This window comes from Paenibacillus sp. FSL R10-2782 (assembly GCF_038592985.1).
Lineage (GTDB): Bacteria > Bacillota > Bacilli > Paenibacillales > Paenibacillaceae > Paenibacillus > Paenibacillus terrae_C.
In genome coordinates, this window is the sequence record NZ_CP151951.1 from 2,306,022 (window position 1) to 2,536,707 (window position 230,686).

A 230,686-nucleotide genomic window follows, 5' to 3' on the forward strand; every position below is an offset into this window, starting at 1 on the left:
CCGATGAAGCATCATGTGTTGATCTGTAATGGAGGCACGTGTATGCGGCATGAAGGTGAAGAAGTTACACAAGCAATTCGGGATGAAATCCGTGAACAAAACGCAGAGGCTTATATTCATACGACCAGAACTCGCTGTAATGGCCGTTGTCACGATGCTGCGGTTGTGATCGTATACCCTCAAGGGGACTGGTATGGTCAGATGACGCCTGCTGCGGGTACAGAATTGGTGCAGAAGCTTGTAGCAGGAGAGAAGCTGAAACCACATCTTTTTCACACAACCAACTGAATCAATTTCATAATACCCTCAGTAGTTTTAATAAAGAGTACATATAGATCAAAATGGTTTAGTTTGTCTATATGTAGTATACATTTTGTTAGCTTAATCATTTATGAAATGGATTCAACTATAAATAAAAACGTGAGAAGAGAAAATCTTTGTGGAGATTTTCTCTTTTTTGCGTTTAATCCCTGTTCTGAAAGGTAAAAGTATACTGTGGACACCAATTCGATAGGGAGGGAAGCGAAAATGCCCCCATTTGACGATGACCTGCACCATCAGGAACAACCCGTAAATCGGGATCACGCTGAGCAGTATCCAACGGAGCAGGAGAGCTTGTTCGATCCATTTGAAAGTGAACAGAATGGCTGCGTATCATGAATCAAGGAACTGGTAATATTTAAAAAGAAATCTCTTGACCTTAAGACAAATACAATATATATTTAGTTACGAAAAGTAATTAATTTTTCTCAGGAGGTAACAAAAATGGCTAAAGATTTCTTCACAGCTCTGAAAGAAAGACGCTCCTATTACGGTATTAGCAAAGAACAAGTAATTTCCGACCAACGGATTCAAGAGATTGTAGAGGAAGCTGTTAAATATACACCTACCTCTTTCAACTCCCAAACCTCACGTGCAGTTGTACTGCTCGGTGAGCATCATGACAAACTGTGGAATATCACAGAAAATATTTTGCGCGAAGTTGTAGGCAATGAAGAGCAATTCAAATCTACTGCTGAGAAAATGAACGGCTTCCGTAGCGGTTACGGTACTGTATTGTTCTTTGAAGACAACAATGTAGTGGCTGGATTACAACAACAATTTGAAGCTTATGCGGACAATTTCCCAATCTGGTCTAACCAATCCAGCGGCATGCTGCAATTGGTTGTATGGACAGCTTTGGAGCAAGAAGGACTGGGCGCATCCCTTCAGCATTACAATCCTTTGATTGACGAAAAAGTGAAAAATGAATGGAATATTCCTGAGCATTGGAAGTTGATTGCTGAATTGCCATTCGGTAAACCGACATTCCAACCAGGTGAAAAAGAATTCCAACCTATTGAAGAACGCGTAAAAACGTTTAAATAAGCCAGACGATGCTACGATGATTCAGGTTTGGCCTGCAAAAAGCACTGTGGATTTCCACAGTGTTTTTTGCTATTCCATTTTTAAGGAGTGAGCTTCTGGATATGTACTTTTTTCTTTTTTTGTGAAAGGGATGATTCAGGGGTTAATTCAGGCGGAAGCGGGTGATGCTACGTTTAAATTTGTATGAGAGGGTTACATAGGTGTTATTGATGAGGGAGGAAAAATATATGCCATATGATTGCATTATTGTTGGCGGAGGGATTGCCGGGCTGCAAGCAGCCATTCAATTGGGAAGATATAGCAGTCATCGGGTTCTGGTGATTGATTCGGGCTATGGTCGGTCCACATTGTGTCATCAGTATCATAATATTTTGGGCTTTCCTGACGGGATTTCAGGTGAAGACCTGCGACGGCTTGGACGTCATGAGGCCACGAAGCTAGGAACTGAATTTGTTGAAGGTAAGGCGGTGAAAGCTGCCAAGAGAGATGAGCTTTTTGCCATTCAAGTGGAAGAGGGAACGGTGTATTCCTCAAAGACGCTGCTGCTGGCAACGGGGCTGACCGATCGTTTTCCAAAGCTGGAGGGGCTTTTGGGCTGCTTGGGCAATAGTGTGTATGTCTGCCCGGACTGTGACGGATACGAGATTCAAGATCGCAGTACGGTTGTGTTGGGGGCGGGAAAAGCCGGAGCTTCCATGGCTCTGATTTTATCGGCGCGTACGGACCACCTGATTTATGTGAACCATGATCGTTCAGAGGTGCCGGACGAGTTGATGATGAAGCTGTGCGAGAACGGAATTGGATACAAGGAGGAGATTATTTCCAGGATCATGATCGAGGAACCGGGACATTTTGAAGGAGTTCAATTGGCTAATGGAGAGGTTGTTCGGGCAGAGCGAGGCTTTTTAGCCTTTGGAGGCAACCATGTCCATTCAGAGCTGGCCGAGCAGTTGGGCGTGCACTTGCTGGATAACAAGCATATTGAGACTCATCCACGAAGTAAAATGACCAATGTAGAGAATGTATGGGTAGCCGGAGATTTGGGAGCGCATGCTGAGCAAGCGACTGTTGCGATGGGAGAAGGAGCAATGTCAGCAATCTGGATACACAAAGTATTATCCGGTATGAAAACAAAAATATCGCAGCTCTAAGAGCTGCGGTTTACAACGGTGGACGTGTACCTGTGTGAAAATGAAGGCCGAAGCGTTCCAATTGCTCGCTCATGCCATACTTGCGCAAAATTTCCGTTTGTTTGTTGCCGATCAGGTCAAAATGGGGATAGGGCTGACGCTGGTGAATATATTGGGGGTCTAATCCATTATGGCTGCACCATAAACGCAGCTTGTCCAAATTGGAACAACCCACCTTGGTTACGGTTGTAATACCTGGAAAACGATCATCCAGCCAGTAATGAGTCAGATAAGCAATTTCGCCGCGACTGACCTCTCTTTTCCAGGCTGAAAGCTCCTGTCGGTTAATACCAAACGCCATCGAGTTCATCCTTCCTTGGTTTCTTCCGAAATCATGAGTGTCGGAGGCGTACCATTATTTTCGTATTATTGCCCTGTATTACGCTTCCTAAAGGGTAACACAATAACAGGAGACCGTGTATGACGAGCTCCTGTTAGCGGTTAGAGCCATCTTTCGGCCCAGATCTCTACACCATTCAATGCATCACCGAGCTCCTTACCCTTGCGGGTCAGCGAATACTCGGTGCGCACGGGCCGCTCTGTAATGACATGGCGAAGGATCAGGCCGCTAAGTTCCAACTCTTTAATGCGTTCATTCAGCATACGTTTGCTAAGATCAGGTATAGAAACATGAATTTCACTGAATCGTTTGGGATGTTCCATCAAAGTATGGATGATGAGAGCGGTCCATTTTTTGCTGATGATCTGAAAGGACTGTTCCACCTTGCCGCACAAAAGCTTAGGCTGCCTGTCGTCGCTCATCTGAATCCCCTCAATTTCATTGGTTGTTTTAAACAGTATACTAAAAGTAACTCTGTTTACCAATAGTAACTATCTTGGCTTGTGTCAACTGTGACATTTTTAACAGTTTTTTCTCATTCCTTACGTCAATCATACCACAGAAAACGTTATCATTACAGGAAATATCGAATGTTCACGATTTCGCTAAAATTTGATTGACTCGCCCCTTATTTTGGGTGTATTATGGGTTACGTTAATTCCTCAGGTAACTTTTAATAACCTCATCTTTTATAATGGGAAGAAGGAATAATTCATGGATTCAATGACTTTTGTCTTATTTGGAGCGACAGGGGATTTGGCTAAACGTAAAATCTACCCTGCCTTGTATAATTTGTTTGTCGAAGGTAAAATTCCGGCTTCCTTTTCTGTAATTGGTATGGGGCGTCGTGAAGTGGCTGACGAACAGTTTCAAAGTAACGTAGAACAATCCATTAAGGATTTTTCCAGGCACGTGAATAATGACCGTGCACAGATGGATCAGTTCTTGAGCGCTTTCCGCTACAGTGCATTGAACGTCAATCACCCTGAAGACTATAAAAAGCTGTTGCAGCTTGCTGAGCAACGTGAAAATGACTTGGGAATTCCGGGGAACCGCATGTTTTACTTATCGGTGGCACCGGAATTTTTTGATGTGATTGCCCTCAACATCCGGGAAAGCGGTTTGGCTGAAACGAAGGGCTGGAAACGGCTTATTATCGAAAAACCATTCGGACATGATCTGGAATCGGCACGTGAGCTGAATGATCGCTTAAGCAGAACGTTTGCCGAGGATGAAATTTATCGTATTGACCATTACCTGGGTAAGCCGATGGTGCAAAATCTTGAAGCCTTGAAATTTGCTAATCCATTGCTTCAGGGTGTGTGGAACAATCAATATATTGCCAATGTGCAAATTACCGCTTCCGAAACTGTAGGCGTCGAGGAACGCGCAGGATATTATGATCACTCCGGAGCTATTCGGGACATGGTGCAGAATCACATGCTGCAAGTGCTAATGATGGCGGCTATGAATAAGCCGGGGCATGTAACGGCAGATCAGGTGCGTGACGAAAAAAGCAAGGTTATGGAGGCGTTGCGTGCGCTTGATCCTTCCGATATTGCTTCCAGCGTGGTGAGAGGCCAATACACGAACGGTGAGATTAACGGAAAAGCAGTTCCTTCCTATAAAGAAGAGCCGGACATTGGACCGGACTCACAAAATGATACTTTCATTTCAGCTCGTCTGTGGATTGACAATGAGCAATGGTCAGGTGTGCCGTTCTATATTCGCACAGGCAAACGCATGAAGGAAAAATCTACACGTATCGTCGTGGAATTTAAAAAGGATAGCACAGACCCGTATGCGGCTCAAGGACAGCCTTCCGAGCCGAACTTGCTTACGATTCATGTGAACCCGGATGAAAAGGTAACACTGCGTCTGAACAGTAAGGACCCGCTGAATAACGGTCAACTGGAGACGGTGCTGATGAATTACACATCAGAGGCCAAGGAAGTACCGGAAGCTTATGAGCGCCTCATCTTTGATGCGCTGCGCGGCGACTCCACCTATTTCGCCCACTGGAATGAAGTTGAGCTTTCATGGATGTGGGTACAGCCAGTGCTGGAAGCATTTGCTCGCGGCGAAGTTCCGCTTCATACGTATGCGGCAGGCTCCTACGGTCCAGAGGCTTCTGACCAATTGTTGGAGGAACAGGGCTTTACATGGTGGCTGGATCAAAAGTCAGAACGTTCTGAAAAAGCGGTTGTTCGTTCGTAAACATGTACACATCACTACATTGAGAATATATTTTTGCTACGGCAGGAGGCCTTTACAATGCAAGTTGGATTAATCGGTTTGGGAAAAATGGGCTTGAACCTCGGAAAAAACTTGATCGATCACAAGCATGAAGTTGTCGCTTACGACGTCAATGCAGCAGCGATTCAAGAAATGAAGGATTACGGTGCTACAGGTGCTTCCACACTGGAAGAGCTTGTGCAGGCGACCCAATCCCCAAGAGTACTGTGGATTATGGTTCCCCATCAAATTGTTGATTCCGTGCTGGAGCAGCTTCAACCAATTTTGTCCAAAGGGGATATTATTATTGAAGGTGGTAACTCTCATTACAAAGAGTCGATTGCTCGTCATGCCCGTCTGAAGGAATACGGTATCAGCTTCATGGATGCCGGTACCTCCGGCGGTATGGAAGGTGCACGTAGTGGCGCTTGTTACATGATCGGCGGCGACCCGGAAGCATGGGCATTTGTTGAGCCTATTTTCCGCGACACAGCGGTGGAAAATGGTTATCTGTATGCAGGTAAATCCGGTAGCGGACATTTTCTCAAAATGGTTCACAACGGTGTGGAATATGGTATGATGGCCTCCATTGGTGAAGGCTTTGAAGTGCTGGAGAAAAGCAGCTTTGACTTCGATTATGAGCAAGTGGCACGCGTTTGGAACAACGGTTCCGTTATTCGCTCCTGGTTGATGGGCTTGACCGAGCGTGCATTTTCCAAGGATGCAAATCTGGATGAAATTCGCGGGGTTATGCACTCTTCCGGCGAAGGTAAATGGACGGTTGAGGAGGCATTGGACATTCAGGCGGCTACTCCGGTTATTGCGTTGTCCTTGCTAATGCGTTACCGTTCTCTGGATGCAGATACGTTCAACGGGAAAGTCGTTGCCGCGCTGCGTAATGAATTTGGCGGTCATGCAGTAGAAAAGAAATAGTAACGATATAAGTTAGCATTGATCCCCGCAGCTTCAAAACTGCGGGGATATTGCTATATGTTCTTGGCGTGCGCTTTTTGCTTTATGCATATTTTTCCTTGTATATCCGCACAATAGATGAAAAAGAAGGCGGAAGGATGAATAGCATATGTGCAAAAGATTTTCGTTATCGGCTGATTTGGACGAGGTAAGGGATCATTTTGGCATCCAACGGGTGATGTATTATTATAAAACGCGTTATAACATGAGCCCTACCCAGCATGTTCCCATCGTCCTGCATCAGAATGGAGAACGGGTGCTAGATGAATTTCGCTGGGGATTTATCCCCTACTGGGGCAAGGATTGTGTCAACGCCGATTTGAATACGGTACGAGTGAATCCTAGTTACCGCAAAATGGCCGAAACCCGGCGCTGTGTCATTCCTTGCAACGGCTTTTATTATTGGCGAAAGCTCGGTAAACGTATGTGTGCGGTGCGGGTGGTGTTGCCGGGACAGAAAATGTTTGCGGTCGCGGGATTGTATGAGGTATGGCAGGATAGCCGTAAGGAGCCGCTGCGTACCTGTACGATGATGACGGTGCAGGCCAATGCGGATATTCGTGAATTTGACGGCCGTATGCCCGCCATTTTGGAACCCTCGAATATGGATTCATGGCTGAACCCGTCTATTAAGAACATAGATGAGTTGCTGCCGCTGCTGTGCACGTATGAACAGGGCGATATGAGCATCTATCCGGTGACCCCGCTGGTCGCCAATGATGAACACGATAACCGCGAATGCATTCAGGAAATGGATTTGCAATGGTCCTGGATCAAGCCTTAAATGAATATGGAGAATTTTCATTCACTACAGATCATAAGCTTCCCGCCGCCTGCATAGGTATGTATTGGGGAACAAGTGTCATGATTCGGGGAGAGGGGAAACGGCCGAAGGAGTATCTCATATGGGATGGAGGCGATTGGAATGAGCAACGATACACTCATCCAACTGCTAGTGCTCATGGTGACGATCATCGGTCTGGTCCAAAACCGGTAAGTGGCAGGTTCCAGAAGGCGGGAGAATTGCCCTAGGCAATCTTCCGCTTTTTTTCGTTTTCCTTTCAAGAGCGGCAACAAGAGATTTTTTTACTTTAAAATGCTCGCAGATGAAGGGAGCTTGCGGTACAATAGATGCTAAGCTACAGGTGACAAGACACCTGAATATACGGCTATATATGATGCATTTTTAAGGGAGAGCGAATCATGAGTGAATTGACTTCATTACCACCATCCAAAAAGCGAAAGCTGCTGTTTAGCGCAGGACTCAGTTGGCTCTTTGATGCCATGGACGTTGGGTTGCTTTCGTTCATAGCCGCAGCGCTGGCTAAGGAGTGGCATTTGGGATCAGAGCAGGTTGGTCTATTGACTGCGATGAATTCGATAGGAATGGTGTTCGGGGCCGCTTTAGCGGGGATTTTGGCTGATCGCTACGGCAGGCGTGCAATATTAGTGTGGACGCTGTTGATCTTTTCTATTGCAAGCGGCTTGTCAGCTTTGGCGACTGGGCTCGGTGTACTGCTGGTGCTGCGCTTTATTGCGGGCGTAGGCTTGGGAGGGGAATTGCCTGTAGCTTCGACGCTGGTGTCGGAATCAGTGCCGGTTCAGGAACGGGGAAAAGCGGTCGTTTTGTTGGAAAGCTTTTGGGCCGCGGGTTGGATTCTTTCAGCGCTTATTGCCTATTTTGTTATTCCAAAGTACGGCTGGCAGATGGCTTTTATTCTCGGCGCAGTACCAGCCCTGTACGCCCTTTATTTACGCAAAGCGGTAGAGGATTCACCACGATACAAGCAGCAGAGTGTCAAGCTTCCACTGCGTGAAAGACTGGCTTCCATTTGGGCAGGGCCGAACCGCAAGTCCACGCTAATGCTGTGGATTTTATGGTTTACGGTTGTATTTTCCTATTACGGAATGTTTCTGTGGCTGCCAAGCATTATGTTTATGAAGGGTTTTGAACTGGTTAAAAGCTTTGAGTATGTCCTGATCATGACGCTGGCGCAATTGCCAGGATATTTTACTGCGGCATATCTGATTGAAAAGCTGGGCCGCAAATTCGTGCTGATCGTCTATTTACTGCTAACGGCGGTGTCCGCTATTTGGTTCGGTACCTCGGAAACGGCAGGAATGCTGCTGGCTGCTGGTATCTGCTTGTCCTTTTTCAATCTCGGCGCGTGGGGAGCCATGTATGCCTATACCCCGGAATTGTACCCAACAGCGGTCCGTTCTACTGGTGTGGGTATGGCGGCTGCATTTGGCCGTATTGGTGGCGTGATCGGACCTTTTCTGGTCGGAATGCTGGTCGGACAGGGCATGGCGTTGCAATCTATCTTTGTCATTTTCTTCGGAGCGATTCTGATTGGAGCGGCGGTGGTATGGTTGCTGGGGACCGAAACGAAGAATCGGGAGATCGACTAACCTTTACATTCACCTCTATAAAGATTCATAATATAAGAGAGAGGAGTGACCTGAAATGGAGCATACCTTTCTGCTCAAGGCAGACTGGAACGGGGGGCGCAACAGCGATGGCCATATGGAGGCCGGACAGCTGCGGACAGCGATTTCGATCCCGGCGGAGATGGGCGGTCCCGGTGTGGGCACCAATCCGGATGAAATGCTGCTAGGCGCTGCCGCGACCTGCTATTTGATTACATTGGCGGCGATGATGGAGCGTGCGGGTCTTCCGGTGGCTTCACTGGCGCTGGAATCCGAAGGCATTGTCGATGTAACGAACAATATTTTTACATATCGTCGAATTATCCATCGTCCGCGAGTTCATTTGGCCGCCGATGCGACAGAATCGCAGATCGAACAAGCATTGCGGCTGGCAGAGCAGGCAGAGAGCTCTTGCATGATCTCGCGTGCCGTAGCGGGAAATGTGGCTTTATCTACAGAGCCCGTCGTGGATCGCGCCTCTTAGCGCTATTTGAACCAGGAGCAATCATTCCAATTGCCCATTATTTTTCTAATTTGAGGAGGACACAACCATGACAGCACAACAAAAATTGCTCGTTTTCGCAGGCTCTTACGCCGAATTGGAAGGCAGCGGAGTTTATGCGTACACTTTTAATGAAGAGACAGGGGTTCTTACATTACAGGATGAGTTCTCCGGATTGAAAAATCCAACCTTCCTGAACGTAGACGTGAAGAACCGGAAGCTGTATTCCATTGGAGAAACGACTTCTACTGCTGGAGCGAAGGTGGGCGAAGCTGCTGCTTTTGAAATTGATCCGGTCAAAGGGACATTTACATTGCTTAACCGGGCGGAAAACGTTGGCGCAACAACCTGTCACATTCAGCGTGATCCATCCGATCGCTACCTGATCGTAGTCAGCTACCACGGAGGAATGGTGGGACTGGTGTCTCTAACCGAGGATGGCCGTATCGGCGAGTTGCTGGATGTTAAACAGCATGAAGGCAAGGGAGCGCATCCTGAGCGTCAGGATCGTCCGCATCCACACTCCAGCTTCTTTAGCCCTGATGGTCGTTTCCTGTTCGTACAAGACCTCGGCCTGGATCTGATCCGTGTCTACACCATTGATGACAGTAAAGGACAACTGGTGCTTCATGGCGAAACGAAAACCCATGCAGGGGCAGGCCCACGTCACTTGACGTTCCATCCGAACAGTAAATTTGCTTTTGTTATTAATGAGGTGGATTCTTCGATTACATCTTTTGCGTATGACGCAGAAGCAGGCAAGCTTACCGAGCTTGAGAGCGTACCGACTTTGCCATCTGATTTTACGGGCGAAAACACAACCGCTGAGATTGCTATTTCGGAGGATGGTGCTTATGTGTACGGCTCCAACCGTGGGCATGACAGCATCGTAGTGTTCGCTGTAGACGCTGCAACAGGCAAGCTGAGCTTGGTAGAGCATGTTTCTGCCGAAGGAGAGCATCCACGTCATTTTGCTTTGACTCCAAACGGTGATCATATGCTCGTAGCTAACCGCGATACGAATAACATCGTTACGTTCAAAGTGGACAAGGCTAGTGGACGACTGACCTACACGGGACAACAAGTAACTGTCTCCAAGCCAGTATGCGTACAGCCTTTTTACTTTTCCGTATAGCAATCCGGGGCTCACTTATGTGAGTCCCTTTTGATTTTATGTAAGTACTATTGTGGGAATCACACCATCTGTGCAACAAGAATCTGGATTTCATAGCAGGCCTCGTCTGGCTGATCTGTAAGAGTGTAATTTGCAGTTTGAACAAATCAATCTTGTCATAATACCTCAGTGTGTCCACGGATATTCCACGAAGTTTTGCCATCTCGCTTTTATTTAGCTTCTCTTTACTCATTGGCACGCACCTTATTTCAGTTGATTAATGAATATTATCTGACATGATCTCGATCGAAACATAGAAAAAAATCTATAATTTAGTGTTAAATAAAGTTATATAAAATTAGGACAGGATCTGTTCTGAAAGGTTTTTGCTGATAAAGCAGGTTTATCTTCTTCCGCAATTGGCATGTATGAGCGTGTGAAGTTTTTCGCAAACATTAATGTTATATTTAATAACATTAATGTTTGAAGTTTAAGGGATTCAGGGTCGTTATTTCCGCTTATAATTCTTTTAATGTTAATTATATTGACACATTTTCTGAGTTAGTCATATAATAAAAAAATAAACGAATTATATGTAATTAAATATAACATATGTGAAGCGAACATCAATGAACCTAAAAATTTGCAGTGCGGGTACTTTACGTGGAGTTTACCAATTTGTTATGCCAATGAACGTGGCAAAATTCTTCTGAACTCCAGCCGATCGGTGGTGGTGAATACCTTGGAACTGGAGGATGAGCTTCGGATCGGTACCAGAGTGTATGCACGCAGCGATTTAAAGGATTTGCTCGTAAAGGCGAACGGGCAACGCTCCGGATCTTAAAAGGAGAAGGTGACTATGATGAAAGATCACATATTGGCAAAAGATTGGATAGCAGCAGTTTATTCTCAGGATATCGGAAGCGAACCGGTACCTGTTACGATTTTGGAAGAGAGGGTCGTCCTTTTTCGAACCCGGGACGGAGTTCAGGCATTTAAAGATTTATGCATACACCGGGGGGCGGCGTTGTCGCTGGGCAAAGTGACAGACGATTGTATCGTTTGTCCTTACCACGGCTGGAAGTATGATGCGGAAGGAAAATGCGTCAAAATCCCTCAGCAGCCAGCAGGACAAACCATTCCTCCTAAAGCTAAAGCAGTGGTTTATTCCTGCACGGAGCAATACGGCATCATCTGGGTGAAACTTGATGCTGGTTCCGGGAACGAAGATCCGGTCCCCTTTTATGGGGAATATGAGGATTCAACTTTTCAAACCGTACATGCGGAGCCGTATATCCTGCATGCAACTGCGCCGAGAGTCGTTGAAAATTTTCTGGATGCAAGTCATTTGGCTTTCGTTCACGACAGACTATTGGGCGACTCTGATTTTCCTGAAATACCACATTACAGCGTTTATTGGCATGAAAACCGCTACGTTTCCGACGAAATCGCCATTTACGCTGATGCGGACGGCTCGGGAAATTACGCAACGATTTACTATACGTTTGAAATTTTGCGGCCTATGACAGCAAGACTCAAAAAAGTGAACTATGAAAACAACCAGATTCTATCCATGTTATTTACGGCGCTTCCCCACGAAGAGAGAAAAACAACTGTTTTTGCACTTATTTCTAGAAATTACGCATTAGATCAGTCTGACGAATATTTTCGGGATTTTCAGAAACGGGTGATCGAGCAGGACGCGGGAATTGTAGAAAGCCAGAAGCCGGAGGAACTTCCTCTCGACTTACAGGCCGAGCTTCATTTGAAGGCGGACCAAGTCAGCATTGCTTACCGGGGGTGGCTGAAAGAGCTGGGTGTGACCTACGGCAGCGACGTTTCGGTTGTCTCTTCAAAGAACACTAGACTATAAAATCAATTTACGGATAAGGAGAGTGCCATGATGGTACCTAAAGCCAAAAATAACCATTCTGAGGTTCAATTTCCGCGGGATTGCACGTTCACTCCGGAGGATTGGCAGGTGTTGGCTCAATATTGGTACCCGGTGGCGCAGGCAAGCGAAATCACGGATAAACCGGTTGGCGTAAAGCTGCTTGATGTGAAGCTCGTATGCTACCGTAGCAACGGCAAGTTGGTTGTCGCCCGTGACCTTTGCTTCCACCGAGGTGCTCCCCTTAGCAAGGGGTGGGTTGAAAACGGAGAAATTGTTTGCCCATATCACGGACTTCGTTACAACTGCGAGGGCAAATGCACATCAGTTCCGGCGCATCCCGACGCCAAAATTTCGCCTAAGCTGAAATTGATCACGTATCCCGTAGTAGAGCGGTACGGTCTGATCTGGACATCTCTTACGTCCAGCGATGTGCAAATTCCCGAGTTTCCGGGATGGGATGACCCGGATTACCTGAACGTGCTACCGCCGAGCTTCGACATTGCAGGTTCGGCAGGGCGCCAGATGGAAGGCTTCCTGGATGTATCGCACTTCGCCTTTGTGCATACCGATACCTTCGGAGACCGTGATAACCCGTTTGTGCCTCAGTACACCGTCAAGCGCGAAGGCAGCGGCTTGCTTGCCGAATATTGGAGCACGGTTAGCAATTACGGCAAAGGTCAGGACAATCTGGTCCCGGAAGGCTTTAAATGGCTTCGCGAATTTCGCGTATTTCCTCCGTTCGCGGCTTCGCTTACGGTCTACTTTCCGAACGACGGCAAGCTAATGATCCTGAACTGTGCCTGCCCAGTATCGGCCCGCTACACCCGGTTATTTTGTCCGATTTCACGAAATTTTGATAAAGATGCATCCGTTGAAGATACCATCAAGTTCAATTTACAAGTGTTTCAGGAAGATCGAGAGATGGTAGAAGCGCAGACTCCAGAGGATTTGCCACTCGATTTGCAAGCAGAGGTCCATATTCCGGCAGATCGCACCTCTATCGCTTACCGGCAGCTTCTTAGCGAGATGGGGCTCGGCAGGTCCTATACAGCCTAAAGGAAATTCTCGAAAATTGGAAAAGTGTCACAATGGCAAAAATAACAACTGCAGAAGCATATGAAGGGGAGCAAAATGAAATTAACCTTGGATTCTATTAATCGAATGAATAGAGAGCAGTTTGTCGATGCGCTGGGATGGGTGTTCGAGCACTCGCCTTGGGTGGCGGAACGCGCATGGATATCCCGTCCTTTTTCTTCTTTTGGGCAATTGTCCAGTAAATTGGAAGAAGCGGTGGAGCAATCTGCGCTTGATGAACAACTTGCCCTGCTCTGCGCTCACCCTGATCTTGCTGGCAAGCTGAAAATGACGGAGATCTCAGTTAATGAGCAGCGGGGCGCTGGCCTAGATGAGCTTTCTCCAGAGGATTATGAACAATTTAGGGCTAGCAATCAGGCCTACAAGGATAAATTCGGATTTCCTTTCATTATAGCCGTACGTGGCCTGAATACAGATTCGATTTATGCTGCCTTGGGCAAACGGCTTGGTGGCGAATGGGATAAAGAGAGAATCCTGGCCTTGAAGGAAGTATTCAAGATTGCCCAATTTCGATTAAGCGACTTGATTACGAGCCCTAACGACGGAAAATTAACTACCCACGTGCTCGATGTGTCATGCGGCACACCGGCGTCCGGAATGAAGCTCGAGCTGTGGGAAATCGACGGTGAGGAGGGACGGAGGCTGCTGCGTTCTGTCGTAACCGATGCGGACGGACGCCTGGATGCGCCTCTGCTGTCATGCGGCGAGTTGAAGGTGGGGCAGTATGAGCTGTTTTTTTACGTTGCCGAATATTTTCGGGAGAAGGGCTTGGCCGGGAAAGAACCCCCTTTTCTGGAGTGCATTCCGATTCGTTTCGGTGTGAGTGATGCGGGCAGCCATTATCATGTTCCGCTGCTTGTAGCTCCTGGCGGCTACAGCACGTACCGGGGAAGCTGATTAATTGAAACAAAATACTGTATTTTTTGTTAAGTGGGTGCATGGATTATGACGGAGTGTCTGGAGGTTATCATACGTGGAGGCCAAGTCGTTTTGCCAGATGGGGTATATGTTCTCGATATCGGAATTAAAAATGGAAAAATCCACGTACTCCGGCAATTGCTGGAGCCATCGCAGGAATGCAAAGTCATTGATGCAAGCGGACAGTTTGTACTGCCTGGAATGATAGATGTTCATGTTCATTTCAACGAGCCGGCATTAGGTAATTGGGAAGGTTTTGTCAGTGGATCGGCATCGCTCGCTGTAGGCGGATGCACCGCCTACATTGACATGCCTCTAAATGGCCGGCCGCCTACAACTTCATTAAGCGCATTAAATCAAAAATCGGCTTTGGCCTATGGTCAGTCGTACATTGATTACGCATTCTGGGGAGGACTTGTACCAGGAAATCTGAAATCACTAGAAGCTTTGGCAGAGGCAGGAGTTGCCGGATTCAAAGCCTTTATGTCCGACCCGGGAGGAGAAGGAGAGGACATTTTCCGGGGAGTCGATGATGTTACCTTATACGAGGGGATGCAGCGAATTGCTGCAATTGGCGGTATTCTTGCCCTTCATGCAGAAAGTGAGCCGCTGGTAGCGGGGCTTGGCGCTGAAGCACAGCATGCTGGCAAAACCGGGTTTCGCGATTATGCGGCATCACGGCCGGTACTTGCGGAATTGGAAGCCGTTCATCGTGCACTGTTTTATGCGAAGCAAACAGGTTGCGCGCTGCATTTCGTGCATATTAGCAATCCTCAAGCCGTAGAGCTGATTGATCAGGCAAAACGCACAGGCATGAATGTTACGTTGGAAACTTGTCCGCATTACTTGATGCTGACCTGTGATGATATGGGGTCCCTCGGAACCATTTCGAAATGTGCCCCGCCGCTCCGGTCCGAAGCGGAACGGGAAGAGATGTGGAAGGCAATTGCTGCCGGGAAGATAGACATGATCGCTTCGGATCATTCACCGTGTCCGACCGAGTTAAAGCGATCCGACGACTGGTTTCAAGCTTGGGGAGGCATTTCCGGAGCACAGAGCTCGATGGAACTGATTCTGGATGAAGGACACCTGAAACGAAAGATTCCTTTACCCTTGTTATCTCGGCTGCTGTCTGAAAATCCGGCCCGCCGTTTTGGTCTATTTCCCCATAAAGGCACGATTCAAATAGGAATGGACGCAGATTTGACGATTTTCAACTTGAACAGTCCGTATACCTTGGCCGCGAATGATTTGTATTACCGTCATAAGCATAGTCCTTATGTTGGTAGGCAATTGAACTGCCGGGTAACTGCCACTTTATGCCGTGGTGAAGTGGTATATAGGTTGGGCGAAGGAGTTTCGCTGTCGAGAAAGGGAATGCTGCTGCATCCATTCATTCATATGTAAAGGGGGGATAGGTAATGAACAATGTCATACCACGCTTACTGCAAGAGCTGCCGGATATCAACCGATTAGCTGCTTCTATCGAAGAAACATTGCATTGGTTATCCGAATATGGTGCAGACGGCGGGGGAGGTATTACCCGGTTTCTATACTCGAATTCCTGGAAACAAGCGCAAACGGCTCTAAACGACAGGATGCAGCAAGCTGGACTTAAGGTGTACTTTGATGAAGTGGGGAACCTTTATGGACGAATTGAAGGAACGGAACCGAATCGGGGAACGATTCTGACAGGCTCCCATATAGATACCGTCATAAATGGAGGCAAATATGACGGGGCTTTCGGCATTGCCGCAGGGTTAGCAGCTCTTCAGTTTTTATTGGAACGATACGGAAGGCCGAAATGCAACCTTGAGATCGTCTCGTTCTGTGAAGAAGAAGGAAGCCGATTTCCGTTAACATATTGGGGTTCAGGTAATGTTTCAGGACGTTATTCGGTCGATCAAGTACCAGAAATATGCGACTCCGAAGGCGTTAGTCTAAGGGAAGCGATGATGTCGGCAGGATTTGGTTCCAAGGCGGGGCGCGCTGCAAAACGGGACGATATCCAAGCGTTTATCGAGCTTCATATCGAGCAGGGAAAGGTTCTTGAACGGGAAGAGAAGGGGATTGGGGTGGTCAAAGGCATTGTCGGGCAAAGGCGGTTTACGTGCGAGGTCACAGGTGAAGCAAATCATGCAGGAACGACGCCGATGGCCTTGCGGCGAGATGCGCTTGCGGGCGTATCCGAAATGGTTCAGTTGCTCGAAGGGCTGGCGCAAAGCTACGGCTCCCCGATGGTAGCGACCGTAGGAAGCTTGGAAGTGATCCCTGGTTTATCTAACGTGATTCCCGGCAAAGTCACGTTTACGCTTGATGTGCGGCATTCGGAATCTATGGAATTATCCGCTTTTTGTCAAGCCGTGAAAATAAGCTTCGAAGAAGTTGCAGCCAGACGGGGGCTTATGCTGGCTCTCAGCCAATGGATGAACGCAGAGCCGGTCATGATGGACGTAGAACTGACTCGAATGGTGGAACATATTTGTATGCATAGAAATTTGAGCTTTCTCAGCATGTTCAGCGGTGCCGGTCACGATACGCAAGTGATGCAGTCCGTCTGTCCAACCGCACTCGTATTTGTTCCTAGCCGCGGCGGCATCAGCCACTCTCCCGATGAATACACGTCCACGAAGGAGCTTGCTGCTGGTGTTTCCGTCCTAACCGATTTCTTGTATGTATTGGCCTATGACAGGGGGGAGCGCTTTGAAAACGTATCGTGATCTGTCACCGTCCCCTCGTACAATCATGACCCCCGGACCGGTGGAGGTGGATCCGCGTGTGCTGCGGGCGATGTCGTTTCCGATCTTGGGGCAGTTTGATCCAGAATTTACCGACATCATGAATGAAACGATGGACATGATCAGGGCGTTGTTCCAAACGAACAATCACTGGGCATTTTCGGTTGACGGCACATCTCGTTCCGGTATCGAAGCTGTGCTGACGAGCTTAATTGAACCCGGAGAACGTGTATTGGTTCCGATCTACGGCAGATTCGGCCATTTGTTGGTAGAAATTGCGGAACGCTGCGGAGCCGAGATCTCTACCATAGAGCAGGAATGGGGGCAAGTCTTTGATCCGGAACAAGTGGTGAAAAGGATCCGTCAAGAGCGTCCGCATATTGTGGCGATCGTCCACGGCGAGACCTCGACAGGAAGTATGCAGCCGCTGAAGGAAATAGGGAAGGCTTGCCGGGAGTTGGATGTTCTTCTCGTCGTCGATGCGGTTGCGACGGTCGGTGGAACGAAGGTTGCGACGGATGAGTGGATGCTGGATGCTGTGATCGGAGGAACACAAAAATGTCTTTCCGTTCCGGCAGGCATGGCACCTGTTACCTATAATGAGCGAGCAGAAGCGAAAATATTGAAGCGAAAACGAATCGAACGTGGGTTGCGCGATCCCCAGACGGAAACCGGTTGGAGCGGTAAAGGAATTCAAAGTAATTATCTGGATTTAAGCCAGCTTCAGGACTATTGGAGTCCAGTCCGATTAAACCATCATACCGAAGCGACTTCGATGCTGTACGCCCTGCGGGAAGGCTTGCGTCTCGTATTGGAAGAAGGGTTGGAGCAGCGTTTTGCCCGCCATCTGGAGCATGAAGCGGCATTGGTGGCTGGAATTCGTGCGATGGGATTAACGCTGTTCGGCGATCCTGGCTGCAAGATGCCGATGGTTACGTGCGTAAATATACCGGACGGCGTTGACGGCGAATCTGTTCGGACGATGCTTCTTCACGAATTCGGCATTGAAATCGCCAGCTCGTTCGGGTCGCTCAAAGGGAAAATATGGCGGATTGGCACTATGGGATATAGCTGCAATAAAAAAAATGTGCTGCACTTGCTTGGAGCGCTTGAGGCTGTATTGCTCCGTCATCGCGTCCCCGTTCATATCGGAGCTGCTTCGCAGGCCGCATTGGACGTTTATGGCAGAATGGCGAATACGTATGAATAAACCGGTAATCGGAACCAAGGTCATGGTCGTCAGCCCGATCGCTCTCTCTTTCGTCTTACCTACCGCTGAAAGGAATGAGCAATCATGAGCCTAGAGGCTTTAAACGAACGAGTAATAACCGATCTTTCGTATCTCAACTTCAGGGGACCTAACTGGGTTCGCCCACTGAGCCATCCTGAGGGGCATGTCTATGACGTTGTGATCGTCGGCGGCGGACAATGCGGCTTGGGCGCAGCCTTCGGCCTTTTGCGAGAACGTGTTTCCAACATTCTCGTTATCGACGAAAACAAGGAAGGCTCCGAAGGACCGTGGGAAACCTATGCCCGCATGGTGACGTTGAGAACACCCAAGTTTTTGACCTCCATCGACCTGGGGATTTCTTCGCTGACCTTTCGCTCCTGGTGGGAGGCACAAGCCGGGCAGAAAGGCTGGGAAGAGGTGGTCAAGATTCCGCGGGGCGACTGGATGAATTACTTGCGCTGGTATCGAAAGGTCCTTGATCTGCCTGTCCTTAATGAGGTCAGGCTGAAGCTGATCGAGCCCGTGGAGGGTGGGGTTCATCGCCTGTATATCGAAGGGGTGAGAGCGCCATCTACTCAATTGCTGTCACGCAAGGTTGTGTTGGCCACCGGTATTCAGGGCGGTGGAGAATGGTATGTTCCGCCCGTGATTGCTGATAAACTGCCGCACCACCTATATGCCCACACCTCGGAAATCATCGACTTTGATTCGCTGAAAGGCAAGAGAATCGCTATATTGGGTGGTGGGGCTTCGGCCTTTGATAATGCCAATTTCGCACTAGCGGAAGGAGTGGCTGAGGTCCATATTTTTGTCCGCCGAAAGGAACTGCCTAGGATCAACCCGATCCGTCAGATGGAATTGTCCGGCATGATTGAACGGTTTGCTACGCTGTCGGATGCCGAGAAATATGCGGTGATCGCCCATTTTTTCAAGCACAGTCAGCCGCCGACCAATGACACCTTTGAACGTGCGGTTTCGTGGCCCGGTTTCCAATTGCATTTGGGTGCGCCCTGGCTTGATGTGGAGGCTGCGGACGAAGGGGCGACAGTGACTGTGCCTCAAGGTAAATTCACCTTCGATTTTCTCGTTATCAGCACAGGTCTCCTCTCCGATCCAGCTTTGCGACCGGAGTTGAGGCTTGTCGAAAGCCACATTGCGCGCTGGGAAGACCGCTATAAGGCCCCGAAAGCGGTAGCTAATCCTTTGCTTGATGCACATCCTTATTTGAGTCCGGGCTTTGCTTTCTTGAGCCGCGATGACAAGGACCCAAAACTGCTGAATGGACTTTTTGCTTTTAACTATGCTGCTTTGGTCAGTTGCGGGCTCTCGGCTTCTGCGATTTCTGGCATGAGATTTGCTATACCCAAGCTCGCGTCGGCAGTGGCAGATCAGCTATTCCTTGATGATCGCGAAGAGATTCTGAAAGACTTCTTTGCCTATGATAAGGCTGAATTTGTTGGCGAGTGGTCGAAAAAGGCATGAACCAAGGGTTAAAACTCACAATGACCTTGAAATGAATAGCAGGAGGATGATCCCGTGAGTAATGAAAACTTAATGAATCAAGCAATCCAGTTAGCCCAGCAAAATGTTGTTTCTGGTCATGGTGGCCCATTCGGTGCCATTGTAGTTAAGGATGGAAAAATTATCGGTAGAGGGGTTAATGAAGTTACCTCGTCCTGCGATCCTACAGCACATGCAGAAGTACAGGCTATACGAGAAGCGTGTAAGCATTTAAATGATTTTCAATTAAATGGTTGTGTGATCTATACAAGCTGTGAACCATGCCCGATGTGTATTGGGGCCATTTATTGGGCAAGACCTGATGCAGTCTACTACGCATGTACAAAAGAAGAAGCAGCAATCATAGGATTTGACGACCAATTTATATATGAACAAATTGCTTTGCCTATGGAAGATCGTTCAATAATTATGAGTCAAATATACCCGCCCGAAAGTAAGCTGCCTTTTGAAACATGGAGCACATCAGTTCAAAAAATAGAATATTAATACTGATTATTGCCACCATTGATTGAAGTTCGATGGTGGCTTGTTATGGTGCACGATCGTATGAACACTTCATTAGCATGTTTTTCTGTATGTTCTTCTAATTTAAGATACGAATAATTTCGGCTGAAAAAGGGTACATATGTTATAAACAGACAATGATTAAGCAAATTCAGGACAAGCTTGCGGATTGAATATATTTTACAAGGGGAGGGATTTGCATGAAAATTATCATTACGCAAAAGGAAGCCGCCGACAAAGGAATCTGGACAGAGATCATGGGCATGTTCGCTGTAACCAAAGAGGACGAGGTGTGGCAAAATGAAGAGTTTATTCTCACCGAAGAACAGGCGCGTCAGGTCGGATTGATCAAATAATAAGCCGTAAATGGGACATGTAAGCAAGTTTTAAGACCAAGTCTTAAAAAATCGTAACTTCTTTTTTATGGTTCTGATACACTTTTTAACCTTACAACGTTTATAGTAAGTTCATAAGGGTAATGAAGCTTACAGACACCGTGTACATACCCAGACGGTAAGGAGAGATCAGACATGATGAGACTAGCTTCGAAATGGATAGTATTGGCTTTAATGATGATGCATATGACGGCGGCGGGAGCAACAGCACAAGGCTACACGCCCGTAGTACCTGCCGAAAATCAGGAGACCGTATATATAAACCAAATGGAGATGCGTAACGGACAAATCTATTTGTCGGCAGATCCAATTGAATGGTATGAAGGTAAGGCAGCAGACAAGGCGTTCCTGGAGCATGAAGGAAACACAGGGTTGGATGGAGCACCAGACGGTTACTACATCATAAACAATTCTGTGCAAAATGATGTGTATCAGGTTGCGCCAGATGCTTCGGTAGAGGTACAAATTTATGATCATACAGGTCGTATAGAAGATACAGATGTAAAATGGAACGAATCGATCCCTTTGGCACAATTTGAAAAAGATTTTGCCAAAAAAGATGTATTGGATCTCAGCCAATTTCCATACCATGTGACGTTGCGTGAGGGTAAGGTCGTTAAAATCGTGCAGCAGTTCATTCCTTAACATACAAGGTATTGCATAACAAACACGTGCTTTTCACTGGATTCATGTCAGGGGAGCACGTGTTTTTCATACGTTATAATAAAAAAGAGGATATCCTCCCACCAAGGGGCGAATATCCTCTTCTGTTCATATATATAGGATTAGAACGATTTTGCAGCTTCTGTTGCACTTTGTACAGCGGCTTCAACAATGGCTTGTGCTTGATCTGGAGCTTGGTTATGTCCTTCCAGTACAACCTTCACGATGTCTTTCACACCGAAGAAGGATAAGATGTTGCTCATGTAGTTCAAAGACATTTCAGCAGCAGCAGCAGGGCCTTCGGAGTATACACCGCCTCTTGCATTCAACAGGGCTACTTTCGTTTCAGTTACGAGACCAACTGGACCCTCAGCAGTGTATTTGAACGTTTTACCAGCTTGGTTCAGGTAGTCAATGTAAGTATGCAGTACAGCTGGAATCGTCATGTTCCAAAGCGGGAAAGCGAATACGACTTTGTCTGCTGCCAGGAATTGATCAAGGTAGCCGTTAGCTACGCCCGCCAGGCGAGCTTCTTCAGCGTTCAGCTCCAAGCCTCTAGCGGATTTGAACGTGCCGTTAATCATGTTGGCGTTCAAATAAGGAAGCTCGACGGAGAACAGGTCCAGTTCAGTGATTTCATCGGATGGATGGGAAGCTTTGTAGCTTTCCACGAAGGCGTTATACAATTTAACGGTTGCGGATTCTTCGGCTGTACGATCGTTAGCTTTGACAAATAGTACTTTAGACATGATTTATTTCCCCCTAGGTAAGTTAAGTAAGTCATTTACCTCGTAATATTACAATATAAAGATAATATCTGTCAACACTTTTATATTAAATTTATTTTAACAAGCTACTTTATTTTTTACACTATAAAATTTATGTGTTTCTTTTGCAAAATATCAGTTTTGCGGTAAAATTTAAGTATAAGCCGATTGGAAGAATGGATTCCATAGGCAAAGAATGAAATTATATTGTCAACAGGATAGACACAACAGATGAACGAAAAAAGGTGAGTAGCTTGAAGATTGGTTTTTTTGATTCAGGATTGGGTGGAATTACGGTATTATCTGAGGCCTTCCGACGGCTGCCAAACGAAAATTTTGTATACTTGGCGGATACGCTTCATGTTCCTTACGGGACGAAAACACCGCAGGAGGTGTGCGGATACGTCAAGGCTTCGGTACAAACGATTTTAAAAGAGGATGTTAAGGCGCTGGTCATTGCCTGTAATACAGCCACGAGCATAGCGGTTGCAGAGCTGAGGAACGAATATCATATTCCGATCATTGGTATGGAGCCTGCCGTGAAGCCTGCGGTGGAGATGAATCGAGCGAATGGTAAAAGAGTGCTGGTGTTAGCCACGCCGTTGACATTAAAACAATCCGGTTATGCAGCGCTAGTGTCCAGAGTTGATGATCATGGAAGTGTGGATTCGTTGCCTTTGCCCGAGCTGGTGCATTATTGTGAGCAGTTAAATTTTGACCGGGCAGTATTGGCCGAATATTTTAACGGTAAGCTTGCTGCGTTCGATCTGAACTTATACGGTACAGTCGTTTTGGGATGTACTCACTATCCTTTTTATAAGGAGATCTTGAAGGGGTTGCTGCCTTCCCATATTCAGCTAATCGACGGGAGTCAGGGAACGGTCAGACGATTAAAACAGGTGTTGTCTGAACGCAATTTGCTGGTACCTCCGGCAAAAGCAGGTCAATCGCAGGAGGGACACATTACGTTCCTGTGTACCAGTCAGGATGAGGAATATGTCCATAAAATGGAGCGTGCGCTTGAAATTTATGCGGAGCATGAAAAGATTTATTTTTAAAGCAGGTGCGACTGGCGAACGGATTGAATCATAGCGATGAATCCCAGCGTCAGTCGCGTAGTGAATCAGAGGCATGGATGGAGGGGAGGCTTTTGATGGATGTTCAACTGATCTTAAAGGAGCTTCAGGAAGCAGGTATACTGAAGGCCATATGCAAGAACTCAAATCCCTGACTGGAGGAACCTCAAGCGAAGTGACTGCCATCATGGACGGAATCAGGCCGCGACATGTGACCAAGCAGAATGATCCGGTGGTAGGAGTTACGAGCTGAACAGGGAAGTGCTACAGGGATTATACTTTCGAATAGCTACCTGCATTCGGCACCACCTAAAAGATCTCGATCAATATACAGAAGCGTGGACTTATTGCCTGAACAGGGTTCGCTGAAAGGAATAGGGAATATGAGTATACAAGGATGGAATCATATTTGCTTTTCGGTGTCAGATTTGGAGAAGTCGATATATTTTTATCAAAATGTATTAGATGGAAAGCTGCTTGTCAAAGGACGTAAGCTGGCTTATCTGGACTGCCTGGGCATGTGGCTGGCTCTCAATGTGGAGGAGGATATCCCGAGAAATGAAATTCATCATTCCTATACGCATGTTGCATTTTCGGTAGCGGAAGCGGATTTTGAGGATATGCTTAACAAGCTGAGAGCTTTCAATGTCACAATTTTGCCCGGACGAGAGCGGAATGAACAGGACAAAAGGTCAGTCTATTTTACAGATCCGGACGGACATAAGTTTGAATTCCATACAGGGCAATTGCAGGATCGCCTGGAATATTATAAAAATGAGAAAAAGCACATGACTTTTTATGGTTGAGTAATATACAGGGTTCACATCTGGGAGGAATACATAAGTATGTCACTTTCGCAGGAAAACGGCTCCAAGCAAGCACAAGTTGTGAAAACGATGACAGTTTTTGCAATCACTTGGCCGATCTTTATAGAAATGCTGTTTCATATTTTGATGGGTAGTGTGGATACGTTCATGCTGAGCCATGTGTCGGACGAGGTTGTGTCGGCTGTGGGTGTGTCGAGACAACTGATTGAATTTACGATTATTTTGTTCAATCTGCTTGGTCTTGGAGTAGGTGTCATCATCGCTCAGCTATTGGGTGCACAAAAGCATGTGGATGCGAGCCGTGTTACGGCCTCTGCCCTGACCTTCAATCTGATATTCGGTTTGGCGCTGAGCTTGATGTTTATTGTGAGCCGGGATTTTCTGCTGTCCTTTTACCATATTACCCCGACGATTAAGGAAAATGCCGAGATCTATATGATGCTGGCAGGGGGTTCGCTGTTTCTGGAAGCGCTTATGCTAACCGCAGGTCCGGTGATTCGTTCACACGGTTTTACGAAAGATACGATGATCGTGGGCATTGGTATGAACATTTTGCATATTGTGGGGAATGCGTTGCTGATTTATGGCTGGTTGGGTCTGCCGCAAATGGGCGTGGCCGGAGCAGCGATTTCAACAGTGATTAGTCGTGCTGTAGCCTGTGTCTGGATTTTTATATTGTTGTACAAACGTGTAAGTGCGCCGATTCGCCTCCAGTATTATGTACAGCTTCAATGGAGCAAGCTGGTGGCCATCCTGAAAATCGGCATCCCGGCGGGACTGGAATGGTTGTCTTATCAACTCAGCCAAATGATGGTGACCCGGTTTGTTAGCTTCATGGGCACAACGGCGATTGCTACTCATTTTTATACGAATACGATAGTGTACTTTTTTATGGTGTTCGGAATGGCAGTGGGTGAGGGGACGGAAATTATTGTTGCTCGCCTGATAGGTGCAGGAGATAAGGAAAAGGCATATCACCAACTACTGCGCAGCCTGAAATGGTCGCTGGTCATTACGATTGCGGTGATCGTGGTGGTATCCTTTTTCCGGTATGAAGTGATGGCGATCTTTACGGATGAGCCGGCGATTATTCAACTGGGGGCAGCGATTTTGCTGTTCTGTATACTGCTGGAGCCAGGCCGTGTGTTCAATCATGTCGTCATTAACTCCTTGCGGGCGGCGGGGGATGTACAGTTTCCGCTGATGATGGCGATCATCTCGATGTGGGGGATCAAAATTCCGTTGGCATATGTGCTGGGCATTCATCTGGGATATGGTGTGCTTGGGGTGTGGATTGCACATGCCTGTGATGAATGGGTACGAGGCATTTTCCACTATCTGCGCTGGAAAGGTCGGAAATGGCAGCACAAGTCGCTGTTGTCCAAGGCTGAGCTTCAAGCGGATTCGTTGTCAGGCTGACATTTGAAGCTGTAGTTGCTCTGGCTCTTTTAACATAGGCATTCTCCATGGATATGGGGGATGTCTATTTTTTTACAAAAATAAACAAAAGGGGATGTTCAAACTTTTCAAAAATTGCTAGAATATAGTAACCTCAAACAAGAGTTTCAGTAGAGGTTTTGAAAGTTTCGGTTTTGAAAGTTTTAAAGACGGATGGTTTCCGATTGAATCCATGAAGGAGGGAATAGGATGGAACGTAAAGTGCATATCATTCCTTACCAAGTGATCAAGCAGGAGCAACAGGTGAATGAAATACCGCGAGGGGTGGAACTGATTCAGGCCCCTGCGGTGTGGAGCCGAGCCCGAGGCCAGGGAGTGAAGGTGGCAGTACTGGATACGGGCTGTGATGCGGACCATCCTGATTTGAAGGAACGCATTATTGGTGGCCGGAACTTCACGGATGATGATGACAGTGATCCAAACATTTTCACGGATTACAACGGTCACGGTACGCATGTAGCAGGCACAATCGCGGCAGCAGAAAATGGAGATGGTGTGGTGGGTGTCGCCCCGGAGGCGGATTTGCTCATTATCAAGGTCCTGAACAAGCAAGGCTCCGGTCAATACGACTGGATCATTCAGGGCATTCATTATGCGATTGAGCAAAAAGCAGACATCATCTCGATGTCGCTTGGCGGCCCCGAGGATGTGCCTGAGCTTCATGAAGCGGTGCAGAAGGCGGTAGCGAACCAAATTTTGGTCGTCTGCGCAGCAGGTAATGAGGGAGACGGTGACGACAGAACGGACGAACTGGGCTATCCCGGCTGCTATAACGAGGTGATCAGCGTAGGCGCTGTAAACTTTGACAGACATGCTTCCGATTTCAGCAACTCCAATAATGAGGTGGATTTGGTTGCGCCGGGAGAAGATATTCTGTCTACCGTTCCGGGCGGCAAATATGCGACCTTCAGCGGTACTTCAATGGCTACCCCGCATGTAGCAGGTGCTTTGGCACTGATTAAGCAGTTGGCGAACGCGAGCTTTGAACGGAATCTCACCGAGCCGGAGCTATACGCCCAACTGATCAAACGCACCATTCCACTCGGCCATTCTGCCAAGCTGGAAGGCAACGGGCTGTTGTACTTGACGGCAGTCGAGGAGCTTTCCCGTATTTTCGACTCTCAGCGTGTAGCAGGAATACTGAGCGCAGGATCATTACATGTTAAATAAGCCGTAACTACGGTTATATAGCGGTTCTCCTGAGGGGGAGCCGCTTTTTTGTGCAAAAATTTATCTTATGAAGAAAATTTAGGTTGACAAAATATTACATGCTTCAACATAATGATATAGTACTAAAGTTTGTATAAATATGAAAAGGGGTTCTAAATAACTAATGAAAACGGGGATAACGCGTTATTTATGTGCTGCTGCAGAACTAGATCGAAATTTTCGACAAAAGGTATTAGAACAAATCGTTTATAATCGTTACTGCTTTGTAGCTCCTAGCTATGGAGCAGATATTGCTAAAGTTGCTGTTCAATGTATACAGGCAAAAAAACGGGACTTTTTTATGGATTGCGCTTTATTATTTCTTTTAGGATGGTTTGTTACGGCGATTTTTACAGATTTATTGATTTCTTGGCCGTTATTCTTATCCTTTCTAGTTAACATTGGATTTAGAATATATCCTTACTGGTATGTAACAAACAAGCTTTCTTCAGAAAATATTTCAAGTGACAAAGCACCTGATCTCAAAGAGATAGGGAATGATTTTTCGAAAAAAATGGAGGAGATGAATCAGGAAGGCAACGTAATCTATTTCGGAGGGGATTCACCATTTGTAGGAGCTGGTAATCGCTTATCAGGATGGTCTTTTTTAGCAGAAACAAAAATCAAAAATTCGGACGAATACATCAAACTTAACAACGCTGATCTGTATACATACATTGATAGCAAAATGAAAGAGCTAAGTATTTCTCACATGACTACTGCAAATGCTCTTTATGTAGATGGCAGTAAAATCAGGAATGATTCAAGGTTCCTGAAGAAAGAAATGAGTTCTCCTAAGAGAATGATTGATGCGAAATTTTTGCAAGAATACACAGAGCTAGAAGAAGAGCATGTTCGCTTCTATAAATCGATTCAAGTTACAGCGTGGGACGGAGATTTTGTGTTCAGCACATTTTTTAGAGTACACTTTACACCACAAAATCTGTTTGTAGAAATGCAGAATTATCTGTTACCCCCTTTGAAAAAGGAATTTTATGCAATAGATAAGCATGGCTCTGATATTCCAGTACCTTTTATTATAAAGAGCATTTTATCTTCCATTATCCCAACATTTACAGGACTTTTTAAATCTATTGGTGGTGTATTTCGTGGGTTTAATGAATTTGTAGCTCAATCTTATAAAAAAGAGATGACACGTACGGAAATTAAACACAATCAAATTTTTAACTATGGGGCTAGAAAGAGCATAAGAGAACTCGCAGCAGATCATAAGTTGCATAATTTCTTTCAGGAATCGGATGTGGATATGTATAGAAAAAGAATAGAGAAAAGGCTTTTACAAAGTATTCTCGAGTATCTTGAAGAAGTTAATGTGGATACAAGAGAGTTTAAAGCACGAGAGAATGTGATTGTAAATAATGGAGTCATGGTTACAGGTGGAGGACAAATTAACAACTCTCAAATAGCTGGTAAAGGAATTTTTCAAAATACGTTTGTAAAAGTGAACGAACAAATGAGAAATTAAATTTGAAGGAGCTGTGTAGGCTATGAAATTTGGTTCTATAGTTAACAATGGGGTCATGATTACAGGTGGAACTGTACAAAATAGCAGTGTTGTTGGGCAACAAGTATCCACATCAGCACAATCTTCAGAACATAACTCAAAGCAGGATAAAAAATATGATGTTGGTCTGTCATTCGTAAATGAAGATCGTGCTTTTGTAGAAATGGTGCTTCATCATATTAGGAAAACCGAGATTCGCTATTTTTATGACAAGGATGAGGTAGCCCAAATATGGGGAAATGACTTGTACAGATATCTAACCGATGTATATGTTAATCAGTGTAAATATACAGTGGTATTCCACTCAGCTTCTTATACAAAGAAAAAGTGGACCCAAGTAGAATGGGGTGGCATACGAACAAAGCAACTTTCGGAGCAGAAGGACAGCTTACTGTTGGTATTACTGGATGATTCAAATACCAGTGAAATTACAGATCAATGGTCATATCTGGATGGTAGGGAGTACAGTGCGAAGGACATTGCGGATATAATTCACAAGAAATTATTGGACTAAGCAATACAGTATTTTCAATAGAAAAATAGAACGATCTGTTTTTAGTGAGAGAGTAAAGTATTATGTGCAAATAGAAAAAGGAAGGCCTCTTCTTGTAGAATGAAGTCACCACAACACTATCCAAACAGAAAAGAGGCCTTTCCTAAGTTAGAGTGGAGGAGCAAAATGGGCGCAGTTCTTATTAACCCCAATCTTACAATCGGGGATGATTCAGTCGCAGACGATTTTTACCATAAACTTCGTTCCGAATTAGAAGAGTACACAGACGTAAGAAGTCTCAAAACGGCAATGCATCTACACTCAACTTCATTGCAATCTGATGAAGTGCTGGTTATCTTCAATAAGCAGGATCAGGAATATTCTGAGAATATTTTGCTGCTTTTACGTCATGCATTGGAAAAAGATTGTGTTGTCATTCCAGTATCATTATATGAACAATCACGGACTCCCGCTACTCTTATTTCTCATATTCAGAGTTTTGAGGTAGTTGATCAATTGCGGCAAAGAAGATTAACTTATAGCAATATAGATACAGTTGCTTTTGCGTTGACTCGGTTGATTATGTCTAAAATCCAACCAACCATGTCAGTAGATCGAATGGACCTCTTCATAAGTCATCGACGCGTAGATGGGGAAGAGATAGCGGCGGAATTCTACAATGAATTAAGAAGACGTGCTAATGAAGTGGAAGCTTTTAGGGACTTAATTAGCATCAAAGTAGGACAAAATGCGCAGGAAGAAATAGAAAAGAATTTGTATAAAAGTGATGCTGTTATATTCATTGATACTCCTCTATGCGGAGAATCAGAGTGGGTCAAGAAAGAATTACAAATTGCTTTGGGGTTAAATCTACCTATAGTCTGGGTTAAGGTGGGTCCCCAATCAGAAAGAGCAAGGCTTAATGTTCTGCCAGGGGGCAGTCCGCATTTTAATTTCGAATATCTGGATCTGGATAATCTTAAACAGTCATCTAATATAGTCGATGACATAATTCACAAGGCTTTCCAGATTAGCAGAAATAACGCTATGAGCGTTATAGATCATTTAAATAGGCTTCAACAGCTTGCAAGTTCTAATAAGATCAAACTAATTCCTATAAACAAAAAAAATATGGTTTACCGAGTTGAGATCCCTAGGAAGGTCAAGGAATTTCAGTATTATCAGCGTTCATTGAGTCATGTCCTTCAGTTATTTGGAAGGAACCCCAAGATTATAGACAGAACAAGTTTTGAACCATTAATTTCTGAACTAGGTTTTCAGTTACACCCGGACTTAGGATATCACTTTGATTCGGGTCTGCTACTTGGTCCAAATGCATCGTTAAACTCAGCACATTCCAGTGAGCCTATTTGTATCGATTCAATTGATGGATATGTAACATCTATTCAAAAATATCTATCATCAGATCAAATACAGACGTCTAAAAAGGGAATTCTCATCTCTGGGGCATTTCCAGATTATGAACCAGAGTTCCAACAACAACTCACAGAGGCGGTTTTCTGCTTTGCTAAAGCAGTATTAGATAAAGGAGGAACTATTATTTTTGGAAGTCACCCTACTTTTCAACATATGATACTAGACTTAGCAAGAAGACAACGCCCGGGTGATTATATAAATGCTGTTCATATGTATATTTCAAAGTACTTTGTTACTCAAGCTGAAATTAACGAAATAACTAATAAAGCAACTGTATATGCAACTGAAAATGTTAACAATGACCGTGCAGAAAGTTTGACCGCTATGCGTCAAGCAATGATCTCGGATGAGGAAGTAGCTGGTATTGTTTTACTCGGTGGAAAGCAACATATACACATTAAGCCAGGAATTGATGAAGAATTAGAATTGGCTCAACAAAAAGGGATACCTGCATTTATAATCGGGTCTGTGGGCGGACGCTCTTCAGAATTGGCGAAAGAAATTATAGAAAAGAGAAATAATCCAATTAATACATTAACTGAAGAACAGAATAAAAAGCTACTTACTAGTTTAGACTTCAGGTCGTTAGCAGATGAAATCCTACAATCTTTAGGTCTTTGATTTGGGAGCTAAAGGGGGCTGATTATCTAGTAATACCGCTTGAATATTCTAAGTAAGTATTCTTACTTAATAAAGGTGTGAATAAAATATGGCTTATAAAACTTTTATTTCATATAAATATTCTGAGGCAGGAGAACTCAGAAATCGTATTATAGAGTCTTTAGGAGAAGATGTAAAATACTATCAAGGTGAAACCAGTGAGTCCCCTGATTTTTCTGATCAGACCACCGATTATATTAAAGATAAGTTAAAGGATATGATTTACTCAACGTCCGTCACAATAGTTGTGATTTCCCCAAATATAAAAAATAGTAATTGGATTGATTGGGAAATCGAATATTCATTAAAACAAATAAAGCGAGGGGATAGAAAATCCGGTACTAATGGTGTTCTTGGAGTAGTCATGAAGTATAGCGGAGACTATTCTTGGCTAAGACCAAGATCCACTAATCACGATGGGCATACAGCGATACAAACAAATAATGAATACCTCTATGATATTATTGTTAATAATCGCTTTAATCAAGATCCAAAGGAGTATACCTGTGAAGTATGTGGAAATATAGATACTCTCAAAGGCTCATATATTTCATTAGTAAATGAAGAGGATTTTTTTATGAATCCTAATAAATATATTGATAACGCTTATGAGAAAAGTAAAAAACTTCAGAATTATAAAATTTCAAGAACAAGATAAAAAAGTTGATTGACCTTGACAATTATCAATAAGACAAGGGAAAAACTGTACTATATAATTACATTTTTTTAGAAAATAAAGTATATTAATGAGAATATTGAGTAAAGATTTATATGTATTCAGAAAATGGGACCATGATCTATTTAATATTAGCTAATATCGAAACGAGTGATCTGATATTAACGATATTATTGCAAAAGCCAGTGAGCTAAGACGCACAGGACAGGCAGAGGAAGCGCGTGAGCTTCTACTAAAGGCACTGGAGCAGGAGACCAATGATGCAGAGCTATGGTATCAGACAGCCTGGACGCATGATGCTTTAGGCCTGGAGAGGGAAGCAGTCTCTTTTTATGAAAAAAGTCTAGGTATGACGTTGTCCGCAGAATCAAGGAAAGGAGCCATTCTGGGATTAGGCAGTACATATCGTGTACTGGGAGAGTACGCCAAAGCCAAAGTCTGGCTGGAAACCGGGATGGACGAATTTTCAGATTATAGGCCCTTTCGGGTATTTTATGCGATGGTGTTATATAATCTGGGTGAATACGGGAAGGCGATGGAGGGGCTGCTCATGGAGCTGGCTGAAACGACCTCGGACTCATCGACACAAGCCTACTCACGCGCGATTCAATATTATGCCGATAAGCTAGATCAGATTGAGACGTAAGTATGAAATGATGAAAAAGACAACAGACTAACCAACATCGAGCATTTTCAGAATTGCATATTAGAAAAGATCGCAGCCGGAGAGCATCAAGCATCTCTTCCAGGCTGCGATCTTTTGGTTTCTGTATAATGTAGAATCTCATTCATAACAAATTCTATTGTACCTTGTTGAGTCATACCCTGTGATTATTGCACACCTTCAGTAACGGCGATTTCCTTCTCCAGATTTTCTCTGGACAGGTTGGCGGTCAAATAATCCGGTGTATCGGGCAGAACGAGGTGCAGATTGGATTTTTGGCAAACACGGATTGTACACTTGTCGACAACAAAATCAAAGACATGCCCGCCTCCGGTGCGTTCGTCGTTAATAAAGTGCAAATGGAACCCGGCCACTCCAATTCCTTGAGCGTAAGCAGGTGTCCAAAACCCGGTAATCACGCCGGAAGCGTCGTTAAAAGAGAACGTTGGCTGTGATTTGGTTACTTCGATAAAAGGCTTGTAAGGCTTCACCTGGTGAGGCACGGTGCGTGTCTTCACTTCACGAAAAGTGCCGTCCATACGGAAGGCGAAGAACAGATTACGACTTGGGAACAACTTTAGCAGCAGGGCTTCCAACTCTTCACGATGCATGGGACGGTCAATAGTGTATGTGAAATCTTCACGGAAAAAGGTGACTGTGGAAAAGGGAGTTGTCTCTTCCGGTTTTACACGATGGGCCGTACCGTCTGGCAGCAAGTGATAAAACTCACCATCAAACGCAATCATCTCACCATTCAGTTGATCAAAGGTACCGAGCCCGAAATCCCCGTGCTTTTGCAGTTCCTTGAAGGAAACGACTCCGTCATAAAGACCATCCAATAAAGCGAGCATCGTGGACGTTTGGTAAATATCATGATCAGCTTCTTGCTTTGTTTCCAGTTCTGCAATGGTCATGGCAATACACTTCCTTTTGTGATTGGATGCATTTATTTTCTTTTATTTTCAATAATAAACGTAAATTTTCAGTAAATAACATGAACAACTCAAAAAACTCATGAAAAAACGTTAAACTTCATTTATTGTCACGAAGTCGTCACGATTGGGTAACAGTGAAGTCAGTTTAACTGATTGGGCAGCAGTTTACGTCCCAACTGGATATTATCCTGATAATCAATCGGAATATCGACGACCACGGGGCCATCGGTATGTAGTGCCTGTTGCAATACGCTTTCCAGTTCTTCAGGGGAATGTACACGCAATCCGGTTGCCCCGAAGCTTTCGGCATATTTCACGACATCCACATCCCCGAATTCTACGCCGGAGGTTCTGCCATATTTAATCTGTTGTTGAAAAGCGACCATGTCGTAGGCACCGTCTCTCCATACGATGTGCACCAGTGGGGAGTTGAGACGTACGGCGGTTTCAAGTTCCATGGATGAGAAAAGAAATCCTCCGTCGCCGGAAATGGAAACGACTTTTTGACCAGGATTGACGAGAGTGGCAGCAATGCCCCAGGGAAGAGCTACACCTAGCGTCTGCATCCCGTTACTGAACAGAAGGCGACGCGGCTCATATGAGCGGAAATACCGAGCCATCCAAATGTAGTGCGAACCAACATCACAGGTGACTGTGACATGATCATCAATCAGGCTGCGCAGCGTACGAATGAATTGCAATGGATGAATCAGATAGTCGTGCTTGCGAGCAGGGACGGCAGCTTGCTCATTTAGATCGTGGCGGAGACGGTTCAGTTGGGCGCATGAGGTTTCAGACAGCTTTAATGCAGGCAATTCTTCTGCGAGACTCCGCACGATCAGAGCTATATTACCGATCAGTTCGTAATCCGGTTGATAATCATGGTCGATATCCGCCTGATGATCATCGAGATGAATGAGGGTTCGGTTTGCAGGAATGTTCCAGTTTTTCGGATCGTATTCAATGGGGTCATAGCCAATGGTCAGCACCAGATCTGCGGCTCCAAGGAGCATGTCACCCGGCTGATTGTGGAACAAGCCCACTCGACCCAAATAGTGATCCTCCAGTTCGCGGGAAATGGCTCCGGCAGCCTGGAAGGTTTCGACGACAGGCAGATCTGTGTTCTGAATGAGTGCGCGGATGGCTGCTGTAGCTTCGGGAGTGCTGGCTTTCATACCAAGTAAAAGAACAGGTAACTTGGCATGGCTGATTTGGCCTGCTACTTGTTTGATAAGTCCGGCTGGTGCGGTTCCAAGCTGTGGAAGGGAAAGCTTCTCAATGGCGGTTACTTCGGATGACGAAGTCAACACGTCCTGCGGTAGACTGACAAAGGTTGCTCCAGGCTGTGCTGAGGTCGCAATCCGAAATGCGTTGGTAATGGCTTCTGGCACACTATCCGGATGCTCCACTTCCACACTGTATTTGGTGATAGGCTCGAATAACCCGGCGTTATCCATGGATTGGTGGGTGCGCTTCAAACGTTCGGATCTTGGAACTGCACCAGCGAGAGCGACGACGGGATCACTTTCCGCATTTGCGGTGACAAGTCCTGTAGCCAAATTCGACGCACCGGGGCCGGAAGTAACGAGACATACGCCCGGTTTACCAGTTAGGCGACCGACGGCTGCTGCCATAAAGGCGGCATTTTGCTCGTGACGGCATACGATCAGCTCCGGACCGCGTTCTTGAAGGACATCGAAAACCGAGTCGATCTTGGCACCTGGAATACCAAAAATGTGTGTTACACCTTGTTTAATCAAGCAATCGACAACGAGGTCGGCTCCTTTTGTAGCGGTTTTAGCATGGATAGCTTGCACTTTTGTACTCAACGCGATCACCTTTTCTTTGGAATATGATTATGAAATACTTTCAATGTAAAACATTGGTTGCATATGACAATTATAATACAATAACTGGTATTTTCAAGAAGAATATTTTCTGAAAAATATTGAAAAATAAAAAAACGTTTTCAAATATCGGTTTAAGAGGGTGGGTTGAAAAATACATATACTTGGTAATTAAGGTTTTAAAAACCATTTCCATGCCGAAAAATAAGTGAGGGTCATTGTTATTGAAAATGACAAGATGAAGGGGAAGAGGCTTGTGCCGGATCAGCTCGTTTGAAACACGAGTCTGTGCAGACTGGGTTATGTCTGAAATAAAGGTGGACGGAGAAAACAGATCAGTCGAAGTTGAGGCAGGTATGGTTTTTGTTCCTCCTCATGATAAAAATCACTTTCCTCTGCAAAGGATAGCGGTTACAATGTAATTGTTGTTAACGTAAACATTAAATTTAAGGAGAAGTAATCAAGGATGATTCGACATGCAGGTATCATTTTATAGCGGTATCATCTGATATAGAAGGTAACCTTTGTGCGTTGTAGAATCTATTACTGAATAGCAGCAAAATTGAATTCATTTTTGTTCACGTTAACAATTACTAAGAAACATGATTATAGAAGGGAAGAATGAGCCATGACCAAAGCATTTTTAGACGACAACTTTTTGTTGAGCAATCCGACGGCTGAAATTTTGTATCATCAGTATGCCAAGGATCTGCCGATTATTGACTATCACTGTCATTTAAGTCCACAGGAAATTTACGAAAATAAAACGTTCAAAAACATTACGGAAGCTTGGCTGTACGGAGATCATTACAAGTGGAGACTCATGCGGGCCAATGGAGTGGAGGAGCGCCTGATTACCGGAGATGCGGAAGACTATGACAAATTTTTGGCTTGGGCCAAAACCGTACCTACACTGATCGGCAACCCGCTATATCATTGGACGCATTTGGAGCTTCAGCGCTTTTTTGGTGTCCATGAGCTGCTGAACGAACAGAATGCATCTGTGATTTGGGAAAAGGTGACCCAAAAGCTGCAAGGGAAGGGCTTTGGGGCACGTGATCTGATTGTGAATTCAAAGGTAACCGTTGTATGCACTACGGATGATCCGACGGACCATCTCGAATATCATAAGCAAATCGGCAAACTGGCCGATTTTCCGGTGGCTGTACTGCCAAGCTTCCGCCCAGACAAAGCGCTGGAGATCAATCGTGAGACATTCCAGCCTTGGGTGGCTCGATTGGGTGAAGTGAGCGGACTGGATGTTTCCGGTCTGGAAGGATTTTTGAACGCGCTGGCGAGCCGGGTGCGTCACTTCCATGCTGTCGGAGGACGGGTGTCCGATCATGCGCTGGATACAGTCGTTTATGAAGAAACGACACGTGAGGAAGCGGCAGCGATATACAGCAAGGCGCTGGAGAAAGGCCATGTAACCCCAATAGAAGAGGCGAAATATAAATCGTACGTCCTGGTATTCCTTGGGAAACAGTATGCAGAGCATGGCTGGGCAATGCAGTATCATATTCACGCGTTGCGTAACAACAACACTGCCATGTTCCGTCGTTTGGGACCGGATACAGGCTACGATGCTGTAAATGACGGCTCCATCGCTGGCCCGCTGGCGGCATTACTGGACGCGCAGGAGCAGGCAGGGGGATTGCCGCGAACGATTTTGTATTCGCTTAATTCAGTTGATTATCCAGTGCTGGCAAGTCTCGCGGGCTGCTTCCAATCCGGCGGAACTGTGGGGAAAATCCAGTTTGGCACTGCATGGTGGTATAACGATCATATCGAAGGCATGCAGGAGCAGATGAAGCTGCTGGCCAACTACGGAGTGCTGTCTCGCTTTATCGGTATGCTAACGGATTCTCGTAGCTTCCTGTCCTACACACGCCACGAATATTTCCGACGTATACTGTGTGATTTGATCGGAACCTGGGTTCAGGAGGGCAAGGCGCCTGAGGATCTGGAGCTCCTCGGAGCTATGGTACAAAATATTTGCTACAACAATGCCAAGCAATATTTTAATTTTCCGACAGCGGTTCACAGCAAATGATGATATACAGAATGAACTTGTAAATTCATATTTCAATAGATGCCCTTGCCTAGAGTATTTTCAAGCTCCGGGTAAGGGGGATTGAAAACAGAATACGTATTCATTAAGTATGTGAAAATAATTACAAATATAGAGGAGTGAGCAGGGTATGGGAGTGCCTATCGTTCAGGAGAGCATCCAAACTGACAACAAGACAGGTGAGCAAATCAGCCTGAAAGAAAAGATTTCTTACGGTATGGGTGACTTTGGAAACGGGTTCATGTTTGATTTAGGACAGTTGTACCTGTTGAAATTCTTTACGGATGTAGCAGGTGTTTCAGCGGGAGCAGCCGCAGGCATTTTTCTGGTCAGCAAGCTGTTTGCTGCCATCTGCGATCCTATTGTCGGGTCCTTTGTCGATTATCGCAAGCATATTGGTCCACGCGGGAAATTCAGGCCCTTTCTTATCGTTGGAAGCGTTCTCCTTGCAATTCTTACGGTTCTAACCTTTATTTCACCGAACATTTCACCAACTGGCAAGCTCATTTATGCCTATGCATCTTATATGATCTGGGGAATTGGCTACTCTATTGTAAATATTCCGTATGGTTCACTGGGTGCGGCTATTACGCAGGATACCATTCAGCGGGCTTCGTTATCATCCTTCCGTCAGGCAGGCTCACTGGGAGCTTTATTCGTAACCAGTGTCATCGTTATGCCGCTTATTTTGCTGTTTCCCAACCATCATGTGGGGTATCCTGTTGTGATGGGAATCATGTCACTTATTGGTGTGATCGCTTTCATGATATGTTATTGGGGAACGAAGGAGCGTATTGTCAGTCAGTCGGGACCCAAGGAAAAACTCTCTTTTGGTGTGATCGTGCATACCTTTACGACGAACAAGCCTCTGCTGGTACTCGTTTTGATGACGATTTTTACCATTTCCGCGTACAATATCAAGTCCGCGCTGCTGATCTATTTTGCCGAATATAATTTGGGGCATGTAGAATTAATGGCTTATATGAATTTTATTATTATCGGTTCGTCGTTGCTGGGTGTGTTGTTCTTGCCCAAACTGGTGCGGCGCTTCGGTAAACGAAAAACAGCCATGCTTGGGATGCTGGTCAGTGTCATTGCCGACTCTATGAACTTCTTTATGCCATCGAATGTATATATTTTCACCATTCTGGCCAGTATTTCGTTCATTGGTATTAGTATTCCTAACGGGGTTACCTGGGCCTTTGTATCCGATATCATTGACTACGGTGAATGGTCATCCGGGGAGCGGAAAGAAGGGATTACCTACTCGTTGTTTAATTTTTCACGTAAATTGGCTCAATCTTTATCCGGCTTTCTTTCCGGTATTGGGCTGGCGCTTATCGGATATGTCCCGAATGTGGTTCAAACCTCTGGAACGCTGCTCGGAATTAAGGCGCTGCTGTGTCTCTATCCTGCTGTTGCCCTGCTCATTGCCATGCTGGTCATCGGTAAAATGTACAAGCTGACAGACAGCAGACATGCAGAAATGGTTCAAGAGCTACAGCGTCGACATGCTGATAACCGCGTATAATTTGTGAAAGTCTTCTTTTCCGGGCGGCTCTTGTGGTATGGTGGGTATATAATTTTTTAGAGCCTCAGTAAAGAAAGGATACGTATATGGCAGCTACCATTAAAGACATTGCCAAATTGGCGAATGTTTCCCATACGACCGTCTCCCGGGCGCTCAACAATAGCCCACTGATCAAAGAAGATACCAAGCGCAAAATTATGGAGCTGGCGGAGCAACTCAATTACATTCCGAACTTTAACGCCAAAAGCCTTGTCCTCCAGCGCTCGCATACGATTGGCCTGTTTTTCACCAGTATTTCAGAAGGCACCAGCTCCAGCTTTTTTGCGGACACCATCCGTGGAGTGAATCATGTCATTGGGGTGGATTACAATCTGTTTGTGCGAGGGATTGACGATTACGCCGATTTTTCGGCCATTCACCGCAAGCGTTTTGATGGCATCATCCTGATGAGTCAGAGCGAGGCGGACAACCCATTTATTTATCATGTGCTCGGTCAGGGCATTCCGCTCGTCGTGCTGAATCGGCAAGTGCCCGGGGCAGGCATTGTGAATGTCATTTCGAACGATAAGGAAGGATCCTATGCAGCAGTTTCTTTTCTCATTGAAAGCGGTCATGAACGCATCGCGATCATTGAAGGGGTAGAAGGCTTTAAGTCCACCCAGCAACGGCGCGAGGGCTTCATGAATGCGCTGATTGACAGCGGCAAGCCGATTCGGCACGAATACATCATGCATGGCCATTATGACACCGAAAGTGGAAGCCAAGCGATGAAGCAGTTGCTTTCCTTGGAGGAACCGCCGACGGCGGTGTTTTGTTCTAACGATGACATGGCTATCGGGGCGATGAACGCAGTATTCGAGCACGGCTTAAAAGTACCGGACGATGTCTCGGTCATTGGATTTGACGATATCGGCTTTTCGATGTATACGACCCCGCCGTTAACGACGGTCAAAAGACCGATTGAGCAGATTAGCGCGCGTGGAGCCGCATGTATTTTGGAACGAATCCAGTCACCGTCAAACGAGGGCGAACTCATATTTATGGAAACCGCGCTCATGAAGCGGAAATCGACAGCAGACAGGTAGCGTTAAGCTTGATTTTATTGGAAAAGGGCAGACCAAAAAGGGCAGGTTCAGTGCATGACGCGCTGTTCCTGCCCCTTTTTTATTAAAATATGTGCAAGTGTGGCGGCTTTTATCGTAAAAGATTGGTTTTCGCCAGTTCAATAATTTCGTCACCGCGCCCATTCAGCACAGCTTTCATCATCCACAGTGTAAAACCTTCAGCCTGTTTGAGATTAATCTTGGGTGGCATGGATAGCTCCTGACGATTGACCACTACATCCACCACCACAGGACCATCGTGAGCCAATGCCTGTTGAATCGCGTCCTCCAGCATCGCCGGATCTTCGACTCGAATTCCCTTGAGACCCATGGCTTCCGCTACAGCGCCAAAATCAGGATTCACCAGCTCGGTGCCGTTTTCCAGAAAGCCGGCTGCTTTCATTTCCAGTTCAACAAAACCGAGGGCGCCGTTATTGAAAACAATGACTTTTACAGGTAACTGATGCTGTTTCAGGGTAAGCAGATCGCCCATCAGCATCGTCAATCCGCCATCACCAGATAGAGCAATCACCTGTCGGTCAGGCTCAGTGGCTTGTGCCCCAATCGCTTGCGGCAATGCACTTGCCATCGTTCCGTGATTGAAGGAGCCGATCAGTCGGCGTTGGCCGTTCATTTGTAAATAACGTGCTGCCCACACGGTAGGCGTACCCACATCACAGGTGAAAATGGCATTTTCATGTGCGGCATCACTGACGACCTTGGTGAGATATTGTGGATGGATTGGTGTATGACCGGGTTTACCAACCGCCAGTTCATCCAGTTCCTGACGCACCTTGGTATAGTGGGAGACGGTTTTTTCCAAATGCTTGGAATCATGCTCTGTCGTTAAATGAGGAAGCAGCATTTCCAACGTTGCTTGTACATCCCCGCACAGCCCATACGTTAAAGGAGTGCGTCTGCCGAGGTGGGCAGGCTCAATATCCACTTGCAGCACAACTGCATTTTCGGGATAAAACTGTCTGTAAGGAAAGTCTGTTCCGAGCATAAGCAGGACGTCACAATCCATCATTGCATGGTACCCGGAAGAATACCCGATCAGCCCCGTCAAGCCTGCATAATAAGGATTGTTATACTCCAGATATTCCTTGCCCCGAAGGGCAGCAACCATAGGGGATTTCAACTTGTCGCACAGTTGCATGAGCAATTCGTGGGATTTCGCACAGCCGGAGCCGCATAACAAAGTGATTCGTTTGCCTTGATTCAGGTACTCGGCCAGCCGGGAAATTTCCGAAGCTGACGGATGCACCACAGGTGCAGTGGGATGGTAGACATGTTCAGGAATAGGCGCCTTTTCCGCTGCTAAAGCTGCCACATCCCCGGGAAGAACAATGACGGAGACACCTGAACGTGAAACGGCCTGTTGTATAGCCATCGTAACGGTTCTTGGAATTTGTCGTGGAGTCGTAATGACCTCACAGAAGTGGCTGCATTCCCCGAAAAGATGCTCAGGATGTGTAGCCTGGAAATATTCGCTTCCAATTTCGTCGCTTGGAATGTGGGCCGCAATAGCGAGAACAGGTACCCGATTGCGGTGACAATCATATAATCCGTTAATAAGATGTAGATTTCCGGGACCACTGCTGCCAGCGCACACTGCAATGCTGCCGGTAAGATCAGCATCAGCCCCGGCTGCAAAGGCTGCCACTTCTTCGTGCCGCACATGAATCCATTCAATTTGACCGTCGCTTCGAATGGAATCGACCATATTATTTAAGGAATCTCCAACGATACCATAAATTCGCTTGACCCCTGCATTGATTAAAACTTCTACAATAGTATCTGCGATTGTCTTCATAGATGTTCCTCCTGCCTAGTAAGTAACGTTATCCTGCCCGTGCTATCTTGCATCTATTCTAATTAGCCTTAACCGTCCTAGCTCAGGTGCGAAACAGCGGGAAGATAATCATGGATCCGCGAAAGGTTGCATAGTTTATATGTTAACGTGTTCGTATTATTGTCATTAATATTTTAAAAAACCAAAAATGTTGAGAAAACTATTTTGTTAACGTGTGCATTGTGATAAAATGTTGTTGAAATCATTAAGGTAATAATGGGAGGTTACTCCGGATGAAACAAGTAGATGAACTAGACCAACTAAACAGAAAAAGCTTCATTGTATCCAGTCCTTTTCCTGAAAGGGTGCTGCAATTTGGGGAAGGCAATTTCCTGCGTGCTTTTGTAGATTGGCAATTCGATAAAATGAATAAGCAGGCAGAGTGGAATACAGGTGTCGTTATTGTGCAGCCACAGGCAGGAGGCATGGTGGAGAAGCTCAACGAGCAGGGTGGCCTGTATACGGTTATTCTCGAAGGGATGAAGGATGGGCAGGCCGTGAAGGAGCATACTGTTGTGGAATGCGTCACCCGAGGGCTTAACCCGTACGGCCCAGATTGGTCAGAATATGAGGCACTGATCCAAAAACCGGAGCTGCGCTTTGTCGTATCGAACACGACAGAGGCAGGAATTGCTTACGGACCGGAGGATCGGCTGGAAGATCGCCCGCAAAAGAGCTTTCCAGGTAAGCTGGCTGCTTTGCTCTATAAGCGCTTTCAATTTTTCAATGGAGATCCAAGCAAGGGCCTGGTAATCATTCCATGCGAGCTGATCGACCGCAATGGAGATGCGCTCAAGGAAATTGTATTGAAATATGTAGATCAGTGGAAGCTTGGAGCTGAGTTTACATCCTGGCTGGAGGAAGCGAATACGTTCTGCAACAGCCTCGTGGATCGGATTGTGCCGGGTTATCCCAAGGACCGGATCACAGAGATTCAAGCAGAGTTAGGGTATAAGGACAGCCTGATCGTTGTCGGTGAACAGTATCACCTGTGGGTCATCGAAGGACCACAATGGCTCAAGGAAGAATTACCTGCTCATCTGGCTGGACTGAACGTACTGATCGTCGACGATATGGCGCCATACCGTACACGCAAGGTGCGTATTTTGAACGGGGCACATACGGCGCTTACGCCTGTCGCTTATTTATATGGTTTGGATACGGTAGGGCAGGCGGTCGAGCATGATGTCGTGGGTGCTTTTATCCAGTCACTCATTCGAGAAGAAGTGATTCCAACGCTGGATTCCCCAGCAGCGGAATTGAATGTATACGCCGATGATGTCATTGAACGGTTTCATAATCCGTATGTGAGTCATTATGTCATGAGCATTGCACTGAATTCCATATCCAAGTTCAAGACACGTAATTTGCCTTCCTTGCTTCAATATGTGGAGCAACATAAGGAATTACCTGTAAAAACGGTATTTTCGCTGGCATCCTTATTCGTATTTTACGGGGGAAAGAGAGACGGCGAACCGATTGCCTTGGCAGACGAAGCGGAAGTGTTGACCGCATTTGGCGAGCTGTGGAGCGGATATAACGGAACACTTGCCGGAGCGAAGCAATTAACGGCACAGATACTGAGCAAGCATACCTGGTGGGGGCAAGACCTAAACCAGATTGCAGGATTGGCTGAACAGACGGCACAGCATGTGTATGAGATTACAAGCAGGGGAATGAAGGATACGCTGGATTCTCTAACCGGGAACAGCGTACCCAGAGCATAAGCAAGGAGGAGACTGGAATGCTGGAATTCATTCAAATTCATGATCAAGATAACGTGGCTGTTGCTTTACGTGATTACAAGCAGGGCGAGACGCTGGCGTGGGGAACGCATGGAGAACAGCGCGTGATGTTGGCTGAGGATGTGGCGCGTGGGCATAAAATTGCATTGCAGAACATTCCTGAAGGTGGAAATGTGCTGAAATACGGATATCCGATCGGCCATGCCATTCAGCCCATTCAGGCAGGGCAGCATGTGCATACGCATAATACGAAGACGAATCTGACGGGCGTGGAGGAGTACTCTTACAAGCCTAAGCCAGCGCCTCATTTATATGAACAGGAGAGTCGTACGTTTCAGGGTTATCGCCGAAAGGACGGCCGCGTGGGGATTCGCAATGAGTTGTGGATTGTGCCAACGGTCGGTTGTGTGAACGGGATTGCCGAGCTTATTTTAAACCGTTTCAAGCAGGAAGCAGGCGATATTTCGCCTTTTGAAAATGCACTTGTGCTCAAGCATAACTACGGCTGTTCCCAGTTGGGAGACGATCATGCATATACGCGCACGATTTTGATTGATGCGGTGAAGCATTCCAATGCGGGTGGCGTGCTGGTTCTTGGCTTAGGTTGCGAGAACAATGAAATGAAGGAGTTTAAGGAAGCCATCGGGGAATATGACCCGGAACGGGTGAAGTTTTTACTTTCCCAGGAAGTATCGGATGAAGTGGAGGAAGGGGTACGGCTGCTTCATGAAATTTATGCGGCTGTGCAGGAAGATCGGCGAGAGCCTGTACCTTTAGCTGAGCTGAATATCGGGCTAAAATGCGGCGGCTCTGACGGCCTGTCCGGTATTACCGCCAATCCGCTGCTCGGTCGGCTGTCGGATTATATGGCTGCGCAGGGCGGAACGACGGTACTGACTGAGGTACCGGAAATGTTCGGCGCGGAGACGATTCTTATGGAACGTGCGGCAGACGAGGAAGTATTCGGCAAAATCGTGCATCTGATTAACGATTTCAAGCAATATTTTCTGGATTACAAGCAGCCGGTATACGAAAATCCGTCGCCGGGCAACAAAGCAGGAGGCATCACGACACTGGAAGATAAATCGTTGGGCTGTACGCAAAAGTCCGGCTCTTCTACGGTCACCGATGTCATTCAGTACGGGGAGCGTCTCAAAACCAAGGGACTCAACTTGCTCAGCGCACCGGGGAACGATCTGGTTGCTTCTTCGGCGCTTGCGGCAGCGGGCTGCCAGCTCGTTATTTTCACAACTGGACGCGGTACGCCTTTCGGTTCCTTCGTTCCGACGATGAAGGTTTCGACCAACTCGCCGCTTTATAAGGCCAAACCCCATTGGATCGACTACAATGCAGGTTCACTGGTGGAGGATGTTAGTATGGAGGATGCGCTCCGCAGCTTTGTGGATTACATTGTCGATGTAGCCAGCGGAACCTGGGTGAACAACGAGAAGAACAATTTCAGAGAGCTGGCTATTTTTAAAAACGGTGTTACGTTGTAATCCTTTACAACGAATGGGGAGGCGGAAGAATTCTGTCTCCCTTTTGATGTTTGTTTGTCTCTTAATAAATATGTTAGACTTACTGGAAAAGTTAACTTAATGAAATTTTACGAGTACGGGGGGATATGAAGTGCAGAATGAAATTGTTGCTTATCGGGAAGAAAATCATGATCAGCTCGTAGATATTTGGCATCGGGCTGTACGTCAGACTCACACATTTTTGACGGAAGAAGACATTCAATTTTACCATCATATCGTGCGAAATGGTGCACTAAGAGAAGTTGAGATTTGGATGGAGTGGAACGAAAACCAAGATCCAATAGGGTTTATCGGACTGGACGGGATTAAAATAGAGATGTTATTCGTTGACCCTAAGCGACACGGACAGGGCACAGGCAGCCGCTTAATCCGGCATGCTGAAAAAATAAAAGGCAAACGTCTCAAAGTGGACGTTAATGAGCAAAACGAACATGCACATGCTTTCTACAAACATTATGGCTTTGTACAAACAGGGCGATCCGCACTGGACGGATCAGGGCGAGCATTCCCTTTACTTCATTTGGAGAAAAACAAATGAACGATTGAAGTTTACCAAATCCCTAAATCCCGTTTACCTCTGCGTAAATGGGATTTTTTCTCATAAAAAGCTTGCGACATAGTTGATTTTATGATATAACTTAATTAAGTAATAATTACGTAATTAAGTTATATCATAAAATCATTAAATCATATCATGAACGGCATTCAGTTCATTCTTTGGTTTGGTGAACTTTCTATTTCGTGAATATGATAAGTCGGACAAGGAGGTGGGGAGGGTGGATGAACTTGTTCACTCCGACATCACAGATTTAGATACACTTGTTAATATGATTAAGCTGTCATTTTCGTTTAAAGACGGAGCCAATATGATTGCATTATGTGATCATCTGTACGACCGTGCCAGCCAGAAGTATCAGGAGTTACAGTTCTACAAAGCACACAAGAAACCCGTACAATCCATACATACCAGACGTCCACTAGTATATTACTATGGATACAGTCATCTGATGAAAGGAATGGCCTTCCAGAAACAGGGCAAATATGATGAAGCCCGAGATTGCATCGAAAAGTATGCCGAATTGGGCTGGTTCAATGGTCTTGATCCTCACGGGGAAGCGGAAGTCGAGTATTATCGCCATGCAGCTAAAGCCAATCAGTATGCTCTTGATATTTTGTCAGGCTGTTTCGAAGTGTTGCAGGAATATGTTCAATTTCTTCAGGACAATCCAGAAGAACTGTTACCGGGGCTTCTTTCCATCGTGGAGGGGGCATCCAGGCACGACTATTCTTTAGAGACTGTGCTAGAGCCCTTTGTTGAACAAATTGACGATTTCAAATATCTCGAAGAGCCTGTGAATGTGTCTTATTATTTTCGCTTTTGCTATCAACTGTCTCTCTATTACATCAAGCAGCAGCAGTTCACGGTTGCGCTGGACTATATTTTGCAATCCCTCATGCTGTCAGATACCCTGGGTATGGAACATGAGCATGAGTTCAGGAAGTGTACCGCCATATTTGAGATTTTCAGATCCCAAGCTACGGCAACACAGCAAGACCAATATATAACTATTTTAAAAGGAGTGTTAAAGGATGAAAAAATTGATTTCACAGCCTCTGTCGCTCAGTCTGTTTAGCTTGTTGGTGTTTGTTACAGGTCATGACCTCATTTCCGTGTTTTATCATGGAGCAAATCATTAATTGGTCAGAAGTAAGTAGAAAAAAGTTCTCCAGCAAGTAGATATTTGATGTAAAAGTATGCCAAATAGCAAGTAAGCTCATTAGGAATCGGGCTTGCTTGCTATTTGGCGTCGTTATATGAAAACTAAGCAGTTGTAGGCTTACGCAAAGCACCCTGCTCTGATGGATGCAATGAAATTTTCAACTGCTGGTAGGCCGGGAATGTTTCTTCTAAAAGGTACGGTGCACTTTTGAATGCCGCATCCAATGCCCGTAGAAAAGAACCGACGAACTGCTCTGGAGAAAAGTAAATGCTTTGCCCGATCATGTGAATGTGAAGCTCATTATGATCCCGGTTGCTCACCGAAAGCAATAATCCCTTGCCCTGAAAACCCGTTTCGATTGCACGTACTTTATTTATGCTTGAGAGCAGCATTTCTGTTTTCAACGCACGACCCTGTTCCTCTATAAACACGGAAATCAGGCGTTTATTCGTCACGATCATAATTTGGTTCCCCCGAAACGTATGGGTAAGATGCACAAAATCTTTATACACGCCAATCGTCTGCTCATGGGGAGAGATGATCCCCAAACGTACAAACTCAGCCAAGTCGGCGGCATCAGGCTCCTGATGATTTTTAATCCGTTTCTTGATACTAAATTGAATAGTGAGGATACACAAAATAGTTATGACAAAAGAAGTCAGTCGGGCATGAAACACGAAGAACATCAGGGCGATAGAGATGCCTACTACCCATTGTGCCCAGGTGAGATAAAGAAGCTTTTGTTGAACTGTAAGGCGATAGTACCAGTGGCCCTTTCCTGGCTGATATTCCGAAGTAAACCGGGTCATACCGCGTAACAGCCTTAAAGCATAGGCGGATAAAGCTGTTATCCCCAGGGAAAGAAACGTTAAAAGCCATTCTTGAGCCGCAATGCCGACTAAAGTACACAGGCCAAACAAAATGATTCCCGCCCAGCAGGCTACCTTTTTAATCCGTATCTGTTTTTGAATCGAACGAACCAATTCTTCCATTCTTCTTAATCCTCCTGATCTAGATGTATAGGTAATGATTGGAATAATATATAGGCTTATCGTACCATTGGATAGTCTTCTTCGTAAATTAATAGATTGTAAAAAATTCGCAACAGGCCAAAAATATTCTGCGACTCGGAATGCTGCTACCTGAACTTTAGACACCAAAATCAAAAAAATCGGTACTACTCATGAACAGCAGAAGCCTCTAAAATAAGAAATGTAAGTGCTTACATTATAGAGAAGGGAGGTCTGTCGTATGAGTACAGAATGGAGGCCGCGACAACAGCCGCCGAGCCAACCCGGAAAAGGGAGAGCACTGGCTCGTAAATGGGTGCAACAAAGACATTTGCAGACCATGGCGCTGTTAGGTGTGGTATGGATGATTATTTTTCATTACATTCCGATGTACGGCATTCTGATTGCCTTCAAGCATTTTGACATCATTGGCACCATATCAAGCGCACCTTGGGCGGGATTGGAGCATTTTCGGGCCTTTCTGGAGGATGATAACTTTTGGTATGTTGTCAAAAATACGCTGGGCATCAGTCTGCTCAAGCTGGCAATCGGGTTCCCGTTGCCCATTTTATTTGCTTTGTTCCTGAACGAAATCCGGTCTACGCGGTTTAAAAAGTCCATTCAGACAATTTCGTATCTTCCTCATTTTTTATCATGGGTTATTCTTGGCGGGATCTTAACGACGTGGCTGGCAGATACCGGGATGATCAATCATCTGTTGCTGGCTTGGGGCTGGATCGAACAGCCAATCAGTTATTTGGCGGAGCCGAGCTACTTTTGGGCCATTGTCGTCAGCTCGGATATCTGGAAGGAGCTTGGATGGTCGGCCATTATTTATTTGGCAGCCATGGCGGGTGTATCGACGGATATGTATGAAGCGGCGACCATTGACGGAGCTGGACGGTTTCAGAAAATGTGGTACGTCACGCTTCCTGCGATCAAGGGCACGATATCCATTTTGTTTATTTTGGCGGTCAGCGGGATATTGAACTCTAACTTTGACCAGATTCTCGTATTACGTAACTCACTGAATGAAAGCGCAAGTAATGTTGTGGATATTTATGTATATCAGGTGGGCATACAGCAGGGGCGCTTCTCATATTCGACCGCAGTGGGGTTGCTGAAATCGGTTCTTGCTCTTATTTTGCTGATGATCGCCAATTCGGTCACCAAGCGGATTAATAATACATCCCTATTCTGAAGGAGGACGACTGCATGCAGCTATTGCAACGCAAAACGACAGGCGAAGCGATATTCGATGTCGTGAACAGCGTCTTCATGCTGATCATATGTTTTGTAACGTTGTATCCGGTGTGGTACGTGCTGGTGAACTCCTTTAACGAAGGAGCAGACGCCATGCGGGGTGGTATTTACTGGTGGCCGAGAGTATTTAGTCTGGGCAGCTATCAGGCCGTGTTTGCGAACAACGGTATTATGACCGCGATGGGGGTGACCATTACCAAGACGGTAATCGGCACGATTGTACATGTGTTTTTTACCGCCATGATTGCATATGCATATTCCCGTAGGGAGCTGATTGGGCGCAAGCTGTATATGCTGATCGGTACGATAACCCTGTTTTTCGGCGGGGGATTGATTCCGACGTATTTGCTGATACGTGATCTCGGGCTGTTGGACAGCTTTTGGGTGTATATTATTCCGGCGATGTTCAGCTTTTTTGATCTTATAATTTTTATGGCTTTTTTCCGGGAGCTGCCGGATGCATTGGAGGAAGCGGCGAAAATAGACGGGGCGAACGATTTCAGTATCTTTTGCCGGATTGTGCTTCCCGTATCCATGCCCGTGGTAGCGACGATTGCGCTTTTTCATGGGGTGTACCAGTGGAACGATTATTTTACCGGAATGATCTATATCAATAATACGGACCTTCAGCCGATTCAGACGTATTTGTACCGTGTTGTTGCCCAATCCAGCTCTAATCAGATGATGTCTGCTGCACCGGGGATTGTTGCCCAGTCCGTCACTTCGCAGTCGATCAAGCTGGCGACGATGGTTGTGACGACACTACCGATTGTACTGGTATATCCTTTTCTGCAAAAATATTTCGTCAAGGGTCTGATGATCGGCTCGATCAAAGGATAGCACATCATCCAAGGGGGAGATTTATGATGAACATTCGCAAATGGCAGAAGGGGCTGCTGGCTGCCGTTCTGCTGGCGGGTTCGCTCGCAGCATGTACGTCCGGAGGAGGCGGAGCTGTCACGGAATTGAAGGACGAGATGACAAAGGCTACGGCAGATGCGCCGGGATGGAAGGCGGATACGGAGCCGATTACGTTTGACTGGTATTTGAACTTTTCCTGGTTCCCGAACAAGTGGGGCACGGATGAGACCTCGAGGTATGTTACGCAGAAAACCGGGGTCAGCGTCAATTTTATCGTACCGGCAGGGAATGAAAATGAGAAGCTTAATACAATGCTGGCCTCGGGCAAGCTGCCTGATTTTGTGACGCTCGGTTGGGGAGAGGATGCAGTCAAAAAAATGATCGAGGGCAAAATGGTGCTTCCACTCAACAAGCTGGCTGAGAAATACGATCCGTATTTGATTAAAATGGCTGACCCGGCGAAAATGTCCTGGTATCAGCAACCGGACGGAAATGTATACGGCTATCCCAACGCTTCCTCTTCACCGCAGGATTATCAAAAATACGGGCAAAATTTTGTTTCTAACCAGACGTTTATGGTGCGGAAGGACATGTATGAGGCGATTGGTAAGCCGGATATGAGAACACCGGAAGGATTTTTGAAAGCGCTTCAAAAAGCGAAAGAGAAATTTCCTGATGTGAACGGTCAGCCGCTGATCCCGATCGGGTTTCACGAATTTACGGACAACGGGAATTACTCTTTTGAAGACTATTTACTCAATTTTCTAGCCATTCCTCATGAAAAGGACGGAAAGCTGTACGACCGCCGTTCAGACGAAGAATATATTCGGTGGCTCAAAACCTTCCGTCAAGCGAATGAGCAGGGGCTGATCGCCAAGGATGTATTTATCGACAAGCGTCCGCAAATGGAGGAAAAGGTAGCACAGGGCCGGTATTTTGCTATGCTGTATCAGCGCTCCGACTTTGCTGGACAACAGGCTACATTGTATGCGAAGGACCCGAACTCCGTCTATATCGCGGTCGATGGGCCTTCGAACAGCAAGCTGGATCCGCCTGCGCTGGCTGGACCGGGTATTTCTGGCTGGACGGTAACGCTCATTTCCAAGGATGTCAAAGACAAGGAGCGTGCTATTGAATTCCTGACCTACCTGATTAGCGAGGAAGGGAACCGTGACCTGTACCTCGGGGAGCAGGGGAAGCTGTGGGAGACGGTTAACGGTAAGCCAGCCTTCAAGCCGGAGGTGCTGGAGCAGATGAACAAGGACCGCGCTGCTTTTGATAAAAAATATGGTGCTGCCTTCACCTTCTGGATGCTGATGAACACGAATATGAATTTGCAGTGGGCGCCGCCCAGCGTGGATCCATACAAGCAGCCGGAGGATTGGACGAAGGGCAAGACAAAAGGCTTCTCCCAATACGACAACATCAAACCGACCGGAACATCGGCAGAGGGCATTGCGTCAGGACGGATAGACCAAATCTGGGGCAAGGCATTGCCAAAGCTGCTGCTGGCTTCCTCGGATGAAGAATTCGACCAATTGTTTGCCCGCTTTTTGGAAGATCGCAGAAAAGCCGGATATGACAAGGTCATGGCTTATCAGCAAAAGGCCTATGAAGAAAACCTCAAGAAAATAGAGCAGTTCACCAAATGATCTGATTTATTGAACCTAAGGATGTGATTTCATGCCAAGCCGCAGACTTCCACGAATAAAAAGACCGCTGCTCCGCGAAGTATGGCGGTGGCTGACGGATACGGCGGATCGGCTTGGTGGCTGCTCTCTTCAAGTCAAGCTCATTGTCGCATATATCGCCGTTATTTTAATCCCGGTTGTATTATTCTCGCTATATACCTTTCACCAGCTATACGAGAACACCATGCAAGAGATTACCGCCCAAAATCAGTATGTGCTGGATACAGAGCTGGCCCATATTCACAGCAATATGGAAATTATGGAGCGAACCGCACAGCTTGCGATTTCAGATCGCAACGTACTCCGTTATTTGACTGAGGAACGTGAAATGAGCAGTGATGAGCTGGTGCAATTCAACATGAACGTGTTTCCGAATTTGCAGCATTTGCTGTACAGCAATCCCAATGTGGCGAATATTCGGCTGTATACGAGCAATCCACACGTACGCGAAATATGGCCGATGATTTTCAACGAGTCACGATTACCTATGGTTTCCTGGCTGAAAACGGCTCAACATCAGCAAGGAAAAATCTGGTGGGAAATGTATCAGGGACCGAAAAGCTTGCTTCGAGGGCAAGCACGACAGGAAAGCGAAACGGTGCAGTATATGGCTTTGCTGCGTGAAATTCAGGCTGTAGGAAGTGCTGGAGAAAGACACGCGGGCTTGGTGGAGACGAACATGAGGCTGGAGTTATTTTCGCCCAGAGTATTTGATACTCGGCAAGATAACCGTGCATCGTCACAAATGCTCATATGGGGCGGCAGCGATTCCAGCCCATGGAACAGCGGCAAGCCCATGTCTTTTAACGATATAGCAACAGCCTCCCCTCTATCCGATGCGCTTCCCATACCTGAGTCCAATTTGCGCCATCTGTTTCAGTCCCGCGTTCAGGGACCGGGTGGTGCTTTTGATTTTACTTATGAAAATAAGCCTTATCTCGGTCTGTACGGTTCTATAGAAGGGCTGGACGCTTATCTGCTAAACGTGGTAGCGCTGGACGGTTCGCTGGGTGATCTCCGTCAGAAGCGCAATGCTATGCTGCTTATTATTTGTGTACTGATTTTGTTGATGTCACTTATTTCCTACACCTTGCACGCTTTTATCCTCAAACAGCTTCATACACTGCGGGAATCCATGAAGAAGGTACAGCAAGACGGAGACTTTCAGCTTCGGATTCCCGTGTATGGACGTGGAGAGGTGGCGGAGCTGGCCCTGTATTTCCGCAGTCTGCTGAGTCAGATTAACGGGCTTATTGCTGAGGCAGTACACAAGCAGGCTGCTGCTCAGGAGGCTGAATTGCAAGCACTCAAGCATCAAATTGATTCCCATTTTCTTTATAATACGCTGGAAAATTTAAAAATGATGGCAGAGCTGGAGCGTCAGTATCCGTTGTCGGATGCCTTGACCTCTCTTGGCTCGATGATGCGTTACAATCTCCAATGGTCCGGTCCATATGTTGCGCTGCGGGACGAAATCCGCCATATTCAGCATTATGTGGCTATTATGAACATTCGCCATGACAACCAAATTGGTCTGGAGGTTCATCTGCCGCCAGCGTATATGGAGCAGGAAGTGCTGAAAATGTCGCTACAGCCTGTGGTGGAAAATGCCATCAAGCACGGCTGGAGTGCATTACACAATGAAATGGATGGATGGGAACAGCCTGAACGGACATTCAGCATTACCATAGAAGCCTGCATGATGCAGGAACGATTTGAGCTGCGCATTCGGGATAATGGAGCAGGGATACTCGAGGAGAGAAGACAAGACATTATGTCAGGTCTGGGACAAAAAGATATGGATTCTCGTGAGTCGGGAGTGAATGGAGGGATCGGTTTGCGCAATGTGCATCGTCGCCTGAGTATGCATTATGGCGTCGGGTACGGCATCCGACTGGACAGTATCCTCGGACAATCGACGACAGTGACCCTGATTTTGCCCAGACGTCACATGATGAGAGGGGTGGACAATGGCGACTAGACTATTGATTGCGGATGACGAAAAGAACATTCGAATGGGCCTTCAGGCCATGATTGAACGGGAATTTTCCGGCTTATATGAATGTGCACTAGTCAAGGACGGAAGAGAGGCTTGGCAGCATGTACAGCACTATTCACCTGAGCTGGTCATTACGGATATCCGTATGCCTGTCATGGATGGCATTATGCTGATGCAGCATATCCGCGAGCTGGAGCCGGGACGCAGGCCTATGGTGATCATTCTCAGTGGATATGACGAGTTCCAGTATGCAAGAGAAGCGATTCGCTGCGGAGCACGGGAGTATTTGCTCAAGCCGATTGTCAGGGAGGAGCTGTTCGGTGCGCTGGCAACCTTGAACGAGGAATTGGAGCAGCACGCAGGTCAGGACAGACTGGAACAGAGGTACCCTATCATAAACGATAATATTGTCGGAGTGGAGAAGGATAGACGGGCCGGAAGTATGGATGGTGCTAGTGTCACCGCCGATAGAAGCGGTAGTATGACGCGAGCTATCCAATACATCCATGCTCATTACAGCGAGGATTTGAATATGGCGGTAGTATCCAATTCGGTATCGTTGAATTACACGTATTTTAGTCAGGCGTTCAAAGCCTATACAGGCATGAGCTTTGTTCAATATGTAAAAAAATTGCGCATTGCAGAGGCTAAGAAACTGCTGGTGTGTCAAGGCGGCAAGATTTATGAAATTGCGGCTGCCGTAGGCTTTGACAATGCAAAGCATTTTAACAAGGTATTTCGTGAGCTGGAAGGGACGACGCCGCAGCAGTTTCGAGTGAGGAAGCTTACGGGTAATTAGAAGTAAGGATGCGGAAAACTTCACTGCCTTTTTACCCTTATCCTGATATAATAAAAATAAGTATAACCATGCCTTCAAACAGAGTTTTTTACACGAATCAGATGAATCGCCGGACGGAAGGGGAGAGCATATGGTTATTTATGAAACGGACCAAGCTTATATGATGACGACGCAGCATGACCATGCCCATATTTCAGGGGAGCTGGCTTCACAGTGGGAAGAAAGTGCCTTTAAGAATCGTCGGCACAAGCAGGATTTTGTATATGCAGCTCGGGAGCATGACCGGGGGTGGATTGAGTTGGACGCCGCTCCTTTTTGGAATGATCAGATACCTGCACCCTATACATTTATTGATTTTCCACTCCATCCACGTTTTGTGTTCTATCGTCTAGGGATTGATGAAGTCGAGCAAGTGAATTCCTATGCCGCGCTGCTATGCAGCCTGATGTACAAGGAGCTAGTCGGACGGACTGAGCATAAGGATGCTCAGGACAAGCAAGTGGCGTGTGCTTATCTGGAGGCAGAGGAGCAGCGTCGGCACAGGCTCAAGCAGGAGATGTCATTTGGTGTAACCTTTGACCATCAAGTGCGGACGGATGTACGCAGAATGTTGTTCTGCGACGAATTGAGTCTGTTTTTGTGTAGTCGGGAGCCGGGTACACCTACTGCGGATTATGAATGGTTCGCTGACGGCTTAACCTTTCCGGCGGTTTGCCATAAATGCGGGAGGGTCCGGGCTGAGTGGCTGTCGGATCAGGCTGTGGGCCTTTCCTATTTCCCTTTTACTGGAAAGGTGAGAATAACCCATACCTTCAAAAAGGTAGATAAAGAGCAAATTCGTACAACAGGACTTTTACAGGCCTATCGTTCCTCCAAATGGATGCATCGAACCTTTACCGTCGAACATATTTTGGAAGTAGAAGAACATCAGGAGAATGTCTGACCGTCTTCAAATACTGCTTCGAACGGGCATTGTGTTCGTGGATGCAGAGGAAGCCAGAGCAGAGCCCCCCTGAATGACTATTCAGAGAGGCTCTCTTTTTTCTTGGATTAAAGCTTTACCATTTTGTAGATGTTCTCGCGCGGTTGATCAAGGTCTGTGCCTTGTTCAATACCTTATTGCGCGCCCCTTTATTTTTCATCAGATACGCAACACCTATTCCCAATGCCGCTATGACCCATTTTTTATTCTTCATGATTCATGCCTCCTTATGCTCATGTTGTCATACACAAACGATTTAAAATCATCCAAAATGTGAAATGATGAACGGGATTTCACGATTTAGTGCTTCATTACGCCCGTTCCGCATAACTATGATTTTACCCTTTCCATCAAATCTTACCCGTTCCTTCGTCCATGAAACGATTACGACTGCCTATTCACGTTTAATGGATATTATCAAGTATCCTGCCGCAATTGCTTCAGATGCACATGACAGGGAGGTCTTTGTTATGAGAAAGAAGGAAGTAGTTGCCATGCTGCTCGCTGGCGGACAAGGCAAAAGACTCAAAGGACTGACCCGTACACTTGCCAAACCGGCTGTATTTTTTGGAGGAACCTACCGCATCATTGATTTTCCCCTCAGCAATTGCACTCATTCCGGCATTGATACCGTAGGCGTGCTAACCCAATATGAACCGCTGGTGCTTCATTCCTACATCGGCGTAGGCAGCGACTGGGATTTGGACCGCCTGGATGGGGGAGTTTTTGTTTTGCCTCCCCACGAGAAGGAGAATGGAAACAACTGGTATCGAGGTACGGCGGATGCTATTTATCGGAATCTGCATTTTTTGGATCAGTATGACCCGGAGCATGTACTCATTTTGTCAGGAGATCACATTTATAAAATGGATTACAGTCGCATGCTCGACTATCACAAGGAAAAGGGAGCAGATTGCACCATTTCCGTCATCGACGTCACGATTCAGGAAGCCAAAAGATTCGGGATTCTGAACGTCGATGATGATTTGAAAATTTACGACTTTGAGGAGAAGCCGGAGCAGCCGAAAAGCACGCTGGCCTCCATGGGCATTTATTTGTTCAAATGGGAGGTGTTGCGCCGATATCTGCTGGAGAGCGCGAGTGATTCTGAATCCTCGCATGATTTTGGCAAGGATATCATTCCGTTGCTGCTCCAGCATGGGCGGTCGCTGTATGCGTATCCGTTTGCTGGGTACTGGAAGGATGTAGGCACCATTCAGAGCTTGTGGGAGTCCAACATGGATCTGCTGGCTCAGGACCCGCCGCTGGATCTGAATGACTCTTTCTGGCGTATCTATACCCGTAGCCCTAATCAACCGGCTCAGTATATCACCCAACGGGCGATTCTGAAAAACAGCATCGTGAATGAAGGCTGCGTGGTGGATGGGGAGGTCAGGCATTCTGTGCTATTTTATGGAGTTGAGGTAGGTAAGGGGAGTGTTATTACTGATTCTGTCATTATGCCGAACGTCAAAATTGGCCGCAATGTTCGTATTCACCGGGCCATTGTGAGCGAAAACATAATCATTGAAGACAACACGGTCATCGGATCTGAGGGCAGCTCGGATGAAATTATTTTGTTCGATCAGGAAAGCCAGCTTCATGCACGAATATAACCCGGATAAGGACGGTGTCCGCTATGAGCCGACTCATTGGAGTCATCAACCTGGATCACGAACTGGATCAGTTGAAGGAATTGACCTATTTCCGGTGCGGGGCCGCAGTACCCTTTGCCAGTCGATATCGGCTCATTGATTTTACCTTATCCAACATGATGCATGCAGGGGTGCATGATATTGCACTGTTCATCCGTCGCAAATACCGTTCGCTGCTGGATCATCTGGGTGAAGGTCGGCCTTGGGATTTGGACCGCAGACGGGGCGGGCTGTTTATTTTGCCACCAGACTGGAATGATCCGACGGATGCATCTCTTGGAGATTTGCAGCATGTACACAACAATCTGGATTTTTTTCATCGCTCATCAGGTCAGACGATTGTTCACGCCGGAACCCAGCATGTCAACAAGGTTGATATTGAGGATGTATACCGTTACCACCGGGAGAAGAACGCGGACGTCACTCTTGTGTACAAACAAATAGAACAGCTCGAATCTGAGCACGCTCCCTGTGTTCGGCTGGAGATTGATGAGGACGGACGGGTGACGGGCATTCATCAGGAGCAGGATCATCATAATATTTATCTGGAAATTTTCGTCATGGACAAAAGCCTGTATCTTGATCAGGTGAAGCATTGCATTGCTCATCAGGATAACCATTTTTTTCGGGATGCCATTCAGAAAAATCCAAGCGGTCTGCGCATTTATGCATATCCCTATGAAGGCTATCATGCCGTGATTAATTCCATTGAGAGTTACTATAAAAACAGCATGAAGCTGCTGGATCAGCAGCAGTATCAAGCACTGTTCCAGAATCAGCCGGTGCATACGAAAATCAAATATGAAGCTCCGACCCGATACACAGACACTGCTGAGGTGGATCATTCGCTTATTGCCAATGGCTGCACGATTGGGGGCAAGGTGGAAAACAGCATCCTTTTTCGCGGGGTGCGGGTGGAGGAAGGTGCACGTGTAAGCAACTCGATCATTATGCAAAAATGTGTCATCCGTAAAGGCGCAGTGGTGGAAAATGTGATTTTGGATAAGGATGTGCAGCTTTCACCGGATCGTACCTTGATTGGAGACGCCAGAGTTCCCTATGTCATTGCCAAAAATAGCGTGATTTAAAAGTATGATTTAGCATTTAAAACGGAAATAACAGGAGGTCACACCTTTGTTCAGCAATAAAGAAGCATTTAAGCAGGCTTTTCGAGAGCAACTGGTCGGAAGGCTGGGCAAGCCGATGCAGGAAGCTCAGGCGGAAGACGTATACAAGGTTTTGGGCGGTATGATCCGCGAACAAGTCGGCAAAAATTGGGCGGAAACGAACCAAGCCTATAAAGAAGGACAAGAGAAGCAGGTCTATTACTTTTCACTGGAATTTTTGATAGGCCGTCTGCTGGGCAGCAATTTGTTGAATTTGGGCGTGGTGGATATGGTCCGGCAGGCGCTAGGAGAGCTGGGCTGGGATCTGGAAGAGATTGAAGAACAGGAGGCAGACGCGGGGCTGGGCAATGGCGGTCTCGGCCGTCTGGCAGCTTGCTTCATGGATTCGCTGGCGTCCCTTGGCTATGCTGGACATGGCTGCGGCATCCGTTACAAGTATGGTCTGTTCGAGCAGCGTATTGTGGACGGAAACCAGGTGGAGCTGCCTGATTACTGGCTGCAAAAAGGAAATGTTTGGGAGGAACGCCGTCCTGACAAGAAGGTCGAGGTTCAGTTCTGGGGACATGTGGAAACTCGGGAGGAGGATGGTCGTCTTGTTTTCGAGACACAAGATGCCGAAACGGTCTGGGCCGTTCCGTACGATATTCCACTGGTGGGCTACGGACATGCGCAGGTGAATACATTGCGGATCTGGAGCGCGGAATCAGCGCTCGATCCTGTTCGAGGGCCGATTCGAGGCGAGGGCGGTTACTATCGCTTTCTCGACTATAATCGCTCGGTGGAATCCATTTCGGCGTTCCTGTACCCGGATGATTCGAATTATGAGGGCAAGCTGCTTCGCTTGAAGCAGCAGTATTTCCTCTGCTCGGCAGGCTTGCAAAGTATTTTGCGGACGTTTGAGAAGCTTCGGTTGCCATACAGCCAGTTGCCTGACAAAATAGCGCTGCATATTAATGATACACATCCGACGCTCGTTATACCGGAGCTTATGCGTATTTTGATGGACGTGAAGGGCTTGGGCTGGGACGAAGCGTGGGATATTACGACGCGGACGGTCTCGTATACGAATCACACGATATTGAGCGAGGCGCTGGAGCAATGGCCTGTCAACATGGTGCGGGAGCTGCTTCCGCGTGTTTCCCTGATCATTGAAGAAATGAACAAGCGCTATTGTGCCATGCTGCTGGAGCGTTATCCGGGTCAGGACATTAAAATTGGCGAAATGGCAATTATTCATGGTGAACAAATTCGTATGGCCCATTTGGCGATTGTTGGCAGCTACAGCGTCAACGGGGTGGCTGCGCTGCACACGCAAATTTTGAAGGAACGGGAAATGAAGCCGTTCCACGAGCTGTACCCCGGCCGTTTTAACAATAAAACGAACGGGATTGCCCATCGCCGCTGGCTCATGCACGCGAATCCCGAGCTGGCAAGCTTGTATGATGAAACGATAGGCACACGCTGGAGAACTCGTCCACGCGAGTTGATCGACCTGCTTCGTTACAGCGGGGACGAGCCGTTCAAGGAACGGATACAGGCGATTAAGCGAAATAATAAAGTCAGGCTCGCGGAGCAGGTTTTTGCTAAACAGAGCGTGCGACTGGATACGTCCTCGATTTTTGATGTACAGGTCAAACGACTGCATGGATATAAGCGGCAACTGCTTAATATTTTGCATGTGATGCACGTATACAATCAGCTCAAACATAATCCTTCCCTGGATGTGGTGCCACGTACGTTTATTTTTGGAGCTAAAGCTGCTCCCGGCTATTATCTTGCCAAGCTGACGATTAAGCTTATTAACAACGTAGCGGACACGATCAATCGGGATGTGGATGTCAGGGACAAGCTGAAAGTCGTTTTTCTGGAAAATTACTCGGTTTCACTGGCCGAGCTGATTATTCCTGCGGCTGATGTCAGCGAGCAAATTTCCACGGCAGGCAAGGAAGCTTCAGGCACCGGAAATATGAAATTTATGATGAATGGTGCACTCACCCTGGGTACGCTGGACGGAGCCAATGTAGAAATGCATGAAATGGTGGGCGATGACAATATGTTCATTTTCGGACTGAAGGTGGATCAGATCGAGGCGTATTACCGGGACGGGCAGTATTCAGCGCGCAAAACAGCCAACAGCGACGAACGGCTGCGTGAAGTGCTGGATCAACTGGTGAATGATGCTCCTTTTACGCGGCATGAACGGGAATTTGAGGCTATTTATCAATCCCTGATTGATCACAATGACGAATACTTTGTGCTCAAGGATTTTGCGGCGTATGTAGATACTCAGGTGCATATCGAGCAGGTGTACCGAAATCCGTCTGAGTGGACGCGGCGTGCTATTGTAAACATGTCACATGCTGGCAAGTTTTCCAGTGATTGCACAATTCAGCAGTACGCGGCCGATATTTGGAACATTGTACCTCTCCAAAACGATGTCAACAAGCGAATCTTGTCCTAATACGGCGAAACAGGCGGAATGACATTGCTTTTCGAACGCTGAGGGTTATAATGACAGTATAGACATAAGTAAGGATGGGTAGCTGTATAACCTCATTCCTGAACTTGAATTGTACTGCTGAAGGAGTCCTCCTATTGATAAAGCTCAATCCGAACAGGCTCAAACCTAACCAATCAAAGAAGAAATATAATATGTTTCAAAATATATGGCGGGCGATTCGTCTGAATTTCATCAAGCTACTGCGTGCGCCGGGTGGAGTGAAGAAAATCTCTCTGGGCTTTGCCATTGGCTTCGCTTTGGAGATGATTGTTATCTCCACGGCTTCGCTGGTATATCTCGTGTTTTACCCGGTTGTCCGGCTGTCTGGTGGCTCGTTGCCTGCGGCAATTGTGGGCAACGTTGTAGGTAAGCTGACCTTTTTGCCGATTGTGCTGATGCCGTTCGCCAAGCAATTGGGAGCTTGGATTTATCCGTCCCATTACCCGGTACATGTACGGGGAGGCAGGCTCCATGAACATTCCTTTATGGAACTGTTTCATGGTAATTGGGCTGTATTTAGAGACTTGCTGCATGGAGGACTGCACATTCTGATTGGCATGTCGATTTTCGGTGTGGTGCTAGGGGTTATCTCGTATTTTGTCATTCAAGTTCTGTATAACCGTTCGCTGCACAAACGGCTGGAAAAGCGGAAATTGCGTCATGGCGCAGCCTTTTCAGCGGCCAGACTGCTGAAGAATGGATAACGAAGTGAATAAGAAGCTCCTTAAGCCTATGAACTAGGTCTGAGGGGCTTCTTTTGGTTTGTTAGTGATGGGAGAGGGAATGACATGAACGTGTTTGCCAGGATCACGGCCAATGAACGAGGAGTGGTAAGGCTAAAAAGGGTTGATTTATTTTTTATGTTTTTGTTTACAAAAAACTCGCCTTGTTCTTTCTAAAGAACAAGGCGAGTTTTCAGGGTTAAACGCTTTGCTAAAAATAAATTATTGAATCGGTTTCAATGATTGAACCTCGGATTCAGATAATCCGCTCGCTTTGGCAATAACTTCAATTTCAATATCTAAAGATAGCATGTTCCTTGCGATTTCAACAGCTTTTTGACGCTCGCCTTTAGTCAGTCCTTCTTCCAAACCTTTAGCCAAACCTTTAGCCAAACCTTCTTCTAGCCCCTTTTTCAGACCTTTTTCCGTGGCCCACTCAATCATGGAAGCTTCGTCATGAAGGTATTTTTGACGTTCCTCGTACAAACGCCGCGCTTCCCGATCCTGACTTAGGAACTCGAGTGTATCCATCGCTTTTTTTAGAGTTGGTTCATTCACGGTAAGCACCTCCCAGTTGGATTTGTCAGCCCCTTTCAGAAAGAGAAGCCAATTAATTAAGCCACCTTCCACTGGAACGGACGTGTCATTTACCTTCGATAATTCCATAAAATGTACCTCAAAGTCATCACTAAGCTCAATTCCCGTATGATCCTCCCGTAAATGAAACACATTATGATATCGATCATTCGGCAGAAAGGAATAGTTTAGAATATTGATAGTGACACATTTTTTGAGTTCTTTATAGGTTTGACGCTCTTGTAACTGACCCGAATATCTTTTACTCCAATAAAACAGAGTTCGTTTTTCAATATCATATTTATTAAATAGCTGCATTTCCACGTTAATATGTTTACCTGTTGCCGTTTTGGCCCAAATGTCAAAAATGGATTGCTTATCAAGTGGAGCATCTTTATCCGTATAAGGATTTAGCAAAATGATTTCAGTTAACGGCGACTCGCCTGACTCCGCGAAAGTACGATTGAGAAAAGCCAAGAGTACATCTTTATTGTCTTCACTGCCAAAAATACGTTTAAACACAAAGTCATTTCGTGGGTCCAGTAGCTCGCTCATTCAAGATCATCTCCATTCCCATTTATTATATCATGTACCCCGCATATTATTGAAGGAGAGCTTGTGAGTATGCACACAATAATTGGCTTCATTCGCTCGAATCGTTTACAATACGTGTGCATACAACACTGGACTACAGGTTAATGTACATACAAGGAGTGGTGAAGTTGCGGAAGATATGGCAAATCTACTTAACAGACTGGAAAAATGTATTTAAAGTATCAACCGGGACTTTATTGGTCATTGGTATTATTCTTTTGCCTTCCGTCTATGCATGGGTGAATTTGAAAGCAATGTGGGATCCTTATGCAAATACATCAGGTATTAAAATTGCAGTAACGAGTCAGGATCAGGGTGCTGAGGTGAACGGGAAGAAGATTAATATCGGTGACGAGGTTTTGCATAACCTTCAAAATAACAAAAAACTGGGCTGGACCTTTGTCAACGAAGCAGAAGCGAGAAAAGGTGTGCTGAACGGAGATTATTACGCGAGTTTGCTCATTCCAAAGGATTTTTCCAAAAAAATTACGAGCGTACTCACAGAAAATCCGCAAAAGCCAGAGATTGATTACGCCGTCAATGAAAAAATTAATGCGGTCGCACCGAAAATTACATCTTCGGGGGCAACCGCTCTGACGAATCAGATTAGCCAAAACTTTATTGAAACCGCCAGTCAGGCCGTGCTAACCAAGTTAAAGGAAGCCGGGGTGAAGCTGGAGGAGGAGCTACCAACCATTCGCAACATTGAGAACCGGGTGTTGGAGCTGAACAACCGACTGCCGGATATCGACAGATTAGGCAAGCAAGCAATCGAGTTGGAGCAGAATTTGCCGAAAATTAAGGCACAGGGACAAAAGATCATCGCATTGAAGGAGAAAATCCCTGAAATTAACCGTGCTGGCGATCTGGTGCTCAAAATTGAAAAAAACTTGCCCGAGCTGGACAAGGTGGCGGCGACTATTTTAGATATACAAAAAAGGCTGCCGGATATTCAAAAGGCCGGAGATCGGATCGTGGAGCTGGATCAAAATTTTGGTAAGGTAGAAAGCGCATTGGCTACGGCATTGGAGGACACGCAAACGGCGCTTAAGGTCATTAATGCCGCACAAAAAGCGTTGCCGGAAGTACAACAAATTGCGAATGCGGGCAAGGATTTTACAAACGGATTACTTGACTTTCTGGATAAAAATGATGGTGCGCTTGATTCCATCGGAACGGTGGTCAAAGAGGATTTACAGTTGGTACAGCAAATGGCAAATGAAGTTTCGGAGATCACAGGGATCATCCGGGGTGTTGATTTTGATCCTAAAGTAGCACAGGCTGCGGTGAAGCGGGTTAGCGGAAGACTGACCACTGCTGTGGGAGTGCTGGATCGTATTTCTCAGTTGCTGTCCCGTGTTAACGGATATTTGCCTAGTCAGCCGCTGGATTCGCTCATTTCCCGTGTGAGCGGTGTAGAGGACCGTTTCCGTCGCTTGAATAGCACGGTTACAAGCATCGGGGATGCCATTCAGCGCGGCGAGAAGCCTGCACAAAATCTACTGGATAACGCTGACCGCCTTGCTGGAGAAATCAGCAGCGGGATTGACAGCATTTTGGGCAACTATGATACGGAATACGCACCAGCCATTCAAAAAGCGTTGGATCAAATGAAGACCGTTGCCCGCAATTCCGCGAATGTGCTGAATACGGCTCAAGAGCAGCTACCGAATATTGAAAAAATATTAAACGACGCTCAGGCTGCCGCACAATTCGGTCAGGAAGAACTGACCCGTCTCCAGCAGGACCTGCCGCAATACCGACAAAAGCTGCATGAAGCGGCTACGACGATTCAGGGACGCATGGGCGAATTTAAGAATGCTGTAAACAAGGCAGCGGACTTCGTGAATAACGATTTGCCAGCAGTGAAAAGTAAAATTCATCAGGCGGCGGATTTTGTGCGCAACGATTTGCCGAAGGCGGAGCAGCAGTTTGTCAAAATGGCTGACCTGATTGAGAACAAGTTTCCCGAGGCAGAACATGCGGTGCACCAGGTAGCCAACTTTGTCAGAACGGATCTTCCTGCTGCTGAGGATTCCATACGTCAGGCCGCAGACACGATTCGCAAGCTCAAAGGTGAAAATGCCCTTGGACGGGCCATTGCGTTGCTCAAGGGGGATGTGAAAAAGGAGAGCGATTTTCTCGGCAGTCCGGTTTTGTTGAAACAGGAGCGGATTTATCCGATTCCGAACTATGGTTCTGCGATGTCGCCTTTTTATACCACATTGTCCATTTGGGTAGGTGCGATGCTGCTGGTGTCGATGTTCAGGGTAGATGTAGAAGACCCGGAAGGTAAATACAAAAGCTACCAAGTGTACTTCGGGCGGCTTATGACGTTCTCCACTATCGGTATATTTCAGGCGCTTAGCGTGTCGCTCGGTGACTTGTTCCTGCTCGGGGCATATGTGGATGCCAAAGTGTCATTTGTACTTTCCTCCATACTGATTAGTCTCGTATTCACAGCTATGACCTATACACTGGTTTCGGTGTTTGGCAATATCGGTAAGGGGCTGGCGGTTATCTTGCTGGTGCTTCAGTTCTCTAGCTCAGGGGGCACATTCCCGATTGCGACGAGCACGCCGTTTTTTCAAGCGCTGAATCCGTTCGTTCCTTTCACCTATGCGGTTAGTCTGTTACGGGAAACGGTAGGGGGGATGCTGCCTTCGACGGTAACACGGGATGTGGTGATGCTGCTTGTATTTATCGGGGTTTGTTTCCTGTTTGGATTGGTGCTTAAGAAGCCGCTCAGCAAGTATACGAAGAAGATGGCTGAGCGAGCGAAAGAGACGAAATTGATTCCTTGATTGTTAAAAAGAGTGGGAGTTACGGTGGTTGGATTGAGCGCTCCGCGTAGGATTTGATCTTACGATCGCTGTTGCCACGGGATTCTTTGGATTGGATAGGACATGAAAAGGTAAGAATCCCGTGGCAGCTTATGCTTACGATGCGAGCTTTCCAATGGAAAGCTTTCAGGCGAACGCTGGCGCTTCTTCAGATTCAAATCCTCCGCTACGCTGGGGCTACCACCGTAAAGTCACTTTCCTTTTAACGGTGGGTGGTAGTATGAGGGGAGATGGCCTCGCGTCTGCTGCTTCGGCAGGGTGCGGGGCTTTTTTGCGTGCGCTGCCAAACCTTAAAATGCATTTCGGGGTGTTTCAAGGCGGTGCTTTCTGGTTAATGAAATGAGTATGGTCTTTTTTGGCATGGGATTTTTACGGTATTTAAAACTCTTAGGCAAAGGCGGGAGGCAATATGGAGTATTCATACTTGGGAAAGTCAGGCTTAAAGGTTAGTCGGTTGTGTCTGGGCACGATGAATTTTGGGCCGGAAACCGAAGAAAAGGAAGCGTTTAAAATTATGGATGCTGCGCTGGATGCGGGCATTAATTTCTTTGATACAGCCAATGTATATGGTCATGACCGCAAAGGGTGGACGGAGGAAATTATCGGACGCTGGTTCCAGCAGGGTGGCGGTAGACGTGAGAAGGTCGTGCTTGCGACGAAGGTATACGGGGATATGAAAAATGAGAACGACGGGCCGAACGCAGGATCAGGCTTGTCAGCTTACAAAATCCGCCGTCATTTGGATGCTTCTCTGAAACGTTTGCAGACCGATCATATCGAGCTGTATCAGATGCATCATATTGACCGAAACGTGTCATGGGATGAGCTGTGGGGCGTATTCGAGTCGGTTGTGGATCGGGGACAAGTCGATTATATCGGTTCCAGTAACTTTGCGGGCTGGCATATTGCTGTGGCGCAGGCCGAAGCGAAGGCACGCCGTTTTTTGGGGCTGGTATCCGAGCAGCATTTGTATAACCTGAATGAGCGTTCCGCCGAGCTAGAGGTATTACCTGCGGCTCAGGAGCTGGGACTCGGTGTTATTCCATGGAGCCCGCTGGCTGGCGGATTGCTGGGACGTAATGCATTGGCAGGCACAGGCTCACGTAGCGCACGTTCCAAGGAAAAGATTGAACAAAATCGTGGGAAGCTGGAGCAATTTGCAGCGTTGTCCCGCGAGTTGGGCGAAAAGGAAGACGTGATTGCGCTGGCTTGGGTATTGTCTCATCCGGCCGTAACGGCTCCGATTATCGGCCCACGGACATTGGATCAGTTGGAGGATGCTCTGCGTGTGCCTGAGGTCAAATTGAGCGCGGATGTGCTTACCAAGCTGAATGAGATTTTCCCTGGCCCCGGCAAACCTGCGCCGGAAGCCTACGCATGGTAATTTAGCATCTTCCTATCGAAGACAAGAAGAGAATCACAAAAAAGCAGCAGATCAGGAGTAGTCTCCTGAGTCTGCTGCTTTTTTACTAGATTGCCCTGTCAGAACCTGAACGATAAGCGATCATGAACAGAATAATCCTGCGCTAAACGTGATCTGTCTTTTTAGGCATCATCCGAGGGAGGATTTTTTTATCATGTGTACTATAACTGTGCAGAATCATGCCGAGGATCACGATGAACATACCGATCCATGATAAAAGGGAAGGAATCTGCATAGATAAAAAGATCAGTTCTCCCATTAATGCGAAAAGCACTTCCAGAGATTGTGTCGCTTCAACCGTTGCTAACTTTTGCATATTTCCACGAACCTGATCTGTGGCTTTAAAAAACAGGACTGTGGCGATCACCCCTGAAAACACGGCCACCAAAGCAGATTGTATCGTTTGCTCCTGACTCGGCATTCCCACGCTAAAAACCCCATATAACGAAAGTAGTAGCCAAAACGGCAAACTGGCTAAAGTCATCCCGAGTACACGTTGATAGGCATCTAACCGTCCTGCACAAACTTCCATCATTTTACGATTACCTAGTGGATAGGCAAATGAAGCGAGTACGACAGGCAGGATACCGAATAAAAAATCTTGAGCAGAAATGGATTGCGACTGTTCGATTTGCATGAGAATAATGCCTAGTAAAATAACCAAAGACATCATAAGTCCATGAATGGGGATTTTCCCTCGTACTTTTAAAGGACCGTTCTCCGTTTGCACAATTTCAGAAAATAACGGGACAAGCAAAGAACCGGAAACAATGGTAATTTGCCACGTTCCAGCGATCAGCCAGCCTGGTGAATAAGCTGATGCGAAGCATAATGGAGCATAAAACAATCCAAACCCGACGAAGCTCCATAGAGCCCAGGTCCACGCTTGTTCTCTCATGACGTTCCAAAGAGGTTTAAGCTTGTGTTGGGTCAAGACGATGACGAATAAAATGGGGAGCATAAACAGATATCGCAAAGAAGCACTCCATACCCAGCTCCCCCCTGATAGCTCCATTGACCGATTGAGAACAAAAGTAAAAGCAAAAAAGAAAGCAGCCAATACGCCTAGCCAGATTGATTGCAAAACATTCACCTTATTCTTTAAGTATCGTTATTATCATATATTAATAACTTTTTATGATTCATTTCAAGAGTTTCTCCGCAGTTGACAAGGCGAAAGGGATCATGTATATTACTGAATGCCTGTATTAATAGTAATTATTACGATTTAAAAAAGTATAATGAAGATGAGTTTATATTAAAGGGAGCGTACCACCAATGAATAAGAAAGTAATCCCGGTAACGGTGCTGAGTGGATATTTGGGGGCAGGGAAAACAACGATTTTGAATCATGTGTTAAGCAATCGAGATGGAATGAAAGTGGCCGTGATCGTCAATGACATGAGCGAAGTGAACATTGACGTCGAACTGGTAAAAAAAGAAGGTGGCTTGTCCAGAACAGAAGAGAAACTGGTTGAGCTGTCCAACGGCTGTATTTGCTGCACATTGCGCGAAGACCTGTTACTGGAAGTCAAGAAGCTGGCCGAACAAGGCGAGTTTGATTATATTTTAATCGAATCCACAGGGATCAGTGAACCTGTGCCTATCGCTCAAACCTTTACGTACGCCGACGAAGGGACAGGCATTGATTTGACTTCCTTAGCAAAGCTTGATTGCATGGTGACGGTGGTCGATGCGAACCGTTTCTGGCATGATTTTGAATCGGGAGAAACACTGCTGGATCGCAGGCAGGCTACGGGAGAAGACGACACGCGTGATATTTCGGACTTGCTGATTGATCAGATTGAAACCTGTGATGTACTGATTCTGAATAAATGCGATTTGGTTCAGCCTCCGCAGTTGGACAAACTTGAGGGCGTGCTGCGCAGATTGCAGCCTGAAGCCAGAATCATTCGCGCTTCCAAGGGACAGGTTGCTCCTTCGGACATTTTGAACACGGGATTGTTTAACTTTGATAAGGCCAGCCAATCCGCCGGATGGATTCGTGAGCTGGAGCTAGAGAGCCATACACCGGAAACGGACGAATATGGAATCAATTCCTTTGTATATCGCCGCAGAAGACCGTTTCATCCTGCCAGATTGGCTGAGTTTATGAGCTACTGGCCGGAGGAGGTCGTTCGCGCCAAAGGTTTGGCCTGGATTGCGACCCCTCAGGATTGGGCGGCCAGTATCAGCCAGGCAGGGTCCTCCATTCAGTTTGGTCCTGCTGGAAGTTGGCTTGCGGCGTTATCCGAGGAAGAACGTCAGGAGATCGTCGCGGCTGATCCTGAGGTTCTAGATAATTGGGATGAGCAATGGGGCGATCGTATGAACGAAATCGTCATGATTGGTATCGGAATGAATCAACCGGAACTGGAAGAAGAGTTGGATGAATGTCTGCTGAATGATAGCGAAATGGACATGGACTGGTCAGGCTTTGAAAATCCATTGCCATGGCCAACACCGGATGAATCGTCGTCTATAGATTAAAAGGTGAATCCAATTTACAGAAATAGGATGTCATATGGACTTAGTGATCCACTCAGCAATGAAGTTCATACACTTTTTGGCGGCTGGAGCCATGTTCTTCAAAGAAGTAGTAGCGATACCAATAGTGCGGGAATGTTTTCCCTCCAAAGGCCGAATACAAAGTTCATAAGGATTTTGAACTAAAATCATTTCCGGAAGAATACTTACGCCCAGTCCGTTTTGCACCATAGCCATAATGGCATGATCATCTTCTAATTCATATTTGATTTTCGGAGCAAGCTTGTGCTGGGAAAAAATTCTCCGTACATCGGTGTCGCAGCCAGAAGCAGGCATAATGAAGGACTCATCAAGGAGTTGATCCACACGTATGGTTGTTTGCTCCCGAAGCATGTGATTAGATGGCAGTACGCACAGCATTCTTTCTTTTTTTAGCGGCAGTACTTCCAGTACATCTAAAGCAGGCAGATTAACGAAGCCAAAATCAGCTTCTCCGCTGGCTATCCAATGCTCAATCTCATGGTAGTTACCGTCGAGCAGTTTCAGTTCAATAAGTGGAAACTGCTCGTTAAATTTATGGATAATACCGGGCAACCACTGGATGGATACACTTGAGAATGTACCTATTTTGACAGTTCCGGTTTCCAGTCCTTTAATTAGAGCGACCTCTTGATAGAGCCTTTCGTCCATTTGCACGATCTCTCTGAAATGTTTCATCAGACGTTCTCCATTGCTGGTCAATTTGATGCCTGAACGTCCTCTAATCAGAAGAGTCAAGCCCAATTCATGTTCCAAACCGGAAACAGCATGGCTAATGGCGGATTGTGTAAGATTAAGAAGTTCTCCTGCTTCTACTACGCTAAGAAAGACCTTATATTTAAACAAATTCATGTGTCCTCCTACATTGCATGAAATATATTCATATATAGTATCATATATATTCATTTTTTTTATCTTAGTATTGTGGTTATAATCGAACTTGAGGATTTTGCAAAATCCAGACTTAAGAAAAAAGCTGATAACCATTTCATTTCTGGGAGGTACCTATGAATTCAATTGCAAAAACGCCACAGCCTCCTTATTATGCTGCTATCTTTACTTCTGAACGTACTGAAGGAGATGGCGGATATGGAAAGATGGGAGACAAAATGGAGGAACTGGCTGCTAAACAGCCTGGTTTTCTGGGCATGGAAAGTGTTCGTGACCAAAACGGAGTAGGCATCACGGTTTCTTATTGGGAATCCTTAGACGCTATAAAAAATTGGAAACATAACGAAATGCACAAGGTAGCACAGGAGAAAGGGAAAGCCGAATGGTATAAAACATTTGGTTTAAGAGTGAGCAAGGTAGAACGAGATTATTTTTTTACAATATAAAATAGATGAAATGATTAAAGCCAAAGGGAGCGCCTTTTCAGCCATTTATGGCCTTGAAGACGCTCCTTTGGGTTACCAGCTCGTATGCTTATGTCATGGACATGTATACTCAGGGTTCAGTTGGATTTATCGGCTTCATTTCCTGAATCGCTTGCTTTAAGCTTTGTGAGCATTGCTCAAAAAGCTGCTTGCTTTGCTGCTCACTGGAGCCCGTTGCCAGCTTTTGTAATTCAGTCGTGCATTGTTCCAACAGCGTCAGCACGGCTTGATTAGAGTCCTGTACCTTGGACATCTGTACATTATCGCTGTAAGGATCAATGAATAGCTCCCCTTGCGGGTCCACCTGCGCGAAAAATACGTCCTTGACCGTCAGGCTCTTTTCCTTCAGCTTGGCATCGAGCCATTGGTGAGTAATTCCCATGTATGCCATTTGCTGCTCCATGAGTTGTCCATCCATAATAATGGCTGTTGGTTCCTTCTCCGGTAGTTGCCGCATATTCAGATCCTTAGGCGTTAAGGGCTGTTTTTCTTTGGTTAATAGCACATTGACTTCACCACTGGTCTCCATAATGGCAAATTCCACGTCAGACACCTTGAATACATTCTTGCTCCGCAACTGCTCCATGAGTTCATCCAGCGTAAGTCGTTCCTTTCGCAGATTATCCTCTAAAATTTTGCCGTCTTTGATCAGGGTTCTGGTTTTTCCATCGGCAAAATCCCTGACCTTCTTGCTTTTAATTTGCAATATTTCAATGACAAATGTTGTTAGGACCCATACTGCCAAAGCTATAAAGCCCAAGTACCAAGTTGATTCTCGCTCCATAGGAATGGTAGCGGCCAGGTTACCCATCGTTATTCCGGTGATATATTCGAACAAGGAGAGCTGGGAAACCTGACGTTTTCCAAGTATTTTGGTAATTAAAAATAATACAGCGACAGCCATTAATGTGCGTAAAGCAACCTCGGCCCAATCCTGCATATATTCAACCTCATTTCATTTCATTCTGCTGCAAATGCGCTGATATTCCAAGCATGTCCGCACCAAGGTTCGTTTAAACTCCAATCCCTCTTATTTTAATTAACTCATCTGCCTTTAAACGATTTAAATAAGCATATTGCAACAATCCCAAGAGCAATTTCAAATCAGCAATCTTGCCAGTATACAAAGAAACTACCGCATTAAAATTTTCTATCGTTGCATTATCAATGTCTATTACACAGGCGATTGACGGAAAAGCGCAGGCAGGATACATTATAGCTATAATTCTTATTTAGTTCATCGGGATTATAAACATTAATTTCACGGAGGTATGTATATGTCATCCAAACCTAAAGTTATATTGTGGAGTAAAACAGGTTGTCACTTTTGTGGAGAGATCAAATCGTATCTGGAATCCCAAAATCAGCCTTATGAAAATATTCAGGTGGACGGAAATGATGCCCTGCGTGACGTACTGGAGACTAAATATGGTGTTCGTTTTGTCCCTGTTGTTGAGGTAGGTGGGGATAACAAATATGAGGCACTACTCAACCCGGATCTGGAAGAGCTGGGTAAAGTGCTGGAAAGTTACAATCAGGCGGTATAAGGGGAGAAGGCTGCGCTGCTTATCCAACATAGGCAGTGTAGACTGCGCTGCAAAAGAGTAAACTTCCTAAAAGAATCCAGGCATAGCTGCTTGCATAAGTGTAACTTCCTAAAAAGATTTAGCAGCTAAGCTGCCTTGAAAACAAATGATTTGCCGGTGGGTAACAATTATTTTCAAGAGAGGTGTGAACATTTCATGGCTAAAGATAGACAAATCAAATTTGGTGCCATTATTCACGGTGTTGGAGGAAGCATGACGACTTGGCGTCACCCTGAAGTGCCTGTGGACGCGAGTGTTAATTTTGAATTTTATAAAACACAGGCGCAGAAGGCGGAGGAAGGCAAGTTTGACCTTGTTTTTATCGCAGACGGTTTGTTCATTAACGAGAAATCCATTCCCCACTTTCTCAACCGTTTTGAGCCGATTACGATTTTATCCGCTTTGGCCGGGGTAACGAAGCATATCGGGCTGGTTGGCACGCTGTCGACTTCCTACAGCGAACCGTTTACAGTAGCACGTCAGTTTTCTTCCATTGACCATATCAGTGGAGGACGTGCAGGCTGGAATGTGGTGACTTCCCCGCTGGAAGGCTCCGCCCTTAACTTTAACAAAGGTGAGCATCCTTCACATCCAGAGCGCTACAAAATTGCGGAGGAATATTTGCAGGTAACCAAAGGACTGTGGGATTCGTGGGAAGAGGATGCGTTCGTTCGTGATAAGGAATCCGGCGTGTTCTTTGACCCTGAAAAGCTGCATACCCTGAACCATAAAGGCGAGTTTTTCTCTGTACAGGGTCCGTTGAACATTGGACGATCCAAGCAGGGACAGCCGGTTATTTTCCAGGCAGGTTCCTCGGAGGATGGCAAAAATCTGGCTGCCAAGGAAGCGGATGCTGTATTTACGGGACATGAAACGCTGGAGGAAGCGCAGCAGTTTTACCGTGATGTGAAGGAACGAGCGGTACGTTATGGCAGATCCGAAGAGGATATTGTCATCTTACCGGGCATTTCACCGATTATTGGCAGCACGACGGAAGAAGCAGAGCGTAAGTATGAGGAGATTACCAATCTGGTTACGATTGAGGCTGCTTTAAAATATTTGGGCCGTTACTTCGATCATCATGATTTCTCACAATATCCGCTGGATGAGCCATTCCCAGAGCTAGATGGTATCGGCAGCAATTCCTTCCGCAGCGGCACAGATAAAATCAAACGGACAGCCAAAGAGCAAAATCTGACACTACGCGAGGTGGCATTGCGTTCGGCAACACCTAGAACCGCGTTTATCGGTACAGCTGAGCAGGTGGCGGATCGGGTGCAGGAATGGTTTGAAAGAAGAGGAGCGGACGGGTTCATTATCGGTTCTGATGTACCGTCGGGTCTGCATGATTTCGTAAACCTGGTGGTGCCTATTTTGCAGGAGCGCGGCATTTACCGTCAGGATTATGAATTTAGCACATTGCGTGAAAACCTGGGTGTACCGATTCCTGAGAACCGCTACACAGCTGCTAAATCTAAAGTGAAGATAGACGCATAACAGAAGGAGGGAAAAGCATGTCCAAGGTTGTCATCCTGTCAGGCAGTCCGTCGACACAATCCCGTCTATACGGCTTGATTAACTATACGACCGAGCAATTGCAGCAGGCTGGAGCGGAGGTCACATTGCTGAATGTGGTCGACTTGCCAGCCGAGGATCTGGTGAGGGCTAACTTTAACAGTCCCGATATTACAGCAGCACTTGCGTTGATTGCAGCAGCAGACGCCGTTATCGTGGCTTCTCCCGTGTACAAAGCTGCCTATTCCGGCTTGTTAAAGATATTTTTGGATTTGGTGCCGCAGGAGGGGCTGCGAGGTAAGCCCGTACTTCCTTTATTTATCGGAGGCACGCTGGCTCACCTGCTGGTCATTGGTTACGCTTTGAAGCCAGTGGTTAACGCGTTGGGAGGAAGACATATTCTCGGCGGTGTGTATGCGGTAGATCAGTGGATTGAACGGTTGCCGGATGGAGCATATGGGCTGTCGGAGGAACTGGTTTCACGGCTGGATCGCTCTGTAAAAGAGCTGACGGAGCTATTGAAGTCATAAATATTTTCAATTTTTACATTGACAGGGCGTTCAGTGAGTTTTATGATACAAAAAACCAAGTTAGCGCATTGGATAAAATGTATTTTAAACTCACTGGGGGACTTGTGTATGAATATCGAGAATATGGAAGCCTTTGTATACGTGAATCATTATGGCAGTTTTAACAAGGCGGCAGAAGCGTTGTTCTTGTCACAGCCCTCTGTCACAGCACGGATCCAGACGCTGGAGCGCGAGCTGGAATGTAAGCTGTTCGACCGCCAAAGCAAGCAAACCATTTTGACGGAGGATGGACGAAAGTTTCTTCCTTATGCCGAGCAAATGCTTCAAGTGCTGCAAAAAGGGAAGCAAAAGCTTCAACAGCGCAAAAAAACTCCTCAGCAAATTCGAATCGGCTGCACGATATCGGTGTCGAACTATATCATTCCTGAGATATTAAAGCAGCTCCGCGCTCGTTATCCGGAGATTAACTACAAAATTGTGACGGCTACGACGGATCAACTGGTACATAAGCTGTTGAACCGTGAGGTAGACATTAGTTTTGTCCGTAAAGTGATGCATCCGGCCATTCGTACGCTTGCTTTTTATGAAGATCCCATTTCCCTATATGTATACGACGGTCATCCGTTTATGAAGACTGGAAAGGCCAGCATACAGGATATTCAGCATGAAACGCTGGTGTTTTTTGAATGCGGATCATTGGACTGGATGAGGATTCATCGGTCTTTTGAATCACTGGAGCAACCGCCGAATATTGCCTTTCAGGTAGATAATGTGGTTACAGCCAAGAAGCTGGTGCTGGAAGCAGCGGGGATTGCCTTTTTGCCGGACGTTTGTGTGAACCGTGAGGTGAAGGATAAAAAACTGTTCCGTATTCATGTACCAGAGGTAGCCGGGATGTCCATGCAGATTAGCATTGTGGCGACCAAGGAAGATTGTGCGGTGAACTCGGATTTTGCAGATGCACTGACAGAAGGATTTCGGGGCGCTATTTTGTAAACCGTTTTTTTGCAAATGTGAGGAGTTTGCAAAATCCTGATTGTATGTAATGGATGAAATGTTCTTTTCAAATATGCTTTTGATTTTTCAATGGTGTTATAGAAATGTTCTATTGCCTGGTGGATTGACGTAAATGAGAGCAGGTGTTAAATTAGTCACATCCTAAAACCGATTAAACTCATAGGAATTATTAATTTATTAATGTGGCAGCTACCATGTATGTCGCAAACTGCTGATATACAAAGAGACGAGGGGGATTCATATGAAAAAGTGGTTTGCAATGTTATCCGTTATGGCGATTATTCTGGTGTTGGCAGGCTGCGGCTCCTCTGATAATGCGTCTAACGCGTCTGGCGCGTCCGGTTCCAACGGAGACGTGAAAAAAATTATTGTAGGTACAGGCACTCAATTTAAAAATGTATGCTTTATTGATGAAAACGGAAATTTAACAGGCTTTGATGTTGAGCTGATTAAGGAGTTGGACAAACGCCTGCCTCAATACGAATTTGAATTCAAAACGATGGACTTCGGCAATCTGTTGCTGAGTCTGGATGCCGGTAAAATCGATCTGGTATCGCATCAAATGGAAAAAAACCCGGAGCGTGAAGTGAAGTATCTGTTCAACAAAAATCCGTACAGCATTTTCCTGAACAGAGTCGCAGTAGCAAAGGATAACAATACCATTCACTCGATTGATGATCTGAAAGGCAAAAAGGTACTCACCAGCCCGACGAGTAATGCGGCGTATGTGTTGAAGGAATACAACAAGACGCATGGAGATGCCCTGAACATTGTCTATACAAGTGGTGCTGCCAATGATACGGTGCAACAGATTACGAGCGGCCGTATAGACGCTACCATTACGACAGACTTTGCGAACCGCTTTAACACCGATGAAAAAGGAGAAGTAGCTCTGAAAACCGTCGGTGATCCTTTGACTCAATCGGATGTATTGTATGTACTGAACAAAAATGAGCAAGGATTGGCAGATGATCTGGATAAAGCTATTCAGGAAGTGAAGGACGACGGTACATTGTCGAAGCTGAGCATTAAATGGCTTGGAGAAGATTTCACGAAGTCTCTGGAAGATGTGAAAAAAGAAGGAACAAGCAGCAAGAAATAGCGATAAGCTTGAATATTTCAGCGGTCAGGGTACCCCGTGTATTCTGGCCGCTGATGTATAGGAAAGGAGGCAGGCATATGAGCAGAGAGTTTAATATTGATTATGTTTTTAGCTTTATCCCGAAAATGCTGTCTTATTTACACATCACATTGTTTATTGTGGCTAGCTCGCTTTTGTTAGGACTAATCATCGGTTTGCTGGTTGCTCTGCCTCGTATGTATAATATTCCTTTTCTCAAACGTGTCTCACAGGTGTATGTTTCATTTTTTCGTGGAACACCTATTCTGATCCAGCTCTTTCTGGTGTATTACGGCTTGCCTGAGCTGCTGAAGCTGGTGGATATCAATTCCTCCAGATGGGATGTGTTGTGGTTTGCCGTAGCGACCTATGCGCTAAACAGCGGGGCCTTTATTTCCGAGATTATTCGATCGGGTGTAGAGGCGGTAGATCGGGGACAAATCGAGGCAGCACAGTCGGTCGGCATGTCAGGCTATCAGACTTTTACACGTATCATATTGCCGCAAGCGCTGGCTGTTGTGGTTCCGGTATTTTCCAATCTGGTCATCGGAAATCTGAAGGATACTTCGCTGGCGTTTACCATTGGAGCTATGGAGATGACGGGGAAATCACAGACACTGGGCGTGGCTACCCAGCATTTTGTTGAAACCTATATTGCGTTGTCTCTTATTTATCTGGTCGTCAGTCTGATTTTGCAAAAACTGTTCAAGGTACTGGAAAATACGCTTCTCAAGCATGAGCATCGGGACACAGTCCAAAGTGAGCCTAAGAAACGAAAAAGTTTTGTGGTTCGTTATCTGAACCCCCGTTTGAGTAAAGGAGGCAAGAGCATATGAGTCTGGATTTTGGATTTATATATACGGCCTTTCTGGGATTGTTCTCGGCGTTGCCCAACACGTTAATCATTACGGTGGTTTCCGTACTGGCGGGACTGGTCATCGGCATTATAACGGCTCTGGTCCGAATTTATAAGGTGCCTGTGTTGTCCCAGATTTCCCATGGCTACGTCACCTTTATTCGGGGTACGCCGATGCTAATGCATTTGCTGCTTATTTATTTCAGTTTACCTTTGTTCATTGATGCGGGAGCCAAGCATTTTGGCTGGTCGTTTCATTCCAAAGATGTTCCCTATATGGTATTCGCACTCATTTCGTTCTCGATTACAAGTGGCGCGTACATGTCCGAGGTGGTCCGTTCCGGGATTCAATCGGTGAACCGGGGGCAAATCGAGGCGGCTTATGCGGTTGGCATGACGACGTGGCAAGTGCTGCGGCGTATCGTGTTTCCGCAGGCGTTCGTAGTCAGTCTGCCGAACCTGACAAATTCCATTATTGGGATGCTTCATGGCTCTACGTTGGCCTTTACCGTTTCGGTCACGGAAATCCAGGCTCAGGCTGAAATTTTAGCATCTTCAAACTGGAAGTACCTGGAGGTTTATATCGCGGCAGCACTGATTTTCTGGGGTTTAACGGTGCTGATTGAACGAATTTCCGGCTTGGTGGAGAAAAAAATCAATGTGTTTAATGGGGGTAGAGCATCATGATCCGTCTGCAAAATATAACGAAATCGTTCGGCAAGCATGAGGTGCTCAAAGGCATTGATTTAACTGTGAATAAGGGAGAGGTCGTTGTCATTCTCGGACCGAGTGGCTCGGGGAAAACGACGTTGCTGCGCTGCATCAATTATCTGGAAAAGCCGAATGACGGGGAGGTCAGCATTGGCAATTTTACAGTAAACTGCAAGCGGCCTGCGAAGAAGGATGTTTTGGCTCTGCGCCAAAAAACGGCCATGGTATTCCAGCAATACAATCTGTTCAAGCATAAAACGGCGCTGGAAAACGTGATGGAAGGGCTTGTCGTCGTCCGCAAGGTGAAGCAGGAGGAAGCGAAGAAGATCAGTATCGAAGTGCTCGAAAAGGTCGGTCTGGGCGAAAAGCTGAATCATTATCCGAGTCAGCTATCCGGTGGACAGCAGCAGCGTGTCGGTATTGCGCGCGCTTTGGCACTGAACCCGGAAGTGATTTTGTTCGATGAGCCGACATCGGCGCTAGATCCTGAACTGGTCGGTGAGGTGCTGTCGGTTATTCGCAAGATTGCAAAGGAAGGAATTACGATGATTGTCGTCACGCATGAGATGGGCTTTGCGCGGGATGTTTCCAATCACGTGGTATTTATGGATGGCGGTCACATTATCGAAGAAGGCAGTCCGGACGACATTTTCAATCGTCCCCAAGAGGAACGCACGAAGCAATTCCTGAAACGGATTACACCGGAATATAACTATTCAATTTAGACGGGAGAGGGAGACATGAGTATAAAAATCGGAGTATTGGATCAAAGCCCTATACACGAGGGGGAAACGGCGGCACAGGCGCTTCGAAACACGATTAAGCTGGCGCAGCGTGTAGAGGAGTTGGGATTTTCACGCTTTTGGGTATCGGAGCACCATGATTCCGAGCAGGTTGCAGGCTCTTCGCCAGAGGTACTCATTTCCCATCTGCTGGCACGCACCGAGCATATTAAAATCGGTTCTGGCGGAGTGATGCTTCAGCATTATAGTCCTTATAAAGTGGCCGAAAATTTCAATGTACTGGCGTCTCTTGCACCGGGTCGCGTAGATTTGGGCATTGGACGTGCGCCGGGGGGGCTACCGAAATCCACACAGGCGTTACAGCGCGACGTGCATGATGCGCCTTCTCTCGAAGAAAAGATTGATGAAGTGAGCCGTTATATTCATAATATTCCGTCTGAAGAAGGACCGCTAGCAGGGCTACAGGCTAATCCAATTCCGGAAACACCAGCGGATATTTATGTTTTGGGCACGAGTGCAGACAGTGCAGGAATTGCTGCACGTTTGGGGTTGCCTTATGTTTTCTCGCAGTTTATCAATAGTAGCGAGCAGGTCGCATTGGATGCATTCCTCACGTATCGGGAGTCATTCGATTATAGTCTTGGTCGTGAGCCGAAGGCTCTTTTTGCACTATCCGTCATTGTAGCTGATACTTCCGAGGAAGCTGCGGAGTTGGCAGGTGAGCACAAACTGTACAAAATTCATCTGGCCAGCGGTAAAACGGCTACGGTGGGCACGCTGGAAAGTGCAGAGGAGTTCGCTAAGCAATCGGGTGAAGAATATACAATTGAAGTTACACAGGCGCAAATCAACAAAGGAAATAAAGAGGAAATCTATGCTACTTTGACGGAAATTCAAGCAAAATATCAGGCTGATGAGCTGATCGTAACGACGGGAATACGGGATATTGGAAAGCGCGTGCGTTCATTTGAACTGTTGCATGAAGCTTTTGCTAGTCTGCCTGTGCAGTCCTAGATGTTGTTGGCTTGAGAAAGTTGTAACCATTTTGGATTCACAAAGGAGGAAAAGGGATGAGCGGACCAACCGGGACGAAGGAACAGGTTTTGGAGCAGAGGCTGGTGAACATTCGTCGCCATCTTCACCAAAATCCCGAGCTGTCTAACGAGGAGGTTGAAACTACCGCCTATATCCGCCGTCTGCTGGAAGAACAGAACATAACCATCCTGGAAGTGCCGCTGCGCACCGGGGTGGTAGCGGAAATCGGCGGGCAGCAGGAAGGGCCGATTGTAGCACTTCGCGCGGACATTGATGCATTGCCGATTCAGGAGGAGACGGGCTTGCCTTATGCTTCGCTGCATCCGGGCAAAATGCATGCCTGCGGACATGATTTTCATACGGCGTCCCTCTTTGGAGCTGCCGTATTGTTAAAAGAACGGGAGCAGGAGCTGAAAGGCACGGTTCGCCTGGTGTTTCAGCCAGCGGAGGAAAAGGCCAAGGGCGCAGCCCAGGTGCTGGACAGTGGAGCGCTGGCAGGGGTGCAGGCCATATTCGGTCTGCATAACAAGCCGGACCTGCCTGTAGGGACGGTCGGCATTAAGGAGGGTCCGCTGATGGCGGCGGCAGACGGCTTTTACATCGAGGTAGAGGGTCTGAGCACGCATGCGGCGGTGCCGCATGCAGGGATTGACCCGATCGTCGTGTCGTCGCACATCATCACGTCGCTGCAATCCATCGTAAGTCGGAGCGTCAACCCGCTGGACAGCGCGGTGATTAGCGTGACGAAGCTGCACAGCGGCAACGCCTGGAACATCATTCCGGACCGTGCCCATCTGGAAGGCACGATCCGGACGTTCGACGAGAACGTGCGCGCACAGGTGGCTGAGCGCTTCGAGCAGGTGGTAAAGGGCGTGGCCGATGCTTTTGGCACAAAAGCGAATATCCGCTGGATCGAAGGACCGCCACCTGTACTGAATGACGGCAAGCTGGCCGTCATCGCGGAGCAGGCGGCCCAAGCGGCTGGTCTGGAGGTTGTTCGCCCCGTGCCTTCCTCGGCGAGTGAGGATTTCGGGCTTTACCAGAAAAGCATCCCCGGTGTGTTCGTCTTTGTCGGCACTTCGGGGAGTCAGGAATGGCATCATCCAGCCTTCGATCTGGACGAACGCGCGTTGCCGGGAACAGCGAAGCTGCTGGCTTCACTGGCAGAATCGGCATTAGTATCCATAGAGTAAGGCAGGACGTGAGTCTACTCTTTCAATGCTAGGCCCCTTCTTGTATAGAGAAGGGGTTTTTGATTTGTTAAACGATCAAAAGAATAACCTTTTTCTAAAGCATAAAGGAAAATATTGACGTTATAATATCCTAATGATAATATAAAATTGTATTTTTTTTCAAATCAAAAGAAAGGGGAGAGATAAGAGATTCCGATTGCTATTTAATGAATACAACAATCAAATAAAATGATATGGAGGTTAAAGAAATGCCGAAGAAAAAAGGAATGATGATGGGTTCTTTTTCATTGGTAGTGGCTGCTTCTTTACTGGTTGGCGGGGCTAATGTTGGTGCAGTAGCTTCTAATTTGGAAAGCACTTCTGAAATAGAGTCCACGAGTGTTAGCTTGGCTGCTACGGACATACCTGCAAAATTTAAGCCATCCGTAGAATGGGTTTGGAAGAATAGAATCGTCAAAGAAGGCTCGACCAACCGTAAAAATTTGATTTTTGATCAAATATATGCGGGAAAAGGGACGCTAAATTATGTAGTGCGCTGGCAATCTCCCAAAAACCTTACGCTTCAGCAACGCAAGGATATGGCTTCCATGCTGAGTCGCCAAGTCAATAATTGGAATAAGCAGTTGAAAGGGTATGATGGCTGGCCTTATGACAATATTACAGTAAAAATAGTAGGCTGGGCCGTTGCAAATCCGTCTCAGATTCTTAACAAACAATCAAATGAAATCGTTTACACTGACACAATTACAGATGATTTAAGCAAATCGAACCCAAGTATCCCTGCTAAGCTCCCGGTTGCGCCTGACGCACTGTCCAGATTTGAACATTTTTCGGATCCCAACTATGCATATCCCGGCGGATTGGACAAGCGGTTTGATATGTATCTGTGGGGAACAGCTAATTTCGGCGGTGGGGCCGGTGGTGACTGGGGACAACGTATGTCTGATGATTATATCCTGAGCACCCTGAACTCTGATGAAGTCCATATTACAGAGCATGAGATGGGGCATGGATTTGGCTTGCCAGACTTTTATGAAGAGAGTGATCGTCCACCTGGTGGGTTTCCTACGCCAACCATTATGTGGGCCGGAAATTCTTCCAAGATAACAGAGTGGGATACCTGGATGTTGCGTTATACCTGGAGCCAGGTCAAGAAGGATCCCTCTCGTTTTCCTGCCCGATAAAAGAGACGTAGAGTAGTGTTAAAAAGCTGATGAATAGGACCGTTTCTTCCAAAATCAAATTCTGTGATGGAATTGATTTTAGTGGAGAAGCGGTTTTTTCATTTCACAAAATACCAGTTTTTTGCACATGTAGGGACGACTTCATTCCAATATGATCTCGTAATACCTAATTTAATTCATTAAGGAAAATATTGACGATGCAATAATCCAGTGATAATATGATTTGTGATTATTTACAAAAAACGACAAGGAGGATTGATAGATTATCGTTGATCTTATAGATCATTACATAAACACGAAAAAGAGGTGATGGAGTTAATTATTTCAGGAAAACTACTGTGATCATATAAAAAGTTATGGAGGTATATGTATGCTGAATAGAAAAGGTATGATGATGGCTTCCTTTTCAGCGGTGATCGCTAGTTCATTGCTGATGGGAAATGCTACGATCATGTCTGCGGCTTCTTCAGAAAATGGAAGTGTAGCGGTTGCAGCAATAGGTGATTCGACACTGGCTGATATGCCATCCTATCTCAAATCATCGGTGGAGTGGGTTTGGAAGAATAGAATGCTGACCGAAGGCTCGACTAACCGCAAAAATTTGATTTTTGATCAAATTTTTGCGGGAAAAGGAACTCTAAATTATGTAGTGCGTTGGCAATCTTCTAAGCCAGTTACGCTTAAGCAGCGTCAAGATATAGCTAGAATGCTAGATCGTCAGATGAACCATTGGACGGAGCATCTCCAGGGATATGATGGATGGCCCTATAAGAATGTTAAAGTGAAAGTGGTAGGCTGGGCTGTTGCCGATCCTTCACTGTTGCTGGACAAGCAGCCTGATGAGGTTGTTTATACGGATACAATTGCAGATGGATTAGCTTCCGAACAACCGGAAATTCCTGCTGCACTTCCCATTGCGCCTGATGAAATATCCAGATTTGAGCATTTTTCAAACCCCAACTATTCGTATCCGGGTGGATTGGATAAACGCTTTGATATGTATCTTTGGGCTACAGAAAATTTTGGTGGGGGAGCCGGCGGCGACTGGGGACAGCGTATGAGTGATGAATACATTCTGAGTACGGTGAACGCTGATGAGATTGAGATTACTGAACATGAGATTGGGCATGGATTTGGATTAAACGATTTCTATGAAGAACACGAGCGTCCACCGGGTGGCTTCCCCACCAACACCATTATGTGGGCCGGGAATTCGAATCATATCACCGACTGGGATGTTTGGATGCTGCGTTATACCTGGAGTCAAATCAAAAAGGATACGGCTCGTTTCCCAACCACGACTAAAGACGACGAGGGTCCAATTGAAACAGATCCTAATGAAATCGTGAACATTGCGTCTGCGGCAACAGCTAGCAGCTCTTATACTTCATCCTGGGAAAATGTGAGTGCACTCAATGATGGCTTTGATCCAACTAGTTCTGATGACAGAAGTCATGCCGTGTATGGCAACTGGCCTGAGGTGGGAACACAATGGGTTCAATACGATTTTGATCAAGAACATACGGTATCTCAAACGGATATCTATTGGTTCAAGGATGGCGCTGGCATTGATGTTCCCAAGTCTTACAAGATTAAGTATTGGAATGGTCAAGGCTGGTCTAATGTCAAGCAGGCCAAAGGATTGGGCACTGCGGCAGATCAATATAATACGACCACTTTTACGCCTGTGAAAACAACGAAATTAAGAATTGAAATGGTATCCAAGGGTTCCGCATCTACCGGAATTCTGGAGTGGAAAGTAGCAGCTATTAATAAATAACTCTATAAAGCTCAGCTTATGCTAAACAAGGTTGTCTCTTGCGATATTGCGGGAGACAGCCTTGTTTAATTCATAGCTGGAACAACTGGAGTCTGATCCTATCAGGCTTTTTTTGTATCTTGATTACGGCGCTTGTTTCGTTCATATTTGTATGCAAGGATTACTGGAAATGAACGGACGTACAATAATATGTATAATGAACGTCAGACATGAAAGAAAAGAGGACAGATAACGATGAGTTACGACGTGAATACTCCTTATGGTGTAGATGTAGCTTATGGACCAGTGTTTGAGCTGCTCAGCAGTTTGCATACCTTTATTTGCCGCAAGGCTTACAAGAAGACAGATTTATCATCCGATTGGGCGGAGCAAGTGCGTGATACGCTGTCTCCAAGTTTGTCCCGATTGCTGGCATCTATGGAAATCAATGCAGACTGGAAGGTCATCTACGGACTCGTCTGCATGCTTACAGATCAAGTAGGCATTGCGGAGGTTGTAGATCGTCTGGAGAGCCGGACAACGCTGGAACTGAATGAACAGGCACTAGCCTACGGTATTCCGCTGCCTGACGATATGGAAAAGCTCCGCAGGCTTGCTTTGCAGCTGTTATCCGGCTGGTATGAGGAGTATTTTCGGCATGTGGATTCGAGTATTCTAAGCGGGCTGGAGCAGGAAGCTGAACAGAGAAACAAAGAGAAGGATGTCTATAGCACTGTGGAATGGGTGGATCGTACAACCAATGGCTTCCGGTTTGAGCCTTCCGAGGGTCTAGCGCGGGTGTTGCTGGTGCCGCAATACCATTTTCAACCGATTAATATCATTTACCGGTTTGGATCACTCCTGCTGTGCCATTATTCGGCAGGAATTTATGTTCAGGAAGACGACTTCTTATCCCCACAGGAATACCGGATGATTCGAAGCTTGGGGGAGAAGAGCAGGCTCAAGATTTTAAAATATTTGTACCAAAGCCAGAACCCGCGTACCTTTATTGAAATTGTCCGTCATCTCAAGCTGTCCAAGGGAATCACGCACGACCATATTTTTAAGCTTCGTGCCTCTGGTTTCATCCATGCTCATTTTGATGGCGAAACATTGCTCGGCTACAGTGCACGGCTTTCGGCTGTGAATGAAATGCATAGCAGCATCCTCGGCTATATGGAGCGTAATTAAGCTGCGTCAACTGGCAGGACTTTAATACTTTAAATGAATAGACGCAGGTCACCTGGAGATGGAATCCAGATGATCCGGCGTTTTTTTGTTTTTATGTAAAAAAAGTTGAGTTCTCCCTTTACAGAACCGCATTAGATTCCTATAATGGGATTTATCTTACTAATTACAACTTGTTTGATCGGAATTTAACTAATTAACGCGGGGGGATTATTTTGAAAAAAGGAATCATTCTACTAAGCAGTTTACTACTAGTAAGCTCAACCTTATTAGCAGCTTGCTCTAGCGGTGGATCGGACAGTGCTAACAGCACCACTCCGCAGGGTAATGAGGCTGCACAGACGGCTGCTACTGCGCAGCCTTTGACAAGTCTGGTGCAAGCATCGGATTTGACCAAGCTGCCGGATGTGTCCAAGAAGAGAAACGACACGATTATTGTCGGTCTGACCGACCCGGCAGGGGTGTTCACTCCGTATTTCAACCAAAGCGGCTATGATGGCAATGTGATTTCGCAGTTGTGGACTCCGCTGGTCACGGTAGATGAGAAGGGACTTCCGCTGCCGAATTTGGCTAAGAGCTGGGATATCTCCAAGGATAATCTGACGTACACATTTCATCTGGTTCCAGATACGAAATTCAGCGACGGTTCGCCTCTAACGGCAGAGGATGTCTCTTTTACCTGGACGCTGATTTATGACAAAGCCTATGCTGGAGACAGCCCAATCCGCAAATTGAACATTAAAGGCGGCAATGCCTATACCGAGGGCAAAGCGAAACTAATTGACGGGATCAAGGTCATTGATCCGCAAACGATCTCGGTAACGCTGGAGAAGCCGAACGCCCTGGCGTTGACAACTCTGGGCTCCGATGTCTTGTCCAAAGCCTACTACGGCAAGGATTACAAGTTTGGACAACTGGATTACTTTAAAAACCTGCATGGTAGTCCTTTGGGTAACGGCGCTTACAAGCTAGAGAAGTTCATTCCGGGGCAAGAGGTTCGTTTGGAAGCGAATGAAAACTTCTTCAAAGGCAAACCGAAAACACAGCATTTCATCTACAAAACAGCGGAAGGCGATGCCTGGCAGTTTATTGAAACAGGTGATACCGATTTCGCTTCCTTCACCGCAACTCAGGAAAACATCGACAAGCTGAAAGGACTTGGCTTTTTGAACATTTTGCCTTACACCCCGAGCACTTATGGATATTTGCAAGTCAATCTGGAAAATGAAAAGCTGAAAGATAAAAAGGTTCGTCAGGCGCTAACTTATGGTCTGGATCGCAAAACCATTTATGTAGATGCAGCCCAGGGAGCAGGAGCGGTGGCTAACATTCCAGCTTCTCCTATATCTTGGTCTTATACGACAGACGGAATCAACCCATACAACTACGACCCGGAAAAAGCAAAAAAGCTGCTGGATGAAGCGGGTTGGGTAGAAGGAAGTGACGGTATCCGTGAGAGAAACGGCCAGAAGCTGACCATTCACTTGCTGACCTCCAAGCGTCCAGAGACAGATGCTTTTATTGCGCTTGCGGCAGAGAACTACAAAGCGATTGGCGTTGATCTGCAACCGGAAATCTTTGCAGACTTTAATGCCATGGTCGCCAAAGTAGAAGGCAAGGATTATGATTTGGCTGCCTTCTCGACGGGCATGCTGACGGATCCATCTGATGGAATCGAGCAATTCGTCAATGGAGAAGTCAAAGGGTATAACAATAAAAAGGTCAAAGAGTTATATGAAAAAGGCTTGTCTACGACGAATATTGAAGAACGCAAGCAAGTATATAAAGAATTATATGTGCTATTAAATGATGAATTGCCCGTTATTTTCACCAATTACAAGAAGACGGTGTATGCCTACAATGGCCGTATGGAACATGTAAAGGTCAGTCCGTTCATTGGCTTGTCCGGCAATCTGTTTGAATGGTCCCTTAAATAAAGCCATGCTTGCGAGCCCCTTGTGAAAAATCGTCAGGTTCGGATCAAGGGGCCTCCCAAATGGGGGAAATGAAAGGAGTCTGTCATGAGCTCGTTTTTAACGAAAAGACTGACGTACATGATGATTATTTTGTTGGCAGCTTCGATGATGATTTTTTTCCTGTACGCCATGACACCGGGGGATTTCATCAGCGGCAATCTGAAGCTGTCGCCAGAGAGAAAGGCAGAGCTGAGGGAAATCTACGGACTGAACAAGCCCATTCTGGAACGCTACGGAAGCTGGCTGTGGAATGCGCTGCATGGCAATTTTGGTTATTCACTTGCCCAGCAAAAGCCAGTGCTGACCTTGTTTAATGAATATATCTGGAACTCGTTTTTACTGGCCATTGTATCGACCTTCCTGACGTGGGTAATTGCCGTCATTATTGGTGTGGTTGCTGCTTATAAGCAGTATTCGTGGTTCGATACCCTCGTCATGGTGGTGATTTTTGCCGCGATGTCTGTTCCATCTTTTTTTATCGGGCTGTATCTGATCAAAGTTGCAGCGGTCGATCTCAAATGGCTGCCGCCGGGCGGTATGCTCAATACAGGCAGTAATGCTACAGGCATGGAGTATGTGAAGGAGGTCCTTCAGCATATGATCCTGCCGGTGACCGTCATGACGCTGCTGGGACTGGGTTCACTGACCCGTTACTTCCGCAGCAATATGATCGACGTGATCCAGCAGGATTATATCCGTACGGCCCGCGCGAAGGGCTTAAAAGAAAGAAAGGTACTCTTTACCCACGCATTGAGAAATGCGTTGCTGCCTGCAATTACGCTGATTGGCTTCGAATTGCCTGCATTGTTTGGCGGATCGCTTATTATTGAGAAGATTTTCAACTGGCCGGGAATTGGTCAGCTGTACATGCAATCCTTTTCGCTTCGGGATTACCCTCTGCTCATGGGCTTTACGATGCTGATTGCCATCTTGAGCGTCATTGGGACGCTGCTATCCGATATCCTGTATCGTATCGCGGACCCGCGTGTGAAGGTGTAAGGAGGGGGCTATGGAATGTCATCCGTTAGCAGTAATTTGAGCAAAAGCAGCGGCAAGCTTCGAATAGCTGCAAAATCTTCAATGTGGCGGCAGGCGCTACGCCTGCTGTTTAGAAACAAGCTGGCTATGATCGGGCTGCTCGTCGTTGTATTTATGTTTTTGCTCTGTTTTATCGGTCCGTTATTTTCTCCCTATGCTGATAACAAAACGAATATATTGATGATGAACAGGGCGCCGAGCATCCATCACTGGCTGGGAACAGACAAGCTGGGACGGGATGTGCTGACACGAGTGATGCAGGCAGGTCAAATTTCCCTTACCGTGGGACTGGCATCTATGGTGTTGTCTGTCTTTTTGGGAGCTACGCTGGGCGTCATATCGGCGTATTTTCGCGGGATTGCGGATCAGATCATTATGCGGATCGCTGATTTGCTGCTGACCATTCCGAGCTTGCCGCTGCTGTTCATTATGGGCGCGCTACTGTCCGACTGGAAGGCTCCCCCGGATCAACGTATGTATATCGTTATGCTGATGCTCAGTCTGGTCAATTGGCCGGGGATCGCGCGGATGGTGAGAGGTCAGATGCTTAGTTTGCGGGAGCGTGAATTTATGCAGGCTGCAACAGTGCTGGGACTGTCGAATCGACGCAAGCTGTTCAAGCATCTATTTCCTAATATTATGCCGTTGCTGATTGTTATCGCCACCTTGAACATTGGCGGAGCTATCCTGAGTGAATCTGTACTTAGCTTCTTCGGCCTTGGCGTGCTGCCCACGACGCCAACCTGGGGCAACATGATTGATGCCGCCAACAATGTGCTGGATTTTCAGCAGCGTCCGTGGCTGTGGATACCGCCCGGTCTTTCCATTTTTGCTACGGTCATCGCCATCAATATTTTTGGTGACGGACTGCGGGACGTACTTGACCCGAAACATAAGAGGTAGGTGATCATACACCATGAACAATGTACTTTCGATTGAGCATTTAAGTACTTATTTTTATACCGAAGAAGGCACGGTCAAGGCGGTGGATGATGTCAGCTTCCGTGTGAAGTCGGGGGAGACGGTATGTATTGTCGGCGAATCAGGCTGTGGCAAAAGCATCACTGCGATGTCAATCATGGGCCTGATCCAGAGCCCCAGCGGTAAAGTGGCAGGCGGAAGCATCCGTTTTGAGGATACCGATCTGCTGGGGCTCAGCAGAAATGAGATGCGCACGATTCGCGGTCATGAGATATCCATGATTTTTCAGGAGCCGATGTCATCGCTGAATCCGGTCATGACCATTGGGGAACAGTTATCCGAACCGCTGATGGAGCATCTGAAAATGGACCGCAAGGAAGCGCACAAGCGGGCGCTGGAGCTAATCGAACAGGTAGGTATTTCCCGATCCGAGCAGATTATGAAAAGCTATCCGCATGAGCTGAGCGGTGGAATGCTACAGCGCATTATGATTGCCATTGCCGTTTCCTGCGGACCCAAGCTGCTCATTGCGGATGAGCCGACTACAGCACTGGACGTGACGATACAGGCGCAAATTCTCGACATGCTGCGTGAATTCAAGGCCCAATCCAATATGTCGCTGATGCTGATCACCCATGATCTGGGCGTTGTTGCGGAAATGGCAGATTACGTCATTGTGATGTACGCAGGCAAGATTGTCGAGGAAGGCGAAGTGGTAAAGCTATTTAATCATCCCAAGCATCCTTACACGCAAGGGTTGCTGAAATCCAAGCCCGTGCTGAATCAGCGTCAAAAGGAACTGTACTCCATCCCTGGACAAGTGCCTAATCCACTGGAGCTGACAACATCCTGCTATTTTCATGACCGCTGCGGGCATTGTATGGACATCTGCCAAGTGAAGGAGCCTGTATTAAAAGAAGTTTCAGCACAGCAAAAGGCATCCTGCTGGTTATATGAGGAGGCGGTTGTTCATGGCTGAGCCATTGCTGGAAATCGACCGCTTAAAAACGTATTTTCCGGTCAAGTCCGGGTTTATGAATCGTACCACGGGGCATGTGCGGGCAGTGGACGATATCAGCTTTACGATCCGGCAGGGGGAAACCTTCGGTTTGGTGGGCGAATCGGGAAGCGGCAAAAGCACGGTAGGCCGCACGATTGTCAGATTGACGGACAAGACGGACGGCACCATTAAATACAAAGGAGTGGACTTGCACAGCCTGTCCGCCAAAGGGATGCAGGAGCTACGTCCTAAAATCCAGCTGATCTTTCAGGACCCGTACAGCTCACTGAACCCACGTGTGCGCATCGGAGATGCCATTGGGGAGGCGCTGCTGGATCACGGTATAGCGACGAAAGACCAGGTCCGGCAGATTGTATTGGACGTGCTCAAGCTGTGCGGATTGTCGGAGTATCATATCGATCGTTTTTCGCACGAATTTTCGGGAGGGCAGCGCCAACGGATCGGCATTGCCCGCGCGCTGGCGCTCCAGCCGGATCTGATCATTGCAGATGAGCCGGTATCGGCGCTGGACGTGTCTATTCAGGCGCAGATTATCAACCTGTTCTCCAAGCTACAGGCCGAGCGGGGGCTGACGTATTTGTTCATCTCGCATGATTTGAGCGTGGTGGAGCATCTGTGCTCCCGCATAGGAGTGATGTATCTAGGCTCCATGGTCGAAACGGCTTCGCGTGACGAGCTGTTCGGGAATCCACTGCATCCATATACGAAGGCGCTGCTGTCGGCTGTACCCATCCCGGTGCCGAAGCTGAAAAGAGAGCGGATTTTGCTCAAAGGAGACATCCCAAGTCCGGTGAATCCACCTTCCGGCTGCAAGTTCCATACCCGCTGCCCCTTTGCGATTGACCGCTGCTCCAGGGAAGTACCTCTCTATCGTGAGGCTCGTCCAGGTCACTGGGTGGCTTGCCATTTGGCTGAATGAACAGAGCTAAGCCCGTACATTTTGAAGCCAAAGGGCTCATTTGAGGAAAACAAACAGGAGCTTATTTAATAATTAGGTGATGTATTAGGTAACCTAATTGTGATAGCCAATAAATATGACATTCCTTTAGAAGAAGTATTTCACTCCCATAAAATGAAACTTTCAGAACGGTATTTTAAAATTTAAATTCTTTAGTGAGGCTCCTGTGGCTCAAAGCTGCGGGAGCTTTTCTTGTAACTCCATTTGACAGTTTAATGCATAGCATGCTATATTTTTGGATAGTATGCTATGTATTATTTATGATCTCTTGAGGAGGAGAATGGTTATGAGTATTTTCTTTGAAGACCAAGCTTTTGAGTTTGAAACTATCCGCACTTTGAACTATTATAATTATCAAGGTGCAGAGCTGGGAGAAGTACAAGGTGTTGCCAATCGCATTACAGAAGGAGATTTCGGTAGCTGGTATAAAGAATGGTATGACATGGCAGAGAAGGTAAGCGAATTGGCTAACAAGTCATTACAAGGCAAGCATACAGTCAGTGCCAAAGAAGCTTTTCTGCGTGCAAGCAATTACTACCGCACAGCCGAGTTTTTCTTGAAAAATGACGAGCCGATCCGAATGGAGTGCTACAAAAAAAGCGTAGACACATTCAGACAAGCCCTGCAGCTCATGGATGAACATGGTGAGCCAATTAATATTCCTTTTGAAGACGGATATTTGAGCAGCTATTTATTTACCGTTGGCAAAGACGCACCAACCCTGATTTTCGTTGGCGGATATGACTCTACAGTGGAAGAACTGTACTTCGCTGGTGGTGCGGCTGCCCTGAAGAGAGGTTTCAATGTTTTGATTTTTGATGGTCCTGGTCAAGGAGAAGCCATTCGCATTCAAAAAACTGTAGCCCGATATGATTTTGAAAAGCCGATAAGTGCTGCTCTTGATTATTTGCAAGACCATACCGTAATAGATACGAACCAATTTGTAGCTTTATTGGGCATGAGCTTGGGCGGTTATTATGCGGCAAGAGCTGCTGCCTTTGAGAAAAGAATAAATGCTTGTATCTTGTTTGATGTATTTACTGATGTGTGGGAATCAATTAGTCAAAAAAATCCAATGATGGAAAAACTCGCATCCAGCCCGGGCACCATCACATTGGACAGCTCCAGGCTGGATGCGAATACGCGTTGGCTGATTCAAAATGGATTTTGGGTGTTCGGTTGCAAGAAAATGTCGGAATTGCCGGCTAAAATCAAACCATTCACCGTGAAAGGGATTGCAAACCTGATTGAATGCCCGACGTTATTGTTGGTCGGAACACACGATCATTTTGTTACAGAGGATCAATTGACTTATTTGAAGGATCATCTGGGAGGGCCTTATGATGTTCATATTTTTGATACTACATTCGGCGCTCAAGAGCATTGCCAGGAAGGCAATCATTCCTATGCTCATCAAGTCATGTTTGATTGGACAGAGGAACAACTACTTAAATATAAGGATGCATAATGGATGAATTTATTTAGAAGCCATGGTTTTTTGCTGAATAGACTCGCACATATTGGGTCTAATCAACTGGAAAGAGAGCTATTGTTCCAATTTGATATTACATTGAGCCAGTGGGCGGTCTTATCGATCGTATGGGAAGAAGAAGGTATTGCGTTATCTAGGATTCAGGAGGTATTGGATGTGAAGGTCTCAACAGCCTCCGGGGTCATCAAACGGATGGAGAAAAAAGGGCTGCTCCTTCGCAAACAAAATGAACATGACAAACGAGAAATTCAACTATTTCCCACCGATCAGTCAAGAAAATTGGAGCAGGATGTTATACAAACGGTTAAAGACTTCAATAACAAGCTTTTGGGTGGTTTTACCCCTGAGGAAAAAGCAATGTTTACAAGTTTTATTCAGCGCGGCTTCAACAACTTGAAGCAACATGAGTAGCAATATGAGTCATAAGGAGGAACCTTTCTTCATTGGAAAGGTTATCTCCGTGTGAACTGGGTCTGCCAGCTTTTGCTGGTTGGCCTTTTTTGCTGTACTGAATTACAGAATGAGAGCTTGCGAGGGTTTCTGATAATTACGAATGAGCAGTGTTGCCAATATGATTCCGCAATAGCAGCGGTAGTATGGAATTCTGATTGGGTTGACAACTCACCTGAAACAACGTTATATTAAATAGTAATCGTAATTATTACTATTTAAATGAAGATCATGTTTATGTCCATGATTGGCATATATCACAAGGAGGAGCTTTACATGGCCAAGAAGTCGAAAGTAGTTAAAGAGAAGAAACGTCAGGAGATTGTAGCTAAATATACAGACCTGAGACGTGAACTGAAAGCAAAAGGGGACTACGAAGCATTACAGAAGCTTCCGCGTGATTCTTCCCTGACTCGACTGAAAAGTCGTTGTGAACTGACAGGCAGACCGAGAGGATACCTGAGCAGGTTCAAGCTGTCCCGTATCGCGTTCCGCGAGCTGGCTCTTAAAGGCCAAATCCCAGGCGTTACGAAAGCCAGCTGGTAATAAGGTTATCCGTGCTCTTAGCCTGATGCAATGTATCGTAGAGGAGTAGACAGGAAATGCTTCGCGTCACAAGATGACGTGGAGCATTCTTTTTTTATGGCATTTAAATCGCTGTTTGTATTGCTTCTCCCCGAATGGTTAGGTAAAATATGGACGGGCTAAAAATAATACATAACAAAAGATTACATAATGTGGCGATATCAGATTATGTATACCTCAGGAGGAAGCTACAGGATGGATGAGCAGCAAAATAAGGATTCATTTTGGAGTCTGGTGAAAAAGGGGAACAAGTCCTCAGGCTCGGCGGCACTGGGTAATACCGGTATTGCGATAATTAAGGGGATTGCTTTTGCCTTGACAGGCAGCGGTTCCATGTTTGCCACCATGATGCATTCGATTGCAGATGCGGTGAACCAGATGTTTGTATTCGCGGGCAGTGTGCTGGCAGAGAAAAAGCCGACAAAACGCTTTCCTACCGGTTTTGGACGGGTAATTAACCTGTTTTGTATGGTCGCGGTTATTGTCGTGACGATCATGGCCTATGAAACCGCATTAGAAGGCATCCATTTGTTGCAGCATCCGGCTGAATCCACACATGGATTTTGGATTAATGTGGTGGTCCTGATTTTGTCGCTGGTGGTTGACGGGTTTGTATGGAGTAAAGCGATGAAGGAAGTGCTGCATGAATCCAGAGTGGAGGCGAAGGGGTTTGGTATTTTTACCTCTGCGTTTCGCCATGTGGGACGTGCTGCGCCGCCAACTCGTCTGGTGTTTTATGAGGATTTGGTAGCAACAACGGGTGGTGTGCTTGCTTTGCTGGCGGTTGTGGTTACCTCGCTGACAGATTTTAAGCTGCTGGACGGGATATCGAGTATTCTCATCGGTTGTCTTATGGTAGGCGTTGCGTTTCGGGTTGGCTACGACAATATGGTGGGCTTGATTGGGGTATCTGCTCCCCCTGATATCGAAGAACGTGTGGCTTCCATTATTCTTGCAGATACGCATGTGACGGATATTTATCAAATGCGTATTTTGCAGGAGGGGCGCTATTATCACGTAGAAGGGCTGATCGAGCTTACACCGGGCATGACACTGGCAGATGCAGACGATATCAAATTCAGAGTCGAGGATGCTCTGTTACGTGATCCTAATATCTCAGATGCAGCACTTGGTATTCTGGAGGATGACGGGATTAAAAACTGGAAGCCAGAAAAGCCAAAGGTCTAGAACGATAAGTCCAGGCGAATCTGGACGAAGCTTGGCAATAGCGTAAAACAAGAACTTCCATGACCATAGCAACGTGGCATGGAGGTTCTTTTACATTTTGCGATATTGTTTGCTACCCCTTTGAATTTAGGCTGATTGTTAGATACAATGAAAGCGTTAACAAAAAAGAAGGCGAAACGAATGTGTCTCATGGGGAGGAAATACAAATGAGTCTTTTGAAGGAGGCTTGGCCTGCTTCGCGGCTCGTCACGGTGCTGGCTGGCGGCGCGTCAGATGCAGCAAGGCAGCGGTTAAGGCATGAGTGGACGAAAAGACTGCGGATGACTGTTTCTGAGCCGATATACGCCGGGCTTTGGAAGGATATTGAGCGTGTCTGTGAGAATAACCGGGAAACGCCATGGCCGACGCTTTCGTTGTCTCTGTTCCGGCAGTTTGCATATACAGGGGAGCGCAAGCCGTATGAGGATGTGTACTTTGAACGGCGTGGACGTCTGGTTGCTTTAGTGCTGGCAGCCACTGCCGAGCCGGAGTCTTGGCGGATCAAAGAGGTGGAAAACGGTCTGCTGGACATCTGTGGGGAGTATACATGGGCACTTCCTGCACATGTCAGGGAAGAGGACACGGTGATGCTGCCCTGGCAGCAGGTGGATTTATTCGCTTCCGAAACCGCGCAAACGCTGGCTGAAATCATATTGTTGCTTGGTGAGCAACTGGATAGCCATGTGGTTGCTCAGGTGCGTGGTGAGGTAGAACGACGTGTTTTAGAACCTGTATTCTGGGAGCCGCGTCATTTTCAGTGGGAAACGGCGGATCACAACTGGGCGGCTGTATGTGCTTCCGGTTGTGGAATCGCTGCATTGCTGCTGGCAGAAGACGATCCACGCAAAGCTACGGCCATCGAGAAAATGCTCGGTTCACTGGACTGCTTCCTGGCAGGCTACAGGGAGGACGGTGGTTGTCCCGAAGGAGTCGGTTATTGGGTGTATGGCTTCGGCTATTTTATCTATTTTGCCGATATGCTGGGAGAGCTTACCGAGGGGGCTGTGGATGTCCTCAGCTCGGAAAAGATTAGGCAAATAGCAGCCTTTGCGGAGCGGGTTCATCTGTCGGATGGTATTTTTGCCAATTATTCGGACAGCAGTGAAACCGAACGTCTTCCTTCTGGACTCATCTCTCGTTTAAATGCTTTGCAAGGACGACCGTCCACACTGCCTTTCCGTGTACCAGGTCTGGTGGAGGACCCTTGCCGTCGTTGGGCGCATGTATTGCGCAATTTGGTCTGGACGGATCCGTTGGACTTTGGGAACAGTGAGGCTGTAGTCGATTATTTGCCACAACTCGGGTGGTTGCTGTGCCGCAGTCACAGCCCCAATCACGGCATATCTGGAACTCCAACAGTTGAACAGACCGCTATATTTGCCTTTTCAGCTAAGGGGGGGCATAACGACGAACCGCACAATCATAATGATCTGGGACATTTTATCCTTCATGGCGGTGGTGAAAATCTGCTGTGTGATCTGGGAGCCGGCTTATATACGAAAGCCTATTTCTCACCGGGGCGAGAGTCGATCATCAACATTTCCTCTGGTGGTCATTCTGTGCCTGTTATTAACGGGACCATGCAGCAATCAGGCGCGGAGGCACAGGCAGCTGTGCTGGATATTGCCATGGGAGAGCGAGGGGCGGCACAGGCGGACACAAGGTTTAAGCTGGATTTGACATCTGCGTATCCCATAGAAGAATTGGCGCTGTTCACCCGCTCATTTGCATGGCATGTGTTGGAGGGGAATGAGGAGGCGAAGCTTACCGTCACAGATCATTTTGAGTTTGAGACGTCTTTTGACGGGAGCAGGAAAACGTGGGATGTGGAAGAGCGCTTGATCAGCCGTATTCAGCCTTACACGGGCGCGGGCTTCGTGGAATGGAAGGGAGCGAGTGCGGTGGTCAGGCTGGATTATGATGCCAGCGTGCTGAGTCTGGAGGTGGAGGCTGTGCAGCATATGGATCATGACGGGGTACCGTTTGTGCTGTACAAAACATCGTTAGGGCTGGACTCGGATCGCTGTGGCGGCGCTGCAAGCGTGGATTGCAAGCTGTTTTTTACCATAAATCATTCTTCATTTTGAATGGGAGGCTGACAGAATGAATAAACTGCACACAGGCAGCGTGTATCCCTGGCAGACGGAGCTGGAGGAATTTATCGAACAGCTGGAAAATGGGCTGAATCAAGTGGAGGACGGCTGGACTCACCAACGTAAGCTTGCTGTGCTGGAAAAGCTGGTTCGTGCTTATACCCCGCATCAGGATGAAAATGGGGCCATCATCGACCCGCATTCTGATAGTGAACGGTATTACTCGACTCCATCCTACGCTTTGGCGGCGGCCGTACTGGTCCAAGAAGGTCGGCATGACCTGCTCGAATCCGCTGCGGCGGCCTTAACGCATAGCATAGCGTGTGTGGTGGAGGAGAGGGCCCCGGATCACCACCCGGACTTTTTTCCGATCATGATGATGGGGGCATATCGACTGCTCAAAAACCTGCTGCCAGAGCAGGCTACAGCATGGAAGCAGCAGTTGAGCCAGATTCAGCCGGAAGCTACCTATATTTTTACGATGAGCAAAATGAAAAATCCGAACCGTATGATCAACTGGAACGCGATTATGATTTCCGGTGAGTTTATGCGTGCAGCGGAAGGAATTGCCACAGATTCGGAATGGATGGAGACGTATATCCGTAGCTATCATTTGCCTCGCTTTACCGGATTGGGATTGTATCAGGATGGTCCGCTGGACCGGCCCAATAGCCCGTTTGCCTATGATATCGTCACACGCTTTCATCTGGGCGTGATGCTAGAGGCTGGATATGATGGCGGGTGTGCCCCTGAACTGCGCGATCATCTTCACAGAGGGGCGCTCAGCTCGCTGCTGGCGTTATCCCCGCACGGGGAAATTCCACCGCGTGGAAGAAGCGCGCAGCATCAGTGGAACGAAGCGGCGGCGGCCTTCGTTTTCACGACACATGCGCAGCAGGCTTTTGCAGCGGGCGAGCACGAGCTGGCAGGAGCATTCCGGCGGGCAGCGGACCTGTGCTGGCAGGCGATTGGTCGCTGGCAGACCGACGAAGGCAAGCTGCATATCGTTCGCAACCATTATTCGTCCGAGGCACGGCATGGCTTCGAGGTGTACTCGAACCATACCTGCTACAGCCTGTGGACGGCTGCTGCACTGGCTTATACACTCCTGCACGGAGCCGATTTGGAGCGCATTTCCCCAGCCTCTATTCCGGCGGAAATAGGCAGCCAAGTGCTGGAAACGGACGGCTGGTTCCAGACCGTCATTGCCACCGCCAATGGGCAGCAAATGCTTGTGCAGACATCAGTGAATGACCCGTACAATATCTCCGGCATTGTGCGTATTCAGCGTTCCGCGTTGCCACCGCTAATCGGTCCGTCCTCAGCAGGGCATGCAGACCGCGGGTTTACGGGCTTTGCGGAAGGGGATATTTTCCCGCTTAGCTATACCCCCGCTTGGCAAACGGAGGATGGGAAATGGCACTGCCTGTCGGAAGGCATTCCCGGCACGCTGGAGTTTGACCGGGATGGAGGTATTGATCCGTTAGACGGTGGGGGATCGGTACAGATGGAGCAAAGCTCCGCATCTGACGGAGCGACTGATTTTACGTTGTTGTGGAAGGGTCCGTTTCCGGGCGTGTGGGAAATTCGAACGCATTATCGGCAGGTGCCCGGCAAAATTGAGGTGACATATGAGCTTCAAGGCAATATTCAGGCTGTGGGGGCACTTATTCCTTTAATGGCGTATGACGGCCGGGAACGCAGTGTCATTCACCATGTGATGTCCGCAGGTGAAGAAAAGGAAAGCATTCGGGTGGAGTATGCAGGTGCGAGTCTGGAGGTTATTCCAGCAACGGAAGGGACGAATGTTGTGTGGCCGGAAGAACTGGCTTCTGTCGCCTGTCGGAATGGTTTGCTCAAGGGGGCACGTTTGGAATGCGAGGGCAGTCGTATTTCCTTTATCATTCATTTGCCGGCATAGATTAGGGCAGGACCCATATATTTTTTGAACATGTGGAAAAGGGAGAGTGAAGAGCAATGACTGAAACAGCAGCATGGCTGGAACAATCGTGGGAGCTGGCTATGGACAAAACGCTTGCCTTGGCGGCAAGACTGGGAAACGCCTTTCCACATGTTGCAGAAGGTGGACGTTATGATCATCGTGAGGAAGAATGGTGGACGGCAGGCTTTTATCCAGGTTTGCTGTGGCTGGTAAATCGGTCACGTCCTGACAGCGGAGCTGCCAGAATTGCACAGCAATGCGAAGAACGTCTGGAAAAGGTGCTCTACAATAGTGAGGCCGTAGACCATGATCTTGGCTTTAATTGGCTGCTCAGCGGTGTGGCAGCCCATCGGTTGACTGGAGATCCAGAATCCAGAAGACGTGGGCTGTTAGCCGCTAATCTGCTGGCTGCGCGTTTTAACGTGAATGGCCGTTTTATTCGTGCGTGGAATTTCCACGCCAAGGACATGGATACGCGGGGCGTAGCGATTATAGACAGTATGATGAATCTGCCCTTACTCTATTGGGCCTCGGAGGAAAGCGGCGACCCGCGTTTTGCCGCTCTGGCTGTGCAGCATGCCGATACCGTAGCACGTGAGTTTGTCCGTGCTGACGGTTCGATTGCGCATGTGGTCGAGTTCGACCCGGAGATTGGAAAAAAACGCGCCGAGCACGGTGGACAGGGATTTGCACCCGGCTCTGCCTGGGCACGTGGCACGTCATGGGCTTTGTACGGTTTTACGCTTTCGTACGGGTACACACGCGATTCGCGTTATTTGAAGGTAGCCGAGAGCACGGCAGACTTTTTCCTGTCCCAACTGGGCGATGCTTGCCTGCCTGTGTGGGATTTTAGAGCGGAGGAGGGGCACCGTGAAGCTTGGGATTCGTCTGCTGCGGCGATTGCGGCGAGCGGTCTGCTGGAGCTGGCAAAATATTCGACGCATGCGGAGCATTTTACGACGGCAGCAGCATCCATTCTCAAGGGCTTGCATGAGACATGTACAGCATGGGAGCAGGATCATGAGGGACTGCTCATGAATGGAACTGTACATTATCCTGAGCAAAAATACATTAACGTTCCCATCATCTACGGCGATTATTTCTTTGTCGAGGCACTGGCAAAGCTGCGTGGAGAAGAAGGCTTGTTTAGTGTGTAATGTAAAAATTTGTTCAATTCATGGTTGAGTAATAGGACATTAGGAATTAAAGTTTGATATAAGGTTCACACATTTCCTTGAATAAAAATAATGTGCTATTCAAATGCGATGTGTGCAAAGAACCACAACCGGAGGAAACATCCAGGTAGGTGGTTCTTTTTTTATACCTCACTCTGTGACATGATAGCTCTGGGGGCGATGTTGTGTTTCGTGATTTTGAACCTATAGGTGACCGTCCGGTCTATATTCAATTGAAAGATTACATGAAACTTATAATTATAAAAGGTGCCTTACAGCCTCATCAGAAGTTGCCATCTACCCGTGAGCTGGGTGTACAGATGAAGCTTAGCCGCAATACGGTGATTTCGGCATATGCTGAACTGGAAGAAGATGGATTTATCTATGCTGTTCGGGGCAAAGGAAACTATGTGGCTACTGTATCAGGTGGAACAGCGACTCAAGCTTGCCAGATCGATTGGCTGGATCGGATTAATGATCATGCTCGACTGGCTGAGCAGCTCGACCTGATGAAGCACGGTATTCGTGCACAGAAGGGGACGATTTCTTTTACCAGTATTGCGCCAGACGAGACGTTGTTTGATATAGGTAATGTAAAGCGGGCGTTCATAGATCGGATGTCTGTGGAGGGTGATGTACTGCTCAACTACGGATATGCCAAGGGCTATAAGCCGCTGATGGACTTTTTATTGCGCTATATGCAGCATAAGGGAGTCGATCTGAAGGGCAAGGATATTTTGATTACTAATGGGTTCACAGAGGGCTTAGATATTGTGTTGTCGGCACTTGGAAAAAGGAGTGGCAGGGTGCTGTGTGAAAATCCGACCCATCATACAGCCATTAAGAATTTTAAGTTGCATGGATTTCAAATTACAGGCATCCCAATGGAGGATGATGGTATTAGCTTAACAGAGCTTGAGCGGGCGTTGTCTGAACAACCTTACGATTGTGCTTATTTTGTACCTTCCTATCATAATCCTACTGGGATTGTAATGTCCCCGAAGAAACGACAAGAACTGATGAGCCTAATGAACCAGTACGGGATTCCTGTCATTGAGGATGGCTTTAATGAGGAGCTACGCTACACCGGATCGCATGTATCTCCATTAATGGCAGGGGCAGGCAACGGCAATAGTGTGATTTATTTAGGAAGCTTTTCTAAGGTGCTATTTCCCGGTATCCGAGTGGGCTGGATATTGGCGGACGCTGAGCTGATTGACTATTTGGAGAGCATTAAGCGAGCGCGTACGATTCATACGTCAACATTGGACCAATCGGTTCTTTATCAATATTTGCACAATGGAAATCTGGAGAAGTACTTAAAGAAAGCACGTACCGAATATAAGCGCAAATATGAGTTGACCATGCAGTGCTGCAAGGAGCATATCCCGTATGCTCAGCTTTCCGGTCATGGGGGGCTGCATCTGTTTGTCACTTTTGATATAGGATTTGATACACGGGAGTTGTTGGAGCTATGTTCAGAACTGGGGGTGATTTTTACGCCGGGAGATATCTTCTTCACGGATAATCGTGGTAGTAATACGATGCGGTTGGGTTTCTCTCGTGTCACCGATGAGGATATTATCAGGGGAATTAAGATGATTGGTGATACTGCCAGACAGTTAATGGAATGAGAGGTGCAGAGATGAAGTTAGGCGTTATTATGGGAGGATTATCATCAGAGCGTGAGGTTTCGCTTCAGTCGGGTAAGGAAATCATCGCGCATCTCGACCAGAATCGATATGAAGTTTATCCGGTCGAAATAACAAGGCTTGATGAACTGGCTGACAAAGTGAAAGGTCTTGATATGGCTTTGCTGGCTCTGCATGGCTCCTATGGTGAAGATGGTACGATTCAAGGTATGTTGGAAACATTGGGTATTGCGTATACCGGAAGCGGCGTATTATCCAGCAGCCTGTGCATGAACAAGGATGTTTCAAAAAAGTTGCTCCGCTACGAAGGTCTTTTTACTCCAGATTGGCTGTGCTGGGGCAGTATAGGCGACTATTCAGCAGAGGCCGTAGAGAAGCTGGGTTATCCGATAGTTGTTAAGCCGAACTCAGGCGGATCAAGCATCGGAATACAGATTGTAAAGAGCAGCCAAGATTTGAGGGCGGCGGTAGAGGAAGCATTCCGGTGGGATGTAGAAGTGCTTATTGAGCAATATATCAAAGGGGAAGAATTGACTTGTTCCATTGTAGATGGGAAACTGCTGCCGATCATTGGCATCCAGAGCAAGGGCTCGGAGTGGTTTGATTACCATGCCAAGTATGAGGATGGCGGCGCAGAGGAGCAAGTAGTTCATCTGACGCCTGAGGTGGATGAGCGGGTGCGGTCCGCAGCATTGGTGAGTTACTGGACTTTGAAATGCAATGTGTATGCCCGCGTAGATATGCTGCTGAGGGATGGTATTCCCTATGTGCTGGAGATGAACACCTTGCCAGGCATGACAAGAAATAGCCTACTTCCCAAAAGCGCACAGGCAGCGGGGATGACATACAGCCAATTACTGGATGTGATCATATCTCTATCCCTTGAGAAATCTGGTGGAGAGATAGAGACAGAGAAGAAATCGACTAAGAAATCGGAGATGGGGACCAGACTGTAACAATGAATTGAAATCAGGGAGCGCTGAGTTATGGGTAAGGAGTGAATTTCTCCATTAAATTACCTCATGCGTGAACTTAAAAGTTACCTATCGTGCCACTGCGCAGGCAGCACCATTCCACCTACTCCGTTTTACATGTACATTTTTAGTTCAGCTTATATAAATAAAACTTCGCTTGTTTCCTATCTCTTTATTAGCTCTCTCCACAAAATTCTAATATTTTGGCTGTTTGCAGCGTAGCGGAGGATTTGAATCTGGAGAAGCGTAGCGCTCGCCTTTGCCGTGGGATTCTAACCTTGAAAAGGTTTATTATAATCCAAGAATCCCAGGGCAACAGTGATCGTAAGATCAAATCCTACGCAGCACCCTCACACAAACGAACCCCGATGTCCTTTCTTTTATAGAATTTCATAGCGAAATAAAAAAATGTGAGCTGTTCGTACAGTTTCCATGTTCTTTTTAGGTTGTTTTGCGTTATAATGAAAGGATGCACATTATGAACGAATTGGAGGCACAGCCCGATTGACTACTTATCCTTTTGCCTTTGATCCGTCCAAGCCGTTTATTGAGCAGGCAAGTGACTGGATTGCGGATGTATTTTATGAAGTTTTGCCTGAAGTCGGCTTTGAGGTTCGGGATGAACAAATTTATATGGCATTCCAGTTGGAGCGTGCCTATAAGGAAAAGAAAACGATTTTCGCGGAGGCAGGTGTGGGCACAGGCAAAACGCTGGTGTACCTCCTGTACGCTATTGCATATGCCCGGTACATGAGAAAGCCCGCGATTATCGCCTGTGCGGACGAGTCGTTGATTGAACAACTGGTGAAGCCGGAGGGAGATATCGCCAAGCTGGCCCGGCATTTGAGTCTGACGATTGATGCCCGACTGGGTAAGTCGCCGGATCAGTATATTTGTCTGAACAAGCTGGATAACGTACGAAGCGGATTGGATGATGACGCGGATGTGTTCCGTGATATCTATCAGGACCTGCCGGATTTTGTCCATTTTCCGGATACGCTACAGTCCTTTACACCTTACGGGAACCGCAAAGAGTATCCCGAGCTAACGGATGGACAGTGGAGCAGACTGGGCTGGGATGTGTTTCAAGACTGCCTCGTTTGCCATCAGCGGCATCGTTGTGGACAGACGTTGTCCCGCGATCATTATCGCAAAGCGGCAGATCTGGTGATCTGCTCTCATGACTTTTATATGGAGCATGTATGGACCTATGAGGCGAGAAAGCGTGAGGGCCAGCTGCCGTTACTGCCGGAGCACAGTTCTGTCGTCTTTGACGAAGGGCATCTGCTGGAGACAGCGGCGCAGAATGCACTCACTTATAAGCTGAAGCACGCTCAATTTGAGGCCATTATTACCCGTCTGCTGGAGGGGGAAGTGCGAGAGTCCTTGGCAATGACGATTGAAGATGCGATATCCCAAAGTGAAGCCTTGTTCGCTGTGCTCGATAAGAACAGTCAGCCGGTACAGGGGTCTAATCGCAAGGAGTTTACCTTGAATGAGTCGCTGATTCGAGAGGTAAACCGCTTTGGTGAACTGATCGGTACGATTGAGGAAGAGCTTGTATTTGAAAGCGGGTTATTCTCTCTGGATGAGTACCAGGTCAAAATCGTGGAAGAGCATCTGGAAATGATTCAAACGGCGCTGGCCTTGTTTAAGCGTCCGGAACTCCTGATTTCATGGGTGATGGAGGATCAGGATGGATTAACGCTTGTGGTTATGCCCAAGATGGTAAAGGAGATTCTCAAAGAACGAGTATTTGCGCAGCATATACCGATTGTATTCTCATCAGCTACACTTTCCGTGGAGAGCTCCTTTGATTATATGGCGCAAAGCCTCGGTATTGAAAATCCGCTCACGTTTTCCGTTGCTTCACCGTATGATTACAACGATCAGATGCAGGCGGCATTATATCCGTTGCAGACGGGGCATGATCCAATCCAGAGAGCGTTGGCTCTGCTGGAGAAATCGCAGGGTAGAGCGCTTATTCTGTTTCCTTCACAGGAGGAACTGGATGCGTTCAGAACGGGTCTCGCGGCTTACTATGAAGCGTCTGCTTTTCGTTTTCTGTATGAAGGATCGGCTGAAATCAGCCATCTGATCTCATCTTTCCAGAATGATGAGGAAAGCGTCTTGTGTGCTGTAACGTTATGGGAAGGACTGGATATTCCAGGCCCGTCCCTGTCCCACGTCATCATCTGGTCGCTGCCTTTTCCTCCGAATGATCCGGTTTTTACGGCACTGCGCAAGGATGCGACAGATCCGTTTATGGAGATAGATATGCCTCACATGGCACTCAGGCTCAGACAAGGCATCGGGCGATTAATTCGCTCGCGTAATGATCGGGGCTGGATCTCCGTTATGGGCCAGGATCTGAACCGCGAAGAAGTACGTACACAGGTTTTACAACTACTGCCTGCAGGCGTAGAATGCACTGTAATCGAAGGAAATCCGGAGGGAATGAAGACATGTTAAATTTCACATCGTACACGGTAGATCAGATTAAAGACGCTTTTGGTATTTTGAGCGGGCAGCGTTATGAATTTATAATTGATGTAGAGGTTGAAGAGGACGACGAGCTCTACACTGAAAACGGGCTGTATATCCGTACGCTTTATTTAGTAGACGAAGAGAAAACAGGAATATTGAAGTATGAGCTGATTGAAAAAGTAACGAACCGTTACATCGAGCTTGAACTGGAAGAGGATGAGTTGCAGGCTGTGGAGAGCTTCTGCAAAGAGCATGTGCAGGACGGAGCCGTAAAGTAACGTAATAGAACGCTTGGCTGTGATTGCCACCGTATAACGAAGTATGTAAAGGAGTTCTGATGTAGTGGATCAGGCTCCTTTTTTCATGCTCATTCAAGGAATATTCATCTGTCTCAGCGCAATCTGTCCCACATATTCACCATAAACAGTACAACTCCGGCCGCCAGTAGTACCCACCCTATGATGATCAAAACTCCAATATCAGGCAAGCCGTACTTTTTGCCTGCAATCGCTAACACCAGCACTGGCAAGCCGATATTATGCAGCCAAAAATGTAAGCGTGCCAGCACAGTAACCGAAAGTGAAGGAAAGGCTACATAGATCAAGCCTATCATGCCGAGAGCTGTCCAACCGAGTAAATGAATATAAGACTGTGCTGTGAAGGAAACTATTTGACAAATGCTTGTATTAAACATAAAATCTTATTGCACCAATACACACCGCATTACTATGTTTTTTGGGGATGACGGCGAACTTCTCCGGCAATAGGTTGCTATATTTTGACCATTGGTTTATTAGGATTCGCCATTAAAAGGAGCTTGAAATCATGAATGTATATCATAATACCTTGGAATTAATCGGGCGTACACCGCTAGTAGAACTGAACAGCTATTCTCTGCCGAGGGGAATTCGTCTGTTTGCCAAGCTGGAGTTTATGAACCCCGGCGGCAGCGTGAAGGACCGGGTGGGTAAGGCTCTAATCGAAAAAGCCTTAAAAACAGGTCAATTGAAGCCGGGTGGAACTTTAATTGAAGCCACAGCAGGCAATGCAGGTATTGGTCTTGCGATGGCAGCGCTCCATTATAATATCTCGGTTATTTTTGCTGTGCCAGAAAAGTTCAGTCAAGAAAAGCAAGATTTAATGAAGGCGCTGGGAGCGCGTATCGTTCATACCCCCACAAGTGAGGGGATGAAGGGAGCCATCGAAAAAACGAAGGAGCTGGCTGCTGAATTTCAAGATGCCTATTTGCCGCGTCAATTCAGCAATCCGGATAATCCAGAGGCTTATTACACGACGATGGGACCGGAAATTTGGAACGATCTGGACGGAAAGGTAGATGTATTTATAGCGGGAGCAGGTTCGGGAGGAACCTTTATGGGGACCTCGCGTTACCTCAAGGAACAAAATGCATCCATCAAAACCGTAATCGTGGAGCCGGAAGGTTCTATTTTGAACGGCGGAGAATCAGGTTCGCATAAAACCGAAGGGATTGGCATGGAATTGATTCCTGAGTTTGTGGATAAAGGTTATTTTAATGCCATTCATACGATTAGCGACGTCGATGCGTTCGACCGTGTCAAGGAGCTGGCGGCGCGTGAAGGACTTCTTGTCGGCAGTTCTTCCGGGTCGGCATTACATGCCGCTTTACTGGAAGCAGAGAACGCACCGGATGGCGCACATATCGTCACCATTTTCCCGGATAGCAGCGAACGCTATCTGAGCAAAAAAATATATGAAGGCGGGATATAAAATGAAACGTAAAACAAAGCTGATTCACGGCGGCCTCCCTACCGATCCGCATACGGGTGCGGTTAACGTCCCTATTTATCAGGTAAGCACTTATGAGCAAGAGGAAATTGGCGTTCATAAAGGCTATGAATATTCGCGTACAGGCAATCCAACTCGCTTTGCACTGGAAGAGCTGATCAAGGAGCTGGAGGAAGGAAAACGAGGTTTTGCTTTCGGCTCGGGTATGGCGGCGATTCATGCAGTATTTTCACTGTTTAATGCTGGAGATCATATTTTGCTGACCGACGATGTATACGGGGGCACCTACCGTATTGTAAGCAAGGTGCTGAACCGGATTGGCATTGAGGCTACATTTGTGGATACAACTGACCTGGAGGCCGTCTCCAAGGCGATCCGTCCGAATACGAAGGCACTGTATGTAGAAACGCCTACGAATCCGCTGCTGAAAGTTACGGATATCCGTGCGGTTTCGGAACTGGTGAAAAAGCATGACCTATTGCTGATCGTGGATAATACATTTGCCACTCCATATTGGCAGACACCTATTACGCTTGGAGCCGATATCGTTATTCACTCGGCTACCAAATATTTGGGCGGGCACAGCGATGTTGTAGCCGGTCTGGCTGTTGTGAACAGCGACGAGTTGGGTGAACAGCTTCATTTTCTGCAAAATGCCATCGGTGCTATTCTCGGCCCGCAGGATTCCTGGTTACTGATCCGTGGGATCAAAACACTGGGTTTGCGTATGGAAGCGATTGAGCAAAATGCCAAGGAAATTGCGATCTTTTTGGAGAAGCATCCGAAGGTCAGCAAAGTGTACTATCCTGGACTGGAAAGCCATTTGCAGCACGAGCTGTCCAAAGTTCAGGCCGAAGGCTTTGGCGGTATCATTTCCTTTGATGTAGGTAGCGATGCCGACGCGGTTGCCCTCCTGAAAAAGGTGAAATATTTTACACTGGCTGAGAGCCTGGGAGCGGTTGAAAGTCTGATTAGCGTTCCGGCACGCATGACCCATGCATCTATCCCGGTAGAACGCCGCGCAGAATTGGGCATTACCGAAGGACTGGTACGGATCTCAGTAGGAATTGAAGATCTGGAGGATTTAATCGAGGACTTACAGGCGGCATTACAAGGTTAAGAATCGTTTGAAGAGGAAGGGGTGGCTGAGGCCGCCTCTTTTTTTTCGGAAAATGTGGAACAAAGCATTGTTTTTCCTTAATAACCGAGTATAATACTTGGTAATAGGGTGCATCTAAGGAGAGAGACAATATGCAACTGATAAAAACACATAGCTACCTGCAAGTGGATGACTATTTGGATCTACTTAATTATGCGAAACAACTGAACGATATAGAGTGGCAGCAAGAGCTTATAGAAGCCTTGCAGCATCAATCGCTGGAGAATGGCAGAGAAACTAAGGATTCTGAAATTAATACGTTATGGCGGCATTTTGACCAGATCAATGATAGATTATTGGAGTTGTTTGATCTTCTACGGAATAGCAATAATTCTGTGGAGAGAAATTCTTGGAGCGAACAGATTTGGGAACTGAAGCTGGAACGCATCAAACTGGAAAAGAAAATTCAAGCGAGCTATTCACATGATTGAGAGTTCAGCATACAAATAGAGATGACATAAAATAGATAAAAAAGGCATGCAGCCTACAACTGCAATGTCAAGAATAAATCAGTTAAAAAATAAATCCATTTCATAAATGATTAAGCCAACGAAATATAGATAAATAAAACCATTTTGATCTATATGTACTCTTGATTAAAGCTACTGAGGGTATTATGAAATGGATTCAAATAATGCTCAATAAAAAAATATTTTCGATAACGAAGTTAAGCACTCTGCTTTCTTTGTTTTTTTGTGTTCTAAGAATGGCTTCTTTTTTTGAGAGAAGAAAGGAGTACACCAAGACGATAACGAATAGCTTTATATAGTTAAAATGAATGTTAACGGAGTATTATCGCGACGTCTCTGAGGAAACAAAAACCTGGAGGGGGAATGTTATGAGGTTCACGCATCTGGAAAAAGCGACAACTGTGCTGTTGGATCATCCGGTTCGTCTGACGTCTGCTTATGCAGTCGGTCCGGTCAAGCTGCCGGAAAATTGCGGTGTGGGTAGGGTATGGTCCTATCATTTTACCCCTGAGGAATGGGATTTGGAAAGGGCTTGTAATGAAGAAGGACTGGAGCTTTCGGCTGGAGGAAAGGCAGCGTGCCGCTTATTAACTGAGCTGGATCCCCGGAACGCCGAATTGAAATTAGGTGTCTTTTCGCCCCTGACTGAGCAAGAAAGGCTTTTGTTGGTTTCTAATCTCCGCTGCGCGGCAGCACAGGAAGTGATTTTCAGACCGTTTGAAGGAACAGGACAAATTTGGGTGGACGGCATATTGGTATATGCGGAATCCGGTCCTTTTCGCCTGGTTCTGGATGAAGGCGATCATACGGTGGTGGTCGTTGCAGCCTTTATTCCCGATGAAGCTCGCTCTATTCGGATTAGTGGAACTCATACTTATGATAGTGCAGATGTGGCGGAGCTGCATCAGGAATTCGTAGAGCGCAATATACGTTTTCATATGGCATGGCTGGAGGTGGAGGAATCCGCTGGCAGGGAGGGAGAAGACAGTCCGATCTCATTTTATTTGCTGCGTAAGGATCGGATAGATCTTCCTGAAGATCAGCCGTTATGGATCGAGGTAACGAATGATGAGGGAACATTGCTGGACCGGTTTCAGGCGTTTTGGGAGCAGGAGCAGCAATATGCCTGGAATGAGGAAGTTGTCGGGAATACGGGAATGCTGCATTTTACGGTTACATATCAGGACCATGAGGCAAGAGAGCATTATTTTGTGTACTCGATGCTTGTGCGGCCTTTGTTGGCGGTTGTGGAGAGTTTGCAAGAAAAGTACGACCAGTATAGTCAAGCTTATAATATAGATGCTTTTGGCTCTGCGAAGAAATTACAGGCAGAAGGCTTGCTGGCTGAACTGAAAAGGTTAACGGCTTTGCCGGAAGATCCTTTTGAAATCTGGGATAATCGCATAGTGCGGGAATATATCAAGCTGCTAAAACGGATTTTCACACATGCGTATACGGAACGGCCTCAGCATCCATCTCGGGAGGATAACATCCTTTTGTGCCCTGACGGGATTGGCGAAGGCTTTTTTGTCTCCCGTTTGGACAACAGCCTGCAACGCTACACGATACAGCTTCCCCGAAGCTATTCGGCGGATCGGCAGTATCCTCTAATCGTCCTGATGCCGGGCAAACGGTATGAGCTGGGTCTGCCGGATTTTCAGAAACGGGGGTTTGGACGGGGCTGGGAAGAGGAAGCGATATTCGTCACTTTTTCGTGCCGTGGAGTTACGCTGGGCAGCTACATTGGCGAAGCCGCTTTTCTGGAGGCGCTGGATGTCATTCTGCAAGCGTACCCGGTGGATGAAGACCGAATCTATCTGACGGGCTATTCTAACGGCGCATACGCTGCCTGGGCGATGGCACAGGCGTATCCTTCGCGTTTTGCGGCTATTGCTGTCATTGCCGGCGCACCGCATCCGAAGCATCTGATGAACCTGCTGAATATGCCCATATTCAATGTGGTGGGAGATCAGGATTACTTGTTTGCGCAAGCTTATACAGCACCTGAAACCGAGCTTGCATCCGACTATTATAAAGGAATGGTGGAACGGTATGCCAACCATTGGGACACGCATGAACTGAGGCTTTTGGACGGTGTACTGAGCTGGCTTATGCAATGGACGAGAGTGATACTGCCACAGCGTATTGCCTACCGAACGGAGCGGGGGAGACATCATCGGGCTTATTGGCTGGAGCTGTCGCAGGCAGATGAAAACGAGGAATACGCGGAGCTGTACGGTGAATTAAGCCAAACGGGTGAACTGGATGTTAGAGCCGTCCACGTTGATGAATTTATTATTCACCTCTCACATGAGATCGTACCATTGGAGCTTGCACATGTCCGTATTGGAGGGCGGATTTTCGTGTTGGATTTGCTAGAATATAACCGCTTTCGCTTCGTTAAAATAGAGTTGCGGAAACGCCCCTCACCTGAATATCGATTAATTGCTGAACGGGGCAGCGAAACAGATGGGATTTCTGGAAAAGCAACAGATGATGAAACGGCTATGTTTAGGTTAGACGGCGCAGGTCGGAATCCTTCTGGCCATGGTATGGGAGTGCTGGACGTTTATATGGATCGTCTGCATATTGTCCTTCCATCCAGCTATGCTACACCCGAAGAAGAGCAGGCGGTAAAACGGACGGCAAAGGCTTTGGCCAGCCCTCGGACAGCGACTTGGAATCCTTATATTGGTGTTCATTATCCTGTGGTGGCTTCTCACATGATTTCGGAGGAAGATCTGGCTGACAGTAACGTGATTTGTATCACCTCAGGTTTGTCCAGACATGAGCTGCTTCAGCGGTATCAAGCCCGTTTGCAGATCACCTGTACGGAAAAAGGGTATGTACTGGGTGGTGATTTCACGTCAGGCGAGTATTGTCTTTCGTATATCCAGCCTGTCCCGTGGTCCCCACGCCAACAAATGCTTGTTGTGGCCACCAATTCTCCCCGCCTGCTAGCTAAAAACCTGTTCACGCGCAGGCTGATTATGCCCGGTTATTTTAACGGTCTGCACCCGTATTTGAACAAGGATATTATCGTGTATGACAGCAAGGGTGTACGTGCTTTTAATTTTACTTCCATAAATCATGCGCAGCAAAAGCTACAAAGCTGATCCAAAAGCCGTAATGAAAAAAACCGTTCGGAGCCACGCTGGCGATCCTGACGGTTTTTTTGTTGCTTTATTGCAGTGGTTTGTCATGGTAATGACGTCATATATAGAAGGGCGTTAGGACAGATCAGTTTTTATACTGCTCCATCAGATATACGATCTTGACCTCATCGGCCAAATCGCCAAAGGGTTCATAAGGATTCTCCTGAATGATATGATATAAACGCTGGACTCGTTCCTTTGGCAGTTTGCGCACATATCTGGAAATAAAACCGGCGTGCGTGACCACGTAGCGCTTTTTACGGACAGCAGCGTTGGCGACACGGACGAGAATATCCTCGCCTCCTGCCATTTCCAGAATGCGGCGTTCATAAAAGGTCACGTAACGGAACGTCCGATCCTTGATCAGCTCACGATTTAATCTGGCAATCTCTCCGATATATCTGACCATAAGCGGCTCAAAGCTTTTGATCAGGAGAGGGTCGAGCGTTAGCTCCATATCCTTGCGGAGCACAAAGGATTGCAGCAGAGCGACCTGCTGGAGCCTTATCCGGTCATTGTGGATGAGTACGGCAATCTCACGCAGCATTTCATAGGAGACACGCTCGCTGAGCTGTCGCAGGGCAACTGCGTTTTTATGATTGATATTCAGGCCCTGTTTAACTTGCTCTATGCGGCCTCTGAACAGGCGTATAAGCTGCCTGCGCTGCTCATAGGGACGAGTACGCTGTTGTAAAAGCACCAAGGGTAGCAGGAGAAGTGCGCCAACGATACCACACAGGAGCATTTGCTGGGGAGAATGGCCGAAAAAGACGGCGGCGGTCAGCAGCACGATGCCGAAGGCTAGGTCCTTGCGAAAATAAAGCTTGGCTCTGTGGTGGGCATATTGCTCTACAGGAACCAGTGCATCCCGACCGCAAGACGTACATTTATCTTCCCATAGGGCAGTAAACTGTCCGCAACGCTTGCAGATCCGCAGCTTTTGGTACGCATGCTCGGTGTGGATAAACGGACGAAATTGTACAGGCTGTTTGGCACTACTCATTGCGATCACTTCTCCGGTTCAGCAGGGCTAGAAGCTCGGTGCTCAATTGTGTAATCGAGGGAGCGCGTTTTTTATGTATAGAGTAAGTGATTAATTTGATGGCGACAAAAAGAAACAAAATCGCCAAACATCCGTATGAGATCATAGTGTACTTCCTCTTTGTGCTCAGATTTTTACAGCGATAATTTGCAAGAGCGGGTTTCGCTTCTGTCATTTTTGTCGTATAAAGGAGAAGGCTGGTGCCCGATTGCCCTTGTTGGGGTATAATTATATCATTACTGCAGGATATTGGTAAAATCCCGCAGTATAATAGGCTTCTTGGCTGTAATCAGGCTATTCGGGCATCATTTTCAGCTGGCTCTCATGTAAAACTCATTATAATTTAATAGTAGGAGAGTACAACTGTAATTTAGAATGAGAACTAACCGGCAAAGGGGTACAAGCGATGTATAGTAGAGACAGAAAATGGTTTTTGGTCATCGGAATCATATGTGCAATGATCATGACCTCAATTTCGGCATGGCAGCCGCAGACGGCGAATGCCGCTTCAACCTCAGCCTCCAAGGTGGATGCGGTGCTGGTTGTCGATGTGAGTAATTCCATGAATACCAGTGATCCAGGCAAAATTGGCAATGAAGCCATGAAAATGTTCATTGATATGCTGTCGACGCAAAATGACAAGGTCGGTATTGTAGCGTATACGGATGTCGTACAGCGCGAGAAGGCTTTGCTTAATATTACGTCCGAAGCGGACAAGCAGGAACTGAAGTCGTTCATTGACGGGCTGAACCGGGGGGCGTATACTGACACCTCCGTAGGTGTCAAGGAAGCGATTCGCATTTTGCAGGATGGCAAAACAGCCGGACATGCACCTATGATCGTCATGCTGGCCGATGGTAACAACGATTTAAATAAAACAGCGGGCAGAACTGAAAGCCAATCCGATCAGGATATGGCGAAGGCTGTGGCCGAAGCTAAAAATAGCGGTGTTCCGATCTACACCATCGGTTTGAATGCAGACGGAAAACTGAATAAAAACAAGCTCGCAGACATTGCGCAGCAAACTGGCGGTAAATCTTTTATTACAAGCTCGGCGGATGACCTGCCGAACATCTTGAGTGAAATCTTCGCCAGCAATTTGAAGCTGAAAGTTGTTCCTTTGAAGTCCATTACAGCGAACGGCAACTATCAGGACGTTACGGTAACTGTACCGAACGATAGCGTGCAGGAGGCTAACATTTCGATTATGTCCTCCAAGCCGGTGGATGCGAGGCTGATAGACCCGTCGGGCAACACCAAGCCGATTCCTTCAAGTGATGTACTGCTGTCCAAATCGAAAAGCTACTCGCTGATTAAACTGCTCAAGCCTGTGGCTGGCGACTGGAAGCTTCAGATCAAGGGAGTCCAACAGGATCAGATTGATATTAATCTGGTGTTCAACTATGATTTGGAACTGAAACTGGACGCACCACCTGCCAAAGCCTTCAAAAAAGGTGACGCTGTCCAAATTCGTTCCTACCTGACGAGTAACAACCAGCAGCTTCAGGATCAGGAACTGTATGCAAATATGAATGCAGTTCTGAAGGTCAAGGACCTTGATTCCGGTACAACGAATGAGGTTCCATTGAAAAATGAGGGGGACGCTTTTACTGGCTCGTACACGATACCAGAAACGCATGACTATGAACTGACCGTCAGAGCAGAGGAAAAGAGTTTCTACCGTGAAACCCAGCCTGTGACCATCAGTGCCAAGGCTGCGGCGGGCAGTGGCACAAATAATGGTACTACGACGGCGCCGGCAGCATCTGCCGAGAAGTCCAAACTGCTCCCCCTCATTCTGTTGGGACTGGGACTGATCGTTCTGCTGCTTGCAGCCTACTTCATCTGGAAGGCTGTCAAAAAAGCCAATCGTGGCTTCGTTGGACAAATCGTTCTGGAAATCAGGGACGAAAATACCGGCGAAAAAACGTATCCGCAATACAAAAAGCTGAACACCTTCCGGGGTAAATTCAATCTGCACCAGTTGCTGCAACTGGCACCGGAATTTGCCGGAACCGATAAGGTAGTGTTCACGCCAGCCAATCAGGACCGTATCATGGTGCGCAGCACTCCGGAGATTACGATTGAGAAATCTGGACGCGCTGTAGATACAGGCAGTGGTCTTGAACTGAAAAACGGCGATCGTCTGACGATTCCGCTGGCAAGCGTGGACAAAACCATTTTGCTGGAATTCATTTCAGTAAACAGCTAAACGAACCCTTAGGAGGTCAAATCTATGAAACCAGTAGTTAGAGAGCATATCCAGCAATTAGACGTATCACTCGGCGGAGGGATCGTAAGCGATAAGATTAGAGTGGATACCATTGATAATCCCATTTTGATTATTGGACTCGGAGGTACGGGTATTGATGCCCTGCTCCGCTTGAAATATCAAATTAACCGCAGATTCAAGCTGCCGGCAGATCCGGTTTCCAAGAAAAAGAGCGAGAAGCCGGACAACGTGGAATTTCTGGCTTTTGAAACAAATGAACAGGATCGCAACAAAAAATATAAAGGGATTGGCCTGGACCCGATCAACGAGTTTGTCCTGCTGTCCAATGCGGAAATCGGCGGATTGCTGCAAAACCGCAGCATTTTGGAGCCGTACATTACGGATTGGCTGTCACCCGAGCTGAGTATTACCGATGGCATGAACGGGGCAGCAGGGGTGCGTCAGGCTGGACGTTTGCTGCTGTTCACCAAAATCAATCAAGTCGTGCAAAGCATTGACAAGAAAATCAAAACCCTGTCTGAAGGCACCAATAAGAAGCTGATGGTGTTCCTGCTGTCCGGTTTGTCCGGCGGTACGGGGAGCGGTACCTTCCTTGATATCTCGTATATCGTCCGTGGGATTATTGAGCGTGATTACGGCTCCGCAGGTGTGGACCGTGTAAATACATTAGGGTATCTGTTTACACCAGACATTAACCTGGCGAACAAAAGCCTGAGCGAGCATACACGCGAATATATTAAAAAGAACGGCTATGCCGCGCTCAAAGAGCTGGACTACTGGATGAATGTAGACAGTCGCGGAGAACGGTTCAAGCAGCAGTATGGCAACATTTTGACCGTGAATTCACCGTTGCCGCCGTTTAATCTGTGCCACCTCATTTCAGCGACGAACACAGAAGGCAAGCTGCTGGAAAACGCCTATGATTACTGCATGAATGTTACCGCCGAGAACATCACCAACTTTATGGCGAGTGAGGAAAAGCAGTCAGGCGAAGAATTTGCCATTCATGACTATATCAGCAACATTCGTACCAATATTGCACAAATGAACAAGGCATATCCTGCCAACTACGATTACAATATTATCGGGGCTTCCTCGGCGGTACTGCCGATGGAGGAAATGACGACATATCTGGCCTACCGGATGTTTGGCAAAATGTCCAAAATGTTCGAGCAATCGCCGAATCAAGAGGATGTCGAGAAGTTTGCCCGCAAGCTGGGCGTGGATCTGGACAGTATGATCAAAAACTTCGAATCCCGCGTCCCTGAGCCGTTGCCAGGCTTTGAAAACAGTGAACGATTAAGCTATAACAATGTGGTCAAAATGCAAGTTGTGAATATGGACACCGAGCTGGAGCAGACCTTCCTGACACGTGCGCGTGAGGAATATATCAAGGCGAAGAAGCAGCTTCCGGGTGAAATTACGGGGCAGTTTACCGACCAAATTCGGCGGATGTTCCTGCATCCCGAGCAAGGGCCGTTTTATGTGTCCCGTATGATTTATACGGAAAAAGGTTTTAGCTTGCTGAAAATGCTGCTTTCCTACATTGAGACGTTGCGTGAATCACTACATCGTATCCCAACGGATATTGAATGGGCGCGTGAACAGGCGGGCGAAAAGCTGGGCGATGCCAAGAGCGCGTTCGTGTCCAAGGATAAAAAGAAAAATGCGTACATTGAAGCGAAAATCAATGAATACTGGCTTCGGGCCGACGTGGAGCGTACAGAGCAGCTTATTGAATTTTATGAAGACCTGTATGATCTGCTGAACAAGGAAAACAGCCGCATTTATAATGTATTTACTGAAATTTTGAATGCCCTGAGCGCAATTTTCGAGAAGAATGGCGATCTGCTGATCAACGGCGAAGAACAATCCGATCACAGAGGCAACAAGACGTACTATTGGAACCTGGTCAGTGTACCGGATATTTCCGAAGTCGTAACCAAGTTGCTGGATAAGCGTGACGGTGACGATTTGATCCGTGATTTTGCCCAAGAGTTGCTGGAAAATTCGGATCAATGGGTGAAGGATCAGGATATCGACATCATTAGTTCTATCTCCAACTTCCTGACCGATAAGTTCGGTGATCTGATCACCCGTTCGATGGAGGATTTCCTCGTGATGAAATACGGGCAGGATGAGGCCATTGAAAAATTCGTGGAGCGCTATATTGCAAGCAAGCTGGATGAAGAGGCCGTACCTGTTTTTCATCTGAGCAATAGCTCCGGTAACCTGTATTTCCCGTCATGGGGCTTCGTTTCGGTTCCGGTGCAGTCGCCTAATATTCTGAAAGGCGTTCGCAATTATCAAAATAATGCCATTGGTAAATCACACTTTACAATTAAAGAGAGCGAAGTCCGTAACCGGATTTTCTGGCTCAATACGCGCAATGGTGTGCCGTTGTTTGTATATACACCGCTCAAGGTGTATGAAGAAAGCTATGAAAAAACGATTCTTGACCGCGAAGGTATTGGCCGCCATCTAGTGCAAACGGGCCAGAACAACTGGACGAATTTGCCGTCACCGATTCCTGAAAAATCGTGGGGCGAAACGTATGTCAATTCGCGTGTGCAAGCTTACAATGCCCGCATCCGTAACGATTTCGACCGTGCCAAGTCACTTGGCGTGATCCGTGAGAAGGATGTTGACCAGAATACGAGCAGCCGCTTTACTGTGCTGCGTTCACGTGCGCTGGATCTGAATGGTCTGCTGGCAGGCTACGATATGCGTCTGCAAGAATCCAAGCCGAATCTGGGTGAGGTAAAGAGAGCATGGTCTGAGCTAAAACGTCTGCTAGCTGAAGGGCTGGAACAGGCGGGAAGCAAGGACATCTTTGGCAGCATCAATGAAGAGATGGCGAAGGAAAATCTAATCCGTTCACCGGAGTTAACGCAGGTGGTTCGTGAAGAACTGGCGAAATATACACAGATGGAAGCGAAGGCTTCTGAACTGGAAGCTTTGCTGGGCAAATATCAGGATGAGGAAAAATGGCTGGATCAATTCATTCAGGCACTCTATACCGACACGATTACGAAAAAAGGCGCTTTATACGTCTATGACCGTGACGAAGAGGAAGAGGCTTGGGAGCCATTTGCCAACGTCATGAAGAGCCGTAATTACGTGGAGTTTGAAGTGTTTACGAATTTCCGTGGTCTGGAAGAGAAAAAATATGCAGCTCTGATGCGTAAGGCGGATCGCCGTGATGCTGTCCTGACTTCGTCCGAGGATATTACGCCGCTCTTGGTGAAGCTGGATGAACTGGCTGCAATCTACTTGGAAGCCCGGAATCAATTGGAATATGAAAAGGTGGAGCTGGCTAACGGAGCGGAACTCTATGCGTTTTACGCTCAAATGTCCGGGAAATTAAACGATATTCGCAGAAAGTTGAAGTAAAGTATGAGGGAGCAGCTGTTACGTTATGCGGCTGACTATGCAGCCGCAGAGGACCAATTAATCGGTAGCGGGGATGGACGCAGCAGCATCCATTTCCCGTCCGTGTTTCTTTTTATCGGTGACCGTATGGGCCCGGTGATGAACACCATTGCAGATATCAACCGGACCAAGTGGGATAACAGTACGGGGGTAACGTACATTCACATCCAGTCGCAGGAAAACCATGCCGCTGTAGACCGTTCGGTGGATGCTATTGTCCATACGGTAGCGGTACCGGAGGAAAACAGCCACAAAACCGGACGCCGTGATTTGCATCAGGCTTTTTATACACATGAGTCGCAGTTGGTTGAGCTTAACACCGCGTTGCGCCGGGCGAGTGGGCACTTGGCGGATTACGGTCGTTTGTATTCGTCGTTCGAGCGTGTCCATCTATCGATCCTGACGACAGCCGACGATCCCATGAATGTATTGGTTCCCGAGATTACGCTGTTGGCGGAATACATTTTTGCGCAGTCCTTTAAGTCGGTGCAGATGGATCTGTACGTTTTGATCAGCGAAAGCGATCAGACAGCCCAATTTGGCTATAGCAGCGCAGCGTCAGTCGCTTTTATGAGAGAACTGGACTATTTCCAAAGTCCGGATTATACGTTCACGGCGCCACTGCATATGACTGAGGACAGACTGACCATTCCAGTATCTCATGCTCCGTCGCCGTTGTTCGATCTCGTCTATGTGCTGTCCGACAAGAACGAACGCGGTGTAACGGTGCCGAATAGCCTGCGAGAGAGCTGTGATATCATTTGCCACATTCAGCTTCTCAAAAACCGCTATCAGGCGGGAGATTCCTATCGGTCACAGGATGGGGGGTACAACAATACATCGTTTAAAAACAACATTATGACGGAATCCGGGCGTCAGGGCTATGTGTCGGCCGGATTTTCCCGGGTCAAGCGCCCTAATGAGTCGATTGCGCTTACGGTGCTGCATCACTTTTATGTGAAACTGCTGGCCCGTATGAGAATCGAGCAGGAATGGGATATAGGCGATAAGCTGGATTATTTCGGTTTGGATGCTGCCGAGCGCAGCCGTACACGAAATGACCTCGTTCCTGGTAATGAGGCCATTACGGACATGAGCGCTTTAATGACCAGCGGAGCCAGCTACGGCTCGTTAAAGCGAATGACACTGCGCGAGGCGGAGGAAGCCTTGTTCGGACAGGGCTGTGAAGCCTTTTTCCGCGATAATTGTGAACGGATCGTACAGAAACGGTTGGGGGATTTTCAGGCCGAATTACGTCTGCAAACGGCTGTGAACGAATCGGCCAAGGAGCACCCCGAGATCGGTTTGTTCGAGCTTACGGACTGGACGGATGAGAATAAGACCGGGAATGTGCTTACCGCCCTTCGGGGACTGATTCGTGATACGTCCAATGATTTGCAGATCAGCGCTGCTGAGCTGGATGCCCTATATAGTGGACGGGTGGAGGATCAGCCTTTTCAACGCTTACCGCTGATGGATAAGCATAATGTGCGCAGCTTGATCCGTTACCTGACTGAGACAGTTTACGGGCACAAGCTGCACATGCTGCGGATTCAAACGGATCTGGAGCTATTTCGCCGTTATGAGCTGGCTCTTGAAAAGTGGCATATGCAGGCGAGACATATTACCGTACAGCTTGCCAATTTGGAGCGTGATCTCCATCAGACTGCAACGGACAGCGTCCGTCAGGCTGACAGCTATACAGGTCAAAACCTGTTTGAGTATTACGAGCGTGTGACGGAGGATGTCATGCGTGAGCTGGAGACCAAGCGGGGGAAAGCCGTATTCTTTGATGTCCGGCATATGGGTCCTGTATCCGGTTTACTGGATGGAGGTCCGTCAAAGCTGGTGGATCGACTCACACAGACTTGCCGCACTCTGATCCTTAGCGCACAGCCGTTTAACCAGACATTCGAGGAAGAATTGCTGCGGCGGGCGAATGTGGCTGCTGCCTATGAAAATCGGCTGGTTGTTCCGAAGGATGAGCTGTTTAAAAAACTGTACCAAACGCTGGAGGAAAACGGTGGTATTAACATACGTTTGCTGGATTACACCCATGAGCATCGGTATGAGGAAAAATATTTCTTTGGTGACTATGAAGGCGAATTTCTCCCGTATGCACTGGATGTGGATATTACCTCGCGTATTTACAAGCTGGGGTTTGTGCATGAGCGTCGCAGCAGCGGGGTAGAAAAGCTTCATTTGATGGGTGGTTTCCATCTGGAGGATCTGATGGTCTACCGCAACGGCAAGACGTATTATGAGACATATATCGCGAATGGTTTCGTGTTTCACGGGATCAACGCGGATCGGCTGCCGGAACTGCGGTAGCAGCAGATTTATCCTACGAGGAATTTGCACAATCCTCCTACTTTAATTATGGAAGGAAGCAACGATTCTTATGAAGCACCGTAAATTTAATGTTCTCCTATTGCTGTTCGGCTTGCTGGGCGCTGTGGTGGGCTTCATCATTGGAGAGCTGATTCTTAACAAACTGATAGGCCACTGGCCACATATCATCGTGATTGGGCTGTATTTTGGCATCATAGCGCTGTGCATTGGTCTGGGATGCCTGATCGGTGAATGGATTTCGCCACAACTGAACGGGCCGTCATGGCGGCAGCGGTACTCTGGGCTGTCCTGGAAGCTGCTGGTGCCTGCTACGCTGGTAATGCTGTTCGTGGCAGGGCTGTTACTGGAGCTGGGCTATCAGGTGAACCCGGAGGGCCGCAAAAGCGTACAGGACCTCGTGCTCGTCATTGATAATTCCGGGAGTATGGAGCAAACAGATCCCGACAATGAACGTCTGACAGCCGCCAAGAGTTTAATTGGCCAAATGGATGGAGACAAGCGGGTAGCCATTGTTTCCTTTGAGTCCACTGCACAGTTGGTTCAGCCGTTTACCCCGATTGGCACAGATGCGGAGAAGCAAGCCGTTTATGCCAAAATCGACAGCATGCAGACCTTAATGACAGGCGGCACAGAAATCGGTCTTGCTTTGGATGAAACCATCAAAGAAATCGAAACTCAGGGTAATGCGGACAAGGGCTCTCTCGTTATTATGCTGTCTGACGGCTTTAGTGATCTGGATAGCCAGACGGCATTGGCTCCTTACATCGCCCGGCAGATTCCGATTAATACAATCGGTTTGAAGCTCGCTGAATCCGATGGTATAGCATTATTGCAAAATATTGCCCAAATGACGGGTGGAACTTACTTCAATGTGGCGAATGCGCAAGGTCTTACTCAGGCGTTTGGTAAAATTTACGACAAAATCGGCGACCGTACACTGGTAACAGAGCGAACAGGTGAGTATGCCGACAGTCTGTATTTTGCCATTTACCGTGTAACCGCACTGGTGATTATTGGAGTACTGCTGGGATTGGCACTCGGACTGATGTTCGATAACCGTTTTCTGGCCCGGAATTTCGCGATTGGCGGGATTCCTGCGGGCTTGCTGGCTGGCTTTATTTTGGAAAAGGGCCTATCCGGCTCGCCCATCGGTGATTTGATGATTCGTTTGGTGGCTGCGCTCGTATTGGCGGCTCTGATCGCGGTCTTCTCGCTCGTGTTGCCAGTTGCGGAAAATACTCGCCGTTCTTCCGGAGGAGGAAGCCCTGGTAACCCATCAGGTCGTCGGAGAGGGGAACCGGAAGGCCCTCCGCGCAATCGACGCAGCAGTGGATTTTAGAACGGGAGGCTGGAACTAATGCAGTATAGGGACGCGCAGCCCGGTGATCCTGTTATTTCGGAGCTGAGCCACAAAATTGACGATAACCGGGTTGTGCTTCGCTGGCAGTGGCCAGAAGGAATCGCCGTGGTATATATTGCGAAACAATTAGCCGATCCGGGTGTGAATGGGCAGGAAGATGCCGAAGCGTTGCCGCCTTTTTCAAGCCTTAAGCTCTTCACACGTGAGGAGTACAAGGCTGCTGGCAGCTACCGTGACCGAATCGATGGCATTGGACGCGTGCGATATACCGTGTATCCGGCTGTGCGGGAGGACGGAGATACTTTTGTGATCCGTCAGCAAAATGGAGCTAATCGGCTGGAGCTGAGCACGGGTAGAGCTAAAATCAGATATGCGGTCCACCACAAAAAAGGCTGGTTTCGCAGCCGCAAAACGGTGCAGATTCAGGTGACGGCTGAAGTTCCTGTTCCGCAGGAGGCGCTTTGCTATGTGAAAAAGCGTGGTGGCTATCCGGCGGACCGGGAAGACGGAACCTTGTACCCGTTTACGGCACCGTTTGCTGCGGGACGGAATGTGTTGCCCGCTGTGGAAGTAGGCGGAGATGAATATGTGCGGCTGTTTTTTACGGACGGTCAGAAATTTGGCACGGTATATGAATTAGTCCCTGAATGAAAGGAGGCCGCAACCGATGAGTTTTCTTAGCAATTTATTCAGAAGAAAGCCGCAGGCAGCACCAAGGCCGTTATTTTATGATATTGTGTGCCCTTATTGCTTTAGTAAGTTTTCCCCGGAGGAAGTTGTATTCCGTGCTTCCCATCACCGTGAGGATGACGAGGATTACGCTTTGGGTGAGGACGAGCTGCTGAACAAATATCGGGAGCGCTTTGGTTTGGACAGTGTGCATGATATGGAAGCCATACTTCACCCCCTTGATGTTCCTGAGGAGCATCGTTTGTACTCGGATCATGTACTGACAGGTCTGACAGATCGCTACGGCGAGCTGACACGTCGCAGATTGTGTCCACATTGCCATAATGAGCTGCCGGTGACCGCAGGCAAGGTGCCGAGTAATATCATTTCGATTATTGGAGCTTCACAGGCAGGGAAATCCGTCTATATGACCTCCCTAATTCACACGTTGCAGCATGTTACGGCCGATCATTTTGATGCGGCTTGCATGCCACTGAATGCAGAGATCAGCCGCAAGTTCCGTACGATGTATGAGGAACCGTTGTTTGAGCGTGGGGATCTGCTGACCTCCACACAGAAAGAAAAGATGCAGGAGCCTTTTATCTTCCAGTTTGTGTTTAAGGATGAGGAAAAGCCGCCACTGACGCTGGTGTTTTTTGATGTCGCCGGTGAGGGGATGGTCGATCAGGACTATCTGGGTCTGCACGGGCAGCATATTAAAAATTCAGCGGGCATTCTGTTTATGGTCGATCCGCTGCAAATCCGCTCTATTCGGGAGCGTATCAAGATCAACATCGGGGACAAGCCGGGCGAGTTTGTTTCACAATATGATGAGCCGCGTGATGTTGTACTTACGATGTTCGGTGATTTTATCGCATATCAGGAAAAAGGGAAGACGGACATTCCAACCGCCGTTGTTCTGACCAAAAGTGACATGCTCACTGCGCTGGCAGATGAAGAAGGCACGTACATCAAGACAAACAGCAATATTTTTAATCCAATGGAGCATCGGAAATATATGGATTTGAATGAGTTTGCTAACATTGATGGCGAAGTGCGACGGTTCATTGAAAAGGTGGATAAGCCGTTCAAGGGCACGATGGATGTGTATTTTACAGACACGGCCTATTTTGCGGTTTCCGCCTTGGGCAGCAATCCAGTAGATCAAAAGCTGCAAGGGCTGGTTAGTCCGATCCGTGTGGATGAGCCCTTCATTTGGCTGCTCTACAAGCTGAAGTACATTGAGGGGAGAGAATCACAGTGAGTAATTCTACCTCTCATTTGATACAGCAGCAGATGTACACACGGGAACGGCGTGGTATTTTCCGTTCAACGGAAGGTTTCGATACGGTGGCCAATTCCAAGGGGCTGGACACTTCTTTTATTAAAAAGGTGCTGCATCCCTTGTGTGTGTATGATGCGCCTGCTGCTTTAACGGCGCGTGGCGAGAAGCAGGAGAGCGTCTACCCGGAAGCCATGCATCTGGTACGGACGGAGTCCGGAGATGTGGTGCTAGGACGGAGTATCTACAAGGCAGCGGATTTTACCGGGCTGCGGAGCGCCTTTTTTACGCATAATTATGTGATTCCAGGCGGGCAGGGTGAATCTCCGTCGGATTACAAGCAGTGGCTGAACACATCTTTTGTCGATACTTACGATATTGAGCAAGGAACGGAATTGCCGGAATTGGAGCGTCTGCCGGGTGGGAGCGTATTTCCATCTGTTGATCCGTCTGCGGTGCTGTCTCAATTGCAGCTCAGCGAAGAAGTTTTCAAGCAGATTCTATATGCAGTCATGATGTCGGCTACGGGCCGTAAAAAGGTATATATAGCACTGAACGTTCCAGTAGAAGCGGTGGCATCTTCAGCCAAGCTGCTGCTGGGTGTGTTGTATGCGGCGCTGCCTTATGCATTTCGCAACAGGCTCGGATTTCTTACATATGCGAAGGAGCCACACAGCAGAAAAGGCATTCATTTGATGTTTGTTGAGCCTTTCAGTTTGCGTCCCGGGAATCGGAATGTGGAAAAGGATTTTGTATTTGACCTGACTAACAGTGGTCGGGTACTCAATGTGGATGCAGAGCAGGTGAGACAGCCGTATTTTGACTGGATTACCCGTACGTTGCTGAATGGCGAGACGCCAGACGATTTTTTCAAATTTGCGGAGCAAATGCTGACGGGCATGGAGGCAGGGCGTGATCTGACGCTATCCAGCTATCACGAGCTCATTACACTGTACAGAATAGAACAGGAAGAACGCGGGTTATATAACGAACGGCGTATTTCCGTACTGAGAAGCTTAACCGACTATTTATCTTCTCCCGATGCGTTGCCACGTAAAATGCGGTTGAATGACTTATTTCTGTCGTTTTTTGATCATGAATTTGATCGGGTGAAGGATGGATATATTCCTGACGTGGGTCTGGTTGACTGCTTCAAGGATTACTATAAAGTTCACGCGCGTAGCAGCGAGAATCGGTTGGTGGAATATTTGATCCGCTCGCTGAATAACGCCTATACCGCCAGAAATACGGAAGCTGTCACTTATATTTATCATACGATTGAAGAAAATCCTTCATTGGGCAAGTCGTATTTTACGAAGGTGCTGGGTAATCCGGCGCTCACGAAGCTGCTGTTTATTCCCTACATGGATAGCCAGATGAAAAGAACACCGGATGTGAAGGGGCTGCTGGCTGTCGTGCATGAATGGGGCAGTCGATATATTGAAGTATCGGCGAATGCCGATTTTCAGCTTTTGGCTGAGTCCGCATTGATGGGCAAACTGCGTGCCGAAAGAAAGCCGGTAGAGACTGTGGCTGCTATTCATCAACGGTTGCAACAATGGGAAAGCAGCTCTACGGGGGGCCAACTCTCTACACTGGAGCAATCCGGGTTAACGGAACGCTTGCAGGAAGCGTCGGATCGGTATTTGCTTACCGAAGTGGAGCTAAAGGAAATCTCACCTGATCAGGTCGTACAGATTCCGTTCTTGACACGTCCTGATTTGGTGCAGTGGGTCGGGAAACTGCCAGCTCCACTCAAGGGACAAGCTGTGCGCTTGATTGCGGCTTACGATTGGTTTAGCACGGAGGACCCGGAACCGTCAGTGCTGGAGGGTCTGGAGCCGGGCGAGGTGGAAAAGGTGCAGGACTGGGCTTACAGTTGGCTGCCTCAGCAGCTTGCGGAGGGCCATTTTGCTCGTCTGCTGCCTGCCTTCTATCGTTCCGATGGTACGGACGAAGGAATACTGGATTTTGCCCGTCTGGTTAGCTCGATTCGCAAATGGGCGAAGGGTAACGATACGATGTATCGTTTTATTCGCTGGTCGGAGGGACATGCTGAATTTGCTACGCCACGGGGCGGTTTTGAACCAGCCTATCGACGTGCGTTGCTTTTGTTCTTCCAGAAGGAAGGACGCGAAGGGCTGCATAAAAAAACACTGTGGCGTGAATATTTTGAGCCCGCCAAGCCTGTTTTTAAAAATTTCTATCTGACAGCGAGGCATGAGACGGATACACCTTTAGTCAAAACGCTTCGTCGCTTCCGCAAGGGTGGGGTGATCTCCGGGATCGTGCTTGTCGTCATTGCAGGCACGCTAGGCGGCCTGAAAGCAGCGGGCGTAATCGGCTCGGAAGCCACGCCAGCACCTGTCACTACACCCAAGCCAGTGCAGCAGCCTGTAGTGGAGCCGACAGCACCCGTAAAGGAAGAGCCTACGGCGATTGTGACTCATGTACCCAACACCAAGGCGACTACGAAAATGGTCAAGCTGCTGTTTGCTTTTCAAACATCGGCGGAGCAGGCGGCGTTTAAGCCTAAAAAGCTCGTCATTGTCGGTGCGGATCAACAGGAGTATTCATACGAAAATTTTACGCTTGCTGAACAGAACGACAAGGAAGCAGCCAGTAAAGCTAACACGGGTCAGCCCGGTGATGCGAAAACCGGCAGTGCCACTGTAGGAAGCACGATAGCAGGGGAGGCTACTGGCTCAACGGTTGGCGGAGGTACATCCAGCAGAAACAGCGCGGATCAGGTTGGAACGGTGACAGGCCAATCGGGCGCAGGCACGACATCGGGGACTCCTACAGGAGAGAGCGGCACAGCAACCGATGGAACCGGAACCGGCTCTGACGCACCAACCAAGTATGACCTGAAGCAGTATCCTTATCGCACACTGCTGACCATTTGGCAACGACTGGAGCTAGACGATGCTAGTACAGTTACGGTGGATGGAGAAGAGTACCCGCTGGTTCAAGTGAAGACTGCTGATTAAACAAGCAAAATGAAATAGAAATGAAGTAAAAGACGGGCTTCCTTACAGGGCTCGTCTTTTACTGTAATCTCTTTTATATTTTCCGTAAGTATTGACACCAGATAGGCGACTGTTTAAGATTAGTTGGAATTCAAACTATTAAAATTCAATGATTGTGGAGGTTAGTAACGACATGGGAAGTGAGGTGTATCCCGTTTGTCTCCCTTGGGAGGAAGAGAGCACGATGTATTTAATTAAATGGATTTTCACAACAGTCCGGCGCGAGATTGAGACGGCGTTGCGTCCTTTGGGGCTTACCTCCCCGCAATCGCAGACGCTTTATATACTGGCAATGTCGCCAGGAGTGACCAATACGGATTTGGAAAAGCTGCTGCTTATTGATAAATCAAGCGTTACCAGCCTGGTGAACGGGATCGTTAAGAAAAACTGGGCAGTACGCAAAAGTCACCCTCAAGATGCGCGTATGAAGCAGATTTATTTGACTGAGGAAGGCTGGAAAATTCACAAGGTAGCTGAGCATACAGTTGAGCAGATTAAAAGCTCGGCAGGCGAAACATTATCTGTGGGGGAGTTAGAGATTCTTCGAGGTCTGTTGAAAAAAATACTTCACAATTACCGTCCTGCGAACGCCCGCGTTTGAAAGGATATGCCCGGATAGGGGTACTCAAAAGCTGAGTTATTACAGCATAGATAGATTTTACAGGAGAGGGAAGAGACCCGATGATAAAAGAACAAACTTATCCCAATGCGGATAAGCTTATGCGTGTGTTGGCCTTCACACTCGTTTTTTCAGTAATGAACGCCTTTATGTTTAATGTAGTTATGCCTGTGATTCGTGAGGAGTTCCATATTAGTGCTTCCGATGTGAGCTGGCTGTTGACCGGTTATATGATTGTGTATGCGGTTGGCTCGGTGACCTATGGAAAGCTGGCGGACAAATACCGTCTCAAGGATTTACTGACGTTTGGGATTATCTTTTTTGCGTTAGGCTCGCTTATTGGTCTGTTGGCCAATCAATTTTGGCTGCTGATTGTAGCCCGTTTGCTTCAGGCCGCAGGGGCTGCTGTTATTCCGGCGACAGCTATGATCATTCCTGTCCGGTATTTCTCTGCTGAAAAAAGAGGACGTGCCTTGGGCATTACTGCAATCGGATTGGCACTGGGTACGGCGCTGGCTCCGATTATTTCCGGCTTGATTACAGGCTTTGCAAGCTGGCGTTTTCTGTTCGTTATTTCCATGCTGCCGGTTATCGCCTTGCCGTTCTTTCGCAAATATTTGGACGACCAGCGTGGAGAGAATCAGAAATTTGATTTTCTCGGTGGATTGCTGCTGGGTGGCACGGTGGCCTTCCTGCTGCTTTCCATTTCGCAAAGCAATAGTATATTTTTTCTGGTCGGGATTGTGCTGTTTGCTCTGTTTATATGGCGGATTACTACCGCTAAAGATCCATTCATTCAGCCAAAGCTGTTCAAAAATAAGCAATATTCCTACGGATTGTTTATAGCCTTTTTGGGAGCAGGGGTCAGCTTTGGGCTGCCATACCTGGCGCCGCAGTTTCTGAACAGTCTCAATCAGCTTACGCCTGCAACAATTGGATTGATTATGTTTCCGGCCGCCATTGCATCGGCGTTGCTTGGTAAAAGCGGTGGGCGTTTGGCCGATAGCAAAGGAAATTCATTTCTCGTCTACACGGCAGTTACGCTTATGTTTATCTGCTTTATCAGCTTGTCTACCTTTGTGGGCGCGTCTCCGTATCTCATTTTATTTTTGCTCATTTTCGGCAACGTAGGTCAAACCTTTATGCAGATTGCTATGTCTAACACGATTTCCCGTACCTTGTCGAGGGATCAGATTGGTGTTGGAATGGGGCTGCTGTCTCTGCTGAATTTTATTTCCGGTGCAGTGACGACAAGTATTTTGGGCAAAACGCTAGATACCTCGTTTACCTTTCACCTGAATCCTGTCGTAACCAACGTACAGGTGTTCAATTTTAGCAATATATTTACGGTGCTTGCGCTGATTGCGCTCGCAACCATGGTACTTTATGCCTTGCAGTTTCGCCGGGGCTCACGCCACAATACGACTGCTGCTCAGCAAGGATAAACATTTTATGCAAGCTCATACCAAAACAAGGGTATAATATAGAAGGAAAAGTTCATCTACGGAAGGATGGAGTGTCCGGCATGACAAGAAACCTTCAATATGTACCCTATGGCTACGAGCCTCCAGTCGATACGCATAAAGGGACTATGATCTACTATGATACGTTTGAACAGGTTACAGCTGGAGAGCTGGATATTTTTGCTGAAACGGGAGCTGCGCTATCCTTTAAAAAGCAGGTACTATACCCGTTGCATGAGGAAACAGTCAGAAGAATGTGGAAGCAGCCGGTCCGCTCGTATTACAAGCGGGTAGACGACCTTGGGGAGTGGCAGCGGGAGCAGGCTTTGGGTGCTATCGTAATCGAGAGCTGGGAAGGTAAACGCAAAAAGTATACGCCGATTGAAGCAGCAATCCGTTTTCTGGCGGAAAAATATACTCCCCCGCTTTTTCTGTATATGAGTCCTGAAACTGCAAATTTGTGTGCATCCTATGCATCGTTCGATGAATGGATCAGAAACGTCAGATTGTTGCTTTCCACCGAGCCGTTAGAACTTCATCCGAAGCTGGCACAGTACCGCAATCGCTGGAATACAGTAGAAGAAGCGATAAACCGTCAGTCAAAGGTTGACAAAGAGCACCATGAATTATAAAATAGAACTAATCGTAAAAATTACTATTGTAATTGTATACCATGTATTCCATTTAAGGAGGAAGAGAAATGCGCGTAATTGTTACCTTGGCATGCACCGAATCTGGTGACCGCAACTATACAACAACCAAGAACAAAAGAAATCACCCGGAGCGTCTTGAAATGAAAAAGTACTCTCCGCGTCTGAAAAAGTATACGATCCATCGTGAAACTAGATAATTTGGGCTTGCTACATAGCAACCTGAATTATTTTGCGTCCTGAACGAAGCCTGAAATCTAATAAATACAGGGCTTCATGAAAGGAGCCATGGCATGGTCTCTCCACTTCATGATGAAGAAATCGTGTTAAGTTTGCAAAAGCCTGCATTATGGAACCGGCGAAAACTTGAATTAGTCCAGTGGATAGAGCGTCCAAAGATAAAGCTTACGCCTAAGCGAACGGCTTTTTTTCATGGCTGTACGATAGATGCGGAGCTGCAAGGTACGCTTTGCCTTTTGAATCGAAAGCACGTGGCAACCGAGTTCTCCTGTGCTGGTGTCAGCATTTGGGACGAGCCGGAGGACCATTCACTATATGCTTATATAACGATGAAGGCTGACGAAAGATCCGGAGCGTTCATGCAATGGGCGATGCGATATATGCGGCATCGTTTGCTTGTCGTTTACGAACCTGAGCGCAACCGTTACGATCTGTCGTCTTTTTTTCTGGGACATAACCGTTCTTTTTGCCAACTGATGGAGTATTGCGCCAGTACGTTTGAGTTTGAACCAATAAAATGATATGAAAGCTTAGGTGAATAATATGAAAAAAGATCTTCATCCAACATTGAACAAAGTTATCTTTTTGGACCCTAGCTGTGGATTCTCTTTCCTGAGTGCTTCCACTAAGTATTCCCAAGAAACGATGGAATGGGAAGATGGCAACACATACCCGGTTATCCGTGTAGATACCAGCTCCGCTTCTCACCCGTTCTTCACTGGTAAACAAAGAAACGTGGATATCGGTGGACGTGTGGATCGCTTTAACAAAAAATATAACCTTTAGAACAAGACGAGCGTTATGTTCACGGATTATACAAATAATTCGTGGACGTCGCTTTTTAAAACACCTCCTGCAGATGCAGGAGGTGTTTTTGTCTTAATCCAGAACTGCCATTTAAAGTGAAATAAAGCACTGCTCCCATTGGTCGGTAATGGATGCTTTATCCAACTGCTCCCCAATGAGCGTGACATACCCCTGACTCACGGGGAGCGCGGTGGGCTGCCACTCCAAGTGACTGCCTGAATATTGCAAGAGCATCGTACCTTCGTGCGGAAGCACGCAATAGCCTTTTGCGCGAAGCAGGAAGGATCCGAGTCCAGTCAGGAAGCTTTCCAATCGTTCCTTTTCCAGCGACTGTAAAGTATATTGATGCAGCGTTAAGCTCTCCAGACGGGAAAACGAATGGGGCTGGTTGGGATCGTGGCTGAGGCTATGACTGTGCCCAGAAATGACCTTGAATGCTGTACTTCTGGAAATACTGTCGGGTTGCCCGATACCTTTGACAGAAATAGGGTCGTCCGATGCCGTTGCATCGGTTCGTTGCGCCTGTGCTGCTGGTGTGGGTTGAGATACCTGTACAGGTTTTACGGCAACGGATACGGAGGTCAGTGCAGGCTCCAGCAGGGGTCCAAGGTCAACCCGGCTATACTCAGCGGTTTGCAGCTTGGCCGTATCATTGAGCTTGCGAATGCTCTTGACAACCCTCTTCACTTCGCGGCTACTTGCCGCATCTGTCTTGTTCACTACAATGAAGTTTGCGGTGCGAAGCTGCCCGTGCAGGGTCTCGACCAGTTCCTTGTCAGCGGTGAAGCGGCTATTGTATTCATGAAAAAGCTCAGCGTCCACAACACTGATGCTGTGAACCAGATAAAGCCGATCCGCCAGCAACGGGGAGCGAAGCTCTTCCAGCACTTGCTCAGGGTTGGCTACTCCGGTGGTTTCCATGAAGATCAGATCCGGGTCCTGACTGAGCAGGGTGTGCAGAGCGCCTGCCAGCTCATTTCTTTTGCTGCAACAAATGCAGCCCTCCAGCAGTCCCTCCACCGATACGTCAGGCATTTCTTCAGTAATAATGGCACCGTCTACATCGTATTCACCCATTTCGTTCATTAATACTGCGGGACGGAGCGGAATTTGGCGGGCATGGGCCAGCAAGCGCAGAAGCAGCGTCGTTTTGCCGCTTCCAAGAAAACCGCTGATTAATATCACAGGAACCTTGTTCATCATTATTCCTCCTTGATAGGGTTAGTGTGCTGCATTCAAGCGATCAAAGGTGGCTACCGAATCTGCCTGGGTATAAACATAAGGGGATTCCGGCTGTGCCACTGCGGTTATTTTCTCGGATCGAATTTCGAGTACGGGTGCATTGCCTTTCTGTGTGGCATGTAATGTGCCTTCAATGGTCACCCACGTATCCTTGTCAAAGGACGGGGCCTTCTTGGATTGGACGATGATTCCGAATGGCATGGCATCGGCGGTACAGCACATAACAAGGAACCTTCCCACCGCAAATAGACCTTTGCCCGGCAGGCTGCCGTCTTTATAGACAAAGCCAGTCACCTGCACCTTTTTTCCATCAAAAGCGTGCTTATACAATTCGATGGCTCCGATAGTCTCGGAGAAAATTTCCGGTTTGATCAGTATGATCGGCTGCTGGTACAGACGCTTCGCCAGCTCGGCAAATTCTACATTGTACTTATCAGGCGGAACGAACAGCTTATCCAGCGTTTCCTGACTCCATTTTCCCCCTGCGGGGTGCGAGGCTGCGCTAGAAGATGCAGTAGATAAAATGGAGGATACAGGTGCTTTCGTGGTTTGTGTATCTGTTTTGCGTCGGATCTCCGGGTTGGGATACGTGAAGGACATGCCTTTTTTGGCCGCCATATCACTGCCAAGCGCTTGATTGGGCAGCAGCGAACCGAACAGTAGTGGAATGAGCAGCATTCCATATACGAGCATTTTTTTGAACCAGCCTTGCGGTAACGGATGCTCACAATCACATAAATCCTCACCTTCTCGGTCCCCGGCTATGCCGTGCCATGCCATGGCCAAAGCGATAAAGAGCAAGGGCACGGGGCAGAGCAGGAGCAGCTTTTGCATTTGCGGAGCCAGATAGTAATGAAGGGAATTCGAGCGGCTCAAGGTGATGATATACACAGCCAATCCAATCATGAGCAAGGAGCGCATGCCATACTGCCAGCGCATGCTAAAGGTTGAATTCACGTTCGTATTCACCTCCCCAATAACCATTCAGCAGCTATAGAGCCCGCCAGGACGAACGAAACAATGAGTAAGCACAAGACGGCGACAAATTTGGTGCGGAAGGTGCTTAGCAGCATGAGCGTGCCTTTGAAATCCAGCATCGGGCCTAATACGAGAAAGGATGCCAGCGGACCCAGTGTAAAGGTATGCGAAAAAGCAGTAGCGACGAAGGCATCGGAGGTGGAGCATAGCGACAAGACGTAGGCAAAGCCCATCATAAAGGCGTACGAGCCAGCCGTTCCACCGCTTAGCGAAAGCATTTCATCACGCGGGATGAAGGTCTGTATGCAGGCTGTCAGCAACGCGCCGATAATGAGATATTTGCTCATGTCCAAAAATTCGTCGCCAGCATGTACAAAAAAGCCCCGCCATGTGCGATTGTGCTGATGAGTCTGGTTGTTCTGCCTTTGCTGGCTAAAAGAGAGCAATGACCTTTTGAGCGGATGCACACGCACAAAGGCATACACGATCAGCCCAATGATCGCGGAAACGGCAAAGGCCAGCCCTATTCGAACGGCAGTGACCTCGGGATGGGAAGGGAAGGCCATCATCGTCGCAACCAGCACTACGGGATTGATAATCGGCCCGCTTAAAATAAAGGTGATGCCCATATAGGCAGGCATTCCCTTGAGCATCAATTGGCGAACGACAGGGATCATGCCGCATTCACAAATGGGAAACAGCAGACCCAGCAAGGAGGCCAGCAAGACACCCGACACAGGATGCGCAGGCGCTATTTTGCGAATCCATGTCTCTGGTACGAGCCATCGCAAAAGGGATGAGACGAGTACACCGATAAGGAGAAACGGGACAGCTTCCAGAAAGATGCCCATAAATACCGTTTTTAACGGTTGCAGTTGACTCATATCTAACAAACGAAGCCATCGGGGAGATAGCGTAACAAGCACAGGGATGAGAAAGGCAAACGGAATCATAAAAGGCAGCATTTTCAACAGCGTACTGGTTTTCATTCCACGGCTCCTTGGGAATAAGGGTTCTTGTCTACATTCTATGCCTGTAATGGGACAAACATGTCCGCTGGTAGCGTATGAAGTACTCCTTTATAGACGGTTCATGCGTGAACATCTATATAATTGTGTTCTTTAATTGGACAATGTGCCTATACCAATTTGTAAATATTACGATTAAAATCCGATAAACGATTGCAAGAAGGAATTTTTTACGGTACGATCCATATTAAAACGTTGGAAAGACAAGGAGGATTTTATGATACCGATTGTTGTTTTGTCCGGATTTCTGGGTAGTGGTAAAACAACGCTTCTTCAGCATGCGCTGGCTTACTATAAAGGGCAGGGGCTCAAGCCGGCTATTTTGATGAACGAGTTGGGCGATGTTAACTTGGACGGCAGTGTGGTGAACGATCAGGCTCCCATGAAGGAAATGCTTAGTGGCTGTATATGCTGTACCATTCGCGGAGATTTAGGCGTTGAGTTGATGAATCTTGCCGAGGAATATAAGCCGGACGTGATTATCGTAGAATGTACCGGAGTAGCTAATCCGATGGAAATTGTAGATGCAGTGACAGATGCCTCCATATATTCCACTATGATTTTACAATCCGTCATTACAGTGGTGGATGCCCGTCAGTTTCTGGATTTTGCGTCAGGTCACGAGAGAAACAAGTCGTATCGCCTGATGCAGGATCAGCTTCGATGCGCTTCTAGGCTGATTATTAACAAAACTGATTTATTGGCTACTGGGGAGTTGCCAAAGGTACAGGCACTCGTAAAAGAATTAAATCCGTATGCGCTGACGGTGAGCACGCAACGGAGCGACGTGGACGCGGATACTTTTTTCGCTATTCAAGGAGAGGATCGCATGGACGTTTCGGGGCAAAAGGAGTCAACTGCCGATAGCGAAAATAATCTTCATCGTTCGGAAAATCATCCACACGCTCATGATCATGCAGACCATCACCATCATGACCATGACCACGAACATGGGGAGCATTATCATTCCTACGACCATGTAGTTGTTCACACGCATTTCTTTGGACAACCTGTGCCACGCTCCGAGTTTGAACAGTTGTTTCGCAGTTTGCCAGCTGAAATTTACCGAGCCAAAGGAATTGTGCGTTTTCTGGAATCAGAGGGTCAGATGATGTTCCAGTTTGCCTACCGGGAGCTGGAAATCATTCCGATTCGCCCGCAAAAACAGGTGAACGATGTAGCCGTCGTCATGGGTGAAAATTTCTCTGCTTCCGAGATCGAGGAACGGTTGAGAAAGCTGGAAGCGGCTGAAAAGCCTTTGACTGGTTCATGACGTCAGGAATGAGTGGCATTGTAAAGTAAACGAGTATAAGACCTGCAAAACATTGACGAACCTTTTCTAAACTGTTAAACTTGCTAATGCGTAAAGGTTACGTTTATCAAACGCTTGTTTTTTTATTATCTAATCGTAATAATTACGGTAGATAGTTTAATGAGAATAAACGACCTGGAGAATCTGCGCGGAGGTATGCCGTTCAGATGGCTCCAGGCTTTTTAAAGGAAAGGGAGATTTGCGTCATGTTATTAGCCTCACTGGAACAAGTTACATTTGGCTACGGGGACGTTCCTAATCTAGTGGATGCCAATGTTGAAATTTTTTCTGGCGAATTTGTGGCCATTACCGGGCCGAATGGGGCTTCCAAATCGACAATGCTCAAGTTGTTGCTCGGTTTGCTTCAACCTTGGAAGGGCAAGGTGTTTATGTCCGACCGTACAGGTGAGGGTAAGAAGCTTGTTGTCGGATTCGTATCGCAGCAAATTGCTGCTTTTAATGGCGGATTTCCAAGTACTATCCTGGAATTTGTCCGTTCCGGAAGATACACTCATGGCTCCTGGTTGCGCCGTATGCGGCCCGAGGATCATGATCTGACAGAGCAGGCGCTTCGTCAGGTAGGTATGTGGGATTTACGTCATCGTAAAATCGGCGAGCTGTCCGGTGGACAGAAGCAGCGCATTTGTGTGGCACGAGCGCTTGCTCAGGAATCGGATTTGCTCATTTTGGATGAGCCCACGACCGGGATGGATCAGGAAAGCCGCCATCACTTCTACGATCTGATGAATCAGCAGGTTAAGGAATATGGAAGAACCGTCGTCATGGTTACCCATGGACTATCGGAAGTGCAACATTATCTGGATCGTATTATTGAGCTTGAGAGGAAGGAAGATGGCGGATGGAAATGCTGCACTACGACTTCATGCAGCGGGCATTTTGTGCCGGTGGGGTAATTGCACTGCTGGCCTCGGTGCTTGGAGTGTACCTGATGCTGCGGCGTCAGGCTCTGATGGCGGACATGCTATCGCATGTATCGCTGGCAGGGGTGGCAGCGGGTGCCTATCTGGGCATTAATCCGACGATAACCGGTTTTATCGTAGCTGTAATCGGAGCGATTATCGTTGAATACGTCCGCAGGTCTTATAAAACGTACAGCGAGATTTCTGTGGCCATTATTATGGTAGGTGGCCTGTCGACGGCTGTTATTTTAATGAACCTGAATCAGAGTATTAATAAAGGATTTTCCGCTTATTTGTTCGGTTCAGTGGTGGCAGTTAATCAGACAGAGCTGATGTTGATGATCGCAGTGGCTGTGATCGGGGGTATTTTCTTTTTCGTATTCCGACGTCCTTTGTATCAGATTACCTTTGATGAAGAAACGGCGAGGACAAACGGCCTTCCTGTCAAATCCATTTCGTTTGCGTTTAGCATTTTGACAGGGATGATTGTAGCCGCTGCAATGCCGATTGTTGGTGTGTTGCTTGTCTCCTCACTGATTGTGTTACCGGCTGCATTGGCGATTCGAATTGCACCGAGCTTTGCCGCAGCCATCTGGATATCCATGGTGACCGCATTGATCGGGGTATTTTCGGGTTTAACGGCATCGTATGAACTGAGTACACCCCCGGGGGGGACGATTGCCATGGTGCTGTTATTATTCCTGATCGTGGGAATCGGTATTCAAAAGCTGGTCCGCAAGCTGGGTAAGCAGCAGGCTTCCCGGCAGAAGAATGCAGCACGCCAGTGAACGAAACAGTTCGTATTCTGAAAAACCAAACAAATAAAGGAGCTATGAACATGAATACATGGTTCAAAAAATCATTCGTATTGTCTGCGGGGCTGGTACTTATTTTGTCCGGCTGCGGAACCAAATCTGATCATACAGCTACCAACACTCTCCAAACCGAGCCGAATCAGGCACAAACGACGGACAGCGGCAAAAAGCTGAAAGTGGTTACCACTTTTTATCCGATGTATGAGTTTACAAAGCAGGTCGCTGGAGATCATGCTGATGTAACCGTGCTGATCCCTGCTGGTGCGGAGCCGCATGACTGGGAGCCAAGCGCCAAAGATATGGCACAGGTGAAGGATGCCGACGTTTTTGTATATAACGGTATCGTGGAAGGCTGGGCAGAGCAGGCTTTGAGCAGCGCGTCTAACGACAAGCGTGTTGTGGTTGAAGCAAGCAAAGGGCTGAACCTGATGGAAGGTACTGCTGAGGAAGAAGGAGAAGCGCACGCAGAGGAAGGCCATGCTCACGATCATGTGCTGGACCCTCATGTATGGCTTGATCCAGTCTTGGCCCAAAAGGAAGTAGAGTCCATTAAAGCGGGTTTTATCTCTGCAGATTCTGCGAACAAAGCAGATTATGAAAAAAATGCCAATGCATACATCGCTAAATTGAAAAAGCTGGATACCGAGTTTAAAACAGCTCTAAAAGATGTAAAGCGCAAAGACTTTATTACCCAGCATGCTGCTTTTGGTTACCTGGCTAAGCAATACGGCCTGACCCAAGTGCCGATTGCTGGACTTTCTCCGGAGCAAGAGCCTACACCGGACAAGCTGGCGGGAATTATCAAATTTGCCAAAGGGAATAATGTCAAAACGATTTTCTTTGAAACCCTTGTTGATCCAAAGGTCGCTGAAACTGTAGCTACTGAAATCGGTGCAAAAACCGATGTACTGAACCCACTCGAAGGACTGACGGACGAAGACAAACAGAAAAACCTCGACTACCTTGGCGTTATGAAAAACAACCTGGAGGCTTTGAAAAAAGCCCTGAATGAATAGAATATATTTGCAGACAGACGCTGGGACTATATGGGCGTCTGTTTTTTTATGCATGAAAACGGAGCAGATGGAACGGCACAATAGGTCACTTTTAAGTCCAGCTTATATAGTGCTAAGGTTCCAGTGTATACCTAGTACTTTGTGATCTTTACCCTACAGGAATAATTTACGTCATTATGAAAACCTGTTTTGAAAACTAATTCAATAGTATCTGGTTTAAAATTCCGTTTGTAATCCATTGGTAACGTTTTTATTTTTAACAGATTTTTTCTATTAACTTCAGTTATTATTTCACCGATATTGAACCTTGGATATGCATTTTGTTCAGCAGTCAGCATCTGAATGAAGAAGTATGATATATACAACGACAGGAGAGATTAACCTTGGCAACCATTATAGTCGTCGACGATTCTTTATTTATGCGATCTGTGCTTAAGGATATTTTTTTGGATTTGGGTCACTCTGTTATTGCGGAGGCGGAAAATGGGTATGACGCTGTTTTGAAGTACTCGAACCTTCGTCCAGATTTAATCACCATGGATATCAATATGCCCAAGATGGATGGACTTGAGGCTGTTGAAAAGATTATAAGGCTTGATCCCGAGGCTAAAATTTTAATGTGCTCTGCTTTGGGTCAGCAAGAAGCGATTATCAAAGCATTTCAGGCAGGTGCAAAGGATTTTATTGTTAAACCATTTCAAATGGAGAGAGTTGTGAACGCAATCACAAAAATATTTGGTAGTTGATTAATCGGGTTAACCGTACCCATTCATGATGATGGCTGCAATCCATAAATTGAACAAGAGAGCATTTCTATGACATAAGATTTTAATTTACATAAATATGAAGCATCTTGAAAATGAGTAAGAGGGTTGTGATTTAAATGAATGTGGAGATGAATAGGATGAGCAATCGGGTTTTATCTCAAAAAGTATTTATCGATGAACTGATCACTACGATTAAGAAAGGAGGGCTTGTCCCTGTAAGCTATGAACAGCTCATTAGCGAGCAACGGGAAAGAATAGATGCTCTTAACAGTGAACTTATCGCGCGTATAGAGGGGATGGAAAAGGATTTAATTCCTAATGCGACACACTCCATTCCCTTTTCTAATGGTGAAATTATTTTTCTTGCTCGTTATATTGTACTCATCGGGGACAACACCGAGGGTTACTTTGTTTTTTACAGAGCTGAAGAATGTGAAAGTCCGGAAGAGTATCATTTTATAACAAGCTCATACCAGCTTCCGCATTTGTTACCTGAATTATCTCTTATGTTACAAGAGCATAGTGCTAACGAGCCTGTTGATATTCTGACTTATTGGAATGGCCCAGCCTATCCGCTGAAAGATTTGAATAAAGAGGATATTAAGCTGTCCACCTACGAATTTTAATCCCGCACCAGCGGTTTAATTCTGGAGAAGTAAGGAGCCGTTGCCGCTTTGCGACAATCAGTCTGCCCTCTTTTCCATTTTCAGTAAGCCTCATTTGGAGGGAAGACATTCTAGTCAATCTACTCGATTGTGGGTCAATGCACCTGCCAATCGGAACGTTAAATGGCAAGCCCCTCATCACTTGGAGGCTTGCCACTCTTTTAATGTTAAGAACTGTATGGGGGGGACACCTCTGGAACAGCAGCTTTTTCATTGAAACCATTGGTTCTATCTCCGAACAAGCCATAAAGAAATACATCGAAAATCAAAAGAAAGGAGACGGCTAATGCAGAGAACCTATAAATTTCGTCTATATCCAACCAAAGAGGAGCAAGGGTACATTCATTTCGCGCTGGAACGTTGCCGTCTCCTCTATAATCGTTTGCTCGCCGAACGAATCGCTGCTTACGAGCAAACGGGGCAGAGTCTTACCTATTACGAGCAAAAAGCAACGTTGCCAGAGAGAAAACGGTACATACCTGAACTCAAAAACGTCCATTCCCAAGTCCTTCAAAATGTCGTTGAGCGGTTGGATAAGGCGTACCAAGCCTTTTTTCGCCGCGTCAAAAATGGCGAGAAAGCGGGCTTTCCGAGATTCAGGCCTGAAAGCCAGTACAACTCCTTTACCTACCCGCAGAGTGGGTTTTCCATAGAAGGAAAGCAACTTGTGCTTTCCAAGATCGGTGATGTACGCATCCGACTTCATCGGCAGCCGCAAGGAACGATCAAGACGTGTACCATCATGGTTAAGAATGGCAAATATTACGCCTGTTTTTCTTGTGAAGTCGAAAGCAAACACCTTCCAGCATCAGAAAAGCAGATTGGCATTGACCTTGGCGTGTCCCAACTTGCGGTAACATCAGATGGCGAGAGAATAGAGTCACCGAAGTTTCTTCGTAAAAGCGAAGAAAAGCTGAAACGAAAGCAACGTGCGGTCTCGAAGAAAAAGCGTGGTTCAAACCGCCGGCGTAAAGCTGTACGCAACCTAGCCAGACTCCATGAGAAAGTAGCAAATCAACGTAAGGATTACGCTCATAAAGAATCGCGAAAGTTGATCAATAAATATGGACTGATTGCCTTCGAGGACTTGAATATACAAGGGATGGTCAAGAACCATCATCTTGCCAAAAGCATTGCAGATAGCGGATGGAATCAACTTATTCAATTCGTGACGTACAAGGCTGAAAGCGCCGGTCGTCAGGTTGTGCAAGTGAATCCATCGGGCACATCGCAGCGATGCTCCAACTGCGGAGAAATCGTCAAAAAATCACTTGCTGTTCGTGTCCATCAATGTCCTTGCGGATACGTTGCAGATCGGGATGAAAATGCAGCTATTAATATATTGAAACTAGCCTTGCAGAACGTATCTTAATCTAACGCAATCAGGCTAGGAACTAGCCTTCAAGGAGGGACGAGGTTACGAGTCCTGATGATTTGAGAAGCTCTCCAATTCTTTGGAGAGAGGTTCACATGAATATTCGTTTACTTCGAATGTCAAAATTTTATTGAATATTACATAGTCTTTGCGGCTGTTGAAAGGGCCCTTGTTATTGGTATGTCTATCAATGGCGAAGAAAGAAGCACCCCGTCCGGCATCTTTAGCGTCATACCACTGAATGAAAGAGGCAAGTTCCTTCTTGCTTATATCAAATTCTTTTTCAAGTCCGTTATCCATAGTCACAACCAAAATTGCACGGTCACCACTCGGCTGTGAGGGTTCGGATGGTTCAGAGGGCTTTGACGGTTCAGAAGGTTCGGAAGGTTTAGTTGGTTCTGACGGTTCAGGAGTTGGCGCTACCTCGACAGGTTTAAAAGGAAGTAACGACCCATCCGTATCAATTGCATATATAAATAAATAGTTGGGTGTATTATTTACAAATTCAACAGAGTGCTCTCCTTGAGGCAAGTTTAATTTTTCGTACATGATTTTACGAGCTGCTACGTCACTTCCAGTCAAAGAAAAGTTATCAACCTTAACGCCATCTATAACGACATCAATGCTGCTGGAACCAGACCACCAAGTGGTGGAAATTAATCTTAATTTAGTACCTTTAAAATTAAACTTTAAACTGGTTCCAGATTTTTGCCAGGGAGAAGTCCAGGTGATTGGGCCAGTATTATCACGAAACCAATTACCACCTAGATAGGTAATCTCGGCCGTATTCGCTTCATAACGAGACCATCCTTCTTCCGGTTTATTAAGGACATCCCCCGTAGCTGCGGCATATGTGCTGTGGCTAGTACTAAAAAAGAGGACCATCATCCAAACTACCGTGAATAAAGTTAGCTTTACAAATTTCATAATCATTACACTCCTTTAAATTTTATTTTCTTACCAAGACTACAAAAAATGAAAAGTATTGTCTAAACATTAATGCCTATATTTATAAATAAATGTTTATAAAACCCATATATATTGGAGTTTGGAATATTCTACGTTCCAGGATATAGGCATTAATACTATGATGATCTATTACATGTGGGCTAGAATTACGATTGGGAAGAGGTCCATTTTATGATGTCAAAGTGTGTTAAATAATCCCCTGAGAGCATCACATTCTCTCAGGGGATTATTTAACATTGATAATCAAACGCATGTTCGCATATAATACAAACAAACGTTCTGATAAGGAGTGAAGGAGCATGCTGGAAAAATACGTGGGACAGATCGTGGAAATCGTGTATATGGACCGGAAGGGCAAGCTGTCTCAGCGGCGCATTGAGGTGCATCGTGTGCGGAATGGTTTGATACGGGCCACTTGTTTACAGACAGGCCAGCCACGCGTTTTTCGATTAGATCAGGTACTGGCATGGCATCCGGTAACCAGAACAGCATAGGAGGCGTTTACAATGGGGAAAAAGCTTGAAGGGAACGGCATATGGGAAAGCTCGCGCATGATCTTGCCTGAGCATCGGGATGCATATTTGCGACTGATGAAGGAGCAGGGGAGACGCGGCAAGCCGACACTGGACGATCAGGAAATGCAGCAGATTGAGCAGGCGATCATCGTTTCCTATAACGAGCGGAAGCCCATTACGCTGCGGGTATTCAATCCATTTGATGATGAGGAGCTGTGCGGGTTTGTGACGGTGATTAACACGAGTCGGCGGGAAGTGAAGCTGTCCCGTGGGGAAGAGGATTTTAGCTGGATTAAGCTGGAGGAAATTATAGAGGCAGATATATAAAAAATAGTCCGGTAAGTCGGGCTTTTTTACGTTCGTTCTGTTGGATGAAAATAAGATTGTAGCCGTAGGAATATAGGCATAAAATGAATCAGTAATGGTAAAAGGAGGGGTTCAGCTTGAAAATAAGTAAAAACAATGCCGAACATTACATATGGGGAGACCAATGTGATGGTTGGCGTTTGGTGAAAAATAAGGATTTGAGTATTATTCATGAGCGTATGCCCGGGAACACACACGAGGTCAGACATTATCACCATCATGCACGCCAATTCTTCTTCATTTTATCAGGTACAGCCATACTTGAAGTGGATGGTGAACGAATCCAATTAGGATCTCAGGAAGGCTGTGAGGTTCCTCCTTTGGTTCCTCATCAAATGTTTAACGAAATGAATGAGGATGTTGAATTTTTGGTGATCTCTCAGCCTGCGAGCAGAGGTGATCGGGTCCTGACTGAAAAATAATATTTCGGCAGCCCATCATTTTCCGATCTCGCAACCGGAGCGAACAGCGAACTGGCTAAAGCAGCACATATAAATCATGTCTGACTGGTCTTTTCATTAAAAATATCCTTTGAATCTACTGGAAGAGCTTGTACATGATGAAGATAGTTCGTAACAGTAGCAAAAATCTCATATGAAAAGCCGCACTCCTGATTCTGTCAGGAAGAAATGCCAAAGAACCACAGTGAAAATGGTCGAAATGACGATTTTTGTTGTGGTTTTTTATTCTATTTTAGGAATTAAAAGCAGGTTTTGTCCAAATTCCAGTCTGAAATGTCCATGGAATGAGGATATTTATTCCATATAATAAGGAGGTGAATTAATTGAAAATGATTATCAATATCAAAGGAGTGGTCGAGTTGCCAAAAGCTACTACTGCTATCTCGCAAAATACTCGTTATCTGGAGAGTCAGGCTGCACGGGAATCCAATGCCAGATCCTACCCCCGCCGTATTCCCATTGCCATCGCCGAAGCAGAGGGCATTCATGTCAAGGATATGGATGGAAAAATGTATTACGATTGCTTGGCCGGGGCCGGAACTTTAGCACTCGGTCATAATCATCCGGTGGTCATTGAGGCGATCAGGGAGCTGCTGCATCACAAGCGTCCTCTGCATACGCTGGATTTGACTACTCCGGTGAAGGAGCAATTTGTAGAAGAGCTGTTCGCCAGTCTGCCTCCTGAATTTGCCCGTCAGGCAAAAATTCAATTTTGTGGCCCGACCGGGGGAGATGCGGTGGAAGCCGCGATCAAGCTGGTCAAAACGGCTACGGGCCGCCGAAGCATTTTTTCCTTTCAGGGAGGTTATCATGGCTCGACCCACGCTACGATGAGTCTCAGTGGTACTTTGGGGCAAAAAGAGCGGGTACAGGGCTTGATACCGGATGTTCATTTTATGCCCTATCCCTATGCGTATCGTTGCCCGTTTGGAGCAGGTGGAGACCAGACGCAGGCGCTTAGCAGTCGTTATATTGAAAATCTGCTGGATGATCCCGAGAGCGGGATTGCTACGCCTTGCGCTTTTATTCTGGAGGTGGTTCAGGGGGAAGGAGGCTCTATCCCTGCGCCTGTGGAGTGGCTTCGGGAAATTCGCCGTATCACCAGGGAACGGAATATCCCGCTAATCATTGATGAAGTGCAAACCGGGCTTGGACGAACGGGGAAGCTGTTTGCTTTTGAACATGCTGACATTATTCCCGATGTGCTGGTCTTGTCCAAAGCGATCGGCGGCAGTCTGCCGCTGTCGGTTGTGATTTATAACGAAGCGCTGGATGTATGGAATCCGGGTGCACATATTGGTACTTTTCGTGGCAATCAGATGGCCATGGCTGCCGGGCTGGCCACGCTGAAATATATCAAGGAGCACGGTATACCCGATCATGCCGCGGCCAGAGGCCAACAATTAATGGGGCATCTGAATTCCTTGAAGCAGCAAACAGGCTGCATCGGAGATGTACGCGGCCGGGGGCTTATGATCGGGGTGGAAATTGTGGATGACCGACAGCCTGTAGATCAGCTAGGACATCATCCGGCTCATAAGCAGCTAGCCTCTCGAATACAGCAGGAATGCCTGAAACGTGGACTCATTTTGGAGGTGGGGGGAAGGCATTCGGCCGTGATGCGCTTTTTACCGCCGCTGATTGTGACAGAGCGCCAAATTGACGACATTTTCCTCATCTTTAGTGAAGCGGTGCATGTGGCCTATGTCGGGTTGCAGCACGGTCATGGTTAAGCAGGCCGAGTGATGAACATACGTGCTGTGCCTGAGCGGTGGAAGGTCGTCATCACGGTGATGCTCGGCACCTTTACGGTTTTGCTGAATAACAGTTCGCTCAACCCGGCGATTCCATCCTTCATTAAAGTATTTCATACGAACGCTGCTACGGCGAGCTGGCTCATCACTATTTTTCTAATCACGATGGGGATGACGATGCCTTTAACGGGATATCTGGCAGATCGCTTTGGCAAAAAGAAAGTATACCTGAGCGGACTTGCGCTCTTTGTTACAGGTTCCTTGCTCGGCTCGTTATCGTGGGGGCTTACCGCCGTCATCCTCTGTCGGGGACTGCAAGGGATGGCAGGCGGGCTGATGATTCCGTTATCGCTGGCGCTGATTTTTGAAGCCTTTCCCAAGGAAGAACGCGGCAAGGTGACGGGAATCTGGGGGATTGCGATTATGGCAGCTCCAATGCTCGGGCCTACGGTGGGAGGAATCGTGCTATCTCTAAGTAGCTGGCAGGTGCTTTTCCTCATAAATGTGCCGACCGGACTGCTGGGCTTGCTGCTGGGGATACGTTATTTAACAGCCGCACCTAGCAATCCGTCGCGTACCTTTGACAGCAGCGGATTTATAACGGTTACGTTGGGTGTGGGGTTCATTCTGTTTGCGCTGGGCAGGACAACGACAGCTGCGGATCTGATTGCCCCGCTGCCTATTCTGCTGTTCCTTGCAGGAGCGGTTTTGCTGGTTCTGTTTGTGCGAATGGAGCTGGTGAAGAAACAGCCGCTGCTGAATGTACACATTTTCAAAATACCGACCTACAGCTTGAGCGTCATCGTGGCGAGTGTACAGGCGATTGCGATGTTCGGCAGCATTTTTCTGGTTCCGATGCTGGTTCAACATGTGTATGGCTATGACGCCATGATGACAGGACTTGTATTTTTGCCTTCCGCTATATGTACAGGGTGGTTCGTCACGATAGCGGGCAAGCAATTAGATCGCAAGGGGCCAAAAGGAATGATCAGCACGGGGCTTATCATCACCTGTGCCGCTACGGCGATGCTCGGCATGCTCCAGATGAATTCGCCGCTGTGGATGATTTTCGTTCTCATGATGCTGAGGGGGATTGGGCTGGGTCTGTCGAATATGCCTGCCACAACGGCCGGGCTGAATGCGATTCCCGACGAGCTGGTAGCCCAAGGCTCAGCAATGAATAATGTGATGCGAAGACTGACCTCTTCGCTTGGAATGGTTGTGATTTCGGTTTATTTTGAAGTTCGCAAGGCTCAGCTACTGGTGGGGGGCTATTCGCTGGAAACGGGAACGCTGCAAGCGATCAGGGAGGGCTTTATCGGGTTGAGTATATTGATTTTACTCACGATTCCCGCTGCTTTTTTCCTGAAGACCCCTGATTTCCTTCGCAACAAAGGAGCGCGGCGTACATCCAGAGATACCCAGGAAGCGAAAGCATCTGCGGCTGCACCTAAGGTTTGAACAGGAAGGGAGAGAAAGAGTATACATGCTGACACAATCAACGGAGGTTTCCACGATCGCTGGAGGGCTGTCCAAAAGCAGGAGCTGGGCGGAGCAAGCGACACTACGGGCCTTGGTCAACAGCTATCTGCGGGAAACACAACAGTTTGACCCGAGAATGAATACGGAAGCACCGGAAATAAGGGTGACTCTGCCCCAAGTCGGGCTGCAAATCATGGGAACTCTACACCACTTCTCTGCAACCGGGCAACATGTGTATGGGAGTGCTTGGTACGAGGTAGAAGAAGGTGGGACGCACAGGCCCCTGGAGATGGATGGAGTTATACAAAGGCTATTGGACGAGATGAGCTATCATGCCGCGCCCGAGCAACGGGAAGCAGAGCAGCAAAAGATGAAACAGCGTATTCGTAACAGTATGCACAAAATGACGATCTTTATGGATCACCATGCGAAGACCACAGGCGAGAGCAAGCTAAAGTCTTTCTCCGGTACAGAAGCCCACCTGACGTATGTACGTTCGGAGCAGTCTTTGCTGATCGGACACCCTTTTCATCCTTTTCCGAAAAGCACGGAGGGTTTTGCTGATGATGAGCTTCCATTATACAGTCCCGAGATGGGCGCGGCGTTTCCGCTGTATTATTTCGCGGTTCATGAGGATAACGTGCAGGAGGAATGGATTGGTGAAGAGTATCGCAGGGATGCCATTGACCCATCTGTGCGGCTCCATGCTCGCCGTCAATGGGGAGAGGAGCTGGCGCGGTATCGCATTTTGCCTATGCATCCATGGCAGGCCGGGCAGGTGTTGCGTCAATCCTGCATTCAAGGCTTGATACGTCAGCGGGTGTTGATTCCTTTGGGTGCGCTAGGTCCTGTCGTTTATCCGACTTCTTCGATACGAACAGTATGGGATTTGAAAACCGGGAACGGCTATAAGCTGCCGCTGCATGTGCGGATTACCAATCTGGTGCGTGACAATACACAGGAGCAGGCTCGGCGTACATTGGATGCTGCGAAGGTCATTCATGAGCTTTCAGCCAACTGGTCGTCCCATATCCAATCCGAGTCCTTCAAGGTGCTGACAGAAACGGGATACAGCCGCGTATGCTTCCAGCCGAATGAGGAAGCGAAACGCACAGAGAGTCCTGAGTTTACTAAGGATGCAGGGCTTTCACAGGTCACCACCAGTGATGCAAAGTATGACGCAGGACATGAGTATAGCCCGGCGGCAACAGAACGAGGAGCAGCGACGGCTCAAGAGCTGGAGCAGCTTTCTGACCAGTTTACGGTTCTTTATCGTCCCATGGATTTGAACCCTGAATCCACCTATGTACTGGCTTCCTTGCTGGAGCCGTTGCCGGGTGAACAGGAGCCGCGGCTTATTGGAGTGATTCGGGACAATGACCCGGGCAAAAACGGAAATCGGCCTGACCTGTTAGCTTGGCTGGAACGGTATCTGCACATATCCATGGTGCCCATGCTGCGTTTGCTTGCGGTGAAGGGTATCGCCTTCGAGGCCCATGTACAAAATTCGCTTCTGTCCCTACAGGATGGATGGCCGGACTGCTACTATGTACGGGATTTGGAGGGCGTAAGTATTGTGCGTGAACAGGCCGAGGCAGCCGGGTGGGTCGGTTCACTGATTGCTGAGGATAGTCCCGTATTGTACGGTGCAGAAGAGCCGTGGATTCGTACCCGTTATTATTTCTTTGTTAACCATTTGGGGGCATTGATTCATGCCCTTGCGGTTCATGAGCAGCACGGTGAGCAGGAGTATTGGAGGGTGGTTCGCAAGGTGCTGGAGCAATTACGGAAACAAGATGCTGGTTTTTGCCCCCGTCTAGCCGCCTATATCCAGGATTTATTGACCGCACCTACGCTGCCTGCCAAAGCCAATTTTACAAGCTGTTTTCAGTCCAGAGGGGATACGCCGTCGTTTATCCTGATCCCTAATCCAATTCATTTTCGTGAGGTGACTTCATGTCTGTAACCAACATTTCGGATCATAATTTCTCCACAAGCAATCTTTCTACAGCTTCTGCCAGCAACGCTTCGACCACTCAGCGCTTCATTCAGGCGCTCCGCTCGGATACCTTTACACCGGTCGAGCAGCGTATCATCCGGCAACTGATCCAGGCATTGCTGTATGAAGAAATTTTGCCTTATGACACGTACAGCGATTCCGTGGATAGCGGTGATCAGCATTTTATACTGTCCGGCAAGGACATTACAGGTCGCCCCGTTCAATACCGTTCTGTCGGGAAATGGATGCACAGCTTTGGGCGCATTCGGCTGGTTCCTGTTCCGGTCATTCGAGTTGGGACAGACGGAAGCGAAACGACAGCCATGCTGGCGGATTTTGCAAATGAGGTCCTCAGTGCCGCACAGCAGGGTGAACGGCTTCAGCGCTTTATCGAGGAATTGGAGCAGACCTTGCTAAAGGATGTACAGGCGCAAAGCTCTTTCACCGCGCCATTTCTGACAGATGACCAGCGTCGATATGATGAGCTGGAAGGCAATTTGGGGGATGGTCATCCCTATCATCCATGCTACAAATCCAGAATCGGCTTTACGCTGGCAGATAATGAGCTGTATGGTCCTGAGTTTAAGCAGTCGCTCCGTCCTGTTTGGCTGGCTATCGCCAAGAGCCATAGCCGGGCGGGGCAGTCGCAGGCAATTGAGTATGAAGCATTTATTCGCCAGGAGCTGGGAGAAGGTGAAGTTGCGCGCTTCCAAGCCTTGTTAACCAGCTACGGTCAGCAACCGGAGGCCTATCGCTTCATGCCTGTTCACCCGTGGCAATGGCAGCAGGTCATTTTGCCCCGGTTTCATCAAGAGCTGACGGATCAGCGGATCGTATGGCTCGGTGAAGCGAGCGATGTGTATCAGGCGCAGCAGTCGATCCGCACATGGTCCAACCGGACCACACTGGAGCGCTCGTATGTGAAGCTGTCGCTCAGCATTACGAACACCTCCACCAGCCGGATCATGGCTGGACATACGGTGCTGAACGGAGCGCTGATCACGGACTGGCTGCATGGGTTGCTGGAACACGATGAATACGCTGCGCAACAGGGATTCTTTATTTTGCGTGAGGTTTTGGGTATCACGTATGACTATGAGCAGCTTCCCGAATACCGTCAGGCGAAAACCTACGGCTCACTGGGGACGGTTTGGCGGGAAAGCATTCAGGGGTATTTGCAGCCGGATGAGGATGCGATTCCTTTTAACGGACTATGTTATGTGCAAAAAAACGGGGTACCCTTCATTGATCCGTGGATACAGCAATTCGGTGTAGAGGAATGGACCCGGCGTGTGCTGGAGGCCACAATATCGCCGATTATTCATATGCTGTATGCGCATGGGATTGGTATGGAATCCCATGGTCAGAATATCATTTTGATCCACCGGAACGGGCAACCGACACGAGTGGCGCTTAAGGATTTTCATGATGGTGTGCGGTTTTCCGTGAAGCATCTGACAGAGCCGGAGAAATGCCCCGATCTTCATCCTGAGCCGCCAAGCCATGCCCGGATTAACCGCAATTCGTTTATTAAAACGAGCAACCCGGACGATGTACGCGACTTTTCCTACGATGCTTTTTTCTTTATTGCAGCCGCCGAGCTGGCGATGTTCCTGGCTGAACAATATCAGTTGGATGAGCAGCGCTTTTGGAAAATGTCTGCACAGGTCATTCATGATTATCAGCGCCAGCATCCTCAGCATGAGGAGCGATTCCGTCTGTTTGATTTGTTTGCCCCGACCGTACAGATTGAAGAATTGATGAAACGGCGGTTGCTTGGGGATGAGGACCTTCATTTCAAACCGGGAATGAACCCGCTATATGCGTATCGGGAGCCGACATGCTGACTGTAAATCGGCTTCAGGAGAAGCTGCGGAAAGGTCAGGAGGTATTTGGCCTTATCGCTTCCATCCCAACGGCGCTTACGGTCGAAATGATCGGACATGCCGGATATGATTTTGTGATCATTGATATGGAGCATGTCATGGTCAATCCCGAGACGGTGGAGCATATGATCCGTGCTGCGGAAGCCGCACAAATCACATCCTTGGTGCGTGTGCCCGAGGTCGATGCCAAGGACATACTGCGTGTGCTGGATAGCGGAGCGCAGGGAATTGTCGTTCCGCATGTGGAGAGCAGGGAGCAGATGGAGATGCTGGTGCAGGCTGCAAAATATAGCCCGGAGGGCAAACGAAGCCTGAACAGCGGCAGGCCTGCCGCATTTGGCAAAGGAAGTCTGGTGGATTATATGAAGCAGGCCAATGATCAGATCATGCTGGTACCAATGATTGAGAGCGAATTGGGTGTCGAGCGAGTTGCGGATATTTTGTCTGTACCGGGTATGGGTATGGTGCTGGAGGGAGCAGCGGATTTGTCCCAATCGTACGGGATGCCGTGGCAGACCGATGCAACGATTGTGCAGGAAGGGCTACAGCGCGTCTTTGAAGCTTCACGGCAAGCAGGTATTCCGTACTGTGCCATTCCGCGCAGGGATGGGGAATACGGCGCATGGACAGAACAAGGGGTTCGTGCCTTCGTGCTGGGTGATGAGCGGGGAATTGCTTTTCGCGCCTTGCAAAAAAGAAGGTCTGACCTACAGCAGCTCTCAACATAAAGGAGGAAGAACATGAGTCAGCTTGTTACAGCATTATCGGGAGGGCAGATCGTTCCGTATCTGAAAAAGCTTATCCAGCAAACACGGGAGCGAGAGCAGCAGCCGGTATGCGCATATATATATGACCTGGGCGCACTGAGAGAACGGGCACAACGTTGTGTGAGCAACTTGCCCGACGATTGCAGTTTGTTTTACGCGGTCAAAGCTAATCCCGATCCTCATTTGATTGCTAGCCTACTTCCCATCGTAAAGGGCTTTGAAGCTGCATCTATTGGAGAGATTCGGACCATTCGTGAAGTGTCAGCCGACGTGCCGATTATTTTTGGAGGTCCGGGGAAAAAGGACGCCGAAATTGAGGAAGCGTTGGAGCGGAAGGTGATGCTGATTCATGCTGAAAGTCTGCATGAGTTGCAGCGTATCGGCTGGATTGCGGAACGCAGGCAACAGCGTGTATCTATTTTGCTGCGCATTAATTTACGGCGTACCTTGCCGGAGGCGAGCATCACGATGTCTGGTCGGCCCACTCAGTTTGGTATCGACGAAATTCAGGTGCCGGAAGCGATCCGACTGGCCCAAAGTCTGCCGTATGTTCAATTGGAGGGCTTCCATATGCACTCTCTGTCCAATAATCTGGATGCCCGGCTGCATGCTCGCATGGTCGCTACGTATTTGCAGTGTGTGCAGGGCTGGATTCAGGAGCATGAGCTATCTATCCGCTATCTAAACGCGGGCGGTGGCTTCGGCATTTCGTATACCGATCTGGAGCGCAGGTTTGAATGGGATGATTTCATGGAAGAATTGCATCAAGTGTGGGAGGAATACCGTATTCCAGGCATCCAGCTCATTTTTGAATCCGGGCGCTATATGGTGGCACACTGCGGGTATTATGCGGCAGAAGTAATCGACCTCAAAACGAATCATGACCAGCATTATGCCATTATTCGTGGGGGAACCCATCATTTTCGATTGCCAGTGTCATGGCATCATAATCAGCCGTTTGAGGTGGTTGCTGTTGAAGATTGGCGTTATCCTTTTCCGCGAACAGAGCGGCGACAAACAGCGGTGACCATCGCGGGTGAGCTTTGTACTCCCAAGGATGTACTTGCGTATGAAGTGTATGTGGAGCATTTACGGATTGGCGATGTTCTGCTGTTCCATATTGCGGGAGCCTATGGCTGGACGATTTCCCATCATGACTTTCTCAGTCATCCACATCCACATTTTTACTATATAAACCAAAATTGAGAGTGATCTATAGCGCTACTACGCAAACAGAAAGTTCTTCCCATCGCCCCGCCCTCGGATTTCTAAAATAAAGCCTATGATCAGGGTCGAAATCCGTAAAAGCAGCATTAACATGAAGGAGGAATCCATATGAAGTACACAACAAGCACGACCCCGGTGCTTTCATCCGAAGAAACAACGCTTTTGCAGAAGAAAAAGCAGGCTGAAAACCATGTCATGCAGGATCTCATCAATACATTGCTGGCAGAAGGATTTTGGGAGCATTCCGATGTTGAACTGTTGTCTATGCCGCAATGGCAAAGCTACTGTACTACCGTCCATCCCGAATTAGACGAGCTATTTTCTTTTGCCGATCCTGAAGCTATTGCTGAGCCAAAGGGGGAAACCTTTCCAAACGGTCGTTCTATAAGCCTTTACCGCTGGTGGGTGGATCGGGAGCAGCAGCACAGTCTCATTTTTCCCGTACAAGCTGCGGTGATTCAACCCCATCGCTATCTACAGTCGAGTGGCGTGTATGAAATTCGGCGGTGGCCAGAGGGTGGCGGGTTTGATACAGTATTGCTTCACCCCGTAACGCTGATGCAGCGTGTGATTGAGGGATGCCTGGATGAAAAATACCGCCAACAGGAGGGAGTGGGACGGTTTGTCCAGCTATTGGAGCAAGCCATTGAACAGACTACATGGTCGCTGGATAGCGGACTGACGGATGAAAATATACTGGAGAAATCGCCCTCAGAGGCTTTTCAACGATTGGAACAGTATTCTTCGCTGCGTGATCGTCCGTTTCACCCCGCATCCAAGGCCAAAACGGTCTTGAACGAGGAGGACTATCGCAAATATATCGCTGAATTTGGGCAAGCCATCACGTTGAACTGGGTGGCGCTCCGAAAGGATGCGGTGATGACCGGAGTGGGAATCGCACAAGGGCCTCATTTTACGGACACAGAAACAGAAACAGAAACAGAAACAGAAACAGTAGCAGCGGCAGTCGAATCGGACACACAGCGCCCATACGATGGACAGCAGCCGGACGATCTTCTTCTGTCCATCTCCGAGCGTCAGCTAGTAGAGCAGGAGATGCAGGAACGCGGATTAGCAGCGGATTATATTGCAATCCCCGTGCATCCGTGGCAGCTCACGTATATGCTACCTCAGCATTTGCACGCCGAGCTGGTGGGCAAAGTATGGATTCCACTGGAAGTGAAGGCAGGAGCTTTTCAGGCAACCTCATCTGTGCGCTCGTTGTCTCCCAAGGAGGGCGGTCCGAATTATGTGAAGCTCCCGTTGGGCGTATTTTCGCTGGGGGCATCCCGTTATCTTCCTGCGGTGAAGCTGATTAACGGAGATCGCGGACAAGCCATGTTGCAGCAAGCCAAGACCCGTGACCCGCAGCTTCAGGAACGCTTATTTTTATGCGATGAAGGCTCCTGGTGGGCCTATATGCCGGAAAATGGCAGCCTGTATGATGATCCACCCCGGCACCTGGCAGCGATGGCGCGGATATATCCGCACGAATTGATCCATGATCCTGCTGTTCGCCTGATTCCCATGTCTGCGTTGGCCGCAGGACAGCATCATTTTTTCCGGGAGTGGGCGGCTGAGCGCGGACTTCCAGACACGGCAGAATCGGTAAAACAACTGTTCGGTGAAGTGTGCTCGACATTTTTTGAAATCATGCTGCGCCTGTATCGGATCGGGCTTATGCCTGAAATCCATGGACAAAACTGTGTACTGGTTTGGAAAAATGGCAAGATCGAGCACATTTTGATGCGTGACCATGACTCGGTGCGTCTGCATCTGCCCTGGCTGACAGAGCAGGGGATTGCCGATCCTGAATACCAAATCCGGCCCGGCTATTCCAACAGCCTATATAATGAAACACCGAAGAAATTGCTGTTCTACCTGCAAACCCTTGGCATTCAAGTCAATCTGTACGCCATTATAGATACTCTTAGCAATGTTTATGGAATAGATGAGTCCACTTTGTGGTCTGTACTAAAGCATCAATTGGAAGAAGCGATCCAACGTGTGCCCTTCAAGGCTGCCGTTCGTCAGGAAATCGAGCATATTTTATTTGAAAAGTCGGACTGGCCGCTCAAGCTGCTGGTTAAACCTTTACTGGAGCAGTCCGGGGTACCCGGTAGCATGCCATCTGGTCAAAGCCGCATACAGAACCCGTTTCATCATTTATAAGCTTGAGCGCAATTCCATTTTGCAAAATCCGACCCAGTCTATATATAATGAAATGAGTTCTCACATAAATGAGAATAATTATCGATATATAGAAGGGCTGGGAGCCATGAATACTCAAGACCCATCTTTTACTTCATTTCTTTATAAACTGCAGGATATTCAGCATGTGTACTCTGGTCGCTCTTTCTCCCGGCAAGAAACGTCCTTTCATACCTTGTTATTATTCAATGAAGGCGAAGGGGACATAGCCATTGATGGAATGATATATCCTCTTTACCGTCAAAAGGGCTTTATGCTCGCTCCCGGCGCAGTCATGAAGCTCCATATGCTGTCCGGCGCTCTGGCGGATTATTATATCATCCGTTTTCTTGCATTACAGCCGTCCGGGGAGCCGGACCGTTACATACCCGCACCAGCGCTTGGACCACATGAATGGATCATTTCCCACTTTCGTTTTGTGATGGATATGGTCGAGGAGATCAAGAGGAAGCATCATTGTAATAGCGTGTGGGACCAAATGAAGGCCAACATTGTATTTCAGGAAATGCTAATGTCCTTGTTTCAGCATACCAGCCGTGATCAGAAGCCCGATGTGCAGCAGGCGGTGACGCTGACCCTCCATTATATGGAGCAGCACTATGCTTCCGATATTACACGGGACAAGCTGGCGGAGCTGGCAGGGATGAGCGCTGATTATTATTCGCGTATGTTCAAAAAATTGATCGGCAAAAGCCCGATGGAATATTTGACGGACATTCGTATTAATCATGCGAAGCAGGCGCTTGTGCTCACTCGTGATTCCTTTCGTTCTATTGCTCACGGTGTCGGGTTTAGCGATGAGTTCTATTTTAGCCGTAAATTTAAAGCCGCTACTGGACGTTCTCCCTCAGCCTACGTGAATACAATTAGGTATTCGGATAAAATCGCTTCGCTCAAGCATCTGTTAACCGGACATTTGGTGGCATTGGGCATTGAGCCGTACGCGGCAGTCATCAACAAGGCTTATCCTGTCACCGAAGGCTTCCGCAATACCATTTCGGTGGGTGAGGTCCAGCCCGATCTGGAGAGGCTGATGTCAGCCCGGCCTGATCTGATTTTAACCTGTGAGTTCAGGGATTTTGAGAAGTCGAAAAAGGAAAAAATGTACGAGCAGATTGCGCCCACCGTCACCGTGCCCTTTTTTCAAAACTGGCGCACTCATTTTCAGTCCATTGCCCGTATTGTCGGCAAGGATGCAGAAGCGGTGGAATGGCTGGAACGGTATGAAACGAAGGCTGCGACCATTTCTCGAAAGCTCAGGCAAAAGCTCGGCGGGGAGACGGTGCTAATCGTGGGAGTGGGGAACCAGAAAATGTGTGTGTATGGACAACGGAATGTGGGAACGGTGCTATATGGGGATTTAAAGCTGTCTATGCCTGTGGGAGTGGAGGATATTGCCCATTACCGTGAGGTGACGTTGGACGATCTGGCTGAATATGACGCGGACCGCATCATATTGACCTGTTTCCGTCACTATGGAAATGCCTGTGAAGAACAGACGATTCAGCAGGAATGTCTGGCTCTGTGGCGCTCCCCTGTATGGCAGAAATTGAAGGCGGTGCAAAGCGGAGCTGTACACTCTATGTGTGATAGCCGACACCTGTATACATGCTATACTTCGTTGTCCCACGACCTATTATTGGACAAAACGGTCACGTTGTTATTGTCTGATTCGTCCAAATAAAGGACGCTAACGTCCATGTTCATCATAGCCCCCCTCCCTATAATTAATAATGAGAATCAATATCATTATTGGCGATCTAAATAGGGGGAATAGAGAAATGTTTCGAGCTTCAGGCAAGGGGAGTATATGGGTTGCGCTCATCGTTGTATTGCTGCTTTTATCCGGCTGCGGAGCTGGAGGCGCGGGTAAGAGTGCGAATTCCGGTGAAGCGACTGGAACGGATAAAGGAACGACGGATACGCAGGGAGCGACTTCAACCGATTCGGTGCGTACCATTGAGCATGTGTTGGGGAAAACCGAGATTAAAGGTACGCCCAAACGGATCGTAACACTGTATAACGGCGCTACAGACGTCATGATCGCCTACGGCGTCAAGCCTGTGGGGATTGTGGAGGCAAGTGGAACGGAGCCGGTATACGATTATTTGAAAAAGGATCTTGAAGGGATTCCGACCGTTGGTCTGGAGACACAGCCGAATATGGAGGAAATCTATAAGCTGAAGCCGGATGTCATCCTTGCAAGCAAGTTCCGTAACGAAGCAACGTATCAGCAATTGTCGGAAATTGCACCTACGGTTGCCGTCGATCAGCTATATGAGTGGAAGGATACAGTGAAGCTGATCGGACAAGTGCTGAATCAGGAAGACAAGGGCACACAATTGCTGGCGGATTGGGATCAACGTGTAGCGGACTTCAAAACAAAAATGGGCGATCGCCTGCCGATCAAGGCTTCCATCGTTAATTTCCGGGCAGACCATGCACGTATTTACTATATGGGCTTTGCCGGACAGATTTTGAAGGAACTGGGCTTCACCCGCCCTCCTGCACAAGAAGGAGACAAGTGGGGAATTAAAGTCAACAGCAAGGAAAGTATACCGGACATGAATGCAGATACGTTGTTCGTCTTTAACTCGGGCAAGGATCAGGCAGCGATTGAAAAAAATGTTGAAGCCTGGACAAGCCATCCCTTGTGGAAAAACCTTGATGCATACAAGAAAAAGAGTATTTTCAAGGTCGATGAAGTGAACTGGAATCTGGCTGGAGGCTATCTGAGCGCAAATCGGATGCTGGATGATCTTTATGCGTTGTATGATCTGAAATCATAAATAAATATTTCAAAAGCAAGACGGAAATACAGCAGAGGAGGGGTGAGGGGTCTATATCTCTCATCCTTCTTTTGTGTTGTACCATGCTGCTGGAAGAGTGAGGCTATGCAACGATGCTAACAACGAATCTAAGAAAATGGACGGGACTTGGTGTATGTCTGATCCTATTGGCAGGGTCTTTGTTTCTTGGCTTGCTACTGGGCAGAACGCTGATTCCTCCGGAATTTATGATATCTTCCCTCCTGCATTATGATGCTCAAAATGTAGAGCATGTGCTGATACATACCGAACGTTTGCCGCGCACGGTCATTGCTGCTGTTATAGGCGCGAGCTTGGCGATGGCAGGAGCCTTCATGCAGGCACTTACCCGCAACCCGCTGGCTTCGCCCAGTACGTTCGGTATCAATGCGGGTGCTTTGTTCTTCGTCTCTATCGCAGCGGTCGTGTTTTCGGTCGAGTCCATGATGTCTCTGATGGGCTTTGCCTTGATCGGCGCAGGACTGGCGGCTATTCTGGTGTACGTCATCGGTTCATTAGGCAGGGATGGTTTGACACCGATCAAAATTGTGCTGTCAGGCTCAGCCATTCACGCTTTGTTCATGTCGATGATCCAGATTATTTTGGTGATGAATGAAACGGGGATGCAAAATGTACTGTTCTGGATGGCAGGCTCTGTCAGCGGACGTTCATTGGAGATGCTACAGCCATTATTTCCTTTTATGCTGGTAGCGGCTATCTCAGCCATATGTATGGGCAGAGCGGTGAACCTGCTTGTGACCGGGGAAGATGTGGCGAAGGGACTGGGACAAAATACCCTATGGGTAAAATGCGCGATGGGCGTGATTATTGTGGTGCTGGCTGGTTGCTCTGTTGCTATTGCGGGGGCCATTGGCTTCGTTGGCCTGATCATTCCGCATGTGGCGCGTGCCTTGGTTGGTGCGGATTACCGCTGGATAATCCCTTTTTCGGCGGTACTGGGTGCTTTGCTATTGGTGTCGGCGGATACCGCAGCCAGAATGCTGATTTCGCCGCAGGAAATTCCGATTGGCGTCATTACAGCTTTGATCGGGGTTCCCTTTTTCGTTTACATTGCCCGTAAAGGGGTGGCGTGGAAATGAAGCGTGTGAATTTGAAGCATGGGACTGGTAGAGACGACATGAATGCGAAGCGTTATGTGACGCTGCGCAGCAGAAATGGCAGGTTTCATATCCAACTGGAAAAGAAAGCACTATGGTTGATGTGTGGACTGGCCTTGGCGCTACTGATCATTGGCGTGATGAGTGTAGGCTGGGGGGATACGTATGTGCACCCTTGGGAAGTGCTTCGAGCGATATGGGGGCGTGGCTCAGGCGATTATGATTTTATTTTGTACAGGCTGCGGTTTCCACGGGCGCTTACGGGAGTGCTGGTCGGAGCAGCTTTGGGCATCGCAGGAGCGGTGCTTCAGGGGATTATCCGCAATCCGCTGGCATCCCCGGACATTCTCGGGATTACGGGCGGCGCATCCGTAGCGGCAGTTACGTTCATTGCTTACGGGGGAGCTGTTTTGAGCATTCAATGGCTGCCTGTGGCGGCTGTTGCCGGAGCGCTGGTCGTATCGCTGCTTGTGTATACATTGGCCTGGAAGGATGGTGTGACACCAATCCGACTGGTGCTGGTGGGGATTGGTTTGGCTTCTGCTATGAGCTCGATTACGACGCTGCTGCTGGTCATGAGCTCGTCCTTCACAGCCGGCAAGGCTTATATTTGGCTGACGGGCAGCGTGTATGGAGCATCGTGGAATAACGTATATACGATGCTGATCGCTATTGTGATCTGCACACCTTTGGTTCTCTACTTTTCCCGCAGCCTCAACACACAGGAGCTGGGGGATGATGTGGCTACCGGCTTGGGGGTGGAGGTACAGCGGCATCGTGTGATGTTGCTGCTGCTCAGTGTGATCCTTGCTGGAACTGCGGTAGCAGTTGCGGGAGCGATTGGTTTCGTGGGTTTAATCGCGCCGCATATTGCGCGCCGATTGGTAGGCAGATCCATGGGCAGCCTGACGCTGGTGTCGGCGCTGGTGGGTGGATTGCTGGTGTATCTCGCCGATTTGCTGGCCCGTACGGTTTTTTATCCGATTGATATTCCCGCAGGTATTTTTACAGCAGGGGTGGGTGCACCATTTTTTCTGTATTTGCTACTCCAGCGCCGAAATCAGTATTAAAGTCGAGCTGTAATTTTTTTTGAACACTTATTTGAACATTTATATGAGTGGTTCATCTTTTTTAAATGGAATATACAAGATCTTAAGTTCGCAGTTTATAAAAGGGGAGGAAGCTGCATGGGTTTAGAGGTAAAGAACCTGATGATTAACTACGGGACAGACCCGGTTATTCAAGAGCTGGACCTGCAAATTCCGGAGGGAAAGATTACGGTGCTGGTAGGCAGCAATGGCTGTGGAAAATCGACGATTTTGCGTGCCATGGCGCGGCTATTGAAGCCTGCGGCGGGAGCGGTACTGCTGGATGGACAGGCTATTGCCCAGTTGCCCTCCAAGCAGATTGCCAAAAGGCTATCCATTTTGCCGCAGGGACCGTCAGCGCCGGAAGGACTGACCGTGTATCAGTTGGTCAAGCAGGGTAGATATCCGCATCAGAGCTGGCTGAAGCAGTGGTCCGCAGAGGATGAAGCACAGGTGCAAAACGCGCTGCAAGCGACGCAATTGGAGGCTTTTGCGGATCGTCCGGTAGATTCCTTATCTGGCGGGCAGCGCCAGCGTGCGTGGATTTCCATGACTTTGGCGCAGGGGACAGATATGATCCTGCTGGATGAGCCGACGACCTATTTGGACATGACGCATCAAATTGAGATTTTGGACCTGCTGTTTGATTTGAATGAACGAGAAGGGCGAACCATTGTCATGGTGCTGCATGATCTGAATCTGGCTTGCCGCTATGCGCACCATATGGTTGCTGTATACGATAAACGTATTTACGTGCAGGGAAAGCCGGAAGAAATCATGACGGCAGAGACGGTGGAAAAGGTATTCCAACTGCGCTGCCAAGTCATTCCTGATCCCTTGTACGGAACACCGATGTTTATTCCTCATGGAAAGGGGAGGAAAATGGATGCCGTACGCCAAAGGATCTTCGTTTGAGCCTGCAGAATGGTCGTATCTGACGGAAAAATTGCGAAGCAGCAGCGGAGAGCCAGCTCCAACCGGACGTTATGATCTACCTGCGGCTGATTTGCTGGAAGCAACTCCATGTGCTATGTATCTGGATCGGCTGGCAGGGCTGCATGATTTTTCTTCACGCAAGGTGACGGCCTCTGTTTTGGCGAAGCGGTACGGTTTTTTGATCGTGTCCCCGGTACTGCATGCCATGTCGGTGTATAACAAGATGCTGGAAGTCGGGATTGCTGAATGTACAATTCAATCTGCTTTTGTCAAGGATACCTGGCTCCCAAGGTTGCATTTGAACAGACTGCTGGTTACGGAATGTGACATCGGAAAGAAGGGTGAGGATGGGGGAGACATCAGTCTGGAGCAGCGTCATGCTTGGCGTGATCACGTCATTCAGCATGTATTTGCAGAGCATTTGGCTCTGGTGTGGCGATCTGTATCCGCTGTTGCTTCCATTTCAAGAACGGTATTATGGGAAAACACCGCCATCTATGTCTATGCGCTATATGAAAACCGCATCCGTCAGGAGCTAAAGAGCGAGGATCGGCTACGAATGGAGGAGGATTTTAAATATCTGACCTGTGAAGCTCCGGCTCACTTGTTTGGTGAACGGCAAAATCCACTGGCCCGGTATTTCGGCTCTCCCCGTTCAGAGAGAGCGGCGGTACCTGTAACGGAATCTGTATCCATCGCACCCACTGCGGCCGTGAAAGCTGTACGTGTTCGCAAAACCTGCTGCTATTTTTACCAGATGAAGGAAAAGGGCAGCTATTGCCCTACCTGTCCGAAGATACATTGTACGAGCTAAATAAAAGCTACGATGCTTGGGCTACAGTGAACTGAAACTTTGCCTAAGCGGCCATTTCGCCTGCTTTGATTTCTATATGCTAATGTGAGTTGGGTTATATCACGAAAGGAGCTGGTTTGTATGTTTCGCATTCAACCTCGGGTTCAGGGGATAACGACGGAACTGCTGGAGCTTTATCAGCATGTAAGTGCTTCTACCCTTGGGCATTTCACGGATTTTGGATGTATGCAGGGAGTACAGCCGTTGTTTCGTCCCATTCGATTGCTGGGAAATGCAGTTACGGTGAGGCTTCCCCATATGGACTCCACCGCTGTACGTCATGCGCTGGAATTGGCACAAGCGGGTGATGTGCTTGTCGTCGATATGTCAGGTGATGATGCCAGAGCTTGCTGGGGAGAATTCAGAGCTTATGTGGCGATGAAAAAACAACTGGCTGGAGTGATTGTTTCCGGTTGCGTCACAGATGTGGGGGTCTTGAACCAGCTACAATTCCCCATTTTTTCCAAAGGAATTAGCGCCTTGACTACACGTACACTGGAACTGGAGGGAGAGGTGAATACCCCGATTAGCCTATTTGGGGTCAGCGTACATCCAGGTGATCTCATTTTGGGTGATGACGATGGTGTATTTGTAGTAAAGCCAGGGGAAGCATGGGAACTGGGGGAAAAAGCTTTGGAAAAGCAGCGCAAGGAGGAGCTTACGCGCAAGCAGTTCGGATACGATCAGCTTTTGAATGCCCGGCTGGAAAGGTAGACATTGCACGAGCGTCAGGTGTTAGGTATAGTGTGGATAAAGATTTTGCACGCAGGGAAACTTTTTCGTTTTCATAGGAGAACCAGGAAGTATTGTCAATCTCATCGTATGTCATCTGAGAGAGAGCAGGAGGGAAAACGATGAACCATCAGCAATTGGATGAATTTCTCAGAAGTCTGGACGCTGTTGAGCAAATACAGATTCGCACCGGGAAAAATGTGAACGATTTAGAACACTTAGGGTTTCATATTACGGAAAGCGAAATAGGGCATGAGGTTCTTCGAATGCAAGGCAAGTATTTTTTTGATAGCGGGTCCATTTATATGAGCAAGCACCATCGGTTTGCGGACATGCCCTCACACAATCATGATTTTATTGAAATGAATTATATGTATTCCGGGGAATGCACACAGGTTATTGATGGTAGGGAAATCAGGCTGGAGCAGGGGCAGATATGTATTTTGGATACGAATGTTCCGCACAGCATTTATGCGCTTGGGGAAAATGATATATTGGTTAATTTGATTATGAAAATGGAAACGTTCTCAACCACTTTTTTTGGAGGTTTTAGCAATACGGGTATTGTGGCTGATTTTCTGGCTAACGCGGTATCCCGGGACAGAAGGCATAACCGTTATATTTTATTTCATTCCCAGCAGCATGAGAATGTACAGTATATTTTTAAAAATATGCTGTGTGAATTTCTATCCCCCCAGGATTATGCTCAACAAATGCTAAGTCATTATGTGCCTTTGCTGCTTACCGAACTGATGCGGGTATATCAACTGGATATGAATTTTGAGCTGGATCATAAGCCGGGTAAAGCGAGCATTATTGATATTTTGCAATACATTGAGCAGCATTACCGCGACTGTACGCTACCTCAATTGGGGGCGACGTTTAATTTTAATCCTAATTATCTGGGGAATTTACTTAAAGAGCAGACAGGCAAAACCTTTCGGGAGCTTGTCCAAACTCAACGTATGCAGCACGCGGATACACTGCTTCGCCATACAAACCACAGTATCAGCGAAATAGCGTACGAGGTGGGATATGAAAGCCTGGGATTTTTTTATCGGAAGTTTAAGGAGTATTCGGGACATACCCCCAGTCAATATCGCGAGTATCAAGGGCGGGTGGATGATGTTTGACATTGACAGCAAGACTCGAATGAGAGAAAAAGTGCACCAGAGCCCTGATACGGTCAAACAAAAGCTTGATTTTATAATGAACCAGATGAGAGCCATTGAGCTAATTACAACATCCCATATATGATCATCCAGCGCGTCTGCGGTCGTATGAGCTGCTTGCTCAAGTGATGCGAACAGTCACATAGTAAGGCCGTGCCGGAAAAGGTTCTCTTAACCTGATCCTGGCACGGCCTTATGGCATTTAAAGCTTATACTTGCGAATCAAATAGGTTGGGGTACAGCTCCACGCGTGACAGTAGCTGTTGATTAAATAACTGCCGTAGGGTGAAAAGGATTTATTATGAGGATCGTACAATTCCCAGAACGTGTCCGCTCCATCCCTCAGCATACCTCCCCAGTAGGATTTGAGGTGTTTTACGGCCCCGTCCCGGTCTCCAGTAATCAGCAAAGCTTCGACCAAATAGTGATGCATATACGGTGTCGTCAGGCCAATATCCGGTTGCTCGGACAGCAGTCGTTGCATAAGAGCTGCATTTTGCTCTGCATCCAGCACTTCTGCCAAAGCCATCCAGATTTGTCCGGCCCACGAAATTTGGAGGTTGGGACCGCTGACGAAGAAGCCTTGTTCTTCATCCCATAGTTGGGCAAGCGTTGCGGTCGTAACGTCCTCCAGCCGCTGGTTAAGGAACGGAAGCTTGTCGGGATCAACCTGTTCAGCTAATCGAATGGTTCGTTTTAACGTATAAATGAGTATCGCTTGTGAAGGGGCTTGCTTATCCAATTCTTCCTGCCAATCGATAAAAGACCACCATTCGTCACTGTGTGGTGGAAGATGCTGCTCATTCAGACGCTCCAGAGCCAGTTCCACCTGTCGGTACGCGGTCGGCCACAGCTCCTGCAAAGTGCCGCTGTCCTGAGTCGCCTCATAGTAATCGTACAAGGAAACTGTAAATAGCAGGGAATAATCGAACAAGTGCGTATCGTCCGGTATGAGTGTGGGAGCGATAAACAGATTCGCTGCGACTTGACCTTGATGATTCGGTACCCCCGCAAATAAATACAAGCAATGCTTGACGAGATCATTATTGCCGAAGGTTTCGTAATTAGCCAGCGCTTGAAGGCGCAAATCACCTAGCCACAGCCGCCGATCCCGTTTGGGGCCATCCTCGAACACTTCCTGCATACAGTTTTGCAAGGTTCGGATGCTGACTTGATCAATGTCCTGCAAGAGTGGGTCAGGATGCTCCAATGGGACTATACGCGAAGCGTCACCAGAGGTAACGGTCTGGAGCTGGATGTTATCGAAGGCTACCCGATATTTCTGAGAGCTATCTATAATTTCAAATTTAACATATCGGAAGCTGTAGCGGCGCGGCAACCGAATGACGTCAGGCAGTACATCGACATATAGCGTTTCCTGCTGTAGCCATGAACTGCTGATCCAGCCTGTATAATTGGCGAAAGGTTCACCGACTTCAACCGGCATTTCGCCAAAGGTCAGCTTGAGATGCAGCGGTGCGTCTGGGGGACTGCCCACAGGGCTAACAGAGAAGGAGAGGTACCCCACCTGATGCATGCCAAAGTCAAGAATGAACTCATCCCCCTTGCCATAATGCTGCTCCGAAGAACTAACGGCAGAGTGAAGCGGACGTGCTAACCAGCCATGCATCGCGTTCGTATCCTGCAATACCTCAACCATTTGTTGCGGTTGGACGGTAGAAGTATTTAACTGTGGCTTCAGCTCAGTGGCCTTATGAATGAAGGTTTCGTTACGCACAATTGTAGTAGTTGTGAAAGCTTGAGGAACAGGGATTGAATTTGACATGGTTATGCCTCCTTTAAAATAATTAAACGGAATGTGGGAATGGTTTATTTCCAGCCGCCAGTGTTGCTTCGTCTAAAGAATCATCCGGCTCCGGATTCCGCTCCTGAAGTTCGGCGCGAATCTGCGGGAAAATGTGATCCAGACGATAAAAGAACATCATCATAATCGAAATAACAGTGAGAATCATCGGAATGATGAGATAATTAAGCTGAATGGCAAACAGCCCTGAGGCACTTTGAGTCTGGTTGGGAATATAATGTCCCCAAGTCAAAAATACACCGGATAGAGCGCCAGCCAGCGCCATAGCTACCTTTCCGATAAAACCATTAATAGAAGAAATAAAGCCACCTGCGCTAATGCCGGATTTCCATTCTCCATAGTCAACCGGGTCTGCCTGCATAGAAAAATATATAGGCATTCGGACACCGTTGCCCAACCCTGCAATGACTGCACCCGCAATCAATCCAAAGACGTTGGTACCGGAAATGAGCATCATCAATAGTCCTGCAAGATTGATAACGCTCCCAATTTGAAACAACTTTCGTTTGTACATATGACGTGCCAGCAGCGGGGCGATAAAAGTTCCAATAATTGGAATTAATGAACCGATCCCTGCAATCAGACCGATCAGATCTGGGCGATTCACATAATACGTAAAATAATAAATCAGGCTGCCTTGATGAAAAAACATGCCTCCAAACATAAAGATAATGTTGGCTGCGAAGATGTACCAGGGCTTATTCCCTTTGAGCGCCGAAAAGGTTTGGGTAACCGTCACTTTTTCCTGCTGGAGTTTTACCTTTTCCTCTACATTTTTGAAGGTTACAAAAAACATCATCATACCGACGACCGAAAAGATAACCATGGTCCAAAAGAAGCCCTGCGCCTGTGAGCCGTTACCCAGCATTTTGACAAGGGGCATAGTCAAAACGCTGACCGCCGTAGCTCCAATAAAGGAGAAAATAATACGGATGGTTGCCAGCATCGTGCGTTCCTGTCCATCACGGGTCAAGCTTGGCAAAATGGAGGCCATCGGAATATTTACCATCGTATAGGCAAGCGATAACCCCATATAGGTGATATAAGCGTAGATTAATTTGCCCACAGGACCGATATCCGGTACATAAAAGGTCAGGATACCCAAAAGACCGAATGGAATTGCACCAAACAGAAAGTATGGCCGCGATTTGCCCCAGCGTGTACGCGTTTTGTCAATGATGATCCCCATGACCGCATCCGCGACACCGTCCACAATACGAGTAACTAGCAGCAGCGCACTGACCGCAAGCACCTCTAATCCCATGACATCCGTATAAAAAAACATTAAATATAGCGTGATCATTTGCCAAATCAAGTTACACGCAAAATCGGCAACTCCGTAACCAAGACGTTGTTTCCAGATGCCTGTCTTTGTAACCATACTCATCCCTCCGTAGATCCCTATGACGCCGATACGGCATGATAGAGGATAAAATTCAGTAGCTCATCTTTCTTGAAGATGTATGTCATGTTGTAAGTTGAATGAGGCGGCTCCGGATTGCCTTCCAAACTTACATTTATTAAAGCGCTTTCTTTTTCATATGGCAATTATCGTTTTACAGATCAATGTATCCGTTTTACAGGTTATTCAAAATTAAAATTTATTTTTGATTATTTTTGTATTATGTATTTTCAAATTAAAACAAAAGTGTTATAGTCTCCGTAAACCGATTATACTCACATTAATAAAGCGATTCAAAAATAAAAATGAACTTGGAGGTCTTTTTCCTATGGTACAAAGTCTGTGGAATTCTTCACAAGCATCTGAGCAAAAAAGTACGCTGGAACAGCTCGTATATCGTTCTAACCTGATCGGCACAGATAGGAGCGTGTGTAACTGGGGAGGCGGCAATACTTCGGCCAAAACGACGATACAGGATTTTCGCGGGCGTGAAGTAGAAATAATGTACGTCAAGGGCAGTGGTTCTGATCTTGCTACAATGAAAGCGCATAACTTTACAGGGCTTCGTATGGAGGATATCCGTCCCTTGTTCGAAAGGGAAGATATGTCTGACGAGGATATGGTCGCGTATCTGGCGAATTGTATGATAGATGCCAAGCATCCGCGTGCTTCGATTGAGACGCTATTGCACGCTTTTTTACCTTTTAGACATGTGGATCATACCCACCCGGACGCCATTATCAGCTTGTGCTGTGCACATAACGGCAAGGACATTGCGAAAGAGATTTTCGGTGACCGTTTTGTATGGGTACCTTATATTCGTCCTGGTTTTAAGCTGTCCAAGATGATTGCTCAAGGTGTACTCGATCATCCGCAAGCAGAATTGGTATTGATGGAAAAGCACGGTCTGGTTACATGGGGAGAAACATCCGAGGCAGCTTATGCGAAAACCATTGAAATCATTCAGGAAGCAGAAAGCTATATTAAGGCTCGTCAAGAGGAAAAACAGTCGTTTGGAGGCGCAAGATATAAAGCGCTTACTCAAGAGGAACGCCGTAGTATTGCATCTCGTGTCATGCCATCCGTTCGGGGAGCGGTCAGTGATGAGAAGAAGATGATCCTTACCTTTGATGATGCAGAGGACGTGCTGGAGTTTGTAAATGGTCAGGATTCTGCTGTATTGTCACAGGTCGGGGCCGCGTGCCCGGATCATTTGGTTCATACCAAGGTGGTGCCGTTTTTTGTAGACTGGACACCGGACGTAGAGGATGTCGAGGGTTTAAAAATAAAGCTCGTAGAGGGTATCGCAGCCTATAAGGAGCAATACCAAGCTTATTTTGAACGCAATCGGCATGAAGGAGACGTTATATTTGAGGCCGCGCCACGGGTTATTTTAATCCCGGGGATCGGCATGATTAACACAGGCAAAAGCTGGAGTAACGCACAGGTGAGTGGCGCTTTGTATCATCGTGCTATCGCGGTGATGCGGGGTGCGACGGCGTTAGGACAGTTTGTTTCGCTTAGTGAAAATGAATCGTATAACGTGGAGTACTGGCCGCTGGAGCTGTATAAGCTGTCACTCGCTCCGGCAGAAGCGGAATTTTCACGCAAAATCGCGCTCATTACAGGCGGTGCAGGCGGAATCGGCAGTGCAACCGCACGCCGTTTGGTGGATGAAGGAGCACATGTCGTGTTGGCCGACCTGAATCTGGAAGGCGCACAAAAGGTGGCCGCCGATCTGAATGACCACTACGGAGAAAACCGCGCTATTGCAGTCAAAATGGATGTAACGCAGGAGGAACAGATTCAGGCTGCCTATGCGGAAACCGCGCTAACCTATGGCGGTGTGGATATCATCGTCAACAATGCGGGGCTCGCAACCTCCAGTCCATTCGACGAAACATCATTAAAGGAATGGAATTTGAACATCAACGTGCTGGGCACAGGTTATTTTCTGGTAGCACGGGAAGCGTTCAAGCTGATGAAGGAGCAGACACTTGGCGGCAGCATGGTGTTCGTCGGCTCGAAAAACTCCGTCTATGCAGGTAAAAATGTAACGGCCTACAGCTCGGTCAAGGCGCTGGAAGCGCATCTCGCCCGTTGTATTGCCGCAGAAGGCGGCGAATACGGTATCCGGGTGAATACGATTTTGCCAGACGCGATTCTGCAAGGCTCCGCCATCTGGAACTCCAACTGGCGCAACGAACGCGCCGCCGCCTACGGCATCGAGCCAGACCAACTGGAAGAACACTACCGCAAGCGGACGACGCTGCTGGTAAACATTTACCCGCAGGATATCGCCGAGGGGATTGCCTTTTTCGCCTCATCCAAGGCGGAGAAAACGACAGGCTGTATGCTCACCATCGACGGCGGCGTCCCCGCAGCCTTTACAAGATAGGAAGTTATGAGCTTGGACTACTTTCAAATAAATCTCTGACTTATAAGATAGTCAGCTCTTTTGAATAAAAGAAACGTAAATAAGTTATAGAAACTTATTTACGTTTCGTGTTTTATGTTTTTTAGAAAATATACACACTAACACTTTAAAATAGAAGTGACTTTATGGGTGGTCAGCAGCGGAGTGGGCGGAATTGTTCTGAAGAAGCGTAGCGTTCGCCTTTATCCCCGGATTTTTACCTTTATATGTTCTATAAAATAAAAAAATCTGGGGATAACAGCGATCGGAAGAACAATCCGCACGTGAAGCGGCCTCCCCCGTAACTCACTTTATTTTCCAAGGAGGAACCACGATGAGCGACAAAGCGTACGCCTTATTCGAGGAACAGCAGCAACAAAGGGGCATTGACCTGGAACAAGTAAAGACAAAACTGAAAGCGCTTAGCATAGAAACCCCGTCCTGGGGCTATGGCGACTCAGGTACACGGTTTAAAGTTTTTCAAAAAACAGGCGTGCCGCGTGATCCGTTCGAAAAGCTGGAGGATGCCGCACAGGTACATGCCGTAACGGGATTGTGTCCATCGGTCGCCATTCATATTCCATGGGATAAGGTAGATCATTACGGCAAGCTGCGCAGTCATGCCGAAAGCCTGGGACTGCAGCTTGGGGCGGTTAATCCGAATCTGTTTCAGGATGAAGATTACATGCTCGGCAGCGTCACCAATGTAGACCCGGCCATCCGCCGCAAGGCAACAAACCACTTGCTGGAATGTGTGGACATTGCGAAGGAAACGGGCTCCAACGATTTTAGCCTGTGGTTTGCAGACGGAACAAACTATCCGGGTCAGGGAGACATCCGCAAGCGGAAAAATTGGATGCTGGAAGCACTCAGCGAAATGTATAAGGCGCTTACACCTGATATGCGCATGCTGATTGAATACAAGGCGTTCGAGCCAGCCTTTTATCATACGGATATTGCCGACTGGGGCATGGCGTACAATTACGCGACCAAGCTGGGGCCGCAGGCACAGGTGCTGGTGGATACAGGGCATCATCTGCCGGGAGCCAACGTGGAGCATATTGTGGCATTTTTAATTGATGAGAAGCGATTGGGCGGTTTTCATTTTAATAGCTACAAATATGCAGATGATGATCTGATCGTAGGCTCCGCGAATCCATATGAGCTGTTCTTGATATTTTATCAAATTTTAAATGCGGCTCAGGATGTGGATACGGATATCCGACATACGGTGGACAAAATTGCTTATTTGATCGACCAGTCGCACAATATTGAACAAAAAATTCCGGCGATGATTCGCTCGGTGCTGAATGTGCAGACTCAATATGCGAAGGCGTTGCTGATCAATCATGCAGAGGTGGAGGAAGCGGCGAGCCGTCAGGATGTGCTGGGTGCGGAGGATGCTGTGCGCAAAGCGTTTGAGTTCGACGTTGCACCATTGCTCAAGGCAATACGTGAGGAGCAAGGGCTACCCGCTGATCCGATGAAAGCCTATTTAGCGTCTGAGTATGGCACGCGGATTTTGCAAAGAGGCAAGGGTGGTGCAAGCTGGTGAGCATCCTCGCATATGATCTGGGGGCAAGCAGCGGCAGGGTTCTGCTCGGTCGATTGACGGATTCACGTATAGAGGTGGAGGAAATCCATCGCTTTTCGAATGATCCAGTCAAGGTCGGGGAGCGTCTGCACTGGGATATTTTGCGTCTGTATCACGAGGTTCAGCAAGGGCTGCTCAAAGCCAAGCACATGGGAGCCAACCCGTCCAGTCTGGCGATTGATTCCTGGTCGGTCGATTTTGGATTGATTGGAGAAGCCGGAGAATTGCTGGGTAACCCTTATCATTATCGGGATTGGCATACCCATGGGGTGATGGAGGAAGTACAGGGCCAGTTAGGCAAGGAGTTTATTTTTCAGCGCACAGGGATTCAGTTTCTGACCTTTAATACGATGTATCAGTTGGCTGCTATGCGAAATGCGAGATCGCCGTTGCTGGAGCAGGCAGAGCATTTCTTGATGATACCCGATCTGCTGAGGTATTTTCTGACGGGTGAAATGGTTAATGAATTTTCCAATGCAACCAGCACGCAGTTATATAATCCTTTGCAGCAGGACTGGGATGATGAGCTTTTGTCTGGTATCAGCATTCCCCGTTCCTGGTTTGGAAAGGTACTGGAGCCGGGAAGTGCCGCCGGTACGATCCGTTCCTCGGTCATGACTGATCTGGGCATCGGGGCGATTCCTGTCATTGCGGTCGCGGAACATGATACGGGATCGGCTGTGGCTGCGGTGCCTGCGTTGGAGCGGTCATTTGCCTATTTAAGCTGCGGAACGTGGTCCCTGATGGGAACGGAAACCCCGCAGCCGGTGATCAACGATGATACGCTGAGATTTAATTTTACGAACGAAGGCGGGGTAGGCCGGACCTACAGGCTGCTTAAAAATATTATGGGCTTGTGGATTTTACAGGAGGCACGCAGAGAGTGGGAGCGTCAAGGAACCTCTTATTCCTTCCCTGAGCTGGTACACATGGCGGAGCAAGCTCCGGCGTTCGTTTCTTGGATCGATCCGGACGATGATCTGTTTCTGCATGCCGGGGATATGAGAACACGCATACGCCAATATTGCCGCAATACCGGGCAGCCTTTGCCGGAGACACCGGGTGAGGTTACGCGCTGTATTTTGGAAAGTCTGGCCTTGAAATACCGTTACGTTCTAGAGCTTACGGAGCGTGTGTCAGGACAACGATTTAACGGGCTGCATATGGTCGGCGGGGGGATCCAAAATCGGCTGTTGTGCCAATGGACGGCCAATTCGATTCAAAAACCCGTGTGGGCTGGACCCGCAGAAGCAAGCGCAATCGGCAATCTTGCGGTACAATGGATGGCACAGGGAAAGTTCGCCGATATATGGGAAGCACGCCGGGTCATCGCGGATTCTACTTCCGTAGAGGTATATGAACCTGCCGAGTCGGAAGCGTGGGAGGATGCCTACGGACGATTCCGGCGTGTGGCGGGACTTTTTGTACATTAAAGATGTGGAGTGAGATTGCCATGCTGGTCGCAGAAAGATATGAGATGATCGTACAGCTCGTCAATGAAAAAGGAAGCATCCGTGTGTCGGAGTTGAGTGAGCTGTGCAAAGTAACGGAGGAAACGATCCGCCGCGATCTGGACCGTTTGGAGCAGGCGGGACGGCTACGCCGTTCACATGGTGGAGCAGTCAGCGTCAAAAATGAGCAGCCCGAAACGCCGTATGCGGTACGGGAAATTATGAACGCAGAGGAAAAGCGCCGTATTGCCGAGGAAGCGGTCAAGCAGATTCAGCCCCATGATCGTATTTTGCTGGATGCCAGCACGACGGCCTGGTATATGGCGTCGATTTTGCCGGATATTCCGCTGACGATACTGACGAATTCGATCCGCGTGGCTACTGAGCTGGCGGGTAAGGAAAAAATCGAGGTTATTTCGACCGGAGGACAGTTGCTACAGCGTTCATTGTCCTTTGTAGGCCCACTCGCAGAGCGCTCGTTGGAATCGTATTATGTGGATAAATTATTTTTCTCCAGCCAGGGGGTGCATCTGGATCGGGGAATTAGTGAATCGAATGAGCTGCAAGCCCGTTTGAAGCAAAAAATGGTCAGTATTGCAGACCGCGTGATTTTACTGGCAGATGCGAGCAAATTTGGGCAGCAGGCATTCACGCATGTCGTGAAGCTGTCGCAGGTATCCGAGATTATTACGGATGCGCGTTTGTCGGACCCGATTCGCAGTCAATTAGCAGAGTTGTCGATTCCGGTAACGGTTGTGTAAATTTAAAGATGTCGAGGTGGAAGGCGCTCCGCGTTTCATTTGATCTTACGATCTGTTGCAGCGGGATTCTCTGATGATGTAGAACATGTATAGGTGAGAATTCCGCTGCAAGCTTATGCTTACGATAAAGCTTTCCTTTGGAAAGCTTTACTATCTATATAAGCTGAACTTGAAAAATTCACATTAAAACGGAGTAGGCGGAATGGTGCTGTACAAGCGAAGCGATGGCGATGGAAAGCACCATCCGACTGCGCAGTGGCGCTATATGTAGCTTTCCAGCTCAGTTTATGTATAAAGTAATAGCTATTCCATGGACGGAAGGGGTGTCTCGTGTGAAGGTATCTTTATTTATTACCTGCCTGAGTGATGCGATTTATCCCAAGGTGGGGGAAGCGATGGCACGCTTGCTTGCCAGATATGGTGTTCAACTGGATTTTCCGAAGGTGCAGACATGCTGCGGCCAGCCGTCCTATAACAGCGGCTACTGGAATGAAACGAGGGCAGCAGCGAAAACGATTTTGAAAGCGTTTGACGACAGCGACTTTGTCGTATCGCCCTCCGGTTCCTGCACTTATATGATTCATCATTACCCGGAGTTGTTCAAGGATGAGCCGGAATGGCTGGACTCAGCGAGGCGATTGGAGCAAAAGACGTATGAGTTTACACAATTTATGGTGCAGGTGCTTGGCGTGACCGATGTGGGCGCGTCTTTTCCGTATACCGTAACCTACCATCCGTCCTGCCACGGCACACGTTTGTTAGGCGTAAAGGAGGAGCCAATGCAGCTACTTGGCAGTGTAAAGGGCTTGCAGCTGGTGCCGCTTCCTTTTGCCGAGGATTGCTGTGGCTTTGGCGGGACTTTTGCGGTAAAAATGTCGGATATTTCGGGAGCCATGGTGACGGAAAAGGTGGATCATATCAGGGAGACGGAGGCCGAGGTGCTGGTTGGACTGGATATGGCCTGCCTGATGAACATTGCGGGAAATCTCCGGTACCGGGAAGAGCCGGTTCGGGTTATGCACCTGGCCGAGCTGCTGTATGAAGGGGTGAAGCACACATGACCGCTGTACATTCACATTCGATGAGCGAAAAGGTCAAAAAACGCGCCGAGCTGGCCCTGAACGACGATTTTCTGCGGAATGCGGTTCGTTTCACAACCGAGCGTTTGCGCAACGGGAAGCAGGCGGCTTCAGAGCAGCATGGGAATTGGGAGGAATGGCGTGAGCGGGGCCGTCAAATTCGGCTGCATACCATTGCCCATCTGGACTATTATCTAAACCTGTTTGTGGACAATGCCCGGGCCAACGGGGTGCATATCCATTTTGCCGATACAGCCGCAGATGCCGTACGAATTACGCTGGATATTGCTGCTCACAATCAGGCCCGGTCTGTTGTTAAATCCAAGTCGATGGTGTCGGAGGAGCTACACTTGAATCAGGCGCTGGAGGGCGTGGATATCGAGACTATTGAAAGCGATCTTGGAGAGTACATTATTCAGCTTGCAGGTGAGGCCCCGTCCCATATCGTCATTCCGGCGATTCACAAAAACCGCTATCAGATTGCCGAACTGCTGTCCAAAGAAGCGGGCGAGGAACTGTCTGCGGATACGACGATTTTGGCTGGTTTTGTCCGCAAGAAGCTGCGTGAAAAGTTTCTGGAGGCGGATATTGGCATGACTGGCTGTAATTTTGCCATCGCGGAGACGGGTTCCATGGTGCTGTTCGAAAATGAAGGCAATGCGCGGATGGTATCTACTTTGCCTAGAACACAAATTACGCTGATGGGTATGGAACGGATTATTCCATCATGGACGGATTTGGAGGTCATGGCTACATTACTGCCACGTTCCGCTACCGGACAGAAGCTGACGATGTATATGTCCGGCATCTCAGGCCCACGGCGCAGTCAAGATGCCGATGGGCCTGAGGAAATGCATATCATCATCGTAGATAACGGGCGCTCGCTACAGCTAGGCAATCCCGAGTTTCAGGAGCTGCTGAATTGCATTCGTTGCGGGGCGTGTCTGAACGCCTGCCCGGTTTATCGCCACATTGGCGGACATGCGTATGGCGGGACCTATAGCGGACCTATCGGTGCGGTGCTTACGCCTGCCTTGCATGGCAACATCGAAGAGTGGAACGATATCGCAAGTGCGTCCAGTCTGTGTGGTGCGTGCTATGAAGCCTGTCCGGTCAAAATACCGTTGCATGATATGCTGGTCTATTTGCGCAGACGCAAGGTGGAGGCCGGACAAGGAGATAAGCTGGAAGCGGCGGGGATGAAGGGCTTTGCGACCGTTGTTTCCAGCTCGAAGCGATTCACAGCGGCGATTCGGCTGGGGCAGATTGCCCAGAAGGTGGTTGTCCGTAAGGGAGAAATTACGCTGAAGCTTGGTCCCCTAAAGGGCTGGAATACGTACCGCGTGGCCCCCTCTCTGGCGAAAAAATCCTTCCGTCAGCAATGGAACACACTGGAACGTGAGCTGGAGCAGGAACGTAACGTGATGCAGCCTGACGTTCGCAGCCGAATGGAGACGATTTTGGAAGATAGAAGTAAAGGAGGCAGACAGCATGAGTGAACAGAATAGACCTTCTGCGCAAGCAAAGGCGGCCCATGAAGCGTGGCTCCATCAAATGGAAGCCGAATCCCGCGCCAAGCAGGTGCGCTTTATGGATAGCATTGCAACGAAGCTCAAGCGTCCGCGACAGACGGAGCCGCCCGTGCAGCCGTTTCGCGGCGCACCTGCATTCTGGCATGAATTCGATTGGAGCGCGGAGCAGCGCATCGAAGAGTTTACCGCCAACTTTACCAGTGTTGGCGGGCATGTCGTGCGTCTGCCGAATCTGGAGCAGACGGCAGGCTGGATCGCGCGCAAGGCGCGAGAGCTGGGGGCGGCTTATATCATCCGGCAGAATGAGCCGGACCTGGATGCGCTCCAGCTGGAATCGGCGCTGCCGGAAGCCCGTCTATCGGTGTGGAACACCGATCCAGTCGAGGACTGGAAGGCACGCGCAGCCGAGGCGGATATCGGCATCGTCATCGCCGATGAAGCTGCCGCCTACACCGGATCGGTGGCGGTGCTGTCCTCACCGGAGAAGGGCCGTGCAGTCAGTTTGCTGCCGACGGTGCTGATCATTCTCCTTCCGCTGGAGCGTCTGCGGACGCGGCTGGGTGAAATTTTAAGCCGCTTTGACGAAGTAGGACGTGAGCAACTGCCCGCAGGCATTCATTTTATTACCGGACCCAGCCGTTCGTCGGATATTGAAAATGATCTGACCATTGGCGTACACGGACCCGGCATCGTTTATACGCTGTTAATTGGTTAGTTTGTGGATGGAGTTAGCAGGTAGACTGGCGGACCTTCAACTCAAAAGCAAGGGAGGTTGGCTCCAAAGGCTGGCTGTTCAACTGTCGATACAACGTACGGAACATTTCCTGTCCGATGCGCTGCAACGGATTCGTAATATTGGTCAGTCCCATGGCGTCGGCTACCTGACTTTCGTCAGCTTCAAAACCGACCACCGCCAAATCCCCTGGAACATTCCAGCCCTTACTGCGGGCGGCAGAGATAATACCACAGGCCACAAAATCATTGGTGGTCATGATGGCATGTGGACGTTCCTTTAATGAATCCAGCTTGGCGAACGCCCGCATTCCGTCCTGCACCGTATGGATACCGCTGAGCAACCATTCCTCATTTACTGGCAGCTTCCTTGCCGTATGCAGGTCATAATAGGCCTGGAGTCTTCTTTGGCTGTTTATGCTGTTTTTCCTGCCCACGGTGCAGGCGATTTTTTCAAATCCCAGCTCGGCCAAATGCTCTAATCCGATCCGAAATCCTTCATAATGATCGAGATAAATAGATGAAATCTCTTTATTTTTTAATGGCTCACAGGTCACAATCGGCCCATATTGGGTATAACGCCTCACAGCAGACCAGTCCAGCATACGCCGTAAAATGACGAGCCCGTCCACTTTTTTCTGCCTCAATAACTCTAACGCCGCGCTCTCCAAATCCCGCTTTTCCTCCGTCTGGTAGATGAGAACTTGATAATCCTGCTCTTTACCCGCATTGGATACTCCCTTGATGATTTGCATGTAATAATTGTTAATCGTTGGAGTCATGATCCCGATGACCTTGGTACGGCCCACTTTTAACTGTACCGCATTAATATTCGGAATATAATCCAGTTCCCGAATCACTTCCATCACCCTGGTCCGCGTAGCCTCACTGACATAAGGATGATGATTCAGTACCCGAGATACAGTACTTGTCGATACCCCTGCGATTTCAGCAATTCTTTTAATATTATGCATAGAATTCAACTCCAAAAATTTAGTTCTTGACCTGGAATGCATCCCAGATTGTAGCATGAAAGCATAAAGCGTATGCAGCAATCCGGAATGCATTTGAGGCGCACGGGTTCCGTCATACTTCTTCACAAATTATATACGACCTGGAGGAATGCAACATGGAACAGGCAAAAGGATTTCCCAAGGACTTTCTATGGGGCGGGGCAGCCGCTGCCATGCAGATTGAAGGGGCTTACAATGTAGATGGGAGAGGGCTCTCCATCTCTGATGTATTTACCTTTGATCCGGAACTCGACAAAAAGCACTGGCTGGATCAGTGGCATATGATGACCCACGCCCAAGTCAAGGAAGCATTGGACCCAAACAGCACCCAAAATTATCCCAAACGCCGGGGAAATGATTTCTATCACCGTTATGAAGAAGATATTAATCTGCTGGCCGAGATGGGTTTTAAATGCTTCCGCACTTCCATTTCCTGGACACGTATTTTCCCGAATGGCGACGAGACAGAACCCAATGAGAAAGGGCTGCAATTCTATGACAAGGTTTTTGATGCCCTGCTGGCCAAAGGAATTGAACCCGTCATCTCGCTTACCCATTACGATATGCCTTTGTACCTTGTCACCGAGTATGGTGGCTGGAAAAACCGGAAACTGATTGAATTTTTCGTCCGTTTTGCCGAGACCGTATTTACCCGTTACAAGAATAAGGTGAAATACTGGATTACATTTAACGAAATGAACTGTGTCAAGCACCATCCGTTTGTCAGCGCCGGGATCATTGAAGAGAATCACCCGAATCTGGAGCAGGACAAGTATCAATCCGCCCATCACCAGTTTATAGCCAGCGCGCTGGCTGTCAAAGCCTGTCATGAGATTATACCAAACTCCCAGATTGGGTGCATGATCAGCTATCTGTTGCTTTATCCGAATACCTGCAATCCGGATGATGTGCTTGAATGCCAAAAGGAAGAACGTGTTTCCTTCTTTTTCAGTGATGTACAAACCAGAGGATATTATCCGTCCTATACTGCACGCATGTTCAAGGAAAAAGGCGTTGTGCTGCATAAAGAACCCGGCGACGATGAGATTTTGCGCGAAAACCTTGTGGACTTTGTGTCCTTGAGCTACTATATGTCCAACAATGCCAGCGCCACTGCCGACCAGCATGCCAAAGCAAGCGGAAATTTGATTGGTGGTGTGAAAAATCCTTACCTGGAGCAGTCCGAATGGGGCTGGCAGATTGATCCTAAAGGATTACGCTATGCGCTGAACAACCTGTATGACCGCTACCAGAAGCCGCTGTTCATCTCGGAAAACGGCGTGGGTGCGACAGATCAAATGAATGCTGACGGGACGATTAACGATGATTACCGTATCGACTATCTGAAAAAACATATCGAGCAAATGAGGGAAGCGATTGAGGATGGAGTGGACCTGTTTGGCTATACCGCCTGGGGCCCAATCGACATGATCAGTGCTTCAACCTCACAGGCCTCCAAGAGATACGGCTTTGTCTACGTCGATCAGGATGATCTGGGCAACGGAACACTGAACCGCTACAAGAAAAAAAGCTTTGACTGGTATAAAAAAGTGATAGAATCGGGCGGAGAAGTGCTCTAAACGGAGGCGTATGAAGCATGAAAGGCTTGAGCCTGCTCTTATGCCTAATCTGGGGCTTTAATTTTGTCATCATGAAATTGGGCAATGGAGCCTTTGAACCTGTCCAATTTGCCTCTTTCCGGTTTCTCACGGGCACGCTGTTTCTGTTTGGAATTCTCTTTTGGAAGCGGGTTCCCTATCCTGACAGGCACGCGATGAAATGGGTTATACTCTGCGGAATTCTCCAGACTACCTATTTTAATATTGCGATTCAGATTTCCCTGAACTACATTAATGCTGGCTTAACCTCTGTGCTTACGTACAGCATGCCGTTATTTGTATCCATTATGGCGCATTTTCTTATTCCGGGTGAGCGACTCAACACAAGCAAAACGATTGGAATTGCTACAGGCATGATGGGGCTGTTATTTGCTATGGACATTCATTTGGGCGGCAATTTGTGGGCCATGCTGCTTGGAGTGAGTTCGGCGATTGCATGGGCACTTTCCAACCTGATTATCAAGCTCAAGCTCCAGCATTGTGATAAAATCCAGTTCACGACCTGGCAGATGGCGTTCGGTGCGTTCGGATTATTATTGTATTCCCTGTTGTTTGAGCGATGGGAGCCGCATTTTAGCGCTGCGTCGATCTTTTATATTTTATTTTCCGGTATTGTGGCGTCGGCTCTGGCATTCCTGCTGTGGACCCATATTCTCACCAGAATGGAAGCGAGTAAAGCTTCTGTTACACTGTTGCTGGTTCCCATCATCGGTGTTGTATCCGGCTGGATTTTTCTTCACGAGGAACTCAAAGCTGCTACCTTGCTTGGCATTTTTTTAGTACTGGCAGGCATCTGGATTGTGAATCGTTCAGGGACTCCGAAGTCGCAGTAAGCGGCTGGAAGGCTTTTTTTAATAAAGGGTTGACAGTAAAAAAGAAACTCTATTATAATAAAGTCAAGAAAACGGTTACAGAAATGAATTTTATAATTTCAGGGTGTTACTATTTTAGGCATAACCTGAATGGAGTTCCGGTAAGTGGGCGATAACGTCTATTAAGCGGTGTTCTGTTCAGGTTTTTTAGTGTGTTCACATTTTTTAACAGAGTCTCTTTAAAAAATGGCCTTCCAGTAAATAAAAGCAGGTGGTCGCATGATTTTGAAGAAAGCGCTTAACAACAATGTCGTATTAGCAGAGGAAGAGGACGCCCAAGAGGTCATTGCGACAGGGAATGGAATCGCATTCAACCTGAAGCCGGGGGATACCATCGATGAGCGGAAAATCACGAAGCTGTTTGTAGTCAAAACTCAGGATCTATCCGCGAAGCTGGCGGATTTGCTGAAAGATGTGAAGATGGAATGCATTGAAATTGCAGATGAAATCGTGGAGTATGCCAGACCGAGATTGGCCGGAGACATTAGTGATTATATTTATCTGGCCTTGATTGACCATATTTCATTTGCCATTGAACGGCATGCAAGGGGAACCCCGATTGAAAACCGGTTCCTATGGGAAATCAAGCGGTTTTATCGCGAAGAATTCGCGATCGGAAAACATGCGCTGGAGATGATCCGTAACAGGATCAACATTACGTTCGATGAAAATGAAGCCGGATTTATTGCTCTGCATTTCGTCAACGCCCGTCTGGATAACCAGAAGCTAGACCTGACGCTAAAAACGTCAAAAGTCATCAAGGATATTATGGATATTGTAAAATATCACTTCAATGTTGAGTTTGATGAAGATTCATGGAACTATAACCGATTTGTAACTCATCTTAAATTTTTTGCCCAGCGGCTTTTTGCCCATGAATCGGCAGATCCACAGTACATGAATTTGTTTGAAGACCTGAAAACCAAATTTCCGGAAGAGCACAGATGCGTACAAAAAATAGGGGTTTATGTGAATAAGCAGTTTGAACAGAAACTAACCAATGATGAAATGATGTACCTTATGATCCACATTTCCAGATTGGTCAACAGAACAGAAAACTAGCAGGGTGTTACCATTCGTGGGCATTACCTGAGTAATTTCGATACTAAAGTGCATTTTGGTATCGGATATTACTCAGGTTTTTTTTATATCAACCAGAGAGCATTGGAGGCAGGCGCTATGAGCAAGCATGATGAATTAGCGAAATTCATTGTAACAAATGTAGGCGGAGAGGAAAATATCCGTGATCTGTACCATTGTATGACCCGTCTGAGATTTACACTCAAGGACAAGAAAAAAGCCAACAAAGAGGCTTTGGAAAATTCCGACGGGGTCATTTCCGTGATCGAAAGCGGAGGACAGTACCAGGTGGTGATCGGCAATCATGTTAGCGAGGTCTATGATGCGATTGCGGGGAATTACAACCTTCAGGTAAAGAGCGGCAACAATGAGAAAGAGGACCATTCAAAGGAAGGTAATTTTATCAGTCGAGCCTTTACCGTCATGAGCTCGATCTTCCAGCCGATTGTACCTGCTTTGGCTGGTGCAGGGATGCTGAAAGCTATCCTGGTTATTCTTACGCAGTTAGAGTGGCTGGACAGTGCCTCCAGCACCTATGCTATCCTTGCTGCCGCAGGCAACGGTGTGTTTTACTTCCTGCCACTGATGTTAGCATTTTCAGCTTCGAGAACGTTCAAGGCCCAGCCTATTGTATCTGCCGCCATTATGGCCGCTTTGCTGGAGCCTAACTTCACCAAGCTGATGGAAAACACGGGGGATATATCATCCTTTATCCATATTCCCGTTGTCCTGATGAGTTATACGACATCCATTATTCCTGCTATTTTAGCCATTTGGCTGTATTCATATCTGGAACGATTCCTGAAGCGAGTGGTTCCGAAAAGCATTGAATTATTTATGGTTCCGCTCGTTTCCTTATTAATTATGGTTCCGCTTACTGCCATTGTGATCGGTCCGCTGGGAGTGTACACCGGTAAAGGCATTGCAGATGGTATTGAATTTTTAAGTACACAAAGCGGTCTCTTGACCGGGGCCATTCTGGGAGGCGGCTGGACCTTCCTGGTGATGTTTGGTTTACATTGGGGGATTGCACCTGCGATGATCAACAATCTTTCCCTCAAAGGGTTTGATACGATCCGACCCATGATGGCTTCCGCGACCTTTGCCCAATCCGGTGTCGCTCTTGGGGTCTTTCTGAAAGCCAAGGACAAAAAGCTGAAAGCTTACGCTCTGTCATCTATTCTCCCTTCACTGTTCGCCGGTATTACGGAACCTATCGTTTATGGGCTGTCCGTGAAGCTGAAAAGACCGATGATTGCCGCCGTAATCGGGGGAACGATCGGTGGGGCCATTGCCGGGCATTTCCAGACAACCGTGCTCGCTTATGTGTTCCCTGCCATAACGACTATTCCAGCGTTCTTTACGAATACTATTGCTTTTTATTTGATCAGCATCACCATTTCATTCGTGATTACTACCGTATTAACTTATATTCTGGGCTTTAATGAAGGTAACGGGGCAACGGATGCGGAGACAGGAAAGACGGAACCAGAAAAATCCGGGCCTGCCTTACAGACAGAATCTGGACAAACCGTAGTCATTGAGAGTGTCTATGCTCCTATAAATGGCGTAATTGTTCCGCTTCATGAAGTGCCTGATCCTGCGTTCTCTACGGAAGCGATGGGTCAAGGTATAGCCATTTTGCCGAGCGAAGGAAAGGTATATTCACCCGTCTCCGGGGTCGTCTCGCTCGTATTCCGAACCGGCCATGCGGTGGCCATCACCTCTGACAACCATCTGGACCTGTTAATTCATGTGGGACTGGATACGGTTAAGCTGAAAGGCGATTATTTCACAAAGCATGTGGAGCAAGGGCAACAGATTGAAAGGGGAGACTTACTGCTTGAATTTGATATTCCGAAAATCCAGGCAGCCGGTTATGACCTGACCACTCCGATTATTGTTACCAACAGCACTGCTTACCAAAAGGTTACCCAAACACAGCAAAAATCCGTAGATTTGCAAAGTGTTTTGCTCACAATACATTAAATAAAGGAGGAAGATAGTCATGACAGAACAAATAGGCAAAAGTTTTCCTGAGAATTTTCTATGGGGCGGTGCTATAGCGGCGAATCAGGCCGAAGGGGCATGGAACGAGGATGGTAAAGGGCCAGCGATCAGCGATGCATTCCGGGGAGGCATTGTAGGCGGAACGTTTGATGAGACGATTGATGAGAACAAGTATTATGCCAGCCATGAAGCGATTGATTTTTATCATCGTTATAAAGAAGATATCGCCCTGTTCGCAGAGATGGGTATGAAATGCTTTCGAACCTCCATTGCATGGTCCCGAATTTTCCCAAATGGGGATGATGCCGAGCCAAATGAAAAAGGGCTGCAATTTTACGATGATCTGTTTGATGAGCTGCTGAAGTATGGAATTGAGCCGGTCATCACCATTTCCCACTTTGAGCTGCCCCTGAATCTGATCCGCAAATACGAAGGCTGGAAAAGCCGCGAGCTGATTGGATTCTACGTAAAGTATGCGGAAGTTGTCTTCAAACGTTATAAAAACAAAGTGAAATATTGGATGAACTTCAACGAAATCAATCATTTTCACACGATTCCTTTGGCGGCAGGAGGCATTGTCGTTCAAGACGATGAGCATAAGCTTCCGACGATTTATCAGGCCAGTCACCATGTTTTCGTTGCCAGCGCGCTGGCTACCAAACTGTGCCATGAAATTATCCCTGGTGCAATGATGGGTGCTATGTTGTCTCTGAGTCCAATTTATCCAAATACCTGTAATCCGGACGATGTGTTTGACGCCTATGAGCTGAGAAGAAGATCCTTGTTTTATTCCGATGTGATCCTTAGAGGCTACTATCCAAGCTATGCCAAACGGATCTGGAAAGAGCATAACATCATGATTCAAATGGAGCCTGGCGATGAACAATTACTGCGGGAGCATACGGCTGATTATTTGGGATTTAGCTATTATCGGAGTACTACGCATAAAGCAGGTATGCCCATCCTGGGCAATACAGGTGGAATTATGGGACTCGACAATCCCTATTTGGAAAAAACACCATGGGGATGGCCGATTGACCCGAAAGGCTTCCGCTATGTATGTAATGAAATGTACGACCGATATCAGAAGCCTCTGTTTGTTGTAGAGAACGGTTACGGCAGTCATGATGAAATTCTGGAAGACGGTTCAATTCATGATCCCGAGCGAGTGGACTATCTGAACAAGCATCTGATCCAGCTGCATGAAGCTATTGAGGATGGCTGCGAAGTGCTCGGCTATACCTGGTGGGGTCCAATCGACATTGTCAGCGCGGGAACGGGAGAAATGAAAAAAAGGTACGGCTTTATCTATGTAGACAAAAACAACGATGGTACGGGTACGCTGGAAAGAAGAAAAAAGAACAGCTTCTACTGGTACCAAAAGATTATTGAATCCAATGGGGAGGTATTGTTCGAATCCTAAAAAATAAAGGGGTACAATCCTTTAATTCCATAAAAGTCAGGAACGAACCGGCCCGAGATACGATCTTTGGCTGGTTCGTTTGTATATGGACTAGCGAGAATGGTAGAGAGGGAAACGAGTTTCAAAATCCGTCTGCCTGCGGCTGCTTCTAACCGAAATACTGCCATCGTGCAGCTCGGTAATGCTTTTCGTAATCGCCAGCCCCAGCCCGGTACCTCCAGTTTCCTTGGAACGTGATTTGTCCACCCGGTAAAAACGTTCAAAAAGATGCGGCACATCTTTTGAAGGAATCGGAGTTCCGTAATTGGTGCAGATGACCACAGCCTCGTCGCCCTCGCGTCCCACTGTAATATCCAGGCGCTTGCCGTCTTTTCCGTATCGAATCGCGTTGGAAAACAGATTTTCATACAGACGCACCAGCTCGTCCGTATCAGCCAAAATCCGCACGGGCTCGACTATTCGCACGCGGTAGGTCATGTCCGCCTGTTCCAGTGAAGGGACAAATTCCTCGGCCAACTGGGTAAGCAATTTGCCAAGGTCTACAGGCTCCAGTTCCAGTGGCAGACTGCCGCCGCTCACGCGTGTATATTCAAACAGCTCGTCTATCAGCTTTTTAAGCGTCAATGATTTTTCATAGGCAATGTTCACATAGTAGCGCAGCTCAATTTCGTCCCGGTAGCGGTCGGTTTCGATATATTCCAGAAAACCGATGACAGATGTTAGCGGGGTGCGGAGATCATGGGATACGCCCGTAATCAGGTCGCTTTTGGCTTTGGCGGAAGCCCGTTCCTCTTCCATAGAGAGACGGAGCTTGTCCGCCATAGTATTCATATTTTTTGCCAGCGTCCCCAGCTCATCCGCCGAAGAAACGGGAATCGAGTAGGACAGATGCCCGTCTGCGAATTCCTGCATACCGGTCGTAATTTCGCGTAAATAACCAATCGTATTTTTGGAAAAGCGAAAAAAGAAATACACATACAATGGCAATCCGCCCATGATCATGATCACTGGAGAACCAATGTTGTTCACAGCCCAGCGAATCAGGCGAGTGCCAAAAAACGAACGTGAAGGGTTCAGCCACAATAGCAAAGATGCCCCATTGTAAAATACCATCAGAATCAGTCCGGTTAAAGTAAAGGCGGCGAGGCTAAGGGCTGCCAGCTTCCATCCCAACGTATCGTATCGTTTTGCCTTCAAGACATAAGTCCTCCATTAATCGAATTTTTCCATTTTGTAGCCGATACCCCACACGGTTTTCAGGTATTTGGGTTTTCTCGGGTCCGTCTCAATCTTCTCACGAATTTTGCGTACATGAACCATTAGCGTGTTATTGGATTCCAGATATTGCTCCTTCCACACTTTTTCATAAATCTGCTCCATGCTCAACACCTGACCGCGATTACGGGCCAATAGCTCAACGATGGCAAATTCACGCGGCGTCAGCTTAATGGGCTCTCCAGCGAGAGTAACCTCGTGAGTGGCAGAGTTAATGGATAATTCATCCAATACCATTTCATGCTCCAGCACAGCGGAAGGCTGGGTGTATTTGCGTATTCTGCGCAACTGTGATTTGACACGTGCTACCAGCTCCAACGGACTAAATGGCTTGGTCACATAATCGTCGGCTCCGACGCTCAGGCCCGTAATTTTGTCCATGTCTTGTCCTTTGGCCGATAGCATAATAATCGGAAAATGCTCAGTTTCCCTGATTTTCATACAGGCTTCAATCCCGTCCATATTGGGCATCATGATGTCCAGCACCATCACATCCACCGTTTCCCGGCTGACCTGCTCCAAGGCTTCGAGACCGTCACGGGCGGTCAGCAGGCGGTAGCCTTCATTTTCCAAATAAATCTGCATCAGCTTAATGATTTCAGGTTCATCGTCAACCAATAAAATCGTTCCATTATGCATCATTGCGGTTTCCTTTCTCTTCTTTCAAGCAGTATACAATATGGGCGTATTATATACCTTTTTGCACACGCAGGCCATTCCGTCCGCTGCTCTGGTCGCTTGTTTTCCATGATCATCCTTTGGACAGCAGTGTTTCCAGTGAAGACATGCGTTTCCCCTGATCCACTTTCTTTTTCCGCATTCCCGGCAACTGACCAAAGAATATCCAGGCGAAGGGAAGGAGGCGTGCGGTGACCGCAACGACGACCCAAGAACAAATGAGTGCAAAGAGAAACTCCCCGGCATACCATACATGAATAAGCAATGGTGAACCGATATGCGGCGAGAACTGACGATACAGCAGCAGGAAAAACGGGTGAATCAGGTACACACCAAAAGATAATGCGCCCAAGTGATCCAGTTTACGGGTAATAAAGGTATGTTTTTGCCGATACATCAGAAAGGAGACCTGTAGCAAAACCAACACGCTGGACAAGCTGTACATATTGTACACAAGCTCGAATATCAAGGAATTATACGACGTTCCGTATTTTCTTCTTTCGTACCACATATAGACATGCACGGTGGCGGAAATGAGCCATACAGCCCATATGCCGATCCAGGTCAGCGCCCCGGTAGAGCGTCTTTCTCTCTTGCTCATCAGAAACCATGATTTGAGCTGCGGATAGTAGTAGCCAAGGACAGCGCCCAGCATGTAGCAGGCCATATATGACAAAGCCCAGCTTCCTTTATTTTGCACCTGGAATATGAACTTGTTGCCAATCACGAACGACCACTGCACCAGCAGTCCAATGGCCACAGACCATTGAGGTGCACGACGGTAACGCTGGAGCAGCCACAATACCCATGGGAATACCAGATAGAATTGCATCATGATAAAAATATAGTACAAATGCGTATACGCCTTACCTGTTGCCAGCTTCACAGCAAAGCTTTCCGCCAGTCCGGTTACAGTCCAGGGTTCGGAGCTGCCAGCCGCAAGGGACAGGACGAAATAAAATAGAGAAAACATAATATAAGGCAGGAGGATGTACCGTAGTCTCTTTTTATAAAAGCGGATTAGCAGCTCTCGTCCCATGGGACGATCCTTATAGTTGTAGAACAATACCATGCTGCTTAGCGCGATAAATACAGGTGTGCCGTACTTCATGAGCACATTGAGCGCATTATACACAATATATAGGCTGGAATTTGTAAGTTGAACGGTTGCGTAAGAGGTGGCATGTACCATGATGACGGCCAGAATCGCCATGGCTCGGACCAACTGCAACTCGGGAATTATTTCTTTGGTCGTAGGCTTTATAAGGGGCTTCATAAGCTTCATTTCCTTTCGGCTGTGAACTGTCCTTGTATGAACTCTCTCTATTAAAAGCTAAAGTTCTTAACACCCCGGAAGGAGAGCGCTTAAGAAACGCTTATGAAGTTCTTAACTTTTGTTAAGAATTAATGAGGAAAGGCAAAAAAAGAACTTTCATTCCACATGAAAGGGGCTATGGAATCGCTCTTGGGATTTATGCAAAATACTCATTTACATAATATAACCATTTATTCTATAATGTTTAAGAGTGTGATTTATTTGAAAGGAGGGACCGGATTTTTAAGTAAGCCTTCGCCTGCTTAGAAATCCAATGGATACAAACCTGTGTCTATGAAGTAAATGAATATAACTTATTGTATGCGCTTACAAATATCGAAAGGCTTTTGGACTATTCTACATTTTGGAGGAGGAATGATGATATGAAGTGGATAAAAGGAATGACCAGTATGCTTTTGGTCGCTCTGTTATGCAGTACGCCGGGCTTGAATGGGACAACGCCCGCATATGGAGCAGCTGGCGATTACAAATTTGATTTTGGCGCGGGTCCAGTGGAATCTGGCTATACTGGGGTGAGTGCATCCCTGCGATACGATGCAACCCGCGGTTATGGATTTCGTACACCCGAGAATGTGCGCAATGTGGGTGCATCGGGTACTGGTGTCGCTAGTGATGCAGTACGCTTTCTGACGACTGGTACGAAAAGCGAAAATACATTTGATGTGGATCTAGCTCCTGGGCTATATGAGGTATCGGTCACGCTAGGGAATACAACCCGAGCGAGCGTTGCTGCCGAGGGAGTATATCAGGTCATCAATATGACGGGGGACGGAGCAAAGGACCGTTTTCAAATTCCCGTGACCGATGGACAATTGAATTTACTAATTACAGAAGGTAAAGAGGGAACCTCTTTTGCAATAAGTGCATTGGAAATCAGGCGATTGTCTAACAATCCCGTCACGAATCGGACGATTTACATCGGTGGGGATTCTACCGTCTGCAATTACTATCCGCTGGATAGCAGCGTGCAGGCCGGCTGGGGGCAGCTATTGCCGCAATTCGTAAACACAAATACATTCCAGATCCGTAACATGGCGTCAGGGGGGCAAATTGCAAGGGGCTTCCATCAGGACGGTCAGCTAGAGGCGATCGTCAAATACATTAAACCGGGGGATTATTTCATTCTCCAGTTGGGCATTAATGACACCAACCCGAAGCATAACGAAAGCGAAGCGGAGTTTAAGGACTGGATGAGGGATATGATCCGGCAGGTCAAGGCCAAAGGGGCAACCGTAATCCTTTCAACACCGCAGGGGCGAGCCACTGATTTTAACGCGAATAATGTACACACCGCTGAAAATAGATGGTACAGAGGCTCTATTTTAGCGCTGGCGCAAGAGGAACAAACGCCCTTGGTCGATCTGAACGTGCTTAGCTCAGCTTATTTTACCTCCATTGGTCCGCAAGCCACACTCGCCCTGTATATGAATGGTGATACGCTGCATCCGAATGTTGCCGGAGCAAAGGAACTGGCACGTCTAGTAGCCAAGGATTTAAAAAGGCAGGGTCTAAGCGGATTCTAGCCTTCGCCAACTGAAGACTGTGGGTGCTATAATGATAGAAAAACAGCACGAGAGCCGGAATGGTTTTGTTGTCTGGTGTCAGCACTGTTTTGAGACGTGAAGACCACAGTTTACGGCTAGGGGAAAGGAGATCCGACGATCACATGCAGCCTTTTACAGCTCGTGTATTAAAAATAATCAAGTTCATCCCTGAGGGAAGAATCATGACCTATGGACAAATTGCAGCGGAAGCAGGCAGTCCGAGAGGGGCGCGTCAGGTGGTGCGTATTTTGCATACGTTGAGCAGCAAGCACCGCTTGCCCTGGCACAGGGTTGTAAACCGATTGGGAGAAATTGCGCTACAGGACGATGAAGGAGCCTCTTTACAAAGGCTGCTTTTGGAAGCGGAAGGTATACAGTTTATGAAGAACGGACGAATTTCACTGGGAAAATACCTGTATGATTCTCAAGCGGTGATAGAAGACGAATAGAAGCAACCTAAAATGCCGATCACGTACGCATCCAAAGCGACGTTGATCGGCATTTTAGGTTAGAAGCGAGATATAATTCTATTAAAATCATCCCTAGCTGATCAGATGCTGCTGATTCCGTTGGGCAAGGTGGAAAGAAATACTGTTTATAAGCGGTAAATCGTTATTTTTCCGGGCTTCCCGGATCAATTGCTTCTTTTGCTGTTCGGATTCACGTAAAAATCGGGTCATCCACAAATCAGACGGTACGTTCGTAGTTGTCATGCGAGATTCTTTTATCATCTATTAACCCTCCCAGTGAGCGGCTGTTATTCTTTCTCTATTATATGCTCCTAACCTTAATGGATGCTGTTGGTTTCCTTAAAATTAGCTGAAATTTAGGTAAAGTTCAGGTAAAAACAGGTTCATTTTATATCTGATTTGCAGGAGAACAGCTTGAATCGACAATCCTGAAATAAAGGTTACAAAAATGTATTGGTTTGACACCTTGTACCAACATTCACCTGAAAGTACAATTAGATGGCGGATAGACTGTGGAATTTTATGTCGAAATCTATGAAAATCATTTGAAAGATTACACCGAAAGGGGAGAGATTCATCCTATGAAGTATAAAGCGGCTGCCACGCTGCTCGTATTGACGATGTCGTCAGGCTTGATTTCCACCGTTCAGGCTGACAGTGCAGCAGGAAGCACAACAGGAAATACGTCGGCAAGTATATCAGGAACCTCGTCTGCTGTGGTTACATCGAAGACCGCCTCCATAACGGGTCAGGCTTTACCTCCATTAACGCTCAAACAGGCAGCGGAATGGGCACAAACGAATAGCTACAACACGCGTACTGCTGAGCGGGACGTGGAGCGCCGAAGAATGGAACTAAAAAATGCAGAAAAGGATCTGGGCAATTCACCTGTCGATTTTATAGACAATGAGTATGTTGATGATGAAACGTCCTGGAAGAATTACAGTTCCTCGACGTTATCCTATCTAGCCAGCAAAAAGCAGGCGCAGTTCGCCAAGGATCAGATATATTTTAATGTGATGAAAAGCTACCAGAGTGTGTTCGTGGCAGAGAATCAGGTGAAAAATGATCTGGAAGCGCTTGAAATTGCTCAAGCGGAGGAAAAGATTGCACTCGCCAAATTTGCACGCGGCAAGCTGTCTGAGTATGCGAAAAACGAGAGTACACAGGCCAGAAGCCAGGCGGAGCAGACAGTCGAGCAGGGGAAAATTGCGCTGCAAAAATCGCGTGACGCTCTGAATTTTCTGATGGGTCAGCCAAACGGAACAGCCTATGAAATGGTGGATCGACCCGTATACAAGGAACCGAAGAAGCTGGATATCGAAATACATATACAACAGCTGATGGATATGAATCCGAACTTGTGGAAGCTGGAGGATAGCATCAAGACTTCGGAACTCAATGTGAGATATTTCGATTTTAACAGCGGCGCAGGTGCTTACGATTTAGCCAAAATGGACGTGGATACGGCCAAGGAGGAGCTGGACAAGGGACAAAAGGATTTTGCCGAATCGCTTCGCAATTTATATGCCACGGTCAAAGAAAACCAAAAAAAATACGTTCAACTGGAAGAAAGCCTGCGCACGGCAAAAGAGGGGCTGGATTTGTCCCGCAAAAAGTGGGCCAGAGGCTTAATTATTGAGCTGGAGCTGAAAAATAGTCAGTTGAAGGTGGACCAGATTGAACGGCAAATGGAAGAGCTGGCGATTGAGCTGAGTCAGAATGAATACACGTTGAGCAAGCCATGGAGCACATAGGGAGGAAACGAAGTTGGCAGAAACGGTTTTAAACGACGCCTTATTAAAGTTACGAAGAAAACGGAGAAAAAAGTGGATCTGGACCATGGTTGTGCTGCTGGTAATAGGTGGGGGTGGAACAGCAGTATATTTGAAGCTGCCCAAAGAGCAGGCTGTACCATTGGTTCAGGACGAGACGCTTAAAGTGGAACGCGGGGATGTGAGCGAGAAGCTGGATACGTCTGGTACCGTGCAGGCTTCCAAGGAAGTAAAACTGAATTTTACAAGTACAGGCGAAAATAAGCTGGCGGCGGTAAATGTGAAGGCTGGAGATAAGGTGAAAAAAGGACAAGTCCTGGCTCTTCTGGACAGTTCTGAAATTAAGATGCAAATCCAGAGCGCATCCGATAATTTGGAAATATCCAAATCCAAGCTGGCTGAATTGGAGAAGGGGCCGAAGGCGGAGGATATTGAAATTCAGAAGACGAATGTGCTTCGGGCTAAAATGGCTGTCGATACAGCGCAGGAATCCTTTGAGCTGGAAGAAGCGGAAAGTCAGAAGAAGGCTTCCAAAAAGCAGTTGGAGCAGGCGCGAAAGGCATATGAAGATCAAAAGTTTTTACATGATGCCGGAGCGGTGTCCAACAGTGAAATGGAGCAAGCAGAGCAAGCACTGGATAAAGCACAGACGGATTATGACGGTCTGGATTTACAATTCCGCAAAATCATGTCGCAAAAGCGCCGTGCTATCGCAGAGGCTGAAATCGGCTATCGATCGGCTATGGCTGAGCTTCGCAAAATAGAGGTTCCAGCCGATGCCTCCAATATCCAATCCGCACGGATTGAGGCTAGAAGACTGGCCACCGAGCTGGAGCAGAAAAAAAATGACCTGAACAAGCTTCAGGTCACGGCACCGTGGGACGGAGTCATTTTAAAGGTGAACGGGGATGTCGGAACCAGTCCGACGGCTCCTTTTATCGTCATGAATAACTCGGACTCCAACAATCTCAAGATTGGCGCAAAAATCAGTCAGAACGATATTGTAAAGGTGAAAAAAGGACTTTCAGCGGTGTTATCCACCAATGCTTACCCGGGTGAGTCGTTCCCGGGCAAGGTGCAATTTGTCTCACCGGAAGCATCCACAGATGAAGGCATGACGACCTATCTGATGGAGCTGTCCGTTCATGATCCGAAAGGCAAGCTGAAAACCGGCATGGTTATGAATGTATCCGTTATTTTGGGAGTACACAAAAATGTACTGTTTGTTCCAGCGATTGCGCTGAGATCCGAAGGTGGACAGGACGGCGTCTATTTTGCTGCTAATCCGGCAAATCCAGGGGCGCGCACATTCAAGCCCGTAGAGCTCGGATTTTACACGCCAGATCGAGTCGAGCTCAAGTCGGGTGTGAAGGAGGGTGACACTCTTATTGTGCCTGCTCCTGAACCTCCGCCGGACCCTTCCGCTATGGGCGGCATGCAGGGAGGCTTTTAAACGGGTATGAGATACGTCATTCAAATTGAGGATTTGAAAAAGGTGTACCAGGTTGGGGATCAGGAAATTCATGCCCTGCGTGATGTGCAGCTCAACATTGCTGACGGTGATTTTGTGGCAATCATGGGCCCGTCCGGATCAGGCAAGTCCACGATGATGAATGTCATCGGCTGTCTGGATCTGCCTACCTCGGGACAATTTTATTTGGACGGTTATTCCATACTGGATGCTCGTGAGGATGAGCTGGCTATTATCCGTAATCAGAAAATCGGATTTGTATTTCAAAAATTTCATTTGCTTCCGCGGGCCACAGCTTTGGAGAACGTAGAGCTGCCGATGATTTATGCAGGCGTACCAGCCAAGGAGCGGCGCTTGCGGGCCATTGAGGCGCTGACCAGTGTGGGGCTGAGCGATCGGATGAACAACAAGCCGAATGAGTTGTCAGGCGGTCAGCAGCAACGGGTATCCATAGCGCGCGCACTTGTGAACAATCCGGTGATTCTCTTGGCGGATGAGCCGACAGGCGCACTGGACTCCAAAACGAGCGTTGAAATTATGGAGATTTTCCAACGCCTGAACGATCGGGGGAAAACGGTTGTGCTCGTTACGCATGATCAGGAAATTGCGGAATACGCCAAGCGTCTGATTCATTTTCGCGATGGACGGATTGAAGAGGATCAGCCTGTTGGGAACCGAAGAATGGCGGCAGAGGAAGTGAAGGCATGAAATTTCGGGAAATTATCCGGGTATCGCTCAACAGTTTGCGAACCAATATGCTGCGATCCTTGCTGACCATGCTGGGCATTATTATTGGGGTGGCTGCTGTAATCGCGATTGTAGCCATCGGTAAAGGCTCTACGGCCACGATTACGTCGCAGATTAACAGTATGGGGAATAATTTGCTCATGATTTATCCTTATGCCCCATATGATGGGTCCAGCTCCATGTCGTTCAGTCAGACGAAAGGAATATCTCTGGAGGATATCGCTGCGCTAGAGCAGCAAAAAGCCGTAGCTGAGGTAGCTCCAAGTGCCATGACCAATGCGGATATTACGTGGAGCCGCAATAAGGTCAGCGGGCAGATTGAGGGGACTTCGCTGGCTTTCATCCATGTGAGAAAGCTGTCGCTCGCTCAGGGCAGGTCTTTTACCCACTATGAAGTGGAAAAGAGACTGAATGTCGTGGTGCTAGGGAGCGATGCAGCCCGTAATATTTTTGGTCCGGATGCCTCCAAGGCGGTGGGGGAAACGATCATGATCAAGCAGCTTCCTTTTAAGGTGGTCGGGGTACTGACGAATTCCAATTCCAATATGAGTAACAGCGGGCAGCAGGTATATGTGCCGATTACAACAGGGATGGAACGGCTGGGGAATATGAGCATTCAGCAGGTGAATGCTTCTGCAACAACGGAGGAGAAGATTGACCAGGCGAGTGCTGAAATCCGACAGGTGCTGCGCGCCCGGCATGAGCTGAAGCCATCAGAGGGCGATGATTTCCAAATCACGACCCAGACGGAGATTCTAAAAACGGTCTCAGGTGTAGACAAGGTTATGAATATGCTGTTGCTCGGCGTTGCTGCGATTGCGCTCGGTGTTGGGGGCATTGGCATCATGAATATTATGCTGGTGTCCGTCACGGAACGGACGAGGGAGATCGGGATTCGCAAGGCGATTGGTGCGCAGCGCAGTGATATTATGCTGCAATTTCTGGCCGAGGCTGTTTTTCTTAGTCTGATGGGCGGACTGGTTGGTGTTATGGCGGGTCTTGGGGGCGCGAAGCTGCTGGAGAAATTTGTCCATATGCCGATTGTGTATACGATGGAACCGGTGTTGTACTCTTTTATGTGCTGCATGGGTGTTGGTGTACTGTTTGGAGTGTACCCGGCACGGAAGGCGTCCAAGCTGCGTCCGATCGATGCTTTAAGATACGAATAAAGAAGCGGATACTTCGTCTTACTCGAAAGAGCAGGGTGTGAAGTATCCGCTTTTTTGGTGTGGTATAAGTGCTTTAAACGATAAAAAATCATCAATAACCGCTTTAATTTTATATATGTGATGTTTTATATGCTTTTAAAGGTTGATTTATAATTATATATGACGTATTATATTCAATATCAGATAGCAAGGAAAAAAAAGGAGGGGCGTTCATCATCGACCTTACGGCAAGACAAGTGGAAATTTTAAACATCGTACAAAAGCATGCCCCGATTACCGGTGATCAGATTGCAGAAATGCTCAATCTCAGCAAGGCGACCATTCGGACCGACCTATCCAAGCTGGGCATTCTGAATTATATAGATGCGAAGCCCAAGGTTGGTTATTTTGTCGGAAAACGGGGCACGCCGAACCGGGAGGAAAAATTCCGGCTCATGCAAATGAAGGTCGGCGATCTTCACGGAGTTCCAGTCATCGTACGTGAAACAACAACGATTCAGGAAGCTGTGGTTGCTCTTTTTCTGGAGAACGTGAGTAACCTGATCGTTACCGATGAAGAAGGGAATCTGGCAGGAGTAGCTTCCCGCAAGGATCTGCTCAAGGTTACGTTAGGCAATCCGAATGCGGCGACCATCCCTGTCAGCCTCGTGATGACTCGTCAGGCGAATGTCGTCACTGTTTCCCCGGAAGACACTGTACTGGAGGCAGCGCGCAAAATCATTGCTCGTCAAATTGACAGTCTGCCCGTCGTCGTCCCTTCCAACTCCGACAAACCAGGGGAACACTGGAAAGTCGTGGGACGCATTACGAAAACAAATATTATCAAAATGTTGCTCGATATGGTAGCAGAGGATTAATGGGAGGAATCGAATGGTTCAGGCGCGTAGTCATTTTATAGCGATCTGTTCAGACTCGATTGGCGAGACGGCGGAAGCTGTCGTTCAGGCCACTATGCGCCAATTTGAGCTACAGGACACAGAGATCAAGAGATTTATGAATGTAAGAGATGAAGACGAACTGAGCCGGGTGATGGAAGAGGTGGCTGAGCGTAAAGGTTTTGTAGCCTATACGCTGGTACAGCCGGAATTGAGAGAAGCGATGAAAGAGGAGGCTGTGCGACTGAATGTGCGGGCTGTCGATATCATGGGCCCGATGATGCAGGCGTTTGCTGACACGTTCCATGATGATCCCAAGGAAAAGCCCGGTTTGCTGCATCGGATGGACGACAATTACTTTCGCCGTGTGGAAGCCGTGGATTTTGCGGTTCAATATGATGATGGCAAAGATGTGAGCGCCATCCTCAAAGCAGATATTGTATTGCTAGGCGTATCACGTATTTCCAAAACCCCTTTGTCGATGTTTTTGGCGCATAAAGGTTATAAAACGGTCAACATTCCCGTCGTACCGGAGCTGACACCGCCTGCACAGTTGCAGGATGTACAGCATGGTCGGGTGTTCGGGTTGACGATTCAGCCGGAGCTGCTGTTAAAAATACGCAGTGAGCGACTCAAGGTGATGGGATTGCCTAACAATGTGCAATATGCTACATCGACGCGGGTGGAGGAAGAGATTGCGTATGCGCAATCTCTATTTACGAAATTAGGTTGCCCGATCATTGATGTCACCGATAAAGCGATTGAAGAAACAGCAGGTTTGATTATCAGGATGTTATAGAAGCGTAGCTGCTCAATAGATAATAGTTGCTGTAGGATACAGGAGTGTTATAGATAAAAAAGGCAGTATAGCTGCCCTATAAAAATGATTTTCCATAGGATAACAATTATGTATAGGAGAGGTGGAGGGAAGGTATGGAGAGTCAACTGGCATTGGAATTCGTTCGGGTTACAGAGGCGGCAGCGCTGCAATCAGCGCAATGGACAGGACGTGGAGATAAGAACAGCGCGGACGAGGCGGCTACCGTAGCCATCCGCACTCATTTTAATGCGGTATCTATGGACGGTACGGTCGTCATTGGCGAAGGAGAAATGGATGAGGCCCCCATGCTGTATATCGGGGAAAGAGTAGGCAATCGCAGAGGGCCAGCCATAGACATCGCCGTCGACCCGCTGGAGGGAACCGAAACGGTGGCGAACGGATTGAACAATGCCCTATCGGTCATTGCTGCTGCCCCCCGTGGAGGTCTGCTCCATGCTCCGGATATGTATATGCAAAAAATGGCTGTAGGCCCGGCACTGGCTGGAAAGCTATCGCTGGATGATCCGATTCCGGCTACCCTTTCAAAGGCCGCACGGATACTGGGTAAATCCTTGTCCGAACTTACCGTGTCTATTCTGGATCGTACACGTCACGCCGGGATTATCAAGCTTCTGCGGGAGAGCGGCGTTCGGATCAAGCTGCTTGGGCATGGAGACGTAATGGGTGCTATTGAAACATGCCTGGATAGCGGTGTTGATCTGCATATCGGCTCCGGTGGAGCGCCTGAAGGTGTGCTGGCTGCTGCTGCGCTGAAATGCATGGGTGGCGAGATTCAAGGTCGCCTGTTGCCTCATGGTGAAGAAGAGACCGAACGGTGCAACCGTATGGGCATTGCTGATCCTGGGGCTTTATTATCCATGGATGATATGGTCGGACGCCAAGGTGTGATGTTTGTGGCTACTGGCGTGACGCCAGGCGAGTGGCTGCAAGGAGTTCGTTCCCTTCCTGGTCATAGAGCAGAAACTCATTCGGTCGTGATGCACTCGGAAACAAAAACGATTCGCTTCGTGCGCAGTATTCACCACACAACAGACGCTTTGGGTACGCTCGCTGCAGCCGCATCCTCTTAGGTCTCCACAGCTAACTCAAAGACCAGGTCATAATACAGCATGAAAACAGCAAGTCTCTTACCCTATGGAGACTTGCTGTTTGGTGTTTCCTGTTCGTTTACCGATTGCAGAAGGGGCATAACCAAAGATATAAATTCCTGAAAATCGGCACTTTTGAAGGAAGATAAAAACGTTTCTATAAAAGTTTGAAAAGAAAATTCATAGCTTTGAGGGAGAAAAATTCAATCTGAACTAAAATTTTTAGACAGAGAGTCAAAAAAAAATCGTGAAAATTAGTTCTATAGGACTATAAAATGACGTGATTTATTGAAAAATTAAAGAGTTATTAATTTTGATGGATGTGAGCTTGAAGAAATTTAATCCCATAAAACAGGAGGTCGAAGGCTATTGCGGAAAAAGGCGGAATTTGTCGGATAATATCAGGTTGAATTTGTTACATTTATGTTAATGGCATGTAAAGGTATAATCATTGTAGTACAAGGCTTTTTAGCTTTATTGCAAATCGTCATCATTTTGATTTTACAAAATTCCTGAAAATCTGAAAGCTCGTTTTGAATCCAGTTAATAGATCATTATCAGCAGGAAATTAATAAATAAAGTGAGATTTTTGCTTTTAAAGACTGGAAATAAATATCATAATATGGGTTTTATTTTATTTTTATGAATTCTATCAATTTAGAACTTTTGTCCCATGTCAAGCGGTTTTAAAGTTTGTATATTTAAAAACAGATAGAAAGTGTTGGAAGAAAAAAAGAGATATAAGGATTTATTGTAAAATTATGAACTGCATAGAGGATGGAGGAATTCATATGACGACTCGGTCACAATCTTGGTTTGCGAAAGCAGCGGTTCATCCGGCTGAGAAGCTCCAGCTATTTTGCTTCCCTTATGCCGGTGGTGGCGCTTCTATATTTAGTTCCTGGAAGTCTAGACTTGCGCCTGACATTACGGTGTTGCCTGTACAACTTCCAGGGCGTGAAAGCCGTTCAACTGAGGCCCCAATGGATACTATTCAGGACATCGTGCACTCGCTACTTCCTGCTATGGCTCCATACGTACATAAGCCGTTTGCTTTCTTTGGACACAGTATGGGAGCGCTGATTGCTTTTGAAACAGCACGGCAATTGTATAGCAAAACCGGAAAACTGCCTGTCCACATCATCGTATCCGGTAAATCCGCACCACATCGTCCGTATTCAAAAAAACAACTCCATGATTTAGCAGACCAACCATTCACCGATGAGCTTCGCTTGATGCAGGGAACACCCGAAGAAGTACTGCAAAATGCAGAGTTAATGCAAATTATTATGCCCCGTCTGCGCGCGGATTTTAAGGTGTGCGAAACGTATGTGTATCAGCCAGGAAGCCCCTTGGCCTGTCCAATGACCATCTTGGGTGGCATGAAGGATCATGAGGTGAGCACTGAGTCACTTCATGCCTGGCAGCAGCACACCACATCGCCCATTGATGTGCGAATGTTCGAAGGCAATCACTTTTTTATTCATGAACAAGAGCAAGAAGTTCTAAGCGCAGTCGTGAATATTTTGTCCGCATCCTTAGCCCTGAACCACGCTGCCGCAGCTCATGCATCCTACAGCACCAATACCCTACAACCACGATTCAGACAGAGTTAAAAGTCCCACACATCATGATACACCACGCGATACACAACGTTATTAACAACTCGGCAACTACTCAACTATCAACCCACCACCATGATGCAATTCCCAGAATAATTCAATAATGATTACATTCCATGTAAATTCTCATACGTCCAGAGCCAGAGCCAATCCCACCATGTCCAATGCAGCTTCAGGATTTTGCAAAATCCTCACTAAAAAAGTTCGCACTGCGAAAGTGTGAGCAACGAAAAAGAGGGATGTCCTTGTTTCGATCGAATTCTGCTTTTCGAAGACTCGCGCGTTATGTAAGACCGTACAATCTATGGGTTTTCATAACAGTGATCGCCTCCTTATGTTTGGCAGCCATAGATATTATTTTGGGTAAAGCCATTGAACAAATGGTAGAGGGGACCTTCTCCTCCACCCAGAACATGATCTATCTAGTTGTTGGTATGACGCTAATTGGAATGCCCTGTAAGTTTGTGATGAGGTACGCTTCGGCGCGATTTAGCGTTAGCGCACTGCGCGATTTGAGAGGTGACCTCGTACATAAGTTTTGCGATTTACCAGTTTCCAGAGTGGAGAGGAAGTTCACTGGAGATTTGGTATCCCGGCTTACGAACAATACGGCGAAGTTACAGAATTTTTTTATCGAGCATTTTGCCAACCTGTTTTACTTACCGCTTGTGTTTACGGCATCACTAACGTTGCTTTTAATGACAAGCTGGAAGCTAATCTTGGCCAGTCTTGCGCTTATGCCTTTAGGAATGATCGTAACAACATTGATGAGCAGGCGGATTGAAAAATATTCCGAGCAGCTTCAGGAGAAAATGGCTCATTTGAACGCGGTCGGTCAGGATGCAATTGGAGGAATTCCTATCGTCAAGGCATTCAATATGCAGGCTGTGCTACTGAAGAAGTATATGGTGATGATGGAGGAGGTCGTCAGGCGCGGCCTGGGGCTGGAAAAGCGCTATGCTTCTATTACTCCGGTAGGTGTGATGATGCTGGCAACACCGATTATTTTGGTCATTGCGTATGGAGGATACCTGATTCAACAAGGCGAGCTGAATGCTGGAGGCATTGTCCTATTTTTATATCTGATTTCGTTCATATTGCAGCCTGTTTCCATGCTGCCGACGATTATCTCGCAAATGAAGGAAGCGGGGGGAGCTGCGAAGCATTTGTTTGAGGTATTGGATTGGCCGGATGAACGTCAAGGTGGTGATATCACCTCACTCGGTGATGACCGAGGGGATAAGGGCCTACGTTTTGAGGACGATGCAGAAAGGAAAGCCAACCAAGCTAGTCAAGCAAGTAAAAGCGAGATAGACGGAGCAGAAGGTGATGATGACGCTGCTGTAGTCAGGCTTGAGCATTTGACCTTTGGCTACGACGAAGGGAACACGGTGCTCAAGGATATCAGCTTTCAGGTAGGACAAGGAGAAACGGTAGCGATTGTCGGCGGTAGCGGTGGCGGCAAAAGCACGATTTTTAAGCTGCTTTGCGGATTTAATGAACCGGGAGAGCATGCTGGAACGGTTCAACTATTTGGAAAGAGTTTGACAGATTGGAATTTAACAAGCCTGCGCAGCCATATTTCGATGGTATCTCAGGAGCCTTCGCTTTTTCCGGCCACGATTGCAGAAAATATCGGATATGGACGTTTGGAGGCGACCCGTGAAGAGATTGTCGAGGCGGCGAAGGCGGCGCATGCGCATGATTTTATTGTTCAGCTTCCCGAGGGCTATGAGACCCTTTTGAGCGAGAGGGGAGGAGGATTGTCCGGTGGACAAAAGCAGCGTATTTCCATAGCAAGAGCATTGTTGAAAAATGCTCCGCTGCTTCTACTGGATGAGCCAACTTCAGCGCTTGATAGCCAGTCGGAGGCTCAGGTACAGATCGCGATGAGTGCAGCCATGCATAATCGGACGGTACTGGTGATTGCTCATCGATTGTCAACCGTGCGTCAGGCGAACCGGATTATTGTACTTGATCAGGGGAGCATTGTGGAATCGGGTACGCATGAGGAATTACTGGGTCGCGACGGTGAATATCGAAAGCTGTATTTGCAAAATTTCGAAGAAGAACCGCATACGATGGAAAACGGCAATTTGATGCCAGAGGAAAGGAGTGAGAAACGTGACCTTCAAGCAGGGGTTTTATGAGTTTAAGCAGTTGCTGTCCCTGATGAAGCCGTACCGAAAATGGTATTTTATCGGGTTGGTTGGCAACAGTCTGACCAATGCGAGCATCACGATTTTACTTTCCTTTGTGGTGCATTATTTGCTGAATTTTGCGGTTGATGGGAAAGTACAGGGGCTTTACCAGGCAGTTTATTTGGTCAGCGGTACATTTTTGGCACTAAGTCTTATTTCTCCGCTGTGCAGCTACATGTATAAGCGATGTGTGAGGCTGGCGATTGCCAATGTACGGGTAAGACTATTCGGGCATATTGTCAAGCTATCCTATGAAAAGGCAGAAAAACGCCATTCAGGTGATCTTGTATCCCGCATGACAAACGATGTGCAGACGTTGGAGCAGGCCTACACTGTTCATATTCGCTCGATTATACTGGAAGTTTCGCTTTTCTTTGGCTCGTTAGTCATTATGATGGTGCTGGATTGGCGATTTGGGATTATGGCGGTTTTACTTGGACTGGCCTCAGCTTGGGTAAATTCTCATTACGCGAATAAGATGCGACAGACGAGTGATGAGTTACAGGGACGGATGAGCAGGTTCACGGAACGGTTAAGTGATTTGCTGTCCGGCTTGCAGACGGTGAAGCTGTTTGGATTGCGGACAAAGGTAGGCGGACTTTGTAACGATGCAAGCGAGGACATTAACCGTATCAGCATACGGCAGGGACGCCATATGGGCTTGCAGGATATGTATAATTTTGTAATTGAATTCATTACGTTGGGTGGTGTGCTTGTCGCTGGACTGATTCTGGTTTCACAGAAGCAGATGGAGCTGGGAGTACTGGGGCAGATTGTGCAACTGCAAGGCGGCATTTCCGCGGTGTTTTTGCAGCTGGGGGCGGCTGTATCGTTGTTACAAAACTCTTTGGCGGGCTTGGCGCGTATCCGCGAAATTCTGGATGAGTCGAAGGAAGAGGAGCATTTTCCAGCGTCGAAACAGAAGGAACTGCGGGCTGGGCTGATCGACCCGGAGGCAGCAGTTTTATCGGCTCGTGAACCTAGCGGATCTCATAGTGATGTCGAAACTGTGAGTTTAGGCCAAGCCATTGAACAAGTTCCGGCTGCGTTGGAGCTGCACGACATCACCTTTGGTTATCAACCGGACCGTCCAACGCTGCAAAGGCTGAACCTGATCGTACCGGAAGGGCAGGTCACTGCGCTCGTCGGCCCAAGTGGTGGTGGAAAAAGCACAGTCATGAAGCTGTTGCTAGGCTTTTATCCGCCGGATGAGGGTGTGCTGCGGGTCCGTGGTCGTTCGGCAGGAGAGCTTCGGTTAGATGAGGTCAGGGATTTGATGGCCTATGTACCACAGGAGGCTACGTTGTTCCACGGTACAGTAGCGGATAATATCCGCTTTGGCTCACCGGATGCCACGGATGAGGAAGTAGAGGCTGCGGCCAAAACAGCCTATGCGAGCGGCTTCATAGCCGAGCTGCCAGAGGGCTACGACACGATTGTCGGTGAACGCGGAGCCAACTTATCCGGTGGTCAAAGACAGCGGCTCGCGATTGCTCGCGCTTTGCTCAAAAACGCACCGATTTTGCTGCTGGATGAAGCGACCTCGGCTCTGGATGCTGAATCGGAATATGAAGTCCAGCAGGGCTTAAATGAGCTGATGAAGGATCGTACAACATTAGTCATTGCCCATCGATTGTCTACGATTGAGCGGGCGGATACGATCTGTGTTCTTGCCGAAGGCGAGCTGAAAGAACAGGGTACTCATGACCAACTCCTTGCCAAGGATGGTCATTATGCGAAGCTGTATGAGCTTCAGTTTCGAAAGCATCCCGAGGAACAAACCGCATAAATATGCGAGGTTTCTTTTTAACAATATCTATTTTGCGAGGAGAGAGACATATGACTCAGCACGATATTCAATTGTTTGCATTAAGCCAGCCACAGCAACGTATTTGGTACACGGAGCTTTTATATCCCAATCGCAACACGTCCACGCTTATTACAACGGTTAAAATCAAGGGAACTGTTCACATAGATGCATTGCAGCAGGCAATGAATCAGGTGATTGCACAAAACGATTCTTTTCGCATTAAAATCACTGCTCAGGATGGTATTCCGTATCAATATGTAGAGCCATTTGCTGCACAAAGCATAGAAACGCTCCAGGTTACCCCGGAGGAAGCCGAGCAACTAGTAAACCGTCTTAATTCCAAGCCCTTTTCATTGTTGGATTCCCAGCTCTACCAATTGGTTATTTTGCGGTTGGGAGCAGAAGAAACCTGGTACAATTTCACAATGCACCATATTATTTCAGATGGTGTATCCATGAATCAGGCCATTAATGAAATTACGACGCATTACATGGATATTGTCCATGGTACAGGTCAGGCTACACCGACCAAAGCGAATCCATATCTGGATTTCATTCAGGTGGAGCAAGGCTATGAGCAATCTGACCGTTACCAGAAGGACAAGACATATTGGACAGAAAAGTTTGCCGATTTGCCAGAGACGACAGGTTTAAAATCATACAATCCGTTAACGCTGAGCACAGCTGCACGCCGGGAGAGCTATACACTGGAGACTGAACTGTATCGTGGTGTCAAGGTTTTTTGTGAGGAGCATAAAATCAGTATTTTTACGTTCTTCCTGGCCGCCCTGTATATTTATTTGCATAAAGTGACGGGAGAACAGGATTTAACCGTAGGCACGCTGTACGCTAACCGTACGTCGAAGAAGGAGAAGGATACGATTGGCATGTTCGTCAGCACCGTGGCTACGCGCCTGCTGGTTGAGCCGGAATCCGAGCTGCTGACCTTCCTGCAAGGTGTGGGCAAGGAGCAGTCGTCCATTTTGCGACATCAGCGTTACCCGTACAACAAAATTATTCAGGATTTGCGTGAACAGCAAAGCAGTCTGGATATTCAGCGTCTCTTTGGCGTTTCAATTCAGTATCGTACACTGAGCTTCTCCCGCTTTGATGAAGCCGTTCAGCAGGTGGATACTGATTTCTGTGGAGATACGGTGAATGACTTTGATATTCATATGGTAGATATGCTGGATGACGATAAGTTTATACTCCATCTGGATTATCGTACCGATCTGTTCAGCGAACAGGAGATTGCCCGAATTATTCGACAATTCTTGAGTGTGGCTGAGCATATGGTGAAAGGTCCGCAGAAGCGTATACAGGAGTTGTCACTGATTAGTGATGAGGAGCGGACGCAAATTGTGGATGTATTCAATGCTACAGCAGTGCCATATCCACATGATGCAGGAATTCATGAACTGTTCGAGCAACAGGCAGAGCGTGTGCCGGATCAGACTGCGGTTGTGTTTGGAAACCGTCGTCTAACCTATGGGCAACTGAATGAACAGGCCAACAGACTGGCTCACACGCTGCGCGGTTACGGTGTTACTGTGGAACGAACGGTAGGCATCGTCGCTGAGCGTTCCACAGATATGATCGTCGGCATGCTGGCAATCCTCAAGGCTGGCGGCGCATATGTGCCGATTGACCCGGATTATCCGGCAGAGCGTGTACGCTACCTGCTGGAGGATTCAGGAGCGAAGCTGCTGCTGGTGCAGCATGCGGAGCAGCAGCCGGATGACTACAGCGGAATTGTGCTGGATCTGAGCGATGCTACTGTATACGGGGCAGTGGCTGACCAAGGCTTAAATACCGTACATTTGGAGCAAAACGAGGCTTATCATGCGGATTATACCCATTATACAAATCCGAAAAATGAGATTTCAAAAACGGGTACATTCGGGGATCGACTCGCCTATTTGATGTACACCTCAGGGACAACAGGCCAGCCGAAAGGGGTTATGGTAGAGCACCGTAACGTCGTCCGTCTGGTGAAAAATACAAACTATTCGCAACTGGATGCGGATACCCGCATTTTGCAGACCGGGGCTGTTGTCTTCGACGCGTCCACCTTCGAAATTTGGGGTGCGCTATTGAACGGTGGACAGCTGGTGCTGGTGAGTCAGGATGTCATTTTGGATGCGCCGAAGCTCAAGGAAGCTGTTCGCAGTCATGGCATTACGACGATGTGGCTGACAGCGCCACTCTTTAACCAGCTGTCCCAGCAGGACCTGGAACTGTTCGAGGGGATCCGGGAGCTGCTGGTTGGCGGTGATGTGCTGTCCGTCCCGCATATTAACCGGGTGCTGGAGGCCCATCCGACTCTTCGGATCATCAATGGCTACGGTCCGACGGAAAACACAACCTTTTCCACAACACATGCGATTACTGGCGTGCAAGCCGAATCGGTGCCGATTGGCAGCCCGATCCACAACTCAACGGCGTATGTCGTGGATCGTTCGATGCAGCTCCAGCCTGTCGGAGCATGGGGAGAGCTGATCGTCGGCGGTGACGGGGTGGCACGTGGATACCGGAACCGCCCGGACCTGACGGCAGAAAAGTTCATCGACAGTCCGTTCCGCAGCGGAGAACGGTGCTATCGCACAGGCGACCTGGTGCGCTGGAATGCGGACGGGACGCTGGAATACAAGGGACGGATCGACGCCCAAGTGAAAATCCGTGGGTATCGGATCGAGCTGGGCGAGGTGGAAGCACAGCTGTTGAAGCTGGAGGCGGTGCGAGAAGCGGTCGTAATTGCACGAGAGGATGAGCAGGGGCAAAAGCAGCTCTGCGCTTATATGGTGACTGATACGGAGGTAGCGGCAAGCGAGCTGCGCAGCGCTTTGAGCCAGGAGCTGCCGGGCTACATGGTGCCGTCGTATTTTGTACAGCTGGAGCAATTGCCACTGACGCCTAACGGCAAGGTGGATCGGCGGGCGTTGCCACAGCCGGAGGGAAGTGTGGATTCCGGCGAGGATTATGTAGCCGCACGAACGGATGTGGAGCGGACGCTGGTATCGGTATGGCAATCTGTACTAGGCATTGAGCATATCGGTGTACTGGATAACTTTTTCCATCTGGGAGGCGACTCGATCAAGGCCATTCAGGTGTCTTCGAGACTGCTGCAAAACGGCTATAAACTGGAAATGAGAGAACTGTTCCAATATCCGACGATTGCTGAGCTGAATGGACGGGTGCAGCAGGTGAGCCGCGTTTCCGATCAGGGAGAAGTTAGTGGAGCCGTGGCGTTGACGCCGATTCAGCATTGGTTTATTGAGCAGCAGCCGTCCAAGCCAGAGCACTATAATCAGGCGTTGATGCTGCACCGTGAGGATCGTATGGACGAAACGGCGCTTCGTCAGGCGTTGCAACGTATTGTTGAGCATCATGATGCTTTGCGTATCGTCTTCCGACAGAATGCAGACGGCGGGTATGAAGCATGGAACCGCGGTGTACAAGCAGGTGAGCTTTACAGTCTCGAAGTCGTAGATTTTACGAACGAGCCTGATTTTGCTCACGTGCTGGAAGCCAAAGCCAACGAAATTCAAAGCAGCATCTGTCTGGATGAAGGTCCTCTGGTGAAGCTGGGTCTGTTCCGTTGCTCTGATGGAGATCATTTGCTGGTGGCGATCCACCATTTTGTGGTGGATGGCGTGTCTTGGCGTATTTTGCTGGAGGATTTGGCAACTGGATATGAGCAGGCCTTACAGGGCGAGTCTGTCCGTTTGCCGAATAAGACGGATTCCTTCCGCCTGTGGGCTGGTCAGCTGTCAGCTTATGCGAACAGCACAGCATTGCTGAAGGAACGTGCGTACTGGCAAGAGCTGGAGCAAGCCGGGGCTACTCAAGCAGCTCTGCCCAAGGACTACACTCGCAAATCCGAGGCCAAGCCTTGTCTCCGCGATGACCGCACACTTACGGTAGCGTGGACAGTTGAAGAAACAGAACAATTTTTGAAGCAGGCACACCGTGCTTATAATACGGAAGCGAACGATCTATTGCTGACGGCTCTGGGAACTGCGGTTCACGAGTGGGCAGGCATCAGCCAGGTGCTTGTGAATCTGGAGGGGCACGGTCGGGAGGCTATTTTGCCAGACGTGGATATTACACGTACGGTCGGTTGGTTTACCAGCCAATTCCCAGTTGTGCTGGATATGGGCAAGGATCGGAATGTGGGACGGCGTGTCAAGGATGTCAAGGAAGGGCTGCGCCGTTTGCCGCATAAAGGAATTGGATACGGGATTTTGAGATATCTTTCTGCTGCTGAAGAAGGGGAAGCAGCTTTTGTCGTCGAGCCGGAAATTAGCTTTAACTATCTCGGACAATTCGATCAGGATTTGAAAAATAATGCATTCCGTATGTCTCCTTATTCCCTCGGGGCTTCCATTAGTGACACATTGACCAAGCGGTATGCCCTTGATATCAACGGCATGGTCACAGACGGTGTGCTGGAACTGACGATCAGCTACAGCAGCAAAACGTTCATGAAAAAATCAATCAAAAGACTAGCTGATTTGCTTCAGGAAAGCTTGCGCCAGGTATTAGCTCATTGTGTAGACAAAGAGCTGCCGGAGTTGACACCAAGCGATCTGTCCTTCCAGGGACTAACGGCTGGAGAACTGGAGCACATTGTAGAGCAAACCGCAACTGCGGGAGAGCTGGAAAATATTTATTCGCTAACGCCGATGCAAAAGGGGATCTTGTTCCACGGCTTGATGGAGCCGCAATCGGGGGCGTATTTTGAGCAGGCAACATTTGATTTGCAGGGCAGCTTTCAAGTGGACGCTTTTGCCGAAAGCCTGAATCTGCTGGTGAATCGCCATCAAATCTTCAGAACGAATTTTTATAGCGGCTGGAATGAGCAGCCTTTACAGGTGGTGTATCGTCATAAAGCTGCGGGCTTCCGTTTTGAAGACGTGCGTTCGATGGAGCAAGTAGAATTGGATGCGTACATTGCTGATTTTACTGAGCGAGACAAAGCGGAAGGGTTTAACTTTAGCGCAGGCGAGCTGATGCGAGTATCTATATTACGTACGGGCGAGGAATCGTACCGTTTTGTGTGGAGCTTCCACCATATTTTGATGGACGGCTGGTGCTTGTTCCTGGTTGTCGGGGAAGCCTTCAATACGTATTTTGCATTGCTCGAAGATCAGAAGCCGGAGCTTGCCCCGGTAACGCCATATAGCGAATATATCGAATGGCTGGAAAGGCAGGACAACGCGGAAGCAGAACGGTTCTGGAGTGACTATTTTGCCGGCTTTGAACAGCAGACGGTGTTGCCGCAAGCGAAGCAGTTGGACGGTCATACCAAGGGATATGAAGCTGACAAGCTTTCGTTTACGCTGAGCCGTGAAGTGACGGAACGGATGAACAAGCTGGTCAAGCAGCAGCAGGTGACGGTCAATACGCTGCTGCAAGCGGCATGGGGAGTTGTGCTGCAACGATATAACAATAGTCGGGATGTCGTATTTGGCAGTGTTGTATCCGGTAGATCAGCGGATATTCCGGGCATCGATAAAATGATCGGTTTGTTCATTAATACGGTTCCTGTACGGATTCACAGCGGGGAAGATGTTACGTTCGCTGGGCTGATGAAGCAGACACAGGAGCAGGCGCTTGCTTCCCGTGCCTATGAAACCTATCCGTTGTATGAAATTCAGGCCCTGACAGAGCAGAAGCAGGATTTGGTAAACCATATTATGGTGTTTGAAAACTATCCGGTGGAACAGAGCATGGAGCAAATGGGCAACCGTAACACGAACGGCTTTGCCATTGCGAATGCTTCCGTGTCGGAGCAAACGAACTATGATTTCAATATTACAGTTGTGCCGGGTGATGAAATCGGTGTTCATTTTGAATACAACGCGCTGGTGTTTGAACGCGCAGCTATTGAGCAAATCCGCGAGCATTTGCTGCATATCGTAGAGGAAGCGATTAACAGACCGGATGCGCTGGTAGATGAGCTTGAACTGGTGACTGCTGAGGAAAAAGCGAAGATCATCGACGGTTTTGGTTCAGTTGGCGTGTCTGCTTGGAGTGATGCGAAGGAAGTCGAGTGGTTGTTCCACGCCTATGTGGAAGAACAGGCGCAGCTTGTACCGGATCACGTGGCGGTTGTGTACGAGGAGCAACAACTTACGTACCACAAACTCAACGAGCGTGCGAACCAATTGGCTCGTAGATTGCGAAATGAAGGCATTGGACGCGAGTCGATTGTCGGCATCTTGAGCGAACGATCGGTGGACATGCTGGTGGGCGTACTGGCGGTGTGGAAGGCTGGAGGCGCATATGTGCCGCTGGATGCAGACTATCCGTCGGAGCGTATTCGTTTCATGCTGGAGGACAGTGGCGCGACGGTGCTACTGACCCAAACAGGCTTGCAGGAGCGTGCACAAGTATGGCTGGAGGAAAGCCAAGCTATATCCGAACCAGCAACAGGACTGCGCCTGCAGACTGTACTGGCGCTGGACGATGAGTCGCTGTACACCGGGGATACCACAGATGTCGAACACATCAACGAGCCGCAGGATCTGGCGTATGTGATCTACACCTCCGGTACAACGGGACGTCCGAAGGGCGTCATGATCGAGCATCGCAGCTTGGTGAATACAGCTGCGGCATATCGCCGGGATTACCGTCTGAACCAGTTCCCGGTACGCTTGTTGCAACTGGCGAGCTTCTCCTTCGACGTATTCGTCGGGGATATCGCACGGGCGCTCTATAACGGCGGAACGATGGTCATCTGCCCGAAAGATGACCGGATTGATCCAAGCCGTCTGTATAGCTGGATTCGTGACTATCAGGTTACGGTGTTCGAATCGACACCGGCCTTGATCGTACCATTCATGCAGCATGTGCATGAACACGGACTGGACATGAGCAGTCTGGAGCTGCTGATCACCAGCTCGGATAGCTGTAGCGTGACAGATTACCGGGTGCTGCAAGAACGATTTGGTGCGGATATTCGCATCCTTAACAGCTACGGCGTAACGGAAGCGGCGATTGACTCCAGCTTCTACGACGAAGAGCTGTCGAAGCTGCCAAGCAGCGGCAGTGTACCGATTGGTCAGGCGTGGCTGAACGCCCGCTTTTATATCGTAGACAGCCAACTGAATCCGGTGCCTGTCGGCGTACTGGGTGAGCTGTGCATTGGCGGCGCCGGGGTGGCACGGGGATACCTGAACCGTCCGGACCTGACGGCCGAGAAATTCGTGGCGAATCCGTACGTGCCGGGTGAACGGCTGTATCGGACGGGTGATTTGGCGCGGTGGATGCCGGACGGGAATGTGGACTTCATCGGCCGGATGGACTACCAAGTCAAAATCCGGGGCTACCGGATCGAGCTGGGCGAGATCGAAACCGTGATCCAGCGGGTGCCGGGCGTGCGTCAAGCGGTCGTGATCGACCGGACAGATGAGCGTGGGCACAAGTATTTGTGCGGCTATATCACGGGAGAAGCGGAGCTGCGGATCGAGGAGGTACAGGCTGAGCTGGAAGCAGGGCTGCCAGCGCACATGGTGCCAGCACGCTTGATGCGACTGGAGACGATCCCGCTGACGAGCAACGGCAAAATCGACCGCAAGGCGTTGCCGGAGCCGGAAGGCAGCATCCATACAGGTGCAGCCTATGTGGCACCGCGTACAACGGTAGAGCAGGTGCTGGCTTCGGTATGGGCCGGGGTGCTCGGCGTGGAAGCGGTAGGCACACAGGATAACTTCTTCGAGCTGGGCGGCGATTCGATCAAGGCGCTGCAGGTATCATCCCGATTGCTGCAAGCAGGCTATCGACTGGACATGAAGGACCTGTTCAGCAATCCAACGGTAGGGTCCCTTAGTCCTTTGCTTCGCACAGATGGCAAAATCGCCAGTCAGGAAGAGGCAGTAGGCAAGGTGGAGCTGACACCAATTCAACGGTGGTTCTTTGAGCAGCAGCCGGTTGACCTGCATCACAACAACCAGGCGATGATGCTGTATCGAGCCGGGCGCTTTGATGTAGATGCGCTGCACCATACGATGGAACGCATAGTCCAACATCATGACGCATTGCGTACTGTATTCCGCAAGACGGAGCAAGGTTACGTAGCCTGGAACCGCAGTGTGGAGGAAGGCGAGCTATATACACTGGACATTGTAGATTTCAGTCGAGTTGAAGACGAATCCACAGCTGTGGAAGCCAAGGCAAATGAAATTCAAGCCGGCATTCATTTGAGCGAGGGACCGCTTGTGAAGCTTGGTTTGTTCCAATGCGCTCAGGGCGATCATTTATTAATCGCCATTCACCATTTGGTCGTGGACGGTGTATCGTGGCGCATTTTGCTGGAGGATTTGGCAGCCGCTTATGAGCAGGCTGTTGCAGGTAAAACGGGCAAAGCTATTCGATTACCGCTTAAAACAGATTCGTTCCAGACATGGGCCGAGCAACAGTCAGTCTATGCGAACAGTGCGACGATGGAGCGGGAGCTTGCTTACTGGCAGCATATTGAACAAGCAGAAGCAAGTCTGGCAAAGCCGTTGCCAAAGGATTATGACAACGATCATGCCTTGCTTGGAGACAGTGAGGTTGTCACCGTCCGCTGGACGAAGCAGGAAACCGATTTGTTGCTCAAGCAGGCTCACCGCGCGTATAGCACGGAAATGAATGATCTGTTGCTGGCTGCACTCGGCAAAGCCGTATATGAATGGTCCGGTTCTGAACGCGTGCTGGTCAACCTGGAGGGTCATGGACGCGAGGCCATTTTATCGGATGTGGATATTACGCGCACGGTGGGCTGGTTTACGAGCCAATTCCCGGTTGTACTGGATGGAAGCCTGGGGCAAGGCGGAAATATCGCCCGTTTGATCAAACGGGTGAAGGAAGGGCTGCACCATATTCCGCAAAAAGGCATTGGCTATGGTATTTTACGATACCTGTCAAATACGGAGGCTTTCGCGCAAGCAGGAGTACAGCTCCAGTTGACCCCAGAGATCAACTTTAACTATCTGGGCCAGTTTGATCAGGATTATAAAGGCAACGATCTGGAGCCCTCCTCCTATTCTATGGGTGTGCCTGTCAGCACAAACGCGGCTATGGATTTTGCGCTGGATATCAATGGAGTGATCGAGGACGGCGAGTTGATGTTTACTATTCGCTACGGCACAACGCAGTTCCGTCATGAGACGATTGCCCGGCTTGGAGAGCTGCTGGCTTCGGGCTTGCGTGAGGTGATCAGCCATTGCGTCGCCCAGGAAAGAACGGTATTGACACCAAGCGATGTCCTGCTAAATAACGTAACGCTGGACGAGCTGGAGCAATTGGTGGAAGATACGCGAGATATGGGCGAGCTGGAAAATGTGTATGCCTTAACGCCAATGCAAAAGGGGATGCTCTTCTTCAGCATGATGGATGAGGATTCGGCGGCTTATTTTGAGCAGGCCACCTTTGAGCTGAACGGACGTTTTGATGTGGTCACTTTCGGCAAAAGTCTGGATCTGCTTGTACAACGTCATGAGGCCCTACGGACGAACTTTATCCATTCATGGAAGGATGAGCCTGTACAGGTTGTCTTCCACAACCGCAGCGGAGCATTGTACTACGAAGACTTGCGCGGACTGGAAAAAGAGGAACGTGAAGCTCGGGTTGAGGCTTTTGTACTTGCAGATAAAGCCAAAGGATTCCGTCTGGCAGAGGATGCACTCAATCGTATTTCCATTTTGCAAACGGGGGATGAAACGTACCATTTTGTTTGGAGCTTCCATCACATTTTGATGGATGGCTGGTGCTTGTCCTTTATGATACAGGAGGTATTTGGCAGCTATCAGGCACTTCGTGCGGGTCAGGAGCCGGTGCTTGAGCAGGTCACGCCATTTAGTCGTTTTATTGAATGGCTGGAGCGTCAGGATCGTGAAGCGGCGCTGCAATACTGGAGCGGGTATCTGGCAGACTATGAGCAGCAAATTATGCTTCCGCAGCAAAAAACACAGCCTAAATCCGCACAAGCCGGGGAATATGTCGGCGGAGAACTGGAATGCGAATTCCAGCCGGAACTGGTCGCTCAGATCGAACGGGTGGCGAAGCAAAATCAGGTGACGATCAACACATTGATTCAGACGGTATGGGGCGTGCTGTTGCAAAAATATAACAACAGTTCGGATGTTGTATTCGGTAGTGTTGTATCCGGTCGTCCAGCCGATATTATGGGTGTGGAGCGCATGATTGGGTTGTTCATAAATACGATTCCAGTGCGCATTCTGTCTGAAAAGGGTGAGTCCTTTGTCGAACTGATGAAACGAACACAGCGGCAGGCGCTGGCCTCTAATAGCTACGACGCATTCCCGTTGTATGAGATTCAGGCGCTGACCGGACAGAAGCAGGATTTGATCAACCATATTATGATATTTGAAAATTATCCGGTAGAGCAGCAGATAGAGCAGTTGGGAAGCGGTGGTCACGATAAATTTACGATTTCGAACGTAGTGACTACAGAGGAAACCAACTACGATCTGAACGTAGCCGTTATGCCGGGAGAAGGTATAAAGATTCGTTTTATGTATAACGCGCTCTGCTTTGACCCAATAGGCATTGAGCGCCTGCATGGACATTTTGTCCGTCTGCTGGAGCAAATTTCACTCCATCCGAACGTTCGCGTTGAAGAGCTGGAATTGGTCACAGCGGTGGAAAAACAACAGATTACAGAAGCGTTTAATGACACCGCTGCGGTATATCCGCGCAATCAGACGATCCATCAGCTGTTTGAGGAGCAGGTGGAGCGTACGCCGGATCAAGTGGCATTGGTGTTTGAAAATCAGAGTCTGACTTATCGGGAGCTGAATGAACGGGCCAACTCCTTGGCACGAATGCTTCAAGCGCAGGGAGTAGGACCCGACAAACTGGTCGGCCTGATGGTGGAGCGCTCAGTGGAAATGATCGCAGGTCTCCTTGCTGTTCTAAAAGCAGGCGGTGCTTATGTGCCGATTGATCCCGAATTTCCGTCATCTCGTATTGAATACATGCTGGAAGACAGTAAGGCCACAGTGCTTCTGAGCAGTCGTGATCTGGTGGAAGAGCACCATTGCAACGCCAATACAATCTTCCTTGAGGATACAGAATTGTATCAGGGAGAGAGCGGCAATCTGGAGACGATTACCCGCCCAGAGCATTTGGCTTACGTCATTTATACCTCTGGATCGACTGGAAATCCGAAAGGAGTTATGCTCCAGCATGGCTCGGTACTCAACTTTATTACAGGGATGCGCGAAATAATCGACTTTGAAGCGGGCAAAACCATTTTGTCACTCACAACAATTTCATTCGATATTTTCGTATTGGAAACCATCCTGCCACTGTTGGGTGGAATGACGGTGGTGCTTGGTGACAGCCAGCATCAGGTTGATCCTCAGGCGCTGGGTGAGTTGATCGTTCATCATCATGTTGATATGTTGCAAATGACACCATCCCGGGTGCAAATGCTGCTGGGTCATGAAGCAGGCTCCCGTGCGCTGCAAAGCGTGAAGGAAATTATGGTCGGGGGTGAAGCACTTCCGTCCAAGCTGCTGGCAGCACTGCAAGAAATAAACGGTCTCCGCATCTATAACATGTACGGTCCTACAGAAACGACGGTGTGGTCGACAGTACAGGAACTGACTCATGCCAATCAAATTAATATTGGACGTCCTATTGCGAATACGGAAATGTATATCCTGAATGCGAATGATGGATTGCAGCCAATCGGTGTGCCGGGCGAGTTATGCATTGCAGGAGAAGGCTTGGCGCGTGGCTATTGGAATCGTGAAGAACTGACGGCTGAGAAATTTGTGAGTAATCCGTTTGAAGGCGGGAAAGCAGGCTATGAGCGGATGTACCGCACGGGCGATTTGGCGAGATGGATGCCGGACGGCAACATCGAATACTTGGGCCGGATTGACCATCAGGTGAAAATCCGGGGGTACCGGATTGAGCTGGGCGAGGTCGAATCGCAATTGCTGAAGGTGGAGTCGGTACGAGAAGCCATAGTCATGGCTCGTGCGGACGAAACAGGCCAATACCAACTGGTGGCATACTATATTGCGGAGCAAGGACTCGGAGCCAGCGAGCTGAGAAGTGAACTGGGGCGGGAGCTGCCAAGTTATATGGTGCCTTCATACTTCATTCAGTTGGAGCAGATGCCACTGACACCGAACGGTAAAATCGATCGCAAGGCACTGCCGGCACCGGAAGGCAGCCTGCAAAGCGGAGCGGATTATGCAGAGCCGCGCACCGCGCCGGAACGGACACTTGTAGCCGTCTGGCAGTCAGTACTGGGCGTGCAAACCGTCGGTATTTTGGACAATTTCTTTGATCTGGGCGGCGATTCGATCAAGGCGATTCAAATCGTATCCCGTGCGTTCCAGGCAGGCTATAAGCTCAACATGAAGGACTTGTTCAAATATCCAAGCGTGAAGGAGTTGGCTCCGCATCTGCGTTTAGCGGGCAAGAGAACAGCAGAGCAAGGCGAAGTCACAGGGGAAGTGGTGCTGACGCCGATTCAATACTGGTTTGCGCAGCAGGAGCAAGTGGACGCGCATCACTTTAACCAGGCGGTCATGCTGCACCGGAAGCAGGGCTTTGACGAATCCGCTCTGCGCCAGGCGCTCACCAAGCTGGCGGAGCATCATGATGCTCTACGGATGGTGTTCAGTAAGACAGGGCAAGGCTATGAAGCATGGAGTCGCGGATTGCAGGAAGGTGAGCTGTACCACCTGGACGTGCTGGACTTTAGGGATTTGACGGATGAAGCCGTGCTCAGCGCAGCGATTGAGGCGAAAGCCAGTGAAATTCAAAGCAGTATTCATCTGCATGAAGGGCCGCTGTTTAGAGCAGGTTTGTTCCACTGTGCAGACGGAGATCATTTGCTGATGGCGATTCACCATTTGGTGGTGGACGGGGTATCGTGGCGCATTTTGTTTGAGGATTTGGCTACAGCCTATGAACAGGCAGTAAATGGAGAAGCGCTCCAATTACCTGACAAAACGGATTCCTTCCGTTTCTGGTCTGGGCGACTGTCCACGTATGCGAATAGCGCGGTAATGGAAAGTGAACGCGCCTACTGGGAGCAACTGAACGCATCTGCTTTGGTGGATCAAGTACGGTTGCCTGAGGATCAAGCGCAGGATGGCGAATTTACCTTGGCCGACACGGATACAGTGGTCATCAAGCTTACGGAAGAAGAGACAGAACGGATATTGAAGCAGGCGCACCGCGCATATAACACGGAAGTGAACGATCTGCTTCTGGCTGCATTGGGCATGACGCTGTACACATGGACGGGTCATGAACGTAGCCTGATCAATTTGGAGGGACACGGACGTGAGGACATTTTGCCGGATACGGACATCTCACGTACTGTAGGCTGGTTTACGAGTCAATATCCGGTATTGCTGGACATCGGTCGTGATCATGATTTGTCGGGACGCATCAAACAGGTCAAGGAGAGCCTGCGTCAGATTCCGAATAAAGGAATTGGCTATGGTATTTGGAGACATCTGAGTGAAGCAGGCCAGGCAAATGGTCATAAAGAAGACGCTTTGCATATGGGTCAAACAGATGGAGGCTATGCCGAGCCGCAAGTGAGCTTTAACTATCTCGGACAGTTTGATCAGGATTTGCAAAACAGCGATATTCGGATGTCTCCTTACCCGATTGGATTAGCTGTTAGTGACCGGACGAAGATGAAATACGCGCTCGATGTGGGCGGGATCGTCACGAACGGCATACTGGAGCTGGATATTCGGTATAACGGCAGGGCCTTCCGCAAGGACACCATCCAAATGCTGGCTGGTCTGTTAAAGGCAAACTTGCTTGAAATTATCGAGCATTGTGTCATACGGGAGCGGTCAGAATTGACTCCAAGCGATGTACTGTTAAAGGGTCTGACGCTGGAGCAATTAGACACGATTGTTGAGCAGACACAGACGGTTGGGGAATTGGAGAATGTGTATCCGTTAACGCCGATGCAGAAGGGTATGCTGTTCCATAGTCTGATGAACCCGGAATCAGGAGTGTATTTTGAACAGGCGACCTTTGATCTAGAGGGCCATTTTGAGCCGACCGTGTTCGAGGCAAGCCTAAAGCTGCTGGTTAGCCGACATGCTATATTCCGGACAAATTTCTACAGCGGCTGGCATGGTCAACCATTACAGGTCGTCTATCGCTATAAAAATCCGGGTTTCCGTTATGAGGATGTCAGAGGTCGTGAAGACGCTGTAGCTGAATTTGTGGCCCGGGATAAAGAGCAAAACTTTGATTTAGGCAAGGATGCGCTTATGCGCGTAACCGTCTTCCGTACAGGGGATAGCTCATACCGTTTTGTATGGAGCTTCCATCATATGGTAATGGACGGCTGGTGTCTGTCACTGGTTACGGACGAAGTGTTTGGTGCATATTTTGCCCTGCTGGAGCACCAGCAGCCAGAGCTCGCACCTGTCAAGCCGTATAGCGAGTATATTGAATGGCTGGAACGGCAGGATGCACAGGAAGCGACCCGCTATTGGAGCGACTATTTGGCCGGCTTCGAGCAGCAGACCTTGCTGCCTGGCGAGAACGCACAGGCCTCCGTAATGGCACGGATTGAAGATAAAGAAGGAAGCAGTAATGCTTCAAATTCCGGATATGTTTCGGAAAAGCTGTCATTTGTACTAGGTAAAGAACGAAGCACGGCGTTAAACCACATTGCCAAGCAGCAGCAGGTAACGATTAATACATTGCTGCAAAGCGTTTGGGGCGTTATTTTACAAAAATACAATAATAATCAGGATGTCGTGTTTGGTAGTGTGGTATCTGGACGTCCGGCAGATATTCCGGGTGTGGAGGACATGATCGGTCTGTTCATCAATACGATTCCGGTTCGTATTAGCAGTGAGCAGAATGCTACGTTTGCTGAAGTATTGCAACGGACACAGGAGCAGGCTTTGGCCTCCGGTGCATATGACACCTTCCCGTTGTATGACATTCAGGCGCTGACTGAACAAAAGCAAGACCTGATTAATCATATTATGATCTTTGAAAACTATCCGATCGGGCAGCAAATGAAGCAGGCGGGCGGTTCCGGCGAGGCAGGTACACAGACTGGCTTCTCTATTGCCAATGTGGCACTCGCAGAGCAAACCAACTACGATTTTAACCTGATTGTTGTGCCTGACGAGGATATCTCCATCCTGCTTGAATACAATGCCCTTGTGTATAACCGGTCTGCTATGGAGCGTATCCAAGGCCATATCGACCATGTCATCGGGCAAATTGTAGATAATCCGCATACCCGTGTGGATAAACTGGAATTGGCAACACCGGAAGAACAAGCGCAGATTGTTCAGGTTTGGGGAGCTACGGCGGCAGCTTATCCGCAGGATCAGACGTTAAGTGCGCTGTTCGAGGGCCAGGCGGCACGAACACCGGATCAGGTGGCGGTGCTGTTTGGAGCAGAGACGCTGACCTACCGCGAGCTGAACGAGCGGGCGAATCGTCTGGCGCGGACGCTGCGTGCAGAAGGCGTGGAACCGGATCAGCCAGTGGGCATTCTGGTACAGCGCTCGCTGGAAATGATCGTGGGCATCTATGCGATCCTCAAGGCAGGCGGAGCCTACGTGCCGATTGATCCAGAATATCCGGCGGAGCGGATTCGCTTTATGCTGGAGGATTCAGGAGCGAAGCTGGTGCTGACGCAATCACATTTGGAAGAGCAAGCGACCCTGAGCTTCGACGGCAAGGTGCTGGTGCTGGACTGCGAAGAAATGTACCACGAAGACGGCTCGAATCTGGAGCCGCTGGCTGGTCCGCGTCATGTAGCCTACGTGATCTATACCTCCGGCTCGACTGGAAAACCGAAGGGCGTTATGGTTGAGCACCATTCCGTGCTGAACCGGATTTTGTGGATGCATGATCGGTACGGATTGAGTGCGGAGGATACGATCCTGCAAAAGACCGCCTTCACATTCGACGTATCGGTGTGGGAGTTGTTCTGGTGGTCGATGGTCGGCTCGAAGGTGAGCCTGCTGTCGGTTGGCGGGGAAAAGAATCCAGAGGACATCGTCGAAACGATTGCCCGCGATGGCGTAAGCACGATGCACTTTGTGCCTGCGATGCTGCATGCGTTCCTGGAGTATGTAGAGCAGCAGCCGCAGGAAGTGATGCAAGAGAAGCTGGGAACGTTAAGACACGTATTTGCCAGTGGAGAAGCGTTGCCGCCGCAGCATGTGGCACGTTTCCAACGACTCGTGTCAGGTATCGCTGGAGCGAAGCTGATCAACCTGTATGGCCCAACCGAAGCGACGGTGGACGTATCGTACTTTGATTGCGAGCCGACGGAGGAATATGGGGTTATTCCGATCGGAAAACCGATTCAGAACATCCGTCTGTACATTGTGAAGGAAGGTACGGAGCAATTGCAGCCGATTGGGGTTGCAGGGGAGCTGTGCATCGGCGGTGTAGGCGTAGCGCGAGGCTATCTGAACCGTCCAGAGCTGACGGCAGAGAAATTCGTTGCCGATCCGTTTGCGGATGGCGAAGCAGGCTATGAACGGATGTACCGCACGGGTGATTTGGCGAGATGGATGCCGGACGGCAACATCGAGTACTTGGGCCGGATTGACCATCAGGTGAAAATCCGGGGGTACCGGATCGAGCTGGGCGAGGTCGAATCGCAGTTGTTGAAGGTGGAGTCGGTACGAGAAGCTGTAGTCATGGCCCGTGCGGATGAAACAGGCCAAAAACAAATGGTGGCGTACTACGTTGCCGGGCAGGAAATCGGAGCCAGCGAGCTGAGAAGTGAGCTGGGCCGAGAGCTGCCAAGCTATATGGTGCCATCGTACTTTGTACAACTGGAGCAGATGCCGCTGAGTCCGAACGGCAAAATCGACCGCAAGGCACTGCCAGCACCGGAAGGCAGCCTGCAAAGCGGGGCGGATTATGAAGAGCCGCGCACCGCACCGGAACGGGCACTCGTGGGAGTCTGGCAGTCCGTCCTGGGCGTGCAAACCGTCGGTATTTTGGACAATTTCTTTGATCTGGGCGGCGATTCAATCAAGGCAATTCAAATCGCATCCCGTGCGTTCCAGGCAGGCTACAAGCTGGACATGAAGTATTTGTTCCAGTACCCAACAGTCGCAACACTGGCACCGCATATGCAAGAGGTGAGCCGTATTGCAGATCAGGGAGAAGTGAGCGGGGAAACCGCTTTGCTTCCGATCCAGCACTGGTTCTTTGCACAGGAGCGCGAGCGTCCGCAGCACTTTAACCAGGCGGTTATGCTCTATAGCGCCGAGGGCTTTGATGAGACGGCGGTTCGCCGGGCAATGGATCATATCGTGAAGCACCATGATGCGTTGCGTACGGTTTTCCGTCAGGCTTCATCCGGTTACACGGCTTGGACACGCGGTGTAGATGAAGGCGCATTGTATACGCTGGAAACGGTGGATTATCGTGAACAGGCAACCTTTGCGGAAGCGCTGGAAGCGAAGGCAAATGAAATTCAAAGCAGTATTTATCTGTCCGAAGGACCTCTCGTACAACTGGGATTGTTCCGCACAGCAGAGGGCGATCATTTGCTCATAGCCATTCACCATTTGGTGATGGACGGGGTGTCGTGGCGGATTCTGTTTGAAGATTTCTCTACAGGCTACGAGCAAGCGCTGAAGGGTGAGTCTGTACGTTTGCCATATAAAACGGATTCCTTCCAAACATGGGCACGGGAGTTGTCGTCTTACGCCAACCGTCCTGAGGCTGCATCGGATGAAGTTTACTGGCAACAGCTGGAGCAGGCCAAGGCTGATGCTGCGCCGCTGCCTAAGGATTTTGCCTATGAGGGCTCCTTGAATGCAGACAGCGAAGTGCTGACGGTGGAGTGGACCGAAGCTGAAACCCAACAGTTGTTGAAGCAGGCACATCGCGCCTACAACACTGAGGTCAATGATTTGCTGCTGACCGCGTTAGGATTGGCGATGCATAACTGGACAGGCGCAGGACATGTGCTGGTGAATCTGGAGGGACATGGCCGGGAAGCGATCCTGCCAGAGGTGAATATTACACGTACGATAGGCTGGTTTACGAGCTTGTATCCAGTGCTGCTAGACACGGGTGCCAATCTGACGCTGGCAGAGCGGATTAAAGACACGAAGGAAGGCCTGCGCCGGATTCCGCATAAAGGGCTGACGTATGGAACGTGGCGCTACTTGTCCCATGCGTCCGCATCGGATAAAGCACGTGTATTTGCAGCAGAACCGGAAATCAGCTTTAACTATTTGGGTCAGGTCGATCAAGATCTGGAAAACAGCGGAATCACGTTGTCGTCCCACGATGCAGGTGAGACAGATGATACACATTCACCGTTACTGTACACGTTGGATTTGAACGCGATGATCTCGGAAGGCATGCTGCGATTGACGATCGCTTACAGCCGTAAGCAGTATCGCAAAGAAACGCTGGAGCGTGTTGCAGGACTGCTGCAATCGGCTTTACAAGAGGTGATTACGCATTGCGTCGTTCAAGAACAGCCGGAACTGACTCCGAGTGATGTGTCCTTCAAAGGTCTGACGACTGGAGAGCTGGAACAAATTGCGGAACAGGCTTCACGTACAGGTGAGCTGGAAAATGTATACGCACTGACGCCGATGCAGAAGGGTATGCTCTTCTACAATCTTATGGATTCGCAATCGGGAGCTTATTTTGAACAGGCATCCTTTGATCTGCAAGGACATTTTAATATCGCTGCTTTTGCGGCAAGCCTGGATGTATTGGTGCAGCGGCATACGGCACTGCGCACGAACTTCTACAGTGGCTGGAAGGATGAACCGCTTCAGGTCGTGTACCGCAACAAGCGCAGTGAACTATATGTAGAGGATCTGCGCGATGTGGAGGAAGAGAAGCAAAACGAGTACATCCTCGAATGTACGCGCAAAGACAAGCAGAGGGGCTTTGATCTGGCGCAAGATGCTTTGATGCGTGTCGCTATTTTGCGGACAGGTGAGGATTCGTACCGTTTTGTATGGAGTTTCCATCATATCGTGATGGACGGCTGGTGCCTGTCGCTGGTGACCAACGAAGTATTTGCGAGCTATTTTGCGATACTGGCCCATAAGCAGCCTGAACTGGCACCTATAACGCCGTACAGTCAATATATCGAATGGCTGGAGCAGCAGGATCGTCAGGCCGCATCAGGTTACTGGAGCAAGGTTCTGGAAGGATATGAGGAACAGTCCCGCTTGCCACAGGCTAAAATCCAGGGTAAAACGGGATATCAGGCGGAGCGTCTGGATTTTGACTTGGGCGCAGATCTAACGGCAAGCATTCAGCGAATCGCCAATCGTTATCAGGTAACCATCAATACGTTGATGCAGACCGTTTGGGGCATTCTGCTGCAAAAATATAATGGCACAGATGATGTGGTGTTTGGCAGCGTGGTATCTGGACGTCCGGCAGAAATTCCAAATGTGGAGCACATCATTGGTTTGTTTATCAATACGATTCCTGTACGCATCAGCAGTCATGGGGATAGCTTATTCTCAGACGTGATGAAGCAAACCCAGGAGCAATCGATTGCTTCCCATGCCTATGATACGTACCCGTTGTATGAAATTCAGGGGTTGTCGGAGCTTAAGCAGGATTTGATTAATCATATTCTTATTTTTGAGAACTATCCGGTAGAGGAACAAATTGAGCAATTAGGTAACGGTGATGGGTCCAGCTTCAGTATCACAGGCGTTGAGTCTGTCGAGCAGACCAACTATGACTTTAACCTGGTGGTGCTGCCGGGGAACACGATTCACATGAGCTTTGGTTATAATGCACGGGCATTTGAACGTGAAAGTGTAGAACAAATTCGAGGTCATCTGGTGCAACTGCTGGAGCAAGTGACAGCGAAGCCGGACATTCGGGTACATGAGCTGGATATGTTAAGTGAGCAGGAGCGAGAGCAAATTCTGGGCGTATGGGGAGATACAGCCGCCGAGTATCCAAGCGAGCAGACGATCCATGGCTTGTTCGAGACACAAGCAGCGCAGACACCGGAGCAGGCAGCGTTGTTCTTCGAAGGAGAGCAGTTGACCTATCGCGAGCTGAATGAACGTGCAAATCGTCTGGCTCGTACCTTGCGCAGTCAAGGCGTGACGAAGGATCGTCTAGTGGGTCTGATGACTGAGCGTTCGGTAGACATGATTGTGGGCATCTTCGGGATTTTGAAAGCCGGGGGCGCATATGTGCCAATTGATCCGACGTATCCAGAGGAGCGTATCCGCTACATGCTGGACGACTCGGGTGCGAAGCTCTTGTTGACGCAAAGCCATCTGGTGGACAAAGTAGCCTTTGACGGCAGCGTGCTGGTGCTAGATGGAGATCCAACGGTGTATCACGAGGATGGTTCCAATCTGGAGCCGTTGTCCGGTCCAAACGATCTGGCGTATGTGATTTATACGTCGGGTACGACGGGTCAACCGAAGGGCGTTATGCTGGAGCATCACGGGCTGTGCAATCTGAAAGCGTATTTTGATCAAGCACTACGGATCAGTACGTCGGATCATGCGTTATTGTTCGCCAGCTATTCGTTTGATGCAGCTTGCTGGGAAATCTTCCAGGCGCTGTTCTGCGGAGCCACGTTGTACGTGCCAACGTCAGAGACGATTTTGAACTATGAGAGATTCGAGCAATATATGGGGGATCATCAAATTACCGTGGCAGCCTTACCACCGACCTATGCGGTGTATCTGGAGCCGGAACGGATGCCAAACCTTCGTATTCTGTTCACTGCCGGTTCAGCGTCATCGACAGAGCTGGTATACAAGTGGAAGGATCAGGTGGCGTACTACAACGGTTACGGTCCAACGGAAAACTCGGTAGCGACGTCGATTTGGCCGGTATCCGAGGATGAGAGAGCAGGCCAACTGATTTCGATCGGACGTCCTGTGCCGAATCATCGGGTATACATGGTGGATGTGCATGGACATTTGGCTCCGGTAGGCGTAGCGGGTGAGTTGTGCGTGTCTGGTCCGGGTCTGGCCCGTGGTTATCTGGATCGTCCAGAGCTGACGGCTGAGAAATTTGTACCGAATCCATTTGCGGCTGGCGAAGCGGGCTATGAACGGATGTACCGTACAGGTGATTTGGCGAGATGGATGCCGGATGGCAATATCGAATATTTAGGCCGGATCGACCATCAGGTCAAAATCCGGGGCTACCGGATCGAGCTGGGCGAGGTTGAGGCCCAAATGCTGAAAGTGGAAGATGTGCAAGAGGTCATCGTACTGGCCCAGGCAGACGAGCAGGGGCAAAATCAACTGGTGGCGTACTATGTTGCCGAACGGGACGTGAACGCAGGAGAGCTGCGCAGCTTACTGGGCGAGGAGCTTCCAAATTACATGGTGCCTTCGTATTTCATCCAGTTGGAGCAGATGCCACTGACACCGAACGGTAAGATCGACCGCAAGGCACTGCCGGCACCAGAAGGTAGCCAGCAAAGCGGTGCGGATTATGTAGAGCCGCGTACAGCGCTGGAGCAGACTTTAGTTTCCATTTGGCAGGCTGTATTAGGGGCCAAGAGAGTCGGGATTTTGGATAATTTCTTTGATCTGGGTGGAGATTCGATCAAAGCGATCCAGGTATCCTCCCGCTTGCTGCAAGCGGGATACAAGCTGGAAATGAAGGATTTGTTCCAATATCCTTCCGTATCGCTGCTGAGTGGTCATGTCCACAAGGTCAGCCGTACAGCCGATCAGCGGGCGGTTTCGGGCGCGGTCAAGCTGACCCCAATTCAGCAATGGTTCTTTGGACAATTCTTAGCAGAGCCGCATTATTTCAACCAGTCGGTGATGCTGTATAGAGAGCAAGGCTTCGATGAAGCCGCATTGCATCAAACGGTGACCAAGGTGACCGAGCATCATGATGCGTTACGTATGATCTTCCGTCAGACCGAACAGGGCTATGAAGTGTGGAATCGTGGCTTGAACGAAGGCAAGCTATATAGTCTGGACGTTGTTGATTTGACGGGCGTCGAAGACGCTGCGGACGTGGTGAGAGCCATTGAAGAGAAAGCGAATGCTATTCAAAGTTCCATTCGTCTGGACGAGGGACCACTGGTCAAGCTGGGACTTTTCCGTTGCACGGACGGAGATCATTTGTTGATCGCGGTTCATCATTTGGTCGTAGACGGCATTTCATGGCGGATCATATTCGAGGATTTTGCCACCGGATATGAGCAGGCGGTTCGGGGAGAAGCGATTCGTCTGCCATATAAAACGGATTCGTTCTCCGCTTGGGCAGAGCGATTGTCTCAATATGCGAATAGTCCAGCCATCGAAAACGAACGCGAATATTGGCAGCATCTCGCCCAAATGGAAACCGCATCGTTGCCTAAGGATCAAGAGAGCGCGGAAGGACAGCATTCTCTGATCAGAGACAGTGAGATTGTGACTGTGGCTTGGAGCGAGCAGGAAACACGACTGCTGCTTCAGGAAGCACACCGTGCGTACAACACAGAGGTCAATGACTTGCTGTTAACCGCACTCGGTACGGCGTTATACAACTGGAGCGGTCAGGAGCGCGTGCTGGTCAACCTGGAGGGACATGGCCGGGAAGCCATTGTTCCAGATATCGACATCACACGTACAGTGGGCTGGTTTACAAGCCAATATCCGGTGCTGCTCGATGTTGACGGCAAGGCAGAAGTCGGTCAGCGAATCAAACGGGTGAAGGAAGATCTGCGTCATGTGCCGCATAAGGGCATTGGCTACGGTATTTTGAAATATATGTCTCGGGGTGATGCCAATCCTTCCTTAAGCTTGCAGCCTGAAATCAGCTTTAACTATTTGGGACAATTTGATCAGGATTTGGAAAATGGTGACATCGCGCTGTCTTCACATGCAGGTGGAGAGCCGATGAGTGACAACACCGCTCTGGAGCATCCACTGAATGTGAACGGGATGATTACAGCAGGCGTGCTGACGTTGGAAATTCGCTATGACAGCAAGGTATATCATCAACAAAACGTGGAAAAATTTGCACAATTGCTGCAGGAGAGCTTGCAGGAAGTGATCGTTCATTGTGCCTCCAAAGAGCAGAGTGAGCTAACACCAAGCGATGTATTGTTCAAGGGCTTGACGTTGGAGCAGCTGGAACAATTGACGGAGCACATGGCTGCTGTGGGTGAGCTGGAAAACGTGTATGCTCTCTCGCCTATGCAGAAGGGGATGCTTTTCCATAGCTTAATGGAGCCGGAGTCAGGCGCATACTTCCAGCAAGCGTCGTTTGACCAAAAAGGCAGCTTTGATGTAGCTATTTTCCGGAAGAGTCTGGATTTGCTAATACAGCGTCATGAAGCACTGCGGACGAATTTCCATATGTTTGAGACAGGACAGAATCAGGAGCCGTTGCAGATCGTGTTCCGTCACAAAGATAGCGACCTTTCCTTCAAGGATTTACGAGGAATGCAGGAAACGGAGCAACAGGCATATATTCAGGCGTTCAAGCTGGAGGATCAGGCTCGGGGCTTTAAACTTGGTACGGATGCGCTCATGCGCGTACAGGTATTGCAGACTGATGAAGAAACATATCACTTGGTATGGAGCTTCCATCACATTGTCATGGACGGCTGGTGCTTGTCGCTGGTGACAGGCGAAGTGTTCGGTACGTACTTTGCGCTAGTGGAGCAGAAGCAGCCGGAGCTTGCTAATATCACTCCATATGGCCAATATATCGAATGGCTGGAGCGTCAGGATGAACGTGCGGCAAAAGAGTATTGGAGCAGCTATTTGGCAGGCTTTGAACAGCAGACTTTGTTGCCAGGCTCGGATGCTTCATTAAAAGAGCAAGCCGTGGACAGCAGGGAGAATACTCTATCCACTACAGCTAGTGAAAACAGCGAATATATTTCTGAAAAAATAACGGTGGAGCTGGATAGCACGTTGAGCGAAGCCATGCATCGGGTAGCGAAGCAGCAGCAGGTGACGATTAATACGCTGATGCAAAGCGTGTGGGGCCTGATTTTGCAGAAATATAACAACAATGAGGATGTTATTTTCGGTAGTGTCGTATCTGGACGTCCGACGGATATTGTCGGCGTAGAGAATATGATCGGTTTGTTCATTAATACGATCCCGGTTCGGGTTCAAAGTGAACGGAATGCCACTTTTGTGGAGATTATGCGGAGAACGCAGGAGCAGGCACTGGCCTCGGGAGCATACGACAGCTTCCCGCTGTATGAGATTCAGGCGCTGACGGAGCAGAAGCAAAATCTGATTAACCACATTATGGTGTTTGAGAATTACCCGGTAGAGCAGCAGGTCGAGCAGCTTGGCGAAGTTCGTCCGTCCGCTTTTGAAATTACGAATGTAGAGGTCGTCGAGCAAACGAATTATGATCTGGACTTGATTGTGATGCCGGATGAGGTGTTCCAAATCATGTTCCGCTATAACGCCAATGTGTATGATCGGACTACCGTGGAGCGTATGCAAGGACATGTATTGCATGTGCTTGAGCAAATCGTGAACAATCCGCATATCCATGTGAATGAGCTGGAATTGGTAACACCGGAAGAGCAAGCGCAGATTGTTCAGGTTTGGGGCGATACGGCGGCAGCTTATCCGCAGGATCAGACGTTAAGTGCGCTGTTCGAGGAACAGGCGGCACGAACACCGGATCAGGTGGCGGTGCTGTTTGGAGCAGAGACGCTGACCTACCGCGAGCTGAACGAGCGGGCGAATCGTCTGGCGCGGACGCTGCGTGCAGAAGGCGTGGAACCGGATCAGCCAGTGGGCATTCTGGTACAGCGCTCGCTGGAAATGATCGTGGGCATCTATGCGATCCTCAAGGCAGGCGGAGCCTACGTGCCGATTGATCCAGAATATCCGGCGGAGCGGATCCGCTTTATGCTGGAGGACTCGGGAGCGAAGCTGGTACTGACGCAATCGCGTTTGGAAGAGCAAGCGTCGCTGAGCTTCGACGGCAAGGTGCTGGTGCTGGACAGCGAAGAAATGTACCACGCAGATGGCTCGAATCTGGAGCCGCTGGCCGGGCCGCGTCATGTAGCCTACGTAATTTATACCTCTGGTTCTACAGGGAAACCGAAGGGCGTTATGGTCGAGCACCATTCCGTGCTGAACCGGATTTTGTGGATGCATGATCGGTATGGATTGAGTGCGGAGGATACGATCCTGCAAAAGACCGCCTTCACATTCGACGTATCGGTGTGGGAGCTGTTCTGGTGGTCGATGGTTGGCTCGAAGGTGAGTCTGCTGTCGGTTGGCGGGGAAAAGAATCCGGAGGACATCGTAGACACGATTGCCCGCGATGGCGTAAGCACGATGCACTTTGTGCCTGCGATGCTGCATGCGTTCCTGGAGTATGTGGAGCAGCAGCCGCAGGAAGTGATGCAAGAGAAGCTGGGAACGTTAAGACACGTATTTGCCAGTGGAGAAGCGTTGCCGCCGCAGCATGTGGCACGTTTCCAACGACTCGTGTCAGGTATCGTTGGAGCGAAGCTGATCAACCTGTACGGCCCAACCGAAGCGACGGTGGACGTATCGTACTTTGATTGCGAGCCGACGGAGGAATATGGGGTTATTCCGATCGGAAAACCGATTCAGAACATCCGTCTGTACATTGTGAAGGAAGGCACGGAACAATTGCAGCCGATTGGGGTTGCAGGGGAGCTGTGCATCGGCGGTGTAGGCGTAGCGCGAGGCTATCTGAACCGTCCAGAACTGACGGCAGAGAAATTCGTTGCCGATCCGTTTGCGGATGGCGAAGCAGGCTATGAACGGATGTACCGCACGGGTGATTTGGCGAGATGGATGCCGGACGGCAACATCGAGTACTTGGGCCGGATTGACCATCAGGTGAAAATCCGGGGGTACCGGATCGAGCTGGGCGAGGTCGAATCGCAGCTGTTGAAGGTGGAGTCGGTACGAGAAGCCGTCGTCATGGCCCGTGCGGATGAAACAGGCCAAAAACAAATGGTGGCGTACTACGTTGCCGGGCAGGAAATCGGAGCCAGCGAGCTAAGAAGTGAGCTGGGCCGAGAGCTGCCAAGCTATATGGTGCCATCGTACTTTGTACAACTGGAGCAGATGCCGCTGAGTCCGAACGGCAAAATCGACCGCAAGGCATTGCCAGCACCGGAAGACAGCCTGCAAAGCGGAGCCGACTATGTCGCACCGCGGACGTGGGTGGAAGTGAAGCTGGCGCAAATTTGGCAGGATGTGCTGGGCTTGGCGCAGGTCGGCGTGAAGGAAAACTTCTTCGAGATTGGCGGACACTCGCTGCGTGCGACAACCCTGGCATCGAGGATTCACAAGGAGCTGAACAAGCCGCTTCCACTGCGCAGTATTTTTGAAGCACCAACGATTGAACAACTGGCAGCGGTTCTGGAAAGTCTGGATCAAGTGGCGTATGCTTCCATTCCGGTGACGGGAGCTCGTGATTTCTATCCGTTATCCTCGGCGCAAAAACGACTGTATGTGCTGCATCAGTTCGACCCGAATGATGTGAACTACAACATGCCGTCCGTGCTGCAAGTGAGTGGTCCGCTGGACGTGAAACGAGTAGAAGACGTATTCCGTCAACTAATCGCTCGCCATGCGACCTTGCGTACCCGCTTTGAACTGGTGGACAGTGAGCCGATGCAATGGATTGAGGACACGGTGTCGTTCGAGGTGGAATATGCAAAGGTACAGGCAGAGCGTGCGACGATTACAGATATGGACACGATGGTTAGCAAGGAAGCGCAAGAGCAGGTGCGGCGCTTTGTCCGTCCGTTCGATCTGCAAGCTGCACCGCTGCTGCGGGTAGGCTTGGTGGACCTGGGCGTTCAAGGAGCAGAGCAAGAATCGCAGCATTTGCTCATGCTCGACATGCATCATATCGTTTCGGATGGTGTGTCCATGGAGGTACTGACCGATGAATTTGTCCGCTTGTATGACGGTGAAGAGCTATCGCCATTGCGGATTCAGTACAAGGATTATGCGGTATGGCAGCAAAGCGAAGCCCATCAGGAGTGGATGCAGCGTCAGGAAGCGTACTGGCTCGACACCTTCCGGGGTGAACTGCCTGTGCTGGATATGGCAACCGACTTTGCCCGCCCGGCAATGCAGAGTACAGCAGGGAATACGATCGAATTCGGACTGGGGCTTGAAGTTAGTGAAGGCCTGAAAGAACTGGCTGCACAAACAGGCTCCACGCTGTATATGGTGCTACTGGCGGCGTACACCGCGCTCTTGCATAAATACACGGGCCAAGAGGATATCGTGGTTGGAACGCCGATTGCCGGAAGACCGCATGCGGAACTGGAGAGCTTGGTAGGTGTATTCATTAACACGTTGGCGATCCGTAATTATCCGTCTGGCGACAAATCATATCTTGATTATTTGCAAGAGGTCAAGGAGCATGCGCTCAGTGCTTATGAGCATCAAGACTATCCTTTTGAAGAGCTGGTTGAGAAACTCAATTTAACGCGGGATACAAGTCGGAATGCGATGTTTGACACGATGTTTGAGTTGAAAACATTGGAGCAGCAGGAATTGCAGCTGGAAGGTCTTACTCTAAATTCGTATCCGATGGAAAATAATACTGCCAAATTTGATCTGACCCTGGATGCAGTGGAGCAGCCGGAAGGTATTCTGTGCAGTCTGGAGTACAGCACGGCGCTGTACAAACCTGAAACCATCGCGCGATTGGCCAAGCATTTTACCGAACTTGTTCGTGCGATTACACTTGATCCGCAGCAGCCACTGGCAGCTTTGGATATGGTACCCGTCGAGGAAAAAGCACAAATCATCTACGGTTTTGGAGATGTGGGGGTATCGGATGTTGCTGCTGTTGAAGCAGGAGCCCTGTTCCATACCTTTGTGGAAGAACAGGCGCAGCTTGTCCCGGATCACGTGGCGGTTGTGTATGAGGATCAACAACTTACGTACCGTCAACTGAACGAGCGTGCGAACCAATTGGCTCGTAGATTGCGGAATGAAGGTATTGGACGCGAGTCGATTGTTGGCATCTTGAGCGAACGCTCGGTAGACATGCTGGTCGGCGTACTGGCAGTGTGGAAGGCTGGAGGCGCATATGTGCCGCTGGATGCAGATTATCCGTCGGAACGTATTCGTTTCATGCTGGAGGACAGTGGTGCTACGGTGCTGCTGACCCAAACAGGCTTGCAGGAGCGTGCGCAGGTATGGCT

General features: G+C 48.1%; 173 protein-coding genes and 1 pseudogene (2 of these 174 only partly in view). 149 read left to right on the top strand and 25 right to left on the bottom strand.

Translation table 11 applies throughout. The features are described 5' to 3' along the window. The 4 genes from NST83_RS10750 to NST83_RS10765 form a co-directional block, all read left to right on the top strand. On the top strand, window positions 1–288 hold the 3' portion of the coding sequence (locus NST83_RS10750; protein ID WP_342417557.1) for a (2Fe-2S) ferredoxin domain-containing protein. Its footprint begins 21 nt before the window's first position; only the last 288 of its 309 coding nucleotides appear in the window; its start codon lies beyond the left edge, outside the window; its stop codon occupies window positions 286–288. A gap of 240 nt (window positions 289–528) precedes the next feature. After that, window positions 529–660, top strand: coding sequence for a hypothetical protein (locus NST83_RS10755; protein WP_342417558.1), 132 nt, complete (start codon window positions 529–531; stop codon window positions 658–660). Between the two features lie 105 nt (window positions 661–765). Then, window positions 766–1,368, top strand: coding sequence for a nitroreductase family protein (locus NST83_RS10760; RefSeq protein WP_137062848.1), 603 nt, complete (start codon window positions 766–768; stop codon window positions 1,366–1,368). A gap of 227 nt (window positions 1,369–1,595) precedes the next feature. Next, a complete protein-coding gene (locus NST83_RS10765; protein ID WP_342417559.1) occupies window positions 1,596–2,519 on the top strand; it encodes an NAD(P)/FAD-dependent oxidoreductase in 924 nt (307 codons plus the stop codon). A gap of 10 nt (window positions 2,520–2,529) precedes the next feature. Here the strand turns inward: NST83_RS10765 and NST83_RS10770 are convergent, their stop codons facing one another. Continuing rightward, window positions 2,530–2,859 (bottom strand): hypothetical protein, encoded by a 330-nt coding sequence (locus tag NST83_RS10770; protein ID WP_137062850.1) that lies wholly within the window; start codon window positions 2,857–2,859, stop codon window positions 2,530–2,532. Window positions 2,860–2,999: 140 nt separating this feature from the next. After that, window positions 3,000–3,320 (bottom strand): helix-turn-helix domain-containing protein, encoded by a 321-nt coding sequence (locus NST83_RS10775; RefSeq protein WP_137062851.1) that lies wholly within the window; start codon window positions 3,318–3,320, stop codon window positions 3,000–3,002. A gap of 292 nt (window positions 3,321–3,612) precedes the next feature. Between NST83_RS10775 and zwf the strand changes: the two genes are divergently transcribed. The 17 genes from zwf to NST83_RS10860 all read left to right on the top strand — a co-directional run bounded on the left by zwf (window position 3,613) and on the right by NST83_RS10860 (window position 21,092). Next, window positions 3,613–5,115 (top strand): glucose-6-phosphate dehydrogenase, encoded by a 1,503-nt coding sequence (gene zwf / locus NST83_RS10780; protein ID WP_342417560.1) that lies wholly within the window; start codon window positions 3,613–3,615, stop codon window positions 5,113–5,115. Window positions 5,116–5,172: 57 nt separating this feature from the next. After that, entirely contained in the window at window positions 5,173–6,066 is an 894-nt protein-coding gene (gene gnd / locus NST83_RS10785) for a phosphogluconate dehydrogenase (NAD(+)-dependent, decarboxylating) (RefSeq protein WP_137062853.1), read from the top strand. A gap of 148 nt (window positions 6,067–6,214) precedes the next feature. After that, a complete protein-coding gene (locus tag NST83_RS10790; protein ID WP_137062854.1) occupies window positions 6,215–6,889 on the top strand; it encodes an SOS response-associated peptidase in 675 nt (224 codons plus the stop codon). After that, a complete protein-coding gene (locus tag NST83_RS10795) occupies window positions 6,868–7,137 on the top strand; it encodes a hypothetical protein (protein WP_342417561.1) in 270 nt (89 codons plus the stop codon). The genes NST83_RS10790 and NST83_RS10795 overlap by 22 nt, the downstream gene beginning before the upstream one ends. Before the next feature lie 171 nt (window positions 7,138–7,308). After that, window positions 7,309–8,517: an MFS transporter gene (locus tag NST83_RS10800; protein WP_342417562.1), complete on the top strand. Its 1,209-nt coding sequence runs from the start codon at window positions 7,309–7,311 to the stop codon at window positions 8,515–8,517. Between the two features lie 55 nt (window positions 8,518–8,572). Next, entirely contained in the window at window positions 8,573–9,019 is a 447-nt protein-coding gene (locus NST83_RS10805; protein ID WP_342417563.1) for an OsmC family protein, read from the top strand. 67 nt (window positions 9,020–9,086) lie between these two features. After that, window positions 9,087–10,172, top strand: coding sequence for a lactonase family protein (locus NST83_RS10810; RefSeq protein ID WP_342417564.1), 1,086 nt, complete (start codon window positions 9,087–9,089; stop codon window positions 10,170–10,172). 838 nt (window positions 10,173–11,010) lie between these two features. Further along, window positions 11,011–12,024 (top strand): aromatic ring-hydroxylating dioxygenase subunit alpha, encoded by a 1,014-nt coding sequence (locus NST83_RS10815; protein ID WP_342417565.1) that lies wholly within the window; start codon window positions 11,011–11,013, stop codon window positions 12,022–12,024. Window positions 12,025–12,054: 30 nt separating this feature from the next. Then, the gene (locus tag NST83_RS10820; protein WP_342417922.1) at window positions 12,055–13,101 is read left to right on the top strand and encodes an aromatic ring-hydroxylating dioxygenase subunit alpha; all 1,047 of its coding nucleotides are present in this window, start codon (window positions 12,055–12,057) and stop codon (window positions 13,099–13,101) included. Between the two features lie 75 nt (window positions 13,102–13,176). After that, window positions 13,177–14,037 (top strand): 2-oxo-4-hydroxy-4-carboxy-5-ureidoimidazoline decarboxylase, encoded by an 861-nt coding sequence (gene uraD / locus NST83_RS10825; protein ID WP_342417566.1) that lies wholly within the window; start codon window positions 13,177–13,179, stop codon window positions 14,035–14,037. A gap of 48 nt (window positions 14,038–14,085) precedes the next feature. Continuing rightward, window positions 14,086–15,465: an allantoinase gene (locus NST83_RS10830; RefSeq protein ID WP_342417567.1), complete on the top strand. Its 1,380-nt coding sequence runs from the start codon at window positions 14,086–14,088 to the stop codon at window positions 15,463–15,465. A 14-nt stretch (window positions 15,466–15,479) separates the two neighbouring features. Next, on the top strand, window positions 15,480–16,778 hold the full coding sequence (gene allC, locus NST83_RS10835) for an allantoate deiminase (protein ID WP_342417568.1): 1,299 nt from the start codon (window positions 15,480–15,482) through the stop codon (window positions 16,776–16,778). Then, on the top strand, window positions 16,762–18,006 hold the full coding sequence (locus NST83_RS10840; RefSeq protein ID WP_342417569.1) for an alanine--glyoxylate aminotransferase family protein: 1,245 nt from the start codon (window positions 16,762–16,764) through the stop codon (window positions 18,004–18,006). The genes allC and NST83_RS10840 overlap by 17 nt, the downstream gene beginning before the upstream one ends. Window positions 18,007–18,090: 84 nt before the next feature. After that, the gene (locus NST83_RS10845) at window positions 18,091–19,509 is read left to right on the top strand and encodes an NAD(P)/FAD-dependent oxidoreductase (RefSeq protein ID WP_342417570.1); all 1,419 of its coding nucleotides are present in this window, start codon (window positions 18,091–18,093) and stop codon (window positions 19,507–19,509) included. Window positions 19,510–19,581: 72 nt separating this feature from the next. Then, window positions 19,582–20,034: a nucleoside deaminase gene (locus tag NST83_RS10850; RefSeq protein ID WP_342417923.1), complete on the top strand. Its 453-nt coding sequence runs from the start codon at window positions 19,582–19,584 to the stop codon at window positions 20,032–20,034. Between the two features lie 218 nt (window positions 20,035–20,252). Further along, window positions 20,253–20,408 (top strand): hypothetical protein, encoded by a 156-nt coding sequence (locus tag NST83_RS10855; protein ID WP_170970838.1) that lies wholly within the window; start codon window positions 20,253–20,255, stop codon window positions 20,406–20,408. A gap of 174 nt (window positions 20,409–20,582) precedes the next feature. Further along, window positions 20,583–21,092, top strand: a complete 510-nt coding sequence (locus NST83_RS10860; protein WP_342417571.1) for a hypothetical protein — start codon at window positions 20,583–20,585, stop codon at window positions 21,090–21,092. Between the two features lie 140 nt (window positions 21,093–21,232). On the opposite strand, the gene NST83_RS10865 is transcribed toward NST83_RS10860, so the two are convergent. Further along, window positions 21,233–21,859 (bottom strand): FMN-dependent NADH-azoreductase, encoded by a 627-nt coding sequence (locus NST83_RS10865; protein WP_342417572.1) that lies wholly within the window; start codon window positions 21,857–21,859, stop codon window positions 21,233–21,235. A gap of 272 nt (window positions 21,860–22,131) precedes the next feature. Here NST83_RS10865 and murI point away from each other — a divergent pair, with 272 nt between their 5' ends. The 9 genes from murI to NST83_RS10910 all read left to right on the top strand — a co-directional run bounded on the left by murI (window position 22,132) and on the right by NST83_RS10910 (window position 31,884). After that, on the top strand, window positions 22,132–22,935 hold the full coding sequence (gene murI / locus NST83_RS10870; RefSeq protein ID WP_342417573.1) for a glutamate racemase: 804 nt from the start codon (window positions 22,132–22,134) through the stop codon (window positions 22,933–22,935). Window positions 22,936–23,336: 401 nt separating this feature from the next. Next, window positions 23,337–23,759 carry a metallothiol transferase FosB gene (gene fosB / locus NST83_RS10875; protein ID WP_342417574.1) on the top strand — a complete coding sequence of 141 codons (423 nt, stop codon included), beginning with the start codon at window positions 23,337–23,339 and terminating at the stop codon, window positions 23,757–23,759. 39 nt (window positions 23,760–23,798) lie between these two features. After that, window positions 23,799–25,199, top strand: a complete 1,401-nt coding sequence (locus NST83_RS10880; protein ID WP_137062866.1) for an MATE family efflux transporter — start codon at window positions 23,799–23,801, stop codon at window positions 25,197–25,199. 228 nt (window positions 25,200–25,427) lie between these two features. Then, entirely contained in the window at window positions 25,428–26,408 is a 981-nt protein-coding gene (locus NST83_RS10885) for a S8 family peptidase (protein ID WP_342417575.1), read from the top strand. Window positions 26,409–26,571: 163 nt separating this feature from the next. Next, the gene (locus NST83_RS10890) at window positions 26,572–27,933 is read left to right on the top strand and encodes a hypothetical protein (RefSeq protein WP_342417576.1); all 1,362 of its coding nucleotides are present in this window, start codon (window positions 26,572–26,574) and stop codon (window positions 27,931–27,933) included. A gap of 22 nt (window positions 27,934–27,955) precedes the next feature. Continuing rightward, window positions 27,956–28,486, top strand: coding sequence for a TIR domain-containing protein (locus NST83_RS10895; RefSeq protein ID WP_342417577.1), 531 nt, complete (start codon window positions 27,956–27,958; stop codon window positions 28,484–28,486). A 165-nt stretch (window positions 28,487–28,651) separates the two neighbouring features. Then, entirely contained in the window at window positions 28,652–30,523 is a 1,872-nt protein-coding gene (locus NST83_RS10900; protein ID WP_342417578.1) for a TIR domain-containing protein, read from the top strand. Window positions 30,524–30,611: 88 nt separating this feature from the next. Continuing rightward, window positions 30,612–31,220 carry a TIR domain-containing protein gene (locus tag NST83_RS10905; RefSeq protein WP_342417579.1) on the top strand — a complete coding sequence of 203 codons (609 nt, stop codon included), beginning with the start codon at window positions 30,612–30,614 and terminating at the stop codon, window positions 31,218–31,220. A 178-nt stretch (window positions 31,221–31,398) separates the two neighbouring features. Then, window positions 31,399–31,884, top strand: coding sequence for a tetratricopeptide repeat protein (locus NST83_RS10910; RefSeq protein WP_342417924.1), 486 nt, complete (start codon window positions 31,399–31,401; stop codon window positions 31,882–31,884). Window positions 31,885–32,069: 185 nt separating this feature from the next. Here the strand turns inward: NST83_RS10910 and budA are convergent, their stop codons facing one another. Beyond that, window positions 32,070–32,816 (bottom strand): acetolactate decarboxylase, encoded by a 747-nt coding sequence (gene budA / locus NST83_RS10915; RefSeq protein ID WP_342417580.1) that lies wholly within the window; start codon window positions 32,814–32,816, stop codon window positions 32,070–32,072. Between the two features lie 161 nt (window positions 32,817–32,977). After that, window positions 32,978–34,675, bottom strand: coding sequence for an acetolactate synthase AlsS (gene alsS, locus NST83_RS10920; protein WP_342417581.1), 1,698 nt, complete (start codon window positions 34,673–34,675; stop codon window positions 32,978–32,980). Between the two features lie 637 nt (window positions 34,676–35,312). On the opposite strand from alsS, the gene uxaC reads away from it, so the two are divergent. The 3 genes from uxaC (at window position 35,313) to NST83_RS10935 (ending at window position 39,371) form a co-directional block, all read left to right on the top strand. Continuing rightward, complete coding sequence (gene uxaC / locus NST83_RS10925) at window positions 35,313–36,737, top strand: glucuronate isomerase (RefSeq protein ID WP_342417582.1); 1,425 nt, start codon at window positions 35,313–35,315, stop codon at window positions 36,735–36,737. Between the two features lie 148 nt (window positions 36,738–36,885). Continuing rightward, window positions 36,886–38,286, top strand: a complete 1,401-nt coding sequence (locus tag NST83_RS10930; RefSeq protein ID WP_137062872.1) for a glycoside-pentoside-hexuronide (GPH):cation symporter — start codon at window positions 36,886–36,888, stop codon at window positions 38,284–38,286. Window positions 38,287–38,372: 86 nt separating this feature from the next. Continuing rightward, window positions 38,373–39,371, top strand: coding sequence for a LacI family DNA-binding transcriptional regulator (locus NST83_RS10935; protein WP_342417583.1), 999 nt, complete (start codon window positions 38,373–38,375; stop codon window positions 39,369–39,371). Window positions 39,372–39,480: 109 nt separating this feature from the next. On the opposite strand, the gene poxB is transcribed toward NST83_RS10935, so the two are convergent. After that, a complete protein-coding gene (gene poxB / locus NST83_RS10940) occupies window positions 39,481–41,205 on the bottom strand; it encodes a ubiquinone-dependent pyruvate dehydrogenase (protein ID WP_342417584.1) in 1,725 nt (574 codons plus the stop codon). A 272-nt stretch (window positions 41,206–41,477) separates the two neighbouring features. Here poxB and NST83_RS10945 point away from each other — a divergent pair, with 272 nt between their 5' ends. From NST83_RS10945 to NST83_RS10960, 4 genes are all read left to right on the top strand, one after another. Beyond that, window positions 41,478–42,971, top strand: a complete 1,494-nt coding sequence (locus tag NST83_RS10945) for a tagaturonate reductase (protein ID WP_342417585.1) — start codon at window positions 41,478–41,480, stop codon at window positions 42,969–42,971. Between the two features lie 17 nt (window positions 42,972–42,988). Next, complete coding sequence (locus NST83_RS10950) at window positions 42,989–44,488, top strand: altronate dehydratase family protein (RefSeq protein WP_137062876.1); 1,500 nt, start codon at window positions 42,989–42,991, stop codon at window positions 44,486–44,488. 130 nt (window positions 44,489–44,618) lie between these two features. Next, window positions 44,619–45,065, top strand: a complete 447-nt coding sequence (locus tag NST83_RS10955) for an acetyltransferase (RefSeq protein ID WP_137062877.1) — start codon at window positions 44,619–44,621, stop codon at window positions 45,063–45,065. Between the two features lie 238 nt (window positions 45,066–45,303). After that, a complete protein-coding gene (locus NST83_RS10960; protein WP_342417586.1) occupies window positions 45,304–46,161 on the top strand; it encodes a DNA-binding protein in 858 nt (285 codons plus the stop codon). A gap of 188 nt (window positions 46,162–46,349) precedes the next feature. On the opposite strand, the gene NST83_RS10965 is transcribed toward NST83_RS10960, so the two are convergent. After that, window positions 46,350–47,240 (bottom strand): hypothetical protein, encoded by an 891-nt coding sequence (locus NST83_RS10965; RefSeq protein WP_342417587.1) that lies wholly within the window; start codon window positions 47,238–47,240, stop codon window positions 46,350–46,352. A gap of 259 nt (window positions 47,241–47,499) precedes the next feature. On the opposite strand from NST83_RS10965, the gene NST83_RS10970 reads away from it, so the two are divergent. The 6 genes from NST83_RS10970 to NST83_RS10995 all read left to right on the top strand — a co-directional run bounded on the left by NST83_RS10970 (window position 47,500) and on the right by NST83_RS10995 (window position 54,814). Beyond that, window positions 47,500–48,459 (top strand): ABC transporter permease subunit, encoded by a 960-nt coding sequence (locus NST83_RS10970; protein WP_342417588.1) that lies wholly within the window; start codon window positions 47,500–47,502, stop codon window positions 48,457–48,459. 14 nt (window positions 48,460–48,473) lie between these two features. Continuing rightward, complete coding sequence (locus tag NST83_RS10975; protein ID WP_137062881.1) at window positions 48,474–49,361, top strand: carbohydrate ABC transporter permease; 888 nt, start codon at window positions 48,474–48,476, stop codon at window positions 49,359–49,361. A 26-nt stretch (window positions 49,362–49,387) separates the two neighbouring features. Beyond that, a complete protein-coding gene (locus NST83_RS10980) occupies window positions 49,388–51,034 on the top strand; it encodes an extracellular solute-binding protein (protein WP_342417925.1) in 1,647 nt (548 codons plus the stop codon). 31 nt (window positions 51,035–51,065) lie between these two features. Next, window positions 51,066–53,054 carry a histidine kinase gene (locus NST83_RS10985; RefSeq protein WP_342417589.1) on the top strand — a complete coding sequence of 663 codons (1,989 nt, stop codon included), beginning with the start codon at window positions 51,066–51,068 and terminating at the stop codon, window positions 53,052–53,054. Continuing rightward, window positions 53,044–53,871: a response regulator gene (locus NST83_RS10990; RefSeq protein WP_342417590.1), complete on the top strand. Its 828-nt coding sequence runs from the start codon at window positions 53,044–53,046 to the stop codon at window positions 53,869–53,871. The genes NST83_RS10985 and NST83_RS10990 overlap by 11 nt, the downstream gene beginning before the upstream one ends. A 130-nt stretch (window positions 53,872–54,001) precedes the next feature. Continuing rightward, window positions 54,002–54,814: a DUF3891 family protein gene (locus NST83_RS10995; protein WP_342417591.1), complete on the top strand. Its 813-nt coding sequence runs from the start codon at window positions 54,002–54,004 to the stop codon at window positions 54,812–54,814. A gap of 115 nt (window positions 54,815–54,929) precedes the next feature. Here the strand turns inward: NST83_RS10995 and NST83_RS11000 are convergent, their stop codons facing one another. After that, a complete protein-coding gene (locus NST83_RS11000) occupies window positions 54,930–55,067 on the bottom strand; it encodes a hypothetical protein (RefSeq protein WP_342417592.1) in 138 nt (45 codons plus the stop codon). A gap of 256 nt (window positions 55,068–55,323) precedes the next feature. Between NST83_RS11000 and NST83_RS11005 the strand changes: the two genes are divergently transcribed. The 4 genes from NST83_RS11005 (at window position 55,324) to NST83_RS11020 (ending at window position 60,839) form a co-directional block, all read left to right on the top strand. Next, entirely contained in the window at window positions 55,324–56,469 is a 1,146-nt protein-coding gene (locus tag NST83_RS11005) for a glucose-1-phosphate adenylyltransferase (RefSeq protein WP_342417593.1), read from the top strand. Window positions 56,470–56,492: 23 nt separating this feature from the next. Then, entirely contained in the window at window positions 56,493–57,596 is a 1,104-nt protein-coding gene (glgD, locus tag NST83_RS11010) for a glucose-1-phosphate adenylyltransferase subunit GlgD (protein ID WP_342417594.1), read from the top strand. A gap of 46 nt (window positions 57,597–57,642) precedes the next feature. Beyond that, entirely contained in the window at window positions 57,643–60,096 is a 2,454-nt protein-coding gene (locus NST83_RS11015; protein ID WP_342417595.1) for a glycogen/starch/alpha-glucan phosphorylase, read from the top strand. Between the two features lie 191 nt (window positions 60,097–60,287). Further along, a complete protein-coding gene (locus NST83_RS11020; RefSeq protein WP_342417596.1) occupies window positions 60,288–60,839 on the top strand; it encodes a DUF2062 domain-containing protein in 552 nt (183 codons plus the stop codon). Window positions 60,840–61,079: 240 nt separating this feature from the next. On the opposite strand, the gene NST83_RS11025 is transcribed toward NST83_RS11020, so the two are convergent. Further along, window positions 61,080–61,988 carry an Rpn family recombination-promoting nuclease/putative transposase gene (locus NST83_RS11025; protein ID WP_342417597.1) on the bottom strand — a complete coding sequence of 303 codons (909 nt, stop codon included), beginning with the start codon at window positions 61,986–61,988 and terminating at the stop codon, window positions 61,080–61,082. Window positions 61,989–62,155: 167 nt separating this feature from the next. Between NST83_RS11025 and NST83_RS11030 the strand changes: the two genes are divergently transcribed. The 3 genes from NST83_RS11030 (at window position 62,156) to NST83_RS11040 (ending at window position 66,254) form a co-directional block, all read left to right on the top strand. After that, window positions 62,156–64,831, top strand: coding sequence for a YhgE/Pip domain-containing protein (locus tag NST83_RS11030; RefSeq protein ID WP_342417598.1), 2,676 nt, complete (start codon window positions 62,156–62,158; stop codon window positions 64,829–64,831). A 121-nt stretch (window positions 64,832–64,952) separates the two neighbouring features. Further along, window positions 64,953–65,213, top strand: coding sequence for a hypothetical protein (locus NST83_RS11035; protein ID WP_342417599.1), 261 nt, complete (start codon window positions 64,953–64,955; stop codon window positions 65,211–65,213). A 66-nt stretch (window positions 65,214–65,279) separates the two neighbouring features. After that, entirely contained in the window at window positions 65,280–66,254 is a 975-nt protein-coding gene (locus NST83_RS11040; RefSeq protein WP_342417600.1) for an aldo/keto reductase, read from the top strand. 142 nt (window positions 66,255–66,396) lie between these two features. Here NST83_RS11040 and NST83_RS11045 read toward each other — a convergent pair whose 3' ends face one another. Then, window positions 66,397–67,377 carry a multidrug resistance efflux transporter family protein gene (locus NST83_RS11045; protein ID WP_342417601.1) on the bottom strand — a complete coding sequence of 327 codons (981 nt, stop codon included), beginning with the start codon at window positions 67,375–67,377 and terminating at the stop codon, window positions 66,397–66,399. A gap of 194 nt (window positions 67,378–67,571) precedes the next feature. On the opposite strand from NST83_RS11045, the gene NST83_RS11050 reads away from it, so the two are divergent. Beyond that, window positions 67,572–68,783 (top strand): GTP-binding protein, encoded by a 1,212-nt coding sequence (locus NST83_RS11050; protein ID WP_342417602.1) that lies wholly within the window; start codon window positions 67,572–67,574, stop codon window positions 68,781–68,783. Between the two features lie 30 nt (window positions 68,784–68,813). On the opposite strand, the gene NST83_RS11055 is transcribed toward NST83_RS11050, so the two are convergent. Continuing rightward, on the bottom strand, window positions 68,814–69,671 hold the full coding sequence (locus NST83_RS11055; protein ID WP_342417603.1) for a LysR substrate-binding domain-containing protein: 858 nt from the start codon (window positions 69,669–69,671) through the stop codon (window positions 68,814–68,816). 155 nt (window positions 69,672–69,826) lie between these two features. On the opposite strand from NST83_RS11055, the gene NST83_RS11060 reads away from it, so the two are divergent. Next, entirely contained in the window at window positions 69,827–70,156 is a 330-nt protein-coding gene (locus tag NST83_RS11060; RefSeq protein WP_137062895.1) for an antibiotic biosynthesis monooxygenase, read from the top strand. 109 nt (window positions 70,157–70,265) lie between these two features. On the opposite strand, the gene NST83_RS11065 is transcribed toward NST83_RS11060, so the two are convergent. Beyond that, on the bottom strand, window positions 70,266–71,135 hold the full coding sequence (locus tag NST83_RS11065; protein ID WP_342417604.1) for a DUF421 domain-containing protein: 870 nt from the start codon (window positions 71,133–71,135) through the stop codon (window positions 70,266–70,268). Between the two features lie 337 nt (window positions 71,136–71,472). Between NST83_RS11065 and NST83_RS11070 the strand changes: the two genes are divergently transcribed. The 30 genes and pseudogenes from NST83_RS11070 to NST83_RS11215 all read left to right on the top strand — a co-directional run bounded on the left by NST83_RS11070 (window position 71,473) and on the right by NST83_RS11215 (window position 104,901). Beyond that, window positions 71,473–71,742 (top strand): glutaredoxin family protein, encoded by a 270-nt coding sequence (locus tag NST83_RS11070; protein WP_137062896.1) that lies wholly within the window; start codon window positions 71,473–71,475, stop codon window positions 71,740–71,742. Between the two features lie 195 nt (window positions 71,743–71,937). Next, on the top strand, window positions 71,938–73,278 hold the full coding sequence (locus tag NST83_RS11075) for an LLM class flavin-dependent oxidoreductase (protein ID WP_342417605.1): 1,341 nt from the start codon (window positions 71,938–71,940) through the stop codon (window positions 73,276–73,278). 17 nt (window positions 73,279–73,295) lie between these two features. Continuing rightward, window positions 73,296–73,826 (top strand): NADPH-dependent FMN reductase, encoded by a 531-nt coding sequence (ssuE, locus tag NST83_RS11080; protein ID WP_342417606.1) that lies wholly within the window; start codon window positions 73,296–73,298, stop codon window positions 73,824–73,826. A 108-nt stretch (window positions 73,827–73,934) separates the two neighbouring features. Continuing rightward, entirely contained in the window at window positions 73,935–74,822 is an 888-nt protein-coding gene (locus NST83_RS11085) for a LysR family transcriptional regulator (protein WP_342417607.1), read from the top strand. 262 nt (window positions 74,823–75,084) lie between these two features. Beyond that, window positions 75,085–75,945 carry a transporter substrate-binding domain-containing protein gene (locus NST83_RS11090; protein ID WP_342417608.1) on the top strand — a complete coding sequence of 287 codons (861 nt, stop codon included), beginning with the start codon at window positions 75,085–75,087 and terminating at the stop codon, window positions 75,943–75,945. A 77-nt stretch (window positions 75,946–76,022) separates the two neighbouring features. Continuing rightward, the gene (locus NST83_RS11095) at window positions 76,023–76,799 is read left to right on the top strand and encodes an amino acid ABC transporter permease (protein ID WP_342417609.1); all 777 of its coding nucleotides are present in this window, start codon (window positions 76,023–76,025) and stop codon (window positions 76,797–76,799) included. Further along, entirely contained in the window at window positions 76,796–77,506 is a 711-nt protein-coding gene (locus NST83_RS11100) for an amino acid ABC transporter permease (RefSeq protein WP_342417610.1), read from the top strand. The genes NST83_RS11095 and NST83_RS11100 overlap by 4 nt, the downstream gene beginning before the upstream one ends. After that, window positions 77,503–78,255 (top strand): amino acid ABC transporter ATP-binding protein, encoded by a 753-nt coding sequence (locus tag NST83_RS11105; RefSeq protein ID WP_342417611.1) that lies wholly within the window; start codon window positions 77,503–77,505, stop codon window positions 78,253–78,255. Before NST83_RS11100 ends, NST83_RS11105 begins: the two co-directional genes overlap by 4 nt. A 15-nt stretch (window positions 78,256–78,270) precedes the next feature. Continuing rightward, a complete protein-coding gene (locus tag NST83_RS11110) occupies window positions 78,271–79,287 on the top strand; it encodes an LLM class flavin-dependent oxidoreductase (protein ID WP_342417612.1) in 1,017 nt (338 codons plus the stop codon). A gap of 56 nt (window positions 79,288–79,343) precedes the next feature. Then, window positions 79,344–80,501: an amidohydrolase gene (locus tag NST83_RS11115; protein ID WP_342417613.1), complete on the top strand. Its 1,158-nt coding sequence runs from the start codon at window positions 79,344–79,346 to the stop codon at window positions 80,499–80,501. A 248-nt stretch (window positions 80,502–80,749) separates the two neighbouring features. Then, window positions 80,750–81,685 (top strand): dockerin, encoded by a 936-nt coding sequence (locus NST83_RS11120; protein ID WP_342417614.1) that lies wholly within the window; start codon window positions 80,750–80,752, stop codon window positions 81,683–81,685. A gap of 370 nt (window positions 81,686–82,055) precedes the next feature. Beyond that, the gene (locus NST83_RS11125) at window positions 82,056–83,465 is read left to right on the top strand and encodes a discoidin domain-containing protein (RefSeq protein WP_342417615.1); all 1,410 of its coding nucleotides are present in this window, start codon (window positions 82,056–82,058) and stop codon (window positions 83,463–83,465) included. Between the two features lie 234 nt (window positions 83,466–83,699). Then, on the top strand, window positions 83,700–84,635 hold the full coding sequence (locus NST83_RS11130; RefSeq protein ID WP_137062906.1) for an ArsR family transcriptional regulator: 936 nt from the start codon (window positions 83,700–83,702) through the stop codon (window positions 84,633–84,635). A 212-nt stretch (window positions 84,636–84,847) separates the two neighbouring features. Further along, window positions 84,848–86,569 (top strand): ABC transporter substrate-binding protein, encoded by a 1,722-nt coding sequence (locus NST83_RS11135; RefSeq protein WP_342417616.1) that lies wholly within the window; start codon window positions 84,848–84,850, stop codon window positions 86,567–86,569. A gap of 84 nt (window positions 86,570–86,653) precedes the next feature. Next, a complete protein-coding gene (locus tag NST83_RS11140; protein ID WP_342417617.1) occupies window positions 86,654–87,607 on the top strand; it encodes an ABC transporter permease in 954 nt (317 codons plus the stop codon). A gap of 15 nt (window positions 87,608–87,622) precedes the next feature. Further along, a complete protein-coding gene (gene opp4C / locus NST83_RS11145; RefSeq protein ID WP_342417618.1) occupies window positions 87,623–88,549 on the top strand; it encodes an oligopeptide ABC transporter permease in 927 nt (308 codons plus the stop codon). A 13-nt stretch (window positions 88,550–88,562) separates the two neighbouring features. After that, window positions 88,563–89,546 carry an ABC transporter ATP-binding protein gene (locus tag NST83_RS11150; RefSeq protein WP_342417619.1) on the top strand — a complete coding sequence of 328 codons (984 nt, stop codon included), beginning with the start codon at window positions 88,563–88,565 and terminating at the stop codon, window positions 89,544–89,546. Continuing rightward, window positions 89,539–90,507, top strand: coding sequence for an ABC transporter ATP-binding protein (locus NST83_RS11155; protein WP_342417620.1), 969 nt, complete (start codon window positions 89,539–89,541; stop codon window positions 90,505–90,507). The genes NST83_RS11150 and NST83_RS11155 overlap by 8 nt, the downstream gene beginning before the upstream one ends. Window positions 90,508–90,540: 33 nt before the next feature. Continuing rightward, a pseudogene (locus NST83_RS11160) lies at window positions 90,541–90,693 on the top strand (MazG nucleotide pyrophosphohydrolase domain-containing protein); the annotation flags it as partial. A 139-nt stretch (window positions 90,694–90,832) separates the two neighbouring features. Next, window positions 90,833–92,014, top strand: coding sequence for an alpha/beta hydrolase (locus NST83_RS11165; RefSeq protein ID WP_342417621.1), 1,182 nt, complete (start codon window positions 90,833–90,835; stop codon window positions 92,012–92,014). A 3-nt stretch (window positions 92,015–92,017) separates the two neighbouring features. After that, the gene (locus tag NST83_RS11170; protein ID WP_137062914.1) at window positions 92,018–92,449 is read left to right on the top strand and encodes a MarR family transcriptional regulator; all 432 of its coding nucleotides are present in this window, start codon (window positions 92,018–92,020) and stop codon (window positions 92,447–92,449) included. A 315-nt stretch (window positions 92,450–92,764) separates the two neighbouring features. Next, window positions 92,765–93,034 carry a 30S ribosomal protein S14 gene (rpsN, locus tag NST83_RS11175; RefSeq protein WP_342417622.1) on the top strand — a complete coding sequence of 90 codons (270 nt, stop codon included), beginning with the start codon at window positions 92,765–92,767 and terminating at the stop codon, window positions 93,032–93,034. Window positions 93,035–93,268: 234 nt separating this feature from the next. After that, entirely contained in the window at window positions 93,269–94,261 is a 993-nt protein-coding gene (locus NST83_RS11180) for a cation diffusion facilitator family transporter (protein WP_342417623.1), read from the top strand. A gap of 206 nt (window positions 94,262–94,467) precedes the next feature. Beyond that, the gene (locus tag NST83_RS11185) at window positions 94,468–96,387 is read left to right on the top strand and encodes a heparinase II/III family protein (protein ID WP_342417624.1); all 1,920 of its coding nucleotides are present in this window, start codon (window positions 94,468–94,470) and stop codon (window positions 96,385–96,387) included. A gap of 16 nt (window positions 96,388–96,403) precedes the next feature. After that, complete coding sequence (locus NST83_RS11190) at window positions 96,404–98,314, top strand: glycosyl hydrolase (RefSeq protein ID WP_342417625.1); 1,911 nt, start codon at window positions 96,404–96,406, stop codon at window positions 98,312–98,314. A 56-nt stretch (window positions 98,315–98,370) separates the two neighbouring features. After that, on the top strand, window positions 98,371–99,492 hold the full coding sequence (locus NST83_RS11195) for a glycosyl hydrolase (RefSeq protein WP_342417626.1): 1,122 nt from the start codon (window positions 98,371–98,373) through the stop codon (window positions 99,490–99,492). Window positions 99,493–99,695: 203 nt separating this feature from the next. Next, a complete protein-coding gene (locus tag NST83_RS11200) occupies window positions 99,696–101,144 on the top strand; it encodes a PLP-dependent aminotransferase family protein (RefSeq protein WP_342417627.1) in 1,449 nt (482 codons plus the stop codon). A gap of 11 nt (window positions 101,145–101,155) precedes the next feature. Beyond that, the gene (locus NST83_RS11205; protein WP_342417628.1) at window positions 101,156–102,118 is read left to right on the top strand and encodes a D-alanine--D-alanine ligase; all 963 of its coding nucleotides are present in this window, start codon (window positions 101,156–101,158) and stop codon (window positions 102,116–102,118) included. Window positions 102,119–102,640: 522 nt separating this feature from the next. Further along, window positions 102,641–104,608 (top strand): ATP-dependent DNA helicase, encoded by a 1,968-nt coding sequence (locus tag NST83_RS11210; protein ID WP_342417629.1) that lies wholly within the window; start codon window positions 102,641–102,643, stop codon window positions 104,606–104,608. Then, window positions 104,602–104,901 carry a DUF6509 family protein gene (locus NST83_RS11215; protein WP_134909852.1) on the top strand — a complete coding sequence of 100 codons (300 nt, stop codon included), beginning with the start codon at window positions 104,602–104,604 and terminating at the stop codon, window positions 104,899–104,901. Before NST83_RS11210 ends, NST83_RS11215 begins: the two co-directional genes overlap by 7 nt. A 113-nt stretch (window positions 104,902–105,014) precedes the next feature. On the opposite strand, the gene NST83_RS11220 is transcribed toward NST83_RS11215, so the two are convergent. Beyond that, window positions 105,015–105,317, bottom strand: a complete 303-nt coding sequence (locus tag NST83_RS11220) for a hypothetical protein (protein WP_342417630.1) — start codon at window positions 105,315–105,317, stop codon at window positions 105,015–105,017. A 131-nt stretch (window positions 105,318–105,448) separates the two neighbouring features. Here NST83_RS11220 and NST83_RS11225 point away from each other — a divergent pair, with 131 nt between their 5' ends. The 4 genes from NST83_RS11225 (at window position 105,449) to NST83_RS11240 (ending at window position 111,135) form a co-directional block, all read left to right on the top strand. After that, window positions 105,449–106,372 (top strand): cysteine synthase family protein, encoded by a 924-nt coding sequence (locus NST83_RS11225; RefSeq protein ID WP_137062923.1) that lies wholly within the window; start codon window positions 105,449–105,451, stop codon window positions 106,370–106,372. A 1-nt stretch (window position 106,373) separates the two neighbouring features. Next, window positions 106,374–107,510: a bifunctional cystathionine gamma-lyase/homocysteine desulfhydrase gene (locus NST83_RS11230; protein ID WP_342417631.1), complete on the top strand. Its 1,137-nt coding sequence runs from the start codon at window positions 106,374–106,376 to the stop codon at window positions 107,508–107,510. Window positions 107,511–107,641: 131 nt separating this feature from the next. Further along, on the top strand, window positions 107,642–107,980 hold the full coding sequence (locus NST83_RS11235; RefSeq protein WP_342417632.1) for a hypothetical protein: 339 nt from the start codon (window positions 107,642–107,644) through the stop codon (window positions 107,978–107,980). A 407-nt stretch (window positions 107,981–108,387) separates the two neighbouring features. Beyond that, a complete protein-coding gene (locus NST83_RS11240) occupies window positions 108,388–111,135 on the top strand; it encodes a PHB depolymerase family esterase (RefSeq protein ID WP_342417633.1) in 2,748 nt (915 codons plus the stop codon). 124 nt (window positions 111,136–111,259) lie between these two features. Here the strand turns inward: NST83_RS11240 and NST83_RS11245 are convergent, their stop codons facing one another. After that, complete coding sequence (locus NST83_RS11245) at window positions 111,260–112,177, bottom strand: hypothetical protein (RefSeq protein WP_342417634.1); 918 nt, start codon at window positions 112,175–112,177, stop codon at window positions 111,260–111,262. A gap of 445 nt (window positions 112,178–112,622) precedes the next feature. Here NST83_RS11245 and NST83_RS11250 point away from each other — a divergent pair, with 445 nt between their 5' ends. From NST83_RS11250 to NST83_RS11310, 13 genes are all read left to right on the top strand, one after another. Beyond that, window positions 112,623–114,428: a vWA domain-containing protein gene (locus tag NST83_RS11250; protein WP_342417635.1), complete on the top strand. Its 1,806-nt coding sequence runs from the start codon at window positions 112,623–112,625 to the stop codon at window positions 114,426–114,428. A gap of 24 nt (window positions 114,429–114,452) precedes the next feature. Further along, window positions 114,453–117,842: a tubulin-like doman-containing protein gene (locus tag NST83_RS11255; RefSeq protein WP_342417636.1), complete on the top strand. Its 3,390-nt coding sequence runs from the start codon at window positions 114,453–114,455 to the stop codon at window positions 117,840–117,842. Window positions 117,843–117,845: 3 nt separating this feature from the next. Further along, window positions 117,846–120,212, top strand: coding sequence for a transcription initiation factor TFIID (locus tag NST83_RS11260; protein ID WP_342417637.1), 2,367 nt, complete (start codon window positions 117,846–117,848; stop codon window positions 120,210–120,212). A 70-nt stretch (window positions 120,213–120,282) separates the two neighbouring features. After that, a complete protein-coding gene (locus tag NST83_RS11265) occupies window positions 120,283–121,572 on the top strand; it encodes a vWA domain-containing protein (RefSeq protein ID WP_342417638.1) in 1,290 nt (429 codons plus the stop codon). Between the two features lie 18 nt (window positions 121,573–121,590). Continuing rightward, window positions 121,591–122,244, top strand: coding sequence for a beta-mannanase (locus NST83_RS11270; protein WP_342417639.1), 654 nt, complete (start codon window positions 121,591–121,593; stop codon window positions 122,242–122,244). Window positions 122,245–122,260: 16 nt separating this feature from the next. Beyond that, window positions 122,261–123,526, top strand: a complete 1,266-nt coding sequence (locus NST83_RS11275) for a hypothetical protein (protein ID WP_342417640.1) — start codon at window positions 122,261–122,263, stop codon at window positions 123,524–123,526. Then, complete coding sequence (locus tag NST83_RS11280; RefSeq protein ID WP_342417641.1) at window positions 123,523–126,534, top strand: hypothetical protein; 3,012 nt, start codon at window positions 123,523–123,525, stop codon at window positions 126,532–126,534. The genes NST83_RS11275 and NST83_RS11280 overlap by 4 nt, the downstream gene beginning before the upstream one ends. Before the next feature lie 172 nt (window positions 126,535–126,706). After that, window positions 126,707–127,174: a MarR family transcriptional regulator gene (locus NST83_RS11285; RefSeq protein WP_137062943.1), complete on the top strand. Its 468-nt coding sequence runs from the start codon at window positions 126,707–126,709 to the stop codon at window positions 127,172–127,174. Between the two features lie 80 nt (window positions 127,175–127,254). Further along, complete coding sequence (locus NST83_RS11290; protein ID WP_342417642.1) at window positions 127,255–128,637, top strand: MFS transporter; 1,383 nt, start codon at window positions 127,255–127,257, stop codon at window positions 128,635–128,637. An 80-nt stretch (window positions 128,638–128,717) separates the two neighbouring features. After that, window positions 128,718–129,287: a hypothetical protein gene (locus NST83_RS11295; protein ID WP_342417643.1), complete on the top strand. Its 570-nt coding sequence runs from the start codon at window positions 128,718–128,720 to the stop codon at window positions 129,285–129,287. Window positions 129,288–129,355: 68 nt separating this feature from the next. After that, on the top strand, window positions 129,356–129,505 hold the full coding sequence (rpmG, locus tag NST83_RS11300) for a 50S ribosomal protein L33 (RefSeq protein ID WP_007430271.1): 150 nt from the start codon (window positions 129,356–129,358) through the stop codon (window positions 129,503–129,505). 93 nt (window positions 129,506–129,598) lie between these two features. Then, window positions 129,599–130,066, top strand: coding sequence for a hypothetical protein (locus tag NST83_RS11305; protein ID WP_342417644.1), 468 nt, complete (start codon window positions 129,599–129,601; stop codon window positions 130,064–130,066). Between the two features lie 22 nt (window positions 130,067–130,088). Beyond that, entirely contained in the window at window positions 130,089–130,331 is a 243-nt protein-coding gene (locus NST83_RS11310; protein ID WP_014281334.1) for a type B 50S ribosomal protein L31, read from the top strand. A 111-nt stretch (window positions 130,332–130,442) separates the two neighbouring features. Here the strand turns inward: NST83_RS11310 and NST83_RS11315 are convergent, their stop codons facing one another. The 3 genes from NST83_RS11315 to NST83_RS11325 are packed head-to-tail and all read right to left on the bottom strand — an operon-like array spanning window position 130,443 to window position 133,561. After that, window positions 130,443–131,555 carry a CobW family GTP-binding protein gene (locus NST83_RS11315; RefSeq protein ID WP_342417645.1) on the bottom strand — a complete coding sequence of 371 codons (1,113 nt, stop codon included), beginning with the start codon at window positions 131,553–131,555 and terminating at the stop codon, window positions 130,443–130,445. Window positions 131,556–131,573: 18 nt separating this feature from the next. Then, entirely contained in the window at window positions 131,574–132,551 is a 978-nt protein-coding gene (locus NST83_RS11320) for a TIGR03943 family protein (protein ID WP_342417646.1), read from the bottom strand. Window positions 132,552–132,559: 8 nt separating this feature from the next. After that, a complete protein-coding gene (locus tag NST83_RS11325; RefSeq protein WP_342417647.1) occupies window positions 132,560–133,561 on the bottom strand; it encodes a permease in 1,002 nt (333 codons plus the stop codon). 256 nt (window positions 133,562–133,817) lie between these two features. Here NST83_RS11325 and NST83_RS11330 point away from each other — a divergent pair, with 256 nt between their 5' ends. The 7 genes from NST83_RS11330 (at window position 133,818) to NST83_RS11360 (ending at window position 140,467) form a co-directional block, all read left to right on the top strand. Beyond that, window positions 133,818–134,873, top strand: coding sequence for a CobW family GTP-binding protein (locus tag NST83_RS11330; protein ID WP_342417648.1), 1,056 nt, complete (start codon window positions 133,818–133,820; stop codon window positions 134,871–134,873). 245 nt (window positions 134,874–135,118) lie between these two features. Then, on the top strand, window positions 135,119–135,826 hold the full coding sequence (locus NST83_RS11335; RefSeq protein ID WP_025685519.1) for a metal ABC transporter ATP-binding protein: 708 nt from the start codon (window positions 135,119–135,121) through the stop codon (window positions 135,824–135,826). Then, window positions 135,772–136,620, top strand: coding sequence for a metal ABC transporter permease (locus NST83_RS11340; protein ID WP_342417649.1), 849 nt, complete (start codon window positions 135,772–135,774; stop codon window positions 136,618–136,620). Before NST83_RS11335 ends, NST83_RS11340 begins: the two co-directional genes overlap by 55 nt. Before the next feature lie 50 nt (window positions 136,621–136,670). Continuing rightward, a complete protein-coding gene (locus tag NST83_RS11345; RefSeq protein WP_342417650.1) occupies window positions 136,671–137,663 on the top strand; it encodes a metal ABC transporter substrate-binding protein in 993 nt (330 codons plus the stop codon). Between the two features lie 383 nt (window positions 137,664–138,046). Continuing rightward, window positions 138,047–138,409 carry a response regulator gene (locus NST83_RS11350; RefSeq protein WP_342417651.1) on the top strand — a complete coding sequence of 121 codons (363 nt, stop codon included), beginning with the start codon at window positions 138,047–138,049 and terminating at the stop codon, window positions 138,407–138,409. Between the two features lie 158 nt (window positions 138,410–138,567). Then, entirely contained in the window at window positions 138,568–139,056 is a 489-nt protein-coding gene (locus tag NST83_RS11355) for a hypothetical protein (protein ID WP_342417652.1), read from the top strand. Between the two features lie 325 nt (window positions 139,057–139,381). Next, window positions 139,382–140,467: an RNA-guided endonuclease TnpB family protein gene (locus NST83_RS11360; protein ID WP_342417653.1), complete on the top strand. Its 1,086-nt coding sequence runs from the start codon at window positions 139,382–139,384 to the stop codon at window positions 140,465–140,467. Between the two features lie 45 nt (window positions 140,468–140,512). Here the strand turns inward: NST83_RS11360 and NST83_RS11365 are convergent, their stop codons facing one another. Beyond that, window positions 140,513–141,397, bottom strand: coding sequence for a hypothetical protein (locus NST83_RS11365; RefSeq protein ID WP_342417654.1), 885 nt, complete (start codon window positions 141,395–141,397; stop codon window positions 140,513–140,515). 341 nt (window positions 141,398–141,738) lie between these two features. Here NST83_RS11365 and NST83_RS11370 point away from each other — a divergent pair, with 341 nt between their 5' ends. The 18 genes from NST83_RS11370 to NST83_RS11455 all read left to right on the top strand — a co-directional run bounded on the left by NST83_RS11370 (window position 141,739) and on the right by NST83_RS11455 (window position 162,774). Further along, complete coding sequence (locus NST83_RS11370) at window positions 141,739–141,933, top strand: hypothetical protein (RefSeq protein ID WP_014281351.1); 195 nt, start codon at window positions 141,739–141,741, stop codon at window positions 141,931–141,933. 12 nt (window positions 141,934–141,945) lie between these two features. Beyond that, window positions 141,946–142,281, top strand: a complete 336-nt coding sequence (locus NST83_RS11375) for a YolD-like family protein (protein ID WP_025683611.1) — start codon at window positions 141,946–141,948, stop codon at window positions 142,279–142,281. Between the two features lie 116 nt (window positions 142,282–142,397). After that, window positions 142,398–142,742 (top strand): cupin domain-containing protein, encoded by a 345-nt coding sequence (locus tag NST83_RS11380; RefSeq protein WP_342417655.1) that lies wholly within the window; start codon window positions 142,398–142,400, stop codon window positions 142,740–142,742. Window positions 142,743–143,110: 368 nt separating this feature from the next. Beyond that, window positions 143,111–144,514 (top strand): diaminobutyrate--2-oxoglutarate transaminase, encoded by a 1,404-nt coding sequence (locus NST83_RS11385; protein WP_342417926.1) that lies wholly within the window; start codon window positions 143,111–143,113, stop codon window positions 144,512–144,514. Window positions 144,515–144,526: 12 nt separating this feature from the next. Beyond that, window positions 144,527–145,996, top strand: coding sequence for an MDR family MFS transporter (locus NST83_RS11390; RefSeq protein WP_342417656.1), 1,470 nt, complete (start codon window positions 144,527–144,529; stop codon window positions 145,994–145,996). Between the two features lie 25 nt (window positions 145,997–146,021). After that, window positions 146,022–147,983 (top strand): IucA/IucC family protein, encoded by a 1,962-nt coding sequence (locus NST83_RS11395; RefSeq protein WP_342417657.1) that lies wholly within the window; start codon window positions 146,022–146,024, stop codon window positions 147,981–147,983. Continuing rightward, a complete protein-coding gene (locus NST83_RS11400; RefSeq protein WP_342417658.1) occupies window positions 147,974–149,863 on the top strand; it encodes an IucA/IucC family protein in 1,890 nt (629 codons plus the stop codon). Before NST83_RS11395 ends, NST83_RS11400 begins: the two co-directional genes overlap by 10 nt. After that, a complete protein-coding gene (locus NST83_RS11405) occupies window positions 149,857–150,630 on the top strand; it encodes an aldolase/citrate lyase family protein (protein ID WP_342417659.1) in 774 nt (257 codons plus the stop codon). The genes NST83_RS11400 and NST83_RS11405 overlap by 7 nt, the downstream gene beginning before the upstream one ends. Before the next feature lie 12 nt (window positions 150,631–150,642). Continuing rightward, window positions 150,643–151,875, top strand: coding sequence for a type III PLP-dependent enzyme (locus NST83_RS11410; protein WP_342417660.1), 1,233 nt, complete (start codon window positions 150,643–150,645; stop codon window positions 151,873–151,875). Window positions 151,876–152,004: 129 nt separating this feature from the next. Continuing rightward, the gene (locus tag NST83_RS11415; protein WP_342417661.1) at window positions 152,005–154,068 is read left to right on the top strand and encodes an IucA/IucC family protein; all 2,064 of its coding nucleotides are present in this window, start codon (window positions 152,005–152,007) and stop codon (window positions 154,066–154,068) included. A gap of 106 nt (window positions 154,069–154,174) precedes the next feature. Then, window positions 154,175–155,791, top strand: coding sequence for an AraC family transcriptional regulator (locus NST83_RS11420; protein WP_342417662.1), 1,617 nt, complete (start codon window positions 154,175–154,177; stop codon window positions 155,789–155,791). Between the two features lie 97 nt (window positions 155,792–155,888). Then, window positions 155,889–156,896 (top strand): iron-siderophore ABC transporter substrate-binding protein, encoded by a 1,008-nt coding sequence (locus NST83_RS11425; RefSeq protein WP_342417663.1) that lies wholly within the window; start codon window positions 155,889–155,891, stop codon window positions 156,894–156,896. Between the two features lie 113 nt (window positions 156,897–157,009). Then, window positions 157,010–158,014: an iron ABC transporter permease gene (locus NST83_RS11430; RefSeq protein WP_342417664.1), complete on the top strand. Its 1,005-nt coding sequence runs from the start codon at window positions 157,010–157,012 to the stop codon at window positions 158,012–158,014. After that, window positions 158,011–159,102, top strand: coding sequence for an iron ABC transporter permease (locus NST83_RS11435; RefSeq protein WP_342417665.1), 1,092 nt, complete (start codon window positions 158,011–158,013; stop codon window positions 159,100–159,102). Before NST83_RS11430 ends, NST83_RS11435 begins: the two co-directional genes overlap by 4 nt. 117 nt (window positions 159,103–159,219) lie before the next feature. Beyond that, on the top strand, window positions 159,220–160,035 hold the full coding sequence (locus tag NST83_RS11440) for an ABC transporter ATP-binding protein (RefSeq protein WP_342417666.1): 816 nt from the start codon (window positions 159,220–159,222) through the stop codon (window positions 160,033–160,035). Next, window positions 160,007–160,870 carry an IucA/IucC family C-terminal-domain containing protein gene (locus tag NST83_RS11445; protein WP_342417667.1) on the top strand — a complete coding sequence of 288 codons (864 nt, stop codon included), beginning with the start codon at window positions 160,007–160,009 and terminating at the stop codon, window positions 160,868–160,870. Before NST83_RS11440 ends, NST83_RS11445 begins: the two co-directional genes overlap by 29 nt. A gap of 120 nt (window positions 160,871–160,990) precedes the next feature. Continuing rightward, window positions 160,991–161,623, top strand: coding sequence for an RraA family protein (locus tag NST83_RS11450; RefSeq protein ID WP_342417668.1), 633 nt, complete (start codon window positions 160,991–160,993; stop codon window positions 161,621–161,623). A 140-nt stretch (window positions 161,624–161,763) separates the two neighbouring features. Next, on the top strand, window positions 161,764–162,774 hold the full coding sequence (locus NST83_RS11455) for a helix-turn-helix domain-containing protein (protein WP_342417669.1): 1,011 nt from the start codon (window positions 161,764–161,766) through the stop codon (window positions 162,772–162,774). A 241-nt stretch (window positions 162,775–163,015) separates the two neighbouring features. On the opposite strand, the gene NST83_RS11460 is transcribed toward NST83_RS11455, so the two are convergent. Then, window positions 163,016–164,599: a sugar hydrolase gene (locus tag NST83_RS11460; protein WP_342417670.1), complete on the bottom strand. Its 1,584-nt coding sequence runs from the start codon at window positions 164,597–164,599 to the stop codon at window positions 163,016–163,018. 22 nt (window positions 164,600–164,621) lie between these two features. Then, window positions 164,622–166,019 carry an MFS transporter gene (locus NST83_RS11465; RefSeq protein ID WP_342417671.1) on the bottom strand — a complete coding sequence of 466 codons (1,398 nt, stop codon included), beginning with the start codon at window positions 166,017–166,019 and terminating at the stop codon, window positions 164,622–164,624. A gap of 349 nt (window positions 166,020–166,368) precedes the next feature. Here NST83_RS11465 and NST83_RS11470 point away from each other — a divergent pair, with 349 nt between their 5' ends. The 7 genes from NST83_RS11470 to NST83_RS11500 all read left to right on the top strand — a co-directional run bounded on the left by NST83_RS11470 (window position 166,369) and on the right by NST83_RS11500 (window position 175,588). Further along, window positions 166,369–168,438, top strand: coding sequence for a bifunctional aldolase/short-chain dehydrogenase (locus tag NST83_RS11470; RefSeq protein ID WP_342417672.1), 2,070 nt, complete (start codon window positions 166,369–166,371; stop codon window positions 168,436–168,438). Window positions 168,439–168,790: 352 nt separating this feature from the next. After that, complete coding sequence (gene rhaI, locus NST83_RS11475) at window positions 168,791–170,011, top strand: L-rhamnose isomerase (protein WP_342417673.1); 1,221 nt, start codon at window positions 168,791–168,793, stop codon at window positions 170,009–170,011. Beyond that, window positions 170,008–171,483, top strand: coding sequence for a rhamnulokinase (gene rhaB, locus NST83_RS11480; RefSeq protein WP_342417674.1), 1,476 nt, complete (start codon window positions 170,008–170,010; stop codon window positions 171,481–171,483). The genes rhaI and rhaB overlap by 4 nt, the downstream gene beginning before the upstream one ends. A 20-nt stretch (window positions 171,484–171,503) precedes the next feature. After that, window positions 171,504–172,262 (top strand): DeoR/GlpR family DNA-binding transcription regulator, encoded by a 759-nt coding sequence (locus NST83_RS11485; protein ID WP_342417675.1) that lies wholly within the window; start codon window positions 171,504–171,506, stop codon window positions 172,260–172,262. A 332-nt stretch (window positions 172,263–172,594) separates the two neighbouring features. After that, the gene (locus tag NST83_RS11490; protein WP_342417676.1) at window positions 172,595–173,323 is read left to right on the top strand and encodes a (Fe-S)-binding protein; all 729 of its coding nucleotides are present in this window, start codon (window positions 172,595–172,597) and stop codon (window positions 173,321–173,323) included. Then, window positions 173,320–174,840, top strand: a complete 1,521-nt coding sequence (locus NST83_RS11495; protein WP_342417677.1) for a LutB/LldF family L-lactate oxidation iron-sulfur protein — start codon at window positions 173,320–173,322, stop codon at window positions 174,838–174,840. The genes NST83_RS11490 and NST83_RS11495 overlap by 4 nt, the downstream gene beginning before the upstream one ends. After that, window positions 174,833–175,588, top strand: a complete 756-nt coding sequence (locus NST83_RS11500; protein ID WP_342417678.1) for an LUD domain-containing protein — start codon at window positions 174,833–174,835, stop codon at window positions 175,586–175,588. Before NST83_RS11495 ends, NST83_RS11500 begins: the two co-directional genes overlap by 8 nt. 13 nt (window positions 175,589–175,601) lie before the next feature. On the opposite strand, the gene NST83_RS11505 is transcribed toward NST83_RS11500, so the two are convergent. Then, window positions 175,602–176,579, bottom strand: coding sequence for a LacI family DNA-binding transcriptional regulator (locus tag NST83_RS11505; protein ID WP_342417679.1), 978 nt, complete (start codon window positions 176,577–176,579; stop codon window positions 175,602–175,604). A gap of 155 nt (window positions 176,580–176,734) precedes the next feature. On the opposite strand from NST83_RS11505, the gene NST83_RS11510 reads away from it, so the two are divergent. From NST83_RS11510 to NST83_RS11530, 5 genes are all read left to right on the top strand, one after another. Continuing rightward, complete coding sequence (locus NST83_RS11510) at window positions 176,735–178,198, top strand: glycoside hydrolase family 1 protein (RefSeq protein ID WP_342417680.1); 1,464 nt, start codon at window positions 176,735–176,737, stop codon at window positions 178,196–178,198. Between the two features lie 17 nt (window positions 178,199–178,215). Continuing rightward, window positions 178,216–179,070: a DMT family transporter gene (locus NST83_RS11515; protein WP_342417681.1), complete on the top strand. Its 855-nt coding sequence runs from the start codon at window positions 178,216–178,218 to the stop codon at window positions 179,068–179,070. A gap of 258 nt (window positions 179,071–179,328) precedes the next feature. Next, window positions 179,329–180,171, top strand: a complete 843-nt coding sequence (locus NST83_RS11520) for a PRD domain-containing protein (RefSeq protein ID WP_137062984.1) — start codon at window positions 179,329–179,331, stop codon at window positions 180,169–180,171. 117 nt (window positions 180,172–180,288) lie between these two features. Further along, on the top strand, window positions 180,289–182,178 hold the full coding sequence (locus tag NST83_RS11525) for a beta-glucoside-specific PTS transporter subunit IIABC (RefSeq protein WP_342417682.1): 1,890 nt from the start codon (window positions 180,289–180,291) through the stop codon (window positions 182,176–182,178). 19 nt (window positions 182,179–182,197) lie between these two features. Continuing rightward, on the top strand, window positions 182,198–183,622 hold the full coding sequence (locus tag NST83_RS11530; RefSeq protein WP_137062986.1) for a glycoside hydrolase family 1 protein: 1,425 nt from the start codon (window positions 182,198–182,200) through the stop codon (window positions 183,620–183,622). A gap of 90 nt (window positions 183,623–183,712) precedes the next feature. Here the strand turns inward: NST83_RS11530 and NST83_RS11535 are convergent, their stop codons facing one another. From NST83_RS11535 to NST83_RS11545, 3 genes are all read right to left on the bottom strand, one after another. Then, entirely contained in the window at window positions 183,713–184,819 is a 1,107-nt protein-coding gene (locus NST83_RS11535) for a HAMP domain-containing sensor histidine kinase (protein ID WP_137062987.1), read from the bottom strand. Between the two features lie 15 nt (window positions 184,820–184,834). After that, a complete protein-coding gene (locus tag NST83_RS11540) occupies window positions 184,835–185,536 on the bottom strand; it encodes a response regulator transcription factor (RefSeq protein ID WP_342417927.1) in 702 nt (233 codons plus the stop codon). Window positions 185,537–185,648: 112 nt separating this feature from the next. Beyond that, entirely contained in the window at window positions 185,649–186,839 is a 1,191-nt protein-coding gene (locus tag NST83_RS11545) for an acyltransferase (RefSeq protein ID WP_342417928.1), read from the bottom strand. Window positions 186,840–187,273: 434 nt separating this feature from the next. Here NST83_RS11545 and NST83_RS11550 point away from each other — a divergent pair, with 434 nt between their 5' ends. Together NST83_RS11550 and NST83_RS11555 are read left to right on the top strand one after the other, a co-directional pair. Further along, the gene (locus NST83_RS11550) at window positions 187,274–188,434 is read left to right on the top strand and encodes a GDSL-type esterase/lipase family protein (protein WP_342417683.1); all 1,161 of its coding nucleotides are present in this window, start codon (window positions 187,274–187,276) and stop codon (window positions 188,432–188,434) included. A gap of 143 nt (window positions 188,435–188,577) precedes the next feature. After that, the gene (locus NST83_RS11555; protein WP_342417684.1) at window positions 188,578–188,904 is read left to right on the top strand and encodes an MGMT family protein; all 327 of its coding nucleotides are present in this window, start codon (window positions 188,578–188,580) and stop codon (window positions 188,902–188,904) included. Between the two features lie 93 nt (window positions 188,905–188,997). Here NST83_RS11555 and NST83_RS11560 read toward each other — a convergent pair whose 3' ends face one another. Next, a complete protein-coding gene (locus NST83_RS11560) occupies window positions 188,998–189,186 on the bottom strand; it encodes a hypothetical protein (RefSeq protein ID WP_137062990.1) in 189 nt (62 codons plus the stop codon). A gap of 320 nt (window positions 189,187–189,506) precedes the next feature. Here NST83_RS11560 and NST83_RS11565 point away from each other — a divergent pair, with 320 nt between their 5' ends. The 11 genes from NST83_RS11565 to NST83_RS11615 form a co-directional block, all read left to right on the top strand. After that, a complete protein-coding gene (locus NST83_RS11565; protein WP_342417685.1) occupies window positions 189,507–190,682 on the top strand; it encodes a TolC family protein in 1,176 nt (391 codons plus the stop codon). Between the two features lie 13 nt (window positions 190,683–190,695). After that, entirely contained in the window at window positions 190,696–192,153 is a 1,458-nt protein-coding gene (locus NST83_RS11570) for an efflux RND transporter periplasmic adaptor subunit (protein WP_342417686.1), read from the top strand. A gap of 6 nt (window positions 192,154–192,159) precedes the next feature. After that, the gene (locus NST83_RS11575) at window positions 192,160–192,879 is read left to right on the top strand and encodes an ABC transporter ATP-binding protein (RefSeq protein WP_137062993.1); all 720 of its coding nucleotides are present in this window, start codon (window positions 192,160–192,162) and stop codon (window positions 192,877–192,879) included. Continuing rightward, window positions 192,876–194,087 (top strand): ABC transporter permease, encoded by a 1,212-nt coding sequence (locus NST83_RS11580; protein ID WP_342417687.1) that lies wholly within the window; start codon window positions 192,876–192,878, stop codon window positions 194,085–194,087. The genes NST83_RS11575 and NST83_RS11580 overlap by 4 nt, the downstream gene beginning before the upstream one ends. Window positions 194,088–194,323: 236 nt before the next feature. Then, window positions 194,324–194,944 (top strand): helix-turn-helix transcriptional regulator, encoded by a 621-nt coding sequence (locus NST83_RS11585; RefSeq protein ID WP_014281403.1) that lies wholly within the window; start codon window positions 194,324–194,326, stop codon window positions 194,942–194,944. A gap of 13 nt (window positions 194,945–194,957) precedes the next feature. Beyond that, window positions 194,958–195,761 carry a pyruvate, water dikinase regulatory protein gene (locus NST83_RS11590; RefSeq protein WP_342417688.1) on the top strand — a complete coding sequence of 268 codons (804 nt, stop codon included), beginning with the start codon at window positions 194,958–194,960 and terminating at the stop codon, window positions 195,759–195,761. Between the two features lie 134 nt (window positions 195,762–195,895). Further along, window positions 195,896–196,873, top strand: coding sequence for a class II fructose-bisphosphatase (gene glpX / locus NST83_RS11595; RefSeq protein ID WP_342417689.1), 978 nt, complete (start codon window positions 195,896–195,898; stop codon window positions 196,871–196,873). An 809-nt stretch (window positions 196,874–197,682) separates the two neighbouring features. Next, a complete protein-coding gene (locus NST83_RS11600) occupies window positions 197,683–198,507 on the top strand; it encodes an alpha/beta fold hydrolase (protein WP_137062997.1) in 825 nt (274 codons plus the stop codon). 251 nt (window positions 198,508–198,758) lie between these two features. Further along, complete coding sequence (locus NST83_RS11605) at window positions 198,759–200,663, top strand: ABC transporter ATP-binding protein (RefSeq protein ID WP_137062998.1); 1,905 nt, start codon at window positions 198,759–198,761, stop codon at window positions 200,661–200,663. Beyond that, the gene (locus NST83_RS11610) at window positions 200,638–202,503 is read left to right on the top strand and encodes an ABC transporter ATP-binding protein (RefSeq protein ID WP_342417690.1); all 1,866 of its coding nucleotides are present in this window, start codon (window positions 200,638–200,640) and stop codon (window positions 202,501–202,503) included. Before NST83_RS11605 ends, NST83_RS11610 begins: the two co-directional genes overlap by 26 nt. 50 nt (window positions 202,504–202,553) lie before the next feature. Further along, a protein-coding gene (locus tag NST83_RS11615) for a non-ribosomal peptide synthase/polyketide synthase (RefSeq protein ID WP_342417691.1) crosses the window boundary here: on the top strand, window positions 202,554–230,686 show its 5' portion. 13,951 nt of this gene lie beyond the right edge of the window; the window shows 28,133 of its 42,084 coding nt (coding positions 1–28,133); it begins with the start codon at window positions 202,554–202,556; its stop codon lies beyond the right edge, outside the window.

Bases quoted from the DNA above. Each gene is read 5' to 3' on its own strand.
- NST83_RS10755 (WP_342417558.1), top strand. From the start codon at position 529: ATGCCCCCATTTGACGATGACCTGCACCATCAGGAACAACCCGTAAAT.
- NST83_RS10760 (WP_137062848.1), top strand. From the start codon at position 766: ATGGCTAAAGATTTCTTCACAGCTCTGAAAGAAAGACGCTCCTATTAC.
- NST83_RS10765 (WP_342417559.1), top strand. From the start codon at position 1,596: ATGCCATATGATTGCATTATTGTTGGCGGAGGGATTGCCGGGCTGCAA.
- NST83_RS10770 (WP_137062850.1), bottom strand. From the start codon at position 2,859: ATGGCGTTTGGTATTAACCGACAGGAGCTTTCAGCCTGGAAAAGAGAG.
- NST83_RS10775 (WP_137062851.1), bottom strand. From the start codon at position 3,320: ATGAGCGACGACAGGCAGCCTAAGCTTTTGTGCGGCAAGGTGGAACAG.
- zwf (WP_342417560.1), top strand. From the start codon at position 3,613: ATGGATTCAATGACTTTTGTCTTATTTGGAGCGACAGGGGATTTGGCT.
- gnd (WP_137062853.1), top strand. From the start codon at position 5,173: ATGCAAGTTGGATTAATCGGTTTGGGAAAAATGGGCTTGAACCTCGGA.
- NST83_RS10790 (WP_137062854.1), top strand. From the start codon at position 6,215: ATGTGCAAAAGATTTTCGTTATCGGCTGATTTGGACGAGGTAAGGGAT.
- NST83_RS10795 (WP_342417561.1), top strand. From the start codon at position 6,868: ATGGTCCTGGATCAAGCCTTAAATGAATATGGAGAATTTTCATTCACT.
- NST83_RS10800 (WP_342417562.1), top strand. From the start codon at position 7,309: ATGAGTGAATTGACTTCATTACCACCATCCAAAAAGCGAAAGCTGCTG.
- NST83_RS10805 (WP_342417563.1), top strand. From the start codon at position 8,573: ATGGAGCATACCTTTCTGCTCAAGGCAGACTGGAACGGGGGGCGCAAC.
- NST83_RS10810 (WP_342417564.1), top strand. From the start codon at position 9,087: ATGACAGCACAACAAAAATTGCTCGTTTTCGCAGGCTCTTACGCCGAA.
- NST83_RS10815 (WP_342417565.1), top strand. From the start codon at position 11,011: ATGATGAAAGATCACATATTGGCAAAAGATTGGATAGCAGCAGTTTAT.
- NST83_RS10820 (WP_342417922.1), top strand. From the start codon at position 12,055: ATGGTACCTAAAGCCAAAAATAACCATTCTGAGGTTCAATTTCCGCGG.
- uraD (WP_342417566.1), top strand. From the start codon at position 13,177: ATGAAATTAACCTTGGATTCTATTAATCGAATGAATAGAGAGCAGTTT.
- NST83_RS10830 (WP_342417567.1), top strand. From the start codon at position 14,086: ATGACGGAGTGTCTGGAGGTTATCATACGTGGAGGCCAAGTCGTTTTG.
- allC (WP_342417568.1), top strand. From the start codon at position 15,480: ATGAACAATGTCATACCACGCTTACTGCAAGAGCTGCCGGATATCAAC.
- NST83_RS10845 (WP_342417570.1), top strand. From the start codon at position 18,091: ATGAGCCTAGAGGCTTTAAACGAACGAGTAATAACCGATCTTTCGTAT.
- NST83_RS10850 (WP_342417923.1), top strand. From the start codon at position 19,582: ATGAATCAAGCAATCCAGTTAGCCCAGCAAAATGTTGTTTCTGGTCAT.
- NST83_RS10855 (WP_170970838.1), top strand. From the start codon at position 20,253: ATGAAAATTATCATTACGCAAAAGGAAGCCGCCGACAAAGGAATCTGG.
- NST83_RS10860 (WP_342417571.1), top strand. From the start codon at position 20,583: ATGATGAGACTAGCTTCGAAATGGATAGTATTGGCTTTAATGATGATG.
- NST83_RS10865 (WP_342417572.1), bottom strand. From the start codon at position 21,859: ATGTCTAAAGTACTATTTGTCAAAGCTAACGATCGTACAGCCGAAGAA.
- fosB (WP_342417574.1), top strand. From the start codon at position 23,337: ATGAGTATACAAGGATGGAATCATATTTGCTTTTCGGTGTCAGATTTG.
- NST83_RS10880 (WP_137062866.1), top strand. From the start codon at position 23,799: ATGTCACTTTCGCAGGAAAACGGCTCCAAGCAAGCACAAGTTGTGAAA.
- NST83_RS10885 (WP_342417575.1), top strand. From the start codon at position 25,428: ATGGAACGTAAAGTGCATATCATTCCTTACCAAGTGATCAAGCAGGAG.
- NST83_RS10890 (WP_342417576.1), top strand. From the start codon at position 26,572: ATGAAAACGGGGATAACGCGTTATTTATGTGCTGCTGCAGAACTAGAT.
- NST83_RS10895 (WP_342417577.1), top strand. From the start codon at position 27,956: ATGAAATTTGGTTCTATAGTTAACAATGGGGTCATGATTACAGGTGGA.
- NST83_RS10900 (WP_342417578.1), top strand. From the start codon at position 28,652: ATGGGCGCAGTTCTTATTAACCCCAATCTTACAATCGGGGATGATTCA.
- NST83_RS10905 (WP_342417579.1), top strand. From the start codon at position 30,612: ATGGCTTATAAAACTTTTATTTCATATAAATATTCTGAGGCAGGAGAA.
- budA (WP_342417580.1), bottom strand. From the start codon at position 32,816: ATGACCATTGCAGAACTGGAAACAAAGCAAGAAGCTGATCATGATATT.
- uxaC (WP_342417582.1), top strand. From the start codon at position 35,313: ATGACCAAAGCATTTTTAGACGACAACTTTTTGTTGAGCAATCCGACG.
- NST83_RS10930 (WP_137062872.1), top strand. From the start codon at position 36,886: ATGGGAGTGCCTATCGTTCAGGAGAGCATCCAAACTGACAACAAGACA.
- NST83_RS10935 (WP_342417583.1), top strand. From the start codon at position 38,373: ATGGCAGCTACCATTAAAGACATTGCCAAATTGGCGAATGTTTCCCAT.
- poxB (WP_342417584.1), bottom strand. From the start codon at position 41,205: ATGAAGACAATCGCAGATACTATTGTAGAAGTTTTAATCAATGCAGGG.
- NST83_RS10945 (WP_342417585.1), top strand. From the start codon at position 41,478: ATGAAACAAGTAGATGAACTAGACCAACTAAACAGAAAAAGCTTCATT.
- NST83_RS10950 (WP_137062876.1), top strand. From the start codon at position 42,989: ATGCTGGAATTCATTCAAATTCATGATCAAGATAACGTGGCTGTTGCT.
- NST83_RS10965 (WP_342417587.1), bottom strand. From the start codon at position 47,240: ATGGAAGAATTGGTTCGTTCGATTCAAAAACAGATACGGATTAAAAAG.
- NST83_RS10970 (WP_342417588.1), top strand. From the start codon at position 47,500: ATGAGTACAGAATGGAGGCCGCGACAACAGCCGCCGAGCCAACCCGGA.
- NST83_RS10975 (WP_137062881.1), top strand. From the start codon at position 48,474: ATGCAGCTATTGCAACGCAAAACGACAGGCGAAGCGATATTCGATGTC.
- NST83_RS10980 (WP_342417925.1), top strand. From the start codon at position 49,388: ATGAACATTCGCAAATGGCAGAAGGGGCTGCTGGCTGCCGTTCTGCTG.
- NST83_RS10985 (WP_342417589.1), top strand. From the start codon at position 51,066: ATGCCAAGCCGCAGACTTCCACGAATAAAAAGACCGCTGCTCCGCGAA.
- NST83_RS10990 (WP_342417590.1), top strand. From the start codon at position 53,044: ATGGCGACTAGACTATTGATTGCGGATGACGAAAAGAACATTCGAATG.
- NST83_RS10995 (WP_342417591.1), top strand. From the start codon at position 54,002: ATGGTTATTTATGAAACGGACCAAGCTTATATGATGACGACGCAGCAT.
- NST83_RS11000 (WP_342417592.1), bottom strand. From the start codon at position 55,067: ATGAAGAATAAAAAATGGGTCATAGCGGCATTGGGAATAGGTGTTGCG.
- NST83_RS11005 (WP_342417593.1), top strand. From the start codon at position 55,324: ATGAGAAAGAAGGAAGTAGTTGCCATGCTGCTCGCTGGCGGACAAGGC.
- glgD (WP_342417594.1), top strand. From the start codon at position 56,493: ATGAGCCGACTCATTGGAGTCATCAACCTGGATCACGAACTGGATCAG.
- NST83_RS11020 (WP_342417596.1), top strand. From the start codon at position 60,288: ATGTTTCAAAATATATGGCGGGCGATTCGTCTGAATTTCATCAAGCTA.
- NST83_RS11025 (WP_342417597.1), bottom strand. From the start codon at position 61,988: ATGAGCGAGCTACTGGACCCACGAAATGACTTTGTGTTTAAACGTATT.
- NST83_RS11040 (WP_342417600.1), top strand. From the start codon at position 65,280: ATGGAGTATTCATACTTGGGAAAGTCAGGCTTAAAGGTTAGTCGGTTG.
- NST83_RS11050 (WP_342417602.1), top strand. From the start codon at position 67,572: ATGAATAAGAAAGTAATCCCGGTAACGGTGCTGAGTGGATATTTGGGG.
- NST83_RS11055 (WP_342417603.1), bottom strand. From the start codon at position 69,671: ATGAATTTGTTTAAATATAAGGTCTTTCTTAGCGTAGTAGAAGCAGGA.
- NST83_RS11060 (WP_137062895.1), top strand. From the start codon at position 69,827: ATGAATTCAATTGCAAAAACGCCACAGCCTCCTTATTATGCTGCTATC.
- NST83_RS11065 (WP_342417604.1), bottom strand. From the start codon at position 71,135: ATGCAGGATTGGGCCGAGGTTGCTTTACGCACATTAATGGCTGTCGCT.
- NST83_RS11070 (WP_137062896.1), top strand. From the start codon at position 71,473: ATGTCATCCAAACCTAAAGTTATATTGTGGAGTAAAACAGGTTGTCAC.
- NST83_RS11075 (WP_342417605.1), top strand. From the start codon at position 71,938: ATGGCTAAAGATAGACAAATCAAATTTGGTGCCATTATTCACGGTGTT.
- ssuE (WP_342417606.1), top strand. From the start codon at position 73,296: ATGTCCAAGGTTGTCATCCTGTCAGGCAGTCCGTCGACACAATCCCGT.
- NST83_RS11085 (WP_342417607.1), top strand. From the start codon at position 73,935: ATGAATATCGAGAATATGGAAGCCTTTGTATACGTGAATCATTATGGC.
- NST83_RS11090 (WP_342417608.1), top strand. From the start codon at position 75,085: ATGAAAAAGTGGTTTGCAATGTTATCCGTTATGGCGATTATTCTGGTG.
- NST83_RS11095 (WP_342417609.1), top strand. From the start codon at position 76,023: ATGAGCAGAGAGTTTAATATTGATTATGTTTTTAGCTTTATCCCGAAA.
- NST83_RS11100 (WP_342417610.1), top strand. From the start codon at position 76,796: ATGAGTCTGGATTTTGGATTTATATATACGGCCTTTCTGGGATTGTTC.
- NST83_RS11105 (WP_342417611.1), top strand. From the start codon at position 77,503: ATGATCCGTCTGCAAAATATAACGAAATCGTTCGGCAAGCATGAGGTG.
- NST83_RS11110 (WP_342417612.1), top strand. From the start codon at position 78,271: ATGAGTATAAAAATCGGAGTATTGGATCAAAGCCCTATACACGAGGGG.
- NST83_RS11115 (WP_342417613.1), top strand. From the start codon at position 79,344: ATGAGCGGACCAACCGGGACGAAGGAACAGGTTTTGGAGCAGAGGCTG.
- NST83_RS11120 (WP_342417614.1), top strand. From the start codon at position 80,750: ATGCCGAAGAAAAAAGGAATGATGATGGGTTCTTTTTCATTGGTAGTG.
- NST83_RS11125 (WP_342417615.1), top strand. From the start codon at position 82,056: ATGCTGAATAGAAAAGGTATGATGATGGCTTCCTTTTCAGCGGTGATC.
- NST83_RS11130 (WP_137062906.1), top strand. From the start codon at position 83,700: ATGAGTTACGACGTGAATACTCCTTATGGTGTAGATGTAGCTTATGGA.
- NST83_RS11140 (WP_342417617.1), top strand. From the start codon at position 86,654: ATGAGCTCGTTTTTAACGAAAAGACTGACGTACATGATGATTATTTTG.
- opp4C (WP_342417618.1), top strand. From the start codon at position 87,623: ATGTCATCCGTTAGCAGTAATTTGAGCAAAAGCAGCGGCAAGCTTCGA.
- NST83_RS11150 (WP_342417619.1), top strand. From the start codon at position 88,563: ATGAACAATGTACTTTCGATTGAGCATTTAAGTACTTATTTTTATACC.
- NST83_RS11155 (WP_342417620.1), top strand. From the start codon at position 89,539: ATGGCTGAGCCATTGCTGGAAATCGACCGCTTAAAAACGTATTTTCCG.
- NST83_RS11165 (WP_342417621.1), top strand. From the start codon at position 90,833: ATGAGTATTTTCTTTGAAGACCAAGCTTTTGAGTTTGAAACTATCCGC.
- NST83_RS11170 (WP_137062914.1), top strand. From the start codon at position 92,018: ATGAATTTATTTAGAAGCCATGGTTTTTTGCTGAATAGACTCGCACAT.
- rpsN (WP_342417622.1), top strand. From the start codon at position 92,765: ATGGCCAAGAAGTCGAAAGTAGTTAAAGAGAAGAAACGTCAGGAGATT.
- NST83_RS11180 (WP_342417623.1), top strand. From the start codon at position 93,269: ATGGATGAGCAGCAAAATAAGGATTCATTTTGGAGTCTGGTGAAAAAG.
- NST83_RS11185 (WP_342417624.1), top strand. From the start codon at position 94,468: ATGAGTCTTTTGAAGGAGGCTTGGCCTGCTTCGCGGCTCGTCACGGTG.
- NST83_RS11190 (WP_342417625.1), top strand. From the start codon at position 96,404: ATGAATAAACTGCACACAGGCAGCGTGTATCCCTGGCAGACGGAGCTG.
- NST83_RS11195 (WP_342417626.1), top strand. From the start codon at position 98,371: ATGACTGAAACAGCAGCATGGCTGGAACAATCGTGGGAGCTGGCTATG.
- NST83_RS11205 (WP_342417628.1), top strand. From the start codon at position 101,156: ATGAAGTTAGGCGTTATTATGGGAGGATTATCATCAGAGCGTGAGGTT.
- NST83_RS11215 (WP_134909852.1), top strand. From the start codon at position 104,602: ATGTTAAATTTCACATCGTACACGGTAGATCAGATTAAAGACGCTTTT.
- NST83_RS11220 (WP_342417630.1), bottom strand. From the start codon at position 105,317: ATGTTTAATACAAGCATTTGTCAAATAGTTTCCTTCACAGCACAGTCT.
- NST83_RS11225 (WP_137062923.1), top strand. From the start codon at position 105,449: ATGAATGTATATCATAATACCTTGGAATTAATCGGGCGTACACCGCTA.
- NST83_RS11230 (WP_342417631.1), top strand. From the start codon at position 106,374: ATGAAACGTAAAACAAAGCTGATTCACGGCGGCCTCCCTACCGATCCG.
- NST83_RS11235 (WP_342417632.1), top strand. From the start codon at position 107,642: ATGCAACTGATAAAAACACATAGCTACCTGCAAGTGGATGACTATTTG.
- NST83_RS11240 (WP_342417633.1), top strand. From the start codon at position 108,388: ATGAGGTTCACGCATCTGGAAAAAGCGACAACTGTGCTGTTGGATCAT.
- NST83_RS11245 (WP_342417634.1), bottom strand. From the start codon at position 112,177: ATGAGTAGTGCCAAACAGCCTGTACAATTTCGTCCGTTTATCCACACC.
- NST83_RS11250 (WP_342417635.1), top strand. From the start codon at position 112,623: ATGTATAGTAGAGACAGAAAATGGTTTTTGGTCATCGGAATCATATGT.
- NST83_RS11255 (WP_342417636.1), top strand. From the start codon at position 114,453: ATGAAACCAGTAGTTAGAGAGCATATCCAGCAATTAGACGTATCACTC.
- NST83_RS11260 (WP_342417637.1), top strand. From the start codon at position 117,846: ATGAGGGAGCAGCTGTTACGTTATGCGGCTGACTATGCAGCCGCAGAG.
- NST83_RS11265 (WP_342417638.1), top strand. From the start codon at position 120,283: ATGAAGCACCGTAAATTTAATGTTCTCCTATTGCTGTTCGGCTTGCTG.
- NST83_RS11270 (WP_342417639.1), top strand. From the start codon at position 121,591: ATGCAGTATAGGGACGCGCAGCCCGGTGATCCTGTTATTTCGGAGCTG.
- NST83_RS11275 (WP_342417640.1), top strand. From the start codon at position 122,261: ATGAGTTTTCTTAGCAATTTATTCAGAAGAAAGCCGCAGGCAGCACCA.
- NST83_RS11285 (WP_137062943.1), top strand. From the start codon at position 126,707: ATGGGAAGTGAGGTGTATCCCGTTTGTCTCCCTTGGGAGGAAGAGAGC.
- NST83_RS11290 (WP_342417642.1), top strand. From the start codon at position 127,255: ATGATAAAAGAACAAACTTATCCCAATGCGGATAAGCTTATGCGTGTG.
- NST83_RS11295 (WP_342417643.1), top strand. From the start codon at position 128,718: ATGACAAGAAACCTTCAATATGTACCCTATGGCTACGAGCCTCCAGTC.
- rpmG (WP_007430271.1), top strand. From the start codon at position 129,356: ATGCGCGTAATTGTTACCTTGGCATGCACCGAATCTGGTGACCGCAAC.
- NST83_RS11305 (WP_342417644.1), top strand. From the start codon at position 129,599: ATGGTCTCTCCACTTCATGATGAAGAAATCGTGTTAAGTTTGCAAAAG.
- NST83_RS11310 (WP_014281334.1), top strand. From the start codon at position 130,089: ATGAAAAAAGATCTTCATCCAACATTGAACAAAGTTATCTTTTTGGAC.
- NST83_RS11315 (WP_342417645.1), bottom strand. From the start codon at position 131,555: ATGATGAACAAGGTTCCTGTGATATTAATCAGCGGTTTTCTTGGAAGC.
- NST83_RS11325 (WP_342417647.1), bottom strand. From the start codon at position 133,561: ATGAAAACCAGTACGCTGTTGAAAATGCTGCCTTTTATGATTCCGTTT.
- NST83_RS11330 (WP_342417648.1), top strand. From the start codon at position 133,818: ATGATACCGATTGTTGTTTTGTCCGGATTTCTGGGTAGTGGTAAAACA.
- NST83_RS11335 (WP_025685519.1), top strand. From the start codon at position 135,119: ATGTTATTAGCCTCACTGGAACAAGTTACATTTGGCTACGGGGACGTT.
- NST83_RS11340 (WP_342417649.1), top strand. From the start codon at position 135,772: ATGGAAATGCTGCACTACGACTTCATGCAGCGGGCATTTTGTGCCGGT.
- NST83_RS11345 (WP_342417650.1), top strand. From the start codon at position 136,671: ATGAATACATGGTTCAAAAAATCATTCGTATTGTCTGCGGGGCTGGTA.
- NST83_RS11355 (WP_342417652.1), top strand. From the start codon at position 138,568: ATGAGCAATCGGGTTTTATCTCAAAAAGTATTTATCGATGAACTGATC.
- NST83_RS11360 (WP_342417653.1), top strand. From the start codon at position 139,382: ATGCAGAGAACCTATAAATTTCGTCTATATCCAACCAAAGAGGAGCAA.
- NST83_RS11365 (WP_342417654.1), bottom strand. From the start codon at position 141,397: ATGAAATTTGTAAAGCTAACTTTATTCACGGTAGTTTGGATGATGGTC.
- NST83_RS11370 (WP_014281351.1), top strand. From the start codon at position 141,739: ATGCTGGAAAAATACGTGGGACAGATCGTGGAAATCGTGTATATGGAC.
- NST83_RS11375 (WP_025683611.1), top strand. From the start codon at position 141,946: ATGGGGAAAAAGCTTGAAGGGAACGGCATATGGGAAAGCTCGCGCATG.
- NST83_RS11385 (WP_342417926.1), top strand. From the start codon at position 143,111: ATGATTATCAATATCAAAGGAGTGGTCGAGTTGCCAAAAGCTACTACT.
- NST83_RS11390 (WP_342417656.1), top strand. From the start codon at position 144,527: ATGAACATACGTGCTGTGCCTGAGCGGTGGAAGGTCGTCATCACGGTG.
- NST83_RS11395 (WP_342417657.1), top strand. From the start codon at position 146,022: ATGCTGACACAATCAACGGAGGTTTCCACGATCGCTGGAGGGCTGTCC.
- NST83_RS11400 (WP_342417658.1), top strand. From the start codon at position 147,974: ATGTCTGTAACCAACATTTCGGATCATAATTTCTCCACAAGCAATCTT.
- NST83_RS11405 (WP_342417659.1), top strand. From the start codon at position 149,857: ATGCTGACTGTAAATCGGCTTCAGGAGAAGCTGCGGAAAGGTCAGGAG.
- NST83_RS11410 (WP_342417660.1), top strand. From the start codon at position 150,643: ATGAGTCAGCTTGTTACAGCATTATCGGGAGGGCAGATCGTTCCGTAT.
- NST83_RS11415 (WP_342417661.1), top strand. From the start codon at position 152,005: ATGAAGTACACAACAAGCACGACCCCGGTGCTTTCATCCGAAGAAACA.
- NST83_RS11420 (WP_342417662.1), top strand. From the start codon at position 154,175: ATGAATACTCAAGACCCATCTTTTACTTCATTTCTTTATAAACTGCAG.
- NST83_RS11425 (WP_342417663.1), top strand. From the start codon at position 155,889: ATGTTTCGAGCTTCAGGCAAGGGGAGTATATGGGTTGCGCTCATCGTT.
- NST83_RS11430 (WP_342417664.1), top strand. From the start codon at position 157,010: ATGCTAACAACGAATCTAAGAAAATGGACGGGACTTGGTGTATGTCTG.
- NST83_RS11435 (WP_342417665.1), top strand. From the start codon at position 158,011: ATGAAGCGTGTGAATTTGAAGCATGGGACTGGTAGAGACGACATGAAT.
- NST83_RS11440 (WP_342417666.1), top strand. From the start codon at position 159,220: ATGGGTTTAGAGGTAAAGAACCTGATGATTAACTACGGGACAGACCCG.
- NST83_RS11445 (WP_342417667.1), top strand. From the start codon at position 160,007: ATGCCGTACGCCAAAGGATCTTCGTTTGAGCCTGCAGAATGGTCGTAT.
- NST83_RS11450 (WP_342417668.1), top strand. From the start codon at position 160,991: ATGTTTCGCATTCAACCTCGGGTTCAGGGGATAACGACGGAACTGCTG.
- NST83_RS11455 (WP_342417669.1), top strand. From the start codon at position 161,764: ATGAACCATCAGCAATTGGATGAATTTCTCAGAAGTCTGGACGCTGTT.
- NST83_RS11460 (WP_342417670.1), bottom strand. From the start codon at position 164,599: ATGTCAAATTCAATCCCTGTTCCTCAAGCTTTCACAACTACTACAATT.
- NST83_RS11465 (WP_342417671.1), bottom strand. From the start codon at position 166,019: ATGGTTACAAAGACAGGCATCTGGAAACAACGTCTTGGTTACGGAGTT.
- NST83_RS11470 (WP_342417672.1), top strand. From the start codon at position 166,369: ATGGTACAAAGTCTGTGGAATTCTTCACAAGCATCTGAGCAAAAAAGT.
- rhaI (WP_342417673.1), top strand. From the start codon at position 168,791: ATGAGCGACAAAGCGTACGCCTTATTCGAGGAACAGCAGCAACAAAGG.
- NST83_RS11485 (WP_342417675.1), top strand. From the start codon at position 171,504: ATGCTGGTCGCAGAAAGATATGAGATGATCGTACAGCTCGTCAATGAA.
- NST83_RS11495 (WP_342417677.1), top strand. From the start codon at position 173,320: ATGACCGCTGTACATTCACATTCGATGAGCGAAAAGGTCAAAAAACGC.
- NST83_RS11500 (WP_342417678.1), top strand. From the start codon at position 174,833: ATGAGTGAACAGAATAGACCTTCTGCGCAAGCAAAGGCGGCCCATGAA.
- NST83_RS11505 (WP_342417679.1), bottom strand. From the start codon at position 176,579: ATGCATAATATTAAAAGAATTGCTGAAATCGCAGGGGTATCGACAAGT.
- NST83_RS11510 (WP_342417680.1), top strand. From the start codon at position 176,735: ATGGAACAGGCAAAAGGATTTCCCAAGGACTTTCTATGGGGCGGGGCA.
- NST83_RS11515 (WP_342417681.1), top strand. From the start codon at position 178,216: ATGAAAGGCTTGAGCCTGCTCTTATGCCTAATCTGGGGCTTTAATTTT.
- NST83_RS11520 (WP_137062984.1), top strand. From the start codon at position 179,329: ATGATTTTGAAGAAAGCGCTTAACAACAATGTCGTATTAGCAGAGGAA.
- NST83_RS11525 (WP_342417682.1), top strand. From the start codon at position 180,289: ATGAGCAAGCATGATGAATTAGCGAAATTCATTGTAACAAATGTAGGC.
- NST83_RS11530 (WP_137062986.1), top strand. From the start codon at position 182,198: ATGACAGAACAAATAGGCAAAAGTTTTCCTGAGAATTTTCTATGGGGC.
- NST83_RS11540 (WP_342417927.1), bottom strand. From the start codon at position 185,536: ATGCATAATGGAACGATTTTATTGGTTGACGATGAACCTGAAATCATT.
- NST83_RS11550 (WP_342417683.1), top strand. From the start codon at position 187,274: ATGAAGTGGATAAAAGGAATGACCAGTATGCTTTTGGTCGCTCTGTTA.
- NST83_RS11555 (WP_342417684.1), top strand. From the start codon at position 188,578: ATGCAGCCTTTTACAGCTCGTGTATTAAAAATAATCAAGTTCATCCCT.
- NST83_RS11560 (WP_137062990.1), bottom strand. From the start codon at position 189,186: ATGATAAAAGAATCTCGCATGACAACTACGAACGTACCGTCTGATTTG.
- NST83_RS11565 (WP_342417685.1), top strand. From the start codon at position 189,507: ATGAAGTATAAAGCGGCTGCCACGCTGCTCGTATTGACGATGTCGTCA.
- NST83_RS11575 (WP_137062993.1), top strand. From the start codon at position 192,160: ATGAGATACGTCATTCAAATTGAGGATTTGAAAAAGGTGTACCAGGTT.
- NST83_RS11580 (WP_342417687.1), top strand. From the start codon at position 192,876: ATGAAATTTCGGGAAATTATCCGGGTATCGCTCAACAGTTTGCGAACC.
- NST83_RS11590 (WP_342417688.1), top strand. From the start codon at position 194,958: ATGGTTCAGGCGCGTAGTCATTTTATAGCGATCTGTTCAGACTCGATT.
- glpX (WP_342417689.1), top strand. From the start codon at position 195,896: ATGGAGAGTCAACTGGCATTGGAATTCGTTCGGGTTACAGAGGCGGCA.
- NST83_RS11600 (WP_137062997.1), top strand. From the start codon at position 197,683: ATGACGACTCGGTCACAATCTTGGTTTGCGAAAGCAGCGGTTCATCCG.